The organism is Pseudobutyrivibrio ruminis AD2017 (assembly GCF_000424305.1).
Taxonomy (GTDB): Bacteria; Bacillota; Clostridia; order Lachnospirales; family Lachnospiraceae; genus Pseudobutyrivibrio; species Pseudobutyrivibrio ruminis_B.
Genome location: NZ_KE384162.1, coordinates 1 through 230,686 on the forward strand (window position 1 = coordinate 1; position 230,686 = coordinate 230,686).

Sequence of the window (230,686 nt, forward strand, 5' to 3'; positions counted from 1 at the left end):
CTTTTGAACTAAAAACCAAAAATTAATCTTAGAAAAAAGAAAAGGATGCTGCAAAACGGTGTTTTGCAGCATCCTCTTTGTCTACAGTCTGAGACGTGGGAAATAATTCCCACGTCTTTTTTTGTTGAGGATTTGTTTGTGAAAAGTGTATAAAAAAACTGTGACGCTGGCAATATAGTTGGCATTATGATGATAAAATAATGTTAACACGTTAACAGTATAATTGGAGGGGAAGCATGAGTTCTAGAAAAGGAATGTCTATCAAATGGAAACTTATTGTTACTATTCTTCCTGTCGTTTTACTTGCTATTGTAGTTATCGCATTGACAATTACAAACATCAGTAGGGGGGTAATTACAACAACTACTGAAGAAAAGATGTTTGCTACATTAGGAGAAAACATCAATTCCATCGATGGGGGAATGGACGAGATTAAGATGCAGGCCGAAACCTTTGCAAATGCAGTTGCGGGCTGTTATCAGACTGCTTCCTATGATAATTTCGATGTAATGATTAGAAATATGGTAACGCAGAATGATGCTGTTTTGGGGGCAGGTATCTGGTTCGAACCAAATGTGTACGATCCAGAGCAAAGATACTATGGTCCATATTGGATGAAGGATATGAACAGTGACGGTACATGGGCTGGTTCTATGAGCGTACTTTGGGATTATTCTAATGCTGAGTATGATTATTTTACTCAGGAATATTATACCAATGCCAAAAGCCAGGCTGATGTACAGGCTGTAATCACAGACCCTTATTATGATGAAACAACAGGTCTTATGATGGCCAGCTGCTCAGCACCAATCATTGATGCTACAGGTAATTTCTTAGGCTGTGTAACAGTCGACCTACAGTTATCAGATGTTCAGGCAACTCTTTCAGAAGTTAGAGTAGGTCAATCTGGAACAATATGGCTTATAGATAGTGCAGGAAATTATGTTTATCACCCAGCATTTCCAACAGCAGCTCAGGATGGAATGAATATTTCTCAATCAACTGAGTTGGGAGATTATATTGGAAGAATTCAAGGCGAAGAATCTGGCCAGGGTATTTTCACATTTGAAGGTGATAACAGATTATTATATTGGAACACACTTCCTGGATTAGGATGGAAGATGGGGCTTACTATTCTTGAAACAGAAGTTTATGCAGGTGTAAACAGAATGATTAGAATTTCTGTTATTGGCTGTATCATAGGTATTATTGTTTGTGCTTTAATTATCATTTTACAGGCTTCAGGAATGGCATCTGCTGTTATTAAGGTTCAGAAGTTTGCTGAAAGATTAGCAGAGGGTGATTTTACTATTGAGCCTCTTAAGGTAAATCGTTCCGATGAAATCGGCGCTATGTCATCTGCATTAAATGGCATGTATGAGAATAACGCAGATGTTATTAGAAATATTGGTCAGGGTAGCGAGAAGGTTTCATATTCTTCAAGCCAGCTTTCATCTACAGCAACAGATTTAATGGCTCGATTTGAAGAAGTTGCAAGTACAATGTCTAGAGTTAATGATGCAATGACTAACACTGGTGCTGCCACTGAACAGGTTTCAGCTTCAGCCAGTGAGGTTAATACATCTGTTGAAAAGCTTGCTGAGGAAACAAAGAAGACTAAGGAAGCAGTTGTGGAAATTACAAAGAGAGCTGCTGATATTGAAAGAGATGGACGTGAAAGCTCAGAAGAAGCTCTTAGAATTTCAAAGCAGCGTGGCGAGGAATTAGAGGAAGCTGCAGAGCAGGCAAAGGTTGTAGAAAAGATTGGAACCTTGGCAGATTCCATTTCAGATATTGCATCACAGATTAACCTTCTTTCACTTAATGCAAGTATCGAGGCTGCAAGAGCTGGTGAACATGGTAGAGGCTTCGCAGTTGTTGCTAGCGAAATCAACAATCTTGCTGTCGAGACACAGGATGCTGTTTCAGAGATTCAAAACACTGTAGATGAAATCCAAAAGGCCTTTGATAAGCTTAAGAGCGCAGCTTTAGAGCTCGTTGATTTCATGGAAAACAATGTAACTCCTGATTACCAGAAGTTCATTTCAATTGGTCAGCAGTACGGCGAAGATGCAAATACCTTCGGTGGATTGGCAAATCAGATATCAGATATGGTAGACTATATATCAGAATCTATGGAGCAGGTTAGCGCAGCAGTTGCTTCTATCGCAGAATCAGCTACCGAAACAGCTACATCATCTTCAGAAGTAACAGATACTATCTCTGAATCTTCAGAAATGATGAGCAATGTAGCAGGAATGGCTAACGATAGCCAGAAGGTTGCACAAGACCTTGATGTAATTGTTAAGCAGTTTAACCTGAAGGAAGAGGACTAAAATAAACTTAGGGAGAATAAAATGACTAGAATATTATTCGTTTGCCATGGCTTGGTACTAACTTGTAGTCTAAAAGCCCATGAAATCAACGGTTAATGTTGCTTGAGAGATAGATTTACAACCTATTTACAACTTTTGGATAGCTGCGATACGATACGATGAGTCCCCAAATTGGGGACTCTTATTTATAAGAGTCCTTGACTAAGACACAACAAACCCTTCGGGGTATGTCAAAAGAAGAGAAAATGATCTGTATTTTGACATAACCTGCGGAGGGTTTGTTATTTTGCAATTAAATTTTGAAAAATATAACTAATAGGAATAACTAAAATAGCTCGTGTCTGATATAATATTTTAATGAGTCTGGATTTTTAAGTGGAAAGATATGGACTGAAAATAGATACTTTCAGAATGGTGTTTAATATGTTGGAAAATATAGATGATGTATATTCTGGTGTAGATAAAAGATGGATTTATTCAAGCAAAGTGGATTGTGAACTTTTAAGTGATTATCTACAGAAAATCAATTTCAGTATTCAGGACTACAATTATAAGATTAACAGGATAAATGATAGAGGAGATGTGTGCTATTTAATCTTGCTTGTGACATGGATACAAGAATCTTATAAGTTGATTCAAACTACTGTTAGGGAAGATGTAATGGCATCGTTTGAATATAAAGAGGAAAGCTTAGTATCTCAATGCAATAAGTATATTAGTGCTTTAAGATCATTTGTTGTGGGGGAACTTTTGGTCCAATGGAACCAGAAGTGGATATATGGATACGCAGTACGAAATAGATTCTGGCGGGTGACATAGGAGCACGGATTTTTGCATAAAGGAATTGTGTACCTTTATGCGTATCCTGTTATATTTTTTATTTTTGCTTGTAAAGATGACTGCGGAATAGTCGTAAAACGCAGTGGATATGCGGAAGCCTTTATTTACAAGGGATTCAGAGTCCGACATTGTTGTTAAAGTGATTATCAGTCCGATATATCCGAAGTTGCATAATTTACTTGCGCCAACGGTTGGTTCGGATATGCCGTAATCGACGTTAACATGTTGCAAACATTGATTTTATGCGGTTTGTAGCATTTGATGGTCGAAGTGGTGAGTTTCAGGTGGTCAGGGTGATGAGCCAATCGCGAAGGGGTGTGACATAGGCTGGTTCACATAGCTGATCGGCTCCGCAGAGTGGTTGCGTGTAGCCTCAAGAAAAGGCTTAAAATCAATGACTATCAGGGTCCGGTATTGTATAATCATTGGTAGAGGTGATTGTTATGGCGTCAAGCAAGGAATATTTGGATTTTATATTAGAACAGCTTTCTGAATTGGATGATATATCGTATAGAGCAATGATGGGCGAGTACATCATCTATTATCGTGGCAAGATTGTCGGTGGAATATATGATGATCGTTTTCTCGTGAAGAATGTGAAAGCTGCGTCAGAATTGATGCCGGATGCATCATTGGAACTTCCATATGAGGGCGCAAAGGAAATGTTTCTGGTAGATGATATTGATAATAAGAGTTTCTTGAAGGAATTGTTGGAAGCTATGTATGAGGAACTGCCGGAGCCGAAGAAAAAGAAATAACTTTTTATATAACTGAGTAAGATAAATCGTAATTGAACGAAGCATAAGAGGAACTTCATACTTCTTATCTGCACACTGTGTATTTTAGCCAGTGTTATTTTTTGCGTGGAAAAAAGTGCAATCGAAAGCGTAAATGCATGCCATGACAGGATATCAACATCTAAGCAGATACCGTTATCATCTGCAAATGCTTCATTAACCACGCTTCGTCCGATACTCAATTATCTGACTGTACCTGAGGTAAAGAATCTTGGTGCTGCCTGCAGTATCATTGAAAATCATTATAAGAATGCCGAGCAGCGTATAAGCCTGGCATTTCTATTCTTTTTATTCGTTGTATCACTTCTGATATCGATACACCTTTTTCCTGTTTACCTGTTTGACAGGGTCAATGTGGCTTTTTATCAGAAAGCCATAATCCGGTTTATCCACAGCAAGGATATGGAGGTTCGTGAGAATCTCGGCAATGTAAAATAAAGTGCGTAAGTTGATGGTTTCCAACTTACACACTTTATTTTACATTGCCCTTTTCTTTAGATTTTTATTAGGATTTATAACGTTTTAAGTCTGCACATATTTTTTCGATTTCGTCGGAAAAAACACTGTTTTCTGACCAAAGAAAGGTGAAGTCATGTTGTATTGAAAAGTTATTAAGAGGTATCTTTTTTAAGCTTCCTTGCTGCAGTTCACGTTCAACAGCAGCTTTATAAAGAAAGCTTATTCCGCAGTCATTTAAGAGAAACTGAATTATGGTATGCATGTTTTCAACCTGAGTATAGTGGGTAAAACATTCAATTTCGTGATTGTTAATTGCTAAAGAGCGCTCTAAAATGTTTCTGGTTCCTGAACCGGGTTCTCGTACAAGGAGTCTTTCTGAAAAAAGATCAGAGAGTTGATTTGGCTTTTTTTTAAATATATGCGATGCGGCGCATACAGGTATAAATTCTTCAGTGCGATAGAGCATTGTATTATAAATTCCTTCTGGAAAATATCCTTCAACCAGCGCGAAATCAATATTTCCGTCTTTAAGATTATTTAAAAGTTCAGTTGTATTTCCAAAATGAATTACGAAGTCTGTTTCAGGATGATCTTTGATATAACAGCTAACAGGATATGATATGGCGTATTCACCGATTGTCATAGTTACGCCAAATGATATTTTTTTATTAGCTGTATTTGATAATGATAGTTCTCTTTTTAGTATAGCTTCGTCATTTCTTATTTGATTCATCTTCTCAAAAAGCAGTCGACCACTATCTGTTAGTTCGAGCTTTTTTCCATCTTTTATGAAAAGTTTAGTGTTATATACTTTTTCAAGATAGTGAATATGCTGCGATACAGCTGGCTGTGTTATATTAAGCTCATTTGCTGCATGAGTATAGTTCATGTTTCTGCATACACATAAAAAAGTGTCAATTCTGAAATCAAGCATGATATTCTCCTGTAACCATAAAGAAAATTTATGGATATATTATAATATATAATTTTTGTTTTAGCAAAATGTTTATTATAATGGCTTTTGTTGAATAGGAGGATATAGAAGATGAAATCTATAATGAAAAAAACAAAAGGTATGCTGATATGCTTATTAATAGCGCTTCCTTCGTGGATGATAGGAAAAAGATTTCCTGTAATTGGAGGTGCTGTAATTGCAATTGTTTCAGGAATGCTAATTTCACTTTTTTGGAATGATAAGAAGGATGCAGAAGAAGGAATAAAGTATACTTCTAAAGTGATTTTGCAGACTGCTGTTGTGCTTCTTGGGTTTGGTATGAATCTTTCTGTGGTGATGGAAACTGGAAAACAGTCACTGCCAATAATTATTTGTACTATATCTACATCACTTATTCTTGCATGGTTACTTCATAAGGTGATGAAAATAAAAGGTAATATTTCAACGCTTATTGGGGTAGGCTCTTCTATATGTGGTGGTTCTGCAATAGCAGCAACTGCACCGGTTATAGACGCAGATGATGACGATGTTGCTCAGGCAATCTCTGTAATCTTTTTCTTTAATGTACTGGCAGCTATATTATTTCCTGTGCTTGGAAAAATACTTGGTTTTAGTATAAGTTCAGGCGAGGCTTTTGGAATTTTTGCAGGAACTGCAATTAACGATACTTCATCAGTTACTGCGGCTGCCTCAACATGGGACAGTATGTGGAATTTGGGAAGTCAAACTTTGGATAAGGCAGTAACAGTTAAGCTTACCAGAACACTTGCGATAATACCTATTACACTTATACTTGCCTTTTTGAGAGCCAAAGAAGCTAGAAAAGACGGAAGTCATACGAATGGTTTTAGTTTAAAAAGAGCATTTCCAATGTTTATCATTTATTTTATATTGGCATCAGTAATTACTACGGTATCTCTAAGTTGCGGGGTATCGCCAGATGTTTTTTCTCCATTGAAAGAACTTAGCAAATTTCTAATCGTAATGTCGATGGCAGCAATAGGGCTAAATAGTAATGTGATAAAGCTTATTAAGTCTGGTGGGAAACCTATATTGCTTGGAGGTTGCTGTTGGGCAGGAATAACAGTGGTTAGCTTGTTAATGCAGCGAGTTATGGGAATTTGGTAAAAATGCAACTTCAAAACCTTCCTTTTGATGCATGGTTCGTAATAAGATTTATGATGCTTTTTGCAATAAACCTTTGTTTTTTTATTTTTTTTTGATAGAATGATAAATCTCAAGTCTAGAAGCAAAAGTGGCTCAATCCTAGATGATGTCTGGGATTGAGCCTTTTCGTCTGTATAGCGAACTAACAGTTATTCTTGTATGACATAGATTTTTTCAGACGCTTCCAAGAAGCAACATTAGATGAAAGAAGGAAAGGGTATCCTTTATGTGGTTGATATCTCGCTCTACGGTAGTTTTCTAGAAAATTGGAATGTTTTACGTTGGATAGAAAAAGCGCATCGTCGATTATATCCGAATATAAATGAGTACGACAATTTCGGTTTGTAAAGACGAAAAGTATTGGAAAAAAACAGATATAAAGTTGCCACCAGTTGTGTACAGTAGTCCTGAGCTTTCTACCGTACACAACAGGTAAACAGCAACTAGATGAAGAAATGCCTCAAATACGGCATTTTTACTTCATTAATCGTTCTCAAGGAGAAAAGATAGGTAGTAAATTATTAAGTTTTGCAACCTCAGACAAAGGAGCAAAATGGCTTTGGGTTTTAGAACAAAATGAGCGAGGCATTAAGTTTTATAAGAAGAATGGATTTGATTTTACGGGGGAGAGGATGATAGAGGACGACTGGATTCCATTAAAGAAAATGTTAATTAATTAACTTCAGATTAAATGAGACAAATTCCAATTTGTCGGGATGTGGCATAGCCTTTTATATCGCAATATAAATGATAAAGACAGCTTCATGTTTGCTAGAGTGAATAATTGAATATGTAGCTTTGGGGTAAATGGACCAAAGGCGGTGAATGAAGTCGAGAGCAATCTCGGCTTTATTTTTTTGCGCAAATTTTAGTAATCAGTACCAACTCGTTCCAAATAGTAGATGTAAGGACAAAAAGTTGGCTTTTGTTTTAGCAACCAAGATAAAAAGGTACCAAATGAAAGATGAAAGCAGAAATTTTTTTCTTTAATTTTTGGAAATCAAACATCTGGCAACCCAAGTATATGGTGAAGCAATGAGGAAGGAAAAAAATTTTTCAAAAAAATATTGTCTTCGTTTAGTAATAGGGGGTCAACCCAACCCAAATGTATAGTGAGGGAAAAAATAAGCCAGTTTTTGAAACTATTTTTTTCGGCATTTAGTAATCAGTCATTTTTGAACATAAATGCATTGTGAGAGGAAAAAGCTTTTTTTAGCCTCGGGGCAGACGTGCCCACAACTAGTAACAATTGATACCAATTCAGTTGACTGCAGCAATGGCGATTGGGGAAAGGATACTTTTATGGATTTAGTAAACATTGATGAAACATTAAAAAACATAGGGACTTACTGGGAAGTATATTGCTTTATAGCCGAAGAGGACCGCACCTTGGATGAAATCAAAAGGTTTTTGATGACGGAGTGCGATAAACCGGAATCGACAGCACGAGCACAGGTGTCTGCCTTTAAATCAGCACGGGACAATATTTATGAGTTTTGTGAAGATGGTGAGCATGTATGTATCAGTGTGGACAAGATGAATCGTTTGGAAGAGCAGATGGATGATTTTCTTGGCTTTACCAAGTACGACTATCGTGCAGTGGATCATCGCGACTATGAAGATGCATTTAATGAGGCGGCAGAAGAATGGAAAAAGAATCGAGAGGAATTAACCAATCGCATCAACAAACTCAACAAGGCTGCATGGAATTGTCAAATGGAAAGCTATAAGAAGCAGATTGAATATTTAAAAAAGCTTTTGGAACAACCGGTGTTGGTAACTAATGATACTTTCACAGTTGATAGCCAGAAGTATTATGCTAAGGATTTTTCTTTTTATTCGAACAGACAAGAGATGGAAGACAGGGAATTAAACTGGATTGCATCAAAGCATCGAGTTGAAGTCTCTGCTGAAAAAGATGAGTGGGAAGAAGTTACTAATCTTTTTAAGAACAAGAGGGTAAAACTGAAGGATAGAATTCTTTTGTTTCCGCTTTGTATGTTAGCTCGCTGGAAGAAACGGAAATATGAGAAGATAGCGAATTCCATTATCTATGATGACATAGTAAAGCGATTTGCCAGAGAAATGGTGGAGCAGAAGATATTTATCATTGCTGATTTCAACGGTAAGAAGGAACCATTTAAGATCGTTCCGCAGCGTTATTTGGATGACTTAAGAAAACGGGTAGATGACCTTGAAAAACAAATTGAATCCACTTGTGGTCCATTGGACCATAAGCCGGAAAATGAGCCTACAGGAAAGGAGGCGTAGTTGATGGAGAATCGATATTTACGGAAAGATGACAAATTGAATAACTTCATACCGATTCCGCTTTCTTTGCTGGATTCAAAACTCAGTAGCACCACATTGCTTGTATATGGCTGTCTCCTTGGACGTGGCATCTTATCCCAGAAGAATGGCTGGTATGACCAGAATGGGGCTATATACGTCCGTTATACGGCGCCTCAGCTTGCCAGGGATTTGGGCAAGGGTAAATCCACAGTAAAGGCTTCTTTAAAGGAATTAGAGACTGCGGGTCTGATAGAGAGAAGGCGTATGGGACTTACTATGACAAATATTTATATCAAGGTTCCATGCTCATCTGAAAGCGGTCAGTATTCTGACCACGCAGGACAGAAATCTGACCTGCCTAAGCCGGAAAACAAGACTTACAGCGGTCAGAATTCAAGCCCATCCGAGGTCAGAAAACCGGACCCAAGTAAATATAACAGAATAAATAATGGAACATACCATAAAGAATATATCGTGAGAGAGGGGGAGAGCTTTTGATGAAGAATCAGGATTTAGAAAATGAAACTTATGTTGGCGAAGATGGATTGCTTTATTGCGCTAAGTGCCACACACCTTGCGAAAAGGCTCTCCCACATCCTTTGGAGAAGGGGAAGCTCTGGAGAGTTCATGTAATGTGTCGATGCCAGCGTGAGGCCTATGAAAAGGAGCAGGCCGAACGTGCTAAGCGTGAGTTTGATGAGATGGTAGAGCGTAACCGTATGGTTTGTTTTCACGAAAAGCAGATGTATGCCATGACCTTTGAGTCTGATGATGGCAGTGTGCCGGCCATGAAAAAAGCCAAAGCTTATGTAAACCATTGGGATGAGGTAAAGGCTAAGAACGTCGGCTTATTACTCTATGGCGACGTTGGTACAGGTAAAACCTATATAGCGGCGGCAATAGCAAATGCACTTCTTGATCAAGGTAAGAGAGTTTTGATGCGTGACTTTACTGAGATAAGCAATATCTCTACTTTTGACTCGGATGAATATGTTCGCTCGTTATCTGCTTATGATTTATTGGTTTTGGATGATTTGGGAGCGGAGCGTACCACAGAATTTGCGATGCAGAATGTATTTAATGTAGTCAATCGCAGGATGGAGTCCGGAAAGCCACTCATCGTCACGACAAATAAGTCTATGGATGATTTGAAGAATCCTAAGGAACTTACAGATAAGCGTATTTATGATCGCATCCTTGCCATGTGCACGCCGGTCTTTGTCGGTGGTAATAGCAAGCGAGAAAAGATTGCATCCGATCATTATCAGAATTTAAAAGATATTTTTGGAAAGGAGGAATAGTTTATGGCTGAATTACAAACTTATAGTGGCGTTCCTCTTTGGAAGAAATATTCCTTAAACATTCAGGAAGCTGCAGAATACTACGGAATTGGCGAAAAACGACTCAGACAGATTATTTCTGAAAATCGTGACGCAGCATTTGTTCTTGAGGTGGGAAGTCATACCAGAATTAAGAGGGAATTGTTTGAAAAATACTTGGATGAATCGACTGTGGTTTGAGTGAGTTTTGAATGCAATTAGTGATGGTTGAAAACTATAACTTATAGAGAAAAAGCCGCGTTTATGGTATGATAGGGCATATCGTATCGTGGCTTTTTTCAGAAGTTATGTCGTAGAAAGGAGACGTAATGAGTGAAAAAAGACGAGATAATAAAAATCGCGTACTTCGTAATGGAGAAAGCCAACGAAAAGATGGAAGATATATGTACAAATACAACAATGAAAATGGTGAAGCAAAGTACTTTTACAGTTGGAGACTGGATAAGAATGACCCGACACCGGTAGGAAAGAAGCGTGAGTTATCTTTACGAGAAAAGATTAGGAAAATGGAAGAAGATAAGCTTGCAGGACTTCTTCCCGGGGCAAGTAATACAACAGTCCTTGAACTCGTTGAGAAGTATGTTTCTTTGAAAACCGGAGTAAGGCATAATACGGAAGCAAATTATCGATTTGTAATCAATATTATTAAAAAGGAACCGTTTGGGAAGATGCGTATCGATCGGGTGAAACAATCGGACGCGAAGGCATGGCTTATCAAACTCCAAAAGGATGGCCGTGGTTATAGCACTATTCATACGGTGCGTGGTGTTGTAAGACCAGCATTTCAAATGGCGACAGATGATGATTTGATAAGAAAGAATCCGTTTGAGTTCCAATTAGCAACTGTAGTTGTAAATGATAGTGTTACCAGAGAAGCTATTTCCAGAGCAGATATGCGTAAGTTCCTTAAGTTTGTTGAAGAGGATAAGCATTTTAGCAGATACTATGAAGGGTTTTATATTCTCTTTCATACGGGACTTAGAATATCTGAGTTTGTTGGACTTACGATAAATGATATTGATTTTCGTGAAATGAAGATTCATGTCACACATCAGCTTCAGCGAAAGCGAAATATGGAATATATCATTGAAGATACCAAGACTTCCAGTGGTACCAGAGATATTCCGATGACTTCCGAAGTGGCAGAGTGTTTTCGTAGGATTATTGACAAGAGACCGAAAGCAAAAGTTGAGCCGATGATAGATGGCTATAGTGGTTTTTTGTATCTTGATAAAAATGAAAAGCCTATGGTTGCTCTACATTGGGAGAAATATTTTCAGCACGTTGTAGAGAAGTATAATGGCATTTATAAAATTCAGATGCCTAAGATTACACCGCATGTGTGCCGCCATACATTCTGTTCAAACATGGCAAAGTCGGGAATGAATCCGAAAACTCTTCAATACATAATGGGACATTCGGATATAGGAGTTACGTTAAATACATATACGCATTTAACGTTTGACGATGCAAAGGAAGAGATGGAAAGATTAGCAAAGGCATAATAATAGCGAGTTGTAAGAAACTCAGATTTACAACTATTTTTACAACTTTTGATGGCAATTTTACAACAAATTATGCAAAGATATGCCATAAAACGGCAGGAAAGAATCTGTCACTGAATTGCCTTAAAGCCTGTAAAATAGCGAAAATATAAGGAATTAAAGACTATGATAAATATACTTTTCATCTGCCATGGCTCAATCTGTCGCTCACCAATGGCTAAATATGTAATGCAGGATATGGTAGATAAAAGAGGCATAGCTAAGGAGTTTTTTATCGATTGCGCTGCTATGACCTATGAGGAGATTGGAAATCCGGTTTATCCACCTGTTAGACAGCTTTTAAATGACAAAGGAATAGATTGCAGTGGCTATGGTGCACGCCATATCAGAAAAGATGAATATAGAGATTTTGACTATATCATAGGTATGGATGCAGAAAACATGCGTGACCTTCATTATGAATTTGGTGAGGATAGGGATAATAAGATATACAGGCTGTTAGATTTCACTGATAGACCACGTGATATAGACGACCCTTGGTACACTAGAAAGTTTGATGTATGTTATGAGGATGTATTAAGAGGCTGTGAAGGCCTTCTAAAGGAATTAGGATACTAATAGAGATGTAATAAAGCTCCTAAATGCCAATTGTTATTGGTGTTTAGGAGCTTATTTTTTGTATTTTGCTATGAATTCATCAACTGGTAGAGGAGGGGAGAAGTACATTCCCTGCAGGTAGTTGCATCCAATCTCTTCCATGGTAGCTGCCATTTCTTTTGTTTCAATACCTTCGGCGGTGATAGTGTAACCTGACTGCCTAAAGGTTTTAACTAATGTAGGAAGAATGATATCTGGCTGCTTACAATAATCCCAAATCAGACTCATATCAATTTTGACATTGTGGAATGGGAAATGCTTTAATCTGCTTGCATTTGAATAGCCAGTTCCATAATCATCAAGTGATAATTCAAAGCCCTTTAGCTTAATCTTATCTAGTTGGTCCTTCATTATTATTTCATCTGTGATGGAAGCTTCTGTGATTTCCAAATGTATTTTCTCAGGTGAAATATTGTATTCATTTATTAGTTTTTCAAAGGATTCGGCCAAATCCTTTTTCATGAACTGGGCAGTTGATAGATTTACATTAATCCATTTAAGACCAAGGGCATCTAGGTCATTATCTCTTATAAAGATACAGGTTTTTTCAAATACCTGGGCACCTAGATTATAGATTCGACCATTGCTTTCAGCGATTGGAATGAATTTATCAGGAGGTATTAATTCTCCGGAATCATTAAAAATTCTACAAAGGCTTTCTGCCCCAACTAGCTCATGAGTATTAGCATCCACAATAGGCTGTAAGAATATTGCAACGCTATGGTCTTCAGTGGCTCTTTCTAATGCCTTCTTTATAAGGATATTTTTGTGATTTTCTATGAATGAGCGGTCATCAATATCTAATATAGTTCGGTTGTTATTACTGCTGGCTTTTTCTAACGTACTGCTTATAACATTAAGAATGCTGTCTGAAGAATACCCCTTATAATCACATATGATTCTAGCGAAGCTGATATTAAGGTACAATTCTACATCATCAGAAATAAAAGGACGCTTAAATCGTTCTATTAGAGTTTCTATAATGCTATCAACCTCTGGTTTATTGTCTACTACAAAAACAAATCTTCCGGAACGGCAGTAGAACATCAGCATATTGCCAAATTTCCATCGCAAGTAATTTCCAATCAAGCCTAAACCGGCATCCATCTGTTTGTTACCATATATTTCACTTGTTTCTGTGTAATGGTCTATTACAAAAGCAAATATGTAATGTCGCTTAAAGTAGTTTTCATCTAGATATAATCGAATTCCATCGCGGTTGAACAGGCGTGTTTGTCTATCAATATAAAAGTCTGGATTCATGAAAATAATATTAATGGTCAGTATTGCCATTATGCAGAAGGTATCCATTAACAAATACTTAGGCAATATTACTCTTAAGGTGAGTCCAATCAAAAGGATATTAAGATAAACCAAAGCACCATAGAATTCTCTGCGTCTTTTAAAAAACTTTCGTAAAGATAATACCATCACTATAGAGAACAGAATGTAATATAGGAAGGTAAAAGTTATTAAATGATAAGCATAACTTCTTACATATCCATGGTCATCTACTGTAAATATTGCTTTTAACCAAGGAGTTGCTAGAACAATTCCCTCGGTGAAAATAAGTGGAATATTGCAAGCGATTGTTCTCACAAGATTTGCTTTAAGGTCAAGCTCTAAAATATTGCAGGTGAAAACAAAGAAGAAAAATCCTCTTAGTAAAAAGAAGACAAAGAATACCATATTAGAAATGTAGACAGCGGATATAGGTAAATCAGAATAATTTTCACAGGCCCAACTACTTATGATATCAGAGGAAATAACAACAGTCTCAATTAGCAATAAAATCACAAAGGTCCTATTAATCTTAATAGGCAGTCTTTGCAAGGCAAAATAATTGAGTAGAAGTATTCCTAATATTAAAAGGCTAGGTATAGCAAAACTGTAGTCCCACATACATAATCTCCAAAATAACATCTCCCATATTCAATTATATTGCGCTTAAGGAATTATCTCCAATGAACAATTTGTGTCTTATAAAATATGGGTGTTATCTTTTGAAAATTTTTGTTAGAATAAGCAAGTTGCTGAATAAATTTAAGAAATGGATTAATAGATTATGAGTATTTTAAACGTAGAGCATTTATCACATGGATTTGGAGATAGAGCTATATTTGAGGATGTTTCCTTTAGATTGCTTAAGGGCGAGCATATCGGACTTGTTGGAGCAAACGGTGAAGGAAAATCTACCTTTATGAATATCATTACAGGAAAGCTTCAGCCAGACGAAGGCAAGATTGAGTGGTCAAAAAAGGTTCGTGTAGGATACCTTGACCAGCACACCGTGCTTGAAAAGGGTATGACTATCGGTGATGTACTTCGTTCAGCCTTTGATTTTCTATATGAGATGGAGGCGGAAATGAATGATATCTACGCTAGTCTTGGTGATATCACAGATGATAATGAAATGAACAAGCGCATGGAGGAGGCCGGCACTATTGGAGATCTTCTTACAATGCATGATTTTTATATGATAGATTCAAAGGTTGAGGAAGTAGCCAGAGCTTTAGGTGTACTTGATTTAGGTTTAGACAGAGATGTCACAGAGCTTTCCGGTGGACAGCGTACCAAGGTGTTGATGGCAAAGCTTTTATTAGAAAAGCCTGATATCCTTCTTTTGGACGAGCCTACCAACTATTTGGATGTGGAGCATATTGAATGGCTTAAGAGATATTTGAATGATTACGAGAACGCCTTTATCCTTATTTCTCATGATGTGCCATTTTTGAATTCAGTTATCAATCTGATTTATCACATGGACAACAAGAAGCTGGAAAGATATGTTGGAGACTACGATAAGTTCCAGGAAGTGTATGCGATGAAGCAGGCTCAGCTGGAAGCTGCTTATAATAAACAGCAAAAGGAAATAGCTCAGCTTAAGGATTTCGTTGCAAGAAACAAAGCGAACGTGGCTACTCGTAACATGGCTATGTCTCGTCAGAAGAAGCTTGATAAGATGGATAAGATTGAGCTTGCTGCAGAAAAGCCAAAGCCAGAGTTTTACTTTAAAGAGGCAAGAACTCCTAGCCGAGTTATTTTCTCAACAAAGGATTTGGTAATTGGTTATGATAAAAACGAGCCATTGTCAAAGCCGCTTAATCTTGAAATGGAAAGAAAGCAGAAGATTGTTCTTACAGGAGCAAACGGTATTGGAAAGACTACTCTTTTAAAGAGTATTTTAGGATTGATTCCACCTATTTCTGGAACAGTTTATCAGGGAGAGTTCCTTGAAATCGGATACTTCGAGCAGGAGATGGACCAGCATATTTCCACAACCTGTATAGAGGAAATATGGAACGAATTTCCTTCTTATAACCAAAGCGAGGTTCGTGCCTCCCTTGCAAAGTGCGGTCTTACTACAAAGCACATCGAAAGCTTATGCCGTGTACTTTCCGGTGGTGAACAGGCTAAGGTTCGCTTATGTAAGCTATTAAACAGGGAGACTAATTTACTTCTTCTTGACGAGCCTACCAACCATTTAGATGTAGATGCCAAGGACGAGCTAAAGCGTGCCCTTAAGGAATACAACGGTTCAATTCTTATGGTTTGCCATGAGCCAGAGTTTTATGAGGGCTTGGCAACAGACGTGTGGGATGTAAGTCAGTGGACTACAAAAGTACTATAAATTTGCATTAAAAGATAAATTTGATTGCACACAATTTATATACTATTAATGTAGCACTTTTTACAATAGTGTGTTAAAATTAACTGTTGTTTAGATAATAAATATTTCTTTGGAAGGAAGGTTACATTATGACAAAGATTGATATAATTTCAGGTTTTTTAGGCGCAGGTAAGACTACATACATCAAGAAGATGCTTGAAGAAGCATACAAGGGTGAGAAGGTAGTTCTTATTGAAAACGAATTTGGTGAAGTAGGTATCGATGGCGGTTTCCTTAAGGACGCTGGTATCACTATTTCAGAAATGAACTCAGGCTGCATTTGCTGTTCACTTGTTGGAGATTTCGACAAGAATCTTCACGAGGTACTTGAGAAGTTCAGCCCAGACAGAATCCTTATCGAGCCATCAGGTGTTGGTAAGCTTTCAGATGTTATGACATCTGTTATCAAGCTTGAGGAATCTGCTGATGTTAAGCTTACAGGTCTTGTTACAGTTGTAAATGCACTTAAGGCTTCTAAGCAGATGAAGGCCTTTGGTGAGTTCTTCAACAACCAGATTGAATTTGCTACAACAGTAGTATTATCACGTTCACAGACAGCTACTGAGGATCAGCTTGAGTTCTGCGTTAAGCAGATTCAGAAGCTTAATCCAAAGGCTGCTATTATTACAACACCTTGGGATGAAATCACAGGTGAGAAGCTTCTTTCTGTAATGGAAGGACAGGATAACCTTGCTTCAGATATGAAGCGCCTTGCTGAGGAAGCTCACGAGCATGAAGAAGAGGAACATGAGCATGAGCATCATCATGATCATGACCACGAGGAGCATGAGCACGAGCATCACCACGACCACGATCATGAGGAGCACGAGCATCATCATGACCATGACCACGAAGAGCATGACCATGAACATCATCATGAACATGGCGAGAATTGCACATGCGGTTGTCATGATCACGACCATGAGCATCATCATCACCATCATGCAGATGATGTATTTACTACATGGGGTAAGGAGACACCTCACAAGTTCGAGAAGTCTACTATCGAAAATGCTATGAAGGCATTTGCCAACACAAACGATTATGGAACAATCATCCGTTCAAAGGGTATGGTTGAGGATGTTAATGGCGGATGGATTTACTTCGACTTCGTTGACGGTGAGTACGAGCTTAGAACAGGTGAGCCTGATTACACAGGACGTCTTGTAGTTATTGGTGCTGATATTGACGAGCACAAGATTGAAGAGATTTTTGGCTTAGAGTAATAGAGGTTTTATATGGCAAAAGATATACCAGTTTACGTCTTCACTGGATTTATGGATAGTGGAAAAACTACCCTTATCCAGGAGACTTTGTTTGAAAATGATTTCACCCAGGGCGGTGATGATAAAATTCTCATTATTGCATGTGAGGATGGAGATGTTGAATACGACATCGAGAAGCTTAAGACAGTTAATGCCAAGGTTACAATGATTGAAAACGAAGAAGATTTCAATCTAGAGAACCTTAACAAGCTTCAGAAGGAATATGACCCAGATGTTATCTTCCTTGAGTACAACGGTACCTGGGGCGTGGATCATATATATGATGAGCCACTTCCAGAGGGATGGGTTCCAGCCCAGTCCCTTGCAACTGTTGATGCTACTACATTTGAGAATTACCTTAACAATATGCGCACCATGATGATGGAGCAGTTGTTTAAGGCCGAGGTAGTCATCTTCAACAGATGTACAGATGATACACCAAAGACTAAGTTCCGCGGTCAGATTAAATCTATGAACAGACCAGCTCAGATTGTTTACGAGAGAGCAGACGGTTCTATCGATGATTCTCCAGAGGAGCTTCCATTTGATATTAATGCAGATGTGATAGAGATTACAGATGCTGATTATGCTCTTTGGTTTATGGACTGCATGGAGACACCTAAGAAGTACGATGGCAAGAAGGTTCATTTTACAGGTCTTGTATATAATCCAAATGATGGAAAGCTTCGTCGTGATGTATTTGTTCCAGGAAGATTTGCTATGACATGCTGCGTTGAGGACATTCAATTCCTTGGCATGAAATGTAAATGGGATAAGGCTTCATCATTAGAGCACAGAAGTTGGATAGATATTACAGCTCAGATTAAGGTTGAGTTCGCTAAGGAATATAAGGGTAAGGGTCCGGTTCTTTATCCAATCACAGTTGAACCTACAGAAAAGCCAGAAGATGAGCTTGTATATTTTAGTTAGGATTTAATGAAAAGCCTCTAGTAGTTTACGCTAGGGGCTTTTGTTTAATAAAAGCATAATTTAACGCTTTACAGAACTAAAGCGAACGGATATAATATCTCATTAAGATGAATAGGGAAGGAGTCTAATTTTATGTATCCAATCTTAAAGAAGGAAAAGCTTTCTGATAAGATTTTCCTAATGGTAGTAAAGGCGCCTCGCGTTGCTGCAGGTTGTTTACCAGGACAGTTTATCATTGTAAAAATCGATGAAGAGGGAGAGCGTATTCCTCTTACTATCTGTGACTATGACAGAAATGAAGGAACAATCACAATAGTATTCCAGACTGTTGGTGCTTCTACAGAAAGAATGGCAGGCCTTAATGCTGGTGATTCTTTCGATGATTTTGTTGGACCTTTAGGTCAGCCTTCAGAGCTTTGCATTGAAGAGAACCTTGAGGAAACAAAAAAGAAGAATATCGTATTTATTGCAGGTGGTGTAGGTACAGCCCCTGTATATCCACAGGTTAAGTGGCTTAAGGAACATGGAATCAATTCTACAGTTATTATTGGTGCACGTTCTAAGGACATCCTTTTCTATGAAGAGGAAATGAGACAGGTTGCTACAGAGCTTTATCTTGCTACTGATGATGGAAGCTATGGCTTCCACGGTAATGGTTGTCAGCAGCTTCAGGCTCTTTGGGACGAGGGTAAGAGATTTGACCACTGCGTTGCAATCGGTCCTATGATTATGATGAAATTCGTTTGTCTTCTTACAAAAGAACTTGGCATTCCTACAGTTGTATCAATGAACCCTATCATGGTTGATGGTACAGGTATGTGTGGAGCTTGCCGTCTTGTCGTTGGTGATGAGGTTAAGTTTGCATGTGTAGATGGTCCAGAGTTTGATGGTCACCTTGTTGATTTTGATCAGGCTATGGCTAGAAGTAAGCAGTATAAGACTGAGGAAGGTAGAGCGCTTCTTAAGCTTCAGGAGGGCGATACACACCACGGTGGATGCGGAAATTGTGGAGGTGACGAGTAATGGCAGATATGATGGTTAGAGTACCTATTTCTGAGCAGGACCCAAAGGTTCGTGCTACAAATTTTGATGAGGTATGCTTAGGATATACAGAGGAAGAGGCAGTTGCTGAAGCAAGCCGTTGCCTTAATTGTAAGAAGCCTATGTGCGTAGGCGGTTGTCCTGTTTCTATTAACATTCCTGCATTTATCGAACAGGTTAAGGAACGCAATTTTGAAAAGGCTTACGAGATTATCTCTGAGTCTTCAGCACTTCCAGCAGTTTGTGGACGTGTTTGCCCACAGGAGTCACAGTGCGAAGGTAAATGTATCCGTGGCATTAAGGGAGAAGCTGTTGCTATTGGTAAGCTTGAAAGATTCGTAGCTGACTGGGCTAGAGAAAACGGAATCAAGCCAAAGAACACATCTACTCCTAACGGACACAAGGTAGCTGTTATTGGTTCAGGCCCTTCAGGTCTTACAGCAGCTGGAGACCTTGCTAAGCTTGGTTATGACGTAACAGTATTTGAAGCTCTTCACGAGATGGGTGGCGTACTTGTTTATGGTATTCCAGAATTCCGTCTTCCAAAGGAAAAGGTTGTTAAGGCTGAAGTAGAAAACGTTAAGGGACTTGGCGTTAAGTTTGAAAAGAACGTAATCATCGGTCGTTCAATCACAATTGACGAGCTTATTGAGAAGGAAGGCTTTGAGGCTGTATTTATCGGCTCAGGTGCTGGACTTCCAATGTTTATGCATATTCCTGGCGAACAGGCAAACGGTGTATTCTCTGCAAACGAATTCCTTACAAGAAACAATCTTATGAAGGCATTCAAGGAAGGTTACGATACACCAATCGCTCGCGGTAAAAAGGTAGTAGTTGTTGGTGGTGGTAATGTTGCTATGGATGCTGCCCGTACAGCACTTCGTCTTGGCGCAGAGGTACATGTTGTTTACCGTCGTTCTGAGGCAGAGCTTCCTGCAAGAGCTGAGGAAGTTCATCACGCTAAGGAAGAGGGCGTTATCTTTGATCTTCTTCAGAATCCAGTTGAGATTCTTGTTAACGAAGAGGGAAGCGTTCGCGGATGCAAGATTATTAAGATGGAGCTTGGCGAGCCGGATGCTTCAGGCCGTCGTAGACCAATTGAAATCCCAGGCAGTGAATACGAAATCGAATGCGATACAGTAATCATGTCACTTGGTACATCACCAAACCCACTTATCTCTAGCACAACAGCAGGTCTTGAAACAAACAAGAAGGGCTGCTTAATTGCAACAGAGGATGGCGCTACAACTAAGACTGGCGTTTACGCTGGTGGCGATGCTGTAACAGGCGCTGCAACAGTAATCCTTGCTATGGGTGCTGGAAAGACAGCAGCTGCAGCTATCGATGAATATTTTAAAAATAAGTAATATATAGTTTATGTGAAATCCACCCAGGCCTGGGTGGATTTTCTTATTTGTGTCACAAATTCATGCTATTATCTTCTCACAATCCTTAAGTTTGGTATGGAGGGGATTTTATGGCTTTTGTTGAATTTAAGAATGTTGGCAAGGTTTACAAAACTGGTGACGTGAAGATAGAAGCTTTAAAGGATGTAAATTTTGAAATTGAAGAGGGTGAGTTTTGCATTATAGTTGGAGCATCTGGGGCAGGCAAGACTACCATTTTAAATATACTAGGAGGTATGGATACCCTTACATCTGGCGGTGTTTATCTGGCAGATAGAGATATTTCAGGTTACAGCTCAAGAGATTTAACAAGCTACAGGCGATATGATGTAGGCTTTGTTTTTCAGTTTTACAATCTGGTTGGTAATCTGACAGCTAAGGAAAATGTGGAGCTGGCAGCACAGATTTGTAAGGACCCAATTGGGGCAGAGGAAATTCTTACATCAGTGGGGCTGAAGGATAGAATGAACAACTTCCCGGCACAGCTATCTGGTGGAGAGCAACAACGCGTAGCAATAGCCAGGGCTTTGGCTAAAAATCCAAAGCTGCTTTTGTGCGATGAGCCAACAGGTGCACTTGATGATGAAACAGGTAGAGCAGTTCTTAAGCTATTGCAGGAGACCTGCAAGAAGAATCATAAAACGGTAGTGGTTATTACTCATAATCACGCACTTACTGCTATGGCCGACAGGGTAATAACAGTAAAGTCTGGTACGGTATCAAGCATTAGGATGAATGAAAATCCTAAGAGCGTTGATGAGATTGAATGGTGAATGTATGTTATTGGTTTCATTATTAAGAGAAATTAAAGAGACCTTTGGTCGCTTTCTGGCACTCCTTCTAATTATAGGTTTGGGAGTTGGATTTTTTGCGGGATTAAAGGTTACAGATCCTGCCATGCGAACTTCTATGCATGAATATCTGAAAGAGCAGGCGTTCTTCGATTATCGCCTAATATCATCCCTTGGTTTTGAAGAGGAAGATATTGATTATCTAAAGAATCATATTGAGGCTCGTGATATAGAGCCTTCTATTTCCTTTGACATTTTAGCGGATTACAACGAAATGTCTCACGCCATAAAGGCAATTAGTATCCCTGACAAAATCAATAAAATAGTGGTTGTAGAGGGCAGGCTTCCAAAAGAGGATGATGAGTGTCTGGCGGATTCATATCTTTTTGACAGTACATCAATTGGAAGTAATGTCACCATATCCTCAAGCAATGAGACAGAGGATAGCGACCATTTTAAATATAAGGAATATAAAATAGTTGGACTTGTGAAATCCCCTTTGTTTATTCAGTACGAGCGCGGCGCTACAGCTTTGGGTAGTGGTGTGTTAGATGGCTTTATGTACATTAATGAGGGCGGCTTCGATTCTGAGGTTTATACAGACTGCTACGTTAAATTAGACAGCGACCTAGAGCTTTATTCTGATGAATACAAGGATTTAATCGATGAAAAAGAGAATATGGTTCAGACAGCCTTAGATGCTGCGGCAAATAATAGATACGATAGGATTATTGCAGATGCTACTGCTGAACTAAATGATGCAAAAAAGGAGCTAGAAGATAATAAAGAGGAAAAGGGTGGCGAGCTTGCTGATGCAAAAAAGGAATTAGATGATGCAAAGACAAAGCTAAATGATGCTAAAAAGCAGATTAGCGATTATGAAGCCAAGGAATCAGATTTAAAAAAGGCTCTTGATGAGATGCTTGAAAACATCAATCAAATGGATCAATTAAAGGTAGTAGGCTCAGAATACTATGATGAAGTGCAGTATCAAACCTTGGTTGCAACCTATCAGCAGTACTCTGCTAATCTTTATACTCTTCAGTCAGGTCTTGAAACTGCAAGAAAGGAATATAACAAGGGACTAAAGGAATATGAGGATGGCAAGGCAGAATATGAGGATGGCCTTGAAGAGTTTAATAGCAAGATAGCTGACGCAGAAAAGGAAATAGCAGATGCAGAGAATGAGATAGCAGATATTGAGGCAGCCAGTACTTATCTTTTGGGAAGAGATTCTAATGTAGGTTATATCTGCTTTGAAAGTGATTCTACTATAGTTGGTGCTATTGCTAACGTATTTCCGATATTCTTCTTCCTTGTTGCAGCACTTGTGTGCATGACCACCATGAACAGAATGGTGGAGGACCAAAGAACACAAATAGGTGTGCTTAAGGCACTAGGCTATAGCAGCACAAGCATAATGGGCAAGTTTGTACTTTATTCAGGAAGCGCTTCACTTATTGGTGCAACGCTTGGCTTTATAGCAGGTACAATTGCCTTTCCAAAGGCAATCTGGTTTGCTTATCAGATGATGTACAACACTTCCGAAATCAGCTATTACTTTAGTCCAGCTATGTTAATTATCAGCTTTATTGTGGCTTTCATCTGTTCTGTTGGTGTGACCATTTTATCCTGCCGTTACGAAATGCACGAAATGGCAGCATCTCTAATGCGTCCAAAGGCACCAAAGGCTGGCAAAAGAATCTTCCTAGAATATATAACCTTCTTCTGGAGTAGACTGAAATTCCTTAAAAAGGTAAGTCTTAGAAATATTTTCAGATATAAGGGAAGACTTTTTATGATGGTTCTTGGTATCGGCGGATGTACAGCACTTCTTGTTGCAGGCTTTGGTATTTATGATTCTATTGCAGATATCGCCGTGAATCAGTTTACTAACATTTCAAAATACGATATGGATATCACCCTAAAGGATGGAGAAGATAGTCAGGTGCCATTATTAGAAGAAATGGGCTATACCACAGAGGATTATCTTCTGTATTACCACACATCAGTGGACATGAAGGCAGGCAAATACACAAAGAACGTATATCTGAATGTATATGATAATGATGCAAAGCTCGATGAATTTTATGATATGCATGATGAAAAGGGCACTCATATTACTTTTGCTGATTTAAAGGATGGAGAAACTATTGTAAATCAAGGCCTAAGTGATAGATATGGAATAAAGGTTGGAGATACCATTACCATTTCTTCTGAGGATATGGAAAAGACAAAGCTTAAGGTGGTAGCCATAAATGAAAACTTTATTTATAACTATATCTATCTTACAAAGTCAGGCTATGAAAATACTATAGGCCCACTGCCAGAAAAGAAGAATGTGTATTTAAATGCAAAGGATGGTGAGGACCCTCATGAGATAGGCGCAAAGCTTATGAATGAAAGTGACATTTCTGTTGTGTCTGCGACAGTTGATATGCTAGATAGAGTAGACAGCATGATGGAAAGCTTGAACATTATCGTCTATCTTGTAATTGGATGCGCTATGGCACTTTCTGCAGTAGTTGTTTACAATCTTACAAATATCAATATTGCAGAGCGAGTAAGAGAAATAGCTACAGTAAAGGTGTTAGGCTTTTATAAGGAAGAAACCAGATCCTATGTATTTAGAGAAAACATAATTCTATCTGTAATGGGTGCTGCGGTGGGGCTTATCCTTGGAAAGCTTTTGCACGCATTTATTATGAGTGAGATAGTGGTTGATTTGATTACCTTTGATGTTCGAGTTACACTACCTAGCTACGTCTTGGCCTTTGTGCTTACAGTTGTATTTACATTTATCATCGATTTATTAATGGGAAAGAAGCTAGAGGAAATCAGTATGACAGAATCGCTGAAAGCGGTAGAGTAGTTTTACGCAAAATTGTGTAGATATCCACTAGATTTTAACGCTTTAGTGTGTTAATGTATTTGGAAAGAATAAATAAAGCAGAGAGGAAGAATCATGGGAATCAATTACGTTAGTACAAGAGATATCAATAAAAATGAGATTACTGCTTCACAGGCAATCTTAAAGGGACTTGCAGATGATGGAGGATTATTTGTTCCTACATCTGTTCCAAAGCTTGATAAGTCTCTTAAGGAATTGTCTGAGATGAACTATCAGCAGGTGGCTTATGAGGTGCTTAAGCTTTTCCTTACAGATTTTACAGAAGATGAGTTAAAGCATTGTATTAATAGTGCTTATGATAGCAAGTTTGATACTGAAGAAATCGCTCCTTTAGTATATGCAGACGGGGCTTATTACTTAGAGCTCTTTCATGGTGCAACAATTGCTTTTAAGGATATGGCACTTTCAATTTTGCCACATCTTATGATTACTTCCGCTCGTAAAAATAATATTAAAAATGACATCGTAATTCTTACAGCAACATCTGGTGATACAGGAAAGGCTGCGCTTGCAGGATTCGCAGATGTTGAAGGAACCAAAATCGTTGTATTCTATCCAAAGAATGGTGTTTCTGCTATCCAGGAGCGCCAGATGGTAACACAGAAGGGTGATAACACTCATGTAGTTGGTATCAAAGGAAACTTTGATCAGGCCCAGACTGGTGTTAAGAAGATGTTCAATGACAAGGCTTTAGCTGCAGAACTTGATAATGCAGGCTACCAGCTTTCATCAGCAAACTCTATCAACATTGGACGTCTTGTTCCTCAGATTGCTTACTACGTATATGCGTACTCAAAGCTTTTGGCTGAGGAGAAGATTGCAGATGGTGACTCAATCAATGTAGTTGTTCCAACAGGAAACTTTGGTAATATTCTTGCTGCTTACTATGCAAAGAATATGGGACTTCCAATTGCAAAACTTATTTGTGCATCTAACGAGAATAAAGTACTTTATGATTTCTTTACTACAGGTGAATACGACAAGAACAGAGAATTCATCCTTACTAATTCTCCATCAATGGATATTCTTATTTCAAGCAACCTTGAGAGATTGATTTATCACATCGCTGGAAATGATGCTGCAAAGAACAGTGAGCTTATGGAAAGCCTTAAGACAACAGGCAAATACGAAATCACAGCAGACATGAAGGCAAGACTTGATAGCTTCTATGGAAACTATGCATCAGAGGAAGAGACAGGAGCTGCTATCAAAAAGCTTTACGAAGATACAGGCTATGTAATTGATACACATACAGGAGTTGCTTCAAGCGTATTTGGTAAATACAAGGCTGCAACAGGTGATGATAAGACAACAGTTATCGCATCTACAGCCAGCCCATTCAAGTTCACAAGAGCTGTCATGGGTGCCATCGATTCAGAATACGAAAACGAAGAAGACTTTGTACTTGTAGATAAGCTTTCAGAATTGGCTAAGGTAGATGTACCAAATGCCATTGAGGAAATTCGCTCAGCAGCAGTTCGCCACGATACCGTAATCGAGGTTGAGGATATGTGTGCAGAGGTAAAGAAATATCTTAACGTATAGTAAATAAGAGCCGGTGCCGCTGGCGTGGCGCCGGCTCATTTTTTTAATAACAGATAATTAAGTGGATGGTTCCGAATGGGTAGGCTACTGGGAAGTCTACGCATTTGTTAGGTCCACTTAAAACGCCCTCCATGGTAATTTCCGGTGGAGCAAGGGTGATAGTTTCTGAAGTATTGTTAGAAACATTTACGATGAATAATCCGTTGTGGAGGTTTAAGAAATCCTCAAGTGCTGCAATAACATATTCATCAAATTCCGTGAATTCCTCGTTTGCATATCGAGAAGCGAATGCAATGGCTGTATCTCTGTCACAGTCAATATGTGTTACATAATTGCTGTTGCTTGAGATGGCCTGTGATACTCCAAAGGTTATAGGATATTCGTCTAAAACCATAGGAGTGAGAGGAGAAAAATCTTCACCTACGAATCTAATCAAGCTGTTGAACATAAGCTCAAGATACATTGCGTTAGTTTCGTTTGCTGGCATTTCTGCAAGTAAAAAGAACTTTTTTATAATCGCAGTGATTGTTTCCTGGTTTTCAACATCTAAACTAAGATCGTAAAGCTCAGTATCATTCTGGTATTCGAAGAGAATTCTCTCTAAATCTTCATAAGAAAAAACATTGTCTTCTACTAAGTTTTGACCAAGAAGAATGTAGTCAGGTGTTTGCAAAGATAGCAATTCGTTTACCTGATCCTCTGTCAGATAACCGCGTTCTACCGCAATCTCACCAAAACGCTTGTCTTCTCTAGACTGAACATAAAGGCATTCGTCTACTTCCTTTGCAGTCATTAGACCTTCCTTTATGGCGATTGTTCCAAGCTTAATGTGAGTTTGAGACAATCTGGTCATAGCTTTAAATAATTGCTCTTGATTTACAATTCCTCGTTGAAGTAAGTAGTTGCCCAAGAACTGTGTATACATTAATTTTTTCCTCCGAGACGAAGCTCAATTATTTCTTTAATCTGATTTTTTTCAAAAGGTTTCTGAATGAAATCCTTTGCCCCAAGCTGAATAGCTTTTTTAAGCTGTTCTTGAGTACCAACAGAAGATACGATAATAATGGTTGCGTCTTTATCGAAATCCCTAATTTCAGAAAGGGCTGCATTGCCATCTTTCTCAGGCATCACAATATCCATAAAAACTAAATCAGGTTTTTCGCTTTTATATAATTCGATTGCTTCGGTGCCATTTTTACCTTCGATAAATACAGCACCATCGGAAACTTCCTTGACAGCATCCATGAGTTGTTTTCTTGCAAGTACTGAATCATCGCATACTAATATCTTTTTGCCTGTAATATCCATACGTCAAACCTCCCTGCATTGTATAGAATAATAATACAATAACCTGTTACAATATTCAAATGAATTAACTGAAAACAGTATCGAAAATATTAAAATGCAGCAATATTTAGATATTTCAAAAGTCTCATTTTTATGGAAATGGAGCAAAATAATGAGTATAATTATTGGAGTAAAATAAGTAATTATTATTGGAGGATTTTTGTTATGGATATGAGCTTTATGACTGTTTTTGACATTATTATTGGGATTCTGGGAATATATTTGCTATTCATCGGAATAAAAGGTTTTAAGAAAAATGAAGTAAATGCAATGCTTATTACATCAGACGAGCTTCTTAAATGTAAGGATGTAAAAGCACTTTCAAAGGAATTGATGCCAAAGACAGCATTATTTGGTGCTTTCTGTATTTTGTTTGGTATTCAAGGCCTATTAAATGATACAGGCAGGATTGCATTTTCTAAGCCTGTTAATGCAGCATTTTTAATTGCATTTGTAGTGATTTATGTGTTATTTTCGTATTCATTACACTCTGCCAAAAAGAAATATATTCAATAAAGAGTAAGATTATCATCACCTAGAATACACATTAAAGTGTAAGATAAAAATAAGAGAGATTCCATTCGGAGGTTAATATGAAGAAGATATTAGTTGTAGATGACGAGGAGAAGATTCGTTCAATAATTCGTAAATACGGAGAGTTCGAAGGCTATGAAGTATCTGAAGCCTGCGATGGAATGGATGCCATCGAAAAGGTAAAAGCAAATGGCGATTACGACGTTATAATTATGGATGTTATGATGCCAGAGCTAGATGGCTTTTCAGCATGTAGTGAAATCAAAAAGATAAAGGATATTCCGGTCATCATGCTTTCTGCAAGAGGCGAGGAATATGATAGAATTCATGGCTTCGAGGCAGGCGTTGACGATTATGTAGTTAAGCCTTTCTCACCAAAGGAACTTATGATGCGCGTTAATGTTGTAACCAGCAGAAGCAGATCAGAATCATCAGGTGAGGCTGATATTTTTAGATACGAGGGTCTTGAGATTAATTTTACAGCACGAACAGTTTCGATTGATGGAAAACGTGTTGAAATGTCACCAAAGGAATATGAATTACTATTCTATTTAGTAAGAAATAAAAATATTGCTCTGGAAAGAGAAAGACTAATTACTGAGGTTTGGGGCTACGATTATTACGGAGATGATAGAACATTGGATACACATATCAAGCTTCTTCGAAATAGTCTTGGTGAATACCGAAAGCTTCTTGTCACACTACGTGGTGTAGGCTACAGATTTGAAGCGTAATATTTGGAGGCTAAATTGAAAAAAAGTCAAATAAGTGTTAAATGGAAAACATTTTTTATATTCTTGATTTTTGCCATAGTACTGCTTGGAGTACTATGGTTTTTTCAGATTGTTTACTTGGATGATTTCTATAAAATCATAAAGCGTAAGGAAACAGAAGCGGTCCTTACGGATGTTGAGAATTTGCTGTATTCATCTGATAATCCTACTGACGATATTGAAAAAATAGCAGCATCTAACAACCTGGGAATCTACATTACAGATAATAATGGGGTTGCTTTATACAATGCGGAATACATTTCCAATTCACAGATGTCTTCATTGCCACAGTTCATGTTTGGATTGTTCTATGACCAGGCAGTTGCTAATGGCGGTGAGGCTGTTATTGAATTCAAAGGAAATGTAATGCAAAGAAAGGTAGAAAAGGAGCGCTTCCAATTTGGAGAAAATGGAGAGCCTATTCCTCCTGCAGAATCAGAGGACTCTCAGTCAGAAACAGATTCTGATGATACTGACAGTGCTACAGATGAGACTGAAGATGAGACTGAAGAGGAGACTGAGCCACAAGGCAAAATCGCATATACAATACCTGAGGAGAAAAAAGAAGAGGTCTTCAGACAGAACATCGGAAATGATATGGCTGAATCAGTTATCTACGTTCGTATAATCGATGTGGATGGAGCAGAAGAGGTCATTATGATTAATTCCGTGCTTACTCCTGTTGATGCTACAGTATATACCCTTAAGGTCCAGCTTAGATTTATATCTGCCATAATGATTGTTGTTGCCTTTATACTGGCAGCCGCATTATCAAACAACATCTCTCGTTCAATCATTAGAATAAACGAAGGTGCAAAGAAGCTGGCAGATGGAGATTATTCTGTTAAGTTTAACTCCAGAGATTACATGGAGGTGGCAGAGCTTTCTGACACACTTAACTATACAGCAACGGAGCTAGGCAAAACCGACAGCTTCCAAAAGGAACTGATAGCAAATGTTTCTCACGATTTGCGTACTCCACTTACCATGATTAAGGGTTACGCAGAAGTAATGCGAGATATTCCTGGGGAAAACACTCCTGAAAACGTGCAGGTAATTATTGATGAGACAGAACGATTAACAAGCCTTGTTAATGACATGCTTGATATTTCAAAGCTAAAGGCTGGAACCATTACAATTCAGCCAGAGGAATACAATATTACAGAAAGTATCCGCCACGTACTAGAAAGATATAACAAGCTTCGAGAGGTGGAAGGCTACACCATTGATTTTGTTTATGATGCTGAGGTTATGGTTTATGCTGATGAGCAGAAGATGTATCAGGTACTCTATAATCTGGTAAATAATGCAATTAATTACACTGGAGAAGATAAAAAGGTAACTGTAATACAAAAGGTTCTTGGGGACACTCTAAGGATTGAGGTTAAGGACACTGGAGAAGGTGTAAAGCAGGAAGATATCCCTTACGTTTGGGATAGATATTACAAAGATAAAACAGCCCATAAGCGAGCCATTTCTGGTACAGGCTTAGGACTGTCTATCGTTAAAAACGTATTAGAATTGCATGGCGCCAAATATGGAGTTTCCTCTATACAAGGCCAAGGCGCCACCTTCTGGTTTGAAATACCGCTGGATTTGTAACAAATTACTTAACACCAGTGTATTTCTCTTCGCAGTATTTACAGCGATATACTTCGTTGAACTCATCTGTAAGGATAAATATTTGATCTAACTCTTGTTCCACGGTGCTTATGCATCGTGGATTTTTGCATTTAATAACGTTTTTGATTTCCTTTGGAAGCTTCAATTGTCTCTTCTCAACTATCATATCGTTTTTGATGATGTTGCATGTAATATTGTGATCAATGAAGCCTAAGATGTCCAAATCAACTCGTTCTATTGGACATTCTATTTTTATAATATCTTTGCGACCCATCTTATTTGATTTTGCATTCATTATCATGGCGATTGTGCAGTCACAGCCTAAGTCTTCTAAATGTAGGTCACGATAAATAGTCATAGACTCGCCGGCTTTAATATGATCCAACACAAATCCTTCGTGTATTCCGCTTATATTAAGCATGTCATTTCCTCCTTGGTTTTGGCTCGCCTGTTACGCAGACAATAATTAGTTATTGGCTCGCCTATTACGTATACAATCATAAATAATCCTTCGTCGACTGATGTCTCCTTCGGAAACATTTATGATTGTCTACTATAGGCTATTTGAACATATTGAATTGTCTACTACAGGCTACTTGTACTAGATTAATTCGAGTAGCGTTAGGATTAACGCCATACGGATGTAGACTCCGTTTTGGGCTTGGGTGAAGTACATGGCTCTTGGGTCATCGTCTACGTCTACGGATATTTCGTTTACACGTGGTAGTGGATGAAGAACCATCATATCTTTTTTAGCAAGCTGCATCTTCTCAGGTGTGAGGATGAAGAAATCCTTTAAGCGGATGTAGTCTTCCTCGTTGAAGAAACGTTCCCTCTGAACACGTGTCATGTAAAGAATATCAAGCTCGCCCATAACATCATCTAAGGAATCAACCTCTTTGTATTCGTAGCCATTCTTCTCTAAAACATCTTCTCTTATATATTCAGGAACTCTTAGCTCTTCAGGAGATATAAGAACGAATTTAATTCCAGGATAGCGCACAAGTGCATTAATCAAAGAGTGAACTGTACGGCCGAATTTTAAATCGCCACAAAGTCCGATAGTAAGGTCTTTGATTTCTCCACGTAAAGAGCGGATAGTAAATAAATCTGTAAGTGTTTGTGTGGGATGTTGATGACCGCCATCACCGGCGTTAATAACTGGAATACGTGAACGTTGCGAAGCAACAAGTGGAGCGCCTTCTTTAGGATGACGCATAGCGCAAATGTCTGCGTAAGAAGAAATGACACGAATAGTATCGGAAACACTTTCGCCTTTAGCTGCTGATGAAGAATCAGCGGAAGAGAAACCAAGAACAGACCCGCCAAGATTAAGCATGGCAGCCTCAAAAGAAAGTCGTGTACGTGTACTTGGTTCGTAGAAACAGGTAGCAAGCTTTTTGCCGTGGCATTTTTCGGAATAATTAGCTGGATGATTTCTGATATCATCTGCTAAATCCATAAGCTGCTCCAATTCCTCTCTAGAAAAATCTAGAGGGCTCATTAGATGTCGCATTGATTATCCTCCCTATGAAATTAGTTTTCAAAATCAATTTATTCTACCACATTGAATTTAAAATAAAAGCCTTTTATGATAAAATATTTTTCATGAAATACGCAGATATTATTATTGATATTTCTCATGAGAGATTAGATAAGACATTTGAATATATTGTTCCAGCAGATTTGGAGGACGTTATTACTGAAGGAGTCCAGGTGGTTATTCCTTTTGGCGCAGGTAATCGTGCCATTACAGGATATGTAGTGGACTTGCATGACACTCCTAAGTTTGATGTTACGAAGCTGAAGCCTATTGCAAGGGTAGTACAGGACAGTATTGCTATAGAGTCTCAGCTTATTTCTTTGGCTGCTTTTCTGAAACGTAATTACGGTAGCACTATGAATCAGGCTCTTAAAACTGTAATCCCTATCAAAAAGCGTGAAAACGAAAAGCTTAAAAAAGAAATAAGTCTTGCCGTATCAATTGACCAGGCAAGAATAGAGCTCAACGAGCTACTCACTAACAAAAGACATGCCGTTGGCAAGGAACGACTTCTTAGAGAATTGCTTACAGTGGATGTGTTAGATTGGGAGCTTGCTACTAAAAAGCTTCAGATTCCAACAGCTAACATCAGAGATTTGGAATCAAAGGGAATCATAAAAATAGATTCCGTTAGAACCTTCAGAAATCCTCATATGAATGCAGATGCTGATGCAAAGCAAATCACTTTAAATGAGGAGCAGGAGGCTGCGGCAGAACAGATAAAAGCCGATATAGATACTGGCAGACACAAAACCTATCTTATCCATGGAGTTACAGGCTCAGGTAAGACAGAGGTTTACATGGATGTTATGGATCATGTGATTAAAATGGGCAAGCAGGTTATCGTGCTTATTCCTGAAATAGCTCTTACCTACCAGACAGTAATGCGCTTTTATACCAGGTTTGGAGATTCAGTTTCAATCCTAAACAGCCGCATGTCACCAGGTGAGCGATTTGACCAGTTCGAAAGAGCTAAAAGCGGTGAAATCAGCATTATGGTTGGCCCTCGTTCAGCCCTATTTACTCCATTTCCAAATCTAGGATTAATCATCATAGATGAGGAGCATGAACCTAGCTACAAATCGGAGGTTGTGCCTAGATATCACGCCAGAGAAACAGCAGTTTACAGGGCAGGTCTTACAGGCGCTACTGTTATTTTAGGTTCAGCTACCCCTAGCCTGGAGGCTTATTCCAGAGCAGTATCAGGTGAATATAAGCTTATCACCTTAAATAAACGTGCTAAGGGCCAGGATATGGCTACCTGCGAAATAGTTGATTTAAGAGCGGAGCTTCAATCCGGTAATCGTTCCATGCTTAGCCGTAGGCTAAAGGAATTGATGGCAGACAGGCTTGAGAAACATCAGCAGATAATGCTGTTTTTGAATAGAAGAGGACTTATGGGCTTTGTTTCATGTAGAGCCTGCGGTCATGTACTGAAATGTCCTCACTGCGATGTGGCGCTACATTTACATTACGGTGGCGTTATGAAATGCCATTATTGCGGCTACACAACGAAGGCAGCCAAAACCTGTCCAAACTGTGGCAGCAAATACATCGGTAGCTTCAAAGCCGGTACTCAGCGTTTGGAGGAAATCGTTAAAGAAGCCTTCCCAACAGCAAGGGTACTTCGAATGGATGCGGATACCACATCTGGCAAAAACGGACATGAAGAGATTTTATCAGCCTTTGCAGACCACGAGGCAGATGTTCTTATCGGAACACAGATGATTGTTAAAGGTCACGATTTTGGAAAAGTCACACTTGTTGGTATAATAGCAGCAGATATATCTCTTAACGAATCGGATTTTCACAGTGGTGAGAGAACCTTCCAGCTTCTTACACAGGCTGTGGGACGTGCTGGAAGAGGAGATGAACCAGGAATTGCTGTTATCCAGACATATCAGCCTGAAAATTACGCAGTTGTATCATCTGCAAATCAGGATTATGACAGCTTTTTCAAACAGGAATTTGCCTATAGAAGATTGCTGCAATATCCACCTTGCTCACATATCCTTGGAATACAGGTAAGCAGTGAAAAACAGGCAGATGCAATCGCCCAGGCAGACATTCTTGCAGGAGTTATAAGATCAGTAGACCCTGAAATCATAATAATGGGTCCTGAGGATGCCTACATAGGCAAATTAAAGGATATTTATCGAAGAGTAATCTATGTAAAGGCTGACGAATATGATAGACTAGTAAAGGTTAAGGATGAAATAGATAAATTCCTACTTGAACAAAAACAATATCGAAGCACCAGTACCTGGTTCGACTTCGACCCAATATCAACAATTTAGTTTTAAAATGAAAGGATTTATGAAATGGCAGTTTTAGAAATTAGAGAATATGGAAAAGATGATGTTCTTCTTAAGGTTTGTAAGCCAGTAAAGGAACTTACACCTCGCCTTAAGACATTAATCGAGGACATGTACGAAACAATGTATGATGCAGACGGTGTTGGTCTTGCAGCACCTCAGGTAGGCGTACTTCGTCGCATCTGTGTTATTGATATAGGTGAAGGCCCTGTTACACTTATCAACCCAGAGGTTCTTGAAACATCTGGCGAGCAGACTGGTAACGAAGGCTGTCTTTCAGTTCCAGGTAAAACAGGAATGGTTACACGCCCTAATTACGCAAAGGTTAAGGCTCTTAACGAAGATATGGAAGAATATATTGTTGAAGGAGAAGGCCTTATGGCTCGTGCTCTTTTACATGAAATCGATCATCTTGATGGTCACATCTACACAGAAAAGGTAGAGGGTGAGCTTTATAACGTGGAAGATCTCATGGAAGAATATGAGGAAGAATAAAATAGGCTAGATTAATGCTATGAATAATGATTATGAAAAAATAGAACGTGTAGCTAGCAGAAATAGAAAAAGAAGACAGCTACAACGTAGAAGGATAATTCTAGCATCCATTGCGGGAGTGGTTGCATTAGTATTTATCATTACAACAGTTGTTATAGTTAAAAGGAATCATTCTAAGAATGAAGAGCCTGTAGAGATAGCTGAGACTCAAGAAACACCTACTGAAGAAGATGAGGATGCCAAAATAGAGGTAGTTTATCCTGAAGAGGATGAAACTACAAAGACAGGCGAAGCTGATCCAGAAAGCACTGTTAAAAAAGAATCAGGCGCTGCTGTAAATGTAGTAGACATTGTTAACGCCAGTAACGTTGGTGAGAATTCTAACATTACTTACGGAATAGATGTTTCCAAATTCCAGGGCACTATCGACTGGGCTCAGGTAGCAGCATCAGGTATCAACTATGCGATGGTGCGAGTAGGCTACAGAGATGCCGTAACTGGTGAAATCAAGGCAGACACCAATGCCAAGTACAACATGCAGGAAGCTGAGAAAAACGGAATCAAAATCGGTGCTTACTTTTTCTCTACTGCAGTAACTTCTACTGAGGCAGTGGAAGAGGCTGATTGGGTAGCAAATTATATTAGTAAATATGCCATCACATATCCTGTTGGTTACAACTGCGAAGGCTTTGAAAACAGCAACAGTCGTCAATACAGCCTTACTAAGGATGACAGAAGTAATTTTGCTGTAGCCTTTCTTAACGAGATTTATAAGAAGGGATATACACCAATCTTTTACGCTTCCAAAAATGAAATGGCAAATGATGCCAAATGGAATACATCTACTTTAGGTTCCAAGTTCAAGATTTGGATGGCTTGGTACAATCAGGACACATCCAATCTGGCTGCAGGCCCATCAGCAGGGTTCAAATATGATATGTGGCAGTACACTAATCAGGGAACTATCCCAGGTATATCAACAAAGGTTGACGTTGATGTAGCTTACTTTGGATATAATGGAACAGAAAGTGCTAAGGATACATCAGCACGTGAGGTAGCTTCTGCTGATGTGGAAGCACTTATGAAGTTTACTGAGGTTAACGAGACTGTAACTGCAAAGAGTAAGACAAATCTTAGAAACAAGCCAAGCCAGGGTGCTGATAGCACAGTAATGGCTACTCTTGTTAATGGAGATACTGCTACACGTACTGGAACTAGCACTAGTGGTTGGTCCAGAGTAGTATATAACGGAGCAACATATTATGCAGTTTCCAGCTATTTAACAACAGATACATCTGCGCCAGCTCAGACAGCGACCCAGCCAGCCGCTGCTCCAGCAGAAGCACCAGCAACATCAGGCTTTAAAACAAAGTTCACTGATGTTAACGAAACGGTTACCGCAAAGGAAATGGTTAACCTACGAAGTAAACCAAGTGTAACTGATGCTGATTCAGCTGTTGTTGTTACTTTATACAACGGCCAAAACGCCGTTCGAACAGGTGTCAACAACGAGTACGGCTGGTCTAGGGTAGAATACAATGGACAAGTACTTTACTGTGTAAGCAGTTATTTGAAGGTAGTTCAATAAAAAACGCCGGCAGTTTTCTGCCGGTGTTTTTTTATTCATGCTTTAAATAGAATATGGCAAGTTGAGTTCTGTCTCTTAGGTTTAGCTTTTCAAGGATTGAGGATAGATAGTTTCTAACTGTTCCTTCTGATAAGAAAAGCTTCTGGGAGATTTCTTTGTTTGAAAAGCCTTCGGCTACCAGCTGGATTACTTCGTATTCCTTTTCAGAAATATCGTATTTGCGATAATCGAAGCCATTATCTTCAGCGTTGTTCTGAGACATGAGAGTAGGCAGCTTGTCTATGACAGCGCCGCCAAATACACTTTGGCCGTTTATTGCAGCATGGAGGGCTGCAGGCAGAGATTTGTAATCCTGCTTTAAAAGATAGCCTTTAACACCAAGCTTTAATGCCTTAACTATGTATTCATCATCAGAAAAGGTTGTTAAAAAGAGGATAGTAGCATTCTTATGTTTTGATAAGATTTCTTCAGCTGCTTCAAGTCCGTTCATATCCTCCATACGGATGTCCATAAGAAGCAGATCTGGATGAAGCTCATCGAATAGAGCTACGGCTTCGCGGCCACTTCCACCTTTTCCAACTATTTCAAATTCTGGTTCTGCAGAAATTATCATCTCAAGTGACATTGTAATTAGTTCATCATCATCAACTAGTAAGATTCGTTTCTTTTCCATAATCTATCCTCGTTTATTATTAAATGGTAATCTGGCGAATACTGTAAAGCCATCGTTAATATAAAAGTAGGCTTCGCCGCCAAGTGAATTTGCTCTGTTTCTAATATTTGTAAGACCGATTCCATCATAATCTTCAATGGAAATCTTTTGTTTTTGCTCTAATGAAAGTGTTCCATTGTCAGTAATTGATATAGTGCAGAAACTGAAATTTTGATGTAGAATCACTGAAACTATATTTCCGTTTGAATGCTTTATAATATTCGTCACAGCTTCCTTTAGGATTCCTATTATTGAAAGTTTCACATCAGTTGGCAAATTCTCATCCAAATCCAACTCCGTATTTACGGTAAAGCCATTTAGTTCATTAAGAATCTCATTTATATTTTTCTCTAAATCAATGGAATCATCATGCAAATCGTGTACTGAGCTTCGCATCTTTTCCATGGATTCATCCAAGGTGTCCGACAGCATCTTTAGCTGAGGGGCAATTGCTTCATCTTTATTTACAGTGGAGATAGCACCAAGAAGTAGGATAGCTCTAGAAAGAAGATGTCCTACGTTGTCGTGGATTTCTCTGGCAATTCGATTCCTCTCAGCTAGGGTGGCTAGGTGAACCTGTTGATCCTGCTCCATGAGAAGCGCTTTGTTTTTATTTTTTAGAATTTCTTCAAGCTCAATGCTATCATCACGGGTGCGGTGAAGCTGGTTTTTATAAATAATCATTTTGTCAAAAAGTGAAATGGAAATGATTGTAAAGGAAGCTATGATAATTAAAGCAATAATCTTAATCATCATATTAGTAGATCCAGCTGTAATCATGTAAATGATTGCTAATGCAAAAGGAATAGCTGTGAGAATAAAGTTGGCTAACTTCGTATTTACGATAACACCAATTTCCATAAATAAAAAAACGCAAAGAGACATTACCACAGTGCCTGTGGTAATGCCATTTGCGATAATAAGAATTGTTAGACCAGCGGCTGAAAGAAGCCTGATGATTATGTCATACAGCATATTGCTCCTTTTTCTTAGAGATAATTAATCCGGCTGCGAAGAATATGCCAGCAAATAATATCTCTATTAGCAAATATTCATAGAATGTTTTTCCAAGAATTCTATCTGCAGGTGTGTCATTAATAAGCCTAATGGCAGCTGTGTACCAGTATAGTGGTAAGAAGTGTGCAAACTTCACAATAGCTGGCGATAAAAACTGAATATCAATAAATACTCCACAGAAGAAGCTCATTGAAAGCACTAACATATTTGTAACCATGTTGATAATGTTTTCGTTGGTTGTGATGGCGCTAATCATATAGGCCATACCAAGGCCAACCAGCATTAGTGCAATTACATCAATACAGTAGAATATGAACTTTCCGTTGGTATCGGATAATCCCATCAAGCCAACTACAACAGTGACTGCAGCGGTGATAACAATGCCGATACAAAATACAGCAGCTATAATTGCAAAATTTCTGGTTTTAAAATGCATTCCACTGACACTAATACGATTTTTAACGTCAACATCCTTTGTAAAGCTCAGTACTGAGCTAATGGAAATGCAAAGTATCATCATTAACGTATATCCGTTAAATGTAAACATTCCTGTGTAGAAGGAACGATGGTTTTCGTCTGCGTTGTCCATGATGCTGGCCTTAGTGTCTGAAAGCTTAATCATGTTTTGATTCGTTAAAGCAATAGCATCTTCCTCTGAATAACCACTATTTAAATATACCATAACATCTTGCATATAGGTACGTATTTTCTCGGTCAGTAGATATTGTGGAGCGGTGGCACCAGGTGCAACGAATTCCAACAAATCCTCAGTTTCCCCTTTTTTTACCCTTTCAGAGAAATCATCAGGGATAATTAATGCATAATCATATATGAGAAAACGTACATTATCGTTCATCTCTTTTATAGATGTAGTTTGAGGGTCTACCACATCTTCAGTTTCATTTAGATATTCTATTAGTCCACGGCTTAAAGCAGAATTGTCGTTATCAGTTATGGCTACTTTAACAATGGAATCCTCAAACATGGTATCTTTAGTGGTAGCAGTTGCCTTTGCTGAGATGTTTCCAAAGAGTACAAAAACTGAAAAGTAAACTATTATTGTTACAATGCATGCCTTTGTAGATTTTAGTATTGCATTAAAGACTGACATATTTTCTCCTCCTTAGGAATAATGTACTGACGATGAGACAACCTACAATCATTAAGCACATGATAAAAGTGTCCTGGTAAAATTCATCTGTTGGTCCGTAGGTTGATCGGATATACATAGCATCAGTGAGAAGTGCTGCAGGATTTATTTTGTTAATGATTGGGCAGTTATATTGAAGCAGCTGCTTAATCTGTCCCCACATAAGTCCACTAAAGAATGAGCAGATCATTGTGAAAAATAGTGGGACTGTGACAAGTAGTCTTTCATTTCTAATCATTGAACCCATCAGTGTTCCAGCGGAAATACCAAGTCCGCTACCTATACTGCAGAGGATAATCATAGTGCCCATTGGAACTCCTAAATTTATTCCAAGTATGTATTGAATGTAAATAACAACTATAATGTTGGATACTATTTGTAAAAGAGTTCCAGCCAAAATTCCAGCTGAAATGCTAAGGAATTTGGAAGCAGGAGAGCACTCCACTCGCTTTCCACGTTCCGACATATTTGCGCACATACCTTCTAGCATGGAAGTGCTTATCCATGAACTGAAGAGAGACGTCATGGCTAGCAGTGCGTAGAAATATTGTAGGTATTGACTGGTGTTTTGTCCAAAGCTATGTTCAGAAATAAAGCTGTTATTTGAGCTGATTGCATCCATCGCCGCTGGTACTTTCTCAGGATGCTTTTTCGCAATATCATTAATCACATCAGTGTAATTATTATATTCACGAACGATTTCGTTCATGATGGTGGAAACGTAGCTGTTTGACCGGACAACTGTTTCAATTCCATCTTGGGATTCTAGATAAAATCCGAAGATTATATCAGAATTCATATCCTCAACAGCTTCATCTTTAGATGAATAGGTGTGTAGGTTTAGAAGAGTAGTTCCTTCATCATTTTCTTTTGAAAGGTCTTTTAGCACCTGTTCAAATCCAGCAGATTTATCTAATTGGTTTACATAGCCAACATCGATGGTTTGAAGAGTGTCAGGATCTTCCTTTATAAGATTTCCAAATCCTAAGAAAAATGCTGTGGCAAGAACTAGTGGGAAAACAAAGTTCCAGCCCACTAACCAATATTTCCTAGATAATTCTTTTAGTTTATATACGAAAATTCTTAAAAACATTAGTCTCTAAGCTCCTTTCCTGTAATCTCCAAGAATACATCATTTAGAGTAGGAAGCTCTGTGGTTACATGACCGAATGGGATGTTATTGTCTGTAAGGTAGCTAAGAATATGAACCAGATTGTGCTCGCCACCATCGCATTTGATAATCACATCATCACCATCTTCCTTAACCTTATATACATGGTTAATTTCCTTAAGGCCTGCAAGAATCTCAGGGGATTTGTTTGGCAATCCTATTCGGATTTTCTCACGGCTGATAAGTGAAGATTTCAGTTCATTTGATGTACCATTTGCAATGTTTTTGCCGTGATCCATTATGACGACTCTGCTGCAAAGCTCCTCAACCTCTTCCATGTAGTGAGATGTGTAGATGATTGTTGCACCTGCTTTATTCATTTTTTTGATGCCTTCAAGGATTGCATTTCTACTTTGTGGATCAACGGCAACTGTTGGTTCATCAAAGATGACTAGCTTTGGCTTGTGAGCAATTCCGCAGGCGATGTTTAGTCTTCGAAGAAGTCCACCGGAAAGCTTCTTTGGTTTTTGTTTTTTGTATTCTGTCAGCCCTGTGAATTCCAATGCTTCCTCTACATATTGTTTTCTAAGCTTTTTATCATTTATATATAGTCCACAGAAGAAATCTACATTTTCATATACATTCAATGTATCGATGACGGCCACATTTTGCATGACCACACCAATCTGGGACTTTATGTCGTAGGCGCTTGGGCTCATTTCCTTGCCCCAGATTTTGATATCGCCTTTGTCAAAAGAAAGAAGAGAGAGCAGGCAGTTGATTGTTGTGGTTTTGCCTGATCCATTTGGTCCTAAGAGACCAAGTATCTCACCTTCTTCGATTTTTAGAGAAAAGTGATCTACAGCTACGTTTTCTCCATATCTCTTTACTAAGTTGTCTATTGATACTACTGTTTGACTCATTTTCTTTCTCCTTTGTATTTGTTTTACAGCCGCCGCTGTTTGTCTTTTGTTTTGTTCTGAGATTATAATACCGAAACTTTTGTCACATATGAAGTGAACTGTGTCATAAGTGTACATGACAAATGTCATGTTGTTGTAGGAATGTATATATGCTATATTCTACGTAATGATTATTATGAGTCGGTAGTGTGCCTTTGTAGCTATACATTTGAACAGTTACTATCTGAGGCGTGAATTATTCCACAGGAAGTAATCGAATCCGCTAAAACTACTATCTACGGCGCAAAATATCCTGTGGATAGTAGTCGGTTTACTATCTGTAAGAAAAAATGGTGCATAGGTAGTAAAAAAAGCAAGCACGGTTACTAGCTGTAAATTAAAATGGAATATAGATAGTAATTACATTTTTTAATATTATCAAGGACAGCCCTGGCACTTACAAATATTGGAATATATAGACTGGGGTGGCATAGGAAACTGATAAATAGTAGGTGAAGCAGGCAATATATATAGCAGGAGATTATCAAATAATATGGGTAGAATTGTAGCAATAGGTGGTGGTGAATTGGATACCACCCATAAAATTAATAATTATATTGTGGAGATGACTGAAAAGAAAAATCCTAATATGCTTTTTGTCGGAACTGCTAGCCATGATGCTGAAGGTTATATATCAGCTATAAAAAATGAATTTGAGGGCTTGGGTTGTACAGTAAATGCTTTGCGGCTTATAACTGAGAAGTATACAGATGAAGAAATTGACAACATTATGAATCAAGCGGATATCATCTATGTTGGCGGAGGAGATACATCATTTATGATGGAGATATGGAAAAAGCATAGGATTGATATTAGGTTGAAACAAATATATAGAAATAAACAGACTGTGTTAGCAGGCCTTAGTGCTGGTGCCATTTGTTGGTTTTCTCTTGGACATAGTGATAGTTCTTGTTTTGAAAAAGATGGTCATGCAGGATATGGTTGGGTAAATGGGCTACTTGAACTCCATAGTTATGCTTTTTGTCCACATTATAATGAGAGAAGAGAAATCGTAGATAGGATGATTAGTGATGCGCCAATTCCATGCATAGCACTTGATAATAATGTTGCCTTTGTAGAGCAAGATGGGAATGTTATTTTTATTACGTCAGATATTTCAGCAAAAGCTTATGTCATTAGAAATATTAATGATAGTTTGGATAAGCAGGAGCAGAAAGTGACAGTATTATAAATCGGAGTTTTTAAGGATCACGGAGATAATGATTGAGATCACATACTTTCAACTTTTTCTATTTATAACGATAATATGGATAATCACTCGATGTTTCATAGCGATAAAATCGAAGATATTTTCAGTAAAGCGTGAATGTCGGCAACTTTTGGTTTATGTGTGTATTGTTGTTATTTGCAGATTTGTATACTTCGGATTCCATCTTGAGAATGGAAAGATACCGACATTAAAGATAGGCTTTGAAGATGATATCCGTGATATGATCAGTTTCATCCCATTTTATTTTCTTGTAGACCGATATGATGGTTGGAAGATGAACATTATTGGAAATATCACAATGTTCATACCGGTTGGGATCGTATGGCCGATTTGTTTTAGCAGACTTGATACGGTTAGAAAAACCATATTTGCAGGGGCCGGGTTTACTCTACTTATCGAAATGACTCAGCTCTTTTGCCTCGGAAGACATACGGATGTAGATGATTTGATCTTAAATACGATCGGTGTAGTAATTGGCGCATGTATTGTATTCCTGATTCGGGGAAAGCAGAAGAAAAACAGTTCTTTATAGACAGTTGAATCCAAGTATGCCGGGATGATGTGATAGTAAGTTGTTCCGGAATTTTATAGACGATGACAAATCGAAATTTGTATAAAGGGAGAACATCAATGGAAAAGACAACATATACAAAGTGGGATGGTTTTAGAGCGATAATATTATATGTAGTAGGTTGCATCATTCCAGTTATTTGCTGCGGAATACTGCCACAAACGAGAATCAGCTATGACACAATAAACATATTGCTATTTACATTAGATTATATACCGATATTGCTATGTCTAATGTTCGTAAAATATGAAAAACGTGGCTTATCATCAATTGGAATAAGATTAACAAAATCATGGAAACACATCATTATACTATTGATTGGAACAGTGATAATGGTCTCTATTAATGGAGTGTTCAGCTGTATATTTATGGAGAAAACGCATATTACAACATTGTTTGGTTCTTATATAAATATATTGATATTTCTTCCAGGGGCAATTGAAGAAGAGCTTACCTGTAGAGCATATTTACAGACCCGATTAAGAGGTTTAATTGATAATGAAAAACTTGTTCTTTTTATAGGAGCATTTTTGTTCCTTCTATCACATTATCCGGTAAAGTGGTGTGTGGGAAAGTGGTTTCTACCAATTGATAGTGTGATTTTATTAATAATCTTAGGTTTAGTTTGTGGAATTCAGTATAACAAAACAAATAATGTTTGGATTCCAATAATTACGCATTTTATTTATAACATGGTACAGTTTGTATAAATCGTTGTTGCCCGAGCTCTTTAGAGCGAGGGATGCTTCTTGAACGTCAGTTCAAGAAGATGGGCATGTCGACAAATTCCTATTTATTGACAAGCATTTAATACATTACTATCTGAGAGGCAGATTGCTTTATAGGTAGTAGTGGAAATTGCAAAAATTACTATCTGTGATAAATAATATCCTGTAGATAGTAGTTGGCTTACTATCTGTGAGCAATAATAACCTACAGATAGTAAAAAAAGCAAGTGCGGTTACTAGCTGTAAATAAAAATGGAATATAGATAGTAATTGTTGTTTATGAAGACACTTATAATGGTAAGATGTTTAAAAGAATGCTTATTGAGAGCAAAAAAAATTTTAAAGGGAATGAAGATTGACATGATTACAGAGAGATTAGAAATTAACCGAATCACTCCTAATGATAAGGAGGATTACTTTAGAAATATTTCAAATGACAAAAAAGTTTTGGAAACCTTTGTATGTACATACGCAGAATCTCTTGAGAAATTTGATTTTGACCCATATTTAAAAATGGAGAATCTCTTTGCTATACGTATAAAGGAAACAGGGAAGCTTATAGGAATTATATTGTATTTTGATAATAATGGAGAATCATGCGAAATAGGTTATGGGATTGGTTCTGAATATTGGAACAAAGGATATGCTACTGAAGCTGTTGCTGCTTTTATAGAGTATTGTTTTTATGATTTGAACCTAAAAAAGGTATATGCATCATATTTTACAGGAAATGATTCATCCAAAAAGGTTATGAAAAAATGTGGTATGACTTATGACCGATTTGTTGAAAAAGAATTTGAATATCTAGGAGAAGAGCGTGATTTAACGTATTATGTCATAGAAAGATAAATCGGGATTTTTAGAGGCAAATTATATTCCAGTAAAACTTTCCATGGAGAGAAAAAGAATGAAGTTTCATTCATATGGAGATAAAAAGAATAAGACGATACTGGCATTGCACGGAATGCTTTGCGACTGGCAGAAATTCCGGGAATTGCTTAAACCGTTGGAAGAAACATATTATGTCATATATCCCGCAATGACCGGATGCTATGACGGTTCAGAGAATTTTGTTTCTTTTGCAAAAGAAAGTGAGCAGATTGAGGCCTATGTTACGGAGAATCTTGGCGGCGAACTCTATGCCGTTTGGGGCGCTTCTCAGGGTGCAACCGTACTGACAGAGCTTCTTGCAAGAAACAGGATTAGTATAGAAAAAGCAATCCTCGACGGAGTATATCTGGCGCATCAGGGGAAAATATGTGCCAAGCTGGGGCTGAAGGCATTTCTGAAGATGCAGAAAAACGGCGGACAGATTTCAAAACGAATGCAGGTCGTGAGTAAACTTATGGGACTTGGCAAAGAAGATCTCGCTGAGTTTTCGTTACTGTACTGGGGAAGTAGCAAAGAGTGTATGCAGGCTAATCTTATCGAGAATTATACGTATCGAGTGAATGAAGATATCAGCAAGACTGAAACAAAAGTATATCTCTGGTGTGGCAGCAAGGAACCTTATGCCATAAAATCCCATGAGATTTTGAAAAAGTACTTAAAGAACTATGAAGAACATATTTGGCCGAATGTCGGTCATGGAGTCATGCTGTATTTTCATACGGATGAGTATGTTGATGCAGTAAGAGAAAAATTGAAGGAATAACTTACAGGATAATGAAATAAGCAAATCGGGATTAGTGGAGTAGAACATGGATAAAAAAAAGGCTTTGTCTGGCGCCATAACATTTATAACCCTGATGGGAATCGTAAGTCTGTTTTCGGACATGACTCATGAAGGCGCAAGAAGCATATTGGGCGAATATCTGAACCTCGCAGGGGCATCCGCTGCAACCATCGGATTTGTGTCCGGTATAGGAGAATTGTGCGGGTATTCACTAAGGCTCATATCCGGATTTATAGCAGATAAAACGAAGAAATACTGGACATTTGTTATCACAGGCTATGTAATACAGGCTCTGGCGATTCCTGCACTGGCACTCGTACCTGAACATGGCTGGATTTGGGCCTGCGGTCTTGTGATCCTGGAGCGTATCGGAAAAGCGATAAAAAAGCCTGCCAAAAACACATTGGTAAGCTTTGCGGCAAGCGAGATCGGAACCGGAAAAGGCTTTGCCTATCAGGAGTTTCTGGATCAGCTTGGCGCGTTTCTCGGACCTGTACTGCTTTTTGTAACAGCTCTTGTAAAAGGTATAGACGACCTTTTTACAACGTATAGGATCTCTTTTGCGATACTGCTTGTTCCTGCAATGATCACCATAGCTCTTGTTTTGGCAGCAAAGATAAGATACCCTGATCCGGAGATCTTTGAAAAGCAGGAAGATAAACCTGCAAGCTTTGAATTCAGGAAGTCATTTGTTCTGTTCATGGCGGCCATCTGCTTTTTTGCTTTTGGCTTTGCAGACTTCACCCTGATCACACTTCATTCGGCTAATACCGGAGCATTTAATGAATCCATGCTCAGTCTGCTATATGCTGGGGCAATGGCTGTGGATGCCTTTGCTGCACTATTCTTTGGCTGGCTTTATGATAAGGTCGGGCTGAAGGCTCTGATCATTTCCACACTATGCAGCACATTCTTCTCATGTTTTGTTTTTATGACTGAAAATGCCTGGTTGATCGGAGCTGGGATAATTCTGTGGGGGATTGGAATGGGGGCGCAGGAAAGTATTATGAAAGCAGCTGTCAGCGGAATCGTCCCGCGTTCTATGCGAAGCACCGGTTTCGGAATATTTGAGACAGGATTTGGTATTGCGTGGTTTCTGGGCAGTTGGCTTCTCGGTGCCCTGTATGATTTGAATCCTGTGTATCTTGTCACTGTGTCTGTGGTATCACAGTTTCTGGCGATTGCATTTTATGCTTTATGCCTCCGGTGCAATAAGACAGAGTGCTAACAATTCGAATTTATCGAGATGAACGGTGGAACGTTATCTTGGAAGTTATGATATGTGTGCTTGACAAAAATACTCCTATATCGTAGTATAAAACTACGATATAGGAGTATTAAATTATGAAGACAAATGGTGGATTTCTTGTTACAAAAATAAAACAGCTGGGTGATCGTATATTTGAAAGGATACTGGCAGAAAAAAACATTGATGCATTTAACGGAGCTCAGGGAAGGATTCTTTATGTCTTATGGCAGGAAGATGGTGTTCCTATTAAAATTATTTCCGAGAAAAGCGGACTTGCAATTACTTCACTTACAACCATGCTTGAGCGGATGGAAAAAAACGGACTGATAAGCCGCAAAACTGATGAAGCTGATAAGAGAAAAACTCTTCTGTTCCTCACAGATAAAGCCAAAGAACTTAAAGAAGCTTATGACTCCGTATCAAATGAGATGGGGAATATTTATTATCGTGATTTTACGGATAAAGAGATTCTTCAGTTTGAAGAGTATCTTAACCGCATCAGGGTAAACCTTGAGGAATGGAGTGACAAATGAGTATTTGTATTAAAGATCAGATTCAGAACATGAATCTTGTTATAGGGTGCACTGTTGGATGTCCGTACTGCTATGCTAGAAACAATACGAGGCGTTATCACATCATAGATGATTTTGAAAAGCCACAGTTTTTTCAAGGCAAGCTTCGTATGATGGAAAAGAAAAAGCCGCAGAATTTTCTGCTGACCGGTATGAGCGATCTCTCGGGCTGGCATGAGGAATGGAGAGAGGAAGTCTTTAAAAAGATAGCAGAGAATCCTCAGCACCAGTTTCTTTTTCTTACCAAACGACCGGATCTTCTGTCTTTTGAAACAGATCTTGATAATGCATGGTTTGGCGTTACAGTTACGAGAAAATCTGAGTTATGGCGTATTGATGCACTGCGGAGCAATGTGAAAGCAAAAAAATATCATGTTACCTTTGAGCCATTGTTCGATGATCCGGGGAAGGTTGATCTTACAGGCATTGACTGGATTGTGGTGGGAACCATGACAGGTGCAAAGAGCAGGACTGTTAAAACAGATCCCGGGTGGGCTTATTCATTGACAGAACAGGCTCATGAACTGAACATTCCTGTATTCTGGAAAGAAGATCTTGTTCCGATTATGGGAGAAGAAATGATACAGGAAATGCCGGATGCTTTTAACAAAGTGCTGGAGGAACAGAGGATATGGAACAACCAGAAATCAAAGTAAATCATATAGAAACAAAAAGTGTAATGACAAAATCGAATACACCTATTGGAGGATATTCGGTGAATCCCTATGTGGGGTGTCCCCATGCCTGTAAATACTGCTACGCATCTTTTATGAAACGCTTTACAGGGCATACGGAGGAATGGGGAACTTTCATGGATGTGAAAGACTGGCCTGAAATAAAGAATCCAAAGAAGTATGCCGGCCAGAAGGTAATCATTGGAACAGTTACGGATGGTTATAATCCGCTAGAGGAAACATATAAAAATACAAGAAGACTTCTGGAAGAACTAAAGGACAGTGGTGCGGACATACTTATCTGCACAAAGTCAGACCTTGTACTAAGAGATCTGGATCTGCTAAAAGATATCAATGAAAATAGCAGACTTACAGTATCATGGTCAATCAATACTCTCGATGAAGAGTTTAAAGATGATATGGATGCGGCAGTAAGCATAGAAAGAAGGCTTGCTGCAATGAAAGAGGTATATGCGGCAGGCATTCGTACAATTTGCTTCATTTCACCCGTGTTCCCGGGGATTACGGATATAGAAGCAATCATAGACAGGACAAAAGATCAGTGTGACCTTGTATGGCTTGAGAATCTGAATCTTCGCGGAGGGTTTAAGGCAGATATCATGAAATACATTTCCGATAAACATCCGGATCTGGTGCCGCTGTATGACGAAATTTATAACAAAAAGAACCGCAGCTATTTTGAAGCGCTGGAAAAGAAAGCAGAAGAGCTGGCTAAAAAGTATGATTGCAGGTTTGTTGATAATGAAACTCCGTATGAGAGAGTAGAGAAAGGACATCCAACAATCGTAGATTACTTTTACCACGAAGAAGTAAGAGGAACTGCCAATAGTGGAAAGAGAAATGTAATACATAATTCTTGATGGAAGAATAAATTGGAAGTTAATCGCACAACTTCAAATTTGTCGACCTAATTGAATAAATAATGACACGCATAGACGTTTTCTTTTTCCGGAGAAGATTGTAATAAAGGTTTATTTAGTGTTGAGGATCTTAGGATCCTCTATTTTTTGTAAGCGGAGATTCGTCCACAGTCTGTGGACGATTTTGAGATTGATATAGTGAATCATCAACAAGCTGTTTACGAATTGGGAGAAAGATATGATTTGTCTTGATTTTAGGCATTAAAAGTGCTAATTTTATTTTGTAACATAAATTACGTTACAAAATAAAAAGAGGTTTGAGTATGAAAGAATTTCTAGAGAAGAGCATTGGGATGGAAGTAGATATTAAAGATGTAGACTATAATGGAAAACTTCCAATGCTCTATTCTTCATTATATGATTTCAAAATTGCAAGTATGCATAATATAGAGTGGTTAATAGCAATTCCAAAGGAAAAAATCAATTTGGCTCAGTTACGAAAGAACCATAGACAGATTGAAAAGCTTTTGAATATGCGTTGTGCTTTGTATATAAAGAATACCAGCACTTACTCTAAGAATGCAATGATAGCAGATGGAATTCCTTTTATTGTAGAAGATAAGGAAATATATCTTCCATTTTTAGGTATCCTTCTTAATTCTGCTCGTGAAAGAACTATAAAGCCAGTTCAAAGAATATCATTTTTAACTCAAAAAATGATTCTTACAGCAATTTATGAAAGATGGAATGAGGTTACAGTTACAAAAGCGGCAGAACAACTAGACATTACAAAAATGTCTGCCTCTAGGTGTTTCGATGAGATAGATTTTTTTGATATGCCAATTCTTGGAACCAAGGGCAAGTCACGTGTAATTAATGTACCGGATGATATAAAGGAACTGTGGAGTAGTATTGAAGTTTATATGAGAAATCCGGTGATTAATATCTTTTATATTAATGATAATTTGAATCTTCCTGTCTTTGGTGGAATGTCAGCGCTTGCTGAATATTCGATGATATCTGATAATAAATATCCGACTTATGTCGTGGCAAAGAAAGATATAAAAGATTTGGCACTGAAGGATAGGTTGGTTGATATAAAAAAAGACGAACCTGGCTGTATCATACAGGAGGTAGGTTACGTGACTTCATTCGGTAAAGGTGGTGCTATAGATCCATTGTCACTTTTACTATCATTAACAGATGATGAAAAAGCGGATGAAAGAATTGAAATTTCTATAAGAGAAATGCTGGAGGAATATGTATGGTAGCGGGGTTGCTGAAATTTAAAGAGTACTTCAAAGACTACGCAGATAGTTATGTATTAATAGGTGGTGCCGCATGTGATATTTTATTCACAGAGAATGAGGCAGACTTTCGAGCAACAAGAGATTTGGATATGGTGCTTATTGTAGAGGCACTTACACCAGAGTTTGCCGGAATCTTTTGGGATTTTATTAAAGATGGTGATTATAGGCATATAAGTGGAAGTACGGGAAAGCCACAGTTCTATCGTTTTGATAAACCGCAGGTAGAAGGCTTTCCAAAAATGATAGAGTTATTTTCTCGAACAGATTTTGAGCTTAAAAGTCACATTGGTATAACACCACTTCATGTGAGTGATGATATTTCAAGTCTATCGGCCATTCTTTTGGATGATGATTATTATCAGGTCCTTTTGAATGGACGAGTGATAGAGAATGGATTTTCTGTTTTAAGACCAGAGTATTTGATTCTATTTAAGGCTAAGGCATATTTGGACATGAGTTCACGAAAAGCACAAGGAGAAAAGGTGGACTCTGCGGATATTAAAAAGCATAAGAAAGATGTTTTGAGATTGGCGGTTGAGATGGTTTTGAATCCTGTATCGGATTTGCCAGAATCTGTCAAGGAGGATATTCATCATTTCATTAAAAATCTTCAAGAAGATGAATTCGACCAGAATAGTTTGAAGATGTATAGAGTTACAAATAATCAGGTGGTGAGTCGCTTGGTAAGTGTCTTCGAAGCTTGAGGCTACTTGTAAGAGTTTGAAATTTATATTATCACCATATATACAAGTGATAAGATAAATCGCGATTTGTTGGAGAGAGTGTGATGATTAGACTAAGACCATATAAGCCTTCTGATGCAAAAAGTATCGTATCGTGGTGTAAGGATGAGAAGACATTCTTGCAATGGGGTGGTGACCACTTTGGGACTTTCCCCATTTCGGAAGATATAATGAACCATAAGTATTTACGTGAGAATGGGGATTGCATAGAAGAAGATAACTTCTATCCGTTTACTGCGTTTGATGATGAGGGGATTGCTGGGCATTTTATCATCCGCTATCTACATGGGGACAATAAGATTCTTCGATTTGGATGGGTTATTGTTGATGATACTAAACGTGGACATAAGTATGGGCAGAATATGCTCCGTTTGGGATTGATGTACGCATTTGAAATCATGCAGGCTGACGTGGTGACGATTGGCGTATTCGAAAACAATATTTCTGCGTATAAGTGTTATCTATCTGCGGGTTTTCATAGATCAAAAGATCAACCGAATGTGACCGAGAATATCCATGGAGAATCATGGAAAATTATTGAGTTGGAATTATCAAAGAAAGAATATATGTCATAGGGGCAAATTCAAGTTTGTAGGGCTCTTTAAGAACAGGAGTGCGATGACTTCAAATCTGGATACAGGAGGAAATTATAATGAAAATTAATGCAAGTTCAATGGAATGGATAAGAAAACCAAAATCTTGTCAGTTTAAAAAGGATAAGGTTGAAATCGTTACCGAACCTCATACGGATCTTTGGCAGAGGACCTATTATCATTTTAGAAATGACAACGCTCCAGTCTTGCAAATGAAAACAACAGAACAATTCTTTTCGTTTGTGGTACGGACAGATTTTGATTCTAAGGTACGTTACGATCAAAGTGGGATAATCATGTACTTGGATAGTGAAAATTGGCTTAAGGCTGCAGTTGAGTATGAAAACGATAAGATTCAAAGATTAGGAAGTGTCGTAACAAATAACGGCTACTCTGACTGGGCATCTACAGATGTTGATGCATCAATAAAATCTATGTGGTTCCGTCTGAGCCGCAGGGAGGATGATTTCTGTGTTGAAAATTCCCTAGATGGAATAAACTTTAAGCAGATGAGGATATGTCATATGTTCAATGCTCCAATGGAGATTAGTTTTGGTATCTATGCCTGCAGCGCTGAAGAATCCTCTTTTTTGGCAACCTTTACAGATATGGAAATCACAGAATGTGTATGGAAAGCTCATGACGGTCAGCAACCAGATTAAAAGATGGTGCGAGAATCGAGAATGTTTTATCAATTAGATGAGGAGGTATAGTTATGTGGTTTTGGTTAGCTCTTGGTTCGGCAGTGTTTGCTGCATTAACATCAATACTGGCAAAAGTAGGAATTGAAGGCGTTGGCTCAAATCTTGCCACGGCTATCCGCACCATGGTTGTTGTAATAATGGCATGGGGGATGGTATTTATTACTAATCAGCAGGATGGCATCAGGTCAATTAGCCAGAAGAGTTGGATTTTCCTTATATTGTCTGGACTTGCAACGGGAGCATCATGGCTTTGCTATTACAAAGCACTACAAATAGGAGATGCTTCCAAGGTTGTACCAATCGATAAGCTATCCATAATTATTACATTGGTGTTGGCGTTTGCTTTCCTGCACGAAGATTTTACTGTAAAGTCAGCTATTGGTTGCATCCTGATTGGAGCAGGCACATTGTTTATGGTACTGTAAGATATATGATAATCGAGCAAAAATTAAATTTACGGAGGCGAAGATGCAAGAATTAGTTTTACACAGAGTATATAAGCACTTTAAGGGGGATTATTACCTGGTGGAAGATATCGCAAGAGATTCTGAAACTCAAGAAGAGATGGTAGTGTATCGTAAATTATATGATGATGGTTCGCTTTGGGTAAGACCAAAAGAAATGTTTTTGTCTGAAGTAGACCATGAAAAGTATCCTGAGGTAAAGCAAAAGTACAGATTTGAATTACAGGAAATTTCAAGTAAAAAGCATTGAGAAACTATGTCTATGCAGCTACAAGAAGGGAAAATATAGACTAATGTATAGAAAAAATATAGCTTATATATTATGTGCGGGAGTATTGCTTTTTACAGGCTGTGGGCAAACTATTAGCACTCAAGACACAAAAGCTGAAACGCAAGAATCAAATAAAGAGTTAGTTGAGTTTGAATACAATACTTTCAGAGACGCATATTACAATCATACTTTTGATAAAATTGATTTTACAAAATTCGCTGATTCTACCAACAATCTGGATACTCGAGAAGCTGATGGAGATTTGTGGTATAGCTATTATATTTATTTTAGCTATGATGATATTTATTATTGGATACAAGCTAGTTATAACGAAAATAATCAGTTGGATGCAGTATACATTAATAATGATATTAATGGTGATACCGTCATACTTTATGATAATTATGTATACAAAAATGATTTGGATGAATTTGTGTCAAGAAGAGAATCGCTGGATAAGTGGCTCACTGTGAAACTTCCAGAAAAATATACAATTGGAGAATTGAATTTTAACCAAGGGATTAGTGGCGGAGCAGTTATTCTGCCGGAAGTCTATCCTATGTCACAGGAAATATACGATGTGATTAAAGAAGATATAGCAGGCTCTGAATTAGATGCTACAACTCATTATGATGAATGGAGATGTGCAGGATTTATAGGAAGGATTTTGGCTACTAATAATGATGTAAATATTGAATTTTTGGATGGCGTTCCACAACCATATGGTTTACCTACAGGTAATCATTTCGAAAAGAGAATTCAAGATGTAATCCCATCAGAAAAAAACGATGGTTGGTATATTATGGAAGCTACATCTTTAAATGAATTTTACACATTTGCTTTAGAAGAAGAATTAAAAGATGCTGGGGTTGAGCTAAAAGAAGATGATACATTTTCTGAATACTGGGAATTCTATTATTTAAAAGAAGGAAATGAAAAGTATTATTATTTGGCATTAGCTAAAAAAGAATTCTCATTTGAGCAGGCGGAAGAAATAGCGAAAAATGTTACGATTATAGATAAATAAAAAATGGATGTAATCTTGTAAAAGTTGTACGAAACGCCTTAAAATGGTACACTAAAGTGTAGCCTTTTTAGGCGTTTTATTTTGCGTTTGTTAGAAAGGATTGATATAGATGAAAGTAGTTTTTATGGGTACACCGGATTTTGCGGTGGAGACACTTAAGGCAATATATGAAGCTGGACATAAGGTTATCCTCGTTGTTAGCCAGCCAGACAAACCAAAGGGACGCAGTGGGAAGCTTCAGCCTACCCCTGTTAAGGAGTTTGCAGTAGAGCACGACATTCCAGTTTATCAACCAGTTAAAATCAGGGCTGAGGAGTCAGTGGAATATCTTAGCCAGTATAAGGCGGATGTATTTGTAGTTGCTGCCTTTGGACAGATTCTTCCAAAGGTGATTCTTGATATGCCACGTCTTGGCTGTGTTAATGTTCACGGCTCACTTCTTCCAAAGTACCGTGGTGCAGCACCTATTCAGTGGGCTGTTATTAATGGGGAAAAGGTCTCTGGAAATACAACAATGCTTATGGGACCAGGTCTTGATGATGGAGATATGCTTCTTAAATCTGAGATTGAGCTTGCCGCTGATGAGACAGGTGGAAGTCTGTTTGATAAGCTGGCAGTTGATGGTGGTAAGCTTGCAGTTAAGACTATCGAAGCACTTGAAAAAGGTGAGATTACTCCAATCCCTCAGGATGAATCAGAAGCTACTCACGTAGGTATGATTCATAAGGATATGGGAAATATCGATTGGAATAAATCGGCAGAAGAGATTGAAAGACTAATTAGAGGACTTAATCCTTGGCCATCTGCATTTACATTTGTAAATGGTAAACAGCTTAAGCTATGGAAAGCTACAGTTGTTGATAAATCAGGTGAGGCAGGCACAGTCATCGATGTTAATAAAAACGTATTTACGATAGCATGTGGCAATAAAGCACTTGAGATAAATGAACTTCAGTTAGAAGGCAAGAAGCGTATGGCTACAGGTGATTTCCTAAGAGGATATCAGCTTGAAGCAGGTACTGTTTTTTCATCTAACAGATAGATAATAATTGTGAGGTAGTAAATGGCAGGGATTAATATCAGAGAAATATCAGCTGATACCTTGATTGAGATTTTGGAGCATGGCCAGTTTTCTCATATTTATTTAAAGGCAGTTTTAGATAAATATGGATATTTAGAAAAAAGTGAAAGAGCTTTTATTACTCGTCTTGTTAATGGAACTGTTGAACGAGAAATCGAGCTCGATTACATTATAAACAGCTACTCCAAAACAAAGGTCAAAAAGATGAAACCACTTATTCGCACAATTATGCGAATGGGTACATTTGAAATATATTACATGGATGCAGTACCAGATTCTGCTACCTGTAATGAATATGTAAAGCTCGCTAAAAAGCGTGGGTTCGCAGGGTTGTCAGGGTTTGTTAATGGAGTTTTGCGTAACATTTCTAGGGACAAGGGCAATCTCAACATTACAGATTTAAGTGTTAAGTATTCTATGCCTCAGTGGATTGTAGATAAGTGGAATACTGATTATGGTATAGATAAGACTAAAGAGATTCTGAAGGGATTTTTCGAGCCAGAGGAGCTTTGCATTAGAGTTAATTTAAGCAAGATTACAAGAGAAGAGCTTATGAATAAGCTTGAAGCGCAAGATATATCAGTTCGTATATGCGATAGTATTCCTAGTGCACTTTATATAGCAGGCTTTAATGTGATTTCATCAATACCAGAATTTAACGAAGGCCTTTTCTATATTCAGGATTATTCATCCCAGTTGGTTCCATACAAAGCTGGTATCAAGGAAGATGATAAAGTTATTGATTTATGCGCTGCACCAGGAGGAAAGGCACTGCATGCAGCTGAGCTTGCTTCAAAAGGCACAGTATTTGCAAGAGACCTTACTGATATTAAGGTTGCGCTCATCAATGAAAACATTCAAAGAACTGGGGCTACAAATATAACAGCCCAGAAGTTTGACGCAACAGAATTTGATGAGACTTGCGAAAACAATTATGATGTTGTAATTGCTGATTTGCCATGCTCAGGTCTTGGCATAATCAGAAAAAAGCCTGATATTAAATACAACCAGACAAAAGAATCTTTAGATGAACTGGTTATTCTTCAGGCAAAGATACTTAAAAACGCTGCAAGGTATGTTAAGGCAGGTGGAACACTTTGCTACAGTACCTGCACAATAAACAAAGATGAAAACGAAAATCAGGTAGAAAACTTCTTAAGTTCACATAAGGAGTTTACAATTGAGACTATGGAACAGTTGTTACCTGATAAAGAACATGATGGATTTTTTATATGTGTAATGAAAAAGAACTAGTAGACATTAGGTCGCTTAATTTAATAGAACTAACAGATTATATTACAAAGGATTTAGGTGAGCCTAAATTCAGATCAAAGCAGCTTTATGAGTGGATGCATAAGCATTTGGCCCTCAACTATGATGAGATGAAAAACATTCCTAATTCTCTCAAGGACAAGCTTAAAGCTAATTGTAATTACAGACCACTTAAGCAAATCGATTTGCAGGTTTCCAAAATCGACGGTACCAGAAAATATCTTTTTGAGCTGTTTGATGGTGAAATGGTAGAAAGTGTTTGGATGAGCTATAAGCATGGTAATTCTGTTTGCATCAGCTCACAGGTTGGCTGCAAAATGGGATGCCGATTCTGCGCATCTACACTTGATGGCTGGGTTAGAAATCTTACTCCTGCGGAAATGCTTGGACAGATTTATGCCATCCAAAGAGATACAGGTGAGCGAGTATCAAATGTTGTAGTTATGGGCACTGGGGAGCCAATGGATAACTATGATAATATCGTAAAATTTGTTAGACTATTATCTGATGAGAATGGACTAAACATTTCTCAGCGTAACATTACGGTTAGTACATGTGGAATCGTACCAAAGATTAAGCAGCTTGCAGATGAGGATTTGACAATTACTCTTGCAATTTCTCTTCATGCTCCTAATCAGGAAAAGAGAAAGGAATTGATGCCTGTTGCGAACAAGTACGAGATACATGAGCTGATAGAAGCCTGCGAATATTACTTCAATAAAACAGGTAGAAGAATTACCTTCGAATATTCACTTGTTTCCGGTGTTAATGACAGAGATGTGGATGCAGAGGAATTAGGCAAGCTGATAGGACATTTGAACTGTCATGTTAATCTTATTCCAGTCAATCCTATCAAGGAAAGGGATTTCGAATCACCTTCTATGGACAGGGCTTATTCCTTCCAAAAAAAGATTGAAAAATATGTGAATAATGCTACTATTAGAAGGGAAATGGGTCGCGATATAGACGGGGCCTGTGGACAACTGAGAAAGCGACATGCAGACATGGACGCTTTGAAAGGGACTATTTAATGATAAGCTATGAAAAGACAGATGTCGGAATTAAGAGGCGTGTCAATCAGGACTGTATCTTTTCTTCTGACAAACAGGTTGGTAAATTGCCAAATCTTTACATAGTCGCAGATGGTATGGGCGGTGAACTGGCAGGAGATTATGCTTCCGCTAAATGCGTCGAGATTATTGTAGACGAAATTAAAAATTCTACAGAGTTGGAGACAGTTAGAATTTTTGAAAAGGCAATTCAACTTGCAAACAATAAAATCTATACCGAATCGCAGTCGGACCCCTCAAAAGCAGGAATGGGTACCACTCTTGTTTTAGCAACTGTGTTTGATGGTCATTTATATGTAGCTAATGTTGGAGACAGCAGATTATACGTAGCTACAAAGGACAGATTAAAGCAGATTACAAAGGACCATTCAGTAGTTGCAGAATTAGTTCGCACAGGCGAATTAGATGCAATTGATGCTAAATACGATAAGCGTAAGAATATGATTACAAGGGCCATTGGAGCCGAAAGCTCTATAGCTGCAGATTATTTCGATGTGGCTATAAACGGTGGTGAGCACATTCTTATTTGTTCGGATGGATTAACTAATATGGTGGAGGATGATGAAATCTATTCAGTTATTACATCTGACAATACCATTGCAAATCGAGGTAATAGATTAATTGAACTTGCTAACGCACATGGTGGCAAGGATAATGTATCAGTAATAATTATTGAGTAGTTAAAAGGAGAATAAATGATAACACAAGGCGTATTTATTGCAGACAGATATGAAGTTATTGATAAAGTTGGCGCAGGCGGAATGTCAGATGTATACCGTGCCAAGGATCATATTTTAGGAAGAGAAGTTGCAATCAAAATCTTAAAGCAGGAGTTTTCAGAGGATGCAACCTTCGTAGCAAAGTTTAGAACAGAGGCTCAGTCGGCAGCAGGTCTTGAGCATCCAAACATCGTTAACATTTATGATGTAGGTTCTGAAAATGGAATGTATTTCATCGTTATGGAATATGTTGAAGGAATCACTCTTAAGACATACATTGAAAAGAAGGGACAGCTTAACTTTAAGGAAGCTATCTCAATTGCAATTCAGGTTGGACGTGGTATTGAAGCCGCTCATCAGAAGGGCATTATTCATAGAGATATCAAGCCTCAGAACATTATTATTTCCACAGAGGGAAAGGTAAAGGTTACAGATTTCGGTATCGCAAGAGCAGCTAGCTCAAACACAATTCATGCAGATGTAATGGGCTCAGTTCATTATTCATCACCAGAGCAGGCTAGAAACGGATTTGTAGATGGCAAGAGTGATATTTACTCTCTTGGTATTGTAATGTACGAAATGGTTACAGGACGTGTTCCTTTCGATGGAGATAACACAGTTGCCATTGCTATCCAGCATCTTCAGGAAGAAATGGTTGCACCTAGTGCATACGCACCTGACCTTCCTATTTCATTAGAGAAAATTATCCTTAAGGCTACAATGAAGTCTCCAGACAGAAGATATGGAACTATCTCTGACATGCTTATGGATTTAAAGAAAGCATTAGTTAGCCCTAATGAGGATTTCGTTGTTATTTCTGAATCTGAGCTTGGCCAGACAAAGGTTATGCCTCGTATCACTCCAGAGCAGGAGGATTCACTTACAAAGAAGGCTGCACAGGCACTTATCTTTGATGATGAGTACCAAGATGAAGAAGAGTACTACGATGATGACGAGTACTATGATGACGAATATTATGATGATGAATACTATGATGAAGACGAGGAAGAGGATGATGGTAAGATGGATAAAATCATCACAATCTCTGGAATCGTTGCAGGTATTGCAATCGTAGTTATCCTTGTTGCTATATTTGGCTCACGCGTTGGATTATTTAAGTTTGGTTCTAAGAAGGTAACAATGATTAATGTTGTTGGTACTCAGTACGAAGAGGCTAAGACACAGCTTACAGACTTAGGCCTTGAGGATGACAATATTTTAGTTTCTTACGAAGATAGTGATGATTATGAAGACGGCGTAGTTATGAGCCAGTCTACAAAAGAGGGCGATGAGTTCTCATTAAACGATACACTTAGACTTACAGTTGCTGGTGATGAAGAAAACGGTGATTCAAGCGCATCTGATTCTAGCAACCAGTCTGAATCAAAAGATAGCAATAGTAGCAGTAACAGCAGTAACTCATCAAGTTCTTCTTCAAACAAGAACAACACAACCACTCAGCAGACACCAGCTGCAAACACAGATAATAAAACAGAAACAGATGGTAAGGCAACTGTTGCAGTACCAAGCGTAGTTGGTCTTACACAGGCAGAAGCAACAACAGTACTTGATGCTAAGAATATCGTAGTAACAAGCACATCATCAGATTACTCTGATACAGTTCCATCTGGTCAGGTTATTAGCCAGTCTATTGCACCAGGTGAAATGGTTGCTGCTAATACTACAATCACACTTGTAATTAGTAAGGGTTCTAAGGAAAAGACATATAACTACACTATTCCAAATCCTTACGAGGGTGAGTGTACATATTCAATTGCAGAATTAAATAAGTCAGGCACAATTCCAAAGAGTGGTGCAATTAATATTTCTGATGTTACAAAGGCATCACTTACAGTTACTCTTACATACACACCAGCAGGTGCTGATGGTAACCCTGATTCTTCACAGACTCAGACACAGACACAGACTGTACAAGGAACAGCCAATTAATCTATGACAGGAAAGATAATCAAAGGAATTGCGGGCTTCTATTATGTTTACGTTGTAGATTTTGGAATCTACGAATGTAAAGCAAAAGGAGCCTTCAGAAAAGAAAAGATAAAACCTTTAGTAGGAGATGACGTTGAAATAGACGTCATCTCTGAAGAGGAAAAAACGGGCAATGTAGTAAAGCTACTGCCTCGCAAGTCTGAGCTTATCAGACCTGCTGTGGCGAACGTAGATCAGGCATTGCTCATTTTTGCTACTAAGAATCCTGAGCCAAATCTTAATCTTTTGGACAGATTCTTATGTATGATGGAAGAGCAGGAACTTCCAATTGTTATCTGTTTTAACAAGGAAGATATTGCAGATGATGGTTTTGAATTATTAATGCGTAATACCTATGAAAGAGCAGGATACAAGGTAATCTTTTGTTCCGCAAAGCAGAATAATGGTATTGATGAAATCAGGAAAGTGTTACATGGTAAAACATCAACCGTTGCCGGACCATCAGGTGTTGGAAAAAGCTCAATTGTAAATATGCTTACAGAAGGTCATTCCATGGAGACTGGAGAAGTTTCTGAGAAGATTGGCCGAGGAAAGCATACAACCAGACATTCAGAGCTTTTGTATCTTGGTGAAGATACATACATTATGGATACACCTGGGTTCTCGTCTTTATTTGTTCCTAAAATGGAACCGGTTGATTTATATACGCTATTTCCAGAGTTTATTGAACCGGCTTCTAACTGTAAGTTTACAGGTTGCGCCCATGACAAGGAACCAAAATGTGGGGTTAAGGATGCTGTTACAAATGGAGAAATAGCAGCAAGCAGATATGAAAACTATTTGCAGATTTATGGGGAAATGGTAAACGAAAGGAATAACAAGTATAGGTGATTAATATGGAAAAATGCTTAGCACCATCAATTTTATCGGCTGATTTCGGGGTATTAAAGGAACAGCTTGAGCTTATCGATGAGGCTGGCGCACAATATGTTCATTTTGATGTAATGGACGGGGTTTTTGTGCCAAGTATCAGCTATGGAATGCCAGTACTTAAGAGCATTCGTAAGTACACTGACAGGTTATTTGATGTTCATCTAATGATAGTTGACCCAGAAAGATACATTAGGGAGTTTGCTGAGGCAGGGGCTGACATTATTACAGTTCATGCAGAAGCATGCAAGCATCTTGATGCTACTATTGATTTGATTAAGTCATGTGGCGCCATGGCAGGCGTTGCACTTAATCCTGCTACACCAGTTTCTACAATCAAGCACGTTCTTGATAAGGTAGATATGGTTCTTATTATGACAGTTAACCCTGGCTTTGGAGGCCAGAAGCTTATACCTTATACTATTCATAAGGTTCGTGAGCTTACAGACCTTTGTAATCAGGTTGGAGCAAAGATTGATATTGAGGTTGATGGTGGAATTAATATCGACACTATCGATGCTGCCCTTGATGCAGGCGCCAATATTATCGTTGCAGGCTCAGCCGTATTCAAAGGAGATGTTAAAGCTAACGCCGAAGCACTATTGGAGAAAATGCGATGATAGTTTTTATAATTGCAGGAGGCACGCTTAATCCTGACTTTGCAAAGGGATTTATAGCAGACCACTCATTTGATAAGACTTTATTTATTGCTTGCGACAGTGGTTTTGAATCCTGCTTATCGCTAGGAGTTAATCCAGATATTGTTGTAGGCGATTTTGATTCTATTTCAGATGATGCATACAAGAAAATAGAAGACACAGGCGCTGAAGTGATAAAGCTTAATCCTATCAAGGATGATACAGACACCGAATTTGCTTTATGCCTGGCTATTAAACGTACTAAAAATACTGATGAAATATACATCTTAGGAGGCACCGGCGCTCGTATTGACCACACCCTGGGAAACATCAACCTTCTTGGTCTTGGCCTAAAGCACGACCGTGATGTTATCCTTGTGGACGAGCGCAACTACATCCTAATGCTTGCCCCAGGTTGGACTCTTGAACTGGAAAAGGGCAACCAATTCGGCAAATACATATCCGTATTTCCATACGCAGGCATAGCAGATGGTGTCACCATGAAGGGCTTCAAATACCCACTTCATCGTGCTACCCTTGAGGGCTTCAACACCCTCACAGTCAGCAACGAAATCGTAGACGACTTCGCCACCATCCACGTGGCCGAGGGCTACCTAATCGTATGCGAGTCTAGAGATTAAAAAAACACTATGTAGGTTTTATGCTACATAGTGTTTTTATTTTACTTATTTTCCTGAAGCTTGAGGGCACGAACCTTTAGTGGGAGGCCCCAGAGTGTGATGAAGCCTTCTGCGTCGTGGTGGTCGTAAAGGTCACCAGTTGTGAAGGATGCAAGTGACTCTGAGTAGAGTGAGTATGGTGAAGTAGTGCCTGCTTTGATGATGTTGCCCTTGTAAAGCTTGATTTTTACTTCTCCAGTAACGTATTCCTGGGTTGATTTTACGAAGGCCTGGATAGCATCACAAAGTGGTGTGAACCATTTGCCTTCATAGCAAACCTGTGCAAGCTTAGCACCCATTTCTTTCTTAACCTCTAATGTCGCGCGGTCGAGGATAAGCTCTTCAAGCTGTTCGTGAGCTTCCATAAGAATAGTTCCGCCTGGTGTTTCGTACACGCCACGTGACTTCATACCAACAACACGGTTTTCTACAATGTCTATGATGCCGATTCCGTTGCGGCCACCAATAACATTAAGCTCTTTGATAATATCACTTACCTTCATTTTCTTTCCGTTTACAGATGTAGGAACACCCTTTTCAAAAGTGAGTGTAACATATTCAGGTGTTTCAGGAGCTTTCTCTGGTGGAGTAGTAAGTACAAGAAGGTGATCGTAGTTTGGCTCCACAGCTGGGTCTTCAAGCTCAAGTCCCTCGTGGCTGATGTGCCATAAGTTTCTGTCACGGCTGTAGGACTGGTCTGCAGAAAATGGTAAGTCAATGCCATGAGCCTTGCAGTAGTCAATCTCATCCTGACGTGACTGAAGAGTCCACTTGTCACTACGCCATGCAGCAATAATCTTAATATCTGGAGCAAGTGCTTTGATACCAAGTTCGAAACGAATCTGGTCGTTTCCTTTACCTGTAGCACCATGGCAGATTGCAGTGGCGCCTTCTTTTCGGGCAATCTCTACAAGCTTTGCTGCAATACCAGGTCTAGCCATTGCAGTACCAAGTAAGTATTTGTTTTCGTAAACAGCTCCTGCCTGTACACATGGAACGATGTAGTTATCACAGAAATCATCAACAATATCTTCAATATAAAGCTTTGATGCTCCCGAAAGCTTAGCTCGTTCTTCAAGTCCGTCCAGTTCGTCGCCCTGACCGCAATCAATACAGCAGCAGATAACTTCATAATTGTAGTTTTCCTTGAGCCATGGAATGATGGCTGTTGTGTCGAGTCCGCCTGAATAAGCTAAAATTACTTTTTCTTGTGCCATTTTTTATCTCCTTTATTTATGTTTTATAAAAATCTCCCTGTAAGCCTTTCGACTTGTTGATACATACTTTACTACATTAAAGTTTGAAATTCAAGTGCAAATATATGCAAAATATATGCATAAAAATGATATTTGTTAAAATTGACATCGATTTACATGGAATCACGGTGTATATTTATGCAAATTTAATTTATAAAATTGCGTTGCAACACTTTACTTCGTGAAAGTGTTGTACTACAATTTACTCATGACATTTCATTTGGAGGACAATTCGCTATGATTAAAGTTGGAATTATTGGAGCGACTGGATACGCTGGAGCGGAAATTGTAAGACTACTTTATAGTCATCCAGAAGCTGAGATAGTGTGGTACGGTTCTAAATCTTATGTAGATGAAAGATTTGCTTCTATATACAAGAACATGTTTACACTTGTTGAAGATAAGTGTTTGGACGATAACATTTTAGAGCTTTCTAAACAGGTTGATGTGATTTTCGCAGCAACACCACAGGGATATTTGGCAGGGGTTCTTACTGAAGAAATACTGAATAATTGCAAGGTTATTGATTTGTCAGCGGACTATCGTATAAAGGATGTTTCAACATATGAAAAGTGGTATGGCATCAAGCATATGAGTCCACAGTTTATAGATGAAGCAGTCTATGGACTTTGCGAAATAAACAGAGACAAAGAAAAGGGCGCAAGACTTATTGCAAATCCTGGCTGCTACACAACCTGTTCAATACTTACAGCATATCCACTTGTTAAGGCAGGTTTAATTGATCCAGCTACTTTAATCATCGATGCAAAATCTGGAACAAGCGGTGCAGGAAGAGGAGCAAAGCTTCCTAATTTGTATTGCGAAGTTAATGAAAGCATAAAAGCTTACGGAGTTGCATCACATAGACATACTCCAGAAATAGAAGAGCAGTTAGGCTACGCTTGTGGTAAGGAGATATTGATAAATTTCACACCACATCTGGTTCCAATGAATAGAGGAATCCTTGTTACAGAATATGCATCTCTTGTTAATAAGAATGGCAAGCTTCCTACAAAAGAGGATGTGATGCAGGCATATCACGATATGTATGATGATGAATTTTTCGTAAGAGTTTTAGATTATGGCGAGTGCCCAGAGACCAAATGGGTTGAGGGAAGCAATTTTGTAGATGTTAGTTGCAAGATTGATGAACGAACTGGTCGAATCATTATGATGGGTGCTTTAGATAATTTAGTTAAGGGTGCTGCAGGCCAGGCAGTTCAAAACATGAATATACTGTTTGATTTAGATGAAAAAACAGGACTTGATTTTGCACCAATGTTTCCATAAAACGGCAATTAGGAGGGACCTAATATGATTACAAAAGATTCTTTTAACGTAACTTTAGATTTAGGAGTCCATATGGATTTTACAATCAGAACTATGGATATCAGCGATTATGATGAGGTCTATGATTTATGGACTACCATTCATGGATTTGCAATGCGAAGCATTGATGATTCTAAGGAAGGTGTAAAACGTTTCTTAGACAGAAATCCAGGGCTTTCTGTTGTTGCAGTTGCGGACGGCAAAATCGTCGGAAGCATTTTAGTGGGACATGATGGAAGACACGGCTGCTTTTATCATGTATGTGTTCACGAAAATTATCGTAAAAACGGAATCGGCAGGGCTATGGCTACATCTGCTATGGTACGACTTAAATCTGAAGGAATCACAAAGATTCAACTGGTTGCCTTTACTGACAATCAACTTGGAAATAGTTTTTGGCAGGCAGAACAGTGGGTAGAACGAAAGGATTTGAATGTATACGATTTTACCCTGAACGATGAAAATATAATAGCATTTAATAAATAGGAGCAGATTATGAAGGAGATTAATGGTGGAATAACAGCAGCATCGGGGTTTAAGGCAGCAAGCCATGCAGCTGGGATTAAATATCAGGGACGTACTGATATGGCAATGGTTTATTCTGAGGTGCCATGTGTATGTGCAGGAACCTTTACCAGTAATGTGGTTAAGGCAGCTTGTGTGCAGTGGGACATGAATATTGTAAAATCAGGCAAAAATATGCAGACGGTGGTTATCAATTCTGGAATCGCAAATGCCTGCACTGGCAAGGAAGGCTTTGATGCCTGTGAGGCAACAGCAAAAGGTGTAGAGGAAGCACTTAACATACCATTTGATACTGTTGCAGTTGCATCTACTGGTGTAATCGGCATGCAGCTTCCAGTGGACAAGCTGGTGGATGGTGTAAAGGCAATGGCACCAAAGCTTGATGAAAGCATAGCAGCAGGCAGCGATGCTTCAAAGGCTATTATGACTACAGATACTGTTAATAAAGAAATTGCTGTAGAGTTTGAAATCGGTGGCAAGATGGTTCATTTAGGTGGAATGAGCAAGGGCTCAGGCATGATTCATCCTAATATGTGTACTATGCTTGCTTTCTTAGGAACAGATTTATCAATCGAAAAATCTCTTTTGCAGGAAGCGGTTAGCGAAGTGGTGGCAGACACCTTCAATATGATAACAGTAGATGGTGACACTTCTACAAATGATACTTTGCTTTGCATGGCTAATGGCTTGGCAGAAAACAAAAAGATTACTGAAAAGGACGCAGCTTACAATACTTTTAAGGAAGCCTTGTCCTTTGTATGCGAAACTCTTGCAAAGAAGATGGCTGCTGACGGCGAAGGTGCAAGCAAGCTGTTTGAAGCTACTATCGTAAATGCGAAGTCAAAGGAAGATGCGAAAACCTTGGCAAGAGCTATTGTAGGTTCAAATCTTTCAAAGGCAGCAATCTTTGGATGTGATGCTAACTTTGGTAGATTTTTATGTGCTATGGGTTATTCTGGTGCTGATTTCAACCAGGAGGATGTGGAGCTTTTCTTTAAGAGTGTTAATGGCACATTAAAGGTTTTTGACAAGGGTACACCTATAGTATTTGACGAGGATGAAGCTCTTAAGATTATGAAGGCAGATACAGTTACAGTTTATGTAGATATGCATGAAGGCAGGGCTTCTGCTACAGCATGGGGATGTGACTTAACTTATGATTACGTAAAGATTAACGCTGATTATCGCAGCTAACAGGGAGGATGGTATGGACGTAAGTATGCAAAAGGTAATGGATAAGGCAATGGACAAAGCTGAGGTTTTGATTGAGGCTTTGCCTTATATTCAAAGATTTAATCGCAAGATTATCGTTGTAAAATACGGTGGAAGTGCAATGGTGGATGAGGAGCTGAAAAAGCAGGTTATCCAGGATGTTACACTTCTAAAGCTGGTTGGCTTCAAGCCTATCATTGTTCATGGTGGCGGCAAGGAGATTTCTAAGTGGGTTGAAAAAACTGGCATGACACCAGAATTTGTAAACGGTCTTAGAAAAACAGATGAGCCTACCATGGAAATTGCTGAAATGGTGCTAAACAAGGTTAATAAGTCTCTTGTTCAAAATGTGCAGTCCCTTGGTGTAAATGCTATTGGCATTTCTGGAAAGGACGGCGGGCTTTTAAAGGTTGAAAAGAAGCTATCTGATGGAAAGGACATTGGCTTTGTTGGAGAAATAATAGAGGTTAATCCTAAGATTATAATGGATTTGCTTGAAAAGGATTTCCTACCAATCGTTTGTCCAATCGGTATGGACGAAAATTTCGTAACCTACAATATCAATGCTGATGATGCAGCCTGCGCCATTGCAAAAGCAGTTAACGCTGAAAAGCTGGCTTTCCTTACTGATATCGAGGGAGTTTATAAGGACAAGGATGATCCTGATACATTAATTTCGCAGCTTTCAGTGGAAGAGGCTAAGGCTTTAATTGGAGATGGATTTATCGGTGGTGGCATGCTTCCTAAATTAAATAATTGTATTGAGGCAATTGAACAGGGCGTTTCAAGAGTCCATATTTTGGATGGCAGAATTGCACACTGCTTACTTCTTGAAATCTTTACAAACAAAGGTATTGGAACAGCAATCATAGGAGACAAGGATACGAGGTATTACAATGAATAAAAAGCAGATGATAGAGCAGGCCGAGGAAAGCTTGTTTCATGTATACAATAGATTCCCAGTAGTTTTTGACTATGGAAAGGGAGTACATCTATATGACGAATTGGATGAAGAATATTTGGATTTCGCATCGGGCATTGGTGTAATGGCATTTGGATATGGCAATGAAGATTATGAGAATGCATTGATCACTCAGCTAAAAAGAATTACTCATACATCTAATCTTTATTATCATCAGCCTATGATAGAGGCAGCAGAAAAACTATGTAAGGCATCACAGATGGATAAGGTGTTTTTTACAAATTCTGGTGCCGAGGCAATAGAAGGTGCATTAAAGACAGCAAAAAAATATGCATATAACAAAAAAGGCCCAGGGGATTATGAGATTATCGCTATGGAAAATTCCTTCCATGGACGTACAATTGGTTCTTTATCAGTTACAGGAACAGAGCATTATAGGGAGCCATTTTATCCACTGATGTCTGGAGTCAAATTTGCAACCTTCAATGATTTTGGAAGCATACTTGCTAATCTTTCAGATAATACCTGCGCCATAATCATGGAGACTGTTCAGGGAGAGGGTGGTCTATATCCAGCAGAACAGGATTTTATCTCAAAGGTAAGGGAGCTTTGCGATGATGAAGGAATCCTTCTAATTCTTGACGAGGTTCAGTGCGGAATGGGAAGAACAGGAAGCATGTACGCATATCAGCAGTACGGTATTAAGCCAGATATTCTTACTACTGCTAAGGCTTTAGGAAACGGAGTGCCTGTTGGCGCGTTTGCTGTTACTAAAGAAGTGGCCGAAAATTCCTTAGTCCCAGGAGACCACGGAACAACTTATGGCGGCAATCCTCTTTGTACCGCAGCTGTTTCGCAGGTGTTTGATATGTTTGAGGACTATAAGATAATAGATCATGTTAATGAAATCACACCTTATTTTTCAAATGCATTGGATAAGCTGGTGGAAAAATATGATTTTGTTACTGGCAAAAGAGGCTTAGGCTTGATGCAGGGACTGGTTCTTACGATTCCTGTGAAGGATGTTGTGACAAAAGCATTGTTAGAACAGCACTTGGTAGTTTTGTCTGCAGGTTCTGATGTCCTTAGATTACTTCCACCACTTGTAATCACCAAGAAGGATGTAGATGAGTTTATGGAAAAAATACAAAAAGTACTTGACACATTTTTGTAAAACTCTTGTAATATATAAAAAAATTCGCTACAATAAGCAAGACGATATTGGAATCTCCTGGGTATTTTGAAAGGAGATTTAATGAAAAAACTATTCTGTGTTGCTTGTTGTAGCATTTTTTTATTCGCAGGCTGCGGCAAAGCATCATATTTTCAATCAACTGAGCTTGTGGAAGCTAAAGAAGAAGCCGACGAAAACAAGGTAGTGGAGGATTTAGTTCCATCTACAATCTACGTTCAGGTGGCTGGGGCTGTTGTTAAGCCTGATGTCTACGAACTTCCAGAAGGCTCCAGAGTCTATGCAGCAATAGAAGCTGCAGGTGGTTTACGTGATGAAGCTGATGACAGTGACATTAATCAAGCGGCACTTTTAGAAGATGGTCAAAAGCTGTACATTTATACTGAAGAGGAAGTTGTAAAAATCAAGCAACAGGAAGAACAGTCAAATGAAACAGATGATGGTCTTGTAAATATTAATACAGCCACCGCTACAGAGCTTATGGCTTTGCCAGGTATTGGCCAGTCAAAAGCTAATCAGATTATTGCATATCGCGATGCTAACGGTTCATTTTCATCTATTGAGGATATTAAAAACGTTACAGGCATCGGAGATGGCATTTTCAATCAAATTAATTCATTTATCAAAATTTAAGAATGGTATAGAGGAAAGAAATGGCTAAGAAGGTATTAGTTGTAGACGATGAAAAACTCATAGTAAAGGGAATTAGATTTTCTTTAGAGCAGGATGGTATGGAAGTAGATTGTGCCTATGATGGTCAGGAGGCCTTAGATCTTGCAACAGCAAATCATTATGACATGATTTTACTAGACGTTATGCTGCCAAAGCTTGATGGGTTTGAAGTTTGTCAAAGCATCAGAGAATTTTCTACAGTTCCTATTGTCATGCTTACAGCAAAGGGCGATGACATGGATAAGATTTTAGGATTGGAATACGGTGCTGATGATTATATTACTAAGCCTTTCAACATTTTAGAGGTTAAAGCCAGAATAAAGGCTATTATGCGTAGAGCCGCAATAGGACAGCCAGTAGCTCCTCAGCATACAGAAGAAAATATTATAGAGAATGGTGATTTAGTTTTAGATAAGAGCAATCGTAGACTTACTATCCTTGGAGAAGAATACAACCTTACTTCAAAGGAATTTGATATGCTTCTTCTTTTAGTTACAAATCCTAAGAAGGTGTTCTCTCGTGAGGACTTGCTTCATAAGATTTGGGGAGAGGATTATCCTGGAGATGAAAGAACAGTTGATGTTCATGTTAGAAGACTCAGAGAAAAAATTGAGCCTAATCCAAAGGAACCAAAGTACGTTCGTACTAAATGGGGCGTTGGATATTACTATATGTAAAGTGAGTTAAAATGAAAAATAGATTAAGCTTAAGTTTTTTTCGCAGTATAGGTTTTAAGATTGCATTAATTATAATTCTCGTAGGCATCATACCATTTATGGTATGTGTGCCTATTTCTTTGCGCGCATACGAATCTGTATCTATTCATACTGATGGTACAAATCTTATGGCACAAGCCATTTCCTATAACAATCAAATTGTAACTAGTGGTTACGCTACAGGTGAAGATAATGAAGTGTTAGATAACGAATTTAAATCTGTTGCTGACAGTTATAATGGTAGAATTCTTATTATCAATTCCACACTTAAAATCGTAAGAGATTCATTTATGGCTGATATTGGAAAGACGGTAATATGGGAAAATATTATCTATTCAATGCAGGGTGAATCCCTTTATTATTACGACAAAGCCACTAATTATCTGATTGTGTCAGTGCCACTTGTTAATTCTGATGGAGAAATTGTTGGCGTTCTTGTAATGAATAAATCCATGGATTATTTAACACAGAATGAGGATTCCTTCATTTCCTATATGTTAATCGGAGCGGTAGTTATTTTTTCTCTTACAATAATAATTGCCGTAGTTGCTCAGATTTATTTTTCAAGACCTCTCAAGAAGATGTCAAATTCTTTGGATTCAATCATTAGAGAATATGATACCTTACTTCCAGAAGAATCATCTTTTGTTGAAATTGAAAACATTTCTTCTAAGTTTAACGAGGTTATTGGAAAGCTACATTCTATTGATGAATCCAGACAGGAGTTTGTTTCGAATGTGTCTCATGAATTAAAGACACCACTTACTTCCATGAAGGTATTAGCAGATTCCCTTAATGGTTCTGAGGATGTGCCAATAGAAATGTATAAGGAATTTATGATGGACATTGGTGATGAAATCGATAGAGAAACCAAAATCATCAATGATCTTTTGAGTTTGGTTCGAATGGATAAGAGCGGTGCAGAGCTTAATGTTTCTGCGGTAAACATTAATGAGCTTATCGATCATATCCTTAAAAGACTTAAGCCTATTGCTGAAAAAGCAGATGTACAGGTTGTTTACGAATCCTTCAGACCTGTTGTTGCTGAGGTAGATGAGGTTAAGTTTACACTTGTTATAACTAATCTTGTAGAGAATGCCATTAAATACAACAATCAGGGTGGCTGGGTGCATATTTCGCTGAATTCTGATCATCAATTCTTCTATATAAAGGTAGAGGATAATGGTCTTGGAATTCCAGAGGATTCTGTAGAGCATATATTTGAAAGATTCTATCGTGCGGATAAATCACATTCACGAGAAATAGGTGGAACAGGACTTGGACTTGCGATTACAAAGAGTTCAATTGCCATGCATAATGGTGAAATCAAGGTTCGTTCTACATTGGGAGAAGGCTCAACATTTGATGTTAGAGTTCCTCTTAATTACATCAAGAAGGAGGTGCACTAAATGAAAAAGCTTAATCGTGTGCTTTCTGTTGTGATGGTATTTGTTCTTATGCTTTCTTTTGCTGCATGTGGAAAGAAAACAGCTATTTCAAATGGAAAGATTTATTATGTTAGAGCAGATAAGGCAGGCATCATAGCTGTAAATTATAATTTCGAAAATGTTAGTACAGACGATTTAATCTCAGAGGCTTTAAATGAACTTTCAAAAGATACAGATGATATTGATATTATTAACACCATTCCTGTAGGAGTAACTGTTAAGAACTGGGAGCTTAGCAATAAAAGCTTAAATCTGTATTTAGTAGGAGATTATGAATCATTAGATACTTACACTGAAATATTGGTTAGGGCTGCTATTGTAAAGACATTAGTGCAGATAAAGGGCGTTAATTCAGTTTCTATATTTGTAAATGATTCACCTCTTTTAGATTCTAATGGTGAGGCAATCGGAACAATGACTGCTGATACCTTTATTGAAGATTTTGGACAGGAAACTGATTCATTGCTTCATACAGAGCTTACTTTATATTTTGCTAGTGCAGATGGTGTATCCACTGTTCCTGAAAAGAGAGAGGTTTATTACAGTAGAAACGTTACTCTTGAAAAGCTTGTTATGGATCAGCTTCTTAAAGGACCGGAAACTGAAGGCTTGCTTTCAGCTTTACCAAATGGCTCTAAGCTTAATTCCATTACAGTATCGGAAAACGGTGTGTGCATTGTAAACTTTGATGCGGCGGTTGAGACTGCAGTAGCTGGAGTTACAGAAAATGTCACTGTTTATTCAGTAGTTAATTCACTTACTGAGCTTGATAATATTAAGCAGGTTCAGATTTTGGTTAATGGTGAAACACCTCATTTATCTAATACGGATATGGATTTAACAAAAGCCATTTCTAGAAACGAAGATATCATCAATGAACAACCAGTTGATTATGATGATGAGCAAATGTATTTAGATGAAGATTATTCTGAGGAATACGTTGAAGACGAGGTAGTTCCTGAAGAATAGTTTTTAGGAGGAAATAAGCTTGCGAAGAAAGTTATGCTTAATTTCCTTGGTGTATGTTTTTATTATTGCATTTAGTGTGTATGGCCCCTTGGATTTCATAGGGGCCTACGCAAAAGTTAATACTGTTTCGTCAGTTATAGCTGATGGAGACAGGATAGATGTACAAGGTAATATTATCCGCAAGGAAATTAAAAAAGATTCGACAATTTATTATGTTAAGGATGCCGATATTTACTGCGAAAAGGGTACCTTAACAAACATTTCTATCATATTTAAATTAGATTCCGATAAAATTCCAAACAAAAGTAAAGTTAATATTACAGGCACTGCCAAGCTATTTCAAAAGCCCAGAAATGAAGGGGGCTTTGATGAAAGGTCATATTATAATTCGCTAGGTTATTATCTTATGGTTGATGGGGCAGATGTGAAGGCGGTTAAGGCTGGTAGATTAATTAGCCTTGATTTGCTGTACCGATTAAACAAGGGTGTGATGTCAGTTTACAGCAAGTCTCTTCCTGGCGAGGAAGCTGGATTTCTTGGCAGTGTTTGTTTAGGAAATAAAAGTGACCTGGATAGTCAGCTGAAATTATTGTTCCAGCTTGTTGGCATTGCACATATCATGGCTGTGTCTGGATTACATATTTCAGTTGTATGTATGTCTTTTTACAGGTTCTTGAGGGCAAGAGGCATTAGCTTTTTGGCAAGTGGTATTGTAGCTGGAGTAATTGCAGTTATGTATGGCCTTTTGACCGGTGGAAGTATTTCTTCAGTTAGGGCTATAGGCATGTTTTTGATTTATATTCTGGCTGATATTTTAGGAGAATGCTATGACAGCCTGACAGCTCTTGCAGTTATGGCGGACTTATTGTTATTTGATAATCCTTTATATTTAACAAATGCAAGTTTTATATTTTCCTTTGGAGCAATACTTGCAATAGTGCATTTGGTTATTCCATTGAACAAAATGTATACAAGCTTTTGTAGTAGAAAAAGGAGACTACGTATAAGCGATAATGGATTTGATTACAATGAAAAGGAGCCCATTCTTATCAGATTTAAACAGTGGATGGGTTCTAGCATTATTTTTTCATTTTCTATTACCGTGTCCATGCTTCCTTTGGTTACTTATTTTTATTACGAAGCACCTTTATATTCAGTTATATTAAACACCTTGATTTTACCATTAATGCCAGTCCTTCTTTTGGTGGGACTTGTGGGTGGATTTGTAGGATTATTAGTCTTTCCTGCGGGTCATGGAATTCTATTACTCACTCATATAATCATTTATTTGGATGAAATGATTGCGACAATTTTTTCAAAGCTACCTTTAGCAAATGCTGTGGTTGGAAGGCATGGTATTTTGGCTGCAATTATTTATTACATTGCCCTGGCTCTTATATGCAATATGTTTAAGCTTGAGAAATATATAAGAGGCATATATGCAAATCTTAAAGAGGAATCTAATCCTAGAGTACTACTTAGAACAGCCAAAAAGCAGCTTACAGTTGTAATGGTGTTATTTTTTGTTGCAGGGATGATATGGTTGATTCCTGAAAAGCAGGGCTTTGAGGTTGATATTCTTGATGTGGGACAAGGTGATGGAATATACATCAGCTCAGGAGATGGCGTTAGATTTTTTATCGATGGTGGCAGCACAAGCTCTGATGCAGTTGGAAAATATACACTGCTTCCTTTTCTGAAATTCAAAGGGGCAGGTCATATAGACTATTGGTTTTTGTCTCATATGGATTTGGACCATGTGTCAGGTGTGCTAGAGCTTCTTAGCACAGGCTACAGAATTGATAATATCGTACTTTCTTCTGAGATTCCTAGTGGAGATATCTTGAACCAGCTTATTGCTTTGGCTCAGGCTAATGGAACGAATATTGTTTACATGAGTCAGGGCGACATCTGTGGCACCAAGCATTTATCATTTAAATGCGTATATCCATTTGATGGAATTACCTCTGATGATATTAACGCTTTATCACTGTCTCTTTTAATGGAATACGATAAAGACTGTGACGGAGAATGTGACTACTTAGGCTTCTTCGGAGGAGATATCGGTGCCAAACAGGAACAAGCTATAGCAGCCAGTGGTCAGGTTGGGCATGTTGATTTGCTAAAGGTCAGTCATCACGGCAGTAAATATAGTACAAACGAGCAGTTTTTATCAGTGCTGTCACCTGATGTGGCTGTAATAAGTTGTGCTAAAGTAAATCGCTACGGCCATCCATCTGCTGAAGCTATCGAACGACTAGAATCCGCGGCAGGCAAAGTATATTACACCATGAATTCTGGCCGCATAAAAGTAACCACAGATGTTATAGATGAATACGTAAAACCGGATTAGGATATCTTGCTTTTTGTTATTGTTGCAATGGTTACTATCCGTGGTAGAAAGAGCGCGTGTAGATAGTAGGAGGTATAGCTGTGACTACTATCTGAGCCTAAAGATTGAAATATAGATAGTAGTAGCTTTGAGAGCGACTACTATCTAAGCGGGGAGATAGCTAAATAGATAGTAGTGCTTTTTTAGAGGCTTACTATCTATAGAATAAATTCATTTTACAGATAGTAATGGCCAGTTGGATGACTACTATCTGTGAAGAAAAAAATGGCATAGATAGTAGTTGTAGGTGATAGGGCTACTACCTGTAAGGGAAAATTAATTATAGATAGTAGTGCAGAAGAGAATGGCTACTATCTCATATGAAATATTCATTTTAGATAGTAATAATGATCGAAAGGATATATTTATGAATGTTAAAGAATTAGAAGAAGAATTAGAAATTGTAAAAAAACATAAGAAAAAGGTTATGTTAGAACTTAAAAATTATTCTGACATTATAAACCACACATTAGTGCAGAAGAAAAGTAATAAATGCTATCAATATTATTATAGGGATGATTCTAAAGATTTAATATATATTAAGGCAGATGATAAACAATTAGCAAAGCGGTTGGCACAAAAGGAATATTATGAAAAGTTACTTGCCAATCTTTACGCACAGGAAAAATCTATTGAAAGATTTTTATGTAAGTATAATGAAACCTATTTAAAAGAGACTTATGAGTCTTTAGCTGATGGAAAAAAGCGACTGGTGAATCCAATTGAAAAAACGGATGATGAATTTATAACTGAATGGAGAAAAAAATATATAGGAGAGCAAAATTCATATGATTTTTCAGTGTCATACACTACAAACAAAGGGGAGGAGGTTCGCTCAAAATCAGAAAAGATTTTGGCAGATTTATTTGCTAAGTATGGAGTGATTTATAAGTATGAACCAGAAATAACGTTGTACAACGGACGTAAAGCCTATCCGGATTTTGCATTATTGAATATTAGAGAAAGAAAGACATATTTCTGGGAACATTTTGGATTGGCCTCTGATGAATCATATTCTGATAAGAATTTGGCAAAACTGGCAAAATATGAAAAATCAGGAATACTTCTAGGGGATAATCTTATAGTGTCGGTGGAAGCTGAAGGTATAGGAATTGATATTAAGCTTGTAGAAGAGAAAATAAAAAGATTACTAATGTAAAGTTCTATGAGTTTGTATAAGTTTAAGCGTAATAATACTATTTTCTAAAGAAAAATATAAATAGATAGTAACAGTTTTAGATGAGACTACTATCTGAGCCTTAAAAATGAAATATAGATAGTAGTGGTTTTGGGAGCGACTACTATCTAGACGGAGAGATAGCTGTATAGATAGTAGTGCTTTTTCAGAGGCTTACTATCTATAGAATAAATTCCTTTTACAGATAGTAATGGCCAGTTGGATGATTACTATCTGAGAAGAAAAAAATGGCATAGATAATAGTTGTAGGTGATAGGGCTACTACCTGTAAGAGCAAAATTACTTTTAGATAGTAGACTATCTTAAAATGACTACTACCTGCGATGATAATTGATTCCTAGATAGTAATATCAATTGGAATAAAGAATTAAATATCTAGATGGGCCTTTAATTATGCTCCATAAAATGAATGAGTGTAGAAAAAGCATCACCATTGTATTAAAATATTTTGGTGATGTTTTTTTAGCATCCGGAAGGAGATTAATGTATGAGTAAAAGACGTAAGAAGAGAATGCAAAGAAGAATAAGCATTATTTTGATAATAGTTGCTTTAGTGTTGGTGGCAGGATGTGGTGTTTATTATCTTGTGAAAAATAGTGATTCAAAAGATGAAATTACTGAGAACACTACAAAAAATACTGATGTTGGAACGGTTTCAAAGGATTCAAATAATGCTGAAGATAACAAATTAGAAAAAGTCGCAGATGATGATTCCACATTAACATTTGAGGATTTAGCACAGTATGGTTATTCGTTTTATAGCGGTGCTGGTGGATGGGAAGATGATTTTGATATTGAAAAGGATGGCAGCTTCCACGGCAGTTATCATGATTCTGACATGGGTGATACCGGTGATGGTTATCCTGATGGAACATTTTATTACTGTGAATATGAAGGGCATTTTGAAGACATCCAAAAGGTGGATGAATTCACATATAAAATGCACATGAAGGATATTAACATTATAAATAATGATGGTGAATACATCGCAGATGGCGTAAAATACATTCCTGTTACCCCATATGCACTTAACAATGCAGATGAAATAGAAATCTATATGCCAGGTAAGCCTGTTTCAGAAATTGATGAGGAAGTTCAGCGCTGGATTTTTATTGAAACACAAGATCAGCAGGATACATTGGATAATCTCGCACTTGTAAATGTTAATGAAAATCAGGGTATTACAAGCTATACTAGAATGACTCCTAAGGAAGATGCTGAGAGTACTTATAATACATATAAAGAAAGCTATGATTATTATGCAGACCAACTTTCAGAGGCTGCTACTACTGCAGATATGGTAGAGGCTACATCAAATCAGATTAGAGTTTCGGATGAGTGTCTTAATGATATCTGGAGAATAATAAAGTACAATACAGATGAAGCTACATTTAACAAAGCTCTTGAGGAGCAAAGACAGTGGCTTAAGGATAGAGACGCTAGTGCTGACAGAGCTACCGCAGAGCATTTAGGTGGTAGCCAGGCAACTGTTGATTACAATGATATCTATGCAACAATGACAATGGAACGCTGCAAGGAGCTGCTTAAGTATTTTAATTAGACAATCTTAAAGCCCCTGACACTAAAGGATAAAATAAATGGACACAACTAAATTAGAAGAACTATATAAAAAGATGACTCAGGTTCATGAGAAATCAGTTGAGATTATTGATAATCACAAGATATCCTCAATGCTTATGAACGAGTACAACAATAAGGTCAATCAATATGATGATATGTACAAATCATTAGAAACTATGAAGGCTCTTGCTTCAAAGGAAGAGACAATAGATAATCTTATAAATCAGCAGATAGAGGCTTTGAGTGTGCGAATTAAATGGGAGCTTGATTGGCTCAAAAGGGTGGCAAGTTCTATAAATACAAAATAACATCATAGTGGACTTTTACTATAAAGACTTATTAAAGGAGTGCCGATACATTTAAAGAAGACCAGGCATAGGGACGTGCAAAGGTCTTCAAGCGTTTGGCACTTTTTTATATTCTTTATTTGTGGAAAGGAGTCCGCTATGAAGATTGAAAACAGCCATGTAAACATGGCATCTAGTCACAATTCTTATTCTAGTACCCATGTAGAGCAGCTGACAATTGAACAACGAGCGAATGTGGATACGCTTGGTGCAGTTTTGAAGCTCTCGGAAGAAGGGGAAAAATCTTACAAAGAATCACTTGAACAGTTAAAGAAAAATGAAGAAGAGGCAGCTAAGGAAAGACAGAAAGAAAATTTGCAGAAAATGTTCAATAAAATGGCAGAACATGATAAGCAGATTCGGGAAGCAAATGCTGGTATGAGTCAGTGGGACATGGAGGATTTGCAAATTAGTCTGGTAAAAAAGATTTTGGATTTGCTAAATGGAAAACGTAGTCCTGTGGAGAAGAAAATGTCTGATCAGTTGAAATCCTTTAATGCTTGGCAACGGAAGATTATAGGAAGCTGTGAAGCAGAAGGAGTAAAGTTCAGTGTAAATGGCGCTGAAGCAAAAACATTGAATTTAGCGTCCATGGCGTCAGTATCTCGTACTCAGGTGTGGCAAAGGATTACCGCTACATCAGGCACACACTTAGAATATGAAAACACCACCTTTGCAAGTACAGGTGAGGTTCAGACATCTGATGGAAGAAGTCTAAGCTTTAATGTAGAGGTAACTCTTGGAAGAAGTCTCGTTCAAAGAATTGATTCATTAAAAGAGGAAATCTATACAAGGATTCTTACAGACCCGCTTGTTATTAACATGGATACTAATTTAACATCTATTTCAGACCAAAAATTTAAATTTGATATTGATTCAGATGGTGATGAGGATGAAATCTCATTTACAGGAAATGGAAGTGGATTTTTGGCGTTGGATAAAAATGAAGATGGCAAAATTAACGATGGCTCAGAACTATTCGGAACTAAATCTGGGGATGGTTTTAAGGACCTTTCAGAATATGATGAAGACAAAAATGGCTGGATAGATGAAAATGATGCTATCTTTAACAAGCTTAAGGTATGGACAAAGGATGAAGAAGGTAACGACAAACTTTTGAATCTGAAGGATGCTGATGTTGGGGCCATTTATCTTGGAAACATAGATACAGAATTCAGCTACAAGGATGGAATAGGAAATACCGATGCGGTTCTTAGAAAATCAGGAATTTATCTAAAGGAAAGTACCGGTGCTGCTGGAACTGTAGCACATGTGGATTTAGCGTTGTAGTAACAAATAATCAAAGTGCCAATTTAAACAAATAATAGACTGCCTTATTGTTTATAGACATTAAGGCAGTTTTTGAGTTTTTATTATGGAAGTATATTAGCCCATTTGTTATAATGTTTTATGTAGTTTTTTTAGGGAAAGGATAGATGTATGAAAAACAAATTTAAAGAAAATGTTACGGATGGCATAAAAGACATTTCTTCGTATTGGAAGATAATCTTAATAGTTTTTGTAGTTGTCATAGTAGCATTTCGCTCGGTTTATTTTATTTCTGAACAAAAGAATGGTGTTGTAACACAGTTTGGAAAGGTTGTAAGGGTTGATACAGCTGGAATGCACTTCAAGGCTCCATGGCAGTCACTTCAGACTGTAGATATCACAACTCATGGTACAGGAATAGGATATTACATTGATGATGACACTCAGGATTTTGCTTCTGATGAGGATGGAATTATGATTACCTCTGATTTTAACCTGTTGAATATCGATTTTTATATGGAATACAAGGTGTCTGATCCAGTGGCTTATCTTTATAATTCAGAGGCTCCAGAAGAAATCTTAGAAAACATTGCCTTGGCAAATATCAGAACAGTGGTTTCTAACTATACTGTTGATGAAGCCATGACTACTGCAAAGGGATTAATTGAGCAAGAAGTCAAAGAGGATATGGTTAAATCCTTACAGGATACAAATATAGGTCTGTCTGTACAAAACATTACAATCCAGGATTCAGAGCCTCCAACAGAGGATATCATAGCTGCTTTTAAGGCTGTTGAAACTGCAAAGCAGGGAGCAGACACAGCAAAAAATAATGCATTGCAGTACCAGAACGAGCAAATTCCAAAGGCAGAGGCAAAGGCAGATAAAATCGTTCAAAACGCCACTGCATCTAAGGAAGCCAGAATTGCCGAAGCAACCGGTGAGGCTTCAAAGTTTAACAAGATGTACGAGCAGTATTCAATGTATCCAGAAATCACAAAAAAGAGAATGTTCTTTGAAAAGGTTGAAGAGATTCTTCCTAACACTCGCGTAATCATTACAGATGGTCAGTCAAAGATTATCCTTAATGATGGAACAACTGCTAAGAATTCAGCAATTTCTGATGAGGTGGAAGGAGAATAATATTATGAAAAAGATTTTACCAATAGTGCTTGTCATTGCAGCACTTATCATATTTGGTTCATCTACCTACAGTGTTAGAGAGGATGAGGCCATACTTATCGCTCAGTTTGGAAAGGTTCAATATGTGGAGGACAAGCCAGGCCTTCATTTCAAGGTGCCTTTCATCCAAAATACTATTTCAGTTTATACAGCAAACATTTTATATGATATTCCTACCTCTGATGTTATTACATCGGACAAGAAATCTATGATTGCTGATAATTATGTTACCTGGTACGTATCAGATCCTGTAAAGTACTATCAGACACTTAACGCTGTTAAGGGCAGAGCAGATGAACGTATTGAGGCTGCAGTTTATAATGCAACTAAAAAGACTATTTCTTCTATGACACAGGATGAGATTATCGCATCCCGCGGTAGTGCTCTCACAAAGAAGATTACAGAGGAATCTAATTCCGACATTTCTCAGTATGGAATCACAATTGGCAAGGCCGAGATAAAGGCGCTTGACCTTCCAGAGGATAATAAGAACGCTGTTTATGAAAGAATGATTTCTGAGAGAAATAATATTGCCGCAGGCTACAAGGCAAAGGGTGACGCTGAAGCTCAGAAGATTAAAAATGAGACAGACAAACAGGTTACTGTAACTGTTGCAGAAGCTAAAAAGCAGGCAGATGTCCTTGAAGGTGAAGGAGAATCTGAATATATGCGTATTCTTTCAGAGGCCTACAATGATCCAGCGAAAGCAAGCTTCTATAATTTCGTAAGAAGCCTTGATTCCTTGGATTCATTAGTTGGGGATGACAATGTAATTATCCTTGACCAAAACTCAGAGCTTGGACGTATTCTTAACGGCTCTTTATTCTAAATAACGATTAGCTTGGGATTGCATAGCTGCAATCCCTTTTTTCTTAAACAAATCTTAATAATTTACCCTATTGGAACTTAAAATAATATACAATAAGATATATTTGTGATTAATCATAAGGCTTATCCATAAGCCACAACATATACAGGGAGACAACATGAACAGAATTCTTATTTGTGATGACGAACCAGATATCGTTTCCGCTTTGCAGATTTATCTTAAGAGCGAGGGCTTTGATGTAATTAGCGCAACGAATGGAAGAGAAGCGGTAGACACATTAAAGGAGCAGACAGATATAAAGCTGATTCTCATGGATGTGATGATGCCAGTGATGGATGGAATCGCTGCCATGGCAGAAATCAGAACCTTTTCCAATGTGCCAATCATAATGCTTACAGCAAAAAGTGAGGACGCTGATAAGGTGATGGGACTTACTATCGGCGCTGATGATTATGTAACCAAGCCTTTTAATCCAGTGGAGCTGATGGCAAGAGTGAAATCTCAGATTAGAAGATACACTTTGCTTGGCGCATCTACAGGTACAGTTAAGGACAATGATAGTGTTCTTAAAATTGGTGGTATCGAGCTTAACGATAAATCTAAGGAAGTTACCTTGGATGGAGAACTGGTAAATCTTACACCATTAGAATTTGACATTTTAAAACTTCTTATGACCCATAAGGGGGAAGTTCTCTCACCCCGGGACATTTACGAGAAGGTTTGGAATGAGACAGTTATAGGTGCGGAAAGCACTGTAGCAGTCCACATCAGACATCTCAGAGAAAAATTAGAATACGACAGTGCCAACCCAAGATACCTAAAGGCTGTCTGGGGGCACGGCTACAAGATTGATGATTGATTCATCAGGAGGATGATATGAAAATATTTTATAATAATCTCAGTAAGATTTTACTTGGTATAGGATGTTCTATATTTGCATTTATCAGTGTGATATCACTACTGGTTTGTGCATTCTTTCAAAGCTTGGGATTATATTCAAGCAGGAAGGATGAGTTTTATGATAGCGTAAACCGAATGGCAGGAAATGGATATGCCACTTTAGCATTGTCTGATTACAAAGATGACTTTAATAAAGATAAGCTAAAGGATATGAACTGCTATTATGGAATCATAAAGGGCGCTTATAACGAAAATACGAATTTAGATGATGAGTCCATTTATGAATATAAGAATTTTGGTAAGAACGTAGTGCCAGATAATGCCTATGTAAGAACTTTTCACATTGGTTCTGACACAGAGTTTATTTTAAGTGATAAATTTTTTGATTTATGGTCAGGCAATCAGATAGTTGATAGATATAATCAAGTTTATAATACATATCAGATTGCTGGTATCGGCTATGATTCCATTGGTCAGAAGGCGTATGTTTATAGCAATGGTAAATTCTATGGGGTAAATGATGAATATTACTATTGTGGAGTAGATGGGTTAGATGAGGAATCAGGGTTAGATGAGGAATCAGGTAATGATGATTTAAATTCAGCAGCTAATATTGTTTATAAGAAAATATGGGAAAATAATGTGCCTGAGGCAGTTACTGATTCTTCAAATGAAGAAGATGAGACAACCTATGTAATAGAGGATGAACAGGTAACTCCAGATACAAGTGGGGGCGGTCAGGATTATCTTTATATAGATGATATGGCATTTGGTACTTTAGAGGATGTTAATTCTAAGTATGTTTTTGAGATATATACAGATGAGGGCGAGAGCGCTATGATATCTGGCAAATATGTGGCAGATCTCTCACCGATGCATGACTCCCTATCTGAGATTGTAGATGCAAACGCTTCATTTGATAGTGTATCGGAATTTGGAGTATATGAATCTAGCTCTGATACTGAGGCGTATACTTTTGTATGCTTCCCTAAGACACCATACAATGGTAATGTTGATTTTTATGGTCAGGCCAAATGGTTTATAGGCTTTGCTGAGGATATGAAATTCGTATTTCCGATAGTGGCAGCTTTAGCATTTGTGCTTTCGATTATTTGCTATGTATTGTTTATGTGTGCCGCAGGTCACAGAAAGAATTCTTCTGAAATCCAGACAGGCTGGGTAGGATGGATGTGGACCGATGCAGCGTTTTGGCTGTTTTTAACCTTTGAATATATCATATTTGCAATTATATATAGCTGTTCTTCTTATATGAGAGAGTGCAATCTTTCTATAGGAATGACAATTGCGGTGTTTGGAATATTTGCGGCTGTCATGATGACAATAGGGCTTATGTGGTCTGCAAACTTAGCTGTAAATGTAAAGCTACATCGATTCTTCAAGCATACCTATGCATATAGGTTTATAATTTGGTTCAAAAGCAAGCTTGAGGTGGTACGCCAGGAGTCAATAAAAATTAGAAAGAATATCAAATGGACCAGAAGAATATGGGCTATCTTTATCGTAATTACGATAATTGAGTATTTTGTTGTCATGACTTCAATAGATACTACTGGTATAGCCCCTTTCTGGGCAATTGAAAAGATTGCATTTGCAGTAGTATTGCATAAGCTTTTAGTTAGCTATGCAAGAATCAAAGAAACAGCCACATCTCTTGCAGCTGGTGATTTATCTGCCAAGGTAGAGCTTAATGGAATGCCACTATTTATGGCAGAGCACGCCATGGCAATGAATCAGATTCAGGAGGGAATCAACGTAGCCCTAGAGGAGCGAACCAAATCAGAGCGCATGAAGACAGAGCTTATTACAAATGTATCTCACGATATCAAAACTCCTCTTACATCTATAATCAACTATGTTGATTTGCTGCAAAAAGAGAAGATAGATAATGCTAAGGCTAAGGAATACTTAGAGGTATTAAGCCGCCAGTCAGCCCGCCTTAAAAAGCTCATTGAAGATTTGATTGAGGCATCAAAGGCTTCTACTGGAAATATCAAATTTACGATGGAACCTATTAACGCAGTAGTGCTTTTGAATCAATCTATAGGTGAGTTCACTGACAGACTTGAGGCAGGTAAGGTTACAGTAGTAACTGATTTCCCATCCCAGGATATATATCTAAATGCTGACAATCGCTACCTTTGGAGAGTTTTCGATAATCTTATGTCTAACATAGTAAAATATGCCCAGGCTGACACAAGAGCCTACATCGATTTGAAAAAGGCAGAGGGCAAAATCAGATTTACCTTTAGAAATACATCTAAAAACGAGCTTAACATATCTGCGGATGAGCTTATGGAGCGTTTTGTAAGAGGAGACAGATCCAGATACACAGATGGCAATGGACTTGGTCTTTCTATTGCAAAAAGTCTTGTGGAATCCATGGGCGGTATATTGAAGCTTGAGATAGATGGAGATTTGTTTAAGGCTATGGTTGAATTTGACGAGCTTGTAGAGTCAAAATAAATTTATTTCCATTAGGGGTTAATTTGTGGCATTACTTCTCCGATATAAGATTTAGCAAATGATGTAAGGAGGGTTTTGATGAGTTCGATACATAATTCAATGGAATATTATCAAAGTAATCAAGGCTTGCTTTCGATGCTAAACAGTAAAAAGAGTGGCAATGCTCTAATTGACCAAATCATTTCAAGCAATGATTTGAAGTTTCAGCGAAAGATGGAATCTATGGGGCTTTCATCTAAGGGCTCTAACAGTAAATACAAAACAGTGGATAAATCTGCAACAAATCTATTAGATGCTCTTTCAAAAATGGATGACAAATCCTTATACGAGGCTGAAAATGGAAAAGAATATGATAATGCTGGATTGTTGAAGGGTGTTTCTAATTTTGTTACAGCCTACAACAGCGCTATAACAAACCTAACCAAATGTGGAGGGGCGTTAAATAAAAGCTTTCAGACTGAGTTTGTGGAGGCCTTCAAGGCTAAAAAGGCTGATTTTGAAAATATCGGAATCAAAATGGGAAGCGATAACAAGCTTATCGTAGACCAGGAGAAGCTATCAGCTGCAAAGCCTGAGGATGTAAAAGCTTTGCTTGGCAGCACATCCAGCTATTATAAAAATATTGCTAGTGCAGTGGATTCAATCGATACAATCATAAATAAAGCGCTTGCTATGGGCTCCGGCAATTACAATGCCAAAGGGGTAATGTTGTAAGAACTATTTGAATATGTAAGGAAGTTTAAGGTTCATGGATGAAATGCCATGAACCTTTTTTATTAGGAGAAGGCTATGCAGATATCTTTTGATTTAGGCACAATGAAATTAAATAATGAGAGCAAATCAGGCCAGTATGTATCAAATCAGCTTACTGATGTGGTGAGAAGACTTAAAGAACAATCTACTATGGCTAACAAAGAAGATGATTCAAAAATGATGGAAAAAATCCAGGCAAAAATAAAAAGTGGAAAAAAGCTGACTTCCAGAGAAGAATCATATCTAAAACAGCACAATCAAGAGCTGTATATGCAATATTTAAGAATAAGAAGAATGGCTGAAGCACTAGAGCATCAGCTGGAAAATGCAAACTCTAAAGAGGAGGTAAACGATATTATCTTTCATGCTGTTAATGGAATTTCCGATAAAGATCCATATAAAGCAGCTATTGTTGCCGCACTAGATGAAGTGATAAAGGATTTCAAAAAATCGGATGGATATACTAATCTGCCTTCTAGCAATGAAGAGATTGAAGAGGGACGAAAGGCTAGGGCAAATAAAGGAAAAGAACATACAGAAGATGATGAGATAGGCTTTTTTGAAGAAGTAGAGAACCAAGAGGATGATTTTGATGCTATGGCTTGGAGCCCTTTGCAGGATGTGATAGACGCCATGCCTACCTTTGACATGCAGTCATAATGATAGAAGCTTCACTTAACTAAATGGTCATTTTGGGTTAAGTGAAAATAGATTAATAAAAAATAAACTTAAGTCTAGTGTTAATGCTAAATATTTGGTGTATTTTGAATGATAAACATGGGGATTACCGAAAGAATCTGTAGATTTATAAGAGCATATTCTTTAAAATATAAGTATGAAACTAGTTAAAACGGCAAAAAGGGAGGTAGTTATGAAAACAGTACTTATTACTGGGGCAACATCAGGTATAGGAATGGAGTTTGCTAGGAGATACGCGGCAGCGGGCTACAGACTCATTATCACGGGGCGCAGAACAGATAGATTAGAGCAGCTAAAGGGAGAGCTTGAGGTTCCAGTTGAGGTTTATACCTATGATTTAGGCAAGAAGAAACAGTGTTTTGAATTGCTAGAAGCTCTTAAGGATGAGGAAATAGACGTATTCATAAATAACGCAGGCTTTGGCTTGGCTGGTGCTTTCCTTGAGACTGATATAGAAAAAGAAGTTAATATGATTAAGGTTAACGATATGGCAATGCATATTCTCTTTAAAGGGATTCTTCAGAAGATGCATGCAAATGGTCATGGCCAGATTTTAAATGTGGCATCATCAGCGGGACTACTGCCAGCAGGACCATATATGGCAACATATTATGCAAGTAAAGCATATGTAACAAGCTTAACAAGAGCTGTTGCCAGGGAGCTTAAAGAGATGGGTAGCCCTGTTAGTGTAAGTGCTCTTTGTCCAGGACCTGTAGATACAGAGTTTAACGACAGAGCAGATGTTGTATTTGCTTTAAAGGGAATTAGCGCTAATCAATGTGTTGATGAAGCAATCAGAGGATTGGCAAAGAGGAAGCTTATTATCGTTCCATCATTTACGATGAAGCTAGCTGCTGTATTCTTACATCTTGTTCCTTATCCAATTTTAATAAAGATGACAGGACGCCAGCAGAAAAAGAAGTTAGGTTAGATATTTTGGGAGAAATAAATGAGAATATTAATTACAAATGACGATGGGATTTATTCGGATGGCATAGTGCGACTTGCCAAGGCCGCTAAGGATTTTGGAGAGGTTTGGGTGGTGGCACCAGAAAGCCAACGAAGTGCTGCAAGTCATAGTATTACTCTTCATGACACAATTGATATATATCTATGCGATGATTTTCCAATTGATGGAGTTAAGGCATATTATTGCAGTGGAACCCCAGGAGATTGCGTAAGAGTTGGTGGACTTAACGTAATGCCACAAAAGCCAGATGTGGTTTTATCAGGAATTAATTATGGATATAATGTTGCATCAGATATTCAGTATTCTGCAACATGTGGTGCAGCATTTGAGGCAGCCTTTCAGGGGTATCATGCCATTGCATTATCTGAGGGGGCATGCGATTGTCATGAGGTCACAGACAAATATATTAAACAGGTATTGAAAGAACTTCTTGATAAGCCTCTTGAGCCAGGTTTAGTTCACAATGTGAACTTTCCAGGGTGCACATTATCAGAGTGTAAAGGCATTCTTTACGACAGAAAGATATCCAGAGGAATGTTCTTTAAGGATACCTATGATGTGGTAGAAGAGTTAGAAGACGGTGGAATACGTTATATGGTAAATGGCCATTATAACGAGGAAAATGAGCCTGATACAGATTTTAGAGCAATAACTGATAACTACGTTTCTGTAGGGGTTGTAAACAACATAGGTTTTTAGTATAGAATCATAAAATATGTTTACCAATTGATGCTTCTTTGCTATAATTAATCTAGTTTCTTACGAATTTTAGGAGGCAGATATGGCAGAAAATAAGAATTTTGTTATAAATGTAAATGGAGATGGTGGAGTTAACATCTCTGAAGAAGTTATTGGGATAATCGCAGGTCTTGGCGCTGTTGAAGTAGAAGGTGTTGAGTCACTTGCTGGAAATCTTACATCTGATACTATTTCAAAGGCAGGCGCTGGTAAGCTTGCAAAGGCTATAAAGGTAGTTGATAACGAGCCTGGTAAGATTGCAGTTCACATGGCTATTAACATGAAGTACGGTTACGAAATTCCAAAGGTTTCAGGCATGGTACAGGAAAAAGTTAAGTCAGCTGTTGAGACAATGACAGGTCTTGAAGTTAGTGCGGTTGATATACGTATTGCAACAGTTAGTGTTGCTGGTACAAACTAGCCTACAGTTGTTTATTTTTTATGCATATTAATGTATAATTATGGGGTGCTATTTTAGATAGCACCCTATATTAGTCTAAAGTTATAGAAATTTCAGGAGTATTATTTATGAATAGACATGAAATCAGAAAAGAAGTATTCAAGGCTGTATTTATGAAGGAATTCTATGATTCAGATGAAATGAATCAGGTTATCAACACATTCCTTGATGGAAGAGATAATGCAGAAGAGGAAGATCTTCTCAAAAACAACAAAACTGAAGAGGATGAAAAATACATCAAAAATAAGGCTGAGGATATTGTATCTAAGCTTACAGAAATTGATGAAATGATCAATAAGTCAGTTGATGGTTGGAAGACTACACGTATGGCTAAGGTTGATTTAACTCTTATCAGACTTGCTCTTTATGAGATTAAATATGAGAACCTTCCAGTAGGTGTTGCAATCAACGAGGCTGTATCTTTGGCTGATGAATTTGGTTCAGACAGTTCTGCAGGATTCGTTAACGGAGCATTGGCTAAGTTAGTATAATGAACAAAAATATATATAGTGTATCACAGGTAAATACATATATTGAGCGTATGTTTGCCGATGATTTTATGCTTGGAAACCTTTCCCTTAGTGGTGAGGTTTCTAATTGTAAATACAATCATACAGGTCATATTTACTTCACCCTTAAGGATGAAAAAAGTGCTATTAGCTGTGTGATGTTTGCAGGCAAACGCGCCAAGGGTCTGAAGTTTCCTATGAAGGATGGAGACCAGGTTGTTGTTAGTGGATACATTGGAATATATGCTGCTACTGGTAGATATCAGGTATACGCGAGCGAAATAGAGCTTGCAGGTGTAGGTGATTTATATCAGCGTTTTGAAGCACTGAAGCAAGAGCTTGAAGAAAGCGGAATGTTTGCTTCCATGTACAAAAAGCCACTGCCTACCCATGCTATGAAAATCGGTATTGTTACTGCCTCAACCGGTGCGGCAGTTCATGATATTATCAGGGTATCCAAAACCAGAAATCCTTTTGTTCAGTTGATTTTGTACCCAGCCCAGGTACAGGGAGAGGGAGCAGCTGAAACTATCGTTTCTGGAATAAACTGCTTAGATCAAATGGGCTTAGATGTGATAATAGTTGGTCGAGGCGGAGGTTCCATCGAGGATTTATGGGCCTTCAACGAAGAAATAGTTGCAAGGGCTATTTTTAATGCTAACACACCTATCATATCAGCAGTGGGACATGAGACTGATTTTACTATAGCTGATTTTGTTGCAGATAAAAGAGCAGCAACTCCTTCGCAGGCAGCAGAGCTTGCTAATTTTGTCTATGATGATTTCGCAGGTAGCATTGAAAGATATTCAGATAAGCTAAACAGGGCGTTGGATTACAAGCTTTCTAATACAGCTCAGCTTATCGAAAATTATAAGCTTCGATTAAATGCACTTAGGCCTGAAAATAAAATCAAAGCAAATGAAGAACAGGTTAAGATTTTATATCAGCGATTAGAAAACCTTATGGAAAACAAAATTGCCAGATATGAAAATCGTCTTATATCTATTTCAGGTCGATTAGATGGTCTTTCTCCAGCCAAAAAGCTTGCATCTGGTTTCGGATATATTACAGATGCTTCTGGTAAAAGAATAGATAGCGCTAGTCAGTTAGCTGTTGGTGATTCAATGCTTGTTAGAATAAAAGATGGAACCATCAAGACTAAAGTGACTGATATTGATCTTACAAAGTAGGAGTAGAAATGGAAGAAAACAACACAAAGACAATCGAAGAGAGCTTTGAACAGCTTGAAGAAATCATATCAAAGCTTGAATCTTCTGATGTTTCATTAGATGAATCTTTTGCACTATATAAGAGTGGAATGGACGAATTAAAAAAAGCAAACGATAAAATCGAACAAACCAAAAAGGCTGTTATGGCTATCAGCAAGGATGGCAGCCTTCAGGTTTTTGAAGAGGAATAAATATGGGATTAGACATAAAATCAGAACTTTCTAAAAGAGCCGAGGCCGCTGAAGAAGTTATTTATAAATTCCTTCCAGAGGTTGATGGTATGCAGCATACCATATTTGATGCCATGAAATATTCTGTTATGGCTGGGGGCAAAAGACTTAGACCTGTTCTTATGAATGAAACCTTCAAGCTTTTTGGAGGCGCGGGTGATGCTATTAACTACTACATGGCAGCAATAGAAATGATTCATACATATTCGCTTGTTCATGATGATTTGCCATCAATGGATAACGATATGCTAAGACGTGGTAAGCCTACCACTCATGCAGTATATGGCGAAGGCATGGGAGTTCTTGCGGGGGATGCACTTTTAAACTACGCATTTGAAACAGCTCTTAAATCATTCGAAGACACTGCCACACCAACAGAACTTAAGGTAAAGGCACTTCAGATTTTAGCTAAGAAAGCCGGAGTCTATGGAATGATTGGTGGCCAGGTTGTAGATGTTGAATCAGAAAAAAATCAGTCAGAAATGACTGAAGAGAAAATAGATTTTATATATGAACTAAAAACTGGTGCTTTAATCGAAGCATCAATGGAAATAGGTGCTATTTTAGCAGGAGCAACCGATGAACAGGTTAAGCTTATAGAATCAGTTGCATCCAAAATTGGAATGGCATTTCAAATTCAAGATGATATTCTTGATATAGAGGGAGACGAGGCAGTTCTTGGAAAGCCAATTGGCTCAGATGAACGAAATGAAAAATCTACATATGTTACATTCAAAGGTATCGAAAAATCTAAAGAAGAGGTAAAACGTCTTACAGATGAGGCAATTGAGATACTAAAGAAGCTTCCATACGAAAATGAATTTTTAGTGGATTTACTTCAGTACCTTGTCTATAGAGACAATTAAGGGATTATGGTTCTTGATAAGATAAAGCAACCTAATGATATAAAGAATTTATCAGAGGAAGAGATAAACGCTCTTCCTGGTGAAATTCGTGAATTTTTAATAGAAAACCTTTCGAAAACAGGTGGACATTTAGCTTCTAACTTAGGAACTGTGGAGCTTACTATAGCACTTCATTTGCTTATGGATTTCCCTAAGGACAAGCTTGTATGGGATGTTGGACATCAGGCTTACACTCACAAAATTCTTACTGGAAGAGCTGCTGAATTCGAGCATCTTCGTCAGTATGGTGGCATTAGCGGTTTCCCTAAAAGATCAGAAAGCGATTGTGATAGCTTTGATACAGGTCATAGTTCAACATCTATTTCAGCTGCACTTGGTTACTGCATGGCCAGAGATTTAGCAGGGGATGATTACAAAGTAGCGGCTGTTATTGGAGATGGAGCTCTTACAGGTGGTCTTGCATACGAGGCATTAAACAATGCATCTCGTCTTAAGAAATCCAATTTACTCATTGTATTAAATGATAATGAAATGTCCATTTCAAAGAATGTAGGTGGTATGTCTACTAACCTTGAAAGACTTCGTACCAGCTCTAAATATGTTGGATTCAAGAATGATGTTTTAAATTCTTTGGAATCATGGCCAAATGGAGAGCGTTTAATTCGCAAAATTAGAAGTACCAAAAATGGAATCAAATCATTAATGGTTCCAAACATGGTTTTCGAGGATTTGGGAATTATGTATTTGGGACCAGTTGATGGTCATAACATTAAGTCTATGCTTGAGACTTTTAAGATGGCTATTAAAATCAAAGGCCCAGTGCTTGTACATGTTATTACCAAAAAGGGTAATGGTTATTTACCAGCAGAACGTCATCCATCCAGATTCCATGGAACTGATATTTTCGAAATCGAAACAGGTTTGCCAAAGAGAAATCCTAACCCAGGCTATACAGATGTTTTCTCAACTGTTATGCGTAAGATGGGCGATAGAAATCCGGAGGTTGTTGCTATCACAGCAGCCATGGCAGAGGGAGCAGGATTAAAACGATTTAGAAATATGTTCCCAGATAGATTCTTTGATGTAGGTATCGCAGAGGAGCACGCGGTTACTTTTGCTGCAGGCCTTGCTTTAGGTGGAAGAGTACCTGTGTTTGCTGTTTACTCATCATTCCTCCAGCGTGCCTACGACCAGATATTAGAGGATGTTTGCTTACAGAATCTTCATGTGGTTTTTGCTATAGATAGAGCAGGACTTGTTGGTGCAGATGGTAGCACACACCAAGGTGTATTTGATATTTCATTCCTTACATCTATGCCTAATATGACTGTTATGGCTCCAAAGAACAAATGGGAGCTTTCAGATATGATGAAGTATGCTGTATCTGAACACACAGGACCTATTGCCATTAGATACCCAAGAGGTGAAGCATATTGTGGCCTTAAGGAACACAGAGCACCTATTGAACTTGGCAAAGCAGAAGAAATCAAATCAGGTTCTAAGGTTATGCTTTTTGCATATGGCTCTATGGTTAAGAAGGCTGAAGAGGTTGCAGAGCTTCTTTCAAAGCAAGGAATTGATGCTGGAATTTGCAATGCCAGATTTGCAAAGCCTTTAGATGAGAACTATTTAAATAGTATCAAGAGCCAGTATGATGTGATTGTTACTATGGAAGAAAATGTTCTTGCAGGTGGCTTTGGTGAGCAGGTTCAGGCATTTTTATCAGATAATGAATACAAAGGAAAAGTGCTTAAGGTTGCAGTTCCTAACGAATTTGTTAGACATGGCAGTGTTACACTTTTATTTAAAGAACTTAAGATGGATGCAGAATCCATTACGGAAAGAATTTTAAAAGCATTAGGAAAGTAATATGAAAGAAAGACTTGATGTAGTTTTAGTAGATAGAGGGTTTGCACCTTCTAGAGAAAAAGCAAAAACAATGATAATGGAAGGCAATGTCTTTGTAAAAGGCAACAGAGAGGACAAAGCCGGAACCAAAATCGATGTAGATGCTGATATTGAAATCCACGGACAGCAGCTTAAATATGTTAGCCGTGGTGGCCTTAAGCTTGAAAAGGCAATGACACATTTTGGCATTACTCTTGATGGAAAGGTCTGTATGGATATCGGTGCATCAACAGGTGGATTTACTGATTGTATGCTTCAAAACGGAGCAATCAAGGTATTTTCTGTAGACGTTGGATATGGCCAGTTCGCATGGAAGCTTCGCCAGGATCCAAGAGTTGTTTGCATGGAAAAGACAAACATTAGATATGTCACACCAGAGGATATTGGAGAAGCTTTAGATTTTGCCTCTGTTGATGTTTCTTTTATTAGTCTTACAAAGGTTTTAGGTCCAGCAAAGGCATTACTTGCGGATGACGCAGAAATGGTTTGTCTCATCAAGCCTCAGTTCGAAGCTGGAAGAGAAAAGGTTGGTAAGAAGGGTGTAGTAAGAGACCCTGCAGTACATGAAGAAGTTATTAATACCATAATTGATTTTGTTACAGAAATTGGTTTTTATGTTCTTCATCTTGAATACTCACCAATCAAGGGACCAGAAGGAAATATTGAATATCTTATTCATATTGCTACACAGGAAAAACAGGGGGAAGCAATTGATGTAGCTGCTACTGTAAAGGCGGCTCATGACAGCTTAGACAAATAATGAAAAAGTTTTTAATTGTTGCAAGGTCTTTTAGCGATTTACATGAAAAATATATAAACATTATCAGAGATTATATATCTAGCCATGGAGGTATGTGCATTCTTGATCTAGACACATGCCCAGACAGCTCTGAAAATCAGGTTACAGTTGGAGATGATATTGAATGCATCATTACTGTAGGTGGTGATGGAACTGTGGTTAGAGTGGCTCAGAATGTTAATAACAGAAAGGTACCAATAGTAGGACTGAACTGCGGTCATTTAGGCTACCTATGCGATATGACAGTAGATAATGTTGAACATTGTCTTAATCAGCTACTTAGTGACAATTACAAAATAGATGAAAGAATGATGCTTGAGGGTGATTTATCAGGTGATGAGAAAAATCATTTCAAGGCATTAAATGATATAGTGGTGGCATCTGATGCTGCTGGATTATATGTTTTAAATATTACTGTAAAAGTAAATGGAATTCAGCTGTATTCGCATAATTGTGATGGATTGATAGTATCAACACCTACTGGTTCTACAGCTTACAATCTTTCGGCTAATGGACCAATTGTTAGTCCTCATGCAGATTGTATCATCCTTACTCCGATTAACCCTCATACCCTTAATTCAAGAAGCATAATTTTAGCTTCAACAGATGAGGTTGAGGTTTCTATTGAAGCACGTCACGAAGAGGATGAACCAGTTGCCAACATTATTTATGATGGCACACTTAGACAAAAGCTATACAAAAAGCAGGTTTTGAAAATATATAAATCTAAATCAACTTCACATATGGTTATGTTGGAAAATGTCAATTTTCTTGAGCGAATTAGAGCACGAATGCAGGAGATTTAAATGAAGATTGAAAGACAAGCTAAGATACTAGAATTGATTGTTAAAAATGAAATAGGTACACAGGAGGAGCTTACTGCTAAGCTTGAAGAAGCTGGCTTTAACGCTACTCAGGCTACTATTTCTAGAGATATTCGTGAAATGAAGCTTACAAAAATAGCTGATAGTGCAGGTAAGCTTCGTTATGTAGCCTATAGGTCTACAGACGATGATATGAATGAAAAATATATCCGCATTTTCCTTGATGGATTTATATCTATGGATAATGCTGGTAATATATTGGTTGTAAAGACAGTTTCTGGAATGGCTATGGCTGTAGCAGCAGCTTTAGATCATATGGATTTTCCAGAAATTGTTGGTTCTATTGCAGGTGATGATACTATTATGTGTGCCATCCGAAGCTTAGACGATACCGTTTCTTTAATGGGGAAATTAAAGAAGCTTATAGAAAAAAGGTAAGTGCAAGTATCCTTTTATTTTGGTAAGTTGGGCGGAAAAGGAGAATAAAATGCTAGCAAGTTTGCACGTAAAAAACTTAGCCCTTATTGATGAAGAGGAGATAGTGTTTTCACATGGGCTTAACATCCTATCTGGTGAGACTGGAGCGGGTAAATCAATTATTTTGGGAGCTTTACACTTAAGTCTTGGGGATAAGGCATCAAAGGATTTTTTGAGAGATGCTGATTCAGAGGCTTTTGTCGAAGCAGTTTATTTAGTTAATGATGAGGCTACCAAGGAAGCACTAAGAGCCCTTGATGTTGAGCCATATGATGATGAAGTGATTATGAGTCGCCGCATCACTGACACTAGAAGTGTTGGTAAAATCAATGGCGAGCAGGTTCCTGCAGCTAAGATGAAGGAGGTAGGTGCATTACTTCTTGATATCTATGGTCAAAAGGAGCATCAGTCATTGCTAAATACTAAAAAGCATATGGAGCTTCTTGATGAGTTTGCTAAAGCAGAAATAGGAGATTTAAAGACTCAGATTGCTTCAAGCTACAAGGAATATAAAGCTCTTATGGCTGAACTTGACGAGGCGAAGCAAAGTGATGTTTCCAAGGAACGTGAAATCATCTTACTGGAGCATGAAATAGGCGAAATAGAGGCAGCTGGTTTAAAGGTTGGAGAAGATGAGGAATTAGAGGAAGAATACAAACGACTTTCTAATTTCAGTAGAACGATGGAATATTTTGGAAGAGCCCACGAAGCAATGGCTGGGGATGGAGGCGTATCAGATGCCATCAGTTCTGCAATATCTGATATACGATATATAGAGGGCATTGATGAAAGAGCTTCTGAGTTTTTATCGATGTTAAATGACGCCGATAGTATCATTTCTGATTTTAACAGAGAACTATCTAGCTATATGTCAGATGTATCTTTTGATGCTGAAAGATTTAATGAGGTGGAGGTTCGCCTTAACGAAATTAATCGATTAAAAGACAAATATGGTTCTACTATTGAGCTTATTTTAGAGGAACTTGATAAACGCCTTGAAAAGAAAAAGAAATACGAATCATTTGACGAGTATTTATCAGAGCTTAAGGCTAAGGTAGATAAAGCCACAAAGGAATTAGATGCATTATGCCAAAAGCTTTCTGATATTAGAAAGAAAAAGGCGAAGGAATTATCCGAGAAAATGAAGGAAGCTATGAGTGACTTGAACTTCCTTAACAGCGAATTTGATGTTGAGCTTAGAAAACTAGACCATTATACAGCCGAGGGCTTTGATGATGGAGAGTTTGTAATTTGTACAAATCCAGGAGAACCACTTAGACCTCTTAAGGATATAGCATCAGGTGGTGAAATGAGCCGTATCATGCTTGCTATAAAAACAGTTCTTGCATCACGTGGTGGCATTGATACACTTATTTTTGATGAGATAGATGCAGGTATTTCTGGTAGAACAGCTCAGGCTGTTTCTGAAAAGCTATCAACTGTTGCAGGCAGTCATCAGGTTATTTGTATTACACATTTACCACAGATTGCAGCTATGGCAGATACTCATTTCTTAATAGAAAAGAGTGTAGAAAATGGTCATACAATCTCTGGAATTAAAAAGCTCTACAATGATGAAACTGTCGATGAGCTTGCAAGAATGCTTGGTGGTAGTGTCATCACTGAAGCTGTAATGAATAATGCAAAAGAGATGCTAGAGTTGGCAAAGACATACAAAAATCAATCTTGACAAAAAATATAACGTTTAGTATATTAGAATCCGCATTACAAGTGCGGGTTCTTTTTTTATCGTTTTTTAAATCCATTTTCATACATAATATAATAAATGGCAAATGAACAATTTAATAAAGTAAAGGACTATATAGTTTACAAGGTAGTTAATCACGATAGCAACATTAAGCTTCTAGCAGGTGTTCCACATGTAAATTATTTGGATTTGGCTATTATTTTTTACAGGATGATGCCAGAGACTGTAGATTTGGACGAAAAGGAAGTAGTTCTTATTGGAAATGAAGAATTGTTTTTATGGGATGTTACTGTAGAAGATTTGATGAATGCTGCTGGAACTAATACATCTAGAATTTTAGGAGTGAAGATTAGGGGCATTTTATCTACCATTGCAGAATATATGGATGATATTTCGATGCTTGAAATAGCAGAGGAGGAAGAAAAATATGTTCCTTTATATGTTGTTTCAAACAAATATAGCTATAATGGCGCTTCGGTTATTTTATATAAGGATTTGTTGAAAGCTATAGCTGCTAAGCTAAAATCTGATATATATATCATACCTAGTTCAATTCACGAGGTTATTGTTGTTAAATCAATAAAAGACTGTGAGATAGATACTGCCGGCCTCAAGGAATTGATAGCTCATATTAATGATACAAGCCTTCCAGAGAGCGAAGTATTATCTAACAGCCTTTATTTTTATTCAAGGGATACAAATGTATTAAGCTTTGCTTAATTAGTATGCCTTAAGTTTTTTCCATAGTGTGGTGGTGTAATCTAATGTTTTGTCATCGTAGGCACTGTACAAATCACAGCGGGAAAGTGTTTCCTTTGTAGGGAAAACAGTTTCATCGGCTAGTGTTTCAGCATCCTCGTTTGCGGCAACAGTTAGATTAGGGGTAGCATACCAAACATATTCAAAGTTTTCGGTTGCTGCCTCTTCCTCACACATGAAATCAATCCATTTCATTGCAGCATCGTAATGCTTGCAGGTGCGCGGTACAAACCAGGAATCAATCCAAAGATTGCCACCTTCCTTAGGAACTGTGTAAGCTAACTTATCGTTGTATTCCATACCCATTGCAGCTTCACCAGAGTAGCAGACAGCCATTGCTGCATCTTCTGATACCATACATTCGTATGTTTCATCCATAAGATATGCATATACATATTTCTTTTCATCACAAAGCATATCAAATGCTTCGTCTAATTCCTTAGTATTTGCTGTGTTAATATCATAACCAAGCATTTTTAGTGGAACCATAAATGCATCTCTTTGAGAATTAATCATAACGATTTGATTCTTGTAAGCTGGGTCCCACAGACAATTCCATGAGCTAACAGTTTCTTCATCTACCTTTTCAGTGTTGTAGAGGATCCCAACTGTGCCGTAAAAATATGGAACGGTATATTTGTGGTTAGGATCGAAAGTTTCTGATGCTTCGATTATGGTTGGATCGATATTCTTATAATTAGTAAGAGAGTTGTAATCGATAGGGATTAATTCACCCTCTTTTCTAAGAGTTTCAACCATATAATCTGAAGTACATACAACATCATAATTGATTGAACCCGCTTTATATTTAGCATACATATCTTCAACAGATTCGTATTCCTCGTATTTAACAGTAATACCAGTTTCCTGCTGAAAACGTTTTAAAACATCTGCTTCGATATATTTTCCGTAATTTAAAACAACAAGTGTATCAGCACTTTCGGCGTCGTTTCCACAGGCTGTAAATGAAAAGCAGCTTGTAAGAATGAGGCAAGTCATACTGATAAAAGTTATAAATTTCTTTTTCATTAGAGTGCAACCTCCTTTTTACTTATACTTTTAAAGTTAGTTGCAATAAGCATTAAAAAGGCCAGCAAGAATAATAGAGTAGAGAGAGCGTAAAGCTCAGGCTGTATACCTTTTCTAAGCTCTGTATAAAGCATAGTTGAAAGTGTGTTTACACCAGCGCCCTTTGTGAAGTAGGTGATGGTGAAGTCATCTAATGACATAGTAAACGCCATCAAAAATCCGGATAATACACCAGGAAAAATCTCAGGCCATGTAACCTTATAAAATGCGTACCAAGGTGTGGCTCCTAAATCTAATGCAGCTTCAAGGCAGGCATCGGACATAGACTGAAGTCTAGGTAATACATTAAATATTACGTAAGGTACTGAAAATGCTATATGTGCAAGTACAACAGAAAACTCTCCAAGTGATGTAAATCTTGTAAACAAAAGCATTAATGAGATACCTGTTACTATATCTGCATTTAAAAGAGGTATGTTTGTTGCGCCGAGCATAATAGCTGCGTGACGTTTCTTCATACGATTGATACCAATGGCTGCAGATGTACCAAGTATTGTAGCTAAGATACTAGATGATAATGTGATGCGAAGGGTAGTCCAAAGCGCATCCATAATAGTATCGTTGCTAGGCAAGTTAAAATACCACTGTAAAGTGAATCCGCCCCAAACAGTACGAGACATAGAATTATTAAAGGATAAAACTATAAGTACCAAAATAGGAGCATATAAAAATAAAAATATTAATCCAAGATAAGCGTAAGAGGTACCCTTTTTGATTTTTGTCATAGTAGCATACCTCCGTTCTCAGAATCATCAACCTTATTCATAATGCTCATTGATGCAAGAACAAAGAGCATAAGGATGATAGAAAGGCCAGAGCCTAAGTTCCAGTTTCTTGCAAGAGTAAATTCCTGCTCGATAACATTTCCGATTAATAATACCTTTCCACCACCAAGTAGGTTTGAAACTACGAAGGATGAAAGGGCAGGAACAAATACCATGATTACTCCCGAAAGAATGCCATCCTTTGAAAGTGGAATAGTAATCTTAATAAATGTGTTAAGCCAGCTTGAACCTAAGTCGGAAGCAGCTTCTATTACTTCGTCATTAATCTTTGATAACGAATTATAAATTGGCAAAATCATATATGGCAAAAAGTCGTATACCATACCAAGAATTACAGCAAACTTTGTATAGAGAATATGGATTGTTGGAAGTCCAACTGCTGAAAGAATGCTGTTTAGTATTCCGTTATTGGAAAGAATATTTTGCCACGCAAGGATTCTAAGCATAAAATTCATCCACATAGGAAGGATGAAAAGAAATACGATGAATCCTTTGTTAGTGATTTTCAGATTGTGAAGAATCAAAGCAACTGGATAAGCCATTATTAGGCAGATGACAGTTGTAATGAAGGCAACCTGAATAGACAATCCAAGTGATTTAAGATGGATTGGATCTGCAATAGCCAGCAAATTGGAAAGTGTAAAGCTTCCATCTCCAGTATTAATTGCGTAGCCCAGGATGTAAAACAAAGGTAAGATGGTGCATATTAATACCCATATAGCATAGGGAGCAGCAAGGAAGCTTGTGCGAAACCTATTAATCATCCTCCTTCATTACCTCCTCGTCCTCAGATTCAGGTTTATTCATAATCTGGATGTTGAATGGAATGACATTCAATGATACATTCTGGCCAACTTCGAAATATTTTGTTGTATGTACTAGCCATTCATAGCCGCCACACTGAACATCTAATTCGTAGTGAACACCCTTAAACAGACAATCAGTAATAACGCCGTCCATAATACCTTTGCCAGGTGCATCAAGTTCAACATCCTCAGGTCGAATAACAACATCGACAGGCTTCATTGTGCCAAAGCCCTTATCTACGCAAGGAACCTGAACACCAAGGAAAGAAACTAGTTCATCCTTGATCATGATACCTTCAATAATGTTACTTTCTCCGATAAAATCGGCAACGAAGGCGTTTTCTGGTTCGTTATAGATATCCTCAGGAGTGCCTATCTGCTGAATGTAGCCCTGGTTCATAACTACGATTGTGTCAGACATGGTAAGAGCTTCTTCCTGATCATGTGTTACATATATAAAGGTGATACCAAGCTCCTGCTTGATTTTCATAAGCTCATATTGCATGCTCTGTCTGAGCTTTAAATCAAGGGCTCCAAGTGGTTCGTCTAAAAGAAGTACCTTTGGCTCGTTAACAATAGCTCTTGCGATAGCAATTCGCTGCTGCTGACCACCTGATAGTGAATTGATAGAACGATTTTCAAAACCATCAAGGTTTACAAGCTTAAGAGCGTACTTAATCTTGTCAGAAATATAGTCCTTTGATTTCTTTTGGATTTTTAATCCAAATGCAATGTTTTCCTCGATAGTCATATGAGGGAAGAGGGCATATTTTTGGAAAACTGTGTTGATTGGGCGAAGATTAGCAGGCAATGCTGTAATGTCATTGCCGTTAAGATAAATCTTACCTGAATCAGGCTTTTCAAAGCCCCCTAAAAGACGTAGTGTAGTTGTTTTTCCACAGCCAGAAGGACCAAGTAAGGTAACAAAAGAGTTTTCCTTAACAGATAGGTCTAGTTCGTCAAGAACAAGCTGTTTTCCGTAGCTTTTTGATACGTGGTCGTATTGAATAAATTCCAACGTGGTATCCTCCATAAAACTTAATTATACATATATACAAAAAGAGCTCCGAATCAGACTCGAACTGACGACCCCCTCATTACGAGTGAGGTGCTCTACCAACTGAGCTATCGGAGCGAATTGCTTGTAAAAAAGGGCTCTATTATTTTCTATAACACCAGGAAAAATTTTAATATATAAAGGGAAAAAAATCAATTATATTGTTGAGAAAAACAGAGGGTTTTATTATAATGACTCTTGTACAAATTTAAACATTTATTTAGGAGATATATATAATGGAAGCTAAGAAGAAAAACGTACCATCAGTGGATTTTAAACATTTCTTTTCAAGAGATAATTTACCTCTTCTATGTTTGATATTTTTAGGTGTATTTGCAGTGGTTGCAATACTTGTTTCTATTTTGGCATTTTCAATCAATCCAGTTATTGCTTGTGTAATGGTTATTTTAGAGGCAGCACTTGCGGCTACACTTAATCGAATTCCACTTTGGATTCATGGTCTTGTGTTTATAGCACAGATAGTTTGTGGAATTATGGCTTCACAGGTTCCATTTATGCTATTCATGGCGTTTATTTATGTTTTTGCAACAGTATTTTTATACGTATGGGCTAATAGATAATGAATAAAGTTAATTATCAAAAGGAATTAGATAATTTAATAGCAAGCTTAACCAAAGAAGGCCAAGTGCCTTCTTTATTATTACATAGTTGCTGTGCACCATGTAGCAGCTACTGTATTGAATATCTTAGTCAGTTTTTTAATGTAACTGTATTTTATTACAATCCAAACATTTATCCTGATGAAGAATATTATCATAGGGTTAAAGAGCAGCAGCGCTTTATATCACAGTTTCCTACTAAGCATCCAGTTAAGTTTATAGAAGGGGACTATGATAAGGATAGCTTCTATGCCATCGCAAAGGGGCTTGAGAAGGAGCCGGAGAAGGGCAGAAGATGTCACAAATGCTACGACCTTAGACTTAGAAGAACTGCTACAGTTGCTAAAGAATTAGGCTTTGACTATTTTACAACAACACTTACTATTTCCCCTATGAAGGATTCACAGGTCCTTAATGAAATAGGAATCAATATAGGAAAAGAGCTAGGCGTAAATTGGTTGCCTAGTGATTTCAAAAAGAAGGAAGGCTATAAGAGAAGTACAGAGATTTCAAAGGAATATGATATGTACAGGCAGGATTATTGTGGTTGCGTGTATTCATATAATGAGAGACAAATGTTAAAGGCACAAAATACGGAGGATTAGTTATGGCACAGTTGTGGGGTGGAAGATTCACCAAGTCTACAGATCAGATGGTTTATGATTTCAATGCATCAATTAGCTTTGATAAAAAGCTCTTTGCTCAGGACTTACGTGGAAGTAGAGCGCACGTTACCATGTTGGCTTCAGTTGGCGTTATTACTGATAAAGAGCGTGATGAGATTTTGTCAGGCCTTCAGAGTATTGAGGAGGATGTTAAATCCGGTAAGCTTGTAATTACATCTGAGTACGAGGATATACACAGCTTTGTAGAAGCTAATCTCATAGATAGAATAGGGGATGCTGGCAAGAAGCTTCACACAGGGCGTAGCCGAAATGATCAGGTGGCTCTTGATATGAGGCTTTACACTAGAGATGAAGTAGATAATACATCTAATCTTTTAGTTCATTTATTAGGTACCATTCTTTCTATTATGGAAGAAAATATTGATACTATAATGCCAGGCTTTACTCATCTTCAGAAGGCACAGCCTATTACACTTGCTCATCATATGGGCGCGTACTTTGAAATGTTTAAAAGAGATGTGTTACGTCTCCACGATATTCATGTTCGCATGAACTATTGTCCTTTAGGCTCTGGAGCTTTGGCTGGCACCACATATCCTTTGGATAGAATGAAGACAGCTGAGCTTTTGGATTTTGATGGCCCAACCTTAAATTCTATGGACGGTGTTTCTGACAGAGACTATCTTATAGAGTTTCTTTCAGCACTTGCGACTATCCAAATGCATTTATCACGTTTTTCAGAGGAAGTTATTATCTGGAATAGTAATGAATACAGATTTGTTGAGATTGATGACGCCTATTCAACAGGGTCTTCCATTATGCCACAAAAGAAAAACCCTGATATTGCAGAGCTTGTAAGAGGAAAGACAGGCCGCGTATATGGTGCGCTTATGTCGCTTCTTACTACAATGAAGGGCATTCCTCTTGCTTATAATAAGGATATGCAGGAAGATAAGGAACAGGCTTTTGATGCCATTGAAACTGTTCAAAATTGTATTACTCTTTTTGATGGTATGCTTTCTACAATGACATTTAATAAGGATGTCATGTCTGAAAGTGCTAAAAAAGGATTCACAAACGCTACAGATGCTGCTGATTATTTGGTAAATCATGGAGTGCCATTTAGAGATGCCCATGGTATCATTGGTCAGGTAGTTCTTTATTGTATCAAAAAAGGCATTAGTATAGATGATATGACTTTAGATGAACTAAAGGCTATTTCACCTGCCTTTGAAGAGGATATCTTTGATGCAATTTCAATGGAAACATGCGTAAATAAGAGACTTACAGTAGGAGCTCCAGGACATGACGCAATGGAAAGCGAAATAGCAAATAGCAAAAAGTTTCTTGAATTGTGGTCTAAATAGTCAAAAACAACTTGCATTTTTTAGTCAGTTTGATTATAATGCATTTTAACGACGGACAAATGTCCGTGACAGAAAAACATTTACTTAAAATATAAAGGAGAAGTTTGAAATGAGTGAGAAATTGAGAGTCGGTATTCTTGGTGGAACTGGTATGGTTGGTCAGAGATTTATTTCTCTACTTGAAAATCATCCTTGGTTTGAGGTTACAACTATTGCAGCCAGCCCTCGTTCTGCTGGACAAAGATATGAGGATGCCGTAGAAGGTAGATGGAAGATGGATACTCCTATTCCTAAAGCTGTAAAGAATATCATCGTAAAGAATGTTAATGAAGTTGAGGAAGTTGCAAAGGAAGTTGATTTTGTTTTCTCAGCAGTAGACATGTCAAAGGATGAGATTAAGGCAATAGAAGAAGCTTATGCTAAGACAGAGACTCCTGTTGTTTCAAACAACTCTGCACATAGATGGACACCTGATGTACCAATGGTAGTTCCAGAAATCAATCCACAGCATATGGAGGTTATTGAGTTCCAGAAGAAGAGACTTGGCACAACAAGAGGCTTTGTTGCAGTTAAGCCTAACTGCTCAATTCAGTCTTATGCACCAGTTCTTACTGCTTGGAAGGAATTTGAACCATACGAGGTTGTTGTTACAACATATCAGGCTATCTCAGGTGCAGGTAAGACATTTAAGGATTGGCCAGAAATGGAAGGAAACATCATTCCATTTATCTCAGGTGAGGAGGAGAAGTCTGAGAAGGAGCCACTTAGAATCTGGGGTAAGATTGAAAATGGCGTAATTGTACCAGCTGATGATGTAAAAATCACTAGCCAATGTATCCGTGTTCCAGTTCTTAATGGACATACAGCAGCTGTTTTTGTTAAGTTTAGAAAGGCTCCTACAAAGCAGCAGCTTATCGACGCTATTAACAACTTCTCTGGCGTTCCACAGGAATTAAAGCTCCCTAGTGCACCAAAGCAGTTTATCCGTTATATGGAAGAGGATAATCGCCCACAGGTTGCATTAGATGTTGACTATGAAAACGGAATGGGTATTTCTGTTGGACGTATTCGTGAAGATAGTATTTACGACTGGAAGTTCGTTGGACTTTCACACAACACTGTTCGTGGTGCTGCTGGTGGTGCAGTTTTATGCGCAGAATTATTAAAGGCACAGGGCTATATTACAGCGAAATAGTTAGAAGAATAATGATTCCGTATCCAAATTTATTGGATACGGAATTTTTTTTATTAAATTTAAATAAAATACTTTTTTAGTGTAGTCTGCTAAAGTAAAGTGTGTTATTATATTACTCGAATTAGTATTATAAGGTATTATAATAGGGAGAAAAGATTATGACACACACAACTGAATTAAAAAAATTGGAAGCCATCTACCAATCTTCAAATAATAATTTTGTATTGGTATATGGCAGAAAAGGCTGTGATAAAGAAGGACTTTTAGATGAATTTACTACTGGTAAATCCTATTTTTATTATAGAAGTCGTCAGTGTTCTGATGCTAAACAGCTTCATTATTTGAATCAGCAAATATCTGAAACATATGATATGAATGCTTCAGATGTAAGCTTTGAAGATTCATTTAAAAAGTTTAGATCAAAGGATGGTTCTAAGCTTATTTTTATAATCGATGAGGCTCAGTATGCAATTAAAAAGACTAATGACTTATTTGAAAGTTTAGTATCTCTTAAGAATAAAAAGCTATACCCAGGCAAGGTTATGATTGTTTTAGTTAGTTCATCTATTGTATGGGGAAAAAATACATTAAATGAAATAATACCTAATGCAAATAATGTTATTGATGAGTCAATAAAGCTTGAAAATCATTCGTTCCTAGATGTAGTAAGAGCTTTTCCTAGCTATAGTGTAGCTCAGTGTGTAAGTACCTATGGAATCATTGGTGGGGTTTCAGAATACTTAGATAGATGGAATGGTAAGAAGTCTATAAAGGCTAATGTGTGTGAAAATATTTTATCCCCTAGTGGATTTTTATATTCTGAGGCTGAAGGATATATTTCTTCAGAATTAAGAGAGCTTTCGTGCTACGATACAATATTGGGCTCTATTGCATCAGGTAATGAAAAGCTTAATGATTTATTTGAGGATACAGGATATTCAAGAGCAAAAATATCTGTATACATGAAAAACTTAGCAGAATTTGATGTAATTGATAAGATTATATCCTTTGAAACGGGCGGATGGGACAATACAAAAAAAGGTATTTATAGAATTGTAGACCCTTATATTAATTTCTGGTTTACATTTATTTACCCTCATTTGTCTGAGCTTGTTTCATATACTCCTGAAAGATTTTATGATACATTTATCGAACCAAAGCTGGATGAATATCTTCAGAATTATTTTGTTAATGTTTGTAGTGAATATTTGCACCTTCTTAATATGGTAGGTCAGCTTCCTATTAAGTTAACTAAGATTGGTACATGGCTTGGTAAAGAAGGAACAATAGATGTTATTGGTCAAAGCAATAACAGAGAAAATGTTGTTGGCATTTGCAATTGGAAAGAAAAGACTATGGCATATGATTCATATGAAAAGCTTCTTGAATCAATGAAGCAGGCAAGAATTACTGCTAATACCATATTCCTATTTTCTGCTACCAGATTTGACAATAAGCTTATCGAATTATCAAAAGAAAATAAATCTATTGTTCTGGTAGACATGACAGAGTTGTAATTGATATAATTAAATAGTTGATAAAAGCGTAAAGCCTTTGCAATAATCTGCAAAGGCTTTGAATTTTATTAAATATAAAATTAATTTTAGGGAGTTTAGTGATTTGGGAAAGAGTTTGATTATCACAGAGAAACCATCTGTTGCAAGAGATTTTGCAAGAGTTCTTAAGGTATCAGGAAATCAAAATGGTTTTATTGAGAATAACGAATATGTTATTAGCTGGTGCTACGGTCATTTGGTTCAGATGGTTTATCCTGAAGAATACGATATTAAATACAAAAACTGGAATCTAGAGGATTTACCATTTCTTCCTAAAGATTATAAATATGGTGTGGTTGAATCTGCCAAGGATCAGTACAAGGTAGTGAATGGCTTACTTCACAGAGAAGATATTGATACCGTATATTGGGCAGGTGACTCAGGAAAAGAAGGTCAGACAATCGAAGAAAACATACGAAACTATGGCGGCGTTCGTGAAGGAATGACCGAGCTTAGAGTATGGATTGATTCCCAAACTGATGATGAAATCCTTAGGGGTATCAAAGAAGCCAAGCCTATGAGTGACTACGCAAAGCTTGGTGCATCCGGCATTATGCGTACAATAGAAGATTATAGCTTAGGTATTAATTTCTCTAGAGCATTATCTGTTAAATATGGACGCTTAATTAACGATGCAGCTGCCACAACCAGCTATGCAGCTATTGCAATAGGACGAGTTATGACTTGTGTTCTTGGTATGGTTGTTGAGAGAGAGCGAGAAATCAGAAACTTTAATGAAGATCCTTTCTTTAAGGTTTTAGGAAAGTTCTCTGATGTTAATTTCCCTGCTGAATGGAAAGCTGTTAATGGCTCTAAATATTTTGAATCTCCATTATTATATGGCGATAAGGGAAACGGCTTTAAAGAAAAAGTAAGCGCTGAAAAATTAATTGAAGAATTAACAAATAAAAATGCAATAATTGCTGACAAGGATACTGGTATATCAAAGAAAAAGGCTCCGTTATTGTTTAACCTGGCGGAGCTTCAGTCTGAGTGCTCAAAAAGATTTAAAATATCTCCAGCTCAAACTCTTGATATTATTCAGGAATTATATGAAAAGAAATATACTACATATCCACGTACTGATGCCAGGGTTCTTACAACAGCTGTAGCAAAAGAGATTACTAAGAATCTTAATAAGCTCCAGTCATATGGCCCTACATCAAAATACGTGCATGATATTCTTGCTGATAGAAAATATATTGGAATAGAGAAAACTAGTTATACTGATGATAGCAAGGTTACTGACCATTATGCCATTATTCCTACAGGTCAGTGTAATGGAATAGAGAATCTTTCGAGTCTTAGCCAAAAAGTTTATGATTTGATAGTTCGCAGATTTCTCTCTATTTTCTATCCTCCAGCCGAATATAAAAACGTCAAGATAGAAATTAAGATAGAGTCAGAAAGTTTTTTTGCTGGATCTAAATTGTTAGTCAAACCAGGCTACTTAGAAATAGCTGGTTTGCCAAAAAATAAAAATGCGGAAAATACGGATTCTGATGATGAAGAAAACGAAGAGGATGATTTTTCAAAGGAAAAATTTGTCGAATTCGTCGAGTCTTGCAACATTGGTGATGAAATCGATGTAAATGGCTTTGAATTAAAAGAGGGCAAAACATCACCGCCTAAGCGTTATACATCAGGTTCACTTATTCTTGCAATGGAAAACGCTGGTAAGCTTATAGAGGATGAGGAACTTAGAGAACAGATAAAGACAACAGGTATCGGAACTTCTGCAACACGCGGAGAAATTCTTGAAAAGCTTGTTAGAATTGGATACTTGAATCAGAATAACAAAACTCAGGTTATTACTCCAGAAAAGTTGGGAGAAATGATTTATGAGGTTGTCCTTCTTACCACACCAAGTCTTCTTAAACCTGAACAGACTGCAAATTGGGAAAAGGGTCTTGAAGGTATCATTAATGGTACAGTAGAATTTACGGATTATCGTAAAGAGCTTGAAGATTACATACGTACCGAAACAAAAAATATGATAGAGCAGGATTTAACTCAAACCATAGCTCTAAACATAAATCAATTTACAGGAAAAGAATCTAAGGGGTTGGCTACAAGAAAGCCACTTGGAATTAAATGTCCTAAATGTGGTGGTGAATTAACTACTACATCATTTGGATATGGCTGTAGTAACTATACAAATGATGAAATAAATTGTAGATTCAGCGTAGGTACAATAGCTGGTGTAGATCTTCCAGAGGAACAATTTAAAAAACTAATTTTAGAAGGAAAAACAGATTTAATTGAAGGCTTTAAGAGTAAATCAAATAAGCCATTCAAATCTGTTCTTAAACTTGGAAAAAATGAAGACGGCGAATTTAATGTAAGCTTCGATTTTTCCGAAACACCTACTGAATATGTTGATGATTTAACTTGTCCAGTTTGCGGTGGAAGAATTGCAAAAACAGGATATGGATTTGCTTGTGAACATCGTTTCCAGGAAGAAAATCAATGTTATTTCTCAGTTGGCGAGATAGCAGGAAGAAAGCTATCAGAGGATGAGCTTAGAAAGCTTTTAACTGATGGCATAACAGATGTTTTAGCTGGTTTCAAATCAAAGACTAATCAAAAGTTTAACGCTAAGATTCAATTAAAGGAAAACGAAGAAGGTAAAAAGGTGTTAAGCTTTAACTTTGATGGAATTGAAGCTGAAAAGCTTGAGGGCTGTAAATGCCCAGATTGTGGTGGCGATATCTTAATTCGCCCTAGTGGCTTTGGTTGTGCTAACTTTAGCTCAAAGGATGAAAGCTCCTGCAAGTTTTATATAGGAAGAACAATTGCTGGAAAGAATATCACTGGCGGAGTTGTAACAGAACTTCTTTTGAATGGTAAATCAGATACCATTAGAGGATTTAAGGGAAAATCCGGCAAGAAATTTGATGCTAGACTGGTTCTTAAAAAGAACGAAGAGACAAATAGAACAGAAGTTGTTTTTGATTTTGATGATGTAGAGCCTAACTATTTGGCGGATGTTGTTTGCCCAGATTGTGGCAACAAAATTATCAAAACAAATTTCGGCTTTGCATGCGAAAAATATTTTGATAAAGAAAATAAATGTAATTTTGTTATTGGCGAGATTGCTTCTAAAAAGATTGCAGATGCTGATGTAAAAGAATTATTAACTGAAGGAAAAACTAAAACCATCCGTGGCTTCAAAGGGAAGTCAGGTAAGAAATTCGATGCATGTCTTATTCTTAAGAAGGATGAGGAAACAGGACGAAATGAAATAGCATTTGATTTTGACAATGTAGAAGCAAAGGACATAAAAGATGTTGTTTGTCCTCTTTGCGGTGGCAAGATTGTTGTTACCCCATTTGGATATGGATGCAGCAACTACAAAAAAGACGATCCTGATAATTCCTGTGGCTTTAACATAGGTCAGGTTGCTGGTGTTAAGCTTAAAGAAGCACAGGTCAAGGAATTGTTAAAGGAAGGTATAACATCTACAATATCTGGCTTTAAATCAAAGAAGGGCACAAAATTTGATGCAAAACTGGCCCTTAATAAGGATGAAACTGGAAAGGTTACTGGTATTAAGTTCGTTTTCGAGGATGATGAAAAAGTGCTTCCTGGTTTGAAATGTCCAAAATGTGGTGAGCCAATAATAAAGAATCATTTTGGCTATCATTGTAAAAATAACGTAAGGGATAATGTAGACAGCTGCAGCTTCTATGTAGGCAAGATTGCAGGCGTTGATATACCAGAGGATCAATTCATTAAATTGATTAACGAAAAGAAAACTGATGTTATCACTGGATTTTTAAGCAAAAAAGGTTTATTCTTTGATGCGAGAATAAAGCTCAATGATGAATTCAGAACAGAATTCGAATTTGAAAACTATAATGGCTAACAATAATGCATGATAGGAGTATAAATATGGAACAGTGCAAAATTAAATCTATGTATAATTTAGATGAAACTATCGCAAAGGATTTATTCGAAGGTAAGGAATATCCTTGGGAGGTTCTTCCAGAGATTTCTGATTTTATTAAGAAGCTTGGACCTACTCTTGATCCAGAAAAGTATGAAAAGAGGGGCGAAGATATTTGGGTAGCTAAATCTGCTACAGTTTTCGATTCGGCATATCTTCACGGCCCACTTATCATCGATGAGGATGCAGAGGTTAGACAGTGTGCTTTTGTTAGAGGCTCTGCAATTGTTGGTAAGAACTGTGTAGTTGGTAACTCTACTGAGCTTAAAAACGTAGTTCTTTTCAATAATGTTCAGGTTCCACATTACAATTATGTTGGAGATTCTGTTTTAGGCTATAAGTCACATATGGGTGCTGGTTCTATTACATCTAACGTAAAGCAGGATAAGACACTTGTTGTTGTAAAATCTCGTGATGGTGAGAAAATTGAAACAGGATTAAAGAAATTTGGCGCTATGCTTGGCGACAACGTAGAGGTAGGTTGTAACTCAGTACTTAATCCTGGTACTGTAGTTTGTCCTCGTTCAAATGTATATCCTCTTTCTCCAGTTCGTGGAGTAGTAGAGGCTGACAGCATTTTCAAGAGCCAGGATAACATTGTTAAGAAAAATTAATAAATTTAAGATTTTTTAGGACTCATTCTTTATAGGATGAGTCCTTTTTGGTAAAATAAAAAAAGATTATTTTATTAGGGAGGCGAAAATATGGGATTAATACAAGCATTTAAAGGTTCGGTTTCTGGCGAACTTGCAAATCAGTGGAAGGAACTTTTTGTCTCAGATTCCATGTCTGCTGATACTTTAGTTAAAAGAGCAGAACATAAGGTCTCTGGAAGAAGCTCTAACACAAAGGGGGATGCTGATGTAATTACAAAGGGCTCTGCCATAATTGTTAATGAAGGCCAGTGTGCTCTTTTAGTTGATAGTGGAAAGATTATAGATGTGGCAGCTGAAGCTGGCGCTTATGAATGGGAAGAAAACGGCTCAGCATCAATTTTTGCTGGAGATTTCGGAGATATTTTCAAGGAGTTTGGCCGTAGATTTACTTTTGGCGGTGAAAAGCCTGTTCAGCAGAGAGTTTATTTTGTAAACACAAAGGATATTGTTGGACTTAAGTTTGGTACACCTAGCCCAATTCCTTTTAGAATTCTTGATAATAATGTTGGCCTTGATATGGATACAACTCTTAAATGCAACGGAAATTACAGCATGAGAGTTTCTGATCCTACACAGCTATATGTTTCTTTGGCTGGCAACGTTAAAGACGAATATACAATTGAAGATATTCAGGACCAGCTTAGAGCTACATTTATTGCAGCTTTACAGCCAGCTCTTGGAAAGCTTACTAATTTAGGTGTTAGACCTTCTGCAATTCCTAGCTACACTAAGGAAATGTCTGAAGCAATGGGAGAAGAGCTTAATTCAGACTGGACTAATAAGTATGGTCTTGCAATTACATCTGTTCAGATTCTTACAACTGTAATCCCTGATGAAGATGCGGCTACCCTTAAAGAGCTTCAGAAGACTGGTGCATTTAGAAATCAGTCTATGGCAGGTGCAGCATTAATCGGTGCACAGGCAGAGGCTATGAAAAATGCAGCAAGCAATCCTAACGGAGCTATGATGGGCTTTATGGGAATGAATATGGCAATGCAGGCTGGTGGAGCAAACGCTCAGGATTTATTAAATGCTGGAGCAGCTACAACAGGTGCTAATCAGATGGCAGGCGCAGCAAATGGAGGCGCAGCTGCAGGAAATAGATGGTTCTGCCCAAATTGCGGAAATGAAAACTTTGGTAACTTCTGCGTGAACTGTGGAACTAAGAGACCATAACTAGTGAGGTATTAAAATATGGCAACTATGTTTCCATGCCCAAATTGTGGTGGGCAGTTAAGGTTCAATGTTAAAAGTACAAGGCTTATTTGCACATCATGCGGTGAACCTACCAATCCATATACTTACAAACCTACGGATGATATTAATGAGACAGGTGTAAACACTAAGATTTACACCTGTCCTTGTTGTGCTGGCGAAATTCAGCTTATTGATAACGATGGTATGGAGTTTTGTCCATATTGCGGTAATCAGGCTACAATGGAGGAACGCTTTTCTACGGCTGGAGCTCCTAAATACATTATGCCCTTTAATCTGGATAAGGAAGATGCACAGAAGAAATATATAGAAAAAACTGCTAAAATTCATTTTGCTCCAGATGGACTGAAAGATAAGAAGAATGTAGAAAAGCTTGTTGGTTTATATACACCATATTATCTATATGATTATAGTATTTATGACGAGGTAGAGTACACTGGTATTCATCGATATGATTCTGGAAGCTACGAGGTTACTGATTTAGCTAAAATTAAGGTAAAGGTAGACGTGCAGCATTTAAAGGTTCCATTTGATGCTTCAGAAACCTTAGATGATACTATTGCTTCAGAGCTTGAACCATTTCCAATGGGTGATTTAATAGATTTTAATCCGAATTTTTTAGCTGGCTTTTTTGTTGAAAATTCATCTGTCAATCAGGATTTATATTTGGAAGATTCTAGCGATAAAGCCTATGATTATGTTTATAAGAGGGTAGTGGCTAAAGCTGGAGAATATACTCTAAAAGGAGGCCAGGAAAAAGACATAAGGCAGCAAATAGACGGAAAGCTTAGCTATAAAGGCTGCGAAGGAGCTTATCTACCACTATATTTTATGACAACCAGAACTAATGACAGAGTTTCTTATTCCATAATAAATGGAGCTTCTGGCGAAACATATATTGATATGCCTATTGAAAAGAAAAAGATGTTTAATTGGGCTGTCATTGCGTCGCTTGTGATTTTTGTGGCAATGCTTATGCTTAGCTTTATATTTAGCTTTAGTTATGATGTTAAGGGATTGTGCGCATTTGCTTGCTTAATATCATCTATAATCGCCTTCGTCGGGGCTAAAATTGCTAATGAAACCTACAGATTTGATAATCATCTGGATGACAAAGGCTATTATGGTACAGCTGAAAATGCTAAAAAGCATGAGATAAAGGCTAAAAAGAAAAAGACATTTAATACAGAAAATTTAGTTGGAGTACTTATTACAATTGGAATCGCTGTATTAATATTTGCAGTTTTTGATTTTCAGTTTTTATTAATAATTATGTCATTCTTGTTTAGGATATTTTCATTAGTGCTTCCACCTATTATTTATATTGCAAGCGGAGTATTATTAGTGCTTTCCTTCATTAAAATAGGTCATGGAAAAAAGCTTGTAACTTCTTTAGGAGTATTTAGCGCTATAGTTTCATTTGTAATTCATATTATGGACTTGGCAAATGATATTTATTACTACACGGCGCTTATTGTAGTATTTGCAGTTATTCTTATTTCTATAAATGCAATGGTGAATGAGTACAATCGCTTTGCAACTCATCCTTCGCCTCAGTTTGGAAAGAAGGGAGGAAAGTTGGAAAATGCGAAAAATTAGAATTGTGCTTTATGCATTTTTAGCATGCTTATTAATTAGTACAAAAGCCTATGCTGCAGACAAGAACGTTATTATTTATGATGATGCTGAATTACTATCAAGCGATGAATATATTCAACTGGAAAAATATTTGAAAACCTTGGATAGTAGCATTAATTATCTTGTGGTAACAACCTCTTCACATGATTATGGTGACAGCGAGGATGAAATTCTTTATACATATTATGATGAATCCTTTGGTGAAAAATCAGATGGTATTGCATTCATAGTTGATATGTATGATAGAAGAATTCATTTATCTGGCTACGGAGAAATCCAATATAAGATAAAGGATGCAGATTCTATTGATATTACTGATAATGTTTATAGATATGCATCAAAAGGAGACTATTATAATTGTATTTTGCATGTATTTGAACAAGCAGATACATTGGTTCACGAAGGTGCTATTCTTAGACCTATGAGATTTGCTGTAACCTTCTTAGTTTCCATTATATTAGGTTTTTTGTTGGCGTTTTTTGTAGCAATAAAAGATAGAAAAGCACTTATAAAAAATACAGGTGAAATGGAAATGCTACTTGCTGGAGCGTCATTTGTTGGCGGCGCCACAATATATGATTCTAAAAGAGTTTTAAGACATGAATCAAACAGCAGCGGTGGGTTCTCTTCAGGCGGTGGAGGCTCCTTCTCAGGTGGAGGAGGCTTTTCCTCAGGCGGCGGTCACTCTGGTGGCGGTCACAGCTTCTAAGGATTTAGATAATTTTTTAACAAAATCCTAAATAAAGACTTTACTAAATCCACAGAAAGTGAGAAAATGTAATCAATAACGCGCAAGTGCGCTTATTTATCATGTCATTAATGTAGTAGCAATATGTTAATGGTATTTGAACGAAGAAAGGAGTTCTACAATGATTTACACAAAAGAAGTAGAAAACATGTGTCCTGTAGCAAAGGGCGCAAAGCATGAACCAGCTCCTATCCCTGAGGAGGGAAAATGGGTAAACGCTAAGCAGATTACTGACATTAGCGGTTTCACACACGGTGTTGGCTGGTGTGCTCCACAGCAGGGTGCCTGCAAATTATCTTTAAATGTTAAGAATGGTATCATCGAGGAAGCACTTGTTGAGACAATTGGTTGCTCAGGTATGACTCATTCAGCAGCTATGGCAGCTGAGATTCTTCAGGGTAAGACAATCCTTGAGGCTCTCAATACAGACCTTGTTTGCGATGCTATCAACACAGCTATGAGAGAGCTTTTCCTTCAGATCGTTTACGGACGTACACAGTCTGCATTCTCTGATGACGGACTTGCAATCGGTGCTGGTCTCGAGGATCTTGGAAAGGGTCTTCGTTCACAGGTTGGTACAATGTACGCAACAAAGGAAAAGGGTGTTCGTTACCTTGAGATGGCTGAAGGCTATGTAACAGGTATCGCACTTGATGATGATAACGAAGTTATCGGATATCAGTTTGTTTCTCTTGGAAAGATGACAGACTTCATTAAGAAGGGTGATGATCCTAACACAGCATGGGAAAAGGCAAAGGGCCAGTACGGTCGTGTTGACGATGCTGCTAAGATTATCGATCCACGTCAGGAATAAAATAGGAAAGGAGAAACAAAAATGGCTTTATTTGAATCATATGAGAGAAGAATTGATCAGATCAATGCAGTTCTTAATAAGTATGGTATCAGCTCAATTGAAGAAGCTGAGAAAATCACAAAGGACGCAGGTCTTGATGTATACGAGCAGGTAAAGAAGATTCAGCCTATCTGCTTCGAGAACGCTTGCTGGGCTTACACTGTAGGTGCTGCAATCGCTATTAAGAAAAACTGCCGCAAGGCTGCTGATGCAGCTGCAGCAATCGGAGAGGGACTTCAGTCTTTCTGTATTCCAGGTTCTGTTGCTGATCACCGTAAGGTAGGTCTTGGACATGGTAACCTTGGTAAGATGCTCCTTGAGGAGGAGACAGAGTGCTTCTGTTTCTTAGCTGGTCACGAATCATTCGCTGCAGCTGAAGGTGCTATCGGTATCGCTGAGAAGGCTAACAAAGTACGTCAGAAGCCACTTCGCGTTATTCTTAACGGTCTTGGTAAGGACGCTGCTCAGATTATTTCACGTATCAACGGTTTCACATATGTTGAGACAAAGTACGATTACAAGGCAGCTAAGCTTAACATCGTTTCAGAGAAGGCATACTCAAATGGTCTTCGTGCAACAGTTAAGTGCTACGGCGCTGATGATGTTCAGGAAGGTGTTGCTATCATGCACCACGAGAACGTTGGCGTTTCTATCACAGGTAACTCTACAAACCCTACACGTTTCCAGCATCCAGTAGCTGGTACATACAAGAAGGAGTGCGTAGAACTTGGTAAGAAGTACTTCTCAGTTGCTTCAGGTGGTGGTACAGGACGTACACTTCACCCAGATAACATGGCAGCAGGTCCTGCTTCATACGGTATGACAGATACTCTTGGACGTATGCACTCAGATGCTCAGTTCGCTGGTTCATCTTCAGTTCCTGCACACGTTGAGATGATGGGTCTTATCGGTATGGGTAACAACCCAATGGTAGGTGCTACAGTTGCTGTAGCCGTATCAGTTGAGGAAGCTGCTACTGCTGGTAAATTTTAAATAAAATCTAACGAAGTTAGATTTTATTTAAACTGGAGACGCCATCGCGAAGCGATTTTCAAATGGCGTCGACTGTCCTTGTTATATTTAAGAGCTCTTGGTTTATCCAAGGGCTCTTTTTTAGTTCTTAAAATGAGATTAATCAAATGTTTTATTTCATAATAATCCTTAGAATTTGTACATTATTTAAACATTATATGTATTTTTTGTGACACCTCTTAACCAATTAAAACGTATAGGTATATAATTTTTTAAAAGCATTATTAGGCATTAATTTAAATGGAGGTGCGCAATGGGAAGAGAAGAAAGGCAAGAGAAAATAAAACAGAGGCTTGATGAAAATCTTACAGCTGAGCAAAAGGAAAATCTTAAAGCTGTTGGAAAGGTTGTTGAAAATAATAAAGGCAACTTTTTCCAATCAATTTCTTTTCAAAACATAATTGTAAATGTTGTTATACTTGCTGCATTTATAATATATGCAGTGATTTCCAACTCAGCTATGCAAAGCGTAAAGTCACAGGCTTTAAGAGCAAGTGAAAATGAACTTATTTGCGCACAGGAATCGGCTGCATTACGTCAAGATGTAGTTCATATTTCAGCTGAAATTAATCGTACATTAGGACAACTTGAGGCAGGCAAGGAAATGCCAGCTGAAGAATTTGCGGATATGGAAGGTTATATGAATGATATTGGCGCTCATCTTGATTATATGGATGGTAGCATACTGGTTGGAAACCTACCAGATGGGCAGGAGAGAGTTGATAATCTCAGAGCTAGCGCAGAGGCATTAGTTGCTGCAGCTGGTGCTACGGAAAACTTTATAATATCAGGTGATTTTCCGGGAGCAATTGGCTGTGTAACTGGCGATTACGGAGCAAACCTTGTTGCAACAAATGATGCTTTAGATGCTATTGATGAGGGAATTAATTCTCTAAGCGAGGGCTTTAGCGCTTTTTTGGATAGGTACATTGCCCAGGTTTCTGTAAAGGGATATATAGTCATGGCAGTGGTTGTTGTCTTGATTATACTTAGCTTTGTACTTTCATTTGTTAGAATTAATAAGACTATACTTGGTATTTCATATGAATTACAAGCTATCATTAATAATATCAATAAGGGCAAGGGCGATTTAACTGCCCGAATAAACACAAAAACAAAAACAGAGCTTGCACTTATATCTGATTGTATCAATCAGTTCTTAGGAACATTGCAGGGTGTAATCAGAGATGTTAAGGATGGAGCAACAGTTCTTACATCATCTTCAGATAGTGTTATTGTAAAGATTCAAAGTGCTAGTGATAATGTAACAAATACATCTGCAGCCATGGAAGAGCTTGCAGCATCTATGGAAAATGTAGCGACAACCACAGGGGATTTATATGATAGGCTGTCATTAGTAAAAGAGGCTACAGATGCTATTGATGAAGAAGCGAGAGCGGGATCGGAAAAAGCTAATGAAATTAAGGCAGAGGCAGACAGCATTAAACGTGAGGCAAATGCTAAGAAGGAAAACACTGGCACTAAGATGGAAGAGCTTTCGAAGGTTCTTGAGGAGTCTGTTAAGGAGTCTGAGCAGGTTAATCAAATCGGTGATCTTACAAATGAGATTTTGGATATTGCAAGCCAAACCAATTTGCTTGCTTTAAATGCATCTATTGAAGCTGCTAGAGCTGGTGAAGCAGGTAAAGGTTTTGCTGTAGTTGCGGATGAAATAAGCACGTTGGCTGCTAATTCCCGAGATACAGCAGGCAATATTCAGGAAATATCTGCAAAGGTTACTACTGCTGTTAAGACTCTTTCTGACAACGCAGTACAGGTTATTGATTTTATTAATCAGAATGTACTTGCGGATTATGATGCGTTTGTAGATACAGGAGTGAAGTACGAAAATACAGCCACTATGATAGATGAAATGCTGGCTACATTCACAGAAAAGGCCAATAATCTTAACGGTGTTATGGCTGAGATGTCAGATAGAATTGAAAGCATATCTAACTCAGTTAATGAAAGCTCAAATGCTATTGGAATGTCAGCTCAGGCTGCTACAGAGATTGTTGGAGAAATTCAGGGAATCAATGAAGCTATGGATCAGAATAATGATGTTACCAAGCAATTAAATGCAAGTACCCAGAAGTTTGAAATAGTATAATTAAAGCCAAGGACCTCAGTATATTCGCTGAGGTCCTTATTTATTTGCAATGAACGTTTTTGATTATTTGTGATTGAAAATGTACAATATAGTTATAAATAAGATTGGAGATGACAAAAATATGTAAGAAATAACGATTGAAACAAACTCACCGAGATTGTATTATATCTTCTGTTGTTTGAAAAACAGTTTCGAAAGGTTATATTATGTTTAATATTTTAATGCTTGTAGTTTTTTCACTTGTAACTATGTTTTATGCGTTTTATATTGTTAGCCACATTCGTTCAGCAGTAGCTTCTGCAAATATTTCAGATAAAAAAGCGTTAGGAAAATCGTTTTTCGCAATTGGAATCAGCATTGTAACACTTGCAATTCTTTGGTTCCAGGCAGCATTCGTTTATTTCTATCATTAATTATATGCTATTCCCCTTGCCAAGGCTTATATAGGCCTTGGCTTTTTTTGTAGAATACTTTATGATGTATTCGTTTGACTTTATCAATATATAAGTTTATACTTACTTTAACACTTTTAATCACTAAAGTACCGGAGGACATAAAATGAGAAAAGAAATATCCAAGCTTTTAGAAGTTAGAGAGAGCGTAAGAGTAGTTGACGCTACATTGCGTGATGGTGGCCTTGTAAATGATTTTTATTTTACAGATGAGTTTGCTAAGGCTCTTTATCTTACTAATGTAAAGGCTGGAGTTGATTATATGGAAATGGGTTATCGAGCTGACAAGGAGCAGTTCGATGTAGATAAATTTGGCCCATGGAAGTTTTCTTCAGATGATTATATCCGTAAAATCGTAGGTGAGAATGATACTGACCTAAAGATTGCTATTATGGCGGATGTGGGACGTTGTAACTATAAGGAAGATATTCAACCTAAAAATGAGAGTCCAGTAGACCTTATCAGAGTTGCTACATATCTTCACCAGCTTCCTAGTGCTGTTCAGATGATTGAAGATGCTTACAATAAGGGCTATGAAACTACCTGCAACATTATGGCAATCTCAACAGCATCAATGGAAGATATTAAATCAGCACTTAATATTATTTGCCAAACTCCAATATCTTGTATTTATATCGTTGATAGCTATGGTTCATTATATCCTGAGCAGACAGAGCGTATAGCAGATATGTATTACGAGATTGCTTCTAAATATGGCAAAAAGGTTGGTATGCATGCTCATGATAATCAGAAGCTTGCATTCGCAAATACAATTGAGGCTGTTGGTGATAACGTAGATTATTTGGATGCTACATACTGTAGTATGGGACGTGGTGCAGGAAACTGTGCTATGGAATTACTTCTTGGCTTCCTTAAGAATCCTAAGTATAAGGAAAGATATGCTATCAAGTTCGTAGAAGACTACATGCTTCCTTTAAAGGAACAGGGCATTGTATGGGGCTATGACATGCAGTATCTAACAACAGGCCTTTTAAATCAGCACCCAAGAACTGCTATAGAATTTACAAAGCAAGGCAGAAAGGATTATTTTGCTTTCTATCAGGAAATGTTAAATTTAGATTAAATATAAACCATTATAGAGAATCCAATATTACTTTAGCTATATTATCCCAGGTGTGGTTTTTAGCAGCAATGCTATAACCCATCTGGGCTATTTCTTTGAGGGCAGATGGCTCAGAGAGGGCAGCATCAGTTTTAGTAGTTACAGCATCTATATCATCTAATTCATAAAATAAGATGTTTTCTCCATCCTTATACTCCTTTTTTAGCAAAGTGGTAGGGTCTGTTAAGGCAACTGCACCATTTAGCTGGGCTGAAAAAACTCTGTCATGACTGCCAGCTTTAAAATTAGGCATGATATTAGCACATATTTTAGCTTTAGAAAAAACAGTAAAAGTTAGATTGAATGGAATTTCTCTATGTATAGTTGCATGTTTTAAGTCTAATTCTTCCCAAAGTCCACCAAATAAATCCAGTTTATGTTCACATTTATCTAGGGCCTGAATGAGTTTCTTCCTATTTACACAGCGCACATATGTATCAGCCAGATAAAAGGTTTGGGTGTGAAGTGGCAAATCGGAATTAATATAATCATATATTTCATTCTTAGCTAACGCTTCAACTGCATCTTCTATAGTAAGTGTGCTATCTGCTAGCATCATATCTATTAAATCCATTACATTTGAGGCTAGAAAATCTGGCAGCTTTTTTATTGCAGTTTCAATTCTTGTTGGGTCCGTATAGGTGCCAGAAAATAGAATATCGTAAGGCCTATCCTCAAAATCTGTAAAAGATAATTCATCTTTTCCAAAAGCAAGCTCACCTGTCATAGGTGTAACTGTGACAGATTTGATATGAGGGTAGTATTTTAAAATATAATCCTTGTGCTTTGAATCAAGGCAAACTACGTGAAAGTTTTTTAGTTTATTTTTTAGGGAATCGTGATGATATAGTGGATGATCTAGAATTACATCAATGAATGGGGCATCCACATGGTCTAAAAAGAATGAATCATCGTCCATAAGAGCGCGGGGCAGGTCTGAATTAAAATCAATGAGTCCGTCAAAGTGTTTTCCTATAAACTGCTCTAAATCGTCTAAGGCCTGTTCGTCTACTTTGAAATATTCCACATCATGGCCTGATTTCTTAAGGGCATTTCCGAGGGCGTCTCCAAAATACAAATAAGAATTATAACAAACGGTCTTCATTTCAAAAATTAAAAATTTCATAACTTCCCCCTCATGAAACGTTCAAAATTAATTCATAATTATTTTATCATATCTCAAGTTCACTATGGTATACTTTGTGTATTAAAAAAATAAGGGGGAACGTATGATTAAAGCCGCGGCATACAATTGTGAAGCACTACAAAATCCATTCATATTTGATGAAGTATACAACCTCATTAGTCCTCAAAGAAGGGAACACGTAGATGAGGCTAAAACTCTCAAGGGTAAATGTGAAAGACTTGGTGCGGCTCACCTTTTGGAAAAGCTGCTTTGGGAAAATCATATTCAACGCCCTTATGTCTATACAACCACATCTCAGGGAAAACCAATTTTTATCCAACCTAAGAATGTGGATTTTAGCATTTCTCATTCTAATTTTTTCGCTGTAGCTGCAATTTCAGATAAGCCTGTAGGAATTGATGTTGAGCGCATTAGACCTTACGACAAGGATTTAGTAGAACGATTTTTTACTAAATCTGATTTAGAGTACCTTGAATCTTTCAAAAAGCATGAGGTTAATAAAAAATTCACTGAAGTATGGACCTTTAAAGAGGCTACTTGCAAGATGATGGATAGGCCATTGATGCAGGTTTTACAATGGATTGATTTTAGTGAATATTGTGACTGTGAAAAGGGAAAAACAACGTGGACCAAGCAGGGGTTTGAGTTTAGAGATTTTTATATTACCCTTTGCTATGAAGACAAAAGACAACCAATTCAGATGGGGTTATATAATCCATATGATGGAAAATATTACTAACAGCAATAAAAATACAGAACTTTCTTGATATAAAAAAAGTATTGTGATAGAATGCATTATAGTTTCGTACTTCAAAGTGCTAAAGCACATTGGAGAATAAGGTTTTAGGAGAGTAATACTTATGGAATCTAAAAAAGTTCTTTCTATTTTAGTAGAAAACACACCAGGTCTTACAAGCCGTATTTCCGGCTTATTTTCAAGAAGAGGATATAATATCGATAGTTTTTCAGCAGGTGTCACTGCTGATCCTAGATACACTCGTGTCACCATTGTTACACATGGGGATGACATGATCTTGGAGCAGATTGAAAAACAGGTTTCAAAGCTTACAGAGGTTGTTGATCTTAAAGTTTTAAAGCATGGTCAATCTGTTAAGAGAGAACTTATGCTTGTAAAGATTTCTGCAAGAAGCAATGAGCGTCAGGATGTTCTTACTATTGTAGAGATTTTCCATGGTAAGGTTGTCGATGTTACACATGATTCTATGATTCTTGAGCTTACAGGAAACCAGGATAAGCTTGAAGCATTCTTAGATATGCTAGGAGACTATGATATCTTAGAGCTTGCTCGTACAGGTCTTACAGGACTTACACGTGGCTCTGAAGATGTTGTAATCCTTTAAACACATATAAATTTACAATAGGAGGATAAAGGTATGTCACAGGAAGCAAGAATTTTTTATCAGGAAGATTGTAATCTTTCATTATTGAAGGGTAAGACTATAGCTATTATCGGATATGGTAGCCAGGGTCATGCACACGCTCTTAACCTTAAGGAGAGTGGATGTGATGTCATTATTGGTCTCTATGAAGGTTCTAAATCATGGGCTAAGGCTGAAAAGCAGGGCCTTACAGTATATACAGCAGCAGAAGCAGCAAAGAAGGCTGATATCATCATGATTCTTATCAATGATGAGAAGCAGGCTGATATGTACAAGAAAGACATTGAGCCAAATCTTGAGGCTGGAAATATGCTTATGTTTGCTCATGGTTTCAATATTCACTTTGGATGCATCAAGCCACCAGCAGATGTTGATGTTACTATGATTGCACCAAAGGCACCAGGTCATACAGTACGTTCTGAGTATCAGGCAGGCAAAGGTACACCTTGTCTTGTAGCTGTATATCAGGATGCTACAGGTAAGGCTCTTGATCTTGCACTTGCTTATGGTGCTGGTATCGGTGGCGCTCGCGCAGGTATTCTTGAGACAACATTTAGAACAGAGACAGAAACAGACCTCTTTGGTGAGCAGGCTGTTCTTTGTGGTGGCGTTTGTGCTCTTATGCAGGCTGGATTTGAGACACTTGTTGAAGCAGGATATGATCCAAGAAATGCATACTTTGAGTGCATCCATGAGATGAAACTTATCGTTGACCTTATTTATCAGTCAGGCTTTGCTGGAATGAGATATTCTATTTCAAATACAGCAGAATACGGTGATTATGTTACTGGTCCAAAGATTATCACAGAGGATACAAAGAAGGCTATGAAGCAAATCTTAAGTGATATTCAGGATGGTACATTTGCTAAGGAATTCTTACTTGATATGTCTCCAGCAGGACGTCAGGTACATTTCCAAGCTATGAGAAAGCTTGCATCTGAGCATCCATCAGAGAAGGTCGGAGAAGAAATCCGTAAGTTATATTCTTGGAACAACGAAGAAGACAAGTTTATAAACAACTAAGATAATAAAATGAGCCACCCGTAGCTTCCAAGGTTTGAAAGTAACGGGTGGCGTTTTTTATGCGTCACGGAAGTTTTTATTTCGGAAAAATTTATATAAATGGGAGGAGATTTTGATTTCTGTGTAGACATCAGCATATTCTCTAGGTGAATATTCGGTGATGTAGTTAACTGGAAAGGATTTAGTCATTCCTCGTGATCTACATAAATCAACCGCCTTGTTATATGCAATTGCTGCAGTAGCCTCATCATTATATCTTCCTACTATGAAGTCCCCATTTAAATGAATCTTTGCGGCGTAAACAGTTTTTCCCTTTTTGGTTTCTTTATAAACTCCATGATACTTATTTACAACAATGATGTTAGAGTATCGATAATCAGTATCATCACCATTTGCAAAGATATAATCTTTACCTTTTATGCTGTATGGTTTGATGCCATATCGGCCTAAAATGTTGTATTGCATGCCATAATCACTAACAAACATGTGATTACCACGATTTTGGATTTTGTGACTTGAATAGTAAAACAAATCGTCATTATCGAATTTTAAAGCGGTAGATTTATCTAAGTAGTATAAAAAATAGTTTTTCTGAAGATAAATCGGTGTTTTTATATAGATATGATTATCTCTCAAATTAATTAACGTAACGCACTTATCGAAAGACAGATTTTTGATTTTGGATTGACAGTTAAGTATGGAAAGCTTTTTATCTTTCAGAATTACCCAGGCCTCGTCGTAGGCATTTGCACATTCAGCTTCAGAAGAGAAGCTGCCAATGCTTATATGCTTTCCGTTATATGTAATGTTACCTCTATAATAGGTACTACCATCTTTTTTTGTAGTTTTATAAACCCCTGGTTCCATAAACTCCTCCTTTGACTACCTCAATTATTATTTTACACAATTGCGAAAGGGAAAGTTTTAAAATTCAGTGAAATAAAAGGATACATTGTATGAACTTTAATATTGAAAACAATACAAAGAAAGCTTTTTTATCAGGTGCCGTAGACGGATTTCCAATAGGTCTTGGATACTTTGCAGTATCCTTTTCTCTTGGAATATTTGCTAAGCAGGTGGGATGTGGTGCTATAGCCGGAATAATTAATTCCTTCCTTAATCACGCAAGTGCAGGAGAATATGCGGTATATTCAATGATTGGAATAGGGGCATCCTATATCGAAATGGCAGTAATGACATTGATTGTTAATGCTAGATATTTGCTAATGTCCACTGCATTAAGTCAACGAATTCACCCGGATACTCCTATGATTCATAGAATTGGAATAGGCTTTCATGTGACAGACGAGCTTTTTGCCATATCGTTAAATCGGCCAGGCTATATTAACCCAATTTATTGCTACGGTGCTTTTCTAGTTGCAGTTATAGGCTGGTGTGCAGGAACTGCTACCGGAATTATAGCAGGGGGAATATTGCCAGGAAGATTAGTCAGTGCCTTATCAGTTGCTTTATACGGAATGTTTTTAGCCTGCATTATGCCAGAGGCAAGGCGACATAAGCTTGTAGGTATTCTTATTATAATAAGCTTCATTTTAAGCTACATTGCAAATGAAGCAGCTATATTTGCAAAGATATCAAGTGGTACCAAAACAATTATTCTTACTGTAGTAATAGCATCTGTTGCAGCTATTATATTCCCACATCCGGAGGTAGAAGATGACGACTAATCCATATATTTATATATTGGTAGCGGCAATAGTCAGTACGGTTATCAGAGTGTTGCCGGTTACAGTATTTAGAAAGCCTATCAAGAATAGATTTATAAGGTCTTTTCTGTATTATGTTCCATATGTCACCCTGGCTGTCATGACATTTCCTGCTATCATTCATGCTACTCAAAGCAAAATATCAGGAATTCTTGCCCTGGTAGTAGGAAGCGTTGCAGCATGGTTTAATTTGAGCCTGTTTAAAGTTGCCTGCATCTGCTGCGGTGTAGTTTTTATTGCAGAATTAGTTCTTTGTTAATATCTTTTTATAAGATTTTTTAATTGCATAAAATCAAATTCGTATATATAATTGTGACGAAATGATTTTTATTTGGAGGAAAACATCATGATTAAAGTTGGAATTTTAGGTTATGGCAATTTAGGACGTGGTGTTGAAGCTGCTGTCACAAAAAGTGATGACATGGAGCTTGTTGCTATTTATACAAGAAGAGATCCAAAAACAGTTACAGTAAAGACTAATACTACAGTTAAATCTACAGCTGATTTGGATACTGGTAAGGAAGATATTGATGTACTTGTTATCTGTGGTGGTAGTGCAACAGATTTACCTGAGATGACACCAAAGTACGCTAAGCTTTACAATGTTATCGATTCATTTGATACACATGCAAGAATCCCAGAGCACTTTGCAAACGTAGATAATGCTTCAAAGGCTGCTGGTAAAATCGGTCTTATCTCATGTGGATGGGATCCAGGAATGTTCTCATTAAATCGTCTTTATGCTACATCTATTTTACCAGATGGTCAGGCATATACATTCTGGGGAAAGGGCGTTAGCCAGGGACACTCAGATGCAATCCGTCGTATTGAAGGTGTTGTTGATGCAAGACAGTATACAGTACCTGTAGAGGATGCATTAAGAAGAGTTAGAAATGGTGAGAATCCAGAGCTTTCTACTAGAGAAAAGCATACTAGAGAATGCTATGTTGTTGTAGAAGAGGGCGCTGATAAGGCACGTATCGAAAAAGAAATCAAAGAAATGCCAAACTATTTCTCGGATTACGATACAACAGTAAACTTTATTTCAGAAGAAGAACTTAAGAAGAACCACAGCGGTTTACCACATGGTGGAAGCGTAATATATACTGGTGAAACAGGCTTTGATGGAAATAAGCATGTTATTGAATACAGCTTAAATCTTGACTCAAATCCAGAGTTCACAGGTGCAGTTCTTACAGCTTATGCAAGAGCAATTGATCGCCTTAACAAAGAGGGCGTGACAGGTGCTAAAACAGTATTTGATATTGCTCCAGCATACTTATCACCAATTTCTGCTGATGAGCTTAGAGCGCACTTCTTATAATCTAATTTATATTAAATAAATATTTGTAAAATTAGTTGCTAACATAGGCTTTAAAGGTTTATAATCTTTAAAGTCTATATTTATGTGCATTTTTATCGGGAGGTTTACAATTGCTAGAAAAATTAGAGAAGAAATTCGGTAAATACGCCATTAATAATCTTATTGTTTATTTGTTAGCAGGCTATGCTATCGGATATTTATTACAGTTTGGACAACGATTTACAGGGGTTCCATACATTAACTATCTTACATTGGAGCCTTATTATATATTACGTGGCCAGGTCTGGAGACTCATATCATGGGTTCTCATTCCACCAGATACAAGCATAATTTGGGCACTGATTATGTTTATGCTTTATTATCAGCTTGGTTCTGTGCTAGAACAAACCTGGGGTGCCTTCAGATTTAATGTTTACATCTTTGGCGGTATGCTGTTTACCGTGCTTGGTGCATTTGTTGTGTTTGCACTTTATGGAGGCACTATACCAGTAGGTATTATTGGTGCCACTACCAGTACCTACTACATTAATTTGTCAATATTTCTTGCATTTTCTACTTGTTTTCCAGATATGCAGGTTATGTTATATTTCATCATTCCTATTAAGATGAAATGGATGTCTATTTTTTACTTAGTGGTTATTGGATACGAAGTAGTTAACGCTATTATTGCAGGGGCATTCTATGCTGCAGTACCAATCATCGCATCATTACTTAATTTCTTCATCTTCTTTATGATGACTAGAAATATGAGTAGATTCAATCCAAAGGACATTCACAGACGTGCTGAGTTTAAGCGTGCGGCTACACCACCTCGTACTCAGTACAGAGATGGCACACCTATTGCCAGACATAAGTGTGCAGTTTGCGGTAGAACAGAGCTTAGCAATCCAGAGCTGGAGTTCAGATTTTGTAGCAAGTGTAATGGCAATTATGAATATTGCTCAGACCATTTGTTTACGCATACACATATACACTAAATTTAAGATTTTAAGAGGGGACACCCTCATCAGTCAGCTATGCTGACAGCTTCTCCCAGAGGGAGAAGCCTATAGAAACAGAAGGGACAGTATAAGAAATGAGTGAAGAAGCAGTTAGCAAAAATTTTATTGAGCTTGAAATTGACAAGGATTTAAAGGATGGCGTATACGATCATGTATGTACACGTTTCCCACCTGAGCCAAATGGTTATTTGCACATTGGTCATGCTAAGTCAATTATCTTAAATTATGGTCTTGCTAAGAAATACAACGGCGAGTTCCACATGAGATTCGATGACACTAATCCTACAAAGGAAAAGGTTGAGTTCGTTGATTCTATAAAGGCTGATATTAAGTGGCTTGGAGCAGATTGGGGTGACCATCTTTACTTCGCATCTAATTATTTTGACAGAATGTATGAAGTTGCTGTAGATCTTATCAAAAAGGGCTTAGCATACGTTTCAGATCTTTCAGCTGAAGAAATGAGAGAGTACAGAGGTGATTTCGAACACCCAGGAAAGGATGACCCAAACAGAAATCGTTCAATCGAAGAAAACCTTCAGATGTTCGAAGATATGAAGGCTGGTAAGTACGAGGATGGAAGTCATACACTTCGTGCAAAGATTGATATGGCGTCACCTAACATCAACATGCGTGATCCAATCCTTTACAGAGTTGCTCACATGACACACCACAATACAGGTGATAAGTGGTGCATTTACCCAATGTACGATTTTGCTCATCCACTTGAGGATGCGTTCGAAAATATTACACATTCTATTTGTACACTAGAGTTTGAGGATCATAGACCTCTTTATGATTGGGTAGTTAAGGCAGCAGGCTTTGCTAATCCACCACGTCAGATAGAGTTCGCTAAGATGTACCTTACAAACGTTGTTACAGGTAAGCGTTACATTAAAAAGCTTGTTGAGGATGGAATTGTTGATGGATGGGATGACCCACGTCTTGTTTCAATCGCAGCATTACGTCGTCGTGGTTTTACACCAGAATCTATCAGAAAGTTCGTTGAGCTTTCAGGCGTATCAAAGGCTAATTCTTCATCTGACTATGCTATGCTTGAGTATTGCATCAGAGAAGACCTTAAGACAAGCAGAGGCCGTGTAATGGCTGTTCTTGATCCAGTAAAGCTTGTTATTGATAACTATGAAAGCGATGATGTTGAGTGGCTTGAGGCTCCTAATAACCTTGAGAACCCTGAGCTTGGTAGCCGTCAGGTCCCATTTGGTAAGGAGCTCTACATCGATAGAGAAGATTTCATGATTGAGCCACCTAAGAAATACTTCAGATTATACCCTGGAAACGAAGTTCGTCTTATGAATGCATACTTCGTTACATGTACATCATACGAAACAGATGAAAATGGCAAGGTAACATGCATCCACTGTACATACGACCCAGCTACAAAGGGTGGAGATGCTCCAGATGGCCGTAAGGTAAAGGGAACAATCCATTGGGTAGCAGCTAAAACTGCTCTTAAGGCAGAGGTCCGTCTCTACGAAAATATTGTGGATGAGGAAAAAGGAGTGTATAATGAAGATGGTAGTTTGAATCTTAATCCAAATTCTCTTACAGTTCTTAAGGATTGCCTTGTAGAGCCTTCATTAAAGGGTGCAAAGGCTTATGATAGCTTCCAATTTGTAAGACAGGGATTTTTCTGCGTAGATGCTAAGGATTCTAAAGAGGATGCATTAGTATTTAACAGAATTGTTTCTTTAAAGAGTTCTTTCAAATTACCAACAAATAACTAATAACTCATCAATAGTGATCTACAGAAAAGGATTGCAGCATGAATTTATTATCGGGAATGGAAAAATTTGGTTTCTCCATGGATGGAGAGCTAGACATTTTGGCTGATGAAAAGCCAAAGAAAGAGGCCGCTGCCGCTCAAAAGGCAGCTCCTGTAGTGAAGCAGGAAAAGGATTTTATTATTGATAAGAAGGTTCGTTGTCCAGTTTGTGACAAGGAATTTCCTATCAAGGCTGTGCTTGCCACAAAGCTTAAAAGATTAGAGCCTGACTTTGATTTGCGCCCTAATTATGAGCATGTTGATAAATGTAAATATGACTTCATGTCATGCCCATATTGTGGTTATTCAGCCCTTGATACAACTTTTTCAAAGATTGATACAGCCCGCGTAAAGCTTATCAGAGCAGAGTTTTGCCCTAGCTTTAAGCCACAGAAGGAAGAGCTTGCTGAAACCTATTCATACGAATATGCAGTAGAAAAGTTCAAGCTGGCCCTTATCTGCACCATGAAAAAACGTGCAAAGATGTCTGAAAAAGCTTATGTTTGCCTTAAGATTGCCTGGCTTCGCCGTGCACAGCTTAAGGAATTAGAAGGCAACAAAGATGCTGACCCAAAGGTTGTAGAAATGCTTCAAAAGGAATACGATGGCTTCTACGCCCAGGCTTACGAAGGATTCATGAAAGCAATTTCTCAGGAAACACCACCATATTGTGGAATGGCTTCTGAGGCGGTAGAATTTATGCTGGCAAACATGTCGGTATATTATAAAAAATACGATGCAGCTATGAAAATCATTGCAAGACTGATTCAATCAGCTAGCACATCCCGAAAGCTCAAGGATAAATGTGTCGAGCTTAAGGAAAAGATTGTTGCAGAACAAGGTGAATAGATTTTTACGAACTGCCAATAGGTGGAAATTCCTACGTGGCAGTTCTTTTTTGAGGTTAATATGAATTGGATTAAATATTCTATAAATACAACTACAGATGCAGAGGATTTCGTTAGTGCAATGCTTATGGAATGTGGCATTGTCTCAATAGAAATCGATAATAACGTACCAGTTTCAGGTGAGAAGCAGGGCGGAGAATTTAAAGAGCTTCAGCCAGATTTACCAACAGATGATGGGACTTCAAAGGTTTGCTTTTATCTCGGAGATGATGAAGACCACGAATCACTTCTTTCACAGGTTAAGGCAGGTCTTTTAGAGCTTAAAGAAACAATGGATATAGGAGAGGGCACAATCGATACTTCTGTTACAAAGCAGGAGGATTGGATTAACAACTGGAAGCAGTTCTTCAAGTCCTTCTATATCGATGATATCCTCATTAAGCCTACATGGGAGGAAATCGCACCAGAGGATAAGGGTAAGATTTTTGTTGAAATCGACCCAGGAGTTAGCTTTGGTACTGGTAAGCATGAGACAACTCAGCTATGCATTCGTCAGCTTAAGAAATACGCTAAGGCTGGTGATGAAATCTTAGATATTGGTTGTGGAAGCGGTATCCTTTCTATCATCGCAAACAAACTATTAGATGGTAAATGCCATTTAGTAGGAACAGATATAGATGAAGATTGTATCGAATCTACCTATGAGAATTTTGAGGTAAATGGTATTCCTAAATCAGCTGGAGATTTCTATGTTGGAAATCTTACAGAGGATAAGGATTTACAGGATAAGGTTGGTTACGAAAAATACGATATAGTAGTTGCAAATATTCTTGCAGATATTATAATCGGTATGGCACCAGCTATATATCCTACGCTTAAGAAAGGTGCTTATTTCATATCTTCAGGAATCATTGATTTCAAGGAGAATGAGGTTAAGGAAGCTCTTGAAGCTGTAGGACTTACTATTGTAGAAATTAATCATCAGGGAGAGTGGGTGAACATCACCGCTCGTAAATAGGCTATGCAACAGATATTTGTAAATGACAATCCAATTGATAATAGCTTTGTTATAACAGGTGATGATATGCATCACCTTGTTAGGGTGGTTCGTCTTAAGCGTGGAGAGGTAATACGTGTTTCCACAGCTGCAGGCTCTAATTTCCTATGCGAAGTTAGTGATATTACGGATAAGGAGCTTATCGCAACAGTTAAAGAGGAGGTACCATCTACCGAGCTTTCCAACAAAATCTATCTTTTCCAGGCCTTGCCAAAGGGCGACAAAATGGAAACTATAATAGAAAAATGTGTTGAGCTTGGTGTTTATGAAATCATTCCAGTTGAAATGAAAAACTGTATAGTTAAGCTGGATGATAAAAAGAAAAAGTCAAAGCTTACAAGATATCAGACTGTGGCAGCTACAGCAGCAAAGCAGTCAAAGCGCTCAATAATTCCGCAGGTTCATGATTTTATGACCTACAAGGAAGCTTTCGAATATGCAAAGAGCCTGGATATTAATTTGCTCCCATACGAAAGCAAAAATGGCATGAAGGATACCTTTGATGTTTTGGATTCCATAAAGCAGGGTCAAAGCATTGGTGTATTTATCGGGCCAGAGGGCGGTTTTGACCAGTCTGAAATTGATTTAGTAAAAGATAGCTGCAGTATTATTTCTCTTGGTAGAAGAATACTTAGAACTGAAACTGCCGCTATTTGTACACTTTCTATGTTGATGCTTAAATGTGAGGTTTAAATGATTTACTTTGATAATTCAGCTACCACCAGATGTTCTGATGGTGCTATGAAAATAATGCAGGAATGTTTGCAGGAAAACTTTGGTAATCCCTCATCACTTCATAAAATGGGATATAGAGGTAAGGATTATCTTAAAGAATCTAGAGAAATAATTGCAGGAATCCTTAAATGTCAGCCTAAGGAAATCTATTTTACCAGCGGCGGTACAGAAGGAAATAACTTAGCTATCCGCGGGGCTGCAGAGGCTAAAAAGCGTCTTGGCAAGCACATCATCACTACAAAGATTGAACACGCCAGCGTTCTTAACCCTGTAAAAGCTCTTGAAAAGGAAGGCTTTGAGGTAACTTATCTTGGTACAGATGAATATGGAGTTGTCTCTTTAGACGAGCTTAAAGCTGCATTAAGAGAAGATACTATTTTAGTATCAATGATGATGGTAAACAACGAAATCGGAAGTCTTCAGCCAATAGCAGAGGCTTGTAAAATCGTTAAGAAGGCAAATCCAGATATCATTTTCCATACAGATTGTATTCAGGCATTTGGAAAAATGACAATTATTCCAAAAAAGCTTGGAATTGATATTCTTACAGTTAGTGGACATAAGATTCATGGACCTAAGGGTTCAGGATTTATATATATTAAAGACAAGGTTAGAGTGGTTCCTCAGATTTTAGGCGGAGGACACGAAAGCGGTATGCGTTCTGGTACAGAAAATGTTCCAGCTATTGCTGCTCTTGGTGTAGCTGCTAAGGAAGCTTATGATAATCTTGACAATAACAGAGAGCATTTGTATGCTTTAAAAGCCAGATTAATAGAAGGTGTAGAATCAATTGATGGTGTTCAGGTTAACGGCCACACAGGAGAGGACAGTGCACCACAGATTGTCAGCGTTTCTATTAAAGGCAACAGAACCAGAGCACAGGTTATGCTCAATGCTTTACAGGACGGATACGATATTTATGTTTCTGCAGGCTCAGCATGTTCTTCAAACAAGCCTGCTATCAGCGAGACTCTTAAATCTATCGGTCTTGAAAAGGATTTATTAGAGAGAACAATAAGGTTTAGCTTTTGCCCAGAGAATACCTTTGAAGAGGTAGATGCAGCAATAGCAGCCCTTAAAGATTTAGTACCAAAGATGGTTTTATAGTTAAAGGAAGGTAATATGACATATCAGGCATTTTTGATTAAGTATTCAGAAATCGGCGTAAAAGGTAAGAACCGTTATGTGTTTGAGGATGCATTAGTACGTCAGATTAAAAGAGCCCTTGATTCAGTTGAAGGGCATTTCGTTGTTAAGAAGCAGAGCGGAAGAATCTTTGTTTCTGTTGATGGTGAGTATGATTATGATGATGCAGTAGATGCTTTACAGCATGTATTTGGTATCAGCGCAATCTGTCCTACAGTAGTTGTCCCTGATGAAGGCTTTGATAAGCTTGCAGAGGCAGTAGTTAAGTATGTTGATGAAGAATTCGAGGATAAGAATTTCTCATTTAAGGTATTTGGACGTCGTGCTAATAAGCAGTATCCAATGACATCTATGGAGGTTGCTGCAGAGGTTGGAGCAAGACTTCTTGATGCATTCCCAGAAATGAGAGTAGATGTACATAATCCAGATAGAATCATTTACGTTGAAGTAAGAGAGAACATTGCTATTTATTCTACAGAAATCCCAGGACCACATGGTATGCCTGTTGGTACAGCTGGTAAAGCAATGCTTCTTCTTTCAGGTGGTATTGATTCACCAGTTGCTGGTTATATGATTTCAAAGCGTGGTGTTACACTTTCAGCTACATATTTCCATGCACCACCTTATACTTCAGAGCAGGCTAAGCAGAAGGTTGTTGACCTTGCAAAGCTTGTTGCAAAGTACTCAGGACCAATCGATTTACATATTGTAAACTTCACTGATATTCAGTTATATATTTATCAGCAGTGTGCTCATGAGGAGCTTACTATCATCATGCGTCGTTACATGATGCGTCTTGCTGAATATTTCGCTAAGCAAAACGATTGTATCGGACTTGTTACAGGCGAATCAATTGGACAGGTAGCCAGCCAGACAATGCAGTCTCTTAACTGTACAAACGCTGTTTGCTCACTTCCAGTTTACAGACCACTTATCGCTTTTGATAAGCAGGATATTGTAGATATTTCAGAAAAGATTGATACATACGAGACATCTATTTTACCATATGAGGATTGCTGTACTATATTTGTAGCTAAGCATCCTGTTACAAAGCCAAAGCTTGAGGCTATTGAAAAGCACGAGCATTTATTAGATGAGAAGATAGATGAGCTTATGCAAGCTGCAATAGACAGTGTAGAAATTATAAAAGTAAGATAAAAAAATATGAGCTTTGCTATTAAGCAAAGCTCATAAATATTTACTAGGTATAAAAGATTAAACGATGTAATCCTTTAATGTTGACATTACGTCTTCAGCATCTCCCTCAGCGTGTACTGTAAGGTCGATAGGCTTTGATAAATCAAGTGAGAAAATACCCATGATTGACTTAGCATCGATTACATAACGTCCGCTAACAAGATCAAAATCATAGTCGAACTGACTGATTGTATTAACAAATGACTTTACCTTGTCAATTGAGTTAAGAGAAATTTGAACTGTTTTCATTCTGCTTGCCTCCTCCAAAGTTTTTGTATGGTTTAATACTAAAGCAATGGTATGTAAAAGTCAACAAACTCTTTGGTTTTTCAATATTTTTAGTGATTATAGAAAGGTTTTAAATTCATGAAAAAGGCTGCTTTACACAACCTTGGTTGCAAGGTTAATGCATACGAAACAGAGGCTATGGAAGAGCTTCTTAAAAAGGATGGCTTCACTATAGTGGACTTTAATGAGGAAGCTGATGTTTATGTAATAAATACATGCTCAGTGACGAATATCGCCGATAGAAAATCTCGCCAGATGATTCATAAATGTAAAAAGCTTAATCCAGATGCCTGTGTAGTAGCAACTGGATGTTATGTTCAGAACTTTGGCAAGGATATTGCTGATGAATTAGGCGCAGATATTATTCTTGGAAATAACAAAAAGAACGACTTAGTTATTATGATTCACGAATATTTTGATAAGCTTGATAAAAATGATGGTCCTATTTTGGATTATTTTGATATAAATGATGGCAATGTTGATTACGAGGATATGCTTATTGAAAAGGATTCAGAGCATACCAGAGCATTCGTTAAGGTTCAGGATGGCTGCAATCAGTTCTGTAGCTATTGCATTATTCCATTTGCTAGAGGTCGAATCAGAAGTAGAGCAATCGATGATGTTGTAAATGAGGTTACAGGTCTTGCAAAGGCAGGCTATAAAGAGGTTGTAATCACAGGTATTCATCTTAGCTCATTTGGTACAGGAACAGAATTTGGATTAGCAGATTTGCTTGAAGCTGTTCAAAACATAGATGGTATTGAAAGAATCAGAATGGGTTCCTTGGAACCTCAGATTGTTACAGAGGATTTCGCAAAGAGAGTTTCAGCATTATCTAAGATGTGCCCACATTTTCATTTATCTCTTCAATCAGGCTGCGACAGCGTGCTTGTAAGAATGAATAGAAAATACTCTATTGAAGAATATACAAAGGGCGTTGAAATTCTTAGAAAGTATTTTGATAATCCAGCTATTACAACAGATATAATTGTAGGCTTCCCAGGTGAAACTGAAGAAGAGTTTGATACTACATTGAATTATGTAGATTTTATAAAGTTTGCGGAGCTTCATGTTTTTGCTTACTCAAAGAGAGCAGGAACAAAGGCTGCAAAAATGCCAGGACAGATTACAAACGCTGCTAAAAAGGAAAGAAGCGCAAAGCTTATTTCTCTTGGCTTGGAAAAAACAAAAGAATATAGAATGTCTTTTATAGGAAAAGAGCTTGATGTTCTTTTTGAGGAAAGACAAACCATAGATGGTGAAGAATATTTTGTAGGCTTTTCTAAGGAATATATTAAATGCATGATTAAAGCTGATGATAAAGATTTATCTAACACTATATTAAAGGTTAAGGCAACAGAAATTACACCAGATTATGAGCACTTGCGTGTTGAAATTTGCTAGTTTCTATATTAATATTAAAGTAATAACTTGTAACGTGGCTAAATTTGAGTAAAGACGAGGTAGATATGGCAGATTTAAGTAACACTCAATATTTTAAAGTTCAGAAGGAAAATCCAGTTGGTGTAAAGGATGTGATTGAGCAGGTATACAGCGCTTTATCAGAAAAGGGCTATAATCCTGTAAATCAGATTGTTGGATACATCATGTCTGGAGATCCTACATACATCACCAGTCATAATAATGCAAGAAGCCTTATTATGAAGGTTGAACGTGATGAGCTGGTTGAAGAAATGCTCAAGGAATATATTGAAAATGAGAGCTGGAGTAAGTAATGAGTGGTAGAATACTCGGCCTTGATTATGGAACAAAGACAGTAGGGGTCGCAATTAGTGACCCTTTACTTTTGACTGCACAGGAATTGGAAACAATCACTAGAGAAAGAGCAAGCGCTTTGCGTCACACTTTAGTTCGCATTAAGGATATCTGTGAAGAATACGGTGTTGAGCTTATCGTTTTAGGATACCCTAGAAACATGGATGATAGCGAAGGCTTTAGATGCGAAGACACACTTAAGTTCAAGGAGCTTCTAGAAAAACGTGTCAGCATTCCAATTGCCTTAGTTGACGAACGACTTACTACAGTCTATGCTGATGAGATTCTTGAGGAATCTGGTGTAGCTAAAAAAGATCGTAAGAAATATATAGACCAAATTGCCGCAGCAATTATTTTACAGGATTATTTGGATAATAGGAGTTAATATGGAACCAATTATTTTACCAGGCGAAGATGGAAATGATATTAAGTTATTTGTTGTAGAAGAAACTATGCTTTCTGGCAACAAGTATTTATTAGTATGCGATAACGACAATGAGGACGAGGATGCTGAAGCGTCTATCCTCAAAGAGGTTTCTGTAGAAGGAGACGAGAGTGTCTACGAATTCGTAGAGGATGACGTTGAATTTGAAGCAGTTGCAAAGTTATTTGATGAGTTAGTTGGCGAGGATGCCGACTTGGATTATTAATTAAAATTAGGAGGTTATTTTTTGAAAAAGAAAACTGAAAACACAGCTGAAAGGCTAAAGATTATTCCACTTGGAGGTCTAGAGCAAATCGGCATGAATATTACTGCCTTTGAATATAAAGACAGTATTATTGTGGTGGATTGCGGACTTTCCTTTCCTGAGGATGATATGTTGGGCGTGGATCTGGTTATTCCAGATATAACATATCTTAAGGATAATCAGGATAAGCTTAAGGGATTCTTCATTACTCATGGCCACGAGGACCATATTGGTGCAATCCCTTATGTATTTAAGGAGCTTAATGTTTGTCCAATCTATTCGACAAAGCTTACAAACGGATTGATTGAGCATAAGCTTGAAGAGCACAAAATGCTTACAAAGGTTAAGCGTAAGGTTGTTAAATACGGTACACATATTAATGCAGGAGATTTCAGAGTTGAATTTATCCGTACTAACCATAGTATTCAGGATGCTGCAGCTCTTGCTATTTATTCTCCAGCAGGAATCATTGTGCACACAGGAGATTTCAAGGTTGATTACACACCAGTTTATGGTGACCCAATCGATTTACAGCGTTTAGGTGAAATCGGCAAAAAGGGTGTACTTGCTCTAATGTGCGATTCTACAAACGCAGAGCGTCCTGGTTTTACAGCATCTGAAAAGACTGTTGGTAAGACTATTGATTCAATCTTCGCTGATAACGATAGCAGCCGTATCATTATCGCAACATTTGCATCAAATGTAGATAGAGTTCAGCAGATTATTAACTCTGCAGACAAATATGGTCGTAAGGTATGTGTAGAAGGTCGTTCAATGGTTAACACCATCGAGACAGCTTCAAAGCTTGGATATTTACATATTCCAGATAATACACTTATCGATATCGAATCACTTAAGTCATATCCAGACGAGAAGGTTGTTCTTGTTACAACTGGTTCACAGGGTGAATCAATGGCAGCTCTTTCTCGTATGGCTAACGGAACTCACAAAAAGGTTCAGATTAAGCCAGGTGATATGATTGTATTTTCTTCTCATCCAATCCCTGGTAATGAGAAGGCAGTTTCAAATGTTATCAACGATTTAACTATGCGTGGAGCTGAAATCGTTATGCAGGATGTTCATGTTTCAGGACATGCTTGCGCCGAAGAAATAAAGCTTATTTATTCTTTGGTACGTCCACAGTTTTCAATTCCAGTTCATGGCGAGTACAAGCATTTGGTTGCTCAGGCTAAAATTGCAGAGTCTTTAGGCTGGGATCACGATCATATCAAAATCCTTCACTCAGGTGATGTTTTAGAGCTTGGTGATAACTATTCGAAGATTGCTGGTCATGTTCATACTGGTGCTATCATGGTTGATGGTATCGGTGTTGGCGATGTTGGAAACATCGTTTTACGTGACAGACAAAAGCTTGCTGAGGATGGAATCATCATCGTTGTACTTACACTTGATGGTGCTTCTGGTACAGTACTTGCTGGTCCAGATATTGTATCTCGTGGTTTCGTTTACGTTAGAGATTCAGAAGACCTTATGGAAAGTGCTAGAGCAGTACTTGCAGATACAATGGACGTTTTACAAGAAAAGAATATTACTGATTGGAACAAAATTAAGGGTGATATCAGAGACAATCTTTCTGATTTCGTATGGCATGAAACACAGCGCCGTCCAATGATTATTCCAATCATCATGGAAGTTTAAAATGATTGTAGATGAAAGATATACTACTTATCTAAACAGTCTCTACCCTGAGCTTGATGAAACACTTTCTTCAATCCGCAAGGAAGCCAGAGAGAATTTCGTACCTATCATCAGGGATGAGACAATCAATCTTCTTACAACACTTATTACTATGAATAAGCCTAAGAGGATTTTAGAGGTAGGCGCAGCAGTTGGATTTTCCGCATGTCTTATGGCTAAGTGTGCAGGTGAGGATGCTCTTATTACAACTATTGAGAATTATCCACCTAGAATTCCAATTGCAAAAGATAATATTAAAAAGATGGGCTATGAGAATCAAATCACCCTTATTGAAGGTGATGCTATGGAGGTTCTTCCTACCTTGGATGGTCCTTTTGATTTTGTATTTATGGATGCGGCAAAGGGACAGTACATCAATTTTTGGCCAGAAATCAAACGTCTTACAGCAGATGCTGGTGTTATAGTTACCGACAATGTTTTACAGGATGGTGACATAATAGAATCCAGATACGCTATCACAAGACGTAATCGTACCATTCACAAACGAATGAGAGATTATCTTTACGAGCTTACCCATGATGAAGGCTATACAACAACGATATTGCCATTGGGGGATGGAGTTAGTATTAGTGTGAAAGGAATAAAATGAGAGAAACAGAATTACTAGTTCCTGCAAGCAGCCTAGAGGTTCTTAAGGTTGCAGTTATTTATGGAGCTGATGCGGTTTATATTGGTGGAGAAGTTTATGGTCTTAGAGCCAAGGCTAAGAACTTCTCAAAGGAGGATATGATAGAGGGTATTCGCTTTGCCCATGAGCATGGTGTAAAGGTTTACGTTACTGCTAATATCCTTGCCCATAATGGTGATTTAGAGGGTGTTAAGGAATACTTTAAAGAGCTTAAGGAGATTAAGCCAGATGCTCTTATTATTGCAGACCCAGCTATATTTATGTTAGCAAAGGAAATCTGCCCAGATATTGAAAGACATATCAGTACTCAGGCTAACAACACAAACTATGGTACATACAAGTTCTGGCATGATCTTGGCGCACACCGTGTTGTTTCAGCTAGAGAGCTTTCTTTAGAAGAAATTAAAGAAATCAGAGCAAATATTCCTGATGATCTTGAAATTGAAACCTTCATTCACGGTGCTATGTGCATTTCATATTCAGGAAGATGCTTGCTATCTAACTATTTTACAGGAAGAGATGCAAACCAGGGTGCTTGCACACATCCATGTAGATGGAAGTATGCTGTAGTAGAGGAGCAGCGTCCAGGCGAATACCTTCCAGTATACGAAAACGAGCGTGGAACATATATCTTCAATTCAAAGGACCTTTGCATGATTGAGCACATACCTGATTTACTTTCATCAGGTATCGACAGCTTCAAAATCGAAGGCCGTATGAAGACAGCCCTTTATGTTGCAACAGTTGCTCGTACATATCGTAAGGCTATTGACGATTGCAAGGAATCTGAAGAGAAATATCTTGCTAACTTAGATTGGTATAAGGAACAGATTTCAGCTTGTACTTATCGTCAGTTTACAACAGGATTTTTCTATGGTAAGCCATCAGAAGAATCTCAGATATACGATAATAACACATATAATATTGGCTATACTTACCTTGGAATTGCAGGTCCTAAGAATTCTGAAGACTACTTCGAAATCGAGCAGCGTAATAAATTTTCTGTAGGTGAAACTATTGAAATTATGAAGCCAAATGGTGATAATATAGAAGTACAAGTTCTTGGAATTAAAAATGAAGAGGGCGAGGATATGGAATCTTGTCCACATCCTAAGCAAAAGCTATTTATTAAATTAAGTGTTACACCTGATGAATTTGATATTCTAAGAAGAAAAGAAGCATAATATTTAGTTACGAGGAGAATACAAATGGCAGATAGTAAATATGTAGCTTATGTAGGCACTTACACACATGAGACTAGTGTTGGTATCTATGTTTATGATGTAAATCCAGACACTGGAGTATTAACAGAAAGAAGTGTAGCGCCTATTAATAACCCATCTGATATTATTAATTCACATGACAATAAATACCTTTATTCAATTGCAGATGAAGGTGTTGCAGCATTCAAGATTCTTGAAAATGGTGACTTAGAGAAAATCAACCAGGAATGGGTTGGTGGTATGAGAGGATGTAACCTCTGTGTTGATTCTCAGAATAGATATTTATTTGTTGCAGGCTATCATGATGGCCGTGTAACAATGATGAAGTTAAACGACGATGGCTCAATTGCTGGTATTGCAGATGGTATTTTCCATCAGGGTATTGGTAAGTCAGTTGCTGACAGACCACTTTACCCACACTGTACATGCGTTGAGCTTACAAAGGATGAAAGATTCCTTTGCGTTGTAGAAAACGGATTACATCAGATTAAAATCTACGAGGTAGATTATGATTTAGGTAAGCTTCGTCTTGTAGATATTGTTAGATGTACTATGGGTTCTGCACCTCTTAGAATGAAGTTTTCTAAGGATGGTAAATACGCTTACGTTATTACAGAAATGTCTAACGAAATCCTTGTTTATGATTATCATATTATTGGAGATCATCCAGACTTCGAATGTATTCAGACTGTATCTCTTTTAGTTGGTGTTGATGAGGAAATCAGTACTGGTACAAACATTAAGTTTGGTGATGATGACAAGTTCTTATATGCCAGTGTAGATGGTCTTAATGCAATTTGCATGTACGAAAGAGACCCAAGATCTGGAAAGATTAAGTATTTCTCACACAGCTTTATTAGTGGCGATTATCCTAAGAGCTTTGCAGTTCTACCTGGAGATAAATACTATGTATCACTTAACCACGATACAAACGAAATCAGAAGCTTTACTATTGATAAAAAGGCTGGACATTCATTAATGCAGAATGCTCCAATAAAGATTGCTAAGCCTAACAGTATTGTTGTTGTTAAGATTAAATAGCTTGTAGTAAGGGCTGGTTTTACAGCCCTTTTTTCTTTTTTACCATAGGGAGGTTACAATGTCAGGTTCAACTTTTGGAAGCAGAATTACAGTTACTACTTGGGGAGAGTCACACGGCAAAGGTGTTGGTGCTGTCATAGACGGCATCCCTGCTGGGTTAAAGCTTGATGAAAGCGATATTCAAATCTATTTGGATAGGAGAAAACCTGGACAGTCCAAGTTTACAACAGCTAGAGCGGAATCTGATAAGGTTACTATTTTATCAGGTGTTTTTGAGGGAGTAACAACGGGAACACCTATTTCTGTTATGGTAGAAAATAATGACCAGCATTCAAAAGATTATAGCAACATAGCTAAAAGTTTTAGACCAGGTCATGCAGATTATGGTTTTATAGAAAAATATGGTATTCGTGATTACAGAGGTGGCGGACGCTCATCTGGAAGAGAAACCATTGGCCGAGTTGCTGCCGGCGCTATTTGTGCAAAGCTTTTAGCAGAGCTTGGTGTTACTGTTTGTGCATATACTAAATCTATCGGAGATATTAAAATCTATGATTTTGATTTATCTGAAAGAGATAACAATGCACTTTGCATGCCAGATCCTACTGCTGCTAAGAAAGCAGAGGAATATCTTGAGGCTTGCATGCTTAATAACGATAGCGCAGGAGGCGTTATAGAATGCTTAATTACTGGTGTGCCTGCTGGTGTGGGTGACCCGGTGTTTGATAAATTAGATGCTTGTCTTGCAAAGGCACTAGTATCAATCGGTGCTGTTAAGGGTGTTGAAATTGGAGATGGCTTCGCAGTTTCCAAAACTGTAGGCTCTATTAACAATGACAAATTCAAAATGGAAGATGGTCAGGTTACAAAGCTTACAAATCATAGCGGAGGCATATTAGGTGGTATATCTGATGGTGATGATATTATTGTCAGATGCGCAATAAAGCCTACTCCATCTATTGCTCAAGCACAGCAGACAGTTAACGAAGCTCATGAGGATACAACAATCGAAATTCATGGCAGACATGATCCTGTTATTGTACCAAGAGCGGTTGTAGTTGTGGAAGCAATGTGTGCACTTACTATTTGCGATGCAATGTTTTCTCATATGACAGACAGATTAGATTATATTAAGGAGTTTTATAAGAATTGAAGTATGAATTATTAAAGACAGAAGGGAGAGCCAAAAGAGGTCGTTTCCATACAGTTCATGGTGTAATTGAAACACCAGTATTCATGAATGTTGGAACTGTAGCGGCTATCAAGGGTGCTGTCTCTACTGACGATTTAAGACAAATCAAGACTCAGGTAGAGCTTTCAAATACTTATCATCTTCACGTTAGAACAGGTGATAAGCTTATCAAAGAGCTTGGTGGTCTTCATAAATTTATGGCATGGGACAAGCCAATCCTTACAGATTCAGGCGGATTCCAGGTATTCTCTCTTGCAGGTATCAGAAAGATTAAAGAAGAAGGTGTTACCTTTAATTCTCATATCGATGGCCGCAAGATTTTCATGGGTCCAGAGGAGTCTATGCAGATTCAGTCTAACCTAGGCTCTACAATAGCTATGGCATTTGATGAATGTCCACCAGCTCTTGCAGAACGTAAATACGTAGAGGATTCTGTTGCTCGCACAACCAGATGGTTACATAGATGTAAGGCCGAAATGGCTCGTCTTAATTCATTAGATGACACAATCAATAAAGAGCAGTTATTGTTTGGTATCAATCAGGGCGCCATCTATAACGACATTAGAATTGAGCATGCTAAAACCATCTCAGAGCTTGATTTACCAGGTTATGCTGTTGGTGGTCTTGCTGTTGGCGAAAGCCATGAGCAGATGTACGATGTGCTTGATCACGTGGTTCCATACCTTCCACAGAATAAGCCAACATATCTTATGGGTGTAGGTACACCTGCTAATATTTTAGAGGCAGTAGAGCGCGGTGTTGATTTCTTTGACTGTGTATATCCAAGTAGAAATGGTCGTCACGGTCATGTGTATACTAATCATGGTAAGCTTAACCTTTTCAATCAGAAGTTTGAAAAGGATATGAGACCAATAGAGGAAGGCTGCGGCTGCCCTGCATGTCGTACCTATTCTAGAGCTTACATACGTCATCTTCTTAAAGCAAAGGAAATGCTTGGAATGAGACTTTGTGTTCTTCATAATCTCTATTTCTATAATACAATGATGGAAGAAATAAGAGATGCTCTTGATGCAGGAATGTTTGCAACTTATAAGAAGAACAAATTGGCTTCAATGGAAGCAGGAGAGGATTAATATTAAATAAATATTAAAATCTAGCTTTTTTGTTGCCATTAAATAGATTTTTTTGTAGAATATTTTATAGTGATTTGGCGAAAGCCGTTAGTAGGAGGATAATCTAATGTTAAACAATGGAATGTTACTTGCTGCAACTGGTATGAACAGTTCAATCAGCTTGATTATTTGGGTAGTAGTTCTTTTTGTATTCATGTATTTCTTCATGATTCGCCCACAGCAGAAGGAGCAGAAGGAAAAGACAGCTATGATGTCTGCTCTTGAAATCGGTGATACTGTTCTTACTACAAGTGGTTTTTATGGTGTTGTTATTGCTATTCCTGATGACACAACAGTTATCGTAGAGTTTGGTAGCAATAAGAACTGCCGTATTCCAATGCAGAAGGCTGCAATCTCTCAGGTTGAAAAGCCAGAGGATGCTGTTAAGACTACAGAAGAGAAGACTAAATAATAAATAGCTTAAAAAATGCTTCCCATAATTGGGAAGCATTTTTGTTTTATTTTTTTCGATTACGAAGATATTGAGAACCTTTATTTAAAAGAGATTTTGTTGAGGCAACAGGATGTGTGAATTTAGCAATGTGTCTAAACTGACCACGCTGAGTCTCAGTTGCGTTTTTAATCCATTCTTTAACGGCTTCAGATGAAAGCTGTTCTTTGATTTCTTCAATACGTTCAGATGTAAGCTCCTTTTTAACGAAGGCAGCTTCTTTCTTTTCAGCGGCTTTTTCAATTCTAGCGATTTTAGATTCGTTAAAGGTGTTTTGGAATAGTTCAATTCGTTCTGACATCTGAGTGTTAATCTGCTCATTGATTCGTTCGAAATCCTTGGCGAAGGTAGTAAGAGCAGATACTGTTAATGCCAAATCCATTCCAAATAGGAACATAAACAATAAAGCTAAAAATTCAATGAAAGTTTGAGGAACATGACTCATGCCAAACATAATCGGTGGTATAATAAACTGTGTGACGATGATACCTGCTATACCAAAACATAGGGTAAATGGTAAACAAACTCGTCCGTTTATGTTAAGTGGCATATCTGAATAGTCCCACCATCTAGCATTGAATCTTTTTTCCAAAGCATAGGATGTGAAATATTCTAAGAAGAAAGAACCAATGGAGCATATACAAAAGATGGTGATGTAAGATGCGTTGTGTAGCGCATTAAAGGGTAAATCTATAAATACTATTTGGGCTAATGTAGCTCCTACACCATATAATGGAATACAGGGCCCATACAAGAATCCACGGTTTTGCCATGTTTTTTCATGAATGGTGCAGTAGCAGGTTTCGTATATCCAACCAATAAAACTGTAGATAATAAAATAGACAAAATAATTGCTTAGCATAATAATCCCCCTTTTTGCATATGTTATAGTATAAAGTAATTGTGGTCATATTTAAAGTAAATGTTGTCAAATTCACTTGAATTAAGTATGGGGCTATGATATACTTCAACTGTTGCGGAACCCGTAACAGTTATAAAAATTAAGCCTATAAATGGGAGGCAATTATGCAGGCATTAAAGATAGTTCTTATTTTTTTATTAATCGCTATATGTGTGGCACTCACAGTTATTATTCTTTTCCAGGAAGGAAAGCAGAACGGACTTGGTTCTTTATCAGGACAGCAGTTTGATTCATACTGGAGCCGTAACAAGGGTCGCTCTAGAGAGGGCTTACTTGTAAAGCTCACAAGCGTTTGCGTTATACTTTTCTTCGTACTTTCAGCAGTACTTAATATTGGAAGATTTTAACAAGGACTTAACAAGCCACCCTTAGGGGTGGCAATTTTATTATTAGGAGGCATATGAAAGAATTCGATAAACAAAAGCATTTTTTGATGGATGTTTTTAAAAGTCAGGCCTATATTCCTATGAAGAAAAAGGAATTAGAGATTCTTCTTGACGTTGAAAAAGACAAGCGAGGAGAATTTGCTGAGGTCCTTAAGGAATTGGTAGACGAAGGAGCAGTGGAGATTACTAAGCGCGGCAAATATCAGATACCTGAAAACAAGCAGAAATTTGTTAAGCTTAAAGACCACAAATCCAAGAAACCATCAAAGGCAGAAGCTGCCAATAGAAAGCAATCTTTAAACCAGGTTGCTAAGAATGCTAATAGACCTAAAAATGAAAATATCGAACCTGATATCATAGGAAGATTCATTTCACATAAGGATGGATATGGATTTATAGAGGTAGATGGCAGTGATGAGGATTATTTTGTTAGCAGAGACAACACAGGCTTTGCTATGCAGGATGATACTGTTGCTGCTGTGCTTACTTTTGGTGCGCCAGGCAAGCGTCAGGAGGCAAGAGTTATTAGAATTATAACTCATGGTTTTTCTGATGTTGTCGGTACATACGAAAAGAGCTCAGGCTTTGGCTTTGTTGTAGCTGATAGCAATAAGTTAGATCGTGATATCTTTATCCCAGCAGGTAAGGATATGGGCGCAGTTACTGGTCACAAGGTTGTATGTCATATTGAAGATTACGGTGATGACAGCCACAAGCCAGAAGGTGTTATTACCGAAATTATCGGTCATAAAAATGACCCAGGAGTAGATATATTATCAATAGTTCGTGGCTTTGGAATTGAACCAGAATTCCCAAATAAGGTTTTAAAGCAGGCCACTACTGTAGCTAAGCCTGTATCAGAGGCTGATATGGCTGGAAGAAATGACCTTAGAGAATTACCTATCGTCACTATTGATGGTGAAGATACAAAGGATATAGATGATGGTGTTTCTCTTGTAATGGATGGAGAAAACTATGTGCTTGGTGTTCACATTGCTGATGTTACTAACTATGTCCAAGAATCATCAGCACTTGATGTGGAGGCTTTAAAGCGTGGAACATCTGTATATCTTGCAGACAGAGTTATACCCATGTTGCCACACACCCTTTCAAATGGAATGTGCTCATTAAATGAAGGAGAAGATAGACTTGCTCTTTCATGTATAATGACCTTCAATCCAAAGGGCGAACTTATGGACCATGAAATCTGTGAATCTGTCATTCACAGTAAGCATCGCATGACATACACTAACGTATATGCGATAATGACTGGGGACGAGGAAATCAGAGCACAGTACGCTGATGTTTCTGAGATGATTGACAAGATGTATGAGCTCTCTAAGATTCTTAGAGCTAAGCGTAAGAAGAGAGGCTCAATCGATTTTGATTTCCCAGAGACTCACATTATCATTGACGAAAATGGTAAGGTGGTTGGTCTTGCACCATATGAAAGAAACGATGCTCATAAGCTTATAGAGGATTTCATGCTTGCTGCTAACGAAACAGTAGCAGAGCATTTCTCACTTATGGAGTCACCTTTTGTATATCGTGTCCATGGAGCACCAGACCCAGAAAAGATGCAGACACTTGCAAGATTCCTTGGAGCCTGTGGCTACAGCCTTAAGGGCAATAAGGACAGCATTCATCCAAAGGAAATCCAAAAGATGCTTGAGTCATTAGCTGGACATGAGGATGAAGCAGTCATTACTAAAATGACACTTCGCAGCATGCAACAGGCTAGATATGATACGGAATGTAAGGGACACTTTGGCCTTGCGGCACAGTATTATTGTCACTTTACATCTCCAATCAGAAGATATCCTGATTTACAGATTCATCGTATTATAAAGGATCATCTTCGCGGTAGAATGAACGAGCGTAAGATTTCTCACTACGAATCAATTCTTCCACAGGTAGCTCTTGAAACCAGCAAGCTGGAGCGTAGAGCAGAAGAATGTGAGCGTGAGGTAGACAAGCTGAAGATGGTACAGTTCATGAAGGAATTCATAGGACAGCAGTTTGAAGGAACTATATCATCAGTTACTGGCTGGGGTATGTATGTAGAGCTTGAAAACACTGTCGAAGGACTTGTACATGTATCTACACTTTATGATGATCACTATGATTTCATCGAAGAGAATCTTACACTTGTAGGAGAACGCACAGGACGTACCTTCAAGCTAGGCCAGCCTGTAACCGTAATCCTAGATTCCGTAGACGAAAACGCCCGTACTATTGATTTCATTCTAGAGGAGTTCCAACGTTTTTAGAAAAGATTTTATTCTAACCAACTTAAGATAGCTTGTAGTTAACAAAATATTATAATTCTAAAGCGAAGCTTCCTATGCTGAGCGTAGAATTATAATTTTTGTTAACGTAACAAGCGAGCCAAAACCTAGGAGAATAGAAACATGAATAAAGAAGGTAGAAAGTTAATTGCTAATAATAAGGAGGCTTACCACGAATATTTCATGGAAGAGGAATATGAAGCAGGTATTGAGCTTCATGGAACAGAGGTAAAGTCTATGAGACTTGGTCAGTGCTCTATAAAGGAAGCTTTTGTGCGTATAGATAATGGTGAAATGTTTATCTATCAGATGCATGTAAATCCTTATGAAAAGGGCAACATCTTCAATCGTGACCCACTTCGTCCAAGAAAGCTACTCTTACATAAGTCAGAGATTAACCGCTTGCTTAGCAAGATTAAAGAAAGCGGTTACACAATCGTTCCTTTAGAGGTCTATTTAAATAATGGTCTTGTAAAGGTTAAGATTGCTCTTGCTAAAGGTAAGAAGCTTTATGATAAGCGTGCTGATATTCAAAAGAAGGATATGAAACGCGAAGCAGAAAGAGATTTTAAGGTAAGGAATTTACGATAATGAAGATTATACTTGCATCCAATTCACCACGTAGAAAAGAATTACTTACACAGGCAAATGTAGATTTTGAGGTTAAATCTGCAGATGTTGAAGAGGTAACTGATAAGACAAAGCCGGAAGAGGTAGTAATGGATTTAAGCCAGCTTAAGGCTAATGCCATTGCAAAAGAAAATCCGGGCAGAAAGATAATTGCAGCTGATACAGTTGTTGCATATAATGGGGAGATTCTTGGAAAGCCTAAGGATGAGGCGGATGCCTTTAGAATGCTTAAGGAACTTTCAGGTGAAACTCATCATGTATACACAGGTGTCACCATCATTGATGAAGCGGGCTCGGTTAATACATTCTTTGAGTGTACAGCAGTTACTATGTATGAAAACTCAGATGAGCTTATCAAAAAATACATCGCAACAGGGGAACCTATGGATAAAGCAGGTGCTTATGGAATCCAGGGAAAAGGCGCTGTACTTGTAAAGGAAATTAGTGGAGATTACAACAATGTTGTTGGACTTCCACTTGCAAAGGTTTATCGCAATTTATACTAGAAGTTTATTGATTTTTGCGCTAAAACCTATATAATAAAATATGCTGCTAAGGCATATTGTTTGGGCTAGTAATGGTTTCGACAGGGGTCATGCAGCGGAAGAAGCGAGTCCCACGGTAATGGGTTAAATGGCCAAACTTAAAATTAAACGCTGAAGATAATTTAGCATACGCAGCCTAGTTGCTGCAGTCTGACTTAGAGCACCTACACTTTAAGACCCAGACTTCGACTCTGTAGGAAACGACGTTGCCAAAGCTTTGAGGTAACGGGCGTATCATGAAGCTACTAAAGCATGTATCTTGTTTGTAAGAGCCATGTGGAGGGAATGTCAAATTACAAACTACACTCGTAGAAGGGCCGGGAATTGGCTTTTGGACACGGGTTCGACTCCCGTCTAGTCCACTATATATACCCGTAAGATTTTTTCTTGCGGGTATTTTTTTATAACAAATTACACACAGTTTCTTCATAAGTGGCTAGTATATTGAACATTAGATATTTTAGTACGTTTAGGAGGAAACTATGAGTAAACAAACTAATGTAAATAATCAATCTAAAAAAGGACCATCTCCTAAAGCTATAAGCAAGAGACTAACTCTTTTATTTGTTCTTATGTTGATAGCTAGTACGCTACTTGCGGAAGGAATTATCATTACATTTGGTTATGGCATGATTAAGGATTTGATTGATAAATCTTTGAATAATCAGGTTGTTGCCGAAGCAGGTGAAGTTAACAAAGAGCTTAATTCTATTTTCTATTATCTGAATGGTATAGCTGATGGAGTAGAAAATGAAACCTTTGAGGATGATGCAGCAATTCTTCACTATCTGGCGCCAACTGTTGAAAGATATCCGCTAATTCCACTTGGAGCATATATCGGAACAAATGATGGAAAGTTCCTTGATGCATCAGGCTGGGTTCCGGATTCAGATTATATAGTGGCGGAAAAAGGCTGGTATAAAGAAGGTATGGGATATGATAATAACTGGTTTTACTATTATGATCAGCCTTACTTTGACGCAGCTACCGGTGATTTGTGTGCCACTGTAATTCGTCACATTAAGCTAAAGGATGGTAGAGAAGGTGTATTTGCATCTGATTTGCTTCTTACATCTATTCAAGAGCAGCTAAATGAGGTTAAGCTATACAAGACTGGTGGCTGTATTATGGTCACTGGTGAAGGTCAAATCTTATCCTACAAGGATACTTCTATTTGCGGAACAAATATTGCAGATAACAAAGATGCATTTTTGTCAGGCGTTAATTCATTCCTTGCAGAAGAGCATGGAATCGTAAAAACTGTTAAGGCTAAAGGAACTGCTTATTATATGGTATCAGCTCCTATAAATGGAACTGATTGGCAGGTAGTAATTTACGCTAAGAGATCAGAAGTTTTGGCTTCGCTCTTTACAATAGTATATATTCTTATTGGATTTACTATAGCTGCAGTCCTTATAGTTGTTCTTGTAATGATTAAGGTTCTTTCTAATATGATTAAGAAGCCTGTAACAGCGCTTACTGAAAATATCGAAAAGATTGCAAATGGTGATTTCACTGTTGAGATTTCATCGAAAGGTAATGATGAGATTGCATTTATGAATACTGCCATGGGCGGATTTATAAATGGTATGCGAAATAGTTTAAGTGAAATCAAGACGGTGTCTACAAGGTTAATTGATGATGCCCAAATATCTAAGGATACAGCTGAGAATCTGGAGCTTGCTGCTAATGAGCAATCCGTATCCATGGATCAGATTAGAAGTAACATCGATGATATGGCTGATGCAGTTACAGAAGTAGCTGAAAATGCCACAACCTTGGCTCAAACCATTTCAGATGTTACAACCGAAGAAGAAGAAATCGAAAATACAATGAATGGTCTGGTTAAGAAGGCTGATGTTGGTCAAAAGGATATGAAGAGTGTCTCAGAGGAAATGGACAACATCGTTGAATCTATGAATGATATGGCAGAAGCTGTTAGCAGCGTAGATGATGCTGCACAACAGATTACTCAGATTGTAGATATGATTAATTCTATTTCTTCACAGACTAACCTGCTTTCACTTAATGCTTCTATTGAAGCTGCAAGAGCTGGTGAGGCTGGCAAGGGATTTGCAGTTGTTGCCACAGAGATTGGTGCTCTTGCAAATAATTCTGCTGATGCAACAAATCAGATTGTTGATATTATTAAAGAGATGTCTGATAGAGTTAAGGATTTGTCAGAGAAATCTACGGCCAATACAGAGCTTATTAATAATAGTGCAGAATCAATTAACAACGCTGCTGATACATTCTTACAGATTACTACAGAATTAAATACAGCAAGCTCTACACTTAACGATATGGCTGAGCAGATGAGAAGAGTAAACGATGTTGCTACCAACATGGCATCGGTATCAGAACAGCAGTCTGCAGCCACACAGGAAATTGCATCTAATGTGGAGAAGGTAACTGAATCAGCCAAGGAAGTTGCAGCTTCTTCTGAAAAGGTTGCTAACGCTGCATCAAATGTTTCTACAGCTGTTGATACAATCAATAACAACCTGGTTCGATTTACAATTGATACTGCAAACAAAATAAAAGATGATATAGATTCTGAGTAAATGTAAGGCGGAAGGGGCAAACCTTTCCGCCTTTTCGTTATATTTAACAGAATTTCTGTTCTTAATTGTATGAGCACTTCTGTAATGCTAAAATTATTATTAGTTTTATAGGGGAGCGGAGAATAATATTATGTCAAGAAGTGTTAGAAATATGTCTGATGATGAGCGAAAAGCCTATAGAAGGCGAAAAAGGCTCATTCGAAAAATACAGGTTTACGGTGAAATAGCAATCATTTCTTTAGCAATTATCATTTCTGCCGGTTTAATAATTACACATGTACATGGTAGCAAGGATTCCTTATCAGTTGCCGCTGAAAAAACTAAAGAGAACAAGTCTAAAGAAAAAGAATCCACTGGACTTAAGGTGGCTTCTAAGGGTGATTCTGAAGAAAAGGTTGAGAAAAAGACTGTAGATGAAGAAAAAACTCCAAAGGCGCCAAGCTATAGCGCAAAGGAAAGTGATGCAACAGTTGCTATTGAAGGAGATGTTGTTAGTTCAAACGCAGTCCTTATCAATAATAAGACAAAAGAAATAGTGGCTACCAGAAATGCCCACGATAGAATAGTTCCAGCATCCATGACAAAGGTAATGACAGTTCTTACTGCGGCTAATCATCTTACAGAAGACCAGCTTAATGAAGTGGTAACAATGTCTCACGAAGCTATAGATTATTCGTACGCGGGCGGCGGTTCTACATCTGGATTTGTAGAGGATGAGCAGGTTACAGTTAGAGATTTATTCTATGGAACAATACTTCCATCTGGCGGTGATGCTGCAGCACAGCTCGCCATGTATGTTGCAGGAGATATTGATAGCTTCGTTAAGATGATGAATGAACAGGCTGCTGATATAGGACTTACGGATTCACATTTTACAAATCCAGTAGGCTTTCACAGCGATGACCATTACAGCTCTGCTTATGATATATCAATTATCATGATGGCGGCTTTGGATAACGATCTTTGCAAGGAAGTTTTAAGCACCAAGGTTTACAATTCTACAGCTACAAATGTAAATCCTGAAGGAATCACTATATCAAACTGGTTCTTGCGTAGAATAGAGGATAAGGATATTGGCGGAGAAATAGAAGGCGCTAAAACAGGATTTGTTAATGAATCTGGTAACTGTGCAGTAAGCTCAATGGTTTCTGAGTCGGGAACAGAATATATTTGCTGCACTGCCAACTCCACATCAGGATGGCGTTGCATCTATGATCATGTATCTATATACAAGACTTATACGAAATAAAAAATATCTAGTTACACAGTAAAGTGTAACTAGATATTTTTTTAATATACGATATTTAATAACTTACGAATATCATCGATATAGGCTACAGGATTGAACTTTGATAGTACATCCATGTCGCGGAAGCCATATGTGCAAAGCACGTAATCTAATCCAGCGTTTTCTCCTACAGCAGCATCAACTTCGGAATCACCTACATAAAGCACCTTTGATTTGTCTGTTACTCCAAGTGCTGATAAGGCCATATCGATAGGAGCTGGATCAGGCTTTCTTGGATGCTTACCATCATCTCCAATAACGATGTTGATATTTGGCTTGAAGAAATCTTCAAGTAATGATTCGCTGGCAGTTTGACCCTTGTTGGTTACGATTGCCATTTTTACACCTATTTCGGCAAGCTCCTTAGTGGTTTCAATAATTCCATCATAAGGCTTTGTCTTGATTAGGTTATGAGTGTTGTAGTATTCAACAAATTCTTTGAAGAATTCATCGAAGTGTTCGTAATCTTCACCCATTGGAAGGGCACGTACAACAAGCATTCTAAGGCCGTTTCCAACAAACTGTCTAACGTCATCTATAGAATGGGTTTTAAACCCGTATTTGTCTAACATATAGTTGATAGAATCTGTTAAATCTTCGAGTGTGTAAAGCAAGGTTCCGTCAAGATCAAAAAGTATTGTATCGTATTTCATATTTCACTTCCTTTGATTTTTTTACTATTAAGTTATAAAGCCTTAAAGGCATTTTGTAAAGGAAAATATTGAATAATAAACAACGCTTTGATATCATTTTATATAGATTTTGCATTAGGAGGGTAAAATGATGTACAAAATTAGAGAGGCTAAAACCCCTGATGCTAAGGAAATACACGACATTTACGGATATTATGTTGATAATACCTACGTAACATTTACAGAGGTTAATCCATCTGTTGAGGAATATGCAGAAAGTATCGTAAATACGAAGAAGGATTATCCTTACATTGTTGCTGTGGATGAAAATGACAAGGTAGTAGGCATGGCATATGGTGGAAGACTTCGTCATCATGATGCATACAAGTATGCTGTAGAGACAACCATTTATCTTGCACCGGATGTACCTAAGAAATCTGGAATTGGAAAGCTTCTATATTCAGAGCTTGAAAATCAGCTTAAATCTATGGGATACAAATTTATGTACGGTGTTATCACAGATGATAATGCTGCAAGCATCGCTTTTCATGAAGCATTGGGCTTTGAAAAGGTTGGACACTTTACAGATATCGGTTATAAATTTGGAAAATGGAAGGGGATAGTTTGGTATAGAAAGCAGATAGGTTCACTTGCTGATATGCCTAATTAATATTATGAAAAAAGCGTTTAGATATTTTTTAATATCAATTCTTTCAATTGTTTTTACATTGATTGTAGTTGGAATCATTTATATAGTTGCTGATACACACAGCAGAATTAAGATACAGGATAAGGAGACATATTCTACAGAAGAAGTTGAAGCTCTTATGGATGAAGCTAAGGCCCAGGGGCGAAACAGTGTATTGTCCACCATCAAGGAATCTCTTGAAAACGGAAATACGGTGATTTCTGTTCTTAAATCGTTGTATCCTGAATATATAGTTGTGGCAGCTAATTCAAAATACAATTTTGTCGCTATCAATAATGATTTAACAAAAAATAAATTTGATATTAATAATCTTTCAGAGGATGACAATGGAAGATATGTATATTCCGATGATGGGCAGACCACATCTCGCTTTGGAATTGATGTTAGCTCTCATCAGGGAGATATTGATTGGAATGCTGTTAAAGCCGAAGGCGTTGAATTTGCTTTTATAAGAGCGGTTTACAGAGGCTATGGTACAGGCAAGCTTGTTATAGATGAAAAATGCATTCAAAATATTGAGGGGGCACAGGCTGCTGGCATTGATGTAGGTGTTTATGTATTCTCACAAGCTATCAATCAGGATGAGGTTTTAGAAGAGGCATCTACAGTCATTGGATTGTTGGATGGATATACATTGCAGCTACCAATAGTATTTGATGTAGAAAAGGTTGCAGATAGTTCAGCTAGAACAAACGGACTTACAGTTCAGGACAGAACTGATCTTACTAAAACATTCTTAGAGACTGTTAAAAATGCAGGCTACCAGCCTATGTTTTATCATAATACAGAAATGGGAGCCATGCTCTTAGATTTGACACAGCTTACAGAATACCCAAAGTGGTTTGCAGGCTATAACAAGGAATTCTACTGGCCATACGAATATGAGATTTGGCAGTACTCTGAAACAGGTCGTGTGGAAGGAATCAACGGAGACGTAGATTTAGATATTTGGTTACAATAAAAAACACCCCATTACGGTAACAATCATAATAATTCTACGCTCAGCATAGAAAGCTTCGCTTAAGAATTATTATAGATTGTTACCTATGAGGTGTTTTTTATTGCAGTAATGTCGCAGCTAGTTTGTCGTTATCGGATGGATTCATGAAGCAGAAGCGAATGTAGTTTTCACCCAAATATGGGAATGTAGAACAATCGCGAATCATGAGTCCTTTTTTTATGCATCGGTCAAACAGCTCGCCGCTAGTTAAGCCATCCTCCAATATTTTAAGAAGCATGAAGTTTCCTTCAGGTTTATATGGCTTGAACCTAGAGCTTTCTTCAAAAAGCTTATACATACGGTCACGCTCTGATGTAATCAGGTTTCTAGTTTTGTTAATGTAATCCTTGTCTGTAAACATCAATGTTCCAGCTACTACAGCGATGGAGTTGATAGTCCAAGGATCTTTTCTTTTGTTAATTTCAGATATCAAATCTTCGTTAGAACAGATTGCATAACCTAAACGAAGTCCTGGGGAAGCAAAGAATTTCGATGTACCACGTAAAATAGCGATATTTCCATAAGTTCTTGTAAGACCTACAGCGGAAATCTTTGAAACATCCTCAGCAAATTCAACATAAGTTTCATCAACCATAACAAAGATGTGGCAGGCCATACAGGCATCTAAAATCTTACGCATATCAGCTGAACTTATAGCAGTACCGGTAGGATTGTTAGGATTGCAGATGATTACCATATCGATATCTTCTGTAAGCTTGCTGATAAAGTCTTTCGTATCAAGTACAAAATCGTTTTCCTCTTTAAGAGGATAGTAGATTGTTTTGCCTCCAACTAAAGATATCTCTCTTTCATATTCTGAATAGGTTGGTCCTAGAATTAAAGCTTTCTTAGGATTTTCAATCTTAACAAAAAGTGAGATTAGCTCTGTGGAGCCATTGCCTACAATAACGCTTTCAGATTCGCAGCCACAGTAGTCAGCAATGGAGCCACGCAAAGAAGCATATTCTCTGTCGGGATAAGTGGTGATGCAGTCAATATGCTCCTTAATTCCTTCCTTTAATTTGGTGGAAATTCCAAGAGGATTTACGTTAGCAGAGAAGCTAATTATATCCTCCTTTTTTATTCCATATATTTTTTCAATTTTTTCTAAATCGCTTCCATGAAAATGGTCTTTGTGTTTAATCATTGTTATTCACCTCGTCTTTTACATAGTAGCACCTTGATAAATAAATATCCATCTTTTTGTTTCGTATTCGTTTGAAAACACTACATGTTGTGCTATAATTTGATATGAATATCCTGGGATTAGTAGGTTCTGCTAATCCTACAAGAACGAGGACAATGTTTTGAGAAAAAGAATCTATCGAATATCAGAGGATAAATTCGATGACGTTAAACCAAATATAGAATTTGAACATCAGCAGATTGAAGCAACCTGCTTTGTTTCTGATACATTTAAGGGCGATATATTTTTTAAAAGCTTAAACGATGTAAAAATCCGTGGTGTAATATATTGTGATAATCCTTATGTCCAAATAGAAGAGCCACTTTTTGACAAGACTAATGTACATATTTCTTATAAGGTTGATGATTATAACTTCAAGGTTGGTGAAGTTCTTACAGGTAACTTCATAGTTATTGCTGTAGGCCTTGAAAAACAAATCCCTTTCAAGATTACATATGTACAAAAGCCACTTACATCATCAGAAGGTGAAATCAAAAGCTTAACCGATTTCGCTGAGCTTGCTCAAAATCATTTTACAGAAGCGGTTTCAATTTTTTATTCAGACAGATTTTCTGAATTTGTTCGAACACTTGATAAGCGTACCAGACTTTTGTACCGCGGTTTTAAGGCTGCGCCTATAGCAGCAGTCAATGTAGACGAGTTTTTAGTATCTGTTGGTCTTAAAGAAAAAATGACCTTCGATTTAAGAGAGCGTGAGGACAGCTACTATGAAGTAACTGAAAATATCCGCGGAGAAATAGAAATAATCCGTTCTACTTGGGGCTTCATTGATATTAATGTTAGCTGCGATGCGGATTTTGTTTCAATCGAAAAGGAACATATTACATCTGATTTCTTTTTAGGCTCAATTTTCAATATGAACTATTACATTCATAAGGATAAGATGCATGCCGGCTTAAATATAGCTAAGATTTCTTTTGATTACAGAGATATTCATAAAGAGATAATTATAAGGGCTACTTCCTTAAAGGAAGGCTCAAAGCTTGAATCAGTAAATCACGAAAAAGATTTAATGATTCTTAAGGGCTGTCGTCTATATGAGGAATTCAGACTTAGAAGAATAACTACACCTATATGGTGCCAGGAAAGTCTTGCCATAGTTGAGGCACTTTCAGATGCAAATAATGCCGAGGATAATTATCTGCTTCTTATGAAGGCATTCCTTTATGTTACTAACAACCAAAAACAGGAAGCTTTATGGATTATCCAGGATTTAAAACGTTCAATAGAAGATAAGAATAGTTGTGAATGGGCATTTTTGCTTTATATTTGCACACTTATTGAACGAGAAGAGGAATATGTAGACAGACTTACTGACAATATTGAATCAATATTCAGAGAGCATCCTGACGATGTTAGAATCTTTTGGTTCCTATTGTTTTTAAGAAAAGATTACATTAGAAATTCATCTGCAAAGCTTAGAGACATTGCAAGCTGGGTTAATAGTGGTGTGGATTCTCCACTGCTTTATATAGAAGCATATTATATTTTTGTTCAGGATCCATATTTAATTTCAAGTTTTGATGAGCTTACTATCAAGACTCTTAACTGGGTAAGAAAGCGAAATGCTATTTCTAAGGATATCGCTATTCAAATGATACATATCCTTGAAAATGAACATAGCTTTAATCCTAAGGTGTTACCAATTATAGATAGCTGTTACGAGATATATCCTGATTTGCAGCTATTGCTTGCTATTGTTACATACATACTTAAGGCAAACTATGTAGAGCCTAAATTCCTTAAATGGTTCAAGCTTGCTATTGAAGCTAATCTTCATGTTTCAGGTATTTTTGAAGCATACATGGAAGCAATGCCTACTTACTCCGTAGACAAATTCCCACAGCTTCTTACAATGTTCTTTAAGTATAACAATGATTTGTCATACGAAAAAAAGGCACTTTTATATGCAAATATCATTCTGCACAGGGGTGATGACAATAAGACCTATGAGCACTATGAAGAAGCTATCGAGAAATTTGCCTTAGAACAGTTGAAGCTTGGCAGATTAGATGAGAACTTGGCAGTGTGTTATCAGCGTCTTATGGAGCTTGGCATATTTGACTCAGAGGTGGCCAGACTTATATCTGATTTGGCTTTTAAAAAGAAGATTGCTGTCATTAATCCTTCAGTAAGAAGAGTCTTTTTATATCAGGATGAATTTAAAGCTCCAAGCATAGCTAATGTATCTGATCACAAGGCTTACCTTAATTATATTGGAAGCAAGGGCGTTATTTTTTTAGAGGACCAGAATGGATATCTATTTGTAGATGATGAAGCTTATCTTACAGAAGATATTATCGATGCCACAGGTTATTTGGATAACTTAAAGGGGCTTACACCTCTTAATATGGCATATATCCTTATGGATTTTGAAAATGGATTTGATTTCAGCGAGCCTAGCAAAGCTTCTGTAGATTCCGTTAAGCTTTTGCTTGAATCTAAACAGATTTCTTATGATTTTTTAGGCGGTCTTTATCCAAAGATTATAGAGCTGTTTAAATTTAATGAAGAAGAAGCCTACATTGAAAAGTATTTCTTAAATGATGCCGATTTAAAGGCTCTTAAAGCAGATGTTATTGCAGATGTTATAGAGCTATTCGTATCTCGCAGTAAATACGAAGAAGCATATTACATGCTAAAGAATACCAATGGTACAAAGGTTAAGCCGGAGGTTATTTCTAAGCTTTGTAGATACTTAATTAATGAGAAGCCAGATGAATCAGACGACTTCCTAATTCTTCTTTGTGCTGGCCTTGTAAAGAAAAACATTATTTATAGTGATATTATCAAATACTTAATAAGATTTTTTGTGGGCCCAACAGAAACTATGCTTCGTATTTACGATAATGGCTTCGAAAATGGTGAAGACATAGTTGAATTTGGTGAGAGAATTCTTACACAGGTTTTATACAGAGACTTTTTATGCGATGGCATTATGCATGTATTTGAAACTTATGTTTCAAGACGTAATAATAAAATGATAGTTGAAGCCTTCCTTACATACGAGGCTCATAGCTATCTTTCTGAAGGACAGGTTATTCCAGAAGAAATCTTTTCTTATATCTTTAATAGATTTAAGAGAGGAATGAATGTAAACGAAAGCATGAGAATAGCTCTTCTCAAATATCTATGTGAAAGAAAGGACCTTGAGGAAGAGGAGCTTAACATGCTAGACATGCTTCTAGCAGATGCAATCCTTAAAAATCAATACTTTGGCTTCTTTGTAAAATGCAATGAAAAGCTAAAGATTAAATATCATTTATATGACAAACACTTTGTAGAAATAAATACAGACAAACGCAAATCAGTTGTTATTACATATTCAATTAACGGAAGCGTTCCAAAGGAAGACGATATGATTGAAATGTATGATGGTTTGTATGTTAAACAATTTATTCTTTTCTATGGAGACGAACTTCGCTACGAGATTTATTGTGATGATTTGTCAGATGAACCTCTTAAGAGCGAGACCATTGTTATGAGCGAAGAGCCAGATGTTAAGAATGGTCGATTTGCTATCATGAACAATATTAGCCGCCATAATATGTATGGCGAAACTACAGAGCTTGCATCAGCCCTAAAGCAATATCAGGGATTGGATGCAGTTACTAAGGATTTATTTACTATTATATAAAGGTTAGGAAATGCTATGAATGAAACCAAGGGCGCATATCTTGGAATTGATATTAATTCCAAAAATACAGTGCTAAGTATTTACAAATCAAATATGGATGAGCCTACTACAGTAAGCACAGTTCTTGGTGAAGAAAACTATGCAATACCTACCGTGCTTGCTAAAAGGATAGGCATGGGACAATGGTTTTTTGGCGATGAGGCTATTTTAAAGGCCAGAGTTAAAGAGGCAACACTTATAGAGGATTTGTTCAACAGAGCTCTCAAAAATGAAGTAGTCTATGTTGAAAATGAATCCTACCAGGCTAAGGATTTACTTGTAATATTCTTTAACAAGCTATTTTCTATTCCTGGGCCAATGGCGGCAATGGGAGAGATTGAAAAGCTGGTTATCTGCGTAGAGAAAGTTAGCTTAGAGGTTATGGAGCTAATGAATTACGTGGCATCAAAGCTTAATATTGATTCTCATAAGCTTATGCTTATAGATAGAAATGAATGCTTCTATTACTATGCTTTATCTGGTAAGCCAGAATTGTTCCTATATCAAGTGGCATTATTTGATTATAGTGGAAGCAATATGATTTCTGTTGTGATGGATAGAAATCAAAATACACGTCCACAGCTGGTTACACTTGATGTGGTGAACCATGGAGATATTACAGAAAATAAGGATGAAATGTTTGACGAGATTATAGCAGACACCTTTGGAAGCAGATTGTTTTCTTCTGTATATCTGGTAGGAGATGGTTTTGATGGAGATTGGATGAAGCTTAGTCTTTCAAGACTTTGCAAGGGGCGTAAGGTTTTCCTTGGAAAAAATCTTTATTCTAAAGGCGCATGCTATGCAGGCTTCATAAAGGATGGAAAAAGAGATTGGCCATTTATATTTATTGGCGATAACGATTTAAAGCTTAATCTATCAATAAAGATTTTAGATAACAACGTAATGAAGTTTTTCACTTTAATTGATGCAGGTCAAAGCTGGTATGATGCAAAAGGTGAATGTGAAGTAATACTTGATGGTAATCCTGAAATTGAGTTTTATGTTCAACGACCTGAATCAAGAGAAGCTCACACCGATGTGTTAGAGTTAACAGATTTACCAAAGCGAGAGAATAGAACCACAAGGCTTCGTATTGAAGCAAGACCTATTTCTGACATAGCAGTATCAATAGAAATTACAGATTTGGGATTTGGGGAAATTTCTCCTGCAACAGGTAAGAACTGGACCTTTACCATTTCTTTGAAGGGAGAGTAATGAGTACATTAATTTATTGTTCCAACTCAATAGCTGCTGCTCCGTATTATATTGAAGAAGTTTCTTTAAATGTTTACTCTCTAGAGGAGCTTAGCTATTTTATCTTAAATAATATATATTTGCTTTCCAGCAAGATTATGAACGCGGAATTGTGTAACTGGATTGGTAGAGAGTTAAAAATGCCAAATCTTGCCAAGGAATTACATGGCCTGGTGCAGAATAATGCGCCACTTCATATTTTTGTTGGCCATATTTTAAGCTCGAATGGTTATGCATCTCAAAAAGAAATAAAAGATGCTTTAGCTATAATATCCACCTTCGAAAATAAATCTGAAGCAGAGCGAAGAAAGCTTAGAGCTGACAGATTAATGGCGGGAGGGAAGCTGATAGACGCCATTTATGAATACGAAACCTTACTTTCAGAAGATATTGCAAAAACAATGCCTCGAACTGTTGAAGGGGATGTATATCATAATTTGGGTTGTGCATTTGCCAAACTATTCTTTTTTGAAGAAGCTTGCAGATGCTTTGATGAAGGGTACAAACGAAATCAGAAAAAACAAACCTTATATCAGCTTTTATATTCAGCCAGATGTGGTAAAGATAAAAACGCTTTCGATGAATATGTTAACAAATATCAGGTACCACGTTCTGATGTTGAAGAGGTTTTACAGATTGTTACAAGAGCGACAGTTAAGGAAGACATTGTTGGCTTTGACAGCTCAATAAACGATATGCTTTATGCTGGAGCTTCGGAAGAATCAATGGAAACCATTAATAACGTAATTCAAAATTGGAAAAAAGAATACATTAGATTATGTAGAATATAATTATATTGGGGAGAAGTGTATGGGATTTTTTTCAAGTAGAAAAAAGAAAAAAGAAATTAGAGCAGCAAAAATCGATGATGCATTTAACAGGGTTTATTCTCAAATCGAGGGGATGGGAAGCTTAGAAGACCCTAAGAAATTGGAACGCTACATATTAGATTCCTGCGAACAGATCATTGCAAGTACAAAGGCAATGGAAAGGCAGAAGATGGAATATCGTATTGTTACAAGATACTTAAACGATATTAAGGCCATTGAAAACCTTCCAAGAGATAAGGCGAAGGATTTAAGAATGACTGCGTCTAAAATAGTGGAGCTTGAAGAAAATCTTGTTAATGCCAGAGCGATTCAGCGAAATATTACTGACGAGCAATTCCAAGTGATAGCTGATGAAGAAGACGATATGCCAGAAATTATAAATCGTTTTTCTTCAGATGAGATATATCAGGCGAAGCTCAAAAAGAATCTTTCTTATTTGGAAGGCGAAAAGAGTAGATGGGAGATTGAGCGAGAAGAGCTACAGTTGCAGGTAAAGCTTTTCAAGAGGATGGCGGTTGCAATAATGGTATCCTTTATGACTCTTTTGATTTTATTAATCACCATGAATTCTGCTACAGAGGTAGATATTTCTGTTTGGGTTTTTGTAGTTTTGTTTATTTGTGCTGTCAGTGGTTTTATTGTATTTCTCAGACAAAATAAAATTGCAAAAGATAAGAAGTTCGCTATTATTCATTTGAATCAATCCATTAGCATGCTTAATGTAGAAAGAATGAAGTATGTTAATGTTACTAACAGTGTCGAATATTCAAAGGATAAATATATGGTAAATAATGCTGTCGAGCTGCAATATGTTTGGGAGCAGTACCAGGATAAGGTTCGTGATCAGATACGTTATCTTGAAAATAACGAAGACTTAGAATTTTACAATAATAAACTTGAAAATATATTAGGTAGTATCGGTCTTGCTGACGAAAAGATATGGCTCAATCAAATCAATGCCCTTATCGATAGACAGGATATGGCAGACTGCAGACATAGATTAGTACAGCGTCGTAAGAAAATTAGGGATAGATTGGACGACCATAGAAAAATAGTTCAGGAAGAACGTGATGAAATAGATAGGCTCATGATGAGTCATGAGCACTATCTACCTGAAATTCAGGAAATCATCAAGTCTGTTGATAAGCTTTGTGGAACAAGTTCAAGCGTTCAAATAGATGCTTAGTTTATTTTAAAACGAAATCCATGTAAACAGGATTGTGATCTGAATACTTAAATCCAGTATCAAGAACATTAGCATCTATAACATCAATGTTAGATGAAACGATAAATCCGTCGATTGTAAGGACGAATGAATCCTCAGTGTAAGGGCTATCAGCATTTCTGCATGATGGAACAGGATTAGATTCGTCGATAGGACCTATGATGGTGAAATTATCATCTAAAAGTCCATCAGGAATAGGCTGAGCCCAGTTTTCAGTGCTGCTTGTTCCAAAATATTTAGAAGAATCACCAAGTACATCTTTATTCATATCGCCACCTGCGATAATGTAATTACCTTTGTTTAATTCTTCAAGCATATCTTCGTTTAACATAACAACCTGGTTAGTAGCTGTTGATGGGTCTGTTGTATATGCAGAAAGGTGCACATTGTAAAGCACAAGCTGCTTACCATTGTTAAGGTTGATATAGTTTTTACTATAACATCTATCCAGGTCGATTAGCTTGGACATACCTTCTTCAATAGGAAGAGAACGTCTTACAGAGTCCTGGATAGTAGCTGATGAAATAGTAAGAAGACCAGCCTTTGATTTTCCATGAGGCTGTGTTAATGGATAAAGTAAAAAAGGACTATCATAATTTACAGCAAATGTGCTGCTGACTTTGTCGTAGTTTGCATTTTTGAGAGCATTTACGATTAAGTCCTTTTCATTAACATGGTAGCTTCTTGTTGAATCAAGATCTACTTCCTGAAATAGCATAATATCTGGTGATAAAGAAAGTACACTAGCTGTGGAGCCGGAAATGTTTTCATTTACGGCATCCTTGGAATAAGCCCAGGATTCTGTTCCACCATCCATGAAGAAAGAATAATCATCAGAATAAGCACCGAATCCTATATTTGCAGATGAAATTCGATATTGCTTTTGAGTTTCTAACTCAGATAAGTCTGCTTCACCTTCGATTTCAAGTGCAAAGTTATCTTCGATGCGATGGTATGAAATCAATACGTAAGCCACATATGCTGCAAAGAGGACTATTATGGCTAAGATGATTATAAGGATTGGTTTTAATATTTTTTTTACCATGGTTATTTCCTTTCAGATTTTTTAAATGTATCATTAATATATCATAAAAATAAGTTAAAAAATGTTTTTTCATAATATATTAAAGAATTTTTCAAGGAGAGAGTATGATTTACAGAATTAAAGAATCACTAGAACTACGACTAAACTTATTCTACATTACACTTCAGGGGTTATATTGGATGATTGTGTGCTGCACAATCAGTTTGGGCTCTGCTTATCTTTCAAACAGAGGATATTCAACGGTTGGAATTGGTGCGTTGTTTGCTTTAGCATATTTATTTGCAAGTGTTTTACAGCAGCTTATATCTGTAGAAACTGATAGAAGTACTAGCATTAATGTTGTTGATGTATTAGCTGTACTTGGTGGTTTACTTGTTATCAATCAGTTTTTTGCTATGGGTACAGATTCAAAAAGCTTCGGTACAGGCTTTACATTTATGCTTGGTGCAATGATTGCAACTATCATTCAACCATTTCTTAACGCTTTGAATTTCCATATCGAAAGATATGATATAAAGATGAATTATGGAGTAGCAAGAGCTAGCGGATCCTTCTTTTTCTTCATAATGAGTCTTATTGCAGGAAATCTTATGAAGACTGTTTCAGAAAAGGCAGCCCCAGCACTTGGACTTATTGTTAGTATTTTATTCGTAGCTAACATTATTTGGATTTATAAGGAACTTAAGTCTACAGGAAAGAATCCAAAGAAGGATTTTGATCCATTTGAAAACAGTACATCTTCAAATGATTCTTTTGATGTTAATTCTATTAAGAATTTTATTGAATCATATAAGATGTTTTTCATCTTTTTAATCGGACTTATGGGATTTTATTTTGGCCACGTGCTTATTAATAATTTCCTTTATCAAATCACTGCAAATGTAGGTGGAGATGAAGCTGACACAGGCGGACTTTTAGCTATGCAGGCTATAGTGGAATTACCAGCTATGATTTTCTTTACATGGTTAAAAGACAGATTTGGTTCTAAGCTTTTGCTTTCTGTTTCAGCTGTATTTTATTTCGTCAAGATTTTTGCTACCACTATAGCAACATCGGTAGGGATGCTTTACTTTAGTATGCTTTTCCAGGCGTTGGCATTTGCTATATTTATCCCAGCATCTGTTCATTTTGTTGACGAAATCATGTCAAAAAAGGATGCAGTTAAAGGTCAGGCCTTTGTAACTATAGCTATGACTCTTAGCAACTTGCTTTCAAGTTTGATAGGTGGGGTTTTAATTAGATTATTTGGAGTTACATTATCTCTTTGGTTTGGAACTGTCGTTACAATTTGTGGTGTTGTTGTCTCAATTTACGGACTTGTAAAAATAAAAGAAAAATAATTAATATTATGATAGATTTTTGTATTGTAAATTGTTAAAATAACTATATAAGATTTGTAAAAAAGGATTAATATGGCTAAGTACAATATTGGTGGGTATATTTTCGACGATGAGAATAAGGCGAAGAAAGCCGCCAAAGAGCTTAAAAGTGTTGAGTATATCCTTGCACAGTTAAAAGACGCTGATGAAAGAGGTGTACTTAAGGTATACAAAAAGCTCATTAATCAACGGCTTTTCTCCACTGAGATAGGCATGGGGTTTTTATCTCAGCTTAGACAGAATCTAGTGGCAACAGGGGCATTTTCTGAGGATGAAATTCCTGAGATTTATTCATTAGAAACTGGCGAGAATCAGGCTGTTTCAGAGAACAAATCCGAAGTTTTAGCTCAGAAAGAGGAAACTGAGAAAATAATAGACGAAAAGCCTAAAGCAAAGAAAGAAAAAGCCGATAAAAAGGTTGTAAGTAATAACGAGCCTACTTATGGTCGTATCAAAAGGCTCAAGCTTATCAATAAAATTCTATTAGTCCTTTGCATAACGTTATTGTTATGTGTAATAGGAATGTTTTATGTGAATTCCACTATAAACAGTCCAACAATTCTCGATTATGAGGAAAAAATTATTGATGAGTATTCATCTTGGGAGCAGCAGTTATCGGAAAGAGAACAGCAGCTAAACGAGAGGGAGGCACTTATCAAAGAGAAGGAACTACAACAATAATTTTCAAGGATGGGGTTGGTGTTATGGCAAAAAACAAAATTCTTGTGGCTGATGATGAAAGCCGAATGAGGAAGTTAATCAAAGATTATTTAGTAAGAGAAGATTACGAGGTAATCGAAGCAGAAAATGGAGAACAGGCTCTTGATATGTTCTATATGGACAGCGAAATTGCGCTTATCATATTAGACGTTATGATGCCTAAGGTTGACGGTTTTGCAGTTCTTAAGGAAATCAGAGAGACTTCTTCGATTCCAGTGCTGATGCTTACAGCCAAGGGTGAAGAGAATGATGTGCTTAATGGTTTTGAACTTGGTGCAGACGAATACATTAATAAGCCTTTCTCACCAAAGATTCTCATGGCCAGAGTAAATGCAGTCCTCAGAAGAAGCACAGACGATTCTATTGGCAAGAAGGTTGTTGAAGCCGGAGGTATTCAGCTTGATGTTGACGCTCATGTAGCTACAAACGATGGCAATCCAGTAGAACTTTCTGTTAAGGAATTTGAACTGCTTTATTACTTCATCAACAATGAAGGAATCGCTCTATCAAGAGAAAAGATTCTTAATCATGTTTGGGATTATGATTATTTCGGAGACGCGAGAACAATTGATACTCACGTTAAAAAGCTTCGTAGTAAGTTAGACGATAAGGGAAATTACATCAAAACTATTTGGGGCATGGGGTATAAATTTGAAGTCGACGCAAAGGTCTAAGAAGATAAATCGCCAAATTGTAGGCTTGTTAGTTGCTACTATATTCGTAGCACTCGTTATAGTGAGTGTACTATCAGCCTGCTTTTTAGGCGATTATTATATTTTACAAAAAAGAAAAGATTTGAGAATCATCTATGACGATTTATCCGAAAGATGTGTAAATGGTACCTTATATGGGCCAGATAATACCGCAGAGACGGCAGCATATTTCGATATGTATTCGGTATCTTGTTTAATTACAGGTGCTGACGGGGAGCCTTTAGTCTCATCCAATACGGATTCAACGCTTCTTTTAAATCAATTAAATTACGCAATGTTTTCAAATGATGAATCGGTTGAAGTAATTAAAAAGACTGATTCCTACCAAATATTCACACAGGTTTATCCAGATTCAAGCGAAGATTATCTTGTCTTGCTTGGATTGCTTCCTGATGGGAATATTTTATTTGTGCGCACAACTGTATCTGCTTTAAATCACATGACATCTATTACCAATAAGTTTTTTATTTTTATGGCGATTATTGCTATTTTATTTACAGCATTTATTGGTCATATTGTAATGGCTCGTTTCACAAGTCCATTAATAAATCTTATTGATATCACAAAGCGTATTGCTAATTTTGATTTTGAGGCAAGGTATAAACCTCAACATATTTATAATGAAATTGATGATCTTGGTGAACACATAAATGAGATGTCCACGACACTTAAGCGTGCAATTTCTCAGCTTCGAGTTGCTAATGAAAGTTTAAAGCATGATTTGGAAGTTAGAGAAGAAACAGAGAATATGCGCAAAGAGTTCGTATCTAATGTTTCTCACGAATTAAAAACTCCAATTGCTCTCATTCAAGGCTATGCCGAAGGTTTGCAGGAAGGCATTATGGAGGATGAGAACAGCAGGCAGATTTATTTAGATATCATTTTGGACGAAGCTAATAAAATGAATCGCCTTGTTAGAGAAATGCTTATATTAAATCAGCTCGAGGCTGGTCAGATGAGCATAGATTTAGTTGATTTTGATGTAACCGAAATGATTGATAGCATTGTAGACAGCAATAAAATCAATTTCGAAGCTCAAAATATTACATATAATTTCAATAACAAATGTGAATGTTACATTCATGCGGACGAGTTCTTGGTTGAACAGGTTATAACCAATTTCATTAGTAATGCCATACATTATGTAATGAACGGAAACGTAATTAATGTTTCCTATGATTTTTCAAAAAAAGGAAAAGTTCGTATAAGTGTGTTCAATTCAGGAAACAATATTGCCAAAAAGGACATTAAACGTATCTGGGAAAAGTTCTACAAAGCAGACAAGGCCAGAAGCCGTGAATATGGTGGAAGTGGTATAGGACTATCTGTTGTAAAGGCAACAATGGAGCTTTTACACGAAAAGTACGGGGTTGAAAATGTGACAGATGGAGTTGAATTTTGGTGCGAATTTACATTGGCAAAAGACACAAAAATCAACAAAAATTCATAGAATTTTCTGATTTTTTACGTTGAAGTATACACATATTAATGCTAATATACCATTAATGATTAGTTTATTCTTCTAGGAGATAGTATGAAAATTAAAAGATTTGGCCTTTTAATTTCGATAATGAGTTTCTCTTTTTTGCTCACAGGTTGTGGTGAACCACTTTATGCTATGACTGAAGAAGAAGAAGCAATTATTACAGCTTATGCTTCAAAAGCAGTTTCCAAATTCAATGAAAATCAGACCATCGGCATCGCCAACGCCAGAGTTAGAACAGGCGAGTTGGATGAGGATTATTCACCGGATGAAAAGGAGGAGGAAGAGGCTACTGAAGCAACGGAGGGAGAAGAGCAAGTCGAAATTGATCCTGAAACAGGAGAGCCTATCGCACCGGCAGAAGGAGAAGCTGGAGCTGAAGGTGAAGCTTCAGAGGATTCATCAGCTGATGGCGGATATTCATTTACAGATGCAATGAGTATTGAGGGTGTAGAATTTACCTGTTCAGAATTTGATGTAACTCCTGAATATAAGACAAAAAGCTTTTTACTAGAAAAGGTTTCAGGGAAAAAATATTTAGTTTTATCTATAACAGCAAAAAACACTTCTAAATCATCTGTAGATTTTAGCAAGTATGCAGATAGAAGCTACAGTTTATCATTGAACGGTGGTGAAAAAACAAAAGCAGAGTTTACCCCACTTGGAAATGATTTGAATAATTATGATGGTTTACTGGCAGCTGGTGATACCAAATCTTTAGTTTTAGTATTTCTTTTCAGCGATTCGTCAGTAGAAAATATAACTTCACTGGAACTCTTCGTTACAAGCGAGGACACCACTAGAGGGACAACCATATAAATCATTATTGATTTAAATGAGAGGAGATTTGCATGGATACTAATATTTTATTGGAATCGGGCACAAACGAACTTGAAGTACTTGAATTCAAGGTAGGCAAAAATTTCTATGGAATCAATGTTGCCAAGATTAGGGAGATTTTGTTGTATCAGCCAGTTACTCCGCTACCTAATGCGCATCCTTCCATTGAAGGAATTTTCATGCCAAGAGATATTATGATATCTGTTATCTCTCTTCGCAAATGTTTGAACATTGATGAAGAAGCTACAACAGACGGCTTATTCATTATCACAAACTTTAACAGTTTGAATACAGCGTTCCATGTAGACGAGGTTTTAGGTATCCATCGTGTATCATGGGAAGACATCATTAAACCAGATGCAACTATCAGTTCTGATGAATCAGGTGTTTCTACTGGTGTCATCAAGCTGGAGGATAGATTAGTTGTTATTCTCGACTTCGAGAAAATCGTTACAGACATCAATCCAGAGACTGGTCTTAAGGTTTCTGAAATGGATGAGTACGAGACCAAGGATAGAAGTAAATCTCCTATTTTACTTTGTGAAGATTCACCACTTCTTTCAAAGCTTATTGTTGAGTGCTTGAAGAAGGCTGGTTATACAAACCTGATTGTAAACATGAATGGTCAAGAGGGGTGGGACAAGCTTGTTGAGTTCCACAAAGCTGGTACAGTTCTTGATAATGTCCATCTTATTATCACTGATATTGAAATGCCACTCATGGATGGTCATAGATTATGTAAGCTCGTCAAGGAAAATGAGACAATGAGGAACATTCCACTTATCATTTTCTCATCTCTTATAAATGACGAAATTAGAAGAAAAGGTGAAAGCCTTGGTGCAGATGCTCAGCTTACAAAACCAGAAATCGGTAAACTTATTAATGTAGTAGATGAGCTGGTAGCTAAATACGAGGATGCACGAAGAGGTAAATAACAATTAAACTTAAAGGGGTATGCAGGGCATGCCCCTTATTTGGTATAGGGGGAAATGTAGATGTCTCAGTCAGAGGACTACTTGGATGGACTACTTAACTCAATAAATAAGGCTAAGACTGATGCTATTGAGGTCCAGGAAAAGGCTGAAAAGAAACAGCAGCAGGCAAATGAAAGTCGTAAGGCTGTTGCCTATGACGATGATTTCTTTACTGCCACCGGAATCAATGTAGAAGAAGTTCAGACTAAAACCTCACATCCTTACCTCAGGAAAGTTCTTTCTGAGGAGGATTTTTTGCGCCAATTTGAGGAGGAATTAGGCTCTGATGATGTAGATTTATTCGTTAGCAATTTTGAGCAGGAAATAGATGACGAGGAAAGACATTTCCAGGAAACAGGAGAACTTCCTGAGAGCGATAATATTGTAAATAATCTTTTAAATAATATAAAATCGGTTGTAAAAAAGGAGACTGAGGAGCTTTCAGAAGAGCCTGCTATACAGCTTGATGATGAAATTCATGAAGAGGTAGAAGAGGAAGTTAAAGAAGAGGAAGTCTCAGTAGATGAGGAATCTGATTTCTCTGATTTAGAATCGGTCATGAATGATGATTCTTTAAGCGATGATGAAGCTATAGCAGAGCCTTCTTCTGAGGATGATGAGGATGTTCCTTTAGATTTACCAACAGATGATGATATTGATTTATCTGATTTTATAGAGGAAGAAGAGCCTGAGGAGGAGCAAACTGAGGAAGCTTCTTCTGAGGATGACGATTTTGGTTTATCCTTAGATGATGTTGTAGAGGATACAGAAGAAGAGCCTTTAGACGATTCTTTGAAGGAATTTATGCCAGACGAAATGGATGCTTTAGATGAAGCTGAATTTGGTGAGGGGGAGGAACCGGACTTATCTGGTGATGGAGACCTTGATTTAGATAATCTTCTTGAAGGCGATGATGAAGATTTACTTGATATTCAATCCCTTTTAAATGGTGACGAGGAAGGTGCTGCAGAAGGAGCAGATATAGACGACAGTGCCGAGGAAGCCTCAGGTGATGACGTAGGTGATGATGCAGGCGATGATGGCAAAAAGGGTAAAAAGAAGGGAAAGAAGGAAAAGAAGAAAAAGGAAAAGGGCGAAAAGAAGCCTAATCCTATAATAGAAAAGCTATTGCTTATAATTTTTGGCGCTCCAGATGAAGACGAAATAGCTGAGATGGAAGCTGAGAAAGCCAAAAAGGAAGGCAAAACTGTAGAAATAACCTATGACGAGGAAGGAAATCCGATTGTTCCAGAGGAAGAAGAGGATCCAAAGGAAAAGAAAAAGCGTTTAAAGGAAGAAAAGAAGGCTGCAAAAGAGGCTGCCAAGAAAGAAAAAGAGGCGGCTAAAAAGGAGAAGGAGGCAGCCAAAAAGGATAAGCCACCTAAACCACCTAAGCCTAAAAAAGAAAAGAAACCAAAGGAACCTGATAATTCTCCAAAAATTCCTATTTCCATTATTGCTACTTTTTTGGTATTATCTATATCAATAATTGGTGTAGTAATGGTTGGAATGACATTCACAGGTTTGAAGCGTCATATGGAACAGGCCACCACGTTATTTGAGGAGGGCAATTACATAGCAGCTTACGAAAAGCTGAATGGCTTTGATTTTAGGAGCGATGAGGAGGTAGAGCTTCTTAGAAATCAAGCTAGAACCTTAGCAGATTTACAAACCTGTCAACAACAATACGAGGCGTTCATCAAATATGAACAATATCCTTACGCATTAGATTCCTTGCTTATAGGTATGGGAAGATACGATAAGTACAAGGACGATGCAGTTGAATATGGTATTTCTGAACAATATGAAGCTTATGGTAATCAGATTAAATCAGAGCTTGAAGAACAGTTTGGATTATCAGAAGAGGAAGCCTTAGCTATATACAATCAGCCTAACCGACATTACTATACAATAGAACTTAGAAAGGTGCTGAGAGGCTTAGGGTTACCGGATTTATGATAGCGATACTTGATTACGATGCTGGAAATATTAAAAGTGTAGAAAAAGCATTCAAAATCCTTGGTGAGGAAACTGTCCTCACCAGGGATTTTAGTGTAATTAAAACAGCCGACAGACTGGTTTTACCAGGTGTTGGCTCTTTTGCTGCAGCTATGGAAAATCTCAAGAAATATGAATGCGACAAAGCTATTTATGATTTTGTAGATAGCGGAAAGCCATTCCTTGGAATTTGCCTGGGGCTGCAGCTTTTGTTTGATTCATCTGAAGAGTCAAAGGGCGTAGAAGGTCTTGGTCTTTTAAAGGGAAAAATCAAAAGAATCCCAGATGGTGATGGAATAAAGGTTCCGCACATTGGGTGGAACTCATTAGCTTTTCCTAATAAGGGTAGATTATTTGAAGGAATCGATGAAGGCGCCTTTGTTTATTTTGTACATTCATATTATCTACAGGCAAAAGAGCCATCCATTGTTACCGCCACCACAGAATATGGCTGTCACATCCATGCCTCTGTAGAAAAGGATAACATTTTTGCCTGTCAGTTCCACCCGGAAAAATCCTCAACAGTAGGATTAAAAATTCTTAAAAACTTTGCTACCCAATAGCCTTCCCCCTCTGGGGGAAGGTGGCTCGAAGAGCCGGATGAGGGTACTCAATACTATAGGAGAAAATCATGCTAACTAAACGAATAATTCCCTGCCTGGACGTAAAAGATGGCAGAGTAGTAAAAGGTGTTAATTTCGTAGATTTAAAAGACGCAGGTGACCCTGTAGAAATAGCAGCGGCCTACGACAAGGCTGGCGCAGATGAGGTAGTATTTTTAGATATCACTGCATCCTCTGATGGACGAAATACTGTAGTAGATATGGTTCGCCGTGTGGCAGAGCAGGTCTTTATTCCATTTACTGTAGGTGGCGGAATCCGCACAGTAGACGATTTTAAGGCATTGCTTAGAGAAGGCGCTGATAAAATATCTGTTAACTCAGCAGCAATCGACAATCCAAAACTTATTAGTGATGCGGCTGATAAGTTTGGAAGTCAGTGCGTCGTAGTTGCAATAGATGCAAAAAAGAGACCAGATGGAGGCTTTAACATTTATAAGCACGGTGGAAGATTAGATTGCGGCATTGATGCAGTTCAGTGGGCCAAAAAGTGTGAAAAGCTTGGAGCAGGTGAAATCCTTCTGACATCAATGGATTGCGATGGAACAAAAGCAGGCTTTGACATAGAACTTACCAAGGCAGTATCAAGCGCAGTATCAATTCCTGTTATTGCATCAGGAGGAGCAGGAACTATGGAACATTTTAAAGATGCTTTAACCATAGGTGGAGCTGACGCGGCTCTTGCTGCTTCCTTATTTCATTATAAAGAGTTAGAGATTAATGAATTAAAGCAATATCTAAAGAATAATGGCATACCTGTGAGATTGTAGAAAAACAGTTCACAGATTCAACAAAAGAATTTAGTAATATACTAATAAGTATAGATATGTACTGACATAAGGAACAAGGATGTTCGGGCATTTTTCAAAGGAGTGATGTTTATGTCTTTAACTATTAATTCTTTTGGTAATAATTCTATTTATTCTTTATTTGGTGGAAGCAATTCATCAGGAGTAAATTCAATGTTTGGAGGACTGGAAGGTTCTCTTTCAAGCTTGTCTCAAATTAAGTCAGGTTCATATGGAAAGCTGGTTAAGTCATATTATTCTAAGTATGACAATGAGGGCAATTTAAAGTCTGATACTTCAAAGAAGGCAAAGGCTGCAGATTCGAATCTCAGTGAAATTAGAAATGATACCGCAGACCTTAGTAAGGCAACCGACAAGCTCTTAGCAAAGGGCAAAAATTCTATTTGGAATGAAGTTGAGACCACTGATGAGGATGGCAATATCACAAAGGATTACGACAGGGATGCAATCTATAAAGCGGTAAATGATTTTGCTGAAAAATATAATGAACTTGTAGACAGTGGCCAAAAATCTAAAAACACTGGTATACTTACTCAGGTAGCAGCTATGGTTACTAATTCTGCAAAAACAGCACCTACTCTTGGTAAGGCTGGCATTACAATTGATAGCAACAATCATTTGCACGTAGACGAGGATTTCCTTAAGAATAAGGCTAACATGACCTACGTCAAAGACTTATTCAACGGTACAGGAAGCTATGCATATCAAACAGCCACAAAATCATCAATGGCTAACTCATACGCAAGCAACGAGCTAACAAACCTCACTGGCCGTAAATCCTACACCAACACCGGCGACTACTCGTTATCCGCCGACGACATGATTAACAAGTTCAACACCACAACGTAAAGATAGCTGGTAGGTAACAAGGATAATATTTCCTAAGGGAGACATTCTTAGTCGACTGTGGAAATATTATACTTGTGACCGTAACTAGCGAGCCAAAAAGTTAAAAATAGCTTGTAGCTAACAATGAAAAGTATTACTCAAGGAGCAATCTCGCGACGGAGTAATACTTTTTATTGTTAGCGTAACCAGCGAGCCACAACCTATGTAACCAGCGAGCCAAAAACTTAATTATTTGATGTATTTTAGGGTAGACACAGACTGTGGGTTCAGTTATAATTTGTGGCGGAAAATGTATTAAAGGAGGAACCCATGGTAGTAAAATCTTTAGCTAGAGAATTATCAGAGACCACGTACCCAGGCAGAGGCATTGTCATTGGCCGTTCAGAAGACGGAACCAAGGCTGTCTCTGCTTATTTTATTATGGGGCGTTCTGAGAATTCGAGAAACAGAGTTTTTGTAGAGGACGGAAAAGGCATTCGCACAGAGGCATTCGACCCATCAAAGCTTACAGACCCATCACTTATTATTTATGCACCTGTCAGAGTGTTAGGAAATGATACAATCGTTACAAACGGTGATCAGACTGATACTATTTATGAGTACATGCAAAAGGGAGAGACTTTCGAACAAACACTTCGCAGACGCGAGTTTGAGCCAGATGGTCCTAATTTCACACCTCGTATTTCAGGTCTACTTCACATCGAAAACGGCGAGTTTTCTTATTTAATGTCAATTCTTAAGTCCAACATGGGCGACAGCGATTCATGCAATAGATACACATTTGATTATTCCAATCCAAAGCCAGGTACCGGCAGATTTATTCACACTTATATGAACGATGGCAATCCACTTCCATCATATGAAGGAGAGCCAACACCAATTGAAATTTCAGGCAACATCGATGAGTTCACCGATATGATCTGGTCAAACCTTAATATGGATAACAAGGTTTCACTTTTCGTACGTTACATCGACATCGCAACCGGCACTGTCGACACCCGCATCATAAATAAAAACGTAAGGGTGTAAGGAATAGAATAGTTAAAGTAGATTATTGGATGAGACTGTAGGCAACAAGCTCTTAGAATTCTCAAGGGAGACATAAGTCGACCGGAGAATTACTAAGGCTTGTAGCCGTAACAGTCGGATTTTAAGGAGAGAAAAGATGAAAGAATTGGAATTAAAGTATGGATGTAACCCTAATCAGAAGCCTTCAAGGATTTATATGGAAGAAGGCGACCTTCCAATCGAGGTTTTAAGCGGAAAGCCAGGCTACATTAATTTCTTGGACGCATTTAATGGCTGGCAGCTTGTTTCAGAGCTTAAGAAGGCTACAGGTCTTGCAGCCGCAACTTCATTTAAACACGTTTCACCAGCAGGTGCTGCTGTGGGACTTCCTCTTTCAGAAGTTGAGCGTAAGATTTATTGGTGCGATGATTTAGATATGGAATTTACTCCACTTGCAAATGCCTATGCAAGAGCAAGAGGTGCAGACAGAATGTCTTCATTTGGTGATTTTATTTCGCTTTCAGATGTTTGCGACGTTGCTACTGCAAAGCTTATTAAGCGTGAGGTTTCAGACGGTGTTATCGCTCCAGGCTATGAGCCAGAGGCACTTGAGATTCTTAAGGCTAAGAAGAATGGTAATTATGCAGTAATCAAAATTGATCCAAATTACGTTCCAAAGAAATTAGAGCGCAAGGAAGTATTTGGTGTAACATTTGAGCAGGGAAGAAATGAGCTTGTTATAGATGATGATTTCTTTGCAAATATCGTTACTGAAAATAAAGATTTAACAGAGCAGGCAAAGATTGACCTTGCAATTGCCATGATTACTCTTAAATATACACAGTCAAATTCAGTTTGCTATGTAAAGGATGGACAGGCAATCGGTATTGGCGCAGGACAGCAGTCACGTATTCACTGTACACGTCTTGCAGGACAGAAGGCAGATAATTGGTGGCTTCGTCAGTCTCCAAAGGTTTTAGGTCTTGATTTTGTTGATGGAATTAAGAGAGCAGACAGAGACAATGCAATCGATCTTTACATTGGGGAAGAGTTCGAGGATGTAATCGGCGATGATGTATGGCAGAAGACATTCAAAACACGTCCTTCAGAGTTCACTAAGGCTGAAAAGCGTGCATGGCTTGATAGAATGACAGATGTAGCACTTGGTAGTGATGCATTCTTCCCATTCGGCGATAATATCGAGCGTGCCCACAAGTCTGGTGTTAAGTATGTTGCACAGCCAGGCGGCTCAGTTCGTGACGATAATGTTATTGAGACATGTAATAAGTATGGAATGGTAATGGCATTTACAGGACTTCGCCTATTCCATCATTAATTAAAATGCTAAAAAGCCTTGAAAAATCTAATATTTCTGATATAATATCTATTGTTATTGAAGAGAGCGACTTAAGAGAGAGCAATATTTGCTCTCTCTTTGTTTATGCTTTTTAACATTTACAACTGAATAAGGAGGACATTTATGTCAAAACACACCGATTACGAAAAACGTACGGAAGAATTGATTACTCCTATTCTTGATGAAATGGGCTTTGAGCTTTACGACGTAGAATACGTTAAAGAAGGCGCAGATTATTATCTTAGAGCCTACATCGACAAGGAAGGTGGAATCACAATTGATGATTGCGTGGATGTAAGTCGTCGCATGAACGATTTGCTTGACGCAGAGCCACAGATTGGCGGAGATGACGGATACATTTTTGAAGTTAGCTCACCAGGTCTTGGCAGAGTATTAAAGAAAGATAAGCATTTTGAAAAAGCAATAGGCGAAGATGTGGATATTAAGACTTACAAGCCAGTTAATGGAGCTAAGGAATTCACAGGAACACTTAAAGCTTTTGATAAGGATACAATTACCATCGAATTCGAAGATGGAACAGAAGTTTTTTCAAGAGCAGATGTTGCTCAGGTTAGATTAACAATAGACTTTTAATATTTAGGAGGAAATATGGCAGCTAATACAAATGATTTTTGGGATGCTCTTACAGATCTTGCAAAAGAGAAAAATATCAGCATGGATGTGTTGATCGAGACAATCGAGAATTCACTTCTTATTGCTTGTAAGAACAATTATGGAAAGGCAGAGAACGCATCAGTTGAAATCGACAGGGCAACTGGTGAGTATCATGTATACCTTTCTAAGACTGTAGTTGATGAGGTTATGGATCCAGTTGAGGAAATCTCACTTTCAGAGGCACAGAACATCAACGGTAAGCACCAGGTAGGCGATGTAGTTCGCGTAGAAGTTAAGTCTAAGGATTTCGGTCGTATCGCAGCTACAGCAGCTAAGAACACAATCACACAGAAGATTCGTGAAGAAGAGCGCAAGGTACTTTACGAGGAGTACTATGAGCTTCAGCACAAGGTTGTTACTGGTGTTGTTACACGTTTCTCAGGAAACAATATTCACGTTAACCTTGGAAAGCTTGAGGGCTTCCTTTCAGAGTCTGAGCAGGTTAAGGGCGAATACTACAAGCCACAGGACCGTATCAAGGTTTACATCGTAGAGGTTAAGACATCTAACAAGGGACCACGTATCCTTGTTTCTCGTACACATCCAGAGCTTGTTAAGAAGCTTTTCGAAGAGGAAGTTTCAGAAGTTCGCGATGGCATCGTTGAAATTAAGTCAATCTCACGTGAGGCTGGTAGCCGTACAAAGATTGCTGTTTGGTCTAACGATGAGGACGTTGATCCAGTAGGTGCATGCGTAGGTCAGAACGGTACTCGTGTTAACGCAATCGTTAATGAGCTTCGCGGTGAGAAAATCGATATCGTTGAGTGGGATGAGAACCCAGCTTACCTTATTGAGAATGCACTTTCACCTGCAAAGGTTGTTGCAGTTGTTGCTGATGCAGACGAAAAGAGCGCTCGCGTAGTTGTTCCTGATTATCAGCTTTCACTTGCAATCGGTAAGGAAGGACAGAATGCTCGTCTTGCTGCTCGTCTTACAGGCTTCAAAATTGATATCAAGAGTGAGACACAGGCTCGTGAAGCTGGTGACTTCCTTGATTACGAAGAAGAGTACGATGATGACGATGAGTACTATGATGAGGAAGAGTATTACGATGAGGATGGCGAATACACAGACGAAGAAGTTGAAGAGTCTGAAGAAGTTGAAGAGTCATCTGAGGAAGAGTAATGGATACAAAGCAATTACCTCTTAGAAAATGTGTTGCCTGTGGGCAAATGGTTCCTAAGGACGGTCTTTTTAGAGTGGTTAAAACAGCTGATGGAATTCAGCTTGATATCACATGTAAGGCACAGGGCCGAGGAGCTTATGTTTGTAAGAATAAGGAATGCATAGATATGGCAGTAAAGAGAAAGTCATTCAATCGTTCTTTAAGACAGGCAGTTCCTACAGAGGTTTTTGATAATTTATATATGGAGTTAGAGAATGATAGATAAAGCGCTTAATATGATAAGTATTGCTATGAAGGCAGGAAAGCTTGTAAGTGGAGAATTCGCTTGTGAGCAGGCCATCAAAGATGGAAGTGGCATGCTTTGCATTGTTGCTTGTGATGCTTCTGATAACACTAAAAAATCGTTCTCCAATTCTTGCAGTTTCTACGATGTTAATTACGTAGAATACGGCACTAAAGAAACATTAGGTCATGCAATTGGAAAAGAATATCGGGCATCAATTGTAGTGTGCGATGAAAATCTATCCTTAAGCATTCTAGATAAGATACAATAGCTTTATGAGGAGGATATTAGATGGCAAAAATTAAGGTACATGAATTAGCTAAAGAGTTAGGAAAAGAAAGCAAGGACGTTATTGCTTTTCTTGACTCAAATGGTATAGAAGCAAAGGCTCAGTCAGGTGTAGAGGATGATATGGCTGATAGAATCCGTAAGCACTTTGCAAAGCCTGCTAAGGCTGACGCCAATAAGGGTGATAAGAAGCCACGTCCAGTAGATAAGGACGGAAATCCTATTAAAAAGAAAAAGAACGTTTTTGTTGTAACTCGTGGTTCAGATGACAGAAAGAGACGTAGCTCTTCTGATGCATCTAGAACAGACAAGGGCGGCGCAAGAGATAATCGTGATAAGAAGCAGGCTCAGACACAGCAGCAGCCTAGAGGACCAATCAGACCTCGTACATTCTCAGATGGTCTTCGTCCATCACAGAGAGCTTCTGCACAGTCTACTGATACAGAATTCGTTTCAAAGAAGAAGCCTGTAGATTCAGAGGCAGCTCCAAAGCAGGATAACCGTGGAGATAAAAATAAGCGCACTGATAGAAACGAAAGAACAGAGCGCCAGCCAAGAAATGATCGTCAGGACAGACCAGCTCGTAACGATAAGAATGACAGACGTGATAACCGCGATAACAACAGAGGCGACAGACCTTCACAGCGTAACAACAATCGTCCATCACAGCAGGCAGCACCAGCTGCTGATGTAGCACCTTCAAACAACGCTAAGGGCGGACGTCGTGATGACAAGAAAAAGAAGAATAACCGTGACAATAACAACTTAGGTGGTAAGAAGCAGGAGAACTTCATCAACCTTGAGAAGAACGGCGGCAAGAAGAAAAAGAACAATGCTCCTAAGGCTCCAGAACGTAATATGGACGAGGTTCTTACAATCACAATCCCTGAAAGAATTACTATCAAGGATCTTGCTGATAAGATGAAGGTTCAGGCTTCAGCTGTTGTTAAGACATTATTCCTTAAGGGTAAGATGGTTACAGTTAACCAGGAGGTTGATTTTGAAGAGGCTTCAGAAATCGCTCTTGAGTTCAACTGCATCTGCGAGGAAGAGGAAAAGGTAGATGTTATCGCTGAGCTTCTTAAGGAAGAGGAAGAGGATACATCAAACTTCCCATCACGTCCACCTGTTGTCTGCGTAATGGGTCACGTTGACCACGGTAAAACATCACTTCTTGATGCTATCCGTGATACAAAGGTTACAGACCGTGAGGCTGGTGGTATCACACAGCACATCGGTGCTTATACAGTTTCAATTAACGGACAGGATATCACATTCCTTGATACACCAGGTCACGAGGCATTTACTGCTATGCGTATGCGTGGTGCTAACTCAACAGATATCGCTATCCTTGTAGTTGCTGCTGATGATGGTGTTATGCCACAGACAGTAGAAGCTATTAACCATGCTAAGGCTGCTGGCATTGAAATCATTGTTGCAATCAACAAGATTGATAAGCCAAACGCTAACATCGACAGAGTTAAGCAGGAGCTTTCTGAATACCAGCTTATCCCAGAGGATTGGGGTGGAAGCACAGTATTCTGTCCAGTTTCAGCTCACACTAAGGAAGGTATCGACAACCTTCTCGAGATGATTCTTCTTACAGCTGAGGTACTTGAGCTTAAGGCTAATCCTAAGCGTAAGGCTCGTGGTCTTGTTATCGAGGCACAGCTTGATAAGGGACGTGGTGCTGTTGCTACAGTACTTGTTCAGAAGGGTACACTTCACGTTGGTGATCCTGTTGCCTGCGGAAGCTGCCACGGTAAGGTTCGTGCTATGATCGATGATACAGGAGCACGTGTTAAGACTGCTGGTCCTTCTGTACCAGTTGAGATTCTTGGTCTTTCAGAGGTTCCAAATGCTGGTGAAGTATTCATGGCATTTGATTCTGAGAAGGAAGCTCATGCATTTGCAGATACATTCGTTGCAGAGCACAAGAATCGTCTTGTTGAACAGACTAAATCTAAGATGTCTCTTGACGCACTCTTCAGCGAGATTGAGTCAGGAAATCTTAAGGAACTTGATATTATTGTTAAGGCCGACGTTCAGGGTTCTGTTGAGGCTGTTAAGCAGTCACTTGAGAAGCTTTCTAACGAAGAGGTTGTTGTTAAGACAATCCACGGTGGTGTTGGTACAATCAACGAATCCGATGTAGTACTTGCATCTGCTTCAAATGCTATCATCATTGGTTTCAACGTTCGTGTTGATCCACAGGCTAAGATGACAGCAGATAGAGAAGGTGTAGATCTTCGTCTCTACAAGGTTATCTACGACGCAATCAACGATGTTGAATCTGCTATGAAGGGTATGCTTGATCCTGTATTCGAAGAGAAGGTTATCGGACATGCAGAAGTTCGTCAGATCTTCAAGGCTTCTGGTGTTGGTAACATCGCTGGTTCTTACGTAACAGATGGTTACTTCCAGAGAGATTGTATGGTTCGTGTTACTCGTGAAGGCGAACTCATCCATGAAGGTAAGCTTGGTTCTCTCAAGAGATTCAAGGATGATGTTAAGGAAGTTAAGTCTAACTTTGAATGTGGTCTTGTTATTGAAGACTTTAATGATGTTCAGGAAATGGATATTATTGAGGCATACATTATGGTTGAGGTACCTAGATAATGAGAAAGAATTCAGTTAAAAATACACGTATTAACGAAGAAGTTATGCGTGAGCTTAGTAATATTATTCGTCTAGAGGTTAAGGATCCACGCATCTCACCAGTTACATCAGTTGTATCTGTTGAGGTTGCTCCAGACCTTAAGACATGTAAGGCATACATTTCAGTATTAGGCGATGATGAAGCAGTTAAGAAGACTATAGAGGGATTAAAGAGCTCGGCAGGATTTATTCGTCGAGAGCTTGCCCACAGAATAAATCTTCGCAATACGCCTGAGATTACTTTTGTAAGTGATCAGTCAATTGCCTACGCTGCTAAGATGAGCAAATTAATCGATGAGGTTAATGCACCTCTACACGAGAGAGAAAATAATGATTAATAATTTCAACGAATTAATTGCAGCTTCTAATACAATCGCCATCAGTGGTCATATTCGCCCTGATGGGGATTGTGTTGGTTCATGTATGGCTGTATACAATTACATAAAAACATATTATCCTTCAGTAGATGTTCATGTTTATCTTGATCCTATTCCTAACATCTTTAAGTTCTTAAAGAATGCAGATAAGATAGAGGATATACATACAGTTTCTGAGGATACAGTTTTCGACTTGTATATTGCACTTGATTGTAGCGATGGTGGAAGATTAGGTGATGCATTTGCATTTTTTGAAAAAGCAAAACACACTATCTGCATCGACCACCATTTAACAAACGGTGGGTTCTCAGAGTTTAGCTATATCATTCCTGATGATAGCTCTACCTGTGAGCTTGTTTACAATCAGTTTGGCAAGGATAAAATCACTAAGGATATTGCAGAATGCCTTTATCTTGGAATTATTCATGATACAGGTGTATTCCAGTATTCATGCACTACAGAAGCTACTATGGCAGCTGCAGGTTATTTAATGACAAAGGGGATTGATTACCCTAAAATTTGTACTGATACATATTTTGCTAAGACTATGATTCAAAACAGAATGCTTGGTAAAGCGCTTCTTTCTTGCAAGACCTTCCTTGATGGTAAGGTTATTGCTGCAGTTATTACTAAAGAAGACATGGCAGAATATGGAGCCGAAAGTAAACATTTAGAAGGCATTGTTCAACAGCTTCGTGACACTACAGGTGTTGAGGTTGCTGTATTCCTTTACGAATTAGAAGATGGTGATTTCAAGGGCAGTACAAGAGCTACCGGAGATGTTGATCTTACAGTTATTACAGGTGTTTATGGTGGTGGCGGCCACAAGAAGGCAGCTGGTTTTTCAGTAAATACTAATGACCCATGGAATGTAATTAATGATATTGTCGACATGGTAGAAAAACAATTAAAAGAGTTAGGAATTTGCTAATGAATAGTGGCATAATTAATGTTTATAAAGAAGCCGGGTATACCTCATTTGATGTGGTGGCCAGGCTTCGTGGCATATTAAAAATAAAAAAAATTGGTCATACAGGCACACTTGATCCAGATGCAACAGGTGTGCTTCCTGTTTGTGTAGGTAAGGCTACTAAGCTTTGCGATATGCTTACAGACAAAGATAAAGTATACGAATGCGTTATGATGCTTGGTGTAGAGACTGATACATATGATTTAAGTGGAAGAGTTCTTTCCCGCAATTCGGTCACTGCATCTGAAGAAGAGATTGTAAACGCAATCAATTCATTTGTTGGGGATATAATGCAGGTACCTCCAATGTATTCAGCTCTCAAGATTAATGGCAAAAAGCTTTACGAGCTAGCTCGCGAGGGTAAGGAAGTAGAGCGTAAGCCAAGACCTGTTACTATATTTAGCATCGATATTTTAAATATTAGCTTACCTGAAGTAAGTATCAGAATTCATTGCAGTAAAGGCACATATATCAGATCTCTTTGCCATGATGTTGGCGAAGTACTTGGATGTGGCTGTGCAATGAAATCTTTAGTTCGTACCAGAGTCAGCATGTTTGATATTGCAGATGCCAGAACTTTGGACGAAATAGAACGCATAGTTAAGGCTGGAAACTTAGACGGCATTATGTTAAAGGTTGACCAGGCGTTTGAGGGTATGGAGACAGTTTTCGTTATTCCTACTGAGGACGCCATAAAGCATGCTGTTAACGGTGTACCAATACCTGCTACTGATGTATTTGCGGAGTCCATCAGTGGTTTTGAGGATGGTAAGCGATATAGGATATATTTACCTGATAACAGATTTATCGGTGTATATTCTTACAATGATAATTTATTTACTTTGGAGAAAATGTTTTTGGAATAATTATGGAGTATTTACATTCACTTTTTGATACAAAGCTAACAAAAGAAACAGCTATAACAGTAGGCAAGTTTGATGGTGTTCATAGAGGTCATCATCTACTTGCTACTGATATCATTTCCAAAAAATCTGAAGGTCTTGCTTCTTGCATGATCACTTTTACTAATTCCCCTAGACAGGTAATAAATGACGATCACAGTCCTAGTCTTATTACAAATAAAGAACGTGTTTATATGCTTGAAAATGGAGGACTTGATTATCTTATCGAGTGTCCTTTTGATGAAAGGCTTATGAATACGGAAGCTACAGATTTCATCAAATTCCTTTGTGATAATCTCAATATGAAATACATGGTTTCAGGGGCAGATTTTACCTTTGGAAAGAAGGGTGTCGGAAACACCACTCTTTTAAAGCAACTTTCTAAAGAATTTGGTTTTGAATATAAAGAAATAGCAAAGATTCAGATTAATGATAGAGATATAAGTAGTACCTATATTAGGGAGGAGCTTAAAGAAGGCCATATTGATACTGTAAACGAAATGCTAGGATACAATTATTTCGTTTGGGGTGAAGTTATTCATGGCGCACACCTTGGAACTAAAATCGGTATTCCTACTATAAATATTACGCCATCAGCTTCCAAGCTGGTTCCTAAGTTTGGAGTTTATGTTACCACCATTGATTTCGATGGTAGGATTTATCATGGAGTTACAAACGTAGGAACAAAGCCATCTGTTTCAGATAAAAACATAGTTGGCATTGAAACACATATCTTAGATTATAATGGCGATTTATATGGAAGATATGTAAAAGTTACCTTTGAAGCCTTCCTTAGACCTGAAATGAAATTCAAATCTGTAGAAGAGCTAAAGCAGCAAATGGCAAAGGATAAGGCTATTGCGAAGGACTATTTTAACAGTTGATTTGTTACGTAAATGTTACAAATTATTGACATCACTATTAGCTATTGCTATAATGCATATGTTGTTTAAATGAATATTTTGGAGGTTTTATGAAAAAGCGTATCATTTCGGCTTTCTCATTAGTTTGTGCGTTTGCACTTATTTTTGATTATTGCTTGGATTCAAAGAAAAATATATCTTCTACTGAAGAAGCATCACTTACAGCTGGTGCTATTTCAGCAGGAGCAGTAAATATAGCATCATTAGATTCTATCTCAGTTACAGATTCTGATGCTATCGCAACAGCTAAATCACTTGGCGATATTTATGGTTATAAGAACCTTGGTATATGTAATGTCTCAGAAGGAAACCTTAACATTCGTGAAAGCGCATCTACAGATGGAAAGCTTACTGGTAAGTTCCCAGCTAATGCCGGATGCGAGATTATTAGTGAAGAAGGCGAATGGAGTTATATTAAATCAGGAGATGTTGAAGGTTATGTTCTTACAGAATATCTTCTGACAGGACAGGCAGCATGGGACAAGGCTGTAGAGCTTGCAGAATATGTTGCAACAGCTAAAACAGGTGGCCTTAGAGTTCGTGCTGAGGGAAACACTGAATGTGAAATCATCTATCAGCTTGCCGAAGGCGAAGAAATCGCCATATTAGACGGCACACAGGATGACGACTGGATTAAGGTAGATGTTGATGGTGATGAGGGATATGTATCTGCAGAATATGTAGATGTTGACCTTTCTCTTAAGACTGCTATGACACTTACTGAAGCAAGATATGGTGAAGGGGTATCTGATGTTCGTTCAGCTCTTTGCGATTATGCACTTCAGTTTGTTGGTAACAGATATGTTTGGGGTGGTACATCCCTTACCAATGGTGTTGATTGCTCTGGATTTACTATGCAGATTATGGCTAAGTATGGTGTATACCTTTCACATTCATCACGTGCACAGGCTAATGAAGGTACTAAGGTTTCTACATCAGAGCTTAAGCCTGGTGACCTTATTTTCTACGGTAAGGGCGGACGCATTAACCACGTTGCCATTTACATCGGTGGTGGCCAGATTGTTCATGCATCAAACAAGCGTGACGGTATCAAGATTTCTAATTACATGTACCGATCACCTATTAAATGTGTTAGAGTTTTGTATGATTAATAATTGATTTTGAGGGCTAGCTTCGGCTAGCCTTTTATATTGCATTGTGTTATAATTTCATACGTGGCATGCCACGTAATTTGAGTAAAAGTTGGAGAGGAATTATTATGAGTTTGTTAGAAAACTGGCAAAAAATTGCCTACAACCAGAACCAGTCTCAGGCTGATTTACAGAGATTCTGGCAGAATTATTTTCTTTTAGAGAAAGGAATCTACGAGCAGTTACTTGCTGACCCTGATACAGAAGTAAAGGGTACAGTTAAGGAACTTGCTGAGAAATATAAAATCGAAGTTATGCCAATGGTTGGTTTCCTTGATGGTATTAACGAATCACTTGTTACACCAAACCCAATCGAAACAATGGAAGAGGATACAGTAGTATCTCTTAAGTTCGACAAGGAAAAGCTTTTCAAGAACATGATTGATGCAAAGGCTGATTGGCTTTACGGTCTTCCACAGTGGGAGAACATCTTCGATGAGGATAAGAGAAAGGCTCTTACAAAGGAAGCTAAGAACATGCACACTATCGTTCGTACAGAGAAAAAGGTTGGACGTAACGATCCATGTCCATGTGGTTCAGGAAAGAAGTATAAGCATTGCTGCATGAACAAGAAATAATTCTTTAAATGATTAGCACATCTCATTTGAGATGTGCTTTTTTATTAATTTATTAAGATAACCAAAATTAACAGATTCTACACAGAATATACTCATATTTTAATTATAATCCAATTAGTCGGTTTGCTTGCATATGAAAAGTAATACTGTTCAATCGACCAGGGGAGAAAACACGGAGGTCGAATATGGATACTAAGAGAAAAAGGTCATCTTTGAGAGTAATGCTTATCGGTTTGGTTGTTGTTTCTTTGGCATGCGTCGGAACTGCGGTCACCATTATAGGCTGTATCAACTTACGTAGAGGTATGGAATATGAGGTAGAGACAGGTGTAATGGCTACCTGTACATCATACGCTCAGGTTCTTGAATATACCTATGATGGAGAGCAAGTAGATGAAGCTTCCACATTGGAGGCAGAAATGTCTAGTGAGACAGGTTATGATTATACATTTTTCCTTGGGGATACCAGAGTTCGTTCTAGTATTGCAGGCGTTATTGGAACAAAAGCCTCAGATGCTGTTATTGAACAGGTTATAAAAGGGAAAAATAGCTATCAGTCATCTAATGTAATAATTAATGAAGAGCCATATTATGTAGCGTATCAGCCACTTATTGATGATTCAGGTGAAGTTTATGGTATGGCCTTTGTAGGATTGAAAAAGATAGAGATTACTCATTATATTAGTAAGAGAGTTGCATCGACTGTAACCTTGGCTCTTGCAATAGTAATCGTATTTACGATACTTTCCGTTATTTATACAGTTAAGATTATTCAGGCTATAGACGAAAATGTTAGAGCGGTTAGACAAATGGCTACCGGTGACTTGAATATTGTACTATCTGATAAAGTAAAGGCTAGAAATGACGAGCTGGGAGAAATGTCCAATGCATTATTTGACATGTGCGCTAAAATTAGGTCTGTTATTGGAAATGCAAGAATATCATCTGATGAGGTGGATTCGTCTGCCAGCTATCTTTCAAATACAGTACAGACTATTACTGAAACAACAGAAAACGTTAGTGTAGCTGTTGGTCAGGTAGCAACAGGTGCGGAAAACCAGGCCCAATCATTGCAGGATGCAGTTGAATCTGTAAAACATATTAATGATGCAGTTGAGATGATTATTGCTAATGCAGAAGAAATGCAGAACCTTGCGGATTCAATGCAGACAAATTCTAAAGCTAGTCAGGATAAGCTTACAGAATTACGTATGTCGACAAGAGAGAGTATTAATGCTATCGATGGTATTGTTGAGCTCATTGGAAATACTAATTCAGCTGTTACAACTATTAGTGAGGCGGTATCGATAATTGATGCCATTGCAGCTCAGACAAATCTATTATCATTAAATGCTAGTATCGAGGCGGCTCGAGCTGGAGAAGCAGGTAAAGGCTTCGCAGTTGTTGCAGATGAAATTAGACAGCTTGCAGATCAATCTGCAGATGCTGCACAAAATATTCAGGAGGCCATGAAGGGGCTTTCATCTGATTCTAATAAGACTATGGAGGAAGCGGGTCAGGTACAGGAAACTATAACTAAGCAAAGACATATCATTCATAGAACTATTGAACAGGTAGATAGTTTAATTGAAGATATTAATAAATCCATTGCTCTTACAAAGGATATAGTTACTAACGTGGATAGAACAGAGGTAGCTAGCAATTTGATTTCAGATACAATTTCATCACTTTCATCTATATCTGAAGAAAATGCAGCCAGCTCAGAGGAGACAAGAGCATCAATGACAGAATTAGCCGATACTATGGAAGCATTAACAAATCGAGCTAACAAGTTAAATGATGTTGCTCATACACTTGAAAAGGAAATGGAATTCTTCCAATAGAAAATTTATCATTAACATTTTCTTAACATAAAATAGCCCTCAATTGTGTTACATTATTAATGTAGGCAAGGGAGGGCTTCATTTATGCATTTAAATATTAATATTATATTAGGTATTTTAATTCCATTTATTGGTACCAGTCTTGGTGCTGCGATGGTTTTTATTTTAAAGGACAATATATCTGAAAAACTACAAAAAATATTAACTGGCTTTGCCGCAGGAGTTATGGTGGCAGCTTCCTTTTGGAGCTTACTTTCACCAGCTTTAGAAAGCAGTGAATATCTAGGCAAGTTATCATTTCTTCCTGCTGCTATGGGATTTTTAATCGGAACTGGTTTTTTGCTATTCTTGGATATGGTAACTCCTCATATGCATATGGATAAACAATCAGAGGGACCAGAAAGTAAACTAAAAAGAACCACCAAACTAATACTTGCAGTTACACTTCATAATATTCCAGAGGGCATGGCTGTTGGTGTTGTATTTGCAGGAGTCGCCTCAGGACATTCAGGCGTTTCTGCTGCTGGAGCTTTGGCGTTAGCTATTGGTATTGCCATCCAAAACTTCCCTGAGGGAGCAATTGTATCCATGCCTCTTTTATCAGAAGGCATGCCAAAGGCAAAGACTTTTTGGTGGGGAGTATTATCAGGAATAGTGGAACCAATCGCTGCGTTTATTACTATACTGGCGGCAGGTTTTGTAGTTCCTTTAATGCCATATTTTCTTTCTTTCGCAGCTGGCGCCATGATGTATGTAGTTGTAGAAGAATTGATCCCAGAAATGTCCGAAGGAAAGCATTCCAATCTAGGTACAATTGCATTTTCCTTAGGATTTGTTCTGATGATGGTATTAGATGTGGCTTTGGGCTAAAAAAATAGCCTTCCCCCTTTATGAGAGAAGCCTATTTAATGTTTCAAAGAAATTAGGATATGAGATAACTGGGCACTTCTCATCATCAAAATCAGTCTTACCATTCGCAATCAACCCAGCCACCGCAAATGCCATTGCAATACGGTGGTCTTTATATGTCTTTATTGTAGTTCCCTGTAATTCTTTGCCGCCTACAATAATCATTCCATCATCAGTAGCCGTTACATCAGCTCCCATAGCCTTAAGGTTCTCAGTAACCGTAGCGATTCTGTCACTTTCTTTTACCTTAAGCTCAGCGGCATCCTTAATAATAGTAGTGCCGGTAGCAGCTGACGCCATCACAGCTATAACAGGAAGCTCATCTATAAGTGTAGGAATAATATCACCGGATATTTCACATCCATGCAAGCTGCTAGTACAAACATGAATATCAGCAACAGGCTCCCCTGATACAATACGTTCATTTAAAAGCTCTAATTTGCCCCCCATATCCTTAGCTACCTTAATAATGCCTGCTCTAGTAGGATTCGTATTTACGTTTTTAATAAGCAAATCAGCATTGTCACAGATAAGGCCTGCTGCAATAAAATAAGCAGCAGAAGATATATCACCAGGAACAGCTATCTTTTGACCTAAAAGCTTAGGATTACCAACAATAGATGCAGTAAGCCCTTCTGATTTAATATCAGCGCCAAACCCGGAAAGCATAAGCTCAGTGTGGTTACGGGATACAACAGGCTCAGTTACAGATGTAATGCCATCAGCATATAATCCTGCAAGAAGCACACATGATTTAACTTGGGCACTGGCAACAGGCGAATCATAGTGGATAGAATGTAGCTGCTTTCCACCCATTTCAAGTGGTGCACAACCATTATCCTTAAGTGAACGAATATAAGCGCCCATTTCAGAAAGAGGTGTTATTATTCGACCCATTGGTCTTTTTTGGATGGACGCATCACCATTAAGTGAACTTACAAAAGGCTGACCAGCCAAAATGCCTGATATTAGTCTTGTGGTAGTCCCGCTATTTCCTACATCTAGCATATTAGCAGGTGCATTAAGGCCATGAAGACCTTTACCATGTATTATTACATGGTCTTTTTCTTGGGATATATCAATGCCCATGGCACGAAAACATGAAATAGTGCTTCTGCAATCAGCGCCATCTAAAAATCCATTAAGCTCTGTGATTCCATCAGATATTGCACCAAACATAACCCCTCGGTGGCTGATAGATTTATCTCCAGGAACTGTAATTTCACCTTTTAAACTTTTTACTTTGGTAATAGCCATTAATTTGTCCTCTGTCTTGTGTAGTAATTGTTGTGAGTAAGTACTGTTCGAGCTTTATCAAGGGAATCCTGAGTATAAAATTCAATTCTCAGAACACCAGGCTCAAACTCACGATTGTGAATAATATCAATATTTTTGACACTAATGTCTGCATCTGCTAATAGCTGTAGAACGCCTACAAGTGTACCAGGTCTATCATCAATATCACAGTATAATTCATAAAAACGTGAATGAACACTGTCAGGTATGGTGATAGAATCCCTGTAATCTTTGGCCTTAGTCCAAAGATTCAAAATCTCGACCTCATCAGAATTAGCTATCGCATTTTCGAAGTAGCTAAGCTCGTTCTTAAAATCTGATATAAGTTTAAGTACCGCGTCTTTATTGCTTAGAAAAATGTGTTGCCACATTGTAGGTGAGCCTGATGCAATACGAGTAATATCTTTAAATCCACCTGCTGCAATTGTTTTACAGGTTTTTCTGTCATCATCATTATCATTAACTAGGTTTACTAAAGAAGCTGCAATCACGTGTGGTAAGTGAGACACAGTGGCAGTGGCTTCATCGTGTTCCTCAGCAGAAAGCTGAATAGGAATAGCACCCAGGCTTTTAATGTAATCCGAAAACTGATTATATGTATCAGGATTCATTTCAGGGTCTGCTGTAAGAATGTAGTAAGCATTTTCAAGCAATGATTCTGAAGAATATTCAAGTCCTGCTAATTCAGAGCCTGTCATTGGATGACCACCTATGAATTGATTAGTCATTCCAAGACTTCTGGCTACTGCTGTAATATCACCCTTTACGCTGCCTACATCAGTTATTATACAGTCCGGCTTTACTACGTCCTTTAGCTTTTCAAGATATTCGCAATTAACTTTTACTGGAGAGCAAAGAAAGATTATATCGCACTGACCGAATTGGTGGATTTTTAGAAGTCCATTGTTATCGATTAGTCGTTCCTCAAATGCTGTCTCAATGGTAGATTCTCTAGATGCTGTGGCAAGGATTCTGGTATTAGGATAGATTTTCAGTATTGCCTTTGCGATACTTCCCCCAATTAATCCAAGTCCTACAAAGCCTATTGTTTTTGTTTTCATAAGCATGCCCCTTTTGGTAATATGCTTTAACACTTTAAAGCAATTATTTTATTTAATGATATCATATTTATCCATTGTAAATAGTCTGAATATTAGATAAAATATAAATAAGTTTTAAAACAACACGACGCGGCGGGGTTAAGGCGTCAAATAACTTATTGGGAGGTACGGCACATGAAGGTTTTTACTACGGACAAGATTAGAAATGTTGTGTTACTTGGTCATAGCGGGGCGGGCAAAACCAGTCTCATAGAATCAATGGCTTACTTGGCAGGTCAAATCTCGAAGCCAGGTACCATCGAGGCTGGTAATACTATCAGCGACTATGACAAACTTGAACAGAAAAACAAATTTTCTATCTACACATCTCTAGCACCAATCATTTGGGGCGACACTAAGATTAATTTCCTAGACACACCTGGATTCATTGATTTCGTCGGAGAAGTTGAGGAGGCTGTTAGTGCGGCTGACGCAGCTATTATTGTTATATCTGGAAAAAGCGGAATTGAGGTTGGTACAAAGAAGGCTTGGGAACTGTGCGATAAGTTCAATCTTCCAAGAATGGTTTTTGTAACTGACATGGATATAGATGATGCCAGCTATCGTGAAATTGTTGAGGAGCTTCAGAGCTTATATGGCAAGAAGATTGCTCCTTTCCATCTTCCTATTAGAGAAAATGGAGAGTTTGTTGGCTATGTAAATGTTATTCAGCAAATTGGTAAGCGTTGGAAGGGTGATGGGGCACCTGAGCATTGCGAGGTACCTGATTACAATAAAGAATACCTGGATAAATACCGTGAAGCTTTGATGGAAGCTGTTGCAGAAACATCAGAGGAATTCATGGACAGATATTTTGGTGGAGAAGAATTCTCAGAGGATGAAATTCGTCAGGCACTTCGTGTAAACGTGGCTTCTGGTGATATTGTTCCTGTGATGATGGGTTCAAATCTTACAAACAGAGGTCAGTTCACAATGCTTACTGACGTTGTTAAGTATCTACCAAGTCCTGCTGATTGTAAGATTACAGGAATTAACGCAAATACGAATGAGGTATATGAAGCAAATTATGACTTCTCTAAGCCAAAATCAGCATACGTATTTAAGACAATCATTGATCCTTTTGTAGGAAAGTATTCGCTTGTAAAAGTTAATTCTGGTGTACTTAAGACAGATGACTTACTTTATAACAAACATAAAGAGTCAGAAGAAAAAATCGGTAAGCTTTACATTTTGACTGGTAGCAAAGCAGAAGAAGTACCAGAGGTTCACGCTGGTGATATTTGTGCTCTTTCTAAATTACAGAAGGTTGCTACAACGGATTCACTTTCTACCAAGGCTAATCCAATTCTTTATATTAGAACACCATTATCTGTTCCTTATACATATAAGAGATATAAGGCTAAGAATAAGGGCGATGAGGATAAGATAGCACAGGCTATCGCAAAGCTTTGTGCTGAGGACCTTACACTTAAGGCTGTTAATGATGGTGAAAACGGCCAGTCACTTATTTATGGAATTGGCGACCGCCATATCGATATGTTTGTACAGAAGCTTAATGAAAAGTACAAGGTAGATATTGAGCTTAGCCAGCCAAAGATTGCATTTAAAGAGACAATTCGTGGTAAGGCTGATGTTGAATATAAGTATAAGAAGCAGACAGGTGGTCATGGACAATATGGTCATGTAAAGATGACTTTCGAGCCATCAGGCAATATGGAAGAGCATTATAACTTTACTGAATCAGTAGTTGGCGGTGCTGTTCCAAAGAATTACTTCCCAGCTGTAGAAAAGGGCTTACAGGAGGCAGTTACAGCAGGTCCACTTGCAGCTTACCCTGTTGTTGGTATTCACGCTAACTTATACGATGGCAGCTATCATCCAGTTGATTCTTCTGAAATGGCCTTCAAGGTTGCAGCAAAGGGCGCATTTAAGGATGGCATTATGAAAGCAAATCCTATTTTGCTTGAGCCTATTGAAACTCTTAAGGTAGTAGTTCCTGATTCATATACTGGTGATGTAATGGGCGACCTTAACAAGAGACGTGGCCGTGTACTTGGAATGAATCCTACAGATACTTCTGGTAAGACAGAGGTTATGGCTGAGGTTCCTATGGCAGAATTATATGGATATGATACAACACTTCGTTCTATGACAGGTGGCTATGGAACATTCTCTTATGAATTAGCTCGTTATGAGCAGGTTCCTTCAGATGTACAGGCAAAGGAGGTTGAACGCAGAGCAAGCAAGATTAAGGATGTTGATGAAGAATAACATCTAATTATAAAATTTAAATTCTAAACTGGCGAAGCATAGGCTTCGTCAGTTTTTTTATACATAATATTATTTATCGGTGAAATATGGGACAGAGTAGAAAAATTGCATGTAGAGTCGGTTAATAAGTCGTGCTACTATATCAAAGCAAATTTTTTAGAATAGAGGTATGATTTAATTGGTTATAGAGTACAAAGTAGAGAATACAGCTGAGGAAGAGTATTTTTTTGAGGCTAATGCCACTAGTCTTGATGATTTAATATCTTTTTGTAAAACTGTAGATATCAGTGATCCAGACGAAGCAAGTATACGCGTTTATAAGGATAATCAAACAGGTAAATATGTGGTTCCATTTGTTGGTGATGGGCCTGTATCACCTTTAAAATATGGAGAATATCTTGATGTTAAACGTGTTGAAGAAAAGTACTGGGACATAGATGAGCGAAGAACCTATATCACAAATTTAGGAATGCTTGCTATGATGTCAGTAATAGCATAATGAGACAAGGCTAAATTTCTGTAGAGTTTTCATTGCAAAACTCTACAGCTTTTATTATAATTCTTGTTTAGTTAGATAAAGTGCGAGAGGTATAAATAAATGAAGCATAATTTTAAAGCAATTGAGAAAAAATGGCAGGCAGCCTGGGCAAAAGATGATATTTTCAAGGCTGTTGATGGTTCAGATAAGCCAAAGTTCTACGGATTGGTTGAATTCCCATATCCATCAGGAGCTGGTATGCACGTTGGACATATCAAGGCTTATTCTTCAGTAGAAGTTATTTCTAGAAAGCGTAGAATGCAGGGCTACAATGTATTATTCCCTATCGGATTTGATGCATTTGGTCTTCCTACAGAAAACTACGCGGTAAAGACAAACACACATCCAAGAAAGATTACAGACGACAATATTAAGAAATTTACAACTCAGCTTAAGAGCGTAGGTTTCTCATTTGATTATAGCCGCACAATCGATACTACTCAGGAAGATTACTACAAGTGGACACAGTGGATTTTCCTTAAGATGTTTGAAAAGGGATTAGTTTTCAGAGATAAGACTCTTGTTAACTATTGCCCACATTGCAAGGTAGTTCTTTCAAACGAGGATTCCCAGGGCGGTAAGTGTGATATCTGTGATACAGATGTTATCCAGAAGGAAAAGGATGTTTGGTATCTTCGTATTACAGAGTACGCTGATAAGCTTCTTCAGGGACTTGATGGACTTGATTTCCCAGAGAACATCAAGCAGCAGCAGGTTAACTGGATTGGTAAGTCAAAGGGTGCTTTCGTAAACTTCACACTTGACGGTATCGAGGACAAGCTTGAAATTTACACAACTCGTCCAGATACACTTTGTGGTGTTACATTTATGGTTATTGCTCCTGAGCATCCATATATTGATAAATACGCTGACAAGATTTCCAACATGGACGCAATCTTAGCTTACAGAGCTGAGTGCCAGAAGAAGTCTGAGTTCGAGCGTACACAGCTTGTTTCTAAGGATAAGACAGGCGTACGTGTTGAGGGCTTTGATGCAATCAACCCAATCACAGGAAAGAAGATTCCTGTATTTATTTCAGATTACGTAATGATGGGCTACGGTACAGGTGCGATTATGGCTGTTCCTGCTCATGATCAGCGTGACTGGGACTTCGCTACTAAGTTTGGCATCGACATCATCCCTGTAATCGAGGGTGGTGATGTTACAAAGGAAGCTTACACAGGCGAAGGTAACATGATTAACTCTGAGTTCTTAAATGGTCTTAACAATAAAAAGGACTCAATCGATAGAATGATTAAGGAATTAGAGAAACTTGGCTGTGGTAAGGCTGGTGTTCAGTACAAGATGAAGGACTGGGCATTCAACAGACAGCGTTACTGGGGTGAGCCTATTCCAATCGTACATTGTCCTACATGTGGCGATGTAGCAGTTCCATATGAGGAGCTTCCACTTAAGCTTCCAGTAATGGAGAAGTTTGAGCCAGGTACAGACGGTGAGTCACCACTTGCCAGAGTAGAAAGCTTTGTAAATTGCAAGTGTCCTAAGTGTGGTGGAGCTGCAAAGCGTGAGACAGATACTATGCCACAGTGGGCTGGTTCATCTTGGTACTTCCTTCGTTACACCGATCCACACAACGATAATGAATTTGCTTCTATGGACAAGCTTAAATACTGGATGCCAGTTGATTGGTATAACGGTGGTATGGAGCACGTTACACGTCACTTAATTTACTCACGTTTCTGGCATCACTTCCTTTATGACCTTGGCGTAGTTAATACTCCAGAGCCATACTTAAAGAGAAGTGCCCAGGGTATGATTCTTGGTGAGGATGGACAGAAGATGTCTAAGTCTCGTGGAAACGTTATTGACCCACTTGATATTGTAGATGCATACGGTGCTGATACACTTCGTACATACGTATTATTCATGGGTGATTACGGCGCAGCAGCTCCTTGGTCAGATGCTTCAGTTCGTGGATGCAAGAGATTCCTTGAGAGATTCGCAGGTCTTACAGATATTGTTTCTGAGGAGGCTAACAGCGAAAAGATTGAAACAGGAATTCATAAGACAATAAAGAAGGTTTCAGAAGATATCGAGGCTATGAAGTACAACACAGCTATCGCAGCTATGATGGGTCTTCTTAACGATATCGTTGCTGAGGGACATATTACAAAAGAGAACCTTATTATTTTAGTTAAGCTTCTTTGCCCATTTGCTCCACATCTTGCAGAAGAGATGTACGCAGAGCTTGGTGGCGAAGGCTACTGCTCACTTGCTGCATGGCCAGAATATGACCCTGCAAAGATTGTAGAATCAACAATCGAAATCGCAGTTCAGGTAAACGGTAAGCTTAAGGCTACAATCACAATCCCTAACGGATGTGAAAAGGATGAAGCTCTTGCAACAGCAAAGGCCGACGAATCCGTAGCAAAGGCTCTCGAAGGCAAGAACCTGGTAAAAGAGATTTACGTACCAAACAAAATCGTAAACCTTGTTGTAAAGTAGATTAATCATAGTTACTAAATATTTTTCATGAGCCAAATGTTTCTCAACCTTGGCAAGCGCGAGCAGGGAGGCACCATACCGAGCATGGGAAGGACCTACGCCGGCGGGAGGGTTCCCATGCGAAAGTATGGGGGGTGCCCTGCGGGAGCACGGAAACCTAGGCAACATTTGGCGGACTAAAGTGTAAGGAGAATAAGTATGAGCAAGATTCAGATGACAACACCCCTTGTAGAGATGGACGGAGACGAAATGACTCGTATCCTTTGGCAGATGATAAAGGACGAGCTTTTGCTTCCATTTATTGATTTAAAGACAGAGTACTATGACCTTGGTCTTGAACATCGTAACGAGACAGATGATAAGGTTACAGTAGATTCTGCCGAGGCTACCAAGAAATACGGTGTTGCCGTCAAGTGTGCCACAATCACTCCTAACGCTGCAAGAATGACAGAGTACAATCTTAAGGAAATGTGGAAGAGCCCAAACGGTACAATCCGCGCAATCTTAGATGGTACTGTGTTTAGAGCTCCAATCGTTGTAAAGGGAATCGAGCCAAATGTTAAGTCATGGAAGAAGCCTATTACTATAGCTCGTCATGCTTATGGTGATGTTTACAAGAACACAGAAATGCGAATCCCAGGTGCTGGTAAGGTTGAGCTTGTATACACTGCAGAAGATGGCACTGAGGAACGCGCTCTTGTTCATACATTTAATGGTCCTGGTGTTGTTCAGGGTCAGCACAATATAGATGCTTCTATCGAGAGCTTCGCACATAGTTGCTTCAAATTCGCTCTTGATACAAAGCAGGATTTATGGTTTGCTTCTAAGGATACAATTTCAAAGAAGTACGACCACAGATTCAAAGATATCTTCCAGGAAATCTTTGATAAGGAATATAAGGATGCTTTTGATAAAGCAGGAATCGAATATTTCTACACACTTATTGATGATGCAGTAGCTCGTGTTATGAAGTCTGAGGGTGGATTTATCTGGGCATGTAAGAACTACGATGGTGATGTAATGAGCGATATGATTTCATCAGCATTTGGTTCACTTGCTATGATGACCTCTGTTCTTGTTAGCCCTGCCGGCTACTATGAATACGAAGCTGCTCACGGTACAGTTCAGCGTCATTATTACAAGCACCTTAAGGGCGAGGAGACATCTACTAACTCAGTAGCTACAATTTTTGCCTGGACAGGAGCACTTAGAAAGCGTGGCGAATTAGATAACATTCCTGAGCTTTCAGCATTTGCAGATAAGCTTGAGAAAGCCTGCATCAAGACAATCGAGGATGGCAAAATGACAAAGGATTTAGCACTTATCACATCAATCGAAAATCCTACAGTCCTCAATTCCCGCGATTTCATCATCGAAATCCGCAAGACTTTCGAGTCACTTTAAAATTGTCTGACAACTACATCTAGTGGTGCAGCTTGTTGACATCCACTATATAGTCTTTTATAATAGTCTCATGCGTAGTCTCTACGTGTGAGACTATTTTATGTTCGTAGAAGATTCTAATGAATCTACAATTGATTAGATAAGCATGTAGTTTAAATGTACTCAACCTTGGCAAGCGCGAGCAGGATATGACCATCATTTTCCGAGTGTAATGAAGGAAAATGTTGGTCTAGTAAGCGGAGCTTACATCAGTGGCCTGCGGGAGCATGATAACTTATAGAGCATTTAAACTATATGCGGACTTTAAGGGAGAATTTATTTTGGAGATGAATGTAAAGCTTCAGGTGTTTGAGGGTCCTTTGGACTTGCTCTTACATCTGATAGATAAGAACAAAGTTGATATTTACGACATTCCTATCGTGGAGATTACAGACCAGTACATGGAATATGTTCGCGCCATGGACCAGAGTAATCTAGATGTCATGAGTGAATTCTTGCTTATGGCAACTACTCTTTTAGACATTAAGAGCCGAATGCTTCTTCCAAGAGAAGAAAAGGAAGAGGATGAGGAAGAAGAGGAAGATCCACGTGCAGAGCTTGTTCAGCAGCTCCTTGAATATAAGATGTATAAGACAATATCTTATGAGCTTAGGGACAGACAGATGGATGCAAGCCTTGTTTTCTATAAGGAGCCAACCATCCCTGATGAAGTACTTAAGTACGAGCAGCCTGTTGATTTGGAAGAGCTTATGGGAGATTTAACTTTAAATAAGCTTAACGACATTTTTAACCAGGTTCTCAAAAGACAGGATAACAGACGTGATCCTATCCGTTCTAGCTTTGGTAAAATCAAAAAGGAAGAGGTTTCCATGGAGCAGAAAATGGAATGGACTATCGCATTTGCGAAGATGCATAATACATTCAGCTTCAGAAATCTTTTGGAAGCAGCTCATTCTAAGACAGAGGTTATTGTTACTTTCCTTTGCATTCTTGAAATGATGAAGGCTGGCCAGATAAATATCGCACAGGAAGATACATTTGCAGATATTGTTATAGAATCTAAAATTGCAGCGTAGGGTTATAAGAGGAAATTATGGAATTATCAGAGATTAAAAATATAGTAGAGGGAATTCTTTTTGCAATGGGTGGTTCTGTTGAACCATCTAAGATTGCAAAGGCTCTTGAAATAGAAGAAAAGCAGGTTGTAGAAGCAATCGAAGCTCTTAAATCAGAATATGCAAAATATAACAGAGGCGTTTCTATCACTGAATTAGACGGTGCGTACCAGATGTGCACTAGCCCTGATATTTATGAATACCTTATCAGAATTGCAAAGCAGCCTAAGAAGTATGTGCTTACAGACGTTCTTTTAGAGACTCTTTCTATTATTGCGTATAAGCAGCCAATCACTAAATCTGAAATTGAAAAAATCAGGGGCGTATCATGCGATTTTGCAGTATCTAAGCTAGTTGAGTTTGGATTATGTACTGAGCTTGGTAGATTAGATGCACCAGGCCGTCCTATGCTTTTTGGAACTACAGAAGAGTTCCTTCGTTCTTTTGGTGTAAGCTCTATTGAGGAGCTTCCAGAACTATCTCAATCTCAGATTGAAGAATTCAAAATTGAAGCCGAAAATGAGGCTAATAATGTAGAAGTTACAGTATAAAAGTCAACCTTAAAACCACCCAAATTTCAGGGTGGTTTTTTGTTTTCTTTTTTGACTTTATTTTATGTCTACTGCATTGAAAATATGTTGCAAAAACGATATCATTAAAATTGCGAGAAATTATGAAATAATTTATATAAATGGAGGTAAAAGATGGGTAGTGATTCAAATCAAGCTCAGGCTAGAATCAATGCTTTATTAGACGAAAACAGCTTTGTTGAGTTGCAGTCTTTAGTTACAAGCAGAAATACAGATTTTAACCTGGATGCAAAAAAAGAACCATCAGATGGTGTAATTATTGGACATGGTCTTGTTGACGGAACCTTAGTTTTCGTATTCAGCCAGAATGCCGATGTATTAGGGGGCACAATTGGTGAAATGCATGCTAAAAAGATTCTGTCTTTATATGACATGGCTCTTAAGGTAGGAGCACCAGTAATTGGCTTTATTGATTGTGGCGGTGTTCGTTTACAGGAGTCATTTGACGCCCTTGAGGCACTTGGTTCAGTTATCGAAAGAGCAGCTGATGTAAAAGGAGTTATTCCACAGCTTATGTGTGTAGCTGGCAACTGTGGTGGTGGACTTTCAGTGTTACCTGCACTTGCAGATTTCACATTTATGGTAGATGGTGCATCTTATTATATTAATTCACCTGATACTATTACTGGAAATGATACAGACACATCTTCAGCTAAATTCCAGTTTAATGAAGCTGGTACAGTAGATGTTTGCGGAACTCTTTCAGAGGTTGTTTCTTCTATGAGACAAATCATCTCAATGATTCCAAATGATATAGTTGAAGCTTCTGATGACCTTAATAGAGCATCAGAGGGACTTGATAGTAAGCTTACAGATGCAGCTGCAGTTGCAACAGAGCTTGCTGATAACAGACAGTTTATCGAGCTTAAGGCTGGTTTTGCCAAGGAAATGGTTACAGGTCTTATGAAGCTTGATGGAGTTACAATTGGTGTAGTTGGTAACCGTGAGGTTGAAGGAGAAGCATTCCTTTCAGCAGCAGGTTGCGAGAAGGCAGCTGATTTCGTTGATTTATGTGATATGTACGAAATTCCTGTACTTTCTATTACTAATGTTTCAGCATTTAAGTCTTGCAAGTGTCAGGAGAAGCGCCTTCCTAGAGCACTTTCACAGATGACACAAAGATTTGTAGATGCAAGTGTTCCAAAGCTTAACTTAATTACAAAGCAGGCTTACGGAACACCATACGTTCTTATGAATTCTAAGGCACTTGGCGCTGATTTAGTTTACGCTTTCGAATCTACATCAGTTGGTGCTATGGAGGCTTCTAAGGCAGCAAAGATTCTTGCCGATAATGGAACAGATGCAGCTTCAATTGAAAAGAGCTACGCTGAGCTTCAGGATAGCGCACTTACAGCAGCTGCACATGGTCATATTGATAGAATTGTATCTTATGCAGATGCTAGAAAATACATTATTGCAGGATTTGAAATGTTCTTTTAAAGCAGAAAGGTGACAATATGAAGAAAAATTTATTATTGGTTTTGTGCACCTTAGTTTTGATGTTCAGCCTTACTGCTTGTGGAAGTCATGCCGATGAAAAAATTGGTGGTCTTCCAAAATCTAACTACGAAGAAATGCTTAAGAATACAATGACACAGCTTGAGTCAATTGATGGAGCTACAGCTGAATCTTACATTACACAGGCTGAAAGCTCAGACGATACAGTATCAGCTGGTTTGTTCAGAAATTGGGTGGAGTGTTATAAAGTTAGAGGCGAATTCGTAGATTACTATGATAACAATGCAGTAGTTGGTGGCGTCAATATTGGTCCTTTTAATATTGGTGGAACAAAGGCATTTGATGTATCAAAATCAGGTAAAACAATTACAGCAACACTTGTTGGACATTATTCAAAAAGAGATTTAAAGCTCACTGTTGTATTTAACGCTAATGATATGAAAAGCGGTGCAACAGCAATCAATATCGAGCCAGTTTATTCTCTTGGGGAGACAATGCAAAAGGCTGGTCTTAATACAGTAATGGGTATCCTTATTGTATTTGCAATGCTTATTGTAATGTCTGGTATTATTAAGAGCTTCGAGCTCATTGCAAAGGTACAGAACAAGGCTAAGGCTAAAGAGGAAGTAGTAGTTTCTGCTCCAGCTGCAGTTTCTGCACCAGTTAAAAATGAAACAGATGATTTGCAGTTAGTAGCAGTTATCGCTGCCGCAATTGCTGCAAGCACAGGAGCTTCTACAGATTCGTTTGTAGTTCGTTCAATTAAGAAAAGACGTTAATGTTTAGGAGGAATACCATGAAAAATTATACAATTACTGTTAATGGAACAGTTTATGATGTAACTGTAGAAGATAAGGGAGGCTCTGGAGTATCTCCTGTAACACCTGCTGCAGCACCTAAGGCAGTTGCACCTACACCTGTAGCAACAGGAGCTGCTGGAGCTGTTAAGATTGAAGCGGGAGCTGCTGGAAAGGTTGTTAAAATCGCAGCAGCAGCTGGTACAGCTGTAAAGAAGGGTGATCCAGTTGTTGTTCTTGAGGTTATGAAGATGGAAACACCTGTTGTTGCGCCACAGGATGGTACTGTTGCATCAATCAACTGCAACGAAGGTCAGCAGGTTGATGCTGGCGCATTACTTGCAACTATGAACTAATAGGAGGATTACACATGAGTTACGTTGGAGAGACATTGTTAAACCTCGCACATCAGACTGCATTTTTCAATCTGACTTGGGGTAACTATGTCATGATAGCGGTTGCCTGTGTTTTCCTGTATCTAGCAATCAAGAAGGGATATGAACCATTACTTTTGCTTCCAATCGCATTTGGTATGCTTCTTGTAAATATCTATCCTGATATTATTGCTTCGCCAGAGGAAACCTCTAATGGTGTAGGCGGCTTGCTTTATTATTTCTATACTCTTGATGAGTATTCAATTCTTCCATCACTTATTTTCATGGGTGTTGGAGCTATGACAGATTTCGGTCCACTTATTGCCAACCCAATCAGCTTCTGGCTTGGTGCGGCTGCACAGATTGGTATTTTTACAGCTTATTTGCTTGCCATCCTTTTAGGATTCTCAGATCAGGCAGCAGCTGCAGTATCAATCATCGGTGGTGCAGATGGACCTACATCAATTTTCTTGGCTGGTAAGTTAGGACAGTCAGCACTTATGGGACCAATTGCCGTTGCGGCATACTCATATATGTCACTTGTTCCTATTATTCAGCCACCTATCATGAAGGCTCTTACTACAAAGAAGGAGCGTTCAATCAAGATGGCACAGCTTAGACCTGTATCTAAGCTTGAAAAGATTTTATTCCCAATTGTAGTTACTATCATCGTATGTTTGATACTACCTACAACAGCACCACTTGTTGGTATGCTTATGCTTGGTAACTTGTTCAAGGAGTCAGGTGTAGTAAACCAGCTTACAGAAACAGCATCAAATGCTCTTATGTACATTGTAGTTATTTTACTTGGTACATCTGTAGGTGCTTCTACATCAGCTGAAGCATTTTTAAATGCAGCTACAATCAAAATTGTAGTTCTTGGTCTTGTAGCATTCGTATTTGGTACAGCTGCTGGTGTATTATTCGGTAAGATTTTATGTCATCTTACACATGGTAAGATTAATCCACTTATTGGTTCGGCTGGTGTATCTGCCGTTCCTATGGCTGCTCGTGTTTCTCAGAAGGTTGGTGCAGAAGAGGACCCAACAAACTTCCTCCTTATGCATGCTATGGGACCAAACGTTGCCGGTGTTATCGGTACAGCTGTTGCAGCCGGCGTATTTATGGCGATTTTCGGTGTTTAGAATACGCTTTGATTATTAAATATTAGGAGGAAAATATAATGGCAGATATTAGTCCAAAGCCAGTTAAAATTACAGAGACAGTGCTCCGTGACGCACATCAGTCTCTTATAGCAACTCGTATGCCTACCTCTATGATGCTTCCTATCATTGATAAGATGGATAAGGTTGGCTACAACGCAGTAGAATGCTGGGGCGGTGCTACATTTGATGCATGCCTTCGCTTTTTGAAAGAAGATCCATGGGATAGACTTCGTAAGCTTCGTGATGGCTTCAAGAATACAAAGCTTCAGATGCTTTTCAGAGGCCAAAACATCTTAGGTTACAGCCAGTATCCAGATGATGTTGTAGAATATTTCGTTCAGAAGTCAATTGCTAATGGTATTGATATCATTCGTATTTTTGACTGCTTAAATGATATTAGAAACCTTCAGACAGCAGTAAATGCTACAAAGAAGGAAAATGGTCACGCTCAGGTTGCTCTTTCTTATACACTTGGCGAGGCTTATACACTTGATTACTGGAAGGATATTGCAAAGCGTATCGAGGATATGGGAGCAGATTCTATCTGTATCAAGGATATGGCAGGTTTGCTTGTACCTGCAAAGGCTTATGAGCTTGTTACAGCTTTAAAGGAATCTACATCGCTTCCAATCGAAATGCATACACACTACACATCAGGTGTTGCAAGTATGACTTACCTTAAGTCTGTTGAGGCTGGTGCAGATATCATTGACTGTGCAATGTCACCATTCGCACTTGGTACATCTCAGCCAGCTACAGAGGTTATGGCTGCTGCATTTGAAGGCACACCATACGACACAGGATTTGATCAGGAGCTTCTTTCTGAAATCGCTGATTACTTCCGTCCATACAGAGAAGAGTGCATTGAGAGCGGACTTATGTCTACAAAGGTTCTTGGTGTTAACATCAATACACTTCGTTACCAGGTTCCAGGCGGTATGCTTTCAAACCTTATCAGCCAGTTAAAGGAGCAGGGTAAGGAAGACAAGCTACGCGAGGTTCTTGAGGAAGTACCACGTGTACGTAAGGACCTTGGTGAGCCACCACTTGTTACTCCTTCATCACAGATCGTTGGTACTCAGGCTGTATTTAACGTACTTATGGGTGAAAGATACAAGGTAGTAACAGAGCAGACTAAGGATATCCTTCTTGGTAAGTATGGCCAGACAGTTAAGCCGTTCAACCCAGAGGTTGTTGAGAAGGCACTTGGTGCTGACAAGGATAAGGCTATCACATGCCGTCCAGCAGATTTGCTTGAGCCAGGTCTTAAGAAGTTTGAAGAGGAGTGTGCTAGATGGAAGCAGCAGGATGAAGATGTTTTATCTTACGCTTTGTTCCCAAAGGTAGCAACAGAATTCTTCGAGTATCGTGAAGCTCAGCAGACTAAGGTTGATCCTAAGAAGGCTGACAAGGAAAACAAGGCTTATCCAGTTTAATATTAAATATTTTAGGTAATGCAAGATTTCTTGCATTGCCTATTTTTTTTTACTATAATAAATATCTCAATAAAGATAAATGAGGTATGATATGGCAACTACATCGGATTTAATATCTAAGATAAATGAAAAATATGGCAAAATGTCAAAGGGCCAGAAGCTTTTAGCTAACTATATCATTGATAATTATGATAAGGCTGTTTTTCTGACTGCTGCAAAGCTAGGAGAGATGCTTGGTGTATCTGAATCTACTGTTGTGCGTTTTGCATCCTTCATAGGCTACAAGGGATACCCTGAATTTCAGCAAGCTTTAGAAGCGCTTGTTCGTGCAAAACTTAACGCATCTGACAGAATAGAAATCACAAGCGGTGGGATTGAACAAAATGGCGTACTTCGTACAGTTCTTTCTTCTGATGCTCTCAAAATCAAAAACACAATGGAATCCATTGATGAAGCAGCATTTGAAAATGCAGTGGAATCAATAATTAAAGCAAGACGTATTTATGTCGTAGGAATTAGAACCTGCGCGCCTCTTGCATCATTTCTTTCATTTTATCTTAATATGATTTTTGATAATGTTGTCAACCTTCAGACAAGCTCTACATCAGAGCTGTTTGAGCAAATGATTCATATTAATGAAGAGGATTGTATCATAGGAATTTCCTTCCCAAGATATTCCATGAGAACACTTAAGGCGTTGGAGTTTGCCAATAATAGAAGGGCTGATGTTATTACTATCACTGATTCAATTCATTCCCCAATGAACCTATATAGCTCTTGCAACCTCATTGCGGAAAGCGATATGCATGCAGCTGTAGATTCTTTGGTTGCGCCACTTTCTGTAATTAACGCTTTACTTGTTGCATTATGTAATAAGAAGCAGGCTCAGGTGGCAAAGAACCTTGAAATGATAGAAGAGGTTTGGAACAATTATCAGTTCTACGAAAATGATGAAATAGATATGGTGGATGATTCAATCAAAATGTATTATCCAGGAGAAAATTAATGAGTAATGTTATTGTAATAGGCGGCGGTGCTGCAGGAATGATGGCGGCCTATGCTGCAGGAATGTGCGGACATTCTGTAACTCTTTTAGAAAAGAATGAAAAGCTTGGTAAGAAAATCTATATCACAGGAAAAGGCAGATGTAATTTTACAAATGCCTGCAGCGAAGAGGATTTTCTTAAAAATGTAGTTTCTAACCCTAAGTTTTTATATAGTGCAATATATACCTTTAATTCAGATGCAATGATAGATTTTGTAGAAATGCACGGCACTGAGACAAAGGTTGAAAGAGGAAATAGAGCCTTCCCAGCATCTGACCATGCCTCAGATATTACAAAGGCACTTAAGAATGCCTTACAGGAAGTTAATGTTGACATTCAGCTTAACACATCAGTTTCAAAGCTTATCGCATCAGGCGATAGAGTAACTGGCGTGGAGCTTAAGAATAACAAACAGCTTTCAGCAGATGCAGTTATTCTTTGCACAGGCGGTTTATCATATCAGACTACAGGCTCAACAGGTGATGGACTGAGATGGGCTAAAAATATAGGTTTAAATGTCACTGACACAAGACCAGCACTGGTTCCACTTAATACAAAGGAACCATACATCAAAGAAATGCAGGGACTTGCCCTTAAAAATGTTAAGCTTTCTATATTTAATGGCAAAAAGAAGCTTTACGATGAATTTGGGGAAATGCTTTTCACTCATTTTGGTGTTTCAGGTCCACTTGTTCTTTCTGCCAGCTCTATAATAGGAAAGAAGCTTCAGGAGACAGGAGAGCTAAAGGCATATATCGACCTAAAGCCGGCCTTATCCTTTGATGAGCTTGATGCTAGAGTTCTAAGAGATTTCAATGATAATATGAACAAGCACTTAAGCTCAGTCTTAAGAGGCTTACTTCCTGCTTCAATGGTGCCTGTTGTAATAGACATTTTTGACTTTGATGATATGAGACAAATCAATTCCATTACTAAGGAAGAAAGAACAATTCTTGTTGAATTGCTAAAGGCCTTCCCATTTACTATTACAGGCCTTAGAGAATACAAGGAAGCTATCATTACACAGGGTGGAATATCCATAAAAGATATTGACCCATCAACTATGAAATGTAAAAATATAAATGGATTATCTGTCGCAGGTGAGGTACTTGATTTAGATGCCTTCACTGGTGGCTTTAATCTTCAAATAGCATGGGCTACTGGCTATCTGGCTGGTATTTCAATAGATTAATAATTTGGAGGAATGATATATTATGGCATTTAATGTTGCAATCGATGGTCCTGCAGGAGCAGGAAAATCAACTATAGCAAAAGCGGTAGCTGCTAAGAAGGGATATGTATACGTAGATACAGGTGCTATGTACAGAGCTATGGCTTTATATTTCCTTCGCGAAAATATTAGCAAGGATGACGAAGCAAAGATTTCTGCATCTGTAGATAATATTAAAGTATCTATTAAATACGAGGATGGAGCACAGCATGTCATTCTTAATGATGAGGATGTTACTGGTCTTATTCGTACAGAAGAAGTAGGAAATATGGCTAGTGCAACTTCTGTATACAGCGCTGTTCGTACAAAGCTTGTTGCTTTACAGCAGGAGCTTGCAAAGACTACAGACGTAATTATGGATGGAAGAGATATCGGCACTGTAGTATTGCCTAATGCTGATGTTAAGGTTTTCCTTACAGCATCTGTTGCTTGCAGAGCAAAGAGAAGATTTGACGAGCTTACAGCAAAGGGCGTAGAGGCTGACTTTGATCAGATTGCAAAGGATATTGAAGAAAGAGATTATAGAGATTCACATAGAGAAATCAGTCCTTTAAAGCAGGCTGATGATGCAATTTTAGTAGATAGTTCAGAAATGACTATCGATGAGGTTGTTAATACTATTATTGATTTATGCAAATAGGTGACTGACGAGGTATTTTGATGAAGGTTACATTAGCTGAATCAGCTGGCTTTTGCTTTGGTGTGCAAAGAGCAGTTGATGTTGTTAAAAAACAGATAGCAGAAGGCAAGGGTCCTTTATATACCTATGGCCCTATTATTCATAATGAAGAGGTTGTAAAAGACTTTGAGTCTCATGGCGTTTCTGTCATGGATGAAAACAGAACTTCAGATTATGAGCCTGGCACAGTTATTATCCGTTCACACGGCGTAACAAGAGCTGTTGAAGAGGATTTGAAGTCAAAGGGACACAATGTAATAGATGCTACATGTCCTTTTGTTAAGAAAATTCATAGAGCGGTAGATGAACACTCAAAGAATGGCGAATTTATCGTAATTATTGGTAATCCAGACCATCCAGAGGTTAGAGGTATTGTTGGTTGGATAAACGGTGATGCATATACAGTTATTTCAGATGAAAAAGATGCTGAAAACTTTTCAGTTAATTCTGATATCGACGTGTGTATTGTTTCTCAAACCACCTTTAACCATAATAAATTTCAAGAATTAGTTGAAATTATAAACCAAAAAGGTTATCATATTATTGTTTTGAATACAATATGCGATGCGACTAACAAAAGACAGGTTGAAGCGGCAGATATTGCTTCTTCAGTTGATGCTATGTTAGTTATTGGAAGTAAGAATTCTTCTAATACGCAGAAGTTGTATGAGATATGCAAAACACGATGCAACAATACTTACTATATACAGACGGCTGATGATTTCCAGCCATCTGACCTTAGTTCCATTGAAAGTGTAGGTATTACCGCAGGGGCATCCACCCCAAACAATATTATTGAGGAGGTTCAAAAGAAATGTCAGAAATGAGTTTTGAACAAATGTTGGAGGAATCATTTAAAACTATACACAATGGAGAGGTAGTAGACGGTACTGTTATCAGCGTTAAGCCAGATGAAATCGTTTTAAATATCGGTTACAAGTCAGATGGTATCATTACACGTTCAGAGTACACAAACGAATCAAATGTTGATCTTACTACTGTAGTTAAAGTTGGTGATCCTTTATCAGCTATCGTAATTAAGGTAAATGATGGTGAAGGACAGGTTCTTCTTTCTTACAAGAGACTTGCTCAGGAAAAGGGCAATGAAAGACTTGCAGAAGCATTCGAGAACGGTGAAGTTCTTACAGCAACTGTTGATAAGGTACTTAAGGGTGGCCTTACAGTAGTTGTAGACGAGGCTAGAGTATTTATTCCTGCTTCATTCGTATCAGATGTATACGAGAAAGACCTTACAAAGTATCAGGGTCAGGAAATCAGTTTTGTTATTACAGAATTCGATCCTAGACGTCGCAGAATCATTGGTAACAGAAAGACACTTCTTGTTGCTGATAGAGCAAAGGCTCAGGAAGAGCTTATGTCTAAGATTGCTGTTGGTCAGGAATTCGAAGGAACAGTTAAGAATGTTAAAGACTTCGGTGCATTCATCGATTTAGGTGGTGCTGATGGTCTTCTTCATATTTCAGAAATGAGCTGGGGCCGTGTTGAGAATCCTACAAAGACTCTTAACGTTGGCGATAAAATCAAGGTATTCGTTAAGGAAATCAAGGACGGCAAGATCGCACTTTCTTGCAAGTTCGATAACGAGAATCCATGGAACGGTGCTGCTGAGAAGTACGCAGTTGGTACAGTTGTAAAGGGTAAAGTAGTTCGTATGAAGGACTTTGGTGCTTTCGTAGAGCTTGCTCCTGGTATCGATGCACTTCTTCACGTATCACAGATTTCTAAGGATCGTATCGAGAAGCCTTCAGATGTTCTTACAGTAGGTCAGGATATCGAAGCTAAGGTTGTTGAATTCAACGATGCTGAGAAGAAGATTAGCCTTTCAGTTAAGGCACTTCTTGAGCCAGAGGCATCTGATGATGCTGAGGTTGCTGATGTTAACATCGAAGAAGTAGCTTCTGAAGAGTAATTTAATTAGTTTTCTAGAGCCATTGGTTATGCCAATGGCTCTTTTTATTTTATTCGTAGATTAGTAACAATAAATACACAATTGATTAGTATAATTACACTTAGTTTAGCAGCAAAGTTAATATATTTATAGTTAAAGATAGGAGAGACTGTATGGACAATTATGATGCTTTCAAAAAAGAGGTTTATGATCTCACAAAAATTGACTTAAGCTCTTACAAAGAAAAACAGATGAGAAGACGTATAGACTCTTTAGTTTCTAAACATAAATGTAAAGAATATCATGAATACGTTAGTCTTTTGAAAAGTGATAAGGAGGTTTTTGATGAATTCGTTAACTTCCTTACAATCAACGTATCGGAATTTTATAGAAATCCAGAACAGTGGGATTTAATGACAAAGGAATTTATCCCTGAACTTATGAAGCATTCAGGCCAGAATCTGAAGATTTGGAGTGCTGCTTGTTCTACAGGAGATGAGCCATATTCTCTTGTTATGGCATTATCTCAGCATATTCCTCTTAATAAGATTAAGATTTTTGCTACAGATATTGATAAGCAGGTTATCGCAACTGCTAAGGTTGGACTTTATAATGCTAAGAGTATTGCGGGAGTTCCAGCTGATTTAAAGAAGAAATTCTTTACACCTGTAGGAAATTCGTTCCAGATTAGCGAAGAAGTTAAGCGTTGTGTTGAGTTTAAGGAACACAATCTTTTAAGAGACGCATATCCTACAAACTATGACATGATAGTTTGTAGAAATGTTCTCATTTATTTTACTGATGAAGCTAAGGATGAAGTATATGCTAAATTTGCAAAATCCTTGAGACAAGGCGGAATCCTGTTTATAGGTTCTACCGAACAGGTAATTAACTACAAGGAGCTTGGATATAAGAGACGCTACTCATTCTATTATGAGAAGGTTTAGTGCTTAAGCATATATCTGCAAATTTTAACCAATAAGGTTGGTGTAATATCTGCAATATCTACGTAAGCTTCTTTAGCTTCGTAGGATGGCTTGAAAGTTCGTATTGTTCCAATATCTAATTTTTCAGGAAGGGCAAGGAACTGTCCTTCCTTTTTTATTTTGCAGTCTGACCTTTTTGCGGGACGTCGGCAGGATTTATCCATGCTTTCGCCTATAGCTTTAGGAATAATAATATCTTCGTTTATGAGATAGTAATAGTTTTTGAAATCAGGTAGGAAGGTGTAAAGCTCACCATCAAATAGGTTAAGAGTAACGTATATACGATTGTTTCTTACTATATAAAGACCGTAATCCCTTTGCTTACTAATCTGATTTGGAAGCTCTAAATCTATTTCGATTTCAAATCTAAGCTTTGAATTTTCAATGGAATGATTTAGATATCGTAAATCCGTAGTGAGCAGTTCAGGGTAAGCTAAAATATCAGTGATAAAAATCATACCCTTAACATCTTCAAAGTTGTGTAAAAGAATTAGATTTTTGGATTCTTCGTCACCAGTTAAAGAGTAATGCTGATATACAGGAATTAATTCGCCACCATTATATTTATCGTCTCTGTGAAGCCCTAAGAATTCTTCTATGGTTTTTTGCTTGTAATTTGGAAGATCTAACAGACATCTGGCTTTTGTTGAACGTAAATACATATCAATATGATGCTTAGATTTGATTTTTGTAATAAAGTTATATTTTCTACATCGTTCAACTATAAATGATTCGTCAAAGCGGGTAGAATTGAAGCCTAAAAGATTATCATAATGCTCGATAACATTTTCAAACTCCGTGATGATTTCTATTTCTTCGGTTTCATTTTTTGCTAGAAGCTGAGTGATAGTTACAGTGGAACCTTTCCTTGTTGCATATCCGATTAAATATATAAAGGATTTTCTTGGGGAGAGGCCTGTACATTCGATATCAAAGAATAATGTATTTTCATTAAAATACATATCATAAATTGTGTTTAATTTCTCTAACTCATAATTTTTATTAATAATTTCCATAACTAACTACATTCCAATCCTATATCTTGTCTAATATCACACTAAGTGTAACAGTTTAGTATTAAAAAATGTACAAAACAATTGATAAAAATTATCTATAAGTTATGTATAAATGTTATAATCAAATATATATATGAAAAAAGAAAGAGGAGGTCAAAAGATGAGCCTTAGAACATTCAAAGGTGGTGTACATCCTTATGATGGCAAAGAGCTTACAAAAGAAAAGCCAGTTAAGGAATACTTACCACAGGGCGAATTAGTTTTTCCTCTGTCTCAGCATATCGGAGCACCGGCAGTGGCATGTGTCAATGTGGGCGATACAGTGCTTAGAGGTCAGAAGATAGCTGACGCAGGAGGATTCGTTTCTGCTCCAATTTTTTCTAGTGTTTCCGGTACCGTAAAGGCAATCGAACCTAGACGAGTCGCTACTGGAGATATGGTTAATTCCATCATTATTGAAAGTGATGGTAAATTCATTGAAACTGGTTTTGAACATTGTGACGATTTCACCAAGCTTTCCAATGAAGAAATACTCAAGAAAATTCAGGATGCTGGTGTTGTCGGCATGGGTGGTGCAGGTTTTCCAACACATGTCAAATTGTCACCTAAGAATCCAGATCAAATTGAATATATCATTGCTAATTGTGCGGAGTGTGAGCCATATCTTACATCCGACTACAGAAGTATGGTAGAAGAGCCAGATAAGCTTATTCTTGGCTTAAAGATTATTCTCAAGCTTTTCCCAAAAGCAAAGGGATTAATAGCTATTGAGGATAATAAGAGTGATGTTATCACATCATTACAGAGACTTACACAAAGTGAGTCTAGAATTGAGGTTGTGCCACTTCTTACAAAATATCCACAGGGTGGTGAACGTCAAATCATTAAAGCTTGTACAGATAGGGAAATCAATTCTAAGATGCTTCCAGCTGATGCTGGTTGTATCGTAGATAATGTTGCTACCATTAATGCAATCTATACAGCTGTTATAGAAGGTAAGCCTGTTATTGATAGAATTTTCACTGTGACAGGTGATGCAGTTATGGAACCACGTAACTATCGAATTTGCATTGGTACAAGTTGCAAGGAAATTATAGAAGCAGCAGAAGGATTTGTTAGAGAACCAGCTAAAATTATTTCAGGTGGTCCTATGATGGGATTTGCTGTTATGGATACAGATTTCCCTACAACAAAAACTACTAGTGCAATCCTTTGTATGTCAGAGGATGAGGTTTCTAAGTATGAGACAACAGCATGCATCAATTGTGGTAGATGCGTAGAGGCTTGCCCAGAGAACCTGATTCCTTCAAGACTTTCTAAATTCTCTGACCATGATGACAAAGAACAATTTGAAAAATGGTATGGTCTTGAGTGTATTGAATGTGGCAGCTGTAGTTATGCTTGCCCTGCGAGAAAACCACTTGCTCAGTCAATCAAGACAATGAAAAAACATATTCTTGCTGATAAGAGAAAAAAGTAGAAAGGAAGGGTAGAACGTGAGTAATTTATTAAAAGTTTCTTCATCTCCACATATTAGAGCGAAGGACGATAGTAGTATTATCATGTTATATGTGATAATTGCACTTATGCCAACTACACTATTTGGTATAATTAACTTTGGAATTCGAGCATTATTACTTGTGGCTGTTTGTATCGCTACCTGTGTTTTATCTGAATTCTTATTTGAAAAGGCTGTTGGAAAGAAGAATACTATCGGTGATTTAAGCGCTGCTGTCACAGGACTTCTTCTTGCTCTCAATTTGCCACATACACTTCCTGTTTGGCAGGCAGTATTAGGAAGCGTTTTTGCTATCGTTGTTGTAAAGATGCTTTTTGGTGGTTTAGGTCAGAACTTTATGAACCCAGCTCTTGGCGGTCGTGTGTTCTTGCTTATTTCATTTGCTGGAACAATGACTCATTTTGAGTATGATGGTGTCGCTGGACCTACTCCTCTTGCTTCAATTGGCGGTGGTAATGTTAACACACTTGACATGTTAATTGGACGTACTGCCGGAACAATCGGTGAGACAAGTACAATTTGCATTTTAATCGGTGCTATTATCCTTATTTTATTAGGAGTTATCGATTTAGTAATACCAGGTGTTTACATTCTTACATTTTCTCTATTTGTTATTTTATTTGGAGGACATGGATTTGATACAGCATTCCTCGTTGCACATCTTTGTGGTGGTGGATTAATGCTTGGTGCATTCTTCATGGCAACGGATTACGTAACATCTCCAATCACGCCACTTGGTAAGGTTATTTTTGGTATCTGTCTTGGTATTTTAACAGGAATCTTTAGATTCTTCGGAAACAGTGCAGAGGGTGTCAGCTATGCTATTATTTTCTGCAACCTCTTAGTTCCACTTATTGAGAAGATTACCGTACCTAGAGCCTTCGGAATCTCAAGGGAGGTGAAGTCTAATGAATAAATTAGTAAAAGATGCATTAGTTCTTACATGCATTACTCTTGTTGCAGGCTTCGCTTTGGGACTCGTTTATGAAATCACAAAGGCTCCAATCGAAAGAGCTCATCAGGCAGCAATGAAAGAAGCTTATTCTTCAGTTTTTGTTGATGCAGCTTCATTTGCTGAAATAGAGGGTTTTGATTCTTCTGCTGCTACAGACTATGTTCATGAAGCAGGCTACGGTACGGAGACGATTGATAATTGTGTAGAAGCTCTTGACGGTTCAAACAATGTAATCGGTTATGTGCTTACAGTTACAACATCAGCTGGTTACGGCGGAGATATTACATTCTCTGTTGGAATAACAAATGATGGCATTATCAATGGTTATTCAATCACTTCAATATCTGAGACTGCTGGTCTTGGTATGAAGGCTAAAGATACAGGTGATGGCACATTTTCTGCTCAGTTTATAAATAGACAAGCAGAAATATTTACAGTTACAAAAACTGGCGCTTCTTCTTCTAGCGAAGTAGATGCTATTTCAGCAGCAACTGTAACTTCTCGTGCTATGACAGGTGGAATCAATGCTTGTGTCACCTACTTTGAATCTATCGTAGGAGGTGCTGCAAATGAATAAGAACCTAGAAAGAGTATTTAATGGACTTTGGAAGGAAAATCCTACCTTTGTATTAATGCTTGGTATGTGTCCAACACTTGCTGTTACCACATCAGCAATTAATGGTATTGGCATGGGACTTTCTACAACAGTTGTTCTTGTTTTATCAAACATGCTTATTTCTGCTCTTAGAAATCTAATTCCAGATAGAGTTAGAATGCCAGCATTTATCGTTGTAGTTGCATCCTTCGTTACAATTGTTCAGTTTTTAATGGAAGGTTTTACTCCTTCATTATATGAGTCACTTGGAATTTATATTCCACTTATCGTAGTTAACTGCATCATCTTAGGACGTGCAGAAAGCTACGCAAGCAAGAATCCTGTTATTCCATCTATGTTTGATGGTATCGGTATGGGACTTGGTTTCACAGTTGGCCTTACACTTATTGGTATGGTTCGTGAAATTCTTGCAAATGGATCAATATTTGGCGCTACAATTGCACCACTTAATGATTATCACATCACATTGTTTGGCCTTGCTCCTGGTGCATTTTTCGTACTTGGATGTCTTGTAGCAATTATGAATGTGATTCGTAGAAATATGGAAGCTAAAGGAAAGCCACTTCCAGCAGTTCAGGGATGTCTTGGTGGAGACTGTTCAGGTTGTACTTTATCATCAGCTTGTACTGGCAAGACTTTAGCTAATAAGGCTAATGATAATAATACAGGAAAGGAGGAGGAATAATGAGTTACGTTACAGGTCTAATTCTTTTATTAGTAGCTTCAGCTATTGTAAACAATGTTGTTCTTTCTCAGTTCCTTGGACTTTGTCCATTCCTTGGAGTTTCTAAGAGAGTTGAGACAGCAGCAGGTATGGGTGGAGCAGTAATTTTCGTAATTACAATTTCATCTTTTGTAACATCTCTTATTTATAAGTTTATTTTAAAGCCTACTAAATTCGAATACATGCAGACAATCGTTTTTATTCTTGTTATTGCTGCACTTGTTCAGTTTGTAGAGATGTTCCTTAAGAAGAGTGTGCCTTCACTTTATAAGTCACTTGGTGTTTACCTTCCTCTTATCACTACAAATTGCGCTGTTCTTGGTACAGCTATTAATAATGTTACTAAGGAATATGATATTCTCGAGTCTGTTATTAATGGTTTTGGCGTAGCTGTTGGTTTTACAATTGCTATTGTTATCATGGCTGGTATCAGAGAAAAGATTGAATACAACGATTTTCCACAGGCCTTTAAGGGCTCAGCTATCGTTCTTGTTACAGCAGGACTTATGGCTATGGCTTTCATGGGCTTTGCTGGAGTGATTTAAGGAGGGCTGACAAATGAGTATAACAGGAATTTTACTGGCAGCTGTTATAGTTGGCGCTACCGGATGTATTATTGGATTTTTCCTTTGCTTCTCATCTGAGAAGTTTAAGGTAGAAGTTGATCCTAGAGAAGAAGCTATTCTATCAGTTCTTCCTGGAAATAACTGTGGTGGGTGTGGTTATGCTGGATGTTCTGGCTTAGCTGCAGCTATTGCAAAGGGTGAGGCACCTGTTAATCAGTGCCCAGTTGGTGGAGCACCTGTTGCGGCTCAGGTTTCTGAGATTATGGGTGTTGCTGCTGAAGAAGGCGTTCGTAAGGTCGCTTTCGTTATGTGTAATGGCACATGTGAAAATGCTACTCAGCTTTATGAGTATACTGGCGTTGAGGATTGTCAGGCAATGGCTTATGTTCCTGGCGGTGGTCCTAAAGCTTGTTCTTATGGCTGTATGGGATTTGGTTCATGCGTTAAGGCATGTCCATTTGACGCTATTCATATTGTTGATGGCGTAGCTCTTGTTGACAGAGACGCATGTAAGGCTTGTGGTAAGTGTGTGGCTGTATGTCCTAATCATCTTATCGAGCTTATTCCTTACGATTTTGGTCACGCTGTCAGATGCCATAACAATGATAAGGGAAAAGATGTTATGAGTGTTTGTAAAGTCGGCTGTATAGGCTGTCATAAGTGTGAAAAGGTCTGTGAAAGCGATGCAATCCATGTTGAAGGATTCTTTGCTCACATAGATCAAAATAAATGTACAAGCTGCGGTAAATGTGCCGAAGCGTGTCCAAGAAAAATTATTTTGTAAGGAGGTAACATGCAAAATAGTACAAAAAAAATTGTTGGAATCACTGTATGTATTTTACTAGCTGTATTTTGCGCCTTTGCGCCACTTCTTAAGAAAGGGGCTGCAGGTAAGTCTTATGTTGGAAATGCACAGGGATTTGGAGGAAACATTGAAGTAACTGTATATGTTGATGGAAACACTATTACAGATATTACTTACAATGCTCCTGATGAGACACCTTCAGTAGGTGGAGTTGCATTGGAAAACTTAAAGGCTCAGGTTATTGCTGAACAGAACAGCAATATCGATGGTGTGTCTGGAGCTACTTATAGCTCTAATGGATTTTTGCAGGCTGTAAACATGGCTCTTGATGAAGCCGGGATAGTTGCAGATGGTTCTAATGGTTCTAAGGCAGTTGCTGAAGACTATGAAGGAACAACTGATATTGTTATCGTCGGTGGTGGTGGAGCTGGTATGACAGCTGCAATCAAAGCTGCTGAAGCAGGCAAGAAGGTTGTGCTTATCGAGAAGAATACAATTCTTGGTGGTAACACAGCACGTGCTAGCTCAGGTATGAATGCTGCTGAAACTCATTATGAGAAAGAGCAGGGTGTTGAAGATTCAGTTCAGTCTTTCGTTGATGATACAATGAAGAGTGGAAAGAACATCAATGATCCAGAGCTCGTTCAGGTTTTAGCTGAAAACACATCTGAAGCTATCGATTGGCTTGATTCAGAAGATATCAAATTAGATGGACCTCTTGCTACTATGGGTGGTTTAAGTGCAAATCGTACTCATAGACCTGTAGATGCAGATGGAAACATTATTCCAGTTGGTTCTTTCCTTGTAGATAAGCTTTCTGCAAGAATGGATGAGCTTGGTGTTGAGGTTCATACAGGTACTGCTGTAAATGAAATTATCATGGAAGATGGTAAAGCTACTGGTGTTAAGGCTACAGGAAGCTCAGGAAATAACGTAGTAGTTCATGCTGGAGCTGTTATTGTTGCTACAGGTGGATTTGGTGGAAATATGGATAGAGTTGAAGAGCTTCGTCCTGACTTAAAGGGTTATATTTCTACAAACGTTACAACTGCAAGCGGTGATGCTTTAGATTTCTTAGCAGATGTAAATGCTGATTTTGTAGATCTTGATCAGATTCAGCTTCATCCTACAGTAGTTCCAACTGATGGTACATTAGTTGGTGAGGCTCTCCGTGGTGATGGTGCTATTCTTGTAAACAAAGAAGGTCACAGATTCTTTAATGAAACTGGTACTCGTGATGAAGTATCTGCAGCTGAAGTAGAGCAGCCTACTGGTAATGTATGGCTTATCGTTAACCAGGATATGTATGAAGGATCTGCTGTTATTTCTAAGCTTGAAAAGGGTGGTTACCTTGTAAATGGTGATACACTTGATGATCTTGCAAAGGCAATGGATTTCAACGCTGATGCAACTGAAGCTTTAAAGGAAACAGTTAAGACATGGTCTGGCTATGTAGCTTCGGGCGTAGATGAGGAATTTGGTCGTGAAATCGGCGCAGTTAAAACTGATCTTTCATCTGGTCCTTACTATGCTGTAAATGTTGGCCCTGGTATCCATCATTGTATGGGTGGTGTTAAGATTAACACAGACGCTCAGGTTATTGACAAAGATGGAAATCCAATTGACGGATTATATGCTTGCGGAGAAGTAACTGGCGGTATACATGGTGCTAACCGTTTAGGTGGTAATGCTGTTGCAGACATTGTTGTCTTCGGAAACATAGCCGCTGAAAATGCTATCAATTACATAGAATAATTATAAAACTCCCCTTATTTAAGGGGAGTTTTTAAAATGGTTGCAGTCGACTCGTGATTAGTGGTATTATGGAGCGGATAACATATGGAGAGAAATTATGTATAACCATGATTTTACACAAAAAAAGAGAATAATTGTAAAAGTCGGTTCTTCTACCATTACACATGACGAGACTGGTAACATCGATTACACTAAGCTGGAACGTTTGGTTCGTCAGCTGTGCGATTTGAGAGCACAGGGGAAGGATGTATGCCTGGTTTCTTCAGGTGCAATCGCAGTAGGCAGATATGCTATAGGGCTTAAGGAAAGACCTACAGATTTAGCTACAAAGCAGGCTTGTGCTTCCATTGGGCAAGCTTACTTAATGTCTGTTTATCAGAAGTTATTTTCGGAATATAATCAAAAGGCTGGTCAGATTCTTATGACTAAGAAGACTATGACTGATCCTGAATCCAGGGAAAACGCAAAGAACACTTTCGAGGAGCTTTTTGCTCTTGGTGTTATCCCTGTTGTTAATGAAAATGATACTGTTGCTACTCATGAAATTCAGTTTGGCGATAACGATTCACTTTCAGCTATAGTTACAGCATTGGTAAAGGCTGATGCACTTATCCTGTTATCAGATATCGATGGCCTTTACACCGATAATCCAAACACCAATCCGAATGCGCAGTTTGTTCCTGTTGTTGAGGACATTGATGCTGTCATAGATATGGCGAGCTCAGAAAGCACTTCAAATGTTGGTACAGGTGGTATGACTGCAAAGCTTCGTGCCGCTCAGATTGCTACATATTCCGGTGCAGATATGGTTATTACTAATGGAAAACATATAGGAAATATTCATCGTATTTTCGAAAATAAAGATAAGGGCACACTTTTTGTTTCAAACAAAAGGGACGATGTCCATGTATTAGATTTGTTAGAGGATTAATTATGATTACTGAGAAAGATATTGCAAGAATTAATGAGTTATACCACAAAAGTAAGGCAGAAGGCCTTACAGATGCTGAAAAGGAAGAGCAGGCAGCTCTTAGAAAAGCTTATATTGCTGCAATCAGAGGCAATATTAGAGCACAGCTTAACAATATTGATTTAGTTGATGAAAAAGGTAATGTAGAAAATCTTGGCGAAAAGTATGGAAAGGTATCAAAGTAGTAAAGAACTTAGATTAACATATAAAAAGCTTAGAGATGAAGCTCCCAGTGATTTACGAATTAGTAAATCAAGAGAAATCGTATCAAATGTTTTGGCTCTTTTAGAATCTGATTTTAAAGGGGCTAATATTTTTTTATGTTATTATCCATTTGGTTCAGAAATAGATTTGCTTCCGCTTTATGAAAAGCTTTTAGCTAAAGGGAAGATTCTATATTTCCCAATTTCTGAAACTAAAAACCACAATTTACTTTTTTTTCAAATATCAGATTTACAAAAGGATTTTCATATAGGTTCATATAATATAATGGAACCTAATGAATCCTTACCTATGTTTAATTATAGCAAAGAAGACAGAATCATTTGTATTACGCCAGGCTTATTGTTTGATAGAAATTATAATAGAATAGGCTATGGTGCAGGATTTTATGATAGATTTTTATCAGATAAATGTAACATAATAAAGCTTGCACCAAGCTTTGATAGTCATTTGCTTGTATCAATTCCATCGCAAGCACATGATATTAAAATGGATGTTATTATTACTGAAAAAGAAGTACTGAAAGGAGATAGGCTATGACACTAATCGAACTTGCTACAAAGGCAAAAGCTGCTAAGTATAAGGTTGCTTTACTCCCCACTGATGTTAAAAATAAAGCTATACTAGCTGTTGCGGATGCATTAGTTTCCAATAGTAGCAGTATTATTGCGGCTAATTCAATTGATATGGAAAATGGCACTAAAAAGGGCTTATCTCAAGGCTTACTTGATAGATTAAAGCTTGACGAAGACCGAATTAATGGCATGGCCGAGGGGCTTCGTCAGGTAGTTGCATTAGATGACCCAATTGGCAAAATAACTGAACAGTGGGAACGCCCTAACGGACTTATAATTTCCAAAAGATTAGTTCCAATCGGTGTCGTAGGAGTTATCTACGAGGCCAGACCAAATGTTACAGCTGATGTTTTTGGCCTTTGCTTTAAAACAGGCAATTCAGTGATTTTAAAGGGTGGTAGCGATGCTTTAGAATCAAACAAGGCTATCGTTAAAGTTATAAAAGACACTCTTACAAAGGAAAATGTTCCTGTAGATGCAATCACCCTTATAGAGGATACTACCAGAGAATCTACTAATCAGCTTATGCGAATGAATGATTATGTAGATGTTTTGATTCCTCGCGGTGGTGCTGGTCTTATTAAATCAGTTGTAGAGAATGCTTCCGTTCCTGTTATTGAGACAGGCTCAGGCAATTGTCATATCTATGTAGATCATGTTGCTGATATTGATATGGCAATTAACATTATCGTAAATGCGAAGACACAGCGTATTGGTGTTTGTAATGCCTGCGAGTCTTTAGTTATTCACGAAGATATTGCATCAGAGCTTCTTCCAAAGCTTACAAAGGCATTAAAGGAACACGGTGTTAAGATTTTTGCAGATGAAAAAGCAAAGTCTCTTATGGAAGGTGCAGAGCCTGCTACAGAACAGGATTTTGCTACTGAATATTTAGATTATATTATTTCAGTAAAAACAGTTTCATCTGTAGAAGAGGCCATTGAACATATTAATAAATACAATACAGGCCATTCAGAGTCAATCATCACAAAGGATGATGTTAATGCCGCTAAGTTTTTAGATGGAATAGATGCTGCTTGCGTATATGTCAATGCATCTACCAGATTTACAGATGGATTTGAATTTGGCTTTGGTGCTGAAATAGGTATTAGCACTCAAAAGCTTCACGCCAGAGGCCCTATGGGCCTTCTTGCTCTTACAAGCTACAAATACACAATCCATGGAAATGGACAGGTTAGAAAATAAAAGATAGATAGGAATTAAAATGAGTATTACAGATTTATTAAACAATGCTCCAACTGAGGAGCCAGAGCGTCAGTATTATTTCATAGCTGAGGCAAAGAAGATTATCGAAAAGAAGGAGCAGGAGCTTGGTAGAAAGCTTACTTGCTGTGTAACAACCTTTGGCTGCCAGATGAACGCCAGAGATTCTGAAAAGCTTCTTGGTGTTTTAAAGGAAATTGGTTATGTAGAAACTGAAAGTGAAAACGCAGATTTTGTTATCTACAACACCTGTACTGTTAGAGAAAATGCTAACAACAAGGTTTATGGTCATCTTGGTATTCTTCATGGCTACAAGAAAAAGAATAAGGATATGATGATTGGTCTTTGCGGTTGCATGATGCAGGAGCCTTCTGTTATCGAGCATCTTCAGAACAATTATAAGTTTGTAGATTTGATTTTCGGTACTCATAATCTATACAAGTTTGCTGAATTATTTACAACAGCACTTCTTAACAAGAAGGGCATGATTATCGATATTTGGAAGGATACAGATAAAATCGTTGAGAATCTTCCAATTTCACGTAAGTACCCATTCAAGTCTGGTGTAAATATCAGCTTTGGCTGCAACAACTTCTGTACATATTGCATCGTTCCTTATGTACGTGGTCGTGAGCGTTCTAGAAAGCCGGAGGATATTGTAAACGAAATTAAGGCTTTGGTAGCAGATGGTGTAGTTGAAATCATGCTACTTGGTCAGAATGTTAACTCTTACGGCGTAGGACTTGATGAAAAGGTTACCTTTGCAGATTTACTTCGCATGGTTAACGATATCGAGGGACTTAAGCGAATCCGCTTTATGACTCCTCATCCAAAGGATTTATCAGATGATTTAATCGAGGCTATGGCTACACTTCCAAAGGTTTGCCATCACATGCATTTGCCACTTCAGTCTGGTAGCACAGAAATCCTTAAGAAGATGAACCGTCGTTATACTAAGGAGCACTACCTTGGACTTGTAGAAAAGCTTAGAGCTCGCATCCCTGATGTTGCAATCACAACAGATATTATCGTAGGCTTCCCAGGTGAAACAGAAGAGGATTTCCTTGAGACAATGGATGTTGTAGATAAGGTTCATTACGATAGTGCATTTACATTTATCTATTCTAAGCGTACAGGTACACCTGCTGCTACAATGGATAATCAGGTACCAGAGGATGTGGTTAAGGATAGATTTGACCGTCTTCTTGCTCTCGTTCAAAAGCATGGCCATGAAAAGGTTAAGTCATTAGAGGGTACTGTTCAGGAGGTACTTGTAGAAGAGGTTAATGAGCAGGATTCTACACTTGTTTCTGGTAAGCTTGCAAACAATGTTACAGTTCATTTCCCAGGTGATGAATCTATGATTGGAAAATTAGTTAATGTTAGGTTAAACTGTTGTAAAGGATTCTATTTTATTGGAGAAATCTGCCAGTAAAATTATCTAATACATTTAATCGGGAGAATAACTATGTTTAGCTACATTAGAGGAACACTTGCTGACATTGATGATAATGTTGTTACTGTTGAGAACAATGGAATTGGCTATGGTATGAGCGCATCCTTGAATACAATCAGGCAGCTGCCTGCCATTGGTTCAGAGGTAAAGCTTAATACCAAGCTCATTCCAAAGGAAGATTCTCTTACTTTATATGGATTTTATGACAAGGAGGAGCTTAAGATGTTTGAGCTTCTTCTTTGTGTTAGTGGAATTGGTCCAAAGGGGGCCCTTGCTATCCTTGGCAATATGACTGTTTCCGATATTCAGTTTGCAGTTGCAGGAGGAGATGCTAAGGCCTTTGCTGCTGCACCAGGCATTGGTAAAAAGACAGCTGAAAGAATAATAATTGACCTTAAGGATAAGGTAGATATAATTGGCGCCTTCGAGGCTAAAATAACATCAGATTTATCAGGAACTAAGAAGGCAGCTCCTGCTACTTCTGTTAAGGAAGAGGTTCTTGAGGCACTTGTTGCTTTAGGATATTCACCAAGCAATGCTGCAAGAGCCCTTGATAAGATGACTATCACAGAGTCCACTACTACAGAACAGCTGCTTAGCGATACATTAAAGCAGATGTCATTCTTATAAAAATCGGGGGATATAATGCTTACTAACAAACAGATTACATCTACAATAGCAAGTCATGAAGATCTTGTTAATGACAATGCTCTTAGACCAAAATCCTTTGAGGGTTACATCGGACAAAGTAAGGTCAAAGAGAACATGAAAATATATATTCAGGCTGCCAAAAATCGTGGCGATGCATTGGATCACGTGCTTTTATATGGCCCTCCAGGTCTAGGTAAGACTACACTTGCTGGAATCGTAGCAGGTGAAATGGGCTCAAATATAAAGGTTACATCAGGTCCAGCTATTACAATTCCAGGAGAAATCGTGGCAGTTCTTATGACACTTAAGGATGGTGACATTTTATTTATCGATGAGATACACCGTCTTTCAAAGCCAGTTGAAGAAACCTTGTATTCAGCAATGGAAGATTTTGCTGTAGATATTGTTATGGGAAAGGACACAACAGCCCGTTCCATCCACACAAAGCTTCCTAGGTTCACCCTTATTGGTGCAACCACTCGTCCAGGTTTACTTTCAGCACCACTTAGAGATAGATTTGGAATTATCGGTCACATGGATTATTACACTCCAGAGGAGCTTTCTACAATCGTTACGGCATCTGCTGCAAAGCTTAATGCACCTATCGATTATGAGGGAGCTTACCAGATTGCCCTTAGATCACGAGGAACACCACGTCTTGCAAACAGATACTTAAAGCGTGTTCGCGATTACGCAGAGGTAAGATACGATGGTAGAATCTCAAAGGAAGTAGCAGCGGCCACACTTGATTCACTTGAGGTAGATACACTTGGCCTTGATAATAATGATAGAAATATATTGCTTGCCATTATAGAGCGATTTGGTGGCGGCCCAGTTGGCCTTGATAATTTAGCGGCCACTGTAGGCGAGGATTCAGGTACAATAGAGGATGTCTATGAGCCATATTTGCTTCAGCACGGACTTATCATTAGAACTCCAAAGGGAAGAGTGGCAACAAAAGAAGCTTACGAGCACTTTAATATGCCTATTCCAGAAAATATCATTTAAACAGCGAAGAAATCTTGTTTTTATGCTTGAATAAAGTTATAATTAATTTGAATTTCTGACGGGAGGATAGTATATGGTTTCCGAAAAGAGCGCAAAGGTGCTTATAGGCGGAAAAGTTTATACATTAAGCGGTTACGAAGAAGAAGAATATCTTCAGAAGGTAGCCAATTACATCAATTCTAAACTCGAGGAGTTTAATTCAATTGATGATTATAAACGTATTTCAGCAGATTTAAAGGCAACATTACTTGAACTTAATATTGCTGATGATTATTTTAAGGCTAAAGCAAAGGTTGAATCATTGGAGTCAGATTTAGATATCAGAGATAAAGAGATTTACAATCTTAAGCATGATTTAATATCAGCACAGTTAAAAACACAAACCTTAGAAGAGACTATCGAAAAGCTTGAATCAGAAAACAAAGAACTTCTACTTAACAAAACAAAGCTTGAAGCTTCCCTAGAGGATGCTCTTTTAGGTTCTTTATCAGACAACTAACAATGGGGTCCCGTAAGGGGCCCTTATTTTATGCAAGAGGAATTTTATGAATCAATTAGAACTACTTTCACCAGCAGGGGATTTAAACATATTTAAAGCAGTTGTAAATGCAGGAGCAGATGCTGTTTATTTTGGTGGAGATTTATTTGGCGCAAGAGCATACGCTAAGAATTTTTCCAAAGAAGAGGCAGCTGAGGCTATCAAATACGGACATTTACATGGCGTCAAATCATACCTTACAGTAAATACACTTCTAAAGAATCCTGAAATCGAAGGAAAGCTTTATGATTACCTTAAGGCATACGTGGAAAATGGTGTAGATGCCTTTATTGTACAGGATTTTGGTGTATTTAATTTCATCAGAGATTTTTTCCCAGATACTCATATTCACATCAGTACCCAGGGAAGCATCTGTACTAAATATGGAGCTAAATTCTTTGAAGATTTAGGCGCATCGAGAATCGTTACAGCTCGTGAAATATCTATGGATGAAATATCAAAGATTCATGAGGCTTGCCCTAATCTTGAAATCGAAAGCTTCATTCATGGTGCTCTTTGTGTTTGCTATTCAGGACAGTGTCTTATGTCATCTATTCTTGGAGGTCGTTCTGGAAACAGAGGCAGATGTGCTCAGCCATGTCGTCTTCCTTATGAAGCAATAGATGAAAACGGCAAAAAGCTCAATAAAAAGGGTAACTACATTCTTTCTCCAAAGGATTTTTGTACTATCGAATACATGCCATCTATGATAGAGGCTGGTGTATCATCCTTTAAAATCGAAGGAAGAATGAAGCAGATAGAATATGCTACTGGAGTTGTTAGCGTCTACAGACATTATTTAGATGAATACCTATATAAGGGTGCTAAAAACTATTCTGTAAATGAAGCTGACATCCAAAAGCTACTTGATTTTGGTAATAGAAGTGGTTTCACATCCCTTTATCTCACTAAGCATAATGGACCTGATATGATTACCTTTGAAGCACCTTCACATACCAAATCATCTGATACTGCAGCTGTATTTCCTGAAAAGAAAATTAAGCTTACATGTAAGGTAAGCGCTTTGCTTGGTCAGGAATTCAAGGTTACATTTACAGATGAAAATGGAAATGTAGGTGAGGCTGTTTCTAATGTTATTGAAGCTGCCCAAAACAGAAGTGCGACAAAAGAAGATATTGAAAAGGCTGTATCTGGTCTTGGAAATACCTGCTTTACAATAGATAAGCTTAATGTTGATTATGATGATGGGATTTTCCTCCCAGTATCTGTAATCAAAAATGCTAGAAGAGAAGCGATAGAAAGCTTAACTGAAAAGCTTATTGGATCAAAGGAAAAACGTATTTTACCTTATAAGAAGATAGATGATTTTAATAAGGTTTATAGTAATCCTGCATGCTTTGTTACTGCCACAACCCTTAATCAGGTTAATGCTATAGCTAAATATTCATTTGTGGATTCTATAGCCGTACCACCTTCATTATTTAAGGCGACAAAGGATATTTTTAAAGGAAAGACATATCTGTATTTGCCTGCTGTTTTAAGAGCTGAATATGCCGGAAATATTGAGCATTTAAATGAAGCTGATGGTGTGATAGCAGCATCCTTTGATGAGATGGGTCTTTTAGAGGAAATGGGTTATCCAAAGGATAAAATCATTTTAGACCATAGACTTTACACCTTTAACAACAGAAGTCTTAAGGGCTTTAATGACAATGGCTTCATTAATACATGTATGCCTTACGAGCTTTCATTAAAGGAGCTTAAACATAGAGACAATCATTCATCACAGATGATTATTTACAGCAGAATTCCTATGATGATTACTGCAAACTGTACAGTTAAAAACACTATTGGCTGTAATAAATCAAACAACAGGATTACTATTATCGATAGAAAAAACGAAAAGCTTCCTGTGGTTTGCAATTGTGATTATTGCTATAACACTATATATAACAGTAAAAAATATATGGCCTTTGATTTAAAGGATGATATCCTTGGGTTGAATCCAAAGGAGCTCAGATTAGATTTTACTGTTGAATCTGAAAAGGAAGTTGTTTCAGTATTAGATTTATATGATAGAGTGTTTAATCAAAACCTACCATTTAGATTTGAAGAAGACTATACAAAGGGACATTTAAAAAGAGGAGTAGAATAGTTTTGGTTAGTGTACTTATTTCTTTTTCTAGAATAACCATACTTGCATTTGTGCTTGTATTTACTTTGATTGACATTATTCAGATGTTTGAATTCAAAAACTCTGAAGTGCTGGGAAGCGTACTTTCTACAATCCAATTAGTTATGGTTGTACTGTTGTTATCAAATACATCTTTATTATTGTTTTTGGCTAAAGAAGATAATATATATCTGTTTCTTTTAGCGGGACAGCTGTTGTTATTCCTTTTAATAGGTATAACCCTTAATAAGCTTTCATTTCCAGCTTCAAGAGCACTTATCAATAATATGCTTTTCTTTCTTGCTCTTAGCTTTTCATTTTTGGAAAGATTAAGTGAGGGAAGAGCAATTAGACAATTCGTATTTGCGATAGTTTCCATGATAGTAGCAACTCTTATAGTTGTTGCTATTAGGCAAATCAAAGGTATTGAAAGTTTAATGTTTGTATTTGCGGGTATAGGCATTTTTTTGCTTTTGATTGTCAGCCTTTTAGGAAAGGTTGAGTATGGAGCAAAGCTTTCCTTATCATTTGGAAATATAAGCATTCAGCCTAGTGAATTTGTTAAGCTTAGCTTTTTGTTTTTTATCAGTGGTTGCATTGTTACCTATAAAGATTTTAGAGGCTTTTTATACGCTTCGATAGGTTCTGCAATGCATGTTCTTGTACTTGTTTTCTCTAGGGATTTAGGTACAGCACTTATATTCCTTGTTACTTATATGTTTCTTATTTTCATTGCGTATAAGAACTATTTTGTTTTGGTATTCGAATTAGCTATTGCGGGAATAGGAGGAGTTCTTGCGTATAAGCTCTTTCCTCATATTCAATCCAGATTTATAGCCTGGACAGATCCACTTTCGGTTGTAGATGATACGGGCTATCAAATATCTCAGTCGTTGTTTGCAATCGGCACAGGAAGCTGGGTAGGTTCTGGTTTTACTGCCGGTCAACCAACCAAAATTCCTGTTGTTTCTAAGGATTTTATTTTTGCTGCAATGGCTGAAGAGCTTGGAACAATTGTTGCTATATGCATAATAGTTTGTCTTATGTGCACCTGCATACAGTTATTTAACGTAGCTTATACCTGCGAAGATAGCTTCTATATGCTTGTTGTTAGTGGCATAGCTATTATCTTTTCAATACAGACTATTTTGAATATAGGTGGTGTTATTAAATTCATACCATCAACAGGTGTAACCCTTCCATTTATCAGCTACGGTGGAAGCTCGTTGCTTTCTATGTTCATTTGCTTTTACATAGCGGAATGTTCAAACGATTTATTTTACATAGATAAAGGCAGAAAAAATGACGCGAGAAAGAAATACTAAGAAATACATTAGAAAAGAAATATATGTTGTAGCAGCATTGTTTATGCTTGTTTTTATTGCTATGGCAGTATACTTGGGCTTTTTTGTTAAGGATGGCTCCAGAGAATTCATTTATAATTCCTACAATTCTAGATTTTCAGTTTTTAATGATGATGTTACAAGAGGCACTATCTACACGGCAGATGGCCATGTTATAGCAGAAACAAAAACTGATTCTGATAGAAAAGAATATAGGGACTATCCTGATGAAAGACTGTTTAGCCATGCTGTAGGATATGTTGGAAAGGGTATGGCAGGCT

General features: G+C 37.9%; 220 protein-coding genes, 1 tRNA gene and 1 other RNA gene (1 of these 222 cut by a window edge). 195 read left to right on the forward strand and 27 right to left on the reverse strand.

Annotated elements, in window-relative coordinates; genetic code table 11:
• The first annotated feature begins 236 nt into the window (after positions 1-236).
• The 4 genes from G611_RS0110135 (at position 237) to G611_RS15780 (ending at position 4,411) form a co-directional block, all read left to right on the forward strand.
• Positions 237-2,336 (forward strand): methyl-accepting chemotaxis protein, encoded by a 2,100-nt coding sequence (locus G611_RS0110135; RefSeq protein ID WP_028243509.1) that lies wholly within the window; start codon positions 237-239, stop codon positions 2,334-2,336.
• 375 nt (positions 2,337-2,711) lie between these two features.
• Positions 2,712-3,155, forward strand: a complete 444-nt coding sequence (locus G611_RS0110140) for a hypothetical protein (RefSeq protein WP_035630380.1) — start codon at positions 2,712-2,714, stop codon at positions 3,153-3,155.
• Positions 3,156-3,619: 464 nt separating this feature from the next.
• Positions 3,620-3,934 (forward strand): TfoX/Sxy family protein, encoded by a 315-nt coding sequence (locus G611_RS0110145; protein WP_027433880.1) that lies wholly within the window; start codon positions 3,620-3,622, stop codon positions 3,932-3,934.
• 105 nt (positions 3,935-4,039) lie between these two features.
• Positions 4,040-4,411, forward strand: coding sequence for a hypothetical protein (locus G611_RS15780; protein WP_143453236.1), 372 nt, complete (start codon positions 4,040-4,042; stop codon positions 4,409-4,411).
• A gap of 67 nt (positions 4,412-4,478) precedes the next feature.
• Here the strand turns inward: G611_RS15780 and G611_RS0110150 are convergent, their stop codons facing one another.
• Positions 4,479-5,366, reverse strand: a complete 888-nt coding sequence (locus G611_RS0110150) for a LysR family transcriptional regulator (protein ID WP_027433879.1) — start codon at positions 5,364-5,366, stop codon at positions 4,479-4,481.
• Between the two features lie 111 nt (positions 5,367-5,477).
• Here G611_RS0110150 and G611_RS0110155 point away from each other — a divergent pair, with 111 nt between their 5' ends.
• The 8 genes from G611_RS0110155 to G611_RS0110195 all read left to right on the forward strand — a co-directional run bounded on the left by G611_RS0110155 (position 5,478) and on the right by G611_RS0110195 (position 12,309).
• Positions 5,478-6,515, forward strand: coding sequence for a YeiH family protein (locus G611_RS0110155; protein WP_027433878.1), 1,038 nt, complete (start codon positions 5,478-5,480; stop codon positions 6,513-6,515).
• Positions 6,516-7,009: 494 nt separating this feature from the next.
• On the forward strand, positions 7,010-7,234 hold the full coding sequence (locus G611_RS16080) for a GNAT family N-acetyltransferase (RefSeq protein WP_051195210.1): 225 nt from the start codon (positions 7,010-7,012) through the stop codon (positions 7,232-7,234).
• Positions 7,235-7,856: 622 nt separating this feature from the next.
• Positions 7,857-8,825 carry a hypothetical protein gene (locus tag G611_RS0110170; protein ID WP_028243511.1) on the forward strand — a complete coding sequence of 323 codons (969 nt, stop codon included), beginning with the start codon at positions 7,857-7,859 and terminating at the stop codon, positions 8,823-8,825.
• A gap of 3 nt (positions 8,826-8,828) precedes the next feature.
• A complete protein-coding gene (locus tag G611_RS14655) occupies positions 8,829-9,344 on the forward strand; it encodes a replication initiator protein A (RefSeq protein ID WP_051195211.1) in 516 nt (171 codons plus the stop codon).
• Positions 9,344-10,147 carry an ATP-binding protein gene (locus G611_RS14660; RefSeq protein ID WP_034216420.1) on the forward strand — a complete coding sequence of 268 codons (804 nt, stop codon included), beginning with the start codon at positions 9,344-9,346 and terminating at the stop codon, positions 10,145-10,147. Before G611_RS14655 ends, G611_RS14660 begins: the two co-directional genes overlap by 1 nt.
• 3 nt (positions 10,148-10,150) lie before the next feature.
• A complete protein-coding gene (locus G611_RS0110185) occupies positions 10,151-10,366 on the forward strand; it encodes an excisionase (protein WP_027433875.1) in 216 nt (71 codons plus the stop codon).
• Positions 10,367-10,494: 128 nt separating this feature from the next.
• Positions 10,495-11,691: a site-specific integrase gene (locus tag G611_RS0110190; RefSeq protein ID WP_028243512.1), complete on the forward strand. Its 1,197-nt coding sequence runs from the start codon at positions 10,495-10,497 to the stop codon at positions 11,689-11,691.
• 165 nt (positions 11,692-11,856) lie between these two features.
• The gene (locus G611_RS0110195) at positions 11,857-12,309 is read left to right on the forward strand and encodes a low molecular weight protein-tyrosine-phosphatase (protein ID WP_028243513.1); all 453 of its coding nucleotides are present in this window, start codon (positions 11,857-11,859) and stop codon (positions 12,307-12,309) included.
• Positions 12,310-12,360: 51 nt separating this feature from the next.
• On the opposite strand, the gene G611_RS0110200 is transcribed toward G611_RS0110195, so the two are convergent.
• On the reverse strand, positions 12,361-14,145 hold the full coding sequence (locus G611_RS0110200; RefSeq protein WP_196801567.1) for an EAL domain-containing protein: 1,785 nt from the start codon (positions 14,143-14,145) through the stop codon (positions 12,361-12,363).
• 268 nt (positions 14,146-14,413) lie between these two features.
• On the opposite strand from G611_RS0110200, the gene G611_RS0110205 reads away from it, so the two are divergent.
• From G611_RS0110205 to thrC, 8 genes are all read left to right on the forward strand, one after another.
• Positions 14,414-15,979 (forward strand): ABC-F family ATP-binding cassette domain-containing protein, encoded by a 1,566-nt coding sequence (locus tag G611_RS0110205; RefSeq protein ID WP_028243515.1) that lies wholly within the window; start codon positions 14,414-14,416, stop codon positions 15,977-15,979.
• Between the two features lie 128 nt (positions 15,980-16,107).
• Entirely contained in the window at positions 16,108-17,244 is a 1,137-nt protein-coding gene (locus tag G611_RS0110210; RefSeq protein WP_028243516.1) for a CobW family GTP-binding protein, read from the forward strand.
• Between the two features lie 12 nt (positions 17,245-17,256).
• Complete coding sequence (locus G611_RS0110215) at positions 17,257-18,213, forward strand: GTP-binding protein (protein WP_028243517.1); 957 nt, start codon at positions 17,257-17,259, stop codon at positions 18,211-18,213.
• A 132-nt stretch (positions 18,214-18,345) separates the two neighbouring features.
• Positions 18,346-19,236 carry a sulfide/dihydroorotate dehydrogenase-like FAD/NAD-binding protein gene (locus G611_RS0110220; protein ID WP_028243518.1) on the forward strand — a complete coding sequence of 297 codons (891 nt, stop codon included), beginning with the start codon at positions 18,346-18,348 and terminating at the stop codon, positions 19,234-19,236.
• On the forward strand, positions 19,236-20,621 hold the full coding sequence (gene gltA, locus G611_RS0110225) for an NADPH-dependent glutamate synthase (protein WP_028243519.1): 1,386 nt from the start codon (positions 19,236-19,238) through the stop codon (positions 20,619-20,621). Before G611_RS0110220 ends, gltA begins: the two co-directional genes overlap by 1 nt.
• A gap of 110 nt (positions 20,622-20,731) precedes the next feature.
• Positions 20,732-21,433: an ABC transporter ATP-binding protein gene (locus tag G611_RS0110230; RefSeq protein ID WP_028243520.1), complete on the forward strand. Its 702-nt coding sequence runs from the start codon at positions 20,732-20,734 to the stop codon at positions 21,431-21,433.
• A gap of 4 nt (positions 21,434-21,437) precedes the next feature.
• Positions 21,438-24,323 (forward strand): FtsX-like permease family protein, encoded by a 2,886-nt coding sequence (locus tag G611_RS0110235; protein WP_028243521.1) that lies wholly within the window; start codon positions 21,438-21,440, stop codon positions 24,321-24,323.
• 93 nt (positions 24,324-24,416) lie between these two features.
• Entirely contained in the window at positions 24,417-25,907 is a 1,491-nt protein-coding gene (gene thrC, locus G611_RS0110240) for a threonine synthase (RefSeq protein WP_028243522.1), read from the forward strand.
• Between the two features lie 43 nt (positions 25,908-25,950).
• Here thrC and G611_RS0110245 read toward each other — a convergent pair whose 3' ends face one another.
• Positions 25,951-26,832, reverse strand: a complete 882-nt coding sequence (locus tag G611_RS0110245) for a hypothetical protein (protein ID WP_028243523.1) — start codon at positions 26,830-26,832, stop codon at positions 25,951-25,953.
• Positions 26,832-27,215, reverse strand: a complete 384-nt coding sequence (locus G611_RS0110250) for a response regulator (RefSeq protein ID WP_028243524.1) — start codon at positions 27,213-27,215, stop codon at positions 26,832-26,834. The genes G611_RS0110245 and G611_RS0110250 overlap by 1 nt, the downstream gene beginning before the upstream one ends.
• Positions 27,216-27,419: 204 nt before the next feature.
• Here G611_RS0110250 and G611_RS0110255 point away from each other — a divergent pair, with 204 nt between their 5' ends.
• The 3 genes from G611_RS0110255 (at position 27,420) to G611_RS0110265 (ending at position 30,163) form a co-directional block, all read left to right on the forward strand.
• Positions 27,420-27,770: a hypothetical protein gene (locus tag G611_RS0110255; protein ID WP_028243525.1), complete on the forward strand. Its 351-nt coding sequence runs from the start codon at positions 27,420-27,422 to the stop codon at positions 27,768-27,770.
• 77 nt (positions 27,771-27,847) lie between these two features.
• Entirely contained in the window at positions 27,848-28,522 is a 675-nt protein-coding gene (locus G611_RS0110260; protein ID WP_028243526.1) for a response regulator transcription factor, read from the forward strand.
• 15 nt (positions 28,523-28,537) lie between these two features.
• A complete protein-coding gene (locus G611_RS0110265) occupies positions 28,538-30,163 on the forward strand; it encodes a HAMP domain-containing sensor histidine kinase (protein WP_028243527.1) in 1,626 nt (541 codons plus the stop codon).
• A gap of 4 nt (positions 30,164-30,167) precedes the next feature.
• On the opposite strand, the gene G611_RS0110270 is transcribed toward G611_RS0110265, so the two are convergent.
• Positions 30,168-30,605 carry an aspartate carbamoyltransferase regulatory subunit gene (locus G611_RS0110270; RefSeq protein WP_028243528.1) on the reverse strand — a complete coding sequence of 146 codons (438 nt, stop codon included), beginning with the start codon at positions 30,603-30,605 and terminating at the stop codon, positions 30,168-30,170.
• A 180-nt stretch (positions 30,606-30,785) separates the two neighbouring features.
• Positions 30,786-31,700 carry an aspartate carbamoyltransferase gene (pyrB, locus tag G611_RS0110275; RefSeq protein ID WP_028243529.1) on the reverse strand — a complete coding sequence of 305 codons (915 nt, stop codon included), beginning with the start codon at positions 31,698-31,700 and terminating at the stop codon, positions 30,786-30,788.
• A gap of 92 nt (positions 31,701-31,792) precedes the next feature.
• Here pyrB and priA point away from each other — a divergent pair, with 92 nt between their 5' ends.
• From priA to G611_RS0110290, 3 genes are read left to right on the forward strand one after another with little or no spacing between them, the layout of a single operon-like run.
• Entirely contained in the window at positions 31,793-34,024 is a 2,232-nt protein-coding gene (gene priA / locus G611_RS0110280) for a replication restart helicase PriA (RefSeq protein ID WP_036949255.1), read from the forward strand.
• A gap of 24 nt (positions 34,025-34,048) precedes the next feature.
• Entirely contained in the window at positions 34,049-34,537 is a 489-nt protein-coding gene (gene def / locus G611_RS0110285) for a peptide deformylase (protein ID WP_028243531.1), read from the forward strand.
• A 19-nt stretch (positions 34,538-34,556) separates the two neighbouring features.
• Positions 34,557-36,125, forward strand: coding sequence for a GH25 family lysozyme (locus G611_RS0110290; protein WP_081657037.1), 1,569 nt, complete (start codon positions 34,557-34,559; stop codon positions 36,123-36,125).
• Positions 36,126-36,156: 31 nt separating this feature from the next.
• Here G611_RS0110290 and G611_RS0110295 read toward each other — a convergent pair whose 3' ends face one another.
• From G611_RS0110295 to G611_RS0110315, 5 genes are read right to left on the reverse strand one after another with little or no spacing between them, the layout of a single operon-like run.
• Entirely contained in the window at positions 36,157-36,798 is a 642-nt protein-coding gene (locus G611_RS0110295; protein ID WP_036949107.1) for a response regulator, read from the reverse strand.
• A gap of 3 nt (positions 36,799-36,801) precedes the next feature.
• On the reverse strand, positions 36,802-37,812 hold the full coding sequence (locus G611_RS14665; protein WP_051195213.1) for a sensor histidine kinase: 1,011 nt from the start codon (positions 37,810-37,812) through the stop codon (positions 36,802-36,804).
• A complete protein-coding gene (locus tag G611_RS0110305) occupies positions 37,802-38,965 on the reverse strand; it encodes an ABC transporter permease (RefSeq protein ID WP_028243534.1) in 1,164 nt (387 codons plus the stop codon). The genes G611_RS14665 and G611_RS0110305 overlap by 11 nt, the downstream gene beginning before the upstream one ends.
• Positions 38,952-40,097: an ABC transporter permease gene (locus G611_RS0110310; protein ID WP_028243535.1), complete on the reverse strand. Its 1,146-nt coding sequence runs from the start codon at positions 40,095-40,097 to the stop codon at positions 38,952-38,954. The genes G611_RS0110305 and G611_RS0110310 overlap by 14 nt, the downstream gene beginning before the upstream one ends.
• Positions 40,097-41,038, reverse strand: coding sequence for an ABC transporter ATP-binding protein (locus G611_RS0110315; RefSeq protein WP_028243536.1), 942 nt, complete (start codon positions 41,036-41,038; stop codon positions 40,097-40,099). The genes G611_RS0110310 and G611_RS0110315 overlap by 1 nt, the downstream gene beginning before the upstream one ends.
• A gap of 532 nt (positions 41,039-41,570) precedes the next feature.
• Here G611_RS0110315 and G611_RS14670 point away from each other — a divergent pair.
• From G611_RS14670 to G611_RS0110435, 24 genes are all read left to right on the forward strand, one after another.
• The gene (locus G611_RS14670; protein ID WP_036949110.1) at positions 41,571-42,269 is read left to right on the forward strand and encodes a peptidase E; all 699 of its coding nucleotides are present in this window, start codon (positions 41,571-41,573) and stop codon (positions 42,267-42,269) included.
• 28 nt (positions 42,270-42,297) lie between these two features.
• A complete protein-coding gene (locus tag G611_RS0110325; RefSeq protein ID WP_028243537.1) occupies positions 42,298-42,840 on the forward strand; it encodes a VanZ family protein in 543 nt (180 codons plus the stop codon).
• A gap of 98 nt (positions 42,841-42,938) precedes the next feature.
• Positions 42,939-43,589, forward strand: a complete 651-nt coding sequence (locus G611_RS15445) for a CPBP family intramembrane glutamic endopeptidase (protein WP_051195214.1) — start codon at positions 42,939-42,941, stop codon at positions 43,587-43,589.
• A 297-nt stretch (positions 43,590-43,886) separates the two neighbouring features.
• Positions 43,887-44,456, forward strand: a complete 570-nt coding sequence (locus tag G611_RS14680; protein WP_081657039.1) for a GNAT family N-acetyltransferase — start codon at positions 43,887-43,889, stop codon at positions 44,454-44,456.
• Between the two features lie 58 nt (positions 44,457-44,514).
• Positions 44,515-45,261, forward strand: a complete 747-nt coding sequence (locus G611_RS0110340; RefSeq protein ID WP_028243538.1) for an alpha/beta fold hydrolase — start codon at positions 44,515-44,517, stop codon at positions 45,259-45,261.
• A gap of 46 nt (positions 45,262-45,307) precedes the next feature.
• Positions 45,308-46,510, forward strand: a complete 1,203-nt coding sequence (locus G611_RS0110345; protein WP_028243539.1) for an MFS transporter — start codon at positions 45,308-45,310, stop codon at positions 46,508-46,510.
• Positions 46,511-46,626: 116 nt separating this feature from the next.
• The gene (locus tag G611_RS0110350; protein WP_013282512.1) at positions 46,627-47,064 is read left to right on the forward strand and encodes a radical SAM mobile pair system MarR family transcriptional regulator; all 438 of its coding nucleotides are present in this window, start codon (positions 46,627-46,629) and stop codon (positions 47,062-47,064) included.
• Positions 47,061-47,759: a radical SAM mobile pair protein A gene (locus tag G611_RS0110355; RefSeq protein WP_022762011.1), complete on the forward strand. Its 699-nt coding sequence runs from the start codon at positions 47,061-47,063 to the stop codon at positions 47,757-47,759. The genes G611_RS0110350 and G611_RS0110355 overlap by 4 nt, the downstream gene beginning before the upstream one ends.
• The gene (locus G611_RS0110360; protein ID WP_028243540.1) at positions 47,735-48,658 is read left to right on the forward strand and encodes a radical SAM mobile pair protein B; all 924 of its coding nucleotides are present in this window, start codon (positions 47,735-47,737) and stop codon (positions 48,656-48,658) included. The genes G611_RS0110355 and G611_RS0110360 overlap by 25 nt, the downstream gene beginning before the upstream one ends.
• Before the next feature lie 323 nt (positions 48,659-48,981).
• The gene (locus tag G611_RS0110365) at positions 48,982-49,929 is read left to right on the forward strand and encodes a hypothetical protein (RefSeq protein WP_028243541.1); all 948 of its coding nucleotides are present in this window, start codon (positions 48,982-48,984) and stop codon (positions 49,927-49,929) included.
• Positions 49,923-50,672 (forward strand): hypothetical protein, encoded by a 750-nt coding sequence (locus G611_RS0110370; RefSeq protein ID WP_028243542.1) that lies wholly within the window; start codon positions 49,923-49,925, stop codon positions 50,670-50,672. Before G611_RS0110365 ends, G611_RS0110370 begins: the two co-directional genes overlap by 7 nt.
• A gap of 83 nt (positions 50,673-50,755) precedes the next feature.
• Positions 50,756-51,286, forward strand: coding sequence for a GNAT family N-acetyltransferase (locus tag G611_RS0110375; protein ID WP_028243543.1), 531 nt, complete (start codon positions 50,756-50,758; stop codon positions 51,284-51,286).
• Between the two features lie 98 nt (positions 51,287-51,384).
• The gene (locus G611_RS0110380) at positions 51,385-51,966 is read left to right on the forward strand and encodes a DUF1349 domain-containing protein (protein ID WP_330362054.1); all 582 of its coding nucleotides are present in this window, start codon (positions 51,385-51,387) and stop codon (positions 51,964-51,966) included.
• Positions 51,967-52,019: 53 nt separating this feature from the next.
• A complete protein-coding gene (locus G611_RS0110385; RefSeq protein ID WP_028243545.1) occupies positions 52,020-52,433 on the forward strand; it encodes an EamA family transporter in 414 nt (137 codons plus the stop codon).
• Between the two features lie 43 nt (positions 52,434-52,476).
• The gene (locus G611_RS0110390; protein ID WP_028243546.1) at positions 52,477-52,722 is read left to right on the forward strand and encodes a DUF1653 domain-containing protein; all 246 of its coding nucleotides are present in this window, start codon (positions 52,477-52,479) and stop codon (positions 52,720-52,722) included.
• A gap of 43 nt (positions 52,723-52,765) precedes the next feature.
• Positions 52,766-53,770, forward strand: a complete 1,005-nt coding sequence (locus G611_RS0110395; protein ID WP_028243547.1) for a hypothetical protein — start codon at positions 52,766-52,768, stop codon at positions 53,768-53,770.
• Between the two features lie 109 nt (positions 53,771-53,879).
• The gene (fmt, locus tag G611_RS0110400; protein ID WP_028243548.1) at positions 53,880-54,812 is read left to right on the forward strand and encodes a methionyl-tRNA formyltransferase; all 933 of its coding nucleotides are present in this window, start codon (positions 53,880-53,882) and stop codon (positions 54,810-54,812) included.
• A gap of 21 nt (positions 54,813-54,833) precedes the next feature.
• Positions 54,834-56,105 carry a 16S rRNA (cytosine(967)-C(5))-methyltransferase RsmB gene (rsmB, locus tag G611_RS0110405; RefSeq protein ID WP_028243549.1) on the forward strand — a complete coding sequence of 424 codons (1,272 nt, stop codon included), beginning with the start codon at positions 54,834-54,836 and terminating at the stop codon, positions 56,103-56,105.
• On the forward strand, positions 56,084-57,154 hold the full coding sequence (rlmN, locus tag G611_RS0110410; protein ID WP_028243550.1) for a 23S rRNA (adenine(2503)-C(2))-methyltransferase RlmN: 1,071 nt from the start codon (positions 56,084-56,086) through the stop codon (positions 57,152-57,154). Before rsmB ends, rlmN begins: the two co-directional genes overlap by 22 nt.
• On the forward strand, positions 57,154-57,873 hold the full coding sequence (locus G611_RS0110415) for a Stp1/IreP family PP2C-type Ser/Thr phosphatase (protein WP_028243551.1): 720 nt from the start codon (positions 57,154-57,156) through the stop codon (positions 57,871-57,873). The genes rlmN and G611_RS0110415 overlap by 1 nt, the downstream gene beginning before the upstream one ends.
• A 15-nt stretch (positions 57,874-57,888) precedes the next feature.
• Entirely contained in the window at positions 57,889-59,862 is a 1,974-nt protein-coding gene (pknB, locus tag G611_RS0110420) for a Stk1 family PASTA domain-containing Ser/Thr kinase (RefSeq protein ID WP_028243552.1), read from the forward strand.
• Positions 59,863-59,865: 3 nt separating this feature from the next.
• Positions 59,866-60,753, forward strand: a complete 888-nt coding sequence (gene rsgA, locus G611_RS0110425) for a ribosome small subunit-dependent GTPase A (protein WP_028243553.1) — start codon at positions 59,866-59,868, stop codon at positions 60,751-60,753.
• A 5-nt stretch (positions 60,754-60,758) separates the two neighbouring features.
• Entirely contained in the window at positions 60,759-61,412 is a 654-nt protein-coding gene (gene rpe, locus G611_RS0110430; RefSeq protein WP_028243554.1) for a ribulose-phosphate 3-epimerase, read from the forward strand.
• Positions 61,409-62,071, forward strand: coding sequence for a thiamine diphosphokinase (locus tag G611_RS0110435; protein ID WP_028243555.1), 663 nt, complete (start codon positions 61,409-61,411; stop codon positions 62,069-62,071). The genes rpe and G611_RS0110435 overlap by 4 nt, the downstream gene beginning before the upstream one ends.
• Positions 62,072-62,112: 41 nt before the next feature.
• Here the strand turns inward: G611_RS0110435 and G611_RS0110440 are convergent, their stop codons facing one another.
• A complete protein-coding gene (locus G611_RS0110440; RefSeq protein ID WP_028243556.1) occupies positions 62,113-63,327 on the reverse strand; it encodes an argininosuccinate synthase in 1,215 nt (404 codons plus the stop codon).
• A gap of 276 nt (positions 63,328-63,603) precedes the next feature.
• Here G611_RS0110440 and argC point away from each other — a divergent pair, with 276 nt between their 5' ends.
• The 33 genes from argC (at position 63,604) to G611_RS14720 (ending at position 97,423) form a co-directional block, all read left to right on the forward strand.
• Positions 63,604-64,656 carry an N-acetyl-gamma-glutamyl-phosphate reductase gene (gene argC / locus G611_RS0110445; RefSeq protein WP_028243557.1) on the forward strand — a complete coding sequence of 351 codons (1,053 nt, stop codon included), beginning with the start codon at positions 63,604-63,606 and terminating at the stop codon, positions 64,654-64,656.
• Positions 64,657-64,680: 24 nt separating this feature from the next.
• On the forward strand, positions 64,681-65,181 hold the full coding sequence (locus tag G611_RS0110450; protein WP_242824276.1) for a GNAT family N-acetyltransferase: 501 nt from the start codon (positions 64,681-64,683) through the stop codon (positions 65,179-65,181).
• 9 nt (positions 65,182-65,190) lie between these two features.
• On the forward strand, positions 65,191-66,414 hold the full coding sequence (gene argJ / locus G611_RS0110455; protein ID WP_028243559.1) for a bifunctional glutamate N-acetyltransferase/amino-acid acetyltransferase ArgJ: 1,224 nt from the start codon (positions 65,191-65,193) through the stop codon (positions 66,412-66,414).
• Between the two features lie 13 nt (positions 66,415-66,427).
• Entirely contained in the window at positions 66,428-67,336 is a 909-nt protein-coding gene (gene argB / locus G611_RS0110460; RefSeq protein WP_242824277.1) for an acetylglutamate kinase, read from the forward strand.
• Positions 67,329-68,528 (forward strand): aspartate aminotransferase family protein, encoded by a 1,200-nt coding sequence (locus G611_RS0110465; protein WP_028243561.1) that lies wholly within the window; start codon positions 67,329-67,331, stop codon positions 68,526-68,528. The genes argB and G611_RS0110465 overlap by 8 nt, the downstream gene beginning before the upstream one ends.
• A gap of 81 nt (positions 68,529-68,609) precedes the next feature.
• Positions 68,610-69,179: a ComEA family DNA-binding protein gene (locus G611_RS14685; RefSeq protein WP_051195216.1), complete on the forward strand. Its 570-nt coding sequence runs from the start codon at positions 68,610-68,612 to the stop codon at positions 69,177-69,179.
• Between the two features lie 20 nt (positions 69,180-69,199).
• Complete coding sequence (locus G611_RS0110475; protein ID WP_028243562.1) at positions 69,200-69,895, forward strand: response regulator transcription factor; 696 nt, start codon at positions 69,200-69,202, stop codon at positions 69,893-69,895.
• Between the two features lie 11 nt (positions 69,896-69,906).
• Positions 69,907-71,343, forward strand: a complete 1,437-nt coding sequence (locus G611_RS0110480; RefSeq protein WP_028243563.1) for a sensor histidine kinase — start codon at positions 69,907-69,909, stop codon at positions 71,341-71,343.
• On the forward strand, positions 71,344-72,351 hold the full coding sequence (locus G611_RS14690; protein WP_051195217.1) for a GerMN domain-containing protein: 1,008 nt from the start codon (positions 71,344-71,346) through the stop codon (positions 72,349-72,351).
• Positions 72,352-72,370: 19 nt separating this feature from the next.
• Positions 72,371-74,704 (forward strand): DNA internalization-related competence protein ComEC/Rec2, encoded by a 2,334-nt coding sequence (locus G611_RS0110490; protein ID WP_028243564.1) that lies wholly within the window; start codon positions 72,371-72,373, stop codon positions 74,702-74,704.
• 343 nt (positions 74,705-75,047) lie between these two features.
• Positions 75,048-75,902, forward strand: a complete 855-nt coding sequence (locus G611_RS0110495) for a hypothetical protein (RefSeq protein WP_028243565.1) — start codon at positions 75,048-75,050, stop codon at positions 75,900-75,902.
• A gap of 526 nt (positions 75,903-76,428) precedes the next feature.
• Entirely contained in the window at positions 76,429-77,502 is a 1,074-nt protein-coding gene (locus tag G611_RS14695; RefSeq protein ID WP_051195218.1) for a lysozyme inhibitor LprI family protein, read from the forward strand.
• Positions 77,503-77,539: 37 nt separating this feature from the next.
• On the forward strand, positions 77,540-77,830 hold the full coding sequence (locus G611_RS0110505) for a hypothetical protein (RefSeq protein WP_028243566.1): 291 nt from the start codon (positions 77,540-77,542) through the stop codon (positions 77,828-77,830).
• Positions 77,831-77,968: 138 nt separating this feature from the next.
• On the forward strand, positions 77,969-79,159 hold the full coding sequence (locus G611_RS15450) for a hypothetical protein (RefSeq protein ID WP_051195219.1): 1,191 nt from the start codon (positions 77,969-77,971) through the stop codon (positions 79,157-79,159).
• 150 nt (positions 79,160-79,309) lie between these two features.
• Positions 79,310-80,281 (forward strand): FtsH protease activity modulator HflK, encoded by a 972-nt coding sequence (gene hflK / locus G611_RS14705; protein ID WP_051195220.1) that lies wholly within the window; start codon positions 79,310-79,312, stop codon positions 80,279-80,281.
• A 4-nt stretch (positions 80,282-80,285) separates the two neighbouring features.
• Positions 80,286-81,149, forward strand: a complete 864-nt coding sequence (gene hflC, locus G611_RS0110520) for a protease modulator HflC (protein ID WP_028243567.1) — start codon at positions 80,286-80,288, stop codon at positions 81,147-81,149.
• Positions 81,150-81,306: 157 nt separating this feature from the next.
• Positions 81,307-82,008, forward strand: a complete 702-nt coding sequence (locus G611_RS0110525) for a response regulator transcription factor (RefSeq protein ID WP_028243568.1) — start codon at positions 81,307-81,309, stop codon at positions 82,006-82,008.
• A 17-nt stretch (positions 82,009-82,025) separates the two neighbouring features.
• Complete coding sequence (locus G611_RS15455; RefSeq protein WP_051195221.1) at positions 82,026-84,533, forward strand: sensor histidine kinase; 2,508 nt, start codon at positions 82,026-82,028, stop codon at positions 84,531-84,533.
• A gap of 78 nt (positions 84,534-84,611) precedes the next feature.
• Positions 84,612-85,247, forward strand: coding sequence for a hypothetical protein (locus tag G611_RS0110535; protein WP_155942287.1), 636 nt, complete (start codon positions 84,612-84,614; stop codon positions 85,245-85,247).
• Between the two features lie 75 nt (positions 85,248-85,322).
• Positions 85,323-85,946 carry a hypothetical protein gene (locus G611_RS15460; RefSeq protein WP_051195222.1) on the forward strand — a complete coding sequence of 208 codons (624 nt, stop codon included), beginning with the start codon at positions 85,323-85,325 and terminating at the stop codon, positions 85,944-85,946.
• 211 nt (positions 85,947-86,157) lie between these two features.
• Positions 86,158-86,916 carry an SDR family NAD(P)-dependent oxidoreductase gene (locus G611_RS0110545; protein ID WP_028243570.1) on the forward strand — a complete coding sequence of 253 codons (759 nt, stop codon included), beginning with the start codon at positions 86,158-86,160 and terminating at the stop codon, positions 86,914-86,916.
• A gap of 18 nt (positions 86,917-86,934) precedes the next feature.
• Positions 86,935-87,654, forward strand: coding sequence for a 5'/3'-nucleotidase SurE (gene surE / locus G611_RS0110550; protein ID WP_028243571.1), 720 nt, complete (start codon positions 86,935-86,937; stop codon positions 87,652-87,654).
• A gap of 82 nt (positions 87,655-87,736) precedes the next feature.
• Positions 87,737-88,114, forward strand: a complete 378-nt coding sequence (locus G611_RS0110555) for an Asp23/Gls24 family envelope stress response protein (RefSeq protein ID WP_028243572.1) — start codon at positions 87,737-87,739, stop codon at positions 88,112-88,114.
• Positions 88,115-88,221: 107 nt separating this feature from the next.
• Positions 88,222-88,644, forward strand: coding sequence for a transcription antitermination factor NusB (gene nusB / locus G611_RS0110560; RefSeq protein ID WP_028243573.1), 423 nt, complete (start codon positions 88,222-88,224; stop codon positions 88,642-88,644).
• Positions 88,644-89,852, forward strand: a complete 1,209-nt coding sequence (gene xseA / locus G611_RS0110565; protein ID WP_028243574.1) for an exodeoxyribonuclease VII large subunit — start codon at positions 88,644-88,646, stop codon at positions 89,850-89,852. The genes nusB and xseA overlap by 1 nt, the downstream gene beginning before the upstream one ends.
• Positions 89,853-89,860: 8 nt before the next feature.
• Positions 89,861-90,082 (forward strand): exodeoxyribonuclease VII small subunit, encoded by a 222-nt coding sequence (gene xseB / locus G611_RS0110570; protein WP_028243575.1) that lies wholly within the window; start codon positions 89,861-89,863, stop codon positions 90,080-90,082.
• Between the two features lie 2 nt (positions 90,083-90,084).
• Positions 90,085-90,987: a polyprenyl synthetase family protein gene (locus tag G611_RS0110575; RefSeq protein WP_036949127.1), complete on the forward strand. Its 903-nt coding sequence runs from the start codon at positions 90,085-90,087 to the stop codon at positions 90,985-90,987.
• Between the two features lie 6 nt (positions 90,988-90,993).
• On the forward strand, positions 90,994-92,856 hold the full coding sequence (dxs, locus tag G611_RS0110580; RefSeq protein ID WP_028243577.1) for a 1-deoxy-D-xylulose-5-phosphate synthase: 1,863 nt from the start codon (positions 90,994-90,996) through the stop codon (positions 92,854-92,856).
• A 1-nt stretch (position 92,857) separates the two neighbouring features.
• Positions 92,858-93,655 (forward strand): TlyA family RNA methyltransferase, encoded by a 798-nt coding sequence (locus G611_RS0110585; protein WP_028243578.1) that lies wholly within the window; start codon positions 92,858-92,860, stop codon positions 93,653-93,655.
• Positions 93,655-94,500, forward strand: coding sequence for an NAD(+)/NADH kinase (locus G611_RS0110590; RefSeq protein ID WP_028243579.1), 846 nt, complete (start codon positions 93,655-93,657; stop codon positions 94,498-94,500). The genes G611_RS0110585 and G611_RS0110590 overlap by 1 nt, the downstream gene beginning before the upstream one ends.
• Entirely contained in the window at positions 94,501-94,956 is a 456-nt protein-coding gene (argR, locus tag G611_RS0110595) for an arginine repressor (RefSeq protein ID WP_028243580.1), read from the forward strand. It abuts the gene before it with no gap.
• A gap of 49 nt (positions 94,957-95,005) precedes the next feature.
• The gene (gene recN / locus G611_RS0110600; RefSeq protein ID WP_028243581.1) at positions 95,006-96,685 is read left to right on the forward strand and encodes a DNA repair protein RecN; all 1,680 of its coding nucleotides are present in this window, start codon (positions 95,006-95,008) and stop codon (positions 96,683-96,685) included.
• A gap of 96 nt (positions 96,686-96,781) precedes the next feature.
• Positions 96,782-97,423 (forward strand): DUF5688 family protein, encoded by a 642-nt coding sequence (locus G611_RS14720; RefSeq protein ID WP_051195223.1) that lies wholly within the window; start codon positions 96,782-96,784, stop codon positions 97,421-97,423.
• Here the strand turns inward: G611_RS14720 and G611_RS0110610 are convergent, their stop codons facing one another.
• The 5 genes from G611_RS0110610 to G611_RS0110630 form a co-directional block, all read right to left on the reverse strand.
• A complete protein-coding gene (locus G611_RS0110610; protein ID WP_028243582.1) occupies positions 97,424-98,491 on the reverse strand; it encodes an ABC transporter substrate-binding protein in 1,068 nt (355 codons plus the stop codon).
• Complete coding sequence (locus G611_RS0110615; protein ID WP_028243583.1) at positions 98,491-99,276, reverse strand: ABC transporter permease; 786 nt, start codon at positions 99,274-99,276, stop codon at positions 98,491-98,493. Before G611_RS0110615 ends, G611_RS0110610 begins: the two co-directional genes overlap by 1 nt.
• The gene (locus G611_RS0110620; protein WP_036949130.1) at positions 99,273-100,100 is read right to left on the reverse strand and encodes an ABC transporter permease; all 828 of its coding nucleotides are present in this window, start codon (positions 100,098-100,100) and stop codon (positions 99,273-99,275) included. Before G611_RS0110620 ends, G611_RS0110615 begins: the two co-directional genes overlap by 4 nt.
• Positions 100,093-101,160, reverse strand: coding sequence for an ABC transporter ATP-binding protein (locus G611_RS0110625; RefSeq protein WP_330362042.1), 1,068 nt, complete (start codon positions 101,158-101,160; stop codon positions 100,093-100,095). The genes G611_RS0110620 and G611_RS0110625 overlap by 8 nt, the downstream gene beginning before the upstream one ends.
• A 44-nt stretch (positions 101,161-101,204) precedes the next feature.
• Positions 101,205-101,277, reverse strand: a tRNA-Thr gene (locus G611_RS0110630).
• Positions 101,278-101,435: 158 nt separating this feature from the next.
• Here G611_RS0110630 and G611_RS14725 point away from each other — a divergent pair.
• The 15 genes from G611_RS14725 (at position 101,436) to G611_RS0110705 (ending at position 120,300) form a co-directional block, all read left to right on the forward strand.
• Complete coding sequence (locus tag G611_RS14725; RefSeq protein ID WP_051195224.1) at positions 101,436-101,780, forward strand: hypothetical protein; 345 nt, start codon at positions 101,436-101,438, stop codon at positions 101,778-101,780.
• Positions 101,780-102,424 carry an epoxyqueuosine reductase QueH gene (locus tag G611_RS0110640; protein WP_028243586.1) on the forward strand — a complete coding sequence of 215 codons (645 nt, stop codon included), beginning with the start codon at positions 101,780-101,782 and terminating at the stop codon, positions 102,422-102,424. Before G611_RS14725 ends, G611_RS0110640 begins: the two co-directional genes overlap by 1 nt.
• A 2-nt stretch (positions 102,425-102,426) precedes the next feature.
• Positions 102,427-103,812, forward strand: a complete 1,386-nt coding sequence (gene argH, locus G611_RS0110645; RefSeq protein WP_028243587.1) for an argininosuccinate lyase — start codon at positions 102,427-102,429, stop codon at positions 103,810-103,812.
• Positions 103,813-103,921: 109 nt separating this feature from the next.
• Positions 103,922-105,007 carry an aspartate-semialdehyde dehydrogenase gene (gene asd, locus G611_RS0110650; RefSeq protein ID WP_028243588.1) on the forward strand — a complete coding sequence of 362 codons (1,086 nt, stop codon included), beginning with the start codon at positions 103,922-103,924 and terminating at the stop codon, positions 105,005-105,007.
• Positions 105,008-105,165: 158 nt separating this feature from the next.
• Entirely contained in the window at positions 105,166-106,524 is a 1,359-nt protein-coding gene (locus G611_RS0110655; protein WP_036949133.1) for an ATP-binding protein, read from the forward strand.
• Between the two features lie 103 nt (positions 106,525-106,627).
• On the forward strand, positions 106,628-110,431 hold the full coding sequence (locus tag G611_RS14730) for a DNA topoisomerase III (RefSeq protein ID WP_155942288.1): 3,804 nt from the start codon (positions 106,628-106,630) through the stop codon (positions 110,429-110,431).
• 26 nt (positions 110,432-110,457) lie between these two features.
• Positions 110,458-111,126 carry a UDP-N-acetylglucosamine pyrophosphorylase gene (locus G611_RS0110665; protein ID WP_028243590.1) on the forward strand — a complete coding sequence of 223 codons (669 nt, stop codon included), beginning with the start codon at positions 110,458-110,460 and terminating at the stop codon, positions 111,124-111,126.
• Between the two features lie 90 nt (positions 111,127-111,216).
• The gene (locus tag G611_RS0110670) at positions 111,217-112,344 is read left to right on the forward strand and encodes an SPFH domain-containing protein (protein WP_028243591.1); all 1,128 of its coding nucleotides are present in this window, start codon (positions 111,217-111,219) and stop codon (positions 112,342-112,344) included.
• Positions 112,345-112,362: 18 nt separating this feature from the next.
• Positions 112,363-113,982, forward strand: coding sequence for a hypothetical protein (locus G611_RS0110675; RefSeq protein ID WP_028243592.1), 1,620 nt, complete (start codon positions 112,363-112,365; stop codon positions 113,980-113,982).
• Positions 113,969-114,730, forward strand: coding sequence for a TPM domain-containing protein (locus G611_RS0110680; RefSeq protein WP_028243593.1), 762 nt, complete (start codon positions 113,969-113,971; stop codon positions 114,728-114,730). Before G611_RS0110675 ends, G611_RS0110680 begins: the two co-directional genes overlap by 14 nt.
• A 160-nt stretch (positions 114,731-114,890) precedes the next feature.
• Positions 114,891-115,583 (forward strand): iron-sulfur cluster assembly scaffold protein, encoded by a 693-nt coding sequence (locus G611_RS0110685; protein WP_028243594.1) that lies wholly within the window; start codon positions 114,891-114,893, stop codon positions 115,581-115,583.
• Positions 115,584-115,604: 21 nt separating this feature from the next.
• A complete protein-coding gene (locus G611_RS0110690) occupies positions 115,605-116,615 on the forward strand; it encodes a GGGtGRT protein (RefSeq protein WP_028243595.1) in 1,011 nt (336 codons plus the stop codon).
• 292 nt (positions 116,616-116,907) lie between these two features.
• On the forward strand, positions 116,908-118,764 hold the full coding sequence (locus G611_RS0110695) for a methyl-accepting chemotaxis protein (RefSeq protein ID WP_028243596.1): 1,857 nt from the start codon (positions 116,908-116,910) through the stop codon (positions 118,762-118,764).
• A gap of 206 nt (positions 118,765-118,970) precedes the next feature.
• On the forward strand, positions 118,971-119,177 hold the full coding sequence (locus tag G611_RS0110700) for a hypothetical protein (protein WP_015550809.1): 207 nt from the start codon (positions 118,971-118,973) through the stop codon (positions 119,175-119,177).
• Between the two features lie 145 nt (positions 119,178-119,322).
• Entirely contained in the window at positions 119,323-120,300 is a 978-nt protein-coding gene (locus G611_RS0110705) for an aldolase catalytic domain-containing protein (protein WP_028243597.1), read from the forward strand.
• Positions 120,301-120,310: 10 nt separating this feature from the next.
• On the opposite strand, the gene G611_RS0110710 is transcribed toward G611_RS0110705, so the two are convergent.
• Entirely contained in the window at positions 120,311-121,465 is a 1,155-nt protein-coding gene (locus G611_RS0110710) for a glycosyltransferase (RefSeq protein WP_028243598.1), read from the reverse strand.
• Positions 121,466-121,568: 103 nt separating this feature from the next.
• Between G611_RS0110710 and G611_RS15465 the strand changes: the two genes are divergently transcribed.
• The 3 genes from G611_RS15465 (at position 121,569) to ilvC (ending at position 123,909) form a co-directional block, all read left to right on the forward strand.
• On the forward strand, positions 121,569-122,225 hold the full coding sequence (locus tag G611_RS15465) for a 4'-phosphopantetheinyl transferase family protein (RefSeq protein ID WP_051195225.1): 657 nt from the start codon (positions 121,569-121,571) through the stop codon (positions 122,223-122,225).
• A gap of 121 nt (positions 122,226-122,346) precedes the next feature.
• Positions 122,347-122,847 carry an acetolactate synthase small subunit gene (gene ilvN / locus G611_RS0110720; RefSeq protein ID WP_028243599.1) on the forward strand — a complete coding sequence of 167 codons (501 nt, stop codon included), beginning with the start codon at positions 122,347-122,349 and terminating at the stop codon, positions 122,845-122,847.
• Between the two features lie 33 nt (positions 122,848-122,880).
• The gene (gene ilvC, locus G611_RS0110725) at positions 122,881-123,909 is read left to right on the forward strand and encodes a ketol-acid reductoisomerase (RefSeq protein ID WP_028243600.1); all 1,029 of its coding nucleotides are present in this window, start codon (positions 122,881-122,883) and stop codon (positions 123,907-123,909) included.
• A gap of 57 nt (positions 123,910-123,966) precedes the next feature.
• Here ilvC and G611_RS0110730 read toward each other — a convergent pair whose 3' ends face one another.
• The gene (locus G611_RS0110730; protein WP_028243601.1) at positions 123,967-124,776 is read right to left on the reverse strand and encodes a hypothetical protein; all 810 of its coding nucleotides are present in this window, start codon (positions 124,774-124,776) and stop codon (positions 123,967-123,969) included.
• 89 nt (positions 124,777-124,865) lie between these two features.
• Between G611_RS0110730 and G611_RS0110735 the strand changes: the two genes are divergently transcribed.
• From G611_RS0110735 to thiI, 10 genes are all read left to right on the forward strand, one after another.
• Positions 124,866-125,597 carry an AzlC family ABC transporter permease gene (locus tag G611_RS0110735; protein ID WP_028243602.1) on the forward strand — a complete coding sequence of 244 codons (732 nt, stop codon included), beginning with the start codon at positions 124,866-124,868 and terminating at the stop codon, positions 125,595-125,597.
• Positions 125,587-125,895 carry an AzlD domain-containing protein gene (locus G611_RS0110740; protein ID WP_028243603.1) on the forward strand — a complete coding sequence of 103 codons (309 nt, stop codon included), beginning with the start codon at positions 125,587-125,589 and terminating at the stop codon, positions 125,893-125,895. The genes G611_RS0110735 and G611_RS0110740 overlap by 11 nt, the downstream gene beginning before the upstream one ends.
• A gap of 87 nt (positions 125,896-125,982) precedes the next feature.
• Positions 125,983-126,960, forward strand: a complete 978-nt coding sequence (locus G611_RS0110745) for a diaminopimelate dehydrogenase (RefSeq protein ID WP_196801568.1) — start codon at positions 125,983-125,985, stop codon at positions 126,958-126,960.
• 110 nt (positions 126,961-127,070) lie between these two features.
• Positions 127,071-127,937, forward strand: a complete 867-nt coding sequence (locus tag G611_RS0110750) for a hypothetical protein (protein ID WP_028243605.1) — start codon at positions 127,071-127,073, stop codon at positions 127,935-127,937.
• Between the two features lie 98 nt (positions 127,938-128,035).
• The gene (locus tag G611_RS0110755) at positions 128,036-129,706 is read left to right on the forward strand and encodes a glutamine--tRNA ligase/YqeY domain fusion protein (RefSeq protein WP_028243606.1); all 1,671 of its coding nucleotides are present in this window, start codon (positions 128,036-128,038) and stop codon (positions 129,704-129,706) included.
• Between the two features lie 38 nt (positions 129,707-129,744).
• The gene (locus G611_RS0110760; protein ID WP_028243607.1) at positions 129,745-130,593 is read left to right on the forward strand and encodes a DUF2225 domain-containing protein; all 849 of its coding nucleotides are present in this window, start codon (positions 129,745-129,747) and stop codon (positions 130,591-130,593) included.
• Between the two features lie 60 nt (positions 130,594-130,653).
• A complete protein-coding gene (gene prmA / locus G611_RS0110765) occupies positions 130,654-131,610 on the forward strand; it encodes a 50S ribosomal protein L11 methyltransferase (RefSeq protein WP_028243608.1) in 957 nt (318 codons plus the stop codon).
• Between the two features lie 3 nt (positions 131,611-131,613).
• Positions 131,614-132,342: an RsmE family RNA methyltransferase gene (locus tag G611_RS0110770; RefSeq protein ID WP_028243609.1), complete on the forward strand. Its 729-nt coding sequence runs from the start codon at positions 131,614-131,616 to the stop codon at positions 132,340-132,342.
• Entirely contained in the window at positions 132,343-133,491 is a 1,149-nt protein-coding gene (locus G611_RS0110775) for a cysteine desulfurase family protein (protein WP_028243610.1), read from the forward strand.
• 15 nt (positions 133,492-133,506) lie between these two features.
• Positions 133,507-134,688, forward strand: coding sequence for a tRNA uracil 4-sulfurtransferase ThiI (gene thiI, locus G611_RS0110780; protein WP_028243611.1), 1,182 nt, complete (start codon positions 133,507-133,509; stop codon positions 134,686-134,688).
• Between the two features lie 57 nt (positions 134,689-134,745).
• Here thiI and G611_RS0110785 read toward each other — a convergent pair whose 3' ends face one another.
• The gene (locus G611_RS0110785; protein WP_028243612.1) at positions 134,746-134,976 is read right to left on the reverse strand and encodes an HPr family phosphocarrier protein; all 231 of its coding nucleotides are present in this window, start codon (positions 134,974-134,976) and stop codon (positions 134,746-134,748) included.
• Positions 134,977-135,093: 117 nt separating this feature from the next.
• Here G611_RS0110785 and mtaB point away from each other — a divergent pair, with 117 nt between their 5' ends.
• The 11 genes from mtaB (at position 135,094) to yajC (ending at position 144,828) form a co-directional block, all read left to right on the forward strand.
• A complete protein-coding gene (gene mtaB / locus G611_RS0110790) occupies positions 135,094-136,419 on the forward strand; it encodes a tRNA (N(6)-L-threonylcarbamoyladenosine(37)-C(2))-methylthiotransferase MtaB (protein ID WP_028243613.1) in 1,326 nt (441 codons plus the stop codon).
• 65 nt (positions 136,420-136,484) lie between these two features.
• Entirely contained in the window at positions 136,485-136,751 is a 267-nt protein-coding gene (locus tag G611_RS0110795) for an IreB family regulatory phosphoprotein (RefSeq protein WP_028243614.1), read from the forward strand.
• Complete coding sequence (ruvX, locus tag G611_RS0110800; protein ID WP_028243615.1) at positions 136,751-137,176, forward strand: Holliday junction resolvase RuvX; 426 nt, start codon at positions 136,751-136,753, stop codon at positions 137,174-137,176. The genes G611_RS0110795 and ruvX overlap by 1 nt, the downstream gene beginning before the upstream one ends.
• A gap of 1 nt (position 137,177) precedes the next feature.
• Positions 137,178-137,441, forward strand: coding sequence for a DUF1292 domain-containing protein (locus tag G611_RS0110805; RefSeq protein WP_028243616.1), 264 nt, complete (start codon positions 137,178-137,180; stop codon positions 137,439-137,441).
• A gap of 21 nt (positions 137,442-137,462) precedes the next feature.
• Positions 137,463-139,139, forward strand: a complete 1,677-nt coding sequence (locus G611_RS0110810) for a ribonuclease J (protein ID WP_028243617.1) — start codon at positions 137,463-137,465, stop codon at positions 139,137-139,139.
• A gap of 1 nt (position 139,140) precedes the next feature.
• Positions 139,141-139,788 carry an O-methyltransferase gene (locus tag G611_RS0110815; RefSeq protein WP_028243618.1) on the forward strand — a complete coding sequence of 216 codons (648 nt, stop codon included), beginning with the start codon at positions 139,141-139,143 and terminating at the stop codon, positions 139,786-139,788.
• On the forward strand, positions 139,785-141,011 hold the full coding sequence (locus G611_RS0110820) for a peptidase U32 family protein (protein ID WP_028243619.1): 1,227 nt from the start codon (positions 139,785-139,787) through the stop codon (positions 141,009-141,011). The genes G611_RS0110815 and G611_RS0110820 overlap by 4 nt, the downstream gene beginning before the upstream one ends.
• A 24-nt stretch (positions 141,012-141,035) precedes the next feature.
• The gene (locus G611_RS0110825) at positions 141,036-142,091 is read left to right on the forward strand and encodes a lactonase family protein (protein WP_028243620.1); all 1,056 of its coding nucleotides are present in this window, start codon (positions 141,036-141,038) and stop codon (positions 142,089-142,091) included.
• 58 nt (positions 142,092-142,149) lie between these two features.
• Positions 142,150-143,244 (forward strand): chorismate synthase, encoded by a 1,095-nt coding sequence (gene aroC, locus G611_RS0110830; RefSeq protein WP_028243621.1) that lies wholly within the window; start codon positions 142,150-142,152, stop codon positions 143,242-143,244.
• Positions 143,241-144,377, forward strand: a complete 1,137-nt coding sequence (gene tgt / locus G611_RS0110835; RefSeq protein ID WP_028243622.1) for a tRNA guanosine(34) transglycosylase Tgt — start codon at positions 143,241-143,243, stop codon at positions 144,375-144,377. The genes aroC and tgt overlap by 4 nt, the downstream gene beginning before the upstream one ends.
• A 106-nt stretch (positions 144,378-144,483) precedes the next feature.
• A complete protein-coding gene (gene yajC, locus G611_RS0110840) occupies positions 144,484-144,828 on the forward strand; it encodes a preprotein translocase subunit YajC (protein ID WP_242824278.1) in 345 nt (114 codons plus the stop codon).
• Positions 144,829-144,874: 46 nt separating this feature from the next.
• Here yajC and G611_RS14740 read toward each other — a convergent pair whose 3' ends face one another.
• Positions 144,875-145,729 carry a putative ABC transporter permease gene (locus tag G611_RS14740; protein ID WP_051195226.1) on the reverse strand — a complete coding sequence of 285 codons (855 nt, stop codon included), beginning with the start codon at positions 145,727-145,729 and terminating at the stop codon, positions 144,875-144,877.
• A gap of 164 nt (positions 145,730-145,893) precedes the next feature.
• Here G611_RS14740 and secG point away from each other — a divergent pair, with 164 nt between their 5' ends.
• From secG to G611_RS0110875, 7 genes are all read left to right on the forward strand, one after another.
• Positions 145,894-146,136, forward strand: coding sequence for a preprotein translocase subunit SecG (gene secG / locus G611_RS0110850; protein ID WP_028243624.1), 243 nt, complete (start codon positions 145,894-145,896; stop codon positions 146,134-146,136).
• A gap of 53 nt (positions 146,137-146,189) precedes the next feature.
• Positions 146,190-148,445 (forward strand): ribonuclease R, encoded by a 2,256-nt coding sequence (gene rnr / locus G611_RS0110855; protein ID WP_028243625.1) that lies wholly within the window; start codon positions 146,190-146,192, stop codon positions 148,443-148,445.
• Positions 148,446-148,586: 141 nt separating this feature from the next.
• Positions 148,587-149,054 carry an SsrA-binding protein SmpB gene (smpB, locus tag G611_RS0110860; protein ID WP_028243626.1) on the forward strand — a complete coding sequence of 156 codons (468 nt, stop codon included), beginning with the start codon at positions 148,587-148,589 and terminating at the stop codon, positions 149,052-149,054.
• Positions 149,054-149,599, forward strand: a complete 546-nt coding sequence (locus G611_RS0110865) for a Maf family protein (protein WP_036949140.1) — start codon at positions 149,054-149,056, stop codon at positions 149,597-149,599. The genes smpB and G611_RS0110865 overlap by 1 nt, the downstream gene beginning before the upstream one ends.
• Before the next feature lie 62 nt (positions 149,600-149,661).
• Positions 149,662-150,003: a transfer-messenger RNA gene (gene ssrA, locus G611_RS15655) on the forward strand.
• A 117-nt stretch (positions 150,004-150,120) separates the two neighbouring features.
• Positions 150,121-152,202, forward strand: coding sequence for a methyl-accepting chemotaxis protein (locus tag G611_RS14745; RefSeq protein ID WP_051195227.1), 2,082 nt, complete (start codon positions 150,121-150,123; stop codon positions 152,200-152,202).
• A gap of 130 nt (positions 152,203-152,332) precedes the next feature.
• Entirely contained in the window at positions 152,333-153,451 is a 1,119-nt protein-coding gene (locus G611_RS0110875) for a D-alanyl-D-alanine carboxypeptidase family protein (protein ID WP_051195228.1), read from the forward strand.
• A 41-nt stretch (positions 153,452-153,492) separates the two neighbouring features.
• Here G611_RS0110875 and G611_RS0110880 read toward each other — a convergent pair whose 3' ends face one another.
• The gene (locus tag G611_RS0110880) at positions 153,493-154,143 is read right to left on the reverse strand and encodes an HAD family hydrolase (protein ID WP_028243629.1); all 651 of its coding nucleotides are present in this window, start codon (positions 154,141-154,143) and stop codon (positions 153,493-153,495) included.
• Positions 154,144-154,270: 127 nt separating this feature from the next.
• Between G611_RS0110880 and G611_RS0110885 the strand changes: the two genes are divergently transcribed.
• Positions 154,271-154,792, forward strand: a complete 522-nt coding sequence (locus G611_RS0110885) for a GNAT family N-acetyltransferase (RefSeq protein ID WP_028243630.1) — start codon at positions 154,271-154,273, stop codon at positions 154,790-154,792.
• A gap of 4 nt (positions 154,793-154,796) precedes the next feature.
• Positions 154,797-155,792, forward strand: a complete 996-nt coding sequence (locus G611_RS14750; RefSeq protein ID WP_051195229.1) for a glycoside hydrolase family 25 protein — start codon at positions 154,797-154,799, stop codon at positions 155,790-155,792.
• A gap of 97 nt (positions 155,793-155,889) precedes the next feature.
• On the opposite strand, the gene G611_RS0110895 is transcribed toward G611_RS14750, so the two are convergent.
• Entirely contained in the window at positions 155,890-156,978 is a 1,089-nt protein-coding gene (locus G611_RS0110895; RefSeq protein ID WP_028243631.1) for a pyridoxal phosphate-dependent aminotransferase, read from the reverse strand.
• Positions 156,979-157,138: 160 nt separating this feature from the next.
• On the opposite strand from G611_RS0110895, the gene G611_RS0110900 reads away from it, so the two are divergent.
• From G611_RS0110900 to G611_RS0110915, 4 genes are read left to right on the forward strand one after another with little or no spacing between them, the layout of a single operon-like run.
• Positions 157,139-160,675, forward strand: a complete 3,537-nt coding sequence (locus G611_RS0110900; protein ID WP_028243632.1) for a DUF5717 family protein — start codon at positions 157,139-157,141, stop codon at positions 160,673-160,675.
• A gap of 15 nt (positions 160,676-160,690) precedes the next feature.
• Positions 160,691-161,932 (forward strand): DUF5716 family protein, encoded by a 1,242-nt coding sequence (locus G611_RS0110905; protein WP_028243633.1) that lies wholly within the window; start codon positions 160,691-160,693, stop codon positions 161,930-161,932.
• Positions 161,932-162,762, forward strand: coding sequence for a hypothetical protein (locus G611_RS14755; RefSeq protein WP_051195230.1), 831 nt, complete (start codon positions 161,932-161,934; stop codon positions 162,760-162,762). Before G611_RS0110905 ends, G611_RS14755 begins: the two co-directional genes overlap by 1 nt.
• Positions 162,763-162,781: 19 nt before the next feature.
• Positions 162,782-163,987 (forward strand): hypothetical protein, encoded by a 1,206-nt coding sequence (locus G611_RS0110915; RefSeq protein WP_028243634.1) that lies wholly within the window; start codon positions 162,782-162,784, stop codon positions 163,985-163,987.
• A 1-nt stretch (position 163,988) separates the two neighbouring features.
• Here the strand turns inward: G611_RS0110915 and G611_RS0110920 are convergent, their stop codons facing one another.
• The gene (locus tag G611_RS0110920) at positions 163,989-165,071 is read right to left on the reverse strand and encodes an endonuclease/exonuclease/phosphatase family protein (RefSeq protein WP_051195231.1); all 1,083 of its coding nucleotides are present in this window, start codon (positions 165,069-165,071) and stop codon (positions 163,989-163,991) included.
• A gap of 104 nt (positions 165,072-165,175) precedes the next feature.
• On the opposite strand from G611_RS0110920, the gene G611_RS0110925 reads away from it, so the two are divergent.
• The 25 genes from G611_RS0110925 (at position 165,176) to G611_RS0111045 (ending at position 190,466) form a co-directional block, all read left to right on the forward strand.
• The gene (locus G611_RS0110925) at positions 165,176-166,411 is read left to right on the forward strand and encodes an MFS transporter (RefSeq protein WP_028243636.1); all 1,236 of its coding nucleotides are present in this window, start codon (positions 165,176-165,178) and stop codon (positions 166,409-166,411) included.
• 72 nt (positions 166,412-166,483) lie between these two features.
• On the forward strand, positions 166,484-167,131 hold the full coding sequence (locus G611_RS0110930; protein WP_028243637.1) for a hypothetical protein: 648 nt from the start codon (positions 166,484-166,486) through the stop codon (positions 167,129-167,131).
• 23 nt (positions 167,132-167,154) lie between these two features.
• Entirely contained in the window at positions 167,155-167,844 is a 690-nt protein-coding gene (locus G611_RS0110935; RefSeq protein ID WP_028243638.1) for a response regulator transcription factor, read from the forward strand.
• A gap of 61 nt (positions 167,845-167,905) precedes the next feature.
• Positions 167,906-169,333, forward strand: coding sequence for a sensor histidine kinase (locus G611_RS14760; protein ID WP_207636296.1), 1,428 nt, complete (start codon positions 167,906-167,908; stop codon positions 169,331-169,333).
• An 84-nt stretch (positions 169,334-169,417) separates the two neighbouring features.
• Positions 169,418-170,185: a hypothetical protein gene (locus tag G611_RS0110945; protein ID WP_028243639.1), complete on the forward strand. Its 768-nt coding sequence runs from the start codon at positions 169,418-169,420 to the stop codon at positions 170,183-170,185.
• A 32-nt stretch (positions 170,186-170,217) separates the two neighbouring features.
• Positions 170,218-171,141, forward strand: a complete 924-nt coding sequence (locus G611_RS0110950) for a chemotaxis protein (protein ID WP_028243640.1) — start codon at positions 170,218-170,220, stop codon at positions 171,139-171,141.
• A 60-nt stretch (positions 171,142-171,201) separates the two neighbouring features.
• Complete coding sequence (locus tag G611_RS0110955) at positions 171,202-173,139, forward strand: hypothetical protein (RefSeq protein ID WP_028243641.1); 1,938 nt, start codon at positions 171,202-171,204, stop codon at positions 173,137-173,139.
• A complete protein-coding gene (hisH, locus tag G611_RS0110960; protein ID WP_028243642.1) occupies positions 173,136-173,741 on the forward strand; it encodes an imidazole glycerol phosphate synthase subunit HisH in 606 nt (201 codons plus the stop codon). The genes G611_RS0110955 and hisH overlap by 4 nt, the downstream gene beginning before the upstream one ends.
• Before the next feature lie 68 nt (positions 173,742-173,809).
• The gene (hisF, locus tag G611_RS0110965) at positions 173,810-174,568 is read left to right on the forward strand and encodes an imidazole glycerol phosphate synthase subunit HisF (protein WP_028243643.1); all 759 of its coding nucleotides are present in this window, start codon (positions 173,810-173,812) and stop codon (positions 174,566-174,568) included.
• A gap of 111 nt (positions 174,569-174,679) precedes the next feature.
• The gene (locus G611_RS14765) at positions 174,680-175,456 is read left to right on the forward strand and encodes a hypothetical protein (RefSeq protein ID WP_051195233.1); all 777 of its coding nucleotides are present in this window, start codon (positions 174,680-174,682) and stop codon (positions 175,454-175,456) included.
• Positions 175,457-175,765: 309 nt separating this feature from the next.
• A complete protein-coding gene (locus tag G611_RS0110975) occupies positions 175,766-176,485 on the forward strand; it encodes an IMP cyclohydrolase (protein ID WP_028243644.1) in 720 nt (239 codons plus the stop codon).
• A 118-nt stretch (positions 176,486-176,603) separates the two neighbouring features.
• Positions 176,604-177,800, forward strand: coding sequence for a phosphoribosylaminoimidazolecarboxamide formyltransferase (locus G611_RS0110980; protein WP_278244527.1), 1,197 nt, complete (start codon positions 176,604-176,606; stop codon positions 177,798-177,800).
• A 144-nt stretch (positions 177,801-177,944) separates the two neighbouring features.
• A complete protein-coding gene (gene rimP / locus G611_RS0110985; RefSeq protein ID WP_028243646.1) occupies positions 177,945-178,415 on the forward strand; it encodes a ribosome maturation factor RimP in 471 nt (156 codons plus the stop codon).
• A gap of 15 nt (positions 178,416-178,430) precedes the next feature.
• Positions 178,431-179,621, forward strand: coding sequence for a transcription termination factor NusA (gene nusA, locus G611_RS0110990; RefSeq protein WP_028243647.1), 1,191 nt, complete (start codon positions 178,431-178,433; stop codon positions 179,619-179,621).
• Entirely contained in the window at positions 179,621-179,887 is a 267-nt protein-coding gene (rnpM, locus tag G611_RS0110995) for an RNase P modulator RnpM (protein WP_028243648.1), read from the forward strand. The genes nusA and rnpM overlap by 1 nt, the downstream gene beginning before the upstream one ends.
• Positions 179,877-180,176 (forward strand): L7Ae/L30e/S12e/Gadd45 family ribosomal protein, encoded by a 300-nt coding sequence (locus tag G611_RS0111000; RefSeq protein WP_028243649.1) that lies wholly within the window; start codon positions 179,877-179,879, stop codon positions 180,174-180,176. The genes rnpM and G611_RS0111000 overlap by 11 nt, the downstream gene beginning before the upstream one ends.
• A 20-nt stretch (positions 180,177-180,196) precedes the next feature.
• Entirely contained in the window at positions 180,197-182,812 is a 2,616-nt protein-coding gene (gene infB, locus G611_RS0111005; protein WP_081657042.1) for a translation initiation factor IF-2, read from the forward strand.
• Positions 182,812-183,189, forward strand: coding sequence for a 30S ribosome-binding factor RbfA (gene rbfA, locus G611_RS0111010; RefSeq protein ID WP_028243651.1), 378 nt, complete (start codon positions 182,812-182,814; stop codon positions 183,187-183,189). The genes infB and rbfA overlap by 1 nt, the downstream gene beginning before the upstream one ends.
• Positions 183,182-184,159: a DHH family phosphoesterase gene (locus G611_RS0111015; RefSeq protein WP_036949155.1), complete on the forward strand. Its 978-nt coding sequence runs from the start codon at positions 183,182-183,184 to the stop codon at positions 184,157-184,159. Before rbfA ends, G611_RS0111015 begins: the two co-directional genes overlap by 8 nt.
• Positions 184,159-185,064, forward strand: a complete 906-nt coding sequence (truB, locus tag G611_RS0111020) for a tRNA pseudouridine(55) synthase TruB (protein WP_028243653.1) — start codon at positions 184,159-184,161, stop codon at positions 185,062-185,064. Before G611_RS0111015 ends, truB begins: the two co-directional genes overlap by 1 nt.
• Positions 185,065-185,066: 2 nt before the next feature.
• Positions 185,067-185,984, forward strand: a complete 918-nt coding sequence (locus G611_RS0111025) for a bifunctional riboflavin kinase/FAD synthetase (protein WP_028243654.1) — start codon at positions 185,067-185,069, stop codon at positions 185,982-185,984.
• Positions 185,985-186,073: 89 nt separating this feature from the next.
• Positions 186,074-187,135: a C40 family peptidase gene (locus tag G611_RS0111030; RefSeq protein WP_028243655.1), complete on the forward strand. Its 1,062-nt coding sequence runs from the start codon at positions 186,074-186,076 to the stop codon at positions 187,133-187,135.
• A gap of 107 nt (positions 187,136-187,242) precedes the next feature.
• On the forward strand, positions 187,243-187,752 hold the full coding sequence (locus tag G611_RS0111035) for an SEC-C metal-binding domain-containing protein (RefSeq protein WP_028243656.1): 510 nt from the start codon (positions 187,243-187,245) through the stop codon (positions 187,750-187,752).
• A 185-nt stretch (positions 187,753-187,937) separates the two neighbouring features.
• Complete coding sequence (locus tag G611_RS15470) at positions 187,938-189,596, forward strand: methyl-accepting chemotaxis protein (protein WP_051195234.1); 1,659 nt, start codon at positions 187,938-187,940, stop codon at positions 189,594-189,596.
• Between the two features lie 84 nt (positions 189,597-189,680).
• Positions 189,681-190,466 (forward strand): ZIP family metal transporter, encoded by a 786-nt coding sequence (locus G611_RS0111045; protein ID WP_036949158.1) that lies wholly within the window; start codon positions 189,681-189,683, stop codon positions 190,464-190,466.
• Positions 190,467-190,484: 18 nt separating this feature from the next.
• Here the strand turns inward: G611_RS0111045 and aroA are convergent, their stop codons facing one another.
• Both aroA and G611_RS0111055 read right to left on the reverse strand, forming a co-directional pair.
• The gene (gene aroA, locus G611_RS0111050; protein ID WP_028243658.1) at positions 190,485-191,762 is read right to left on the reverse strand and encodes a 3-phosphoshikimate 1-carboxyvinyltransferase; all 1,278 of its coding nucleotides are present in this window, start codon (positions 191,760-191,762) and stop codon (positions 190,485-190,487) included.
• Positions 191,762-192,862, reverse strand: a complete 1,101-nt coding sequence (locus G611_RS0111055; protein ID WP_028243659.1) for a prephenate dehydrogenase — start codon at positions 192,860-192,862, stop codon at positions 191,762-191,764. Before G611_RS0111055 ends, aroA begins: the two co-directional genes overlap by 1 nt.
• 174 nt (positions 192,863-193,036) lie before the next feature.
• On the opposite strand from G611_RS0111055, the gene G611_RS0111060 reads away from it, so the two are divergent.
• From G611_RS0111060 to G611_RS0111140, 17 genes are all read left to right on the forward strand, one after another.
• Entirely contained in the window at positions 193,037-195,133 is a 2,097-nt protein-coding gene (locus G611_RS0111060; RefSeq protein WP_028243660.1) for an elongation factor G, read from the forward strand.
• A gap of 178 nt (positions 195,134-195,311) precedes the next feature.
• On the forward strand, positions 195,312-195,632 hold the full coding sequence (locus tag G611_RS0111065; RefSeq protein ID WP_028243661.1) for a hypothetical protein: 321 nt from the start codon (positions 195,312-195,314) through the stop codon (positions 195,630-195,632).
• Positions 195,633-195,731: 99 nt separating this feature from the next.
• On the forward strand, positions 195,732-198,137 hold the full coding sequence (gene leuS, locus G611_RS0111070; RefSeq protein ID WP_028243662.1) for a leucine--tRNA ligase: 2,406 nt from the start codon (positions 195,732-195,734) through the stop codon (positions 198,135-198,137).
• A 198-nt stretch (positions 198,138-198,335) separates the two neighbouring features.
• Positions 198,336-199,541: an NADP-dependent isocitrate dehydrogenase gene (locus tag G611_RS0111075; RefSeq protein ID WP_028243663.1), complete on the forward strand. Its 1,206-nt coding sequence runs from the start codon at positions 198,336-198,338 to the stop codon at positions 199,539-199,541.
• A gap of 320 nt (positions 199,542-199,861) precedes the next feature.
• Positions 199,862-200,617, forward strand: coding sequence for a segregation and condensation protein A (locus G611_RS0111080; protein ID WP_028243664.1), 756 nt, complete (start codon positions 199,862-199,864; stop codon positions 200,615-200,617).
• Between the two features lie 17 nt (positions 200,618-200,634).
• On the forward strand, positions 200,635-201,207 hold the full coding sequence (scpB, locus tag G611_RS0111085; protein WP_028243665.1) for an SMC-Scp complex subunit ScpB: 573 nt from the start codon (positions 200,635-200,637) through the stop codon (positions 201,205-201,207).
• A gap of 153 nt (positions 201,208-201,360) precedes the next feature.
• Positions 201,361-202,686, forward strand: coding sequence for a carboxyl transferase domain-containing protein (locus G611_RS0111090; RefSeq protein ID WP_028243666.1), 1,326 nt, complete (start codon positions 201,361-201,363; stop codon positions 202,684-202,686).
• A gap of 17 nt (positions 202,687-202,703) precedes the next feature.
• Entirely contained in the window at positions 202,704-203,483 is a 780-nt protein-coding gene (locus tag G611_RS15475) for an OadG family protein (protein WP_051195235.1), read from the forward strand.
• Between the two features lie 17 nt (positions 203,484-203,500).
• On the forward strand, positions 203,501-203,857 hold the full coding sequence (locus G611_RS0111100; RefSeq protein ID WP_028243667.1) for a biotin/lipoyl-containing protein: 357 nt from the start codon (positions 203,501-203,503) through the stop codon (positions 203,855-203,857).
• Between the two features lie 14 nt (positions 203,858-203,871).
• Complete coding sequence (locus G611_RS0111105) at positions 203,872-205,020, forward strand: sodium ion-translocating decarboxylase subunit beta (RefSeq protein ID WP_028243668.1); 1,149 nt, start codon at positions 203,872-203,874, stop codon at positions 205,018-205,020.
• A gap of 38 nt (positions 205,021-205,058) precedes the next feature.
• Positions 205,059-206,477, forward strand: coding sequence for an oxaloacetate decarboxylase subunit alpha (locus tag G611_RS0111110; RefSeq protein ID WP_028243669.1), 1,419 nt, complete (start codon positions 205,059-205,061; stop codon positions 206,475-206,477).
• A gap of 91 nt (positions 206,478-206,568) precedes the next feature.
• Positions 206,569-207,483 carry a MurR/RpiR family transcriptional regulator gene (locus tag G611_RS0111115; protein ID WP_028243670.1) on the forward strand — a complete coding sequence of 305 codons (915 nt, stop codon included), beginning with the start codon at positions 206,569-206,571 and terminating at the stop codon, positions 207,481-207,483.
• Entirely contained in the window at positions 207,483-208,715 is a 1,233-nt protein-coding gene (locus G611_RS0111120; RefSeq protein WP_028243671.1) for an NAD(P)/FAD-dependent oxidoreductase, read from the forward strand. The genes G611_RS0111115 and G611_RS0111120 overlap by 1 nt, the downstream gene beginning before the upstream one ends.
• A gap of 22 nt (positions 208,716-208,737) precedes the next feature.
• Positions 208,738-209,394, forward strand: coding sequence for a (d)CMP kinase (cmk, locus tag G611_RS0111125; protein WP_028243672.1), 657 nt, complete (start codon positions 208,738-208,740; stop codon positions 209,392-209,394).
• A gap of 20 nt (positions 209,395-209,414) precedes the next feature.
• Entirely contained in the window at positions 209,415-210,260 is an 846-nt protein-coding gene (gene ispH / locus G611_RS0111130; RefSeq protein ID WP_028243673.1) for a 4-hydroxy-3-methylbut-2-enyl diphosphate reductase, read from the forward strand.
• Positions 210,248-211,363: a 30S ribosomal protein S1 gene (gene rpsA / locus G611_RS0111135; RefSeq protein WP_028243674.1), complete on the forward strand. Its 1,116-nt coding sequence runs from the start codon at positions 210,248-210,250 to the stop codon at positions 211,361-211,363. Before ispH ends, rpsA begins: the two co-directional genes overlap by 13 nt.
• Positions 211,364-211,515: 152 nt before the next feature.
• Complete coding sequence (locus G611_RS0111140; RefSeq protein WP_028243675.1) at positions 211,516-212,289, forward strand: CheR family methyltransferase; 774 nt, start codon at positions 211,516-211,518, stop codon at positions 212,287-212,289.
• On the opposite strand, the gene G611_RS0111145 is transcribed toward G611_RS0111140, so the two are convergent.
• Positions 212,286-213,344 (reverse strand): ribonuclease H-like domain-containing protein, encoded by a 1,059-nt coding sequence (locus G611_RS0111145; protein ID WP_028243676.1) that lies wholly within the window; start codon positions 213,342-213,344, stop codon positions 212,286-212,288. The two genes, G611_RS0111140 and G611_RS0111145, sit on opposite strands and share 4 nt — an antisense overlap.
• 160 nt (positions 213,345-213,504) lie before the next feature.
• Between G611_RS0111145 and rsxC the strand changes: the two genes are divergently transcribed.
• The 18 genes from rsxC to G611_RS14785 form a co-directional block, all read left to right on the forward strand.
• Complete coding sequence (rsxC, locus tag G611_RS0111150) at positions 213,505-214,824, forward strand: electron transport complex subunit RsxC (RefSeq protein ID WP_028243677.1); 1,320 nt, start codon at positions 213,505-213,507, stop codon at positions 214,822-214,824.
• Positions 214,825-214,840: 16 nt separating this feature from the next.
• Complete coding sequence (locus G611_RS0111155) at positions 214,841-215,779, forward strand: RnfABCDGE type electron transport complex subunit D (RefSeq protein ID WP_028243678.1); 939 nt, start codon at positions 214,841-214,843, stop codon at positions 215,777-215,779.
• Positions 215,772-216,395 (forward strand): FMN-binding protein, encoded by a 624-nt coding sequence (locus G611_RS0111160; RefSeq protein ID WP_028243679.1) that lies wholly within the window; start codon positions 215,772-215,774, stop codon positions 216,393-216,395. Before G611_RS0111155 ends, G611_RS0111160 begins: the two co-directional genes overlap by 8 nt.
• Positions 216,388-217,119, forward strand: a complete 732-nt coding sequence (rsxE, locus tag G611_RS0111165) for an electron transport complex subunit RsxE (protein WP_028243680.1) — start codon at positions 216,388-216,390, stop codon at positions 217,117-217,119. Before G611_RS0111160 ends, rsxE begins: the two co-directional genes overlap by 8 nt.
• Positions 217,119-217,703, forward strand: a complete 585-nt coding sequence (gene rsxA, locus G611_RS0111170) for an electron transport complex subunit RsxA (RefSeq protein WP_028243681.1) — start codon at positions 217,119-217,121, stop codon at positions 217,701-217,703. The genes rsxE and rsxA overlap by 1 nt, the downstream gene beginning before the upstream one ends.
• A gap of 13 nt (positions 217,704-217,716) precedes the next feature.
• On the forward strand, positions 217,717-218,508 hold the full coding sequence (locus G611_RS0111175) for an RnfABCDGE type electron transport complex subunit B (protein WP_028243682.1): 792 nt from the start codon (positions 217,717-217,719) through the stop codon (positions 218,506-218,508).
• 9 nt (positions 218,509-218,517) lie between these two features.
• Entirely contained in the window at positions 218,518-220,284 is a 1,767-nt protein-coding gene (locus G611_RS0111180) for a flavocytochrome c (RefSeq protein WP_028243683.1), read from the forward strand.
• A gap of 97 nt (positions 220,285-220,381) precedes the next feature.
• Entirely contained in the window at positions 220,382-221,215 is an 834-nt protein-coding gene (gene proB, locus G611_RS0111185) for a glutamate 5-kinase (RefSeq protein WP_028243684.1), read from the forward strand.
• A gap of 2 nt (positions 221,216-221,217) precedes the next feature.
• The gene (locus tag G611_RS0111190) at positions 221,218-221,439 is read left to right on the forward strand and encodes a DUF896 domain-containing protein (protein WP_036949166.1); all 222 of its coding nucleotides are present in this window, start codon (positions 221,218-221,220) and stop codon (positions 221,437-221,439) included.
• Positions 221,420-222,016, forward strand: a complete 597-nt coding sequence (locus tag G611_RS0111195) for a 5-formyltetrahydrofolate cyclo-ligase (RefSeq protein WP_028243686.1) — start codon at positions 221,420-221,422, stop codon at positions 222,014-222,016. Before G611_RS0111190 ends, G611_RS0111195 begins: the two co-directional genes overlap by 20 nt.
• Positions 222,013-223,257 carry a glutamate-5-semialdehyde dehydrogenase gene (locus G611_RS0111200; protein ID WP_028243687.1) on the forward strand — a complete coding sequence of 415 codons (1,245 nt, stop codon included), beginning with the start codon at positions 222,013-222,015 and terminating at the stop codon, positions 223,255-223,257. Before G611_RS0111195 ends, G611_RS0111200 begins: the two co-directional genes overlap by 4 nt.
• Positions 223,258-223,276: 19 nt before the next feature.
• On the forward strand, positions 223,277-224,710 hold the full coding sequence (gene miaB, locus G611_RS0111205; RefSeq protein ID WP_028243688.1) for a tRNA (N6-isopentenyl adenosine(37)-C2)-methylthiotransferase MiaB: 1,434 nt from the start codon (positions 223,277-223,279) through the stop codon (positions 224,708-224,710).
• Positions 224,711-224,743: 33 nt separating this feature from the next.
• Entirely contained in the window at positions 224,744-225,361 is a 618-nt protein-coding gene (ruvA, locus tag G611_RS0111210; protein ID WP_028243689.1) for a Holliday junction branch migration protein RuvA, read from the forward strand.
• Positions 225,362-225,376: 15 nt separating this feature from the next.
• Positions 225,377-226,390, forward strand: a complete 1,014-nt coding sequence (gene ruvB, locus G611_RS0111215) for a Holliday junction branch migration DNA helicase RuvB (protein ID WP_028243690.1) — start codon at positions 225,377-225,379, stop codon at positions 226,388-226,390.
• A gap of 73 nt (positions 226,391-226,463) precedes the next feature.
• Complete coding sequence (locus G611_RS0111220) at positions 226,464-226,889, forward strand: cell division protein ZapA (protein ID WP_028243691.1); 426 nt, start codon at positions 226,464-226,466, stop codon at positions 226,887-226,889.
• Positions 226,890-226,935: 46 nt separating this feature from the next.
• Positions 226,936-229,044 (forward strand): peptidase U32 family protein, encoded by a 2,109-nt coding sequence (locus G611_RS0111225; RefSeq protein ID WP_051195236.1) that lies wholly within the window; start codon positions 226,936-226,938, stop codon positions 229,042-229,044.
• A gap of 2 nt (positions 229,045-229,046) precedes the next feature.
• The gene (locus G611_RS14780) at positions 229,047-230,387 is read left to right on the forward strand and encodes an FtsW/RodA/SpoVE family cell cycle protein (protein WP_051195237.1); all 1,341 of its coding nucleotides are present in this window, start codon (positions 229,047-229,049) and stop codon (positions 230,385-230,387) included.
• Positions 230,365-230,686, forward strand: the 5' portion of a protein-coding gene (locus tag G611_RS14785; protein ID WP_036949170.1) for a peptidoglycan D,D-transpeptidase FtsI family protein. Its footprint extends 1,112 nt past the window's final position; the window shows 322 of its 1,434 coding nt (coding positions 1-322); its start codon is at positions 230,365-230,367; its stop codon lies beyond the right edge, outside the window. Before G611_RS14780 ends, G611_RS14785 begins: the two co-directional genes overlap by 23 nt.

Bases quoted from the DNA above. Each gene is read 5' to 3' on its own strand.
- G611_RS0110135 (WP_028243509.1), top strand. From the start codon at position 237: ATGAGTTCTAGAAAAGGAATGTCTATCAAATGGAAACTTATTGTTACT.
- G611_RS0110145 (WP_027433880.1), top strand. From the start codon at position 3,620: ATGGCGTCAAGCAAGGAATATTTGGATTTTATATTAGAACAGCTTTCT.
- G611_RS0110150 (WP_027433879.1), bottom strand. From the start codon at position 5,366: ATGCTTGATTTCAGAATTGACACTTTTTTATGTGTATGCAGAAACATG.
- G611_RS0110155 (WP_027433878.1), top strand. From the start codon at position 5,478: ATGAAATCTATAATGAAAAAAACAAAAGGTATGCTGATATGCTTATTA.
- G611_RS16080 (WP_051195210.1), top strand. From the start codon at position 7,010: ATGCCTCAAATACGGCATTTTTACTTCATTAATCGTTCTCAAGGAGAA.
- G611_RS0110170 (WP_028243511.1), top strand. From the start codon at position 7,857: ATGGATTTAGTAAACATTGATGAAACATTAAAAAACATAGGGACTTAC.
- G611_RS14655 (WP_051195211.1), top strand. From the start codon at position 8,829: ATGGAGAATCGATATTTACGGAAAGATGACAAATTGAATAACTTCATA.
- G611_RS14660 (WP_034216420.1), top strand. From the start codon at position 9,344: ATGAAGAATCAGGATTTAGAAAATGAAACTTATGTTGGCGAAGATGGA.
- G611_RS0110185 (WP_027433875.1), top strand. From the start codon at position 10,151: ATGGCTGAATTACAAACTTATAGTGGCGTTCCTCTTTGGAAGAAATAT.
- G611_RS0110190 (WP_028243512.1), top strand. From the start codon at position 10,495: ATGAGTGAAAAAAGACGAGATAATAAAAATCGCGTACTTCGTAATGGA.
- G611_RS0110195 (WP_028243513.1), top strand. From the start codon at position 11,857: ATGATAAATATACTTTTCATCTGCCATGGCTCAATCTGTCGCTCACCA.
- G611_RS0110205 (WP_028243515.1), top strand. From the start codon at position 14,414: ATGAGTATTTTAAACGTAGAGCATTTATCACATGGATTTGGAGATAGA.
- G611_RS0110210 (WP_028243516.1), top strand. From the start codon at position 16,108: ATGACAAAGATTGATATAATTTCAGGTTTTTTAGGCGCAGGTAAGACT.
- G611_RS0110215 (WP_028243517.1), top strand. From the start codon at position 17,257: ATGGCAAAAGATATACCAGTTTACGTCTTCACTGGATTTATGGATAGT.
- G611_RS0110220 (WP_028243518.1), top strand. From the start codon at position 18,346: ATGTATCCAATCTTAAAGAAGGAAAAGCTTTCTGATAAGATTTTCCTA.
- gltA (WP_028243519.1), top strand. From the start codon at position 19,236: ATGGCAGATATGATGGTTAGAGTACCTATTTCTGAGCAGGACCCAAAG.
- G611_RS0110230 (WP_028243520.1), top strand. From the start codon at position 20,732: ATGGCTTTTGTTGAATTTAAGAATGTTGGCAAGGTTTACAAAACTGGT.
- G611_RS0110235 (WP_028243521.1), top strand. From the start codon at position 21,438: ATGTTATTGGTTTCATTATTAAGAGAAATTAAAGAGACCTTTGGTCGC.
- thrC (WP_028243522.1), top strand. From the start codon at position 24,417: ATGGGAATCAATTACGTTAGTACAAGAGATATCAATAAAAATGAGATT.
- G611_RS0110245 (WP_028243523.1), bottom strand. From the start codon at position 26,832: ATGTATACACAGTTCTTGGGCAACTACTTACTTCAACGAGGAATTGTA.
- G611_RS0110250 (WP_028243524.1), bottom strand. From the start codon at position 27,215: ATGGATATTACAGGCAAAAAGATATTAGTATGCGATGATTCAGTACTT.
- G611_RS0110255 (WP_028243525.1), top strand. From the start codon at position 27,420: ATGGATATGAGCTTTATGACTGTTTTTGACATTATTATTGGGATTCTG.
- G611_RS0110260 (WP_028243526.1), top strand. From the start codon at position 27,848: ATGAAGAAGATATTAGTTGTAGATGACGAGGAGAAGATTCGTTCAATA.
- G611_RS0110270 (WP_028243528.1), bottom strand. From the start codon at position 30,605: ATGCTTAATATAAGCGGAATACACGAAGGATTTGTGTTGGATCATATT.
- pyrB (WP_028243529.1), bottom strand. From the start codon at position 31,700: ATGCGACATCTAATGAGCCCTCTAGATTTTTCTAGAGAGGAATTGGAG.
- priA (WP_036949255.1), top strand. From the start codon at position 31,793: ATGAAATACGCAGATATTATTATTGATATTTCTCATGAGAGATTAGAT.
- def (WP_028243531.1), top strand. From the start codon at position 34,049: ATGGCAGTTTTAGAAATTAGAGAATATGGAAAAGATGATGTTCTTCTT.
- G611_RS0110290 (WP_081657037.1), top strand. From the start codon at position 34,557: ATGAATAATGATTATGAAAAAATAGAACGTGTAGCTAGCAGAAATAGA.
- G611_RS0110295 (WP_036949107.1), bottom strand. From the start codon at position 36,798: ATGGAAAAGAAACGAATCTTACTAGTTGATGATGATGAACTAATTACA.
- G611_RS14665 (WP_051195213.1), bottom strand. From the start codon at position 37,812: ATGCTGTATGACATAATCATCAGGCTTCTTTCAGCCGCTGGTCTAACA.
- G611_RS0110305 (WP_028243534.1), bottom strand. From the start codon at position 38,965: ATGTCAGTCTTTAATGCAATACTAAAATCTACAAAGGCATGCATTGTA.
- G611_RS0110310 (WP_028243535.1), bottom strand. From the start codon at position 40,097: ATGTTTTTAAGAATTTTCGTATATAAACTAAAAGAATTATCTAGGAAA.
- G611_RS0110315 (WP_028243536.1), bottom strand. From the start codon at position 41,038: ATGAGTCAAACAGTAGTATCAATAGACAACTTAGTAAAGAGATATGGA.
- G611_RS14670 (WP_036949110.1), top strand. From the start codon at position 41,571: ATGGGTAGAATTGTAGCAATAGGTGGTGGTGAATTGGATACCACCCAT.
- G611_RS0110325 (WP_028243537.1), top strand. From the start codon at position 42,298: ATGATTGAGATCACATACTTTCAACTTTTTCTATTTATAACGATAATA.
- G611_RS15445 (WP_051195214.1), top strand. From the start codon at position 42,939: ATGGAAAAGACAACATATACAAAGTGGGATGGTTTTAGAGCGATAATA.
- G611_RS14680 (WP_081657039.1), top strand. From the start codon at position 43,887: ATGAAGACACTTATAATGGTAAGATGTTTAAAAGAATGCTTATTGAGA.
- G611_RS0110340 (WP_028243538.1), top strand. From the start codon at position 44,515: ATGAAGTTTCATTCATATGGAGATAAAAAGAATAAGACGATACTGGCA.
- G611_RS0110345 (WP_028243539.1), top strand. From the start codon at position 45,308: ATGGATAAAAAAAAGGCTTTGTCTGGCGCCATAACATTTATAACCCTG.
- G611_RS0110350 (WP_013282512.1), top strand. From the start codon at position 46,627: ATGAAGACAAATGGTGGATTTCTTGTTACAAAAATAAAACAGCTGGGT.
- G611_RS0110355 (WP_022762011.1), top strand. From the start codon at position 47,061: ATGAGTATTTGTATTAAAGATCAGATTCAGAACATGAATCTTGTTATA.
- G611_RS0110360 (WP_028243540.1), top strand. From the start codon at position 47,735: ATGGAACAACCAGAAATCAAAGTAAATCATATAGAAACAAAAAGTGTA.
- G611_RS0110365 (WP_028243541.1), top strand. From the start codon at position 48,982: ATGAAAGAATTTCTAGAGAAGAGCATTGGGATGGAAGTAGATATTAAA.
- G611_RS0110370 (WP_028243542.1), top strand. From the start codon at position 49,923: ATGGTAGCGGGGTTGCTGAAATTTAAAGAGTACTTCAAAGACTACGCA.
- G611_RS0110375 (WP_028243543.1), top strand. From the start codon at position 50,756: ATGATTAGACTAAGACCATATAAGCCTTCTGATGCAAAAAGTATCGTA.
- G611_RS0110380 (WP_330362054.1), top strand. From the start codon at position 51,385: ATGGAATGGATAAGAAAACCAAAATCTTGTCAGTTTAAAAAGGATAAG.
- G611_RS0110385 (WP_028243545.1), top strand. From the start codon at position 52,020: ATGTGGTTTTGGTTAGCTCTTGGTTCGGCAGTGTTTGCTGCATTAACA.
- G611_RS0110390 (WP_028243546.1), top strand. From the start codon at position 52,477: ATGCAAGAATTAGTTTTACACAGAGTATATAAGCACTTTAAGGGGGAT.
- G611_RS0110395 (WP_028243547.1), top strand. From the start codon at position 52,766: ATGTATAGAAAAAATATAGCTTATATATTATGTGCGGGAGTATTGCTT.
- fmt (WP_028243548.1), top strand. From the start codon at position 53,880: ATGAAAGTAGTTTTTATGGGTACACCGGATTTTGCGGTGGAGACACTT.
- rsmB (WP_028243549.1), top strand. From the start codon at position 54,834: ATGGCAGGGATTAATATCAGAGAAATATCAGCTGATACCTTGATTGAG.
- rlmN (WP_028243550.1), top strand. From the start codon at position 56,084: ATGTGTAATGAAAAAGAACTAGTAGACATTAGGTCGCTTAATTTAATA.
- G611_RS0110415 (WP_028243551.1), top strand. From the start codon at position 57,154: ATGATAAGCTATGAAAAGACAGATGTCGGAATTAAGAGGCGTGTCAAT.
- pknB (WP_028243552.1), top strand. From the start codon at position 57,889: ATGATAACACAAGGCGTATTTATTGCAGACAGATATGAAGTTATTGAT.
- rsgA (WP_028243553.1), top strand. From the start codon at position 59,866: ATGACAGGAAAGATAATCAAAGGAATTGCGGGCTTCTATTATGTTTAC.
- rpe (WP_028243554.1), top strand. From the start codon at position 60,759: ATGGAAAAATGCTTAGCACCATCAATTTTATCGGCTGATTTCGGGGTA.
- G611_RS0110435 (WP_028243555.1), top strand. From the start codon at position 61,409: ATGATAGTTTTTATAATTGCAGGAGGCACGCTTAATCCTGACTTTGCA.
- G611_RS0110440 (WP_028243556.1), bottom strand. From the start codon at position 63,327: ATGGCACAAGAAAAAGTAATTTTAGCTTATTCAGGCGGACTCGACACA.
- argC (WP_028243557.1), top strand. From the start codon at position 63,604: ATGATTAAAGTTGGAATTATTGGAGCGACTGGATACGCTGGAGCGGAA.
- G611_RS0110450 (WP_242824276.1), top strand. From the start codon at position 64,681: ATGATTACAAAAGATTCTTTTAACGTAACTTTAGATTTAGGAGTCCAT.
- argJ (WP_028243559.1), top strand. From the start codon at position 65,191: ATGAAGGAGATTAATGGTGGAATAACAGCAGCATCGGGGTTTAAGGCA.
- argB (WP_242824277.1), top strand. From the start codon at position 66,428: ATGGACGTAAGTATGCAAAAGGTAATGGATAAGGCAATGGACAAAGCT.
- G611_RS0110465 (WP_028243561.1), top strand. From the start codon at position 67,329: ATGAATAAAAAGCAGATGATAGAGCAGGCCGAGGAAAGCTTGTTTCAT.
- G611_RS14685 (WP_051195216.1), top strand. From the start codon at position 68,610: ATGAAAAAACTATTCTGTGTTGCTTGTTGTAGCATTTTTTTATTCGCA.
- G611_RS0110475 (WP_028243562.1), top strand. From the start codon at position 69,200: ATGGCTAAGAAGGTATTAGTTGTAGACGATGAAAAACTCATAGTAAAG.
- G611_RS0110480 (WP_028243563.1), top strand. From the start codon at position 69,907: ATGAAAAATAGATTAAGCTTAAGTTTTTTTCGCAGTATAGGTTTTAAG.
- G611_RS14690 (WP_051195217.1), top strand. From the start codon at position 71,344: ATGAAAAAGCTTAATCGTGTGCTTTCTGTTGTGATGGTATTTGTTCTT.
- G611_RS0110495 (WP_028243565.1), top strand. From the start codon at position 75,048: ATGGCTACTATCTCATATGAAATATTCATTTTAGATAGTAATAATGAT.
- G611_RS14695 (WP_051195218.1), top strand. From the start codon at position 76,429: ATGAGTAAAAGACGTAAGAAGAGAATGCAAAGAAGAATAAGCATTATT.
- G611_RS0110505 (WP_028243566.1), top strand. From the start codon at position 77,540: ATGGACACAACTAAATTAGAAGAACTATATAAAAAGATGACTCAGGTT.
- G611_RS15450 (WP_051195219.1), top strand. From the start codon at position 77,969: ATGAAGATTGAAAACAGCCATGTAAACATGGCATCTAGTCACAATTCT.
- hflK (WP_051195220.1), top strand. From the start codon at position 79,310: ATGAAAAACAAATTTAAAGAAAATGTTACGGATGGCATAAAAGACATT.
- hflC (WP_028243567.1), top strand. From the start codon at position 80,286: ATGAAAAAGATTTTACCAATAGTGCTTGTCATTGCAGCACTTATCATA.
- G611_RS0110525 (WP_028243568.1), top strand. From the start codon at position 81,307: ATGAACAGAATTCTTATTTGTGATGACGAACCAGATATCGTTTCCGCT.
- G611_RS15455 (WP_051195221.1), top strand. From the start codon at position 82,026: ATGAAAATATTTTATAATAATCTCAGTAAGATTTTACTTGGTATAGGA.
- G611_RS0110535 (WP_155942287.1), top strand. From the start codon at position 84,612: ATGAGTTCGATACATAATTCAATGGAATATTATCAAAGTAATCAAGGC.
- G611_RS15460 (WP_051195222.1), top strand. From the start codon at position 85,323: ATGCAGATATCTTTTGATTTAGGCACAATGAAATTAAATAATGAGAGC.
- G611_RS0110545 (WP_028243570.1), top strand. From the start codon at position 86,158: ATGAAAACAGTACTTATTACTGGGGCAACATCAGGTATAGGAATGGAG.
- surE (WP_028243571.1), top strand. From the start codon at position 86,935: ATGAGAATATTAATTACAAATGACGATGGGATTTATTCGGATGGCATA.
- G611_RS0110555 (WP_028243572.1), top strand. From the start codon at position 87,737: ATGGCAGAAAATAAGAATTTTGTTATAAATGTAAATGGAGATGGTGGA.
- nusB (WP_028243573.1), top strand. From the start codon at position 88,222: ATGAATAGACATGAAATCAGAAAAGAAGTATTCAAGGCTGTATTTATG.
- xseA (WP_028243574.1), top strand. From the start codon at position 88,644: ATGAACAAAAATATATATAGTGTATCACAGGTAAATACATATATTGAG.
- xseB (WP_028243575.1), top strand. From the start codon at position 89,861: ATGGAAGAAAACAACACAAAGACAATCGAAGAGAGCTTTGAACAGCTT.
- G611_RS0110575 (WP_036949127.1), top strand. From the start codon at position 90,085: ATGGGATTAGACATAAAATCAGAACTTTCTAAAAGAGCCGAGGCCGCT.
- dxs (WP_028243577.1), top strand. From the start codon at position 90,994: ATGGTTCTTGATAAGATAAAGCAACCTAATGATATAAAGAATTTATCA.
- G611_RS0110585 (WP_028243578.1), top strand. From the start codon at position 92,858: ATGAAAGAAAGACTTGATGTAGTTTTAGTAGATAGAGGGTTTGCACCT.
- G611_RS0110590 (WP_028243579.1), top strand. From the start codon at position 93,655: ATGAAAAAGTTTTTAATTGTTGCAAGGTCTTTTAGCGATTTACATGAA.
- argR (WP_028243580.1), top strand. From the start codon at position 94,501: ATGAAGATTGAAAGACAAGCTAAGATACTAGAATTGATTGTTAAAAAT.
- recN (WP_028243581.1), top strand. From the start codon at position 95,006: ATGCTAGCAAGTTTGCACGTAAAAAACTTAGCCCTTATTGATGAAGAG.
- G611_RS14720 (WP_051195223.1), top strand. From the start codon at position 96,782: ATGGCAAATGAACAATTTAATAAAGTAAAGGACTATATAGTTTACAAG.
- G611_RS0110610 (WP_028243582.1), bottom strand. From the start codon at position 98,491: ATGAAAAAGAAATTTATAACTTTTATCAGTATGACTTGCCTCATTCTT.
- G611_RS0110615 (WP_028243583.1), bottom strand. From the start codon at position 99,276: ATGACAAAAATCAAAAAGGGTACCTCTTACGCTTATCTTGGATTAATA.
- G611_RS0110620 (WP_036949130.1), bottom strand. From the start codon at position 100,100: ATGATTAATAGGTTTCGCACAAGCTTCCTTGCTGCTCCCTATGCTATA.
- G611_RS14725 (WP_051195224.1), top strand. From the start codon at position 101,436: ATGGAAGCTAAGAAGAAAAACGTACCATCAGTGGATTTTAAACATTTC.
- G611_RS0110640 (WP_028243586.1), top strand. From the start codon at position 101,780: ATGAATAAAGTTAATTATCAAAAGGAATTAGATAATTTAATAGCAAGC.
- argH (WP_028243587.1), top strand. From the start codon at position 102,427: ATGGCACAGTTGTGGGGTGGAAGATTCACCAAGTCTACAGATCAGATG.
- asd (WP_028243588.1), top strand. From the start codon at position 103,922: ATGAGTGAGAAATTGAGAGTCGGTATTCTTGGTGGAACTGGTATGGTT.
- G611_RS0110655 (WP_036949133.1), top strand. From the start codon at position 105,166: ATGACACACACAACTGAATTAAAAAAATTGGAAGCCATCTACCAATCT.
- G611_RS0110665 (WP_028243590.1), top strand. From the start codon at position 110,458: ATGGAACAGTGCAAAATTAAATCTATGTATAATTTAGATGAAACTATC.
- G611_RS0110670 (WP_028243591.1), top strand. From the start codon at position 111,217: ATGGGATTAATACAAGCATTTAAAGGTTCGGTTTCTGGCGAACTTGCA.
- G611_RS0110675 (WP_028243592.1), top strand. From the start codon at position 112,363: ATGGCAACTATGTTTCCATGCCCAAATTGTGGTGGGCAGTTAAGGTTC.
- G611_RS0110680 (WP_028243593.1), top strand. From the start codon at position 113,969: ATGCGAAAAATTAGAATTGTGCTTTATGCATTTTTAGCATGCTTATTA.
- G611_RS0110685 (WP_028243594.1), top strand. From the start codon at position 114,891: ATGATTTACACAAAAGAAGTAGAAAACATGTGTCCTGTAGCAAAGGGC.
- G611_RS0110690 (WP_028243595.1), top strand. From the start codon at position 115,605: ATGGCTTTATTTGAATCATATGAGAGAAGAATTGATCAGATCAATGCA.
- G611_RS0110695 (WP_028243596.1), top strand. From the start codon at position 116,908: ATGGGAAGAGAAGAAAGGCAAGAGAAAATAAAACAGAGGCTTGATGAA.
- G611_RS0110700 (WP_015550809.1), top strand. From the start codon at position 118,971: ATGTTTAATATTTTAATGCTTGTAGTTTTTTCACTTGTAACTATGTTT.
- G611_RS0110705 (WP_028243597.1), top strand. From the start codon at position 119,323: ATGAGAAAAGAAATATCCAAGCTTTTAGAAGTTAGAGAGAGCGTAAGA.
- G611_RS0110710 (WP_028243598.1), bottom strand. From the start codon at position 121,465: ATGAAATTTTTAATTTTTGAAATGAAGACCGTTTGTTATAATTCTTAT.
- G611_RS15465 (WP_051195225.1), top strand. From the start codon at position 121,569: ATGATTAAAGCCGCGGCATACAATTGTGAAGCACTACAAAATCCATTC.
- ilvN (WP_028243599.1), top strand. From the start codon at position 122,347: ATGGAATCTAAAAAAGTTCTTTCTATTTTAGTAGAAAACACACCAGGT.
- ilvC (WP_028243600.1), top strand. From the start codon at position 122,881: ATGTCACAGGAAGCAAGAATTTTTTATCAGGAAGATTGTAATCTTTCA.
- G611_RS0110730 (WP_028243601.1), bottom strand. From the start codon at position 124,776: ATGGAACCAGGGGTTTATAAAACTACAAAAAAAGATGGTAGTACCTAT.
- G611_RS0110735 (WP_028243602.1), top strand. From the start codon at position 124,866: ATGAACTTTAATATTGAAAACAATACAAAGAAAGCTTTTTTATCAGGT.
- G611_RS0110740 (WP_028243603.1), top strand. From the start codon at position 125,587: ATGACGACTAATCCATATATTTATATATTGGTAGCGGCAATAGTCAGT.
- G611_RS0110745 (WP_196801568.1), top strand. From the start codon at position 125,983: ATGATTAAAGTTGGAATTTTAGGTTATGGCAATTTAGGACGTGGTGTT.
- G611_RS0110755 (WP_028243606.1), top strand. From the start codon at position 128,036: ATGAGTGAAGAAGCAGTTAGCAAAAATTTTATTGAGCTTGAAATTGAC.
- G611_RS0110760 (WP_028243607.1), top strand. From the start codon at position 129,745: ATGAATTTATTATCGGGAATGGAAAAATTTGGTTTCTCCATGGATGGA.
- prmA (WP_028243608.1), top strand. From the start codon at position 130,654: ATGAATTGGATTAAATATTCTATAAATACAACTACAGATGCAGAGGAT.
- G611_RS0110770 (WP_028243609.1), top strand. From the start codon at position 131,614: ATGCAACAGATATTTGTAAATGACAATCCAATTGATAATAGCTTTGTT.
- G611_RS0110775 (WP_028243610.1), top strand. From the start codon at position 132,343: ATGATTTACTTTGATAATTCAGCTACCACCAGATGTTCTGATGGTGCT.
- thiI (WP_028243611.1), top strand. From the start codon at position 133,507: ATGACATATCAGGCATTTTTGATTAAGTATTCAGAAATCGGCGTAAAA.
- G611_RS0110785 (WP_028243612.1), bottom strand. From the start codon at position 134,976: ATGAAAACAGTTCAAATTTCTCTTAACTCAATTGACAAGGTAAAGTCA.
- mtaB (WP_028243613.1), top strand. From the start codon at position 135,094: ATGAAAAAGGCTGCTTTACACAACCTTGGTTGCAAGGTTAATGCATAC.
- G611_RS0110795 (WP_028243614.1), top strand. From the start codon at position 136,485: ATGGCAGATTTAAGTAACACTCAATATTTTAAAGTTCAGAAGGAAAAT.
- ruvX (WP_028243615.1), top strand. From the start codon at position 136,751: ATGAGTGGTAGAATACTCGGCCTTGATTATGGAACAAAGACAGTAGGG.
- G611_RS0110805 (WP_028243616.1), top strand. From the start codon at position 137,178: ATGGAACCAATTATTTTACCAGGCGAAGATGGAAATGATATTAAGTTA.
- G611_RS0110815 (WP_028243618.1), top strand. From the start codon at position 139,141: ATGATTGTAGATGAAAGATATACTACTTATCTAAACAGTCTCTACCCT.
- G611_RS0110820 (WP_028243619.1), top strand. From the start codon at position 139,785: ATGAGAGAAACAGAATTACTAGTTCCTGCAAGCAGCCTAGAGGTTCTT.
- G611_RS0110825 (WP_028243620.1), top strand. From the start codon at position 141,036: ATGGCAGATAGTAAATATGTAGCTTATGTAGGCACTTACACACATGAG.
- aroC (WP_028243621.1), top strand. From the start codon at position 142,150: ATGTCAGGTTCAACTTTTGGAAGCAGAATTACAGTTACTACTTGGGGA.
- yajC (WP_242824278.1), top strand. From the start codon at position 144,484: ATGTTAAACAATGGAATGTTACTTGCTGCAACTGGTATGAACAGTTCA.
- G611_RS14740 (WP_051195226.1), bottom strand. From the start codon at position 145,729: ATGCTAAGCAATTATTTTGTCTATTTTATTATCTACAGTTTTATTGGT.
- secG (WP_028243624.1), top strand. From the start codon at position 145,894: ATGCAGGCATTAAAGATAGTTCTTATTTTTTTATTAATCGCTATATGT.
- rnr (WP_028243625.1), top strand. From the start codon at position 146,190: ATGAAAGAATTCGATAAACAAAAGCATTTTTTGATGGATGTTTTTAAA.
- smpB (WP_028243626.1), top strand. From the start codon at position 148,587: ATGAATAAAGAAGGTAGAAAGTTAATTGCTAATAATAAGGAGGCTTAC.
- G611_RS0110865 (WP_036949140.1), top strand. From the start codon at position 149,054: ATGAAGATTATACTTGCATCCAATTCACCACGTAGAAAAGAATTACTT.
- G611_RS14745 (WP_051195227.1), top strand. From the start codon at position 150,121: ATGAGTAAACAAACTAATGTAAATAATCAATCTAAAAAAGGACCATCT.
- G611_RS0110875 (WP_051195228.1), top strand. From the start codon at position 152,333: ATGTCAAGAAGTGTTAGAAATATGTCTGATGATGAGCGAAAAGCCTAT.
- G611_RS0110880 (WP_028243629.1), bottom strand. From the start codon at position 154,143: ATGAAATACGATACAATACTTTTTGATCTTGACGGAACCTTGCTTTAC.
- G611_RS0110885 (WP_028243630.1), top strand. From the start codon at position 154,271: ATGATGTACAAAATTAGAGAGGCTAAAACCCCTGATGCTAAGGAAATA.
- G611_RS14750 (WP_051195229.1), top strand. From the start codon at position 154,797: ATGAAAAAAGCGTTTAGATATTTTTTAATATCAATTCTTTCAATTGTT.
- G611_RS0110895 (WP_028243631.1), bottom strand. From the start codon at position 156,978: ATGATTAAACACAAAGACCATTTTCATGGAAGCGATTTAGAAAAAATT.
- G611_RS0110905 (WP_028243633.1), top strand. From the start codon at position 160,691: ATGAATGAAACCAAGGGCGCATATCTTGGAATTGATATTAATTCCAAA.
- G611_RS14755 (WP_051195230.1), top strand. From the start codon at position 161,932: ATGAGTACATTAATTTATTGTTCCAACTCAATAGCTGCTGCTCCGTAT.
- G611_RS0110915 (WP_028243634.1), top strand. From the start codon at position 162,782: ATGGGATTTTTTTCAAGTAGAAAAAAGAAAAAAGAAATTAGAGCAGCA.
- G611_RS0110920 (WP_051195231.1), bottom strand. From the start codon at position 165,071: ATGGTAAAAAAAATATTAAAACCAATCCTTATAATCATCTTAGCCATA.
- G611_RS0110925 (WP_028243636.1), top strand. From the start codon at position 165,176: ATGATTTACAGAATTAAAGAATCACTAGAACTACGACTAAACTTATTC.
- G611_RS0110930 (WP_028243637.1), top strand. From the start codon at position 166,484: ATGGCTAAGTACAATATTGGTGGGTATATTTTCGACGATGAGAATAAG.
- G611_RS0110935 (WP_028243638.1), top strand. From the start codon at position 167,155: ATGGCAAAAAACAAAATTCTTGTGGCTGATGATGAAAGCCGAATGAGG.
- G611_RS0110945 (WP_028243639.1), top strand. From the start codon at position 169,418: ATGAAAATTAAAAGATTTGGCCTTTTAATTTCGATAATGAGTTTCTCT.
- G611_RS0110950 (WP_028243640.1), top strand. From the start codon at position 170,218: ATGGATACTAATATTTTATTGGAATCGGGCACAAACGAACTTGAAGTA.
- G611_RS0110955 (WP_028243641.1), top strand. From the start codon at position 171,202: ATGTCTCAGTCAGAGGACTACTTGGATGGACTACTTAACTCAATAAAT.
- hisH (WP_028243642.1), top strand. From the start codon at position 173,136: ATGATAGCGATACTTGATTACGATGCTGGAAATATTAAAAGTGTAGAA.
- hisF (WP_028243643.1), top strand. From the start codon at position 173,810: ATGCTAACTAAACGAATAATTCCCTGCCTGGACGTAAAAGATGGCAGA.
- G611_RS14765 (WP_051195233.1), top strand. From the start codon at position 174,680: ATGTCTTTAACTATTAATTCTTTTGGTAATAATTCTATTTATTCTTTA.
- G611_RS0110975 (WP_028243644.1), top strand. From the start codon at position 175,766: ATGGTAGTAAAATCTTTAGCTAGAGAATTATCAGAGACCACGTACCCA.
- rimP (WP_028243646.1), top strand. From the start codon at position 177,945: ATGTCAAAACACACCGATTACGAAAAACGTACGGAAGAATTGATTACT.
- nusA (WP_028243647.1), top strand. From the start codon at position 178,431: ATGGCAGCTAATACAAATGATTTTTGGGATGCTCTTACAGATCTTGCA.
- rnpM (WP_028243648.1), top strand. From the start codon at position 179,621: ATGGATACAAAGCAATTACCTCTTAGAAAATGTGTTGCCTGTGGGCAA.
- G611_RS0111000 (WP_028243649.1), top strand. From the start codon at position 179,877: ATGATAGATAAAGCGCTTAATATGATAAGTATTGCTATGAAGGCAGGA.
- infB (WP_081657042.1), top strand. From the start codon at position 180,197: ATGGCAAAAATTAAGGTACATGAATTAGCTAAAGAGTTAGGAAAAGAA.
- rbfA (WP_028243651.1), top strand. From the start codon at position 182,812: ATGAGAAAGAATTCAGTTAAAAATACACGTATTAACGAAGAAGTTATG.
- G611_RS0111015 (WP_036949155.1), top strand. From the start codon at position 183,182: ATGATTAATAATTTCAACGAATTAATTGCAGCTTCTAATACAATCGCC.
- truB (WP_028243653.1), top strand. From the start codon at position 184,159: ATGAATAGTGGCATAATTAATGTTTATAAAGAAGCCGGGTATACCTCA.
- G611_RS0111025 (WP_028243654.1), top strand. From the start codon at position 185,067: ATGGAGTATTTACATTCACTTTTTGATACAAAGCTAACAAAAGAAACA.
- G611_RS0111030 (WP_028243655.1), top strand. From the start codon at position 186,074: ATGAAAAAGCGTATCATTTCGGCTTTCTCATTAGTTTGTGCGTTTGCA.
- G611_RS0111035 (WP_028243656.1), top strand. From the start codon at position 187,243: ATGAGTTTGTTAGAAAACTGGCAAAAAATTGCCTACAACCAGAACCAG.
- G611_RS15470 (WP_051195234.1), top strand. From the start codon at position 187,938: ATGGATACTAAGAGAAAAAGGTCATCTTTGAGAGTAATGCTTATCGGT.
- G611_RS0111045 (WP_036949158.1), top strand. From the start codon at position 189,681: ATGCATTTAAATATTAATATTATATTAGGTATTTTAATTCCATTTATT.
- aroA (WP_028243658.1), bottom strand. From the start codon at position 191,762: ATGGCTATTACCAAAGTAAAAAGTTTAAAAGGTGAAATTACAGTTCCT.
- G611_RS0111055 (WP_028243659.1), bottom strand. From the start codon at position 192,862: ATGAAAACAAAAACAATAGGCTTTGTAGGACTTGGATTAATTGGGGGA.
- G611_RS0111060 (WP_028243660.1), top strand. From the start codon at position 193,037: ATGAAGGTTTTTACTACGGACAAGATTAGAAATGTTGTGTTACTTGGT.
- leuS (WP_028243662.1), top strand. From the start codon at position 195,732: ATGAAGCATAATTTTAAAGCAATTGAGAAAAAATGGCAGGCAGCCTGG.
- G611_RS0111075 (WP_028243663.1), top strand. From the start codon at position 198,336: ATGAGCAAGATTCAGATGACAACACCCCTTGTAGAGATGGACGGAGAC.
- scpB (WP_028243665.1), top strand. From the start codon at position 200,635: ATGGAATTATCAGAGATTAAAAATATAGTAGAGGGAATTCTTTTTGCA.
- G611_RS0111090 (WP_028243666.1), top strand. From the start codon at position 201,361: ATGGGTAGTGATTCAAATCAAGCTCAGGCTAGAATCAATGCTTTATTA.
- G611_RS15475 (WP_051195235.1), top strand. From the start codon at position 202,704: ATGAAGAAAAATTTATTATTGGTTTTGTGCACCTTAGTTTTGATGTTC.
- G611_RS0111100 (WP_028243667.1), top strand. From the start codon at position 203,501: ATGAAAAATTATACAATTACTGTTAATGGAACAGTTTATGATGTAACT.
- G611_RS0111105 (WP_028243668.1), top strand. From the start codon at position 203,872: ATGAGTTACGTTGGAGAGACATTGTTAAACCTCGCACATCAGACTGCA.
- G611_RS0111110 (WP_028243669.1), top strand. From the start codon at position 205,059: ATGGCAGATATTAGTCCAAAGCCAGTTAAAATTACAGAGACAGTGCTC.
- G611_RS0111115 (WP_028243670.1), top strand. From the start codon at position 206,569: ATGGCAACTACATCGGATTTAATATCTAAGATAAATGAAAAATATGGC.
- G611_RS0111120 (WP_028243671.1), top strand. From the start codon at position 207,483: ATGAGTAATGTTATTGTAATAGGCGGCGGTGCTGCAGGAATGATGGCG.
- cmk (WP_028243672.1), top strand. From the start codon at position 208,738: ATGGCATTTAATGTTGCAATCGATGGTCCTGCAGGAGCAGGAAAATCA.
- ispH (WP_028243673.1), top strand. From the start codon at position 209,415: ATGAAGGTTACATTAGCTGAATCAGCTGGCTTTTGCTTTGGTGTGCAA.
- rpsA (WP_028243674.1), top strand. From the start codon at position 210,248: ATGTCAGAAATGAGTTTTGAACAAATGTTGGAGGAATCATTTAAAACT.
- G611_RS0111140 (WP_028243675.1), top strand. From the start codon at position 211,516: ATGGACAATTATGATGCTTTCAAAAAAGAGGTTTATGATCTCACAAAA.
- G611_RS0111145 (WP_028243676.1), bottom strand. From the start codon at position 213,344: ATGGAAATTATTAATAAAAATTATGAGTTAGAGAAATTAAACACAATT.
- rsxC (WP_028243677.1), top strand. From the start codon at position 213,505: ATGAGCCTTAGAACATTCAAAGGTGGTGTACATCCTTATGATGGCAAA.
- G611_RS0111160 (WP_028243679.1), top strand. From the start codon at position 215,772: ATGAATAAATTAGTAAAAGATGCATTAGTTCTTACATGCATTACTCTT.
- rsxE (WP_028243680.1), top strand. From the start codon at position 216,388: ATGAATAAGAACCTAGAAAGAGTATTTAATGGACTTTGGAAGGAAAAT.
- rsxA (WP_028243681.1), top strand. From the start codon at position 217,119: ATGAGTTACGTTACAGGTCTAATTCTTTTATTAGTAGCTTCAGCTATT.
- G611_RS0111175 (WP_028243682.1), top strand. From the start codon at position 217,717: ATGAGTATAACAGGAATTTTACTGGCAGCTGTTATAGTTGGCGCTACC.
- G611_RS0111180 (WP_028243683.1), top strand. From the start codon at position 218,518: ATGCAAAATAGTACAAAAAAAATTGTTGGAATCACTGTATGTATTTTA.
- proB (WP_028243684.1), top strand. From the start codon at position 220,382: ATGTATAACCATGATTTTACACAAAAAAAGAGAATAATTGTAAAAGTC.
- G611_RS0111190 (WP_036949166.1), top strand. From the start codon at position 221,218: ATGATTACTGAGAAAGATATTGCAAGAATTAATGAGTTATACCACAAA.
- G611_RS0111195 (WP_028243686.1), top strand. From the start codon at position 221,420: ATGGAAAGGTATCAAAGTAGTAAAGAACTTAGATTAACATATAAAAAG.
- G611_RS0111200 (WP_028243687.1), top strand. From the start codon at position 222,013: ATGACACTAATCGAACTTGCTACAAAGGCAAAAGCTGCTAAGTATAAG.
- miaB (WP_028243688.1), top strand. From the start codon at position 223,277: ATGAGTATTACAGATTTATTAAACAATGCTCCAACTGAGGAGCCAGAG.
- ruvA (WP_028243689.1), top strand. From the start codon at position 224,744: ATGTTTAGCTACATTAGAGGAACACTTGCTGACATTGATGATAATGTT.
- ruvB (WP_028243690.1), top strand. From the start codon at position 225,377: ATGCTTACTAACAAACAGATTACATCTACAATAGCAAGTCATGAAGAT.
- G611_RS0111220 (WP_028243691.1), top strand. From the start codon at position 226,464: ATGGTTTCCGAAAAGAGCGCAAAGGTGCTTATAGGCGGAAAAGTTTAT.
- G611_RS0111225 (WP_051195236.1), top strand. From the start codon at position 226,936: ATGAATCAATTAGAACTACTTTCACCAGCAGGGGATTTAAACATATTT.